This window comes from Methylomonas sp. MED-D, from assembly GCF_050276835.1.
GTDB classification, from domain to species: domain Bacteria; phylum Pseudomonadota; class Gammaproteobacteria; order Methylococcales; family Methylomonadaceae; genus Methylomonas; species Methylomonas koyamae_A.
Genome location: NZ_CP189965.1, coordinates 1832914 through 2063599 on the forward strand (window position 1 = coordinate 1832914; position 230686 = coordinate 2063599).

The window sequence follows — 230686 nt, forward strand, 5'->3', positions numbered from 1 at the left end:
AGTTTTGGCAGGATACCTGGTAACCTTGCGAAATGTTGGCTTGCGGGCTTTTGGCATCGAACAAGGCCCAACCCCAGCCGTCGGCCCAATCCCGGTGGCCTGGAAAACGCCGTTTGGCATCCTTGACCATGACAAAGCGAAGCTTGATCGCGCTGGCATAGTCGGCTTGGCCGGTACTCAAGGCTTGGCGGCCGATTGCGCGAATCTCCTTGACCAGCACCGTACCGTCCGGAAAACGGCCGCCGCGACGAAATTCGGCCGCTGCATCGGCTTGGGTGTAGACGTCGTGGAATCCGTATCCGGGGGCCTGCGGATCGGACACCAGCCACGATCCCAAATGCACCCAGCGGCCGCGAACATCGTCCGGCGCGCGGATCGTGCCGTTGGCTGAAACCAGCGTGGTGAAGGTGTCGGCGATGCCGTCGCCGGCCAGCGCCGTAGCGCTGGCGGCCAACAGGACGAACCCGATTGCGCCGTGCGATCTCATGTTGCCTCCCGCCGAGTCAGCCGCCGCCAAGCGTCCACCGACCAAGCGCCGGGGCCGCGCGCCGCCAGCGACAACAATACCAAACCCCAGGCCAAATGCTGTTCCAGCCCGGCCGGCCCCAAATCCGGGTAGGACAACACCGCCGCGGCGTTGAACAAGGCCAACAGCGTCGCCGTTACCCGGCCGTAACAACCCAAAACCAAGCATACCGGTAACACCAATTCGATGGCGGTCGCCAGGTAGGCGGCCCATTCCGGCGCGAGCAGCGGCACCCGGTATTCGTATTCGAACAAATACAGAGTGCCGGCCCAACTGGCCAATTTTTGTTGGCCGGATACCCAGAATGCGTGGGCCAGCCAAAGCCTCAGCGCGAAATCGCTTGCGGCGGCGGTCCGGTTGGTCAGGGTCTCGAATATCGCCGGTTTCGGCGTCTTGGTGGTTGGATGAAAATAGATACTGTGCATCGCAAATCTCTGTCAACGGATAAAAAAGCCGGTTAGCAAACCCATGCGCAACCAGCGCGGTAGATAAAGGTCTAGCGGCGGCGCGGTGGTTTCGCCGCTTGGCCGGTCCATCGCCTGACTCAGCGTCAATCCGGCCGCCAACGCGGACAGCAGCCGGAACTCGCCGCGTTCGATTTCGCTGGCGTTCACCTCGAAACCGTTGCGATGCACCACGACATGGCTGGCACCTTCGGCCAGCGAAATCGGCGTGGCGGCGTCGGCGTCCGGCAAATTGGCTTGCCAGATCGCGAAAACCGGGTAAGGCGACGCCAACAAACGCAACGACGGATGGAAGCGCAGACGCAGCGCCGGATAAAGGCTGGCCGGCACCGCCGCCAGGCCGCGCGCGTCCAGCAGCGCGGCGTCGGCGGCGTGATAGGCGCCGTGCCAGTACCATTCCAGGCGGGCGACATCGGCTAGATAGTCCAGCCCGTGGGTCGGCGGAAAATCGGTCAAAAAATCGGCCAGCGCCTCGCCGTAATGCAGCAAGGCTGCTTGCGCCGGCGGATGAGCTTCGATGAAAAACCGCGCCAGATAATTGAAAAATTGCTCGCCGACCAGGCGTTCGACGACCGGATATACCTCGCGCAAGGCTTGGGTCAGGCCCAGGCGAGTATTGTTGCGATATAGCGCCAAGCGTTTTTCGGCGGCGATTTCGCCGCCGACGATAGCCGCCGGCACCCGTTCGGCCAGGCCGAACGCGTAGTCCGCCATGTCTTGTTGCAAATCACGCAATGCATGCATCGTTGGTCTCCAATAACTCGTCGGCCTTGGCGGCCTCGTTTAGCAACACCGGCCAGGCCGGCAAATCCGCATCCCATTCGATCAAGGTCGGCCGCCGGCCGAAGCGTTGCAACACTTGCCGGAATAGTTGCCAGACCGGTGCCGCCACCGGCCCGGCGTGGGTGTCCAGCAGCAGGCTCGCGGTATCGATAGTACGCAACGCATGGCCGGCCAGATGCAATTCGCCTACCCGCTCGCCGTCCAACTCGGCCAGATAATCGGCCGCGTTCCAATGCAGGTTGTGGCTGGACACGTACAGATTGTTGACGTCCAGCAGAATTCCGCAGCCGCTACGCCGGGCCAGTTCGTTCAAAAACCCGCTTTCGCTGTAGTCGGCTTCCCGGTATTGCAGATAGCCGGCCGGGTTTTCGATCAGCAGCGTCCGTCCCAGAAAATCCTGGACCCGGTTCAGCCGGTCGCACAGGTGGAGCAGCGTGGCTTCGGTATAAGGCAGCGGCAGCAAGTCGTTCAGATAGCGGCCGCCTTGCGAACTCCAACTCAAATGTTCCGAGACCAGACCGGGCTCGACGCGGCCGATCAAATGCTTGAGTTGGCGTAAATGCTCGCTGTCCAGCGGGTCTGTCGAACCCAGCGACAGACCGACGCCGTGTAGACTGATCGGCAACGCGTCTCGCAAGGTTTCCAGGTAGCGCAGCGGCGGACCGCCGGCGCCGAAATAGTTTTCGCTGTGGACTTCCAGCCAGCCGACCGGCACCGGGCCGGCCAAGGCGTCGCCGTGATGGGCCGAACGCAGGCCGACTCCGGCGCAAGCCGGAATCGGCGCGGCGACCCGCCGCGAAAGTTGTGAGGATCGTGGCGTCGTCATCGCGGCGGCTTACATGCCGGGCATCTGGGTTTGGCCGCCGACGATGCGTTCGCAAGTGCCGGCCGGCACGGCGATGAAGGCGTCTTTTTGGCCGTCGCTGGTGGAATGGCCGGCGCAGGCGTTGGACAAGGTTTTGCAATCGTTCTTGCCGGCCTTGGCGACGCCATAGCATTTCTCCATGTCCATCTTGTCTGCGGCCACCGCCGTGCTTTGCGCGCCGATCGCGGCCAAGGCTAACAACGAGGCGACAGCGCTGGTAATGATAGTGTTCGAGTTTTTCATGGTGGTATCTCCAATTAAGTGGTTTGGTTTGAGTGATGTCGGCGGCGCTCGCCGCGACGTATTAGGTATTACAAACGCCGTGCCAACTGGAGGTTGTCGAAAATAACCAAACGAATTCAATCTATTAGCGGATATTCGGCCGCAATCAACCGTCGCAACGACACCCATATGCCCGCCACTATTCGCGGCGGCCGCCAATAGTGGTGGGTTGGGGCGCGAGCCGGGCATCGAGAAAATGTGTTGGAGCGGCTTTAGCCGCGATTGACAGCCTTCCGGCACCGGATTGGGCGCGGCATCCGGCGACTTTCATAGTAAAAGCCACCAGTTGTTTAGGCATTTCAATGGATTATCCGGCGGGTAAGCGTAACGGACGAAGGTCTGCCGCCGAATCGCAACCTACAATAGCTCGCGGAGCCGGCGAGCGCGGGCTATCAATTAAGCCGAACTCGATGGCGCGCGTCTTGGGCTGCCGGCGGCGCAAAAGACTCTATACTTTGGGCGAGCTCCGCTCGACGCTGTTGCCCCGATAAAAATTCTAAACGAGACGCCCCATGCCAAACATCAATAGCGGTATTGCCTTCGATACCATCAAAACCTTAGCTAAAAGTTACGGAAAAGCCACGCCGCAAATGGTCAGCACCAACTTCAACGCGATGCCGATTGCGGTCTTTAACAATAATTTACTGAAATACGATCCGCTGGAGAACGTCGCGCAGATTACTTCGGACAAAAAGGTGGTTTCCCTGTTGCGAGAAACCAATGCGGGGGTAAAAACGCCGATTCGGTTTCTAAAATGGGGTCAAAATTGTTGCACGGGCATGGAACTCGATCCGGGCGCGCGCGTTGTGATCAGCGGTCCGTTCTCGGGCTGTTCCTTTTTGATCGCGAAGGATATGCACAGCGGCCGGACCGTGATGCTGCATTCCAACGACAACACCAATCAAGGGGCGATGAATCGAGCCAACACCCTGGCGACTCAAATGGCCAGGGCCAATCAGTATCTGCAAGTGTTTCATAACGGTGTTCAGCCGCTGTACCACTGCAGCTACGAGGAAATGGGCATGGTGCCCAGTTGGATTATCGCGGTTGACGAACACGGCGATAGCCGCAGTTGGTTGATTTACTGCGTGAATTTGCTGGCGAGTCAACGGGGTGAAAGCGTGTTTCAATTGGGCGGGTGTTTCGTATTATGAAGTGCCACGGCCATCGACAGGCTTAATTTGGCGGGTCGGATTAAACCCTCGGCGTTCGCCGACTGAAAGCGGATTTGGCGAATTCTACTTTGTCGGATTTGTTCAAGGCCGTCATGCCCGCCGGGAAGCGGGCATCCAATGTCATGGATGGTTGGCTTAAATCAGTCCATGACGTTTGGATTCGCTCCGCGCTCTAACCGGTCCGGCAATCCATGCCGGGATGACGATGTTGATTTCCTAATCGGACAAAGCGGAACTAATATAGCCCTACCAAATTCGTAGGGTTCCGCCGCGCCAGCGCGGGTAGATTGGGTGCCGCAACGCAAGGGTCTCGATCGGTTTACCGGAGCGCGGCTGGCGGCATTGCCAGGTCGGCGGGTGGTTCATCGGTCCGGCGGGCGCTTAATATTGGCTCAACGTCCAGTATTCCGACAGTTGTTGAAACAACACCAGTAGCGCGCCGGTGCCGCCGAAGGCTTGCAGCAAGGGCCATTCGTACCAGGGCCGGAAGGCGCCCTCGCGCAGGGCGCGGGCGCTTTCGATCTCGGATTCGATCCGATCGATTTCCGCGCTCGTCGCGTTACCTGAGTGTCGCAATTCCCTTACCTTAAAGCTCCATTGCTCGATCGCTCGGCGCCGGGTGGTTCTGGCGCCGCGCTGCAACAGCCATTCCGCCGAAAATGCATAGATAAACATCAAGATAAACACCGTGCGCAGGCCCCAGGGCAAATTCCAGTCGTCGATGGCCGGATTGCGCGCCAGCACCATCAATCCAATCACCGCGACCGGGCCCCAGATCAACGGCTGCATGGCTTTGGTCAGCTCCTTGACCAACTGGATTTTCAACCATTCCGAAACGCAGGGTTCGGCGACCGCGTTGGCTTGGGCATGCTCGATGGCCCGCCGGTTCCAGCCATCGCTCTGTTGGGTGAGATTGGCGATCAAGCGTTCGCACAGCCGCGCGTGCTCGACCACCCACATGGTCAGCATAACCGTGGACAGAACCGACAGCAGCAACAAGGCGGCATTCACCGCGACCACCGAGGTACCGCGCGCCGGAATATTAGGAAGTTGCCCGAAGCGCATCGTAATGCCGGCGACGACGATGAAGGCCAGGCTATGGATCAATACCCGGAGCAGGTTGCCGGGAATGCCCAGTTTGGTGTTGTCCAGATAACCTAGATAGTGTTGCCAGAGCCGGGCGGTGGCTGCCGCGGGCGTGGCGAGTTTGCGCTGGATTGCGTCCGCGCCAAGTCGGATGCCGATCGCGCACGCGGAATTCATGACTAACAGGGTCAAGCCGACAAAGCTCAAGATGCTCAGGCCAAGGTATAGCTTAGTTTGCAGCGGCAGCGCCATCGGGGTTTGCGGCACGCAGGTTTGGGAATAGTAGTAAATCAACCACGCAAGCGTCGCGATCAGCAACAGATCTTTCACCAGCCAGTCGGAGAACGGCGGCACGCGTTGAGTCAACATTCGCCGGAGCGTATCCCAGCGGCCGGGTTGGGTGCAATTTTCCGTCACCTCCCAACTACCGACAAACATCAGCTTGCATTCCTTGATCGACGCATCGGCATGGTTCGGCAAACCGAACGTTTCGGAAACGGTTACGCGCATTTGGGCTAGCCGGCGTTGTCCCCAGCAAAAAAAGGCCACAGCAACCAGGTAGGAAACCAAGCGCAGGCCCTCGGTCGGCCAGATGCTGGCGCCTTCCAGCCAGTAAAACGGTTCGGCCATCGGGCTGGCAAGATATTCGTTAAAAACCACAAAAATGCCCAGCGCCGATAACGCCACCGCCGTGGCGATGCAGGCCGTGAGTCCGCTGTCTAAAACCCGGCAAACGGCCGACAATGCCCATTTGCGAATTTGCCAACTGACCAGACAGGCCATGCAGATCAGGCTAAGGCTTAAAAACAGCAGGTTTTTGAATTCAAAACTGAAGCGGCTCGATTTGACGGCCGGTTGAATCCCTTGATCCGTTTGCTCCCAGTTCGGCCACATGCAGTGCTCGGGATTGGGCGAAAGGCCGCGCGAGTCATCGCAGCGCGGCACCGCCAACGGAATCGGCCGGCTACGGCCGATTTCGAACAGCGTCGGTATGATGGGCTTGATGTTAAGCGGTGGGGGCGTGACGGCCAGCTGCGTGGACAGGAACAGCGCGGTCTGATAATTGTCGCGAAACGGCGGGATGCTGCCTTGCCACTGGTCGTCAAGATATAGGCCGTAGGGCGCCGCTACCAACAAATTATGGGTTTGCAACCATTTGCTCGGATGATTGTAAATGGCGTCCAAATCGGTGGTAAAAAACAAGGTATGCGGGAAGTACTGGCGCAAGGCCTGTAAAATCATCAGCTTGTCGTAGACGTCCGATCCCAGGATGCCGATCGCGGCAATCCCGCCGTCGGGGCTGCTCTGGATAAGGCACGCGTCCAGTTCGGCGATATTACCGGCCAGTCGCCGCAGATAGTCTTTTTGGCTTTGGCCTTCGGGCGTTTCGATGTTGGCGTTTTCGGTTGGTTTGTCCTTGTTCGCGCCGGATGCCTTGGCATCCGCGCTCTTATCGCCGGATTTCGGCAATTTGCCGTCCAGGCCGCGCATATAGCTGTAGCTATGCACGGTTTTCTGACCGCATAGGCTGTCGGGAGGTGTCGTCTTGGGTTTGGACGGCCAGGTTTTCACAAAGGTATCGCGCATGGCGCGGCCGTAGAAGGTATCCCACTCCGACAAGATGACGATATGTGCGTCGGCGGTGATGCGCCGCAACGATAATTCGCTGACCAAGGCCTTCATCAAGTCGTCATCGCTGGACGTGGTGCGCAGCAAGCGGATGCCCTTGTCGCTGAAGAGCTTTTCCAGACAACGCTCGCTTGCGTTGCTGCATAAACTGCTCAACTCGAAGTCGGCGGCGGTGGCCGCCGCCGCGTAAAAACCGATGTCGAGTCTGCAATCGGCGGCATCGCCAAGTTTGGGTGATGTAGGGCAGGGGGGATGCGCGAAGGACGGGTTTTCGATTTCCGCCAGCATCGTGCGCAAAGTCGCCGAACTGTTAGGGCCGATCACCCGATAGCTGACTTGGTCGTGTTCGGGGACGGCCAGTTTCAGCAAGCGGTTGATTTTGGCAAACGGGGTTTCGGTCAGGCTGGCTTCATCCAGCCATAGCACCAGGATCGGCGACTTCTGATTTCCGTCGCGCGGCAACCACCATTCGAACGGGACTTTTTTTTGCAAATCGTCTTGGTCCGGCTCGAAGGCGCCGATATGCTGTTCGTCGCTCGGTATCCAGTCTTGATTCGCCAAGCCGGACAGCACGGCATAGCGGCGGCGCATGCGCTGCTCGGCTTCTTCGGGATAGGGTCCCCCAGGCAAGGTAACCGCCATCACCGTGATGGCCTGATTCGAGTGTTTTAGCGTGTCCGGAACGATGGATTTCTTTTCAACCGATGGTGGCGGAGTCGGTGACGGGCGAATTTCAACATTGGCTGGACGGCCGTCCAGAAACAGCGTTAACGATTTCGCCTCGGCGGCGGGCTTGTTGGCCGCGTTGGCGGCATTTTCGACAGTGGAAAACGGATCTTGCCAAAGCCGGGCGTCGATATTCTGCAACGACGGATGGCTGGATTTCAGCGGGTCGGCCGAAGGCCGTTCGTCCTGATAGGGCAGGGAATGGCCGATCAACAAACTCGCCAACATGGTCACGATTAATGCAATCGGCAACGGCGAACCGTAGCCGCCGCTTTCGGGTTTTCTATCCTCCGCCATGGTCCGTATCCTGCAAATTAAACACTGCCGGCATGCTGGCGCAGTTTGGCGGCTTTTGGCAATAACGCATTTGTGCCGGTACAAACGTACTGGGTCGGCATGATCGATGCGTTGCCAACTTCGCAAACTTCATAGCCTTGCGCACAAGTAAATTAGAGTCGCGCGCAAGCTTATTTGGCTTGCGGGCAAGGTTTTTTTCGTTGCGCGCAAGCCAAATAAGCGTGTGGTTGGAGTTTAATGCCTTGCGCTCAAGGCTTTTTAGGCTTACGCCCAGAGAAAATTGCCTTGCCCGCAAAGTCATTTACCTTGCGGGCAAGGCTTGGAACCTTGCGAGTGCTGCGAATAAGCTTGCGGGGTTAGCGGCAAAGCTTGCGAGCCTTGCCTTTATCTATTCCGCTATGGGCTGGAGCTTGGTTGGTGTGCCGGAAGGCCGAGCCGGGCGGCTGACCTACTTATCTTGTTTAGCCGACAGGCTGGCCGGCTTAGGTTTTTGGCTTGGCGCCGCGGTTAAATCGAACCGACATGGCCTGCCGTAGCGTTTCCAATCCCGCGCCTTTACCGGCGATTTTCAACGAGGCATAAGCATCCAGACTAAAACTATAAATATCGCTGCCCTGCGCCATGTCGGTATCTTCGGCTCTGCTCAATAAATCGCGCAGCCGATGCAGGCGAGGGCGGAGTCTATCGAGCGTCGCCAGATCGGCTTCCGCCGAGGCGGTATCCAGACCGGGCGGAATGGCGGACGTATTTTGGCTGGACACCGTCAGCGTCTGACGGCAAAACGCTTCGGTTTTATCGCCCATCTTGGGGATGGCGCGACGCTCTTCCGGGGTTAAGACCAGAAAGCCGGCGAAGCGGTCTTCCAATGTCTTCAGGGCGGCGTCTATATCCGCGAGATCGTTGTCGGAAAGGCTTAAAGAAATCAGATGCTGGTTCATGTCGGGCTCCTTTTGGCGTGGCTGATACGGCGGACGATGGAGCAGTCCGCAGATGAAAAGCGTAGGCCAAATTCAGAAACGCGCGCTACATTGTTTACTAGAGCACTAACAGGCGTTGGATGGCATCCGAGTGCCAAGCGCTGGCTGGCAACCGGCGTTATTCGAACAGGACTATAGGCAAGGGATGCGAGCTAACCGGCGTTCTTTGTTACAGAGCCTGCGATTGTTGAAATCGGACGGCGGTAGCCGACTAAAACGGGCTTATAAACCGTTGAAATAGGCCGCCGCCGATCGGCGAAGCTCGGCCATGCCGTCCAACCAAGGCCATTGCATCGCTAACACGTCGCGATACAAAAACAGAATGGCCGACAAAGCCTGATTTTGCGTGGAACTGGAGACATGTCGCTCGGTTGCCAGATAGGTCAAGAACCGTTCGACTTCGGCCGCTCACATCTTCGTCGGATGACGTTTGGCGTTAAACAAAATAAATTGCTTAATCCAGGACACGTAGGTATCCTCGGTACTCAGGCCGTAGTGCTTGAAACGAATTTTATCGCGTACCTGATCCAGTCGTTTTTTTGGCGGTGCCGATGTCGTATTTGTTTCCATAACATGTCCCGTTTGCCCGAGCGAATTCTTTCACAAACAATAACTTGCCATCATGAAAAAAGGATTATACGACATAATGCTCTGGATTATAGGACAAGCGATGTCGTATACATTACGTTATGCGTTTCAGTAGCTATGCGTGAACGAAAAGATTTTACAATCTGCGAATTGGAAGGCGTTCAAGCCAATCCTCCCGAACGGGCTTCAAAATTGGGCATAGCGCTGGGGACGCTCGGAAAAGAACCGATAAATGGGTTGCGTCTCAGACCTAAGAACGGGACGAATGGCTGGTATTTGTGGTGCGGCACTGAAATGCCAACAGAGAATGACGCCTTTTCACCGTTACATGTAGAGCACCTTGAAAATTATCTTCCACAAGTTAAAAAATATCTTGAGCTCCCACCGGGCTATAGATTTCTAATTGATGAAAACAACTATGAAGACTTATGGTTTGATGAAGTGCTTATGCTCGCATAACACATCGCTCAAAGGGACGCTCCGCTTCGCTACGCGTTTAGGCATAAGAAGGCCTGAAGGGATGGTTCGATGTCATTACTGAATAAGCTAATTCCAAGGACGAAGACAAATCCAGCAATCAATAAAATTCCTCCATATCGGAAGGAACTCCTATTCATTTCTTACGACAAGCCAAAGGATCATGGCTTTGGCTTGCAATTCACCATCTCAATTTCTGAAGCTGGAGATGTCGACCTCAATCAGGAAGTGTCTGATGATCCCAGCACAATATATGCCGTATTACCTGCCATAGATCCACCTGCCCCTGATAATGTTGAAAAGCTCTCATATTTTCCTTCTTATAGCGGAATGAACCCAGAGCAGCGGGGTTTATATCTGCGGTGGCTTTATGATGTTACGGCAGAAATAGATGTTGGGTATGTGTTTGTTTATTACTACGGCCTAGAAAGGCAATTAGTTTATGGGGATTTTGATGCGGCATTTGATGAAATCAAATTACTGAGAAGACACCATGATAATGGGTCGTTTCAAGGCTATAGTGCATCAGCTCTTGTGCATTCGTGCCTCTTACGCAAAAGAGCGGACAAGTTACAGGAGCTATACACTAAGGGGGATTTTGACTATTTTGGCAACTCAAGCCTATTAATCCTCTATTCTAATAATTTAGAAATCCTCCCTGATATGATGTTTCAGTTAGCTACTCACCTATCTGGCGTAAACAGGCGGTACATCAAGCAAAAGCCAGAGTTGTACAAAGAGAAAATACGTGAAGTTTTGATAAACAAATTTGAAAATGCAGGTTACCCATTGGCATCTCGATTCTCATTGGATGAAGTTGAAGGAATACCCTACCCAATATTTGCCAATATTTCATTTCCTCCAGAGGTTCGCTCGCCTCGCTTGCCGAACTTACTGAGGAATGTTGCGTTTCAAGATGAAATGGGGATGTTTTTTAAAGAGATTCATGAGGCTGTTAAAAGTGAGTCGGCGCGGAAGCGAAAAAATACCTAACAAGGCCGTAAACTCGGACGCATTTTTCGCTCGCTACGCTCACTACAAATGCGCCGGTTACGGCTGGTGTTATGCCTTTGGTACCTGATCATGGCCGATGCTTACGAACCACCTGAGTTAAACAAGAAGGCATTCACCTGCCCACATTGCGGTGCATATGCCGCAATGGATTGGAGCAACTTGGGAGCGATGACAACACGCGGCTTATCTTGGTCACCAATCTGGACCGCCTCTTGCCACCACTGTAGCAAAGAGTCAATCTGGCTAAACGAAGAGGGCTACGGAATCCAGGAGATGATCCACCCAAAATCATCTGTTGCACCGTTGCCTAATCCAGATTTGCCCGCCGAATGTATGAAGGACTACATGGAGGCACGATCCATCGTGGAGAGCTCTCCGCGTGGGGCAGCTGCGTTGCTTAGGCTCTGTGTGCAAAAGCTCGCTGTGCATCTTGGGGGTACGGGGAACAACATCAACGAGGATATTGCAGCCCTTGTTCAAAACGGACTCCCTCTTCGAGTTCAACAAGCTCTTGATGTCGTTCGCGTTGTGGGCAACAACTCGGTTCATCCTGGGGAAATGAATATTGAAGACCAGCCTCAAACTGCTTTGGCACTTTTCGGCCTTGTAAATCTAATTGTCGAGAACCAGATCACCCAGCCTAAACACGTTGCAAATCTATTCTCAAGTCTTCCAGATGGGGCAAAGAATGCTGTTAGTAAGCGTGATGGCAAGGCATAACCCTGCGGTCCACCGGACGCTGCGCGATAAAGCCGCGCAGCGCCGGTGACCTCCACGTTAGGGGTCATTGGTGCGCGCATTTTTCGCCTCGCTCTGCATGTTTGTCATTGTTGCCATTTCCTCTTCAGCTTCGGCCGCGGAGACCAGCTTCAATGGCACGTGGTCTATTGATCTGCGCTCAAAAACAGAACAAGAGAGTCGTGTTGAGTGTGGGTTAGCCACATTCGTACTTGTGCAAAACGGAAACAGAATCTCCGGTGACCACACATTTTCAACGCCAGGCTGTGGCCGGCTAAACGAGGGCGGCGAACGTACGGTCAAAGGTGTGGTGGTTGGCAATACAGCAGTTCTTGTTGTCACCAGCGGGCGCAACGGTGCCGTTGTCATGGGCAAGGCCACTAAAGACGGTACGTTTTTGCTTTGGCAAACGCTGGAAGAGATAAGACAAGGTGAGCCTGAGGGTGATTCACCGCTCATTCTAGGAAAAGGGCGACTGGCTCGGCAGCAAGCGCATGAAAACAACCCCTAACATGGCGCTCAACCCCGTTCGCTTCGCTCTCTGGACGCTGCGCGATGAAGCTGCGCAGCGCCGGTTAGCTCTACGTTGGGCGTCATGCCATGTATGAACTAACCGGCACGGACAAGATTTGGAATCGCGCATGTCAAGGTGGAGGGGAATCTCCTCGCCCCGGCGACACTGCTTTGGCTGGGTTGCTGCTCTTTCACGGCCCGACCATGAATGGCGGAGTCCTTAACGCAGTCGAATGCCTTTCCGCAGAGCAACTCGTTGCCGCCCAAGCCGGTTACACGTACTTTGGCTTTGGAGGTATCGCCGACCTTATTGGCGCTGCTCAAAAGGCTATTCGCCAAGGCGATGACTTGGAGCCTCTTGAAGCTGAGTTCGATCAACGCTATTGGGCTCTGGTCCCAGACGATGGGGTGTTGGTTGAGAGCTTCGAGCGGCGCCAACAGCAACACCCGCTGGATTATTCACCGATTGTCGAATAACTAAATGCCCTCGTTTGCTGAAATCACGCCCAACCCGGCGCTCAACCACGCTCCTTTGTAAGCGGTCCTTTAACAGCATCTGTATAAACAGCTCGAAAGGAACGAAGATAGTGTCCACTTATAATCAGGTGGACACCTATGAAGGAGCATAACACGCGATTATCGCGGCCATTAATCGTGGGGCACGGGCGAGACGGCCGTTGCCTTTATGATCCGGAAGCCAAGCGGGAGCTAGTGAAAGTTTGCTTGCATTCGGGCACATCGGTTGCCAAGATCGCTCTGCAATACGGTATCAATGCCAATCTGCTGCGCAAGTGGATGGGGCATTACCGAGAAACAGGACATCCGAATCCGAACAGTCCATTAACGTTGCCGGCTTTTGTGCCCGTTCAGTCGCTGAGCGCAGAGAAACCGGCTGAGTCAGCGCTCAGTGCGGAGTTGCCCAACGGCGTTAAACTCGCGTTACAGCCTGTCGCACTGAGCGACCTGCCGGTGATTTTGAAGGCGTTGGCCGAGCTGCCATGTTTCGTTTCGACGCAGGATTGAAGGTCTACCTGCACCGCGAGCCGGTCGACGGCCGCAAGGCCATCAATGGTTTAGCGCTGCTGGTTGAGCAGGCATTAGGCTTGAATCCGTTCGAGCCGGCCATCTACGTGTTCAGCAACCGCCGGCGGGATCGGATCAAACTGCTGTTGTGGGACCGCACCGGTTTTTGGTTGATGCTCAAGCGGCTGGAAGCCGACCGTTTTCACTGGCCGAAAGAGGCAGCAGTTGTGATGTTGACGGTCGAGCAACTCCACTGGTTGTTAGCCGGTATTGACTTGGCCGCGATGCGGCCGCATCCGGCACGAACCTATACCCAAGTAGGCTGAAACGCGGATGTAAAGCCGGTAAAATAACGGCATGACGCCCACCATCACGCTGTCCACCGAAGACTACCAAGCCTTGCTGGCCGAGCAGCAACGGCTGGCGAGTCAACTGCGGTTAGTGACGGTCGAGCGTGATTTATTGAAAGAACGTGTGGATGCCTTTTTGCATAGGCTGTATGCCGCAAAATCCGAGGCGCGGGCCAATCCAGCCCAGCGCGACCTGTTCCTGAATGAAGCCGAAGCCTTAGCTCCTAACGGTACGCCGGTGGCCGAGGAAGCGACACCCGAAACGGTCGAGGTGACCGGTCACAACCGCAAAAAGCGCGGCCGCAAACCGCTCGATCCCCATCTGCCGCGCGAGATCGTGCGCCATGAACTGCCGGAATCCGAACGCATCTGCGGCCATGACGGCGCGCTCTTGGTGGAAATCGGTGCTGAAATCAGCGAGCAGCTCGACATCGTGCCGCAACAGGTGCGAGTCATTCAACATCACCGCGTCAAATATGCCTGCCCGTGCTGCGATGAAAGCATTCGCGTGACGCCGGCACCGGTTCGCATCATCCCCAAAGGCTTACTCACCGAAACGGCATTAGCCTGGGTCGTCACCGCCAAATACCAGGATAGCCTGCCGCTGTATCGGCAAGCCGCGCTGTTGAGCCGTTTCGGCGGCGATCTGTCGCGCAACACGCTGGCGGCTAGCATGGTGCGGGTTGGCGACGCAGTGCAACCCATCATCAACTTGCTGCGCGACCATCTGCTCGATGCCGATCTGATCCTGGGCGACGAAACCGTGGTTCAAGTGCTCAAAGAATCCGGCCGAGCCGCGCAAAGCAAAAGCTATCTGTGGGCACAAATGACCGGCTCCGGACCGCCGATTCGGCTGTTCAGCTACACGCCGGGGCGCGGCGGAACGCATGCGCAGCCGTTGTATGAAGGCATCAAACCCGGCGCGGTACTGATGAGCGACGGCTATGAGGTGTATAACGCCATTGCAGCCAGCCGGGGTGCGATTCACCTCGGCTGTTGGGCGCATGCGCGGCGTTATTTTGTCGAGGCCGAAGCCGCCATTCCTAAAGCCGCGCGCGGCCCGGAGCAACTGGCGACGCAGTTTATCGCGGCGATGGGTGAACTGTACGCGATTGAAACTCAGACGGAAGACCTGAGCGTCGAACAGCGTGGGCAGCGGCGCCAGGAGCAAAGCCGACCGGTTTTGGTCAAAATCGAAGCCCTGCTGCTACAACATCTGCATGCGGTAATCCCCGGTAGTTTGCTGGGCAAGGCTTTGCATTACTTGTCATCGCAGTGGTCCAAACTGATCCGCTTCGTCGACAACGGCGCTTGGCCCATCGACAACAACCTCTGCGAAAACGCCATACGCCCCTTCGTGGTGGGCCGCCGCAATTGGTTGTTTTGCGATACGGTGGCCGGCGCCCGTGCCAGCGCTAATCTTTACTCGTTGATCGAAACCTGCAAGGCCAATAGCGTCGACCCTTACACCTATCTGGTCGATCTGTTCCGAAAGCTTCCCACCGCAAAAACTGTCGAAGAGTTCGAAGCGCTGTTGCCTTGGAATCTCGACGCCCTAACGGACTAATCGTACGCCAACGGTTAAGTCATTGTCCGTTTCAGTTCTAGTGCGTCCTTCAAAGATCGCTTACGCTCCTTTCAGTCGCTGGACGTTGCGCGATAAAGCCGCGCAGCGCCGGTTAGCTCTACGTTAGACATGCGCGAACGAACTGCAAATCTCTCGACTGCGGCCAATGGTCATCTTCAACTTTGTTTTGAGCGCGCGTCCCCACTGTTCGCTCTCTGGTTGCGGCTCAAGCTACAATTTGTTCATGGTTTTCGGCGGGAAGGTCATCGCGTGCGCGGCTTGGACGAGGTTATCGTTCCTGACTTCGTGCGGGGCAACACTAGGCTGCTCGCTGGATGGGACAACTGGTCTGGGTATTACCTTCTTTCAGAAAGCGCGGCAGGTGATGATTTTCTCAGTGTTTATGCCAAGGACTATGTCTAACCCTACGCTCAAGTTCGCTCTCTTTGGTCGCTGGGACCCCGCGCCTGCGGCGCGCCCCTTAGCTTCACGTTAGGTTTCTCAACATGCCTTCAATCGTCCTAAGAGACTCAATTGCAGACGCTGGCTTCCTACTGGTGGCGGGCGATGATCCCCTATCCAAGGAGGGGCTGCGCGACGTAATCCTTATGAGTCTGCCTCTTCCAAATAACTCAGAGTTGGCAGCCTTCATACGCCAGCACAAGCACACCGAATTCACGGCCGGCATTACGTCTAGCGCGGGTGGCTATGATCTCGCGTTTTCGGTTACACACGAACTGAAGGTCTCGCTGCATCTTGAATCTGATGGCAACGGCTACTGGTCTGTGGCCTGCATTGGTCAAGGCACTTGTAAAGTTCTCGCCAGTGAAACCTAACCCGGCGCTCAACCTCGCTCCTTTCAGTCGCTGGACGCTACGCGATAAAGCCGCGCAGCGCCGGTTAGCTCTACGTTAGCTATACAAGGAAAATCCCCTTGAAAGTTATCAGAAATGACTCCGATTCAAGCACCCCACCAACCGACCGGGGAAAATCCTTCACACAAATTGCATTAGCATTTTGGTTGCCTATTTCGTTAGGAGCGGGTATGGGGTTCGACGCGCCCGGATCGACGAAAAGCATATTGTTATGGATCGCAGTGCTCCCCATATTTACTTATCCTCTTTGGGGGATTATCGCCTTAAGAACCAAACAATACAGATATGCCTATATTCCATTCATTATTTTTTTCTTGGCAGGAAGTCTTCATGATTATTTTAGCTAACCCTGCGCTCAAGCGGGACGGCGCAAAAGCGCGCCGCCCCTTAGCTCCACATTATAAGATTTGGGGCACCCGTGGATAATGACCAAAAAGCTGCTGAGTTAAAGAAAATTACGAAAAAAGGGAAATATTGCTATATCCCTGTTGTGCTAGCGTTTTTTGTAGCAGTAATATCAATAAACACAGGTGCGAATCCTGATATATTCAATCTTATGGTCATTCCAGGCTTATGTCTTTCATGGGGGCTAATGGCTTATCATATTTTTTCAGCCAAATGCCCAATTTGTAATCAAAGGTTTTATAGCTTGTGGGATTTAGTTGTCTCGGGTACTTTTAGAAAATATTCCTGTTGTAATTGTAAGTTCTCATTGAAACCAAACAATCAGTCAAAACCTTATCCAAATGATCGATCACGTGATTTTTGAAAGATTGCGAGACCTTGGCGCTGGGGAGTTTGAGCATTTGAATGGAACCCTACTCAGTCATCTGATAGGAACCCACGAGTTGTTACATCGTTGGGGAGCAAATGAAGTTCTATGCAAGGCGGGTCTCTATCATGCCGTGTATGGAACTGATGGCTATGATGGGAAATTACTTGCCCTAAATGAGCGCTTGCAAATACAGAAGTTGGTCGGCTCGGAATCTGAAGAGGTTATTTATATGTATTGTGCTTGCGATAGAGACTTCTTCTGGCCCCAGTTCGGGATGGTTAAGAATCCAGTTTTTCGAAACAGATTTTCTTGCGAAGAATATGTGCTAGCGAATGATGCGCTCAATAAATTCTGCGAATTGACAGCTGCCAATGAATTAGAGATTGCTGGCGGAAGCACTCAATTTATTGACCAATATGGGGCTGGCTTACGGTCTCTTTTTATGCGAATGAAACCATATTTAAGCAACCCAGCTTACGATTTTTTCATACAGACACTAGGTGAAGCAAATGGATAACACGTCGCTCAAAGGGACGCTCCCCTTAGCTTGGCGTTATACATCAATAGACATTAGGACTTGAGTTTAGAGAGAACCAAAGAATGAATGCGTACCTGATATTGGACTTATCAATCAACAATTTTGAGAGCTTTCGAGAATATATCGAAAAAATACCTCTTTTTATAAAAAAACATGGTGCCGGGGAGTCGCTATTTTTGCCGAAAGATTTTTTCGAGCTTCCCAGCAGGAAAAAATCGGCAAAAATTACGCGACCACTAATGCCTGCGGCGCCCCGATTCGTCCGCGTCACCTCGTTCCGACCCAGCAAGGGGTCGAAACATCGGCTCTCGCATGACTTGACGCCGTTTCGCGATGCCTTGCAGGTTTTCTCCGCTTCGCTGCGAAAACCCGCCCGGCGCTACGGCTATCGGGGACTAAAAATCTTCACTTCGCTCGCGCTCCGTTTCCAAGATTTTCAGCGGTAGATATATCGTGCAAGGAGTGGAGCCTGAGGTAATGGAAGGTGACTGGTGCCCGGAGCGTGTTGTAATTCTTGAGTTCCCCTCAAAAGAAAACGCAAAGGAATTTTTAGGGGATACTGAGGCTCAACCGTTATTCTCAATACGACATAAATCTACAACCAGTAAGCTAATCCTAGCTGAGGGATGTTCTTAAACTATGCCGCAAAAATGTATAACATGGCGCTCAAGCGGCACGGCCGCAATCGTGCCAGCCCCTTAGCTTTACGTTGGGCCACTATCTCTGATCGGACTTTTCCATGAAACTGTTTCCGCTACTCGTCGGCGGTGTTGTCGCTGGACTCATAATTGTTGCCGGTGAGGCAGTCCTGAATTTGGTCGTTCTCGCTGACGAATGGGTCTATCTGTTCTCGCGCTTTTCCCTTCCTCAACCAACCCCACTCGTCGCAGTACAGGGACTACTTAAGCTGCTTCTCCTTGGCATCTTTTCTGTCTGGCTGGCGGCTACTCTTAAGTCTGCGTTTCCTAACCCCTGTCGTGCGGGTGTCGTATCGGGCCTTTGCGTTTGGTTTCTGGTCTGGGCCTGGGTACAGTGGGGAATGTTGCTCGCCGGTTACGTTACGACATACGTTGCTGCAATTACGGTCGCGTGGGGTTTTGTCGAATTGCCTTTTGCTATATGGGCAGGCACATGGGTGCACTGGCGACTAAACGGCGGGTTGCGGTGAAAGTGCTTTCGTGTGTTTTCGGCAAGTGGCCCCCGGCAGTCGAGCGGGCCTGCGCAAAAGGCTGCGCTGGCCGCTCACTTCTGCATTAAGCAATATTGGAGAACTTATGACTAAAAAACTTGAAGGCTCTTGCCACTGCGGTGCGGTACATTGGATATTCGATGGAGTACCCGAGTCGGCTACTGCCTGCAACTGCACAGTCTGCCGACGTTATGGCGTATTGTGGGCATATGACTTCGAAAATGAAGGCATAATTGTTTCAGGCCAAACTAAAATTTACACTCGTGGAAAGTCCATCGAATTCCATTTCTGCCCTAACTGTGGCTGTGTTGCGTACTGGCGAGCACAAGCAATTGACAAGGAAGGTCGCCGCAGAATTGCCGTCAACTTGCGTCTAACCGAACCAGAACCTATTGCCAAGCTACCTATTGACCACTTTGATGGACTGGATTCATTCGATGACTTGCCACGGGATGGGAAATGTATAGGCGACTATTGGTTTTAGCGAGTAGGATGGGTAGAGGCGGTAGCCGAAACCCATCGACAATTGCCGGAATATGACTAACTATCATCGCCACAAACGCAAAGGCGGGATTTACTTTTTTACTGTCAATATTGCGGACAGGCGGAAAACGCTGTTGACCGAACGAATCGATGTATTGCGAGACGCGTTTCGGCAGGTAAAAGCGCTTCATCCGTTTACTATGGATGCCATCGTGATTTTGCCGGACCATCTTCACACCATTTGGACATTACCGAAAGGCGACGACGACTTTAACTTACGCTGGCGCCAAATCAAATCGGCATGTCATCGGGACGCAGGAGTGTCCGCCTCAGCATTCCCACGCCGGAGCGTGGGAACGATAACAAAGCTGATTTTTGAAGCCAATAATGTTGGCTTATAAGCTTTTCATGATTTCCCGATGTCGCAATTTGTCATAGATATGCCTTAACCGGATTCTCCAGCTATATTTCGAGCTACGAATATTGCCTGACGAAGAAGGGCGTTAGAATGACGAGTCTAAATATTGCGGGTTTGCTTCACTACGGCATATGGCGCTGCATTGGCTATCTGGCATTCAGTCGAATAAGAGTCATCGGCAAAGAGCGGCTAACGTTAGTCGGCCCTGTCGTGTTTGTAGCCACTCACCGTAATGGCGCACTCGATGCCGCACCCTATTCGTTTGCTGTTCCTTTGGCCATGCCGATGGTATCGGCGCAGCTGCAGCGTTTACCGTTGGGCAGATTTTTGTTCCGTGGTATCGCGGTAGCCCGTGCCAAGGATAAGGCTCGCGGAATTAAGGCCAATAACGGCAAGGCCTTGGCGGAATGTATAGAGTTACTGAAAGTGGGTGGACAACTGTTCATCATGCCGGAAGGCACTAGTTCCCTCGGTTGCCGACATTTACCGTTTAATCGCGGTGCCGCGCGTATCGTTGCCCGAGCCATGGCCGCTGGAGTCAGGCCCATTATCCAGCCCTTGGCTGTTCACTACGAAGACCCTACTCACTGGCAAAGCCGTGTTGAGGTGTTAATAGGCGTACCCATCATTCCGCAAAACGCCGACGAGATAGCGATGCATCAGTCAATTGTCGATGGCCTGGAGGCTGTTGGGGCTAATTTTGTCAATACCGAAGCTCAGCAAATGGCAGAAAAATTGGCTTATGCCCGCATTTTAAGTACCGATCGTTCTTACGCTGAACATTTAAAAAAATTCGAGGGGCAGGTTGCGCCTGCTTTATCCGAGCAACTGCGGGAGTTGGAGGCAGTTGCCAAGGATAAAGGTCTTTTTCTTCATCAAGGCCTACCTTTAATACCGCACCGGTTGTGGCAACGGGATTTAGTTAAGTGGTTACTGCTGGCGCCTATCATCGCTTGTTTCAGCATATTGAATTTTCCGGTACTGGCTGCCGGGCGTATCGCTAGTCGGCTTCTGTCTGACGAGCAGAATGTCATCGCCTTTTGGCGCATGGTAGTCGGTTTGCCGGTAGGATTATTTTGGGTCGTGACCGTTTGCGTAGGTTTGTTTGTATGTGCCGGACCAAGTTGGTTTGTTCTTTACGGCGCGATCAGTACCGTTGGCCTATTGGCTTGCTACCGATTCCGTAAATTGACGGTAGCACTCGGTAATGCGGTTTTTCATCCTGAGATGAGGGCGGTATTGGTAACAGCCTATCGGAATTTGGCGGAGCGCAAAGCGCATGAATAAACTTCTCGACCCGCCCTTACGCTATTTCAGTATCTATCTGGGCGCTGTTTCAGCCATCGAAATCGCGCACCTGACGGTTTGGAGTCTATTGTTTTGTCCGATGTTGGCCGGCATGGCCGGATTGGCGCGCAGGTATTCCAGGCAACGCAGTTGGGAGCTATTGGCTGCCATTTGCGTCAGTCTGGCCGTGGGTATGAATGTGTCATATCAAGCCATGGCCGGGGCTATCCCCGCTGTCAGGAGCGTACGCTTCGATGCCCAGTTGTTGGCATTGGATCGGCTATTGATAGGCGAAACGCCGTCGGTATGGTTGGAACGATGGATTAGCCCACCGCTCACCGAACTAATGAGCGCTTGCTACTTGTTATTGATGCCATTGTTGCTCGTCAGTCTGCTGCGTTATTTTTTCCGGCGCAGGGAGTTGCTCGGCGAATTTTACACCGGCCTATTCGCGGTTTACGGCTTGGGGTTTCTCGGTTATCTGCTGGTGCCGGCTGCCGGGCCTTGGCTGGCCTATCCGGAGTTGTTCAACGTGAAATTGAGTGGCGGCGCGGTCACTGCATTTAATCACGCGATGGTTGAGCAAGGCAGTAATAAAGTCGATGTCTGGCCGAGTCTGCACGTGGCTGTGACGCTTTATATACTGGGATTTGCCGGACGGCATCATCGCCTTGAGTTCTGGGTTTTGTTGTTGCCGATATTGGGTTTATGGATCGCTACTTTTTATTTGCGTTACCACTATTTTGTCGATGTCCTCAGCGGCTTGGCGTTGGCAGGCTTTGGTTTATACGAAGCTCGCCGTCATGCCGCTCACCCCGCCATCAACCCCAACAAGAAGGATACCTATGCCAACGCTGTTTGATTTTCATCATCCGTCTGCTCTGGATTCCGCCATATCCGGCGGTAAGGGCGCCAACCTTGCCCGCTTGACGCAGGCTGGGTTTGCCGTTCCATCAGGCTTTGTGTTGCCGCCGGAGGGATACTATTCGTTCATTGAGCAATACGATGCATTGCCGGATTTGCTTCGGAATTTGCCTATAGACGAACCCCTGGCCTTGGAACAAGCGTGCACAAGTTTATGCGAGCAGTTGACCCAGCTATCGGTGCCAGAAAGCCTGAAGCAGGCAATTGCGGAGGTGTTGGCTGAGTTTTCGGACGACACGGCGTTCTCCGTGCGTAGTTCCGCCACTGCCGAGGACTTGGGCGGCGCAGCATTCGCCGGGCAGCATGAGACGTATCTGAATTGCATCGGCATCGACGACATTGTTTCGCGTATCCGGGATTGTTGGGTGTCGCTGTGGAGTGCCCGCGCCATTGCTTACCGCTTGCAGGCCGGTATCGGCTTGTCGAACACAGCGATGGCGGTGGTGGTGCAAAAAATGGCCTTCAATCGGGTCGCCGGCGTGGGGTTTTGCATCAATCCGGTTACCGGCGATCCAGCACAACAGTCGGTGGATGCCAATTATGGCTTGGGTGAATCGGTGGTGGGCGGTGAGCATCAGGTTGATCATTGGTTGCTGGAGAAGTCGTCCGGGCGAGTGTTGGACGCGGTTCTGGCGCATAAATCCTCATGCATCGTCGCCGACCGCACCGGTACGCGCAGCGAGAACTTATCAGATGATCGAGCTAATTTACCTTGTCTCAGCGAACTGGAGTTGGCTGAGTTATCCGATTTGATGCGGCGCGTCGAAAAGTTTTACGGTTATCCGCAGGATATAGAGTGGGGTTTTGAGGGTGAACAATTATGGCTGTTGCAAGCGCGACCGATTACCCGCATCCCTCCGCGCTGGACCCGTGACGAATCCGCCGAGCGATTTCCCTCGGTGATTACGCCGCTGGCTTGGGATTTGGTGGCGGAGGGTTTTCACCAATCGCTGTCGCATTCTTTCGAATTGATGGGCTTGCCGCCGTTTCACGGCAAGTGGTTCGCCTTGTTCGATAATTATGTATACGGCAACCAGAATGCCGTCGAAGTTTATGCCGAAGGCACTGCAAATTCATTGAACGTGCGTTCGGTTGCCGAACTGATGTCTGCTTTACCGACACTGCGCAAACGCTATGCCTGGGTGCAGGAATTACCGATGGCGTGGTCGCGCGATTTGGATCGCTATTTACTCGGCCTCGGCGAATTAATGGCCGAGCCGCTGACAGGACGCTCTATTCCCGAGTTGTGGGATTTTGTACTGCGGGTGAAACAGCTCGGTGCAGAATATTTTCTGCCAAATATTGCTATTTCCATTACTCAGCGCACGCTATACAAACTGGTGTACAGCATCGTCGGAGCGGCGGTCGGCGACGCGGATGCGCCAGCGACCTTTGATCGCTTGTTGGCGTACTGCGAAACCAAAACAGGCTTCGTCAATAAGGAACTTTACCGGCTGGCACGGCGGATCGCCGAGTACCCCAAACTCGTGCAAGCGTTGCGCACCCAAACGGGTCAGCAATTTCTGGCTTCCGGCGGATTCATACAGGAAGCAGATATTGCAGCCGCTTTCCAGCGTTTTTTACTGGATCATGGGCATCGGGAAGTAGAGTTCGATCCCTATCATCCGACCTGGTTGGAAGCGCCATGGCTGGTGATTGAAAATCTGAAAATGATGTTGGACTCGGCCGTGGAAGACCCTGCCGAAAAGGAACGTACTTTGAAAATCCGGATGTTGGAAACCGAGCGGCAATTGATAGTCGGGTTGCCGGAGGATTTGCGGTTTCCGGTTCAGGAGCTGTTGCGCTTGACGCGGGTTTATACCGCATTGGACGACATAGAGCATTACCAGACGACACGATTGACATTGCCGTTCCGCAAGGGTTTACGGGCCTTGGGCCTAGCCTTGCAGGCTAGGGGCGTAATTACGGATGCGATGGATGTGTTCTTTGCCAGAGCCGAACAGCTCTCGGAAACAATCCGCCTTAACGACGCCGAGTCGTGGCGTTGTTTGGCCGATAGCATAGTCCGGGAAAAACAGGCGTATCAAAACCATAGGCAGCATTCTCCGGAATGGGAATTGGGTAAGTCACAAGCCTATACCGCTAAAGACGGGGACTTTGTTGGTTTGCCCGGTAGCCCCGGTATCGCCAGCGGCACGGTATTTAAGGTGTTGTCGCAGGACGATTTCGCCGATTTTCCGGTCAACGCGGTACTGGTGGCTCGTACCACCAATCCGGCTTGGACGCCTTTATTTTATAAGGCGGCGGCTGTGATCACCGAAAGTGGCGGACCTTTGTCGCACGGCGCAGTGACTGCGCGGGAAGTGGGGTTACCTGCGGTAATGAGCGTCAGAGGTGTGTTGGATGCTTTGACGAACGGCGACATAGTGACAGTCGATGGTACTGCGGGCCGGGTAAGACTGGATTGAAGCAAGTCTTCGTAAGCAGGTCGGTCGGTCCACTTTGCGAAAATTCGGGATACCCCCGGTTTTTGCCATAAGCGCAAGATTCAGAGCTTTGGCTTGGCGCCGCGGTTAAATCGAACCGACATGGCCTGCCGCAGCGTTTCCAATCCCGCGCCTTTACCGGCGATTTTCAACGAAGCGTAAGCATCCAGACTAAAACTATAAATATCGCTGGCCGGCGCCATATTGGTATCTTCGCCTCGGCTCAATTATTTGCGCAGTCGGTACAGGCAAGGGTAGAGATTAGGGCCGCATTCGCCGATGCGATTCTGCCTCCCAAGCCGCGCGTACGCCCCCGCGTGGGGACTTAGTAGCGCGCGTCTAGCGGGGAATGGCACCTCTGCGGCGAGACGGGTTGGCGCGTGGGATCGATAAATCTTGGCTTTCAACGCTGTTTCCGGCTAGTATCGACCCGGCCATTCCGATACGAGAGTACCCTGATGATCAGCGCTAAACTGCGGCAATTACCTGCAACCGAAAAACTCAAGCTCATCGAAGCGCTGTGGGACGATTTGCTCGATAACGAAAATGACGCCCCGGCGTTACCTTGGCATCAGGAGGAATTACAGCGCACGGAAGTCGCTTATGCAGCAGGGGATGTCGAGGCGGTCGATTGGCGGCAAGCCAAAAAGGCATTACGCTCGCGGTTCGAATGAAAATTCGGATTTTACGCACTGCCATGGATGATTTGTCGGCAGGCTGCGTGTTTTACGATAAGTAGCAAGAAGGATTTGGCGATTATTTTTTCGATAGTCTGTTCGCCGAAATTGATTCATTAGCTTTATATGCCGTGGTTCATAGCCTGCATTTTGGATTCCATAGGCTTTTGGCAAAGCGGTTTCCCTATGCCATTTATTACAAAGTGATCGACGATCAAGCCCTTGTAATCCGAATTCTGGACTGCAGGCGGAATCCAAAGCGGCTTCGGCGGGAGATAGAGCATTAATCGGTTCAGGCTTAGCTGTGCCGCATTTCACGTATATTCAAGCTCTAGCTTGAATACCTAAAACTTGGAAGCTCTTGCGTCCTGTCAAATAAAGAGTGCTAGAGCTTTCAGGGTTCAGCTGCCAAGCTGGAGTTCGGTAACCAGTGTAAAAACAGCGGCAGTCGGCCAAGTGCGGACGGATAGTTTTTCCGACGAAGGTCTGTTGATTGATCTACAGCCGCCAGCCGTAATCCCAAAAAGGTGCGACCGCCTATAGGTTGTGCCGAGCCATGCGAGGCGCAACGATCGCGAACGGTGCGCCTGACGGCAGCACCCGTTAGTCTGCGCACCTTATGGCCTTGACAACCTCTGGAAAAGGAATGCTGCCGTCAAGAGTGGCATGTGCAGCTTCGGCAACAACTTCAGATTTCATAGTAATCCTTCAATGTAAGAGTATTAACGTCTAGCATGAAGCTAAGAGGCAGCGCGCTTTTGTGCTGTCCCGCACCGCTCATGCGGTGCATATTTGGACGCTGGAGCGTCCGTCATTGCGTTCCCACGCTGGAGCGTGAGAACGATGGAAGGCAGTTAGAGATTGTTGGTGCCGCAGCCTTATTGTTTGCCGCGCAACGCAAAGGGTTGATCGTGGATGCTGAGACGGTGAATGCACAACTCAATGGCGCCGGTCGATGGCTAACGGCAGCATCCTATTTGGCGCACCTTATCGAGTTGTAGGAACGTAGGAATCGCCCATTCACAAATATGATTGAGTAATGCAGACATTGGCTTAATCTTGTTTGGCAATAAAAATTTTGCTAAATAATTTGACAAAAAATATATTGTCTATTACGGTAGCAACATATTTTTTGTCAGTAGTCCTTCATGCCTCATTATCAGCCTTTACACGATATATTCGAAACGCTAACCGAGCGCTTGACCAGTGGCGAGCATGTCATCCTCAGTGGTCATCGCCGCATCGGCAAAACCCAGTTGATGCAACATCTGGAAGCAAACGCTCCAGATACTTTCCTGCCCACTTATTTGATCGTCGAGTCGTCGGATACTGTCGACGAGTTTTATCGCAAGCTGATTTCCCATTTGGTGGATCAAAATTTTTTGAACCGTTGGGATACGCTGGGATGGAGTATTACTAGTCGCTTCAAAAGTATCAATATCCAGGAACTGGGCAAGAGTGTACGTTTCGGCGACGCCAAATCGCTGGATTATCACGCCGAGTTTTGCCGTTTACTGGAACATCTGGAGCCGGGTCGGCCCATCGTATTGATGTTGGACGAATTCCCACAGACGTTGGAAAACATCCGCGAAAACGAAGGGGTGCCGCAAGTGCGCAAGTTGCTGACCACCCAGCGCGAATTGCGACAAGAGCCGAAGTACAAAGGCAAAATTCAATTTCTCTATGCCGGCTCCATCGGCTTGCAGAACGTGGTGGAGGGTATGGGCTTTACCAAGCACATCAACGATTTGCGCGAAGTTAAAATGCGTCCGTTCCGGCGCGATGAGGCATTAAGTTATACCCAGTGTTTGTTGCTGCGAAAAGGACTGCAGGCCGACGCTATCTGGCTGAAAACGTTGCTGGACCGTATCGATTGGTTGGCTCCGTTCTACATCAGTTTGCTGATCGACGAACTCCACGCGTCTCCGCTCGAAGAGAAGCATATCGATGAGGCTTTCCAAGCCATGATCGGCCATCGCAACAACTTCGAACACTGGCACAACCGCCTGAAACCGCAAGCGTTAAGCAAAGAAGAATACCGATTTTGTAAAACCTTGCTCAGTTTGGCGGCTGATCCGGATCGCCTCGGCATCGACTACGCTGAAGCCTGTAATTTGGCGGTGCAACACGATGTCATGGACGAAGTTTCCCGCCTGCTGAATATCCTGCAACACGACGGTTATCTGGCCCGTGACGAACAAAATCGCTTTCGTTTCATCTCCCCGGTACTGCGTGCCTGGTGGTGGAAAGAAATTGCCAACTGATCGGAGCCTAAAGATGAAAGTCGCAGCCATTTATAATCCGCAGGAAATGCAGGAAGACTTGTTCGTCGAACGCTTCGTGGTACGCCGCGATACCTTGGTGGAACTGCTGCAACGCGTTCGCGAAACCGGGCCTAATCAATTGTTCAAGCACACCATCATTCAGGGCTTGCGCGGCCAGGGTAAAACCACGCTGTTGCGTAAGCTGTCGATTTGCGTGCGCGACGACGCCGAAATGTCGCCTTGGTTGATTCCGGTGTTGTTTCGCGAGGAGGAATATTCGGTCACGTCTTTATGCCGTTTGTGGGAACTGGTAGCCGAGCATTTGGCCGACCAACCTGAGTTTGAGACATTGCCGGATCAATATGAAGAAGCTTACCAGTCGCCGCACTACGAAAAGGATTGTTTCTCTATCCTGGGCGATGCTTTGCAACAGGCGGATAAAAGCGTTTTGTTGTTGATCGATAATCTGGGAGAAATGCTCGGCAAGTTCGAATTGCGTGATCAGCAACGGCTACGGGAAATCCTGCAAACCAGTCGCCGCATCCGCATCGTCGGTGCTTCTGCCGTGATGCTGGAGCAGCATTACGACCAAGGTAAGCCGTTTTTCCAGTTTTTTACCGTCAAAACCTTGTCCGGCCTCAATCGCGAGGAAACCCACGAATTGTTGTTGGGGCTGGGTAACGCCGAGCAGACCGCAAAAATGCGGGAAATTCTGGAAACCAAAGCCGGAAAGGTCGAAGCCCTGCGTCGCCTCACCGCCGGCGTGCCGCGCACGATGATTCTGCTGTTCGAAATCTTTCTGGACGACCACGGCAGCGCGTTGGACGATCTGGAGGTGTTGCTGGATCGCGTCACGCCACTATACAAACACCGTTTGGACGACCTACCAACCCAGCAACAGGCCATCGTCCACTCGATTGCACTGGGTTGGGACGCCATGTCCACCAAGGAAATAGCCGCCAAAACCAAACTCGCCAGCAAATTGGTTTCCGCGCAATTGAAGCAGTTGGAAAAAAACCGCCTGATTCGCTGCATCCCTACCTCGACCAAGAACCATCTCTACCAACTGGAAGAACGCTTCTTCAATATCTGGTGTTTGATGCGCTTGGGGAGGAAAAACGACAAGCAACGGGCGATTTGGCTGGTCAAGTTTTTGGAAAGCTGGTGCGATGAACGGGAGTTGGCCGAACGTGCCGAACGGCATATGGATGCCTTGAAAGGAGGCAAACTGGCCCCGCGTCACGCCTTGTCGTGGAGCCAGGCGCTGGCGCAGAGTTTGCGGGATTTGGAGTTGCAGCAGCGGGTGTTGGATACAACGCGGGAGTTTGTCCCGGAAGTGGCGGAGAGTTTGCAGGAGTCTGATTATGCGTTGTTCGACAAAGCAGATAAAGCATATAAACGAGGTGATTTAAAAGAAGCGTTGAAGCTTATATTGCCTGTAGCTGAAAAAGGTATCCCAAGGGCAATGGGATGGGTTGGTGTTATTTATCAAGATGAGGGTAAATTGACGCTGGCCGAGTCTTACTATCAAAAAACTGCGGAGAAAGGTCTTCCTGTTGGCTACTGGGCATTGGCTCGTTTATATCAAGATCAAGGGAAGTTTAAAAAAGCAGAGCGTTATTATCTCTTAGCAATTGAAAAGGGATTTTCAGATGCGACGATTGATCTAGCCAAAAACTATGCTGAACAAGATAAGTTAGAACGTGCCGAACACTATTTTTCGATGGCTGTAGGTGCGGGGAATGCAGAAGCAATGCGCGATTTCTCGACCTATTATCTGATGTGCGGCCAACAGCCGCGTAAAGCGCTAAGGCTACTCCGTAACGCTTTGGAAATTGAGCCAAAAGCTGTTTCAAATAGGTTGTTGGGCATGGTGACCCTATGGAACGAAGATTATCTTGAGGCCTTCAATTTTATCGATCAAGCTTTGTCTGAGCTCGAGGGAGAAGAACATGAAATGACGATATTGCTTCCATTGCTAGTTATTATGTTAGTTGCCAAAGATCAAACCGCATTTGCATTAAAGTTATTCGAAGATGAAAAATATCGACATCTAAATTTGAAAGAACACCTAAAGCCGTATTACTACGCTGTGTTGCAGGAAATTGGCGAATCCCGCCGCGATGACGCCTTGCGTATGGGGCCGGAATTAGGCCAAACAGTTACCGAAATTAGGGCTGACTTCGAAGGGTTTCGGCAGCAATACCGCTTATTGCCGGAACAATCAACCAACATAAACCCCGTATAATCTCCCGCTTTTTACCTGCTACATCCAATGTCCTCAACCGAAACCTTGAAACAACTTTCCCGAAACCTTGCCAGCTGCATGAGTGCCGACCGCCACGGCTTGAAGCGGCAATTGGATAGACTGCGCGGCGAGGCGGGGAAGGGCAAGGATGTAGCTGGGCAGTTGCAACAACTGGCCGACAAGATCGACCGTTCGGTGAGCCGTTGTAATCAGCGTCGCGCTTCGGTACCGGTAATCAATTACCCGGATTTGCCGGTCAGCGGTAAGAAGGACGAGATTGCCGAGCTGATTAAAAACAACCAAGTGACGATAGTCTGCGGCGAGACCGGTTCCGGCAAGACCACCCAGTTGCCGAAGATTTGTTTGGACATCGGCCGAGGCATCAGCGGCATGATCGGCCATACCCAGCCCAGAAAGATCGCGGCGCGCACCGTGGCCGACCGCATCGCCGAGGAATTGGGCCAGGCCATCGGCAACACGGTCGGCTACAAGGTGCGCTTTCACGACCAGACCGCGCCGAATTCATTGGTCAAACTGATGACCGACGGGATTTTACTGGCGGAAACCCAGAACGACCGCTATCTGAACCAGTACGACACGCTGATCATCGACGAGGCCCACGAGCGCAGTCTGAACATCGACTTTTTGCTGGGCTACTTGCGCTGGCTGTTGCCGAAGCGGCCGGATTTGAAAGTGGTGATCACCTCGGCAACCATCGACCCGGAGCGTTTCGCCAAGCATTTTAACGGCGCGCCTATCGTCAACGTTTCCGGCCGCACCTATCCGGTGGATGTGCGTTACCGGCCGATCGAACTGATCGAGGAAGACGACGAAACGTCGGCCGATTTGCAGCAAGCAATACTGGATGCGGTGGACGAGTTGTATCGGGATTTGCGCGGCGACATTCTGATTTTTTTGAGCGGCGAGCACGAAATCCGCGAGACCACCGAATCCCTGCGCAAGTCGCATAACAACGGCCGCTACGAGGTGTTGCCGCTGTATTCCAAACTCAGCGTCGCCGAGCAGGAGCGGGTGTTCAAGCCGTCCGGCAACAAGCCGCGCATCGTGTTGGCGACCAACGTCGCCGAGACTTCGCTAACTGTGCCCGGCATTCGTTGCGTCATCGATTCCGGCCACGCCCGCATCAGCCGCTACAGCGCCAAGAGCAAGATTCAACGCTTGCCGATCGAACGCATCTCGCAAGCCAGCGCCAACCAGAGAGCAGGGCGCTGCGGCCGGGTGGCCGAAGGTATCTGCATTCGCTTGTATTCCAAAGAGGATTATCTGGCGCGGCCGGAATTCACCGATCCCGAGATTCTGCGCACCAATCTGTCGTCGGTGATCTTGCAGATGGCGGCACTCAAGCTCGGCGACATCGAGGAATTCCCGTTCGTCGAGCCGCCCGACGAAAAAATGGTGCGCGACGGCAAAACTTCGTTGTTCGAAGTCGATGCCTTGGACAAGCAAGGCAACTTGACCGACACCGGCCGCCAGTTGGCGAAGATTCCGACCGACCCGAAGCTGGCGCGCATGCTGTTGGCGGCGGCGCAACTGGGGTCGCTGCACGAGGTCGCGATCATCGTGTCGGCCTTGAGTATTCAAGACCCGCGCGACAAGCCGGCCGATAAATTGCCGCAGGCCGAGGCCAAACATGCGCAATTCAAGGCCGAGGATTCGGACTTCCTGACCTTGCTGAATCTGTGGAATGCCTTCGAGGAACAGAAGAAACACCTGACCAATAGCAAGTTGCGTAAATACTGCCAGGACAACTTTTTGTCCTATATCAGGATGCGCGAATGGCACGACATTCATACCCAGATCATGCAGGTGGCGCGCGGCGATTTGGGCTTAAAGACCGCCGGCAATCCGGCCAATTACGAGCAAATCCATATGGCGCTGCTGCCGGGCTTGTTGTCGAATATCGGCTTTAGGCATGAGCAATATGAATACCTTGGCGCGCGCGGCCTGAAGTTTTTCATCTTCCCCGGTTCCGGCCAGCATAAGGCGCGGCCGAAGTGGATCATGGCCGCCGAGCAGGTCGAGACCAGCAAGGTTTACGCCCGCACCGTCGCCAAGATCGAGCCGGAATGGATAGAAGCCTGTGCCCAGCATTTGGTCAAACGCAATTATTACGACCCGCATTGGGAGAAGAACGCCGGCCGCTGCGGCGTGTTCGAACGGACCTTGCTGTACGGCTTGACGCTGACCGCCAAGCGCAAAGTGCCGTACGAAAACGTCGATCCCAAGGCGGCGCGGGAGATGTTCATCCGCCATGCGCTGGTTAATCAGGATTACCACTCCAACGCGCCGTTTTTTAAAGCCAACGAAAAACTGCTGGAGGAGGTCGGTTACATTCAGCACAAGGGCCGCCGCGTCGATTTGATCGAGGATGAGGAATGGCTGTACCAGTTTTACGATAAAAAACTGCCGGCCGAAGTGGTCAGCGGCATCGCGCTGGATCAATGGCGCAAAAAGGTCGAGCGCGACAACCCGAAGATTCTGTTTCTGACCAAGGAAGACCTGACCAGGAACGACGACAACCAGATTAACGACTGGGATTTTCCGGACAGCAAGAAAGTCGGCGATTTGACTATCGAATTGCATTACCGCTTCGAGCCGGGCCACGACGAGGACGGCGTCACGGCCATCATTCCGGTGCACCAGCTCAATCAGATTCGGCAGATGCCGTTCGACTGGCTGGTGCCCGGCATGCTGGAGGAAAAAGTTACGGCGCTGATCAAGTCGCTGCCCAAACATTTACGCAAGCACTTCGTGCCGGTGCCGAACACCGCCAAGGCTTGTCTGGAAATCGAGCCGGATTTCAAGGGTTCGGTCTACGAATGGCTGAGCAATCGTTTGCGCAAGCTGACCGGCGAAGCGATCCCGCTCAACGAATGGCAGCCGGATCAACTGCCGGAACATTTGAAGATGAACTTCCGCGTCGTCGACGATGCCGGTCGGGCCATCGGTTACGGCCGCAATCTGGCCAAGCTGCAAGCCGAACACGCGACCAAGGCCGGCGACAGTTTCGACAAATTGGCGCAGGAAGAAATGAATCACACCGGCTGCATCGCCTGGGCCTTCGACGACTTGCCTGAAACCTGGCAGTTCATGCAAAAAGGCCAGAGCTTCATCGGCTTTCCAGCCATCGTCGATGAAGGCCAGACGGTCGGTGTGAAAATACTGGAAACCCAGCACAAGGCCGAACTGGCTCACTTCGACGGCTTGACTAAGCTGTATCAGTTGGTTTGTAAAAAAGATGCGCAATACCTATTAAAAAACCACGGCGTGTTGCCGGCCTTGCAACTGGCCTACAACCAGCTGCCGGCCCATCCCTTACTCAAAGACCGCGCTGGCGGCGACTTCAAGGACGATGTGTTGCACGCGATCTTCGCGGCGGTATTCGTCGAAGGCCAGGCCATCCGCACTCAGCAGCAGTTCGAGGCCATTTTGGCGGCGAAAAAATCGACGCTAATGACAACGATGACCCAGGTCGGCAAGCAAATCGGCGACATCCTCGGCCAATACCAAACGCTGCGGAAGCGCTTGCAACAACCCGGCGTTGCGCCGGGCGTGCGACAGGACATCGAGCAGCAGTTGGGCTTATTACTCTACAAAGGTTTTTTGCGGCATACCCCGGCCGGGCAATTGGCGGCGATCGCGCGTTATTTGAAAGCCAGCGAATGCCGCTTGGATAAACAAAAGCCGGATTCGCCGGACGTTCAGGGACTCAACAGGTTGTGGCAGCATTACTGGCGGCATATCGAAAAACAGATGAAGACCTTGACGCCGACGCCCGAGCGGGAAAGCTTCCGCTGGGCCTTGGAAGAATTGCGAGTGTCCTTGTTCGCACAACAGTTGAAGACGGCATTTCCGGTATCGGTGCAGCGTCTGGAAAAGCAGTGGGATCAGGGGGGTTAGGTCGGCCGCCGCCGCGTTTTGCCGTCTTAGGCTAACGATTGCGAACCTCTGTTTGCCGCAGCGAACGTCAATCGCGAGCCAGGAGCGGTTTCAGCGGCGAAGCGGCGGGTTTTTCGGTGTTCGATTTCGGCGCGCGAATGCGGCTCGGCTCGGGTTGCGACCGATCGTTTAACAAACTATGTTAAATAACGGATATGAAATCCGGCAAATCCCTCGGCCCGGTTTGCGCTGAGCGCTGGCCGCGGCTTGCCCGGCAGCCGCCCGGTTCAATCAGAGGGGTGTTGCCGGGCACGCGCGGATGCCTGCGGCCGGCGGTGCCCGGCAGGTGCGCCGGTTTAACCGCCCCGGCAGTATCGCTCGACTCGATTTGTGGCACGAATATGGCTGGAGGTCCGGTTTGCCAATCGGATTCCGCCAGGTTCAGGCTCATGCGTTCATGACAGTCGACATCAGCAACTTGTATCAAAGTTACCGCAAGGAATTAATCAACCATTTGTCGCGCATCGTTAAATGCCCGGACACGGCTCAGGATTTGGTGCAGGACAGCTACATCATTTTGGCCAAAACTTCGATCGACACGCCTATCGAGCATCCGCGCGGCTTTCTGTACCGTATCGCCGGTAACTTGGCCTTGGATTATCTGCGGCATTCTAAGATCGTCGAACGCCACGTCGAAACCCATGTCGCCGACGAAGCGCAACATCCCAGCCCGGAGCAAGAAGTCGGCGCGGATCAGCGCCGAACCTTGCTGCATCTGGCGATCGCCGAACTGCCGCCGCGTTGCCGCGACGTGTTCATCCTGCACAAGTTACGAGGGCTGAGCTACCGGGAAATCGCGCAACGATTGGCGATTTCCGAAAGCGCGGTGGAAAAACATATCATCAAAGGCTTGCAGCATTGTCGGGACCGACTCGGTCCGCATTTTGGCCGGCCCGACTCCGACTGAGGATTCGGCGCCGATGGACGTCTTATCAGCGGCAGTCCCATGCCGCGCCCGCCGTTTTATAATGCCCCATGACCGATTCAGTACCCGATAACGCCAAGGCTCAAGCCGTTGCCGACCAGGCCATGCATTGGTTCGCGCGCTTGCGGGGTGATTCGGCATCGTCGACCGAGCGGGAGGCGTTCGCCGAGTGGTACGCCGCCGATTCCGTCCATCGCGCCGCCTACGACGATATTGCCCGATTTTGGCAAGACGACGATTTGGCCGGCGCCTTGGCCGACTTTTCGATAAGTGCTTCGGCGTTGCCCGCGAGGCGGCGGGTTCGCTATCGCATGCCGCTGTTGGCGGTGGCGGCCAGTTTGGCGTTGGCGGCGGTGGTTCTGCGTCCCGGTTTGAGTTGCCTGCGCGCCGATTTCTGTAGCGCCGTGGGCGAAGTCCGCAACGTGGAACTGGCGGACGGCAGCCGGATCACGTTGAATTCCGACACCGCGCTGTCGGTGGACTATCGGGCCAGCGAACGCCTGGTTCATTTGGCGTATGGCGAAGCCTATTTTGAGGTCAGCCACAATCCGGAACAGCCCTTCGTGGTCGACAGCAAGCATTGCCGGACCCGGGTGTTGGGTACCCGTTTCATTGTCCGCGACGGCGTTGGCCACGACGAAGTCTCGGTGCTCGGCGGCAGCGTCGAAGTGGGGCAAGGTCGGCAAGTCGCGGCGGTATTGAAAGCCAACGACAGTATCGCGGTCGGCGCCGATCTGGACGGCGGCCGCCGCAAACTGGCGCCCGTCGGGATCGGCGCTTGGTTGAAAGGTAGCGCGGTGTTCGACAATGCCTCGTTGGCCCAAGTCGTCGCCGAGCTGAGTCGCTATCGTCGCGGCCGCATTTTAATCAAGGACGCCGCCACTCGCGAGCTAAAAGTCAGCGGCCGTTTCAATATCGCCGATACCGACCAGGCCCTCGAAGCCCTGCGGCAAACGCTGCCGATACGGCTATACAAACTGACGCCCTGGCTGGTCGTTATCGGTTGAATTGGCGAGGTAGGCACTGGCTTACGGCGCTTCATCGCGCGGGAATGCTCTCGGTCGCCGCTTTAGCGCCTACCACGGCGGCCTGGGAAGCCGCCGTCTGGAAGGCGCGGCTTCGGCCGCGATCGATGGCGCGGAATTTGGCCGGGCCGTTACTTGCCGCAAATACGCCGCGCGCCGCTCCGGCGTAAATAGAAATCACCGAGAAACTGTTTGCGCGACCTGAGGGAAACTCGTCGCCGCCCGTCTTCCTGTCAACCTCGAGGTTTTCGAGGATCTTTCGACTACATCAGGAGACACGCATGGCAATTCCGACTTTTCGTCCTATCACCGCGAATTTCGGCATCTCGTTGGCGCTGGCCATCGCGGCGGCGCTGACCTCGCCGGTCGCCATCGCCGCCGAGCAGACGCTGGACTACGACATACCTCCGCAAGCGCTGAGCAGCGCGCTGAACGCCTACGCCGACGTCGGGAACGTCCAGCTCAGCTACCCGGCCGGTTTGACCAGCGGCCTGCATTCGCCCGGCGTTTCCGGAAAATGGTCCCCGCGACAAGCCCTGGAAAAATTGTTAACCGGCACCGGGATCAGCGCCAAAACTACCGCCAACGGCACGATCACGCTGGAAAGCACGGCGGAGCCGCCAAAGCCGGGGTCCTCGGCGACCACGCCAACCTTGCCCAGCGTGACGGTGACCGGGCAGGCGGCTTACTTGAGTAGCGATCCCTATAATCCGGACTACCATCGGCGCACGGCGTCGACCGCGACCAAAACCGACACGCCGCTGATGGAAACGCCAACATCGATTCAAGTAGTGCCGCGCGCGGTGCTGGACGATCAACAAGCCATCCGGCTGGACGAAGCCACCAAGAACGTTAGCGGCGTGCAGGCTCCCAGGCAGTTGGGCGTGCTGTTCGACAACTTCATGATCCGCGGCTTTACGACGCCGTCGTTCAATGTTTATCGCGACGGTCTGCGCCTGGCATTGCAATCCTTCGAAACGGCTAACCTGGACCAAATCGAGATCTTCAAAGGTCCGCCGTCAACTTTGTTCGGCCGCAGCGCGCCGGGCGGTCTGGTCAACATGGTCACCAAAAAGCCGTTGTTCACGCCGTATTATTCGATCGGCCAGCAATTCGGTTCTTACGATTTGTACCGCACCACGCTGGATGCCACCGGTGCGCTTAACGACGATAAAACGCTGGCTTACCGAATGAATTTTTCGTATATGGATGCCAATTCCTTTCGGGATTTCGTCGGCAGGGATCGGGTGTTCGTGGCGCCGCAACTGACTTGGAAGCCGAACGACGCGTTTGAAATCAACCTGGGTTATGAATACAAAAAGGACAATATTATCGGGGATAGGGGAGTCGCGGCGGTAGGCAACCGGCCGGCCAACGTGCCGATCAGCCGTTTTCTTGGCGAACCGAGTTTCTCTTCGCAGCAAGCCGAAAGCCATCTGGGTCACTTAAGTTGGACCTACCATTTTAATGACGACTGGAAGATTCAACAGCGCTTCGCGGTGAACATGCTCGATACCTTTAACCGTAACATCGTGCCGATTTCCATGGAAGCCGATAACCGGACTGTCAATCGCGGTCTGTTTTACGGTTTGACCGAACGGGCCACCTATACCCAAGATTTAAATCTCAACGGTAAGTTCGATACCTTCGGCATTGGCCACAACGTGCTGCTTGGTTTCGATTACTATCGCTTTGAGGAAAGTCGGGGGGTGACCTTTCTGCCTGGCGCGGCTTTTATTCCCGCAATCGATATCTTTAATCCGGTATACGGCAACGTCAAGCTTCCAAACGACTTGGCTAAAAACAATTTCGTTATCGAAAATCAAGAATGGTTCGGGTTATATTTTCAGGATCAGGTCGCTCTAACCAAAAATCTGCATTTTTTGTTTAATGGACGGCACGATTGGTCTACCGCAATCGCGGGATTCTCTAACTCGGCGATGCCGGAGGCCACCGCAGTAGCGGCGGAAAAATTCAGCCCGCGCCTGGGCTTGGTTTATCAACCCGTTAAATGGCTTTCCTTGTTTGCTAATTGGACCGAGGCTTTGGGTGCGTCCAATGGCCGATCAGCCGCCGGCTTGCCCTTGCCGGCCGAACTTGCCGAACAATTCGAAGGCGGAATCAAAACCGAGTTTTTTGACGGACGTCTGACCGCATCGCTTGCCGCATATGAGTTGACCAAGCGCAATGCGCTTACCGACGACAGTTCCACCCCCGACCCGTCTGACCAAATCGCGGTGGGCGTGGCCCGCAGCCACGGTTTGGAATTCGATTTCTCCGGCGAATTGACCGACCGATGGAAAGTCATCGGCAGCTATGCCTACACGGACGCCCGGTATTTGCAAGACAATGGCCAATTCGGTGATGCGCCACTGGTCGGCAAGCGCTTGCCGAACTCCCCGGAACATTCCGCCAATTTATGGACCAGCTACCAAGTGACGGACGGTTTTAAAGTCGGCACCGGCGCCTATCTGGTCGGCAAGCGCCAAGCCAACGCGGCCAACAACTGGCAATTGCCGGGCTACGTGCGCTGGGACGCGATGGCGGCTTACCAATGGACGCTCGGCAAGTCTAGGATGACGGCGCAGGTCAACGTCAACAACATTCTCGACAAGCGTTACTATGCCTATGCCGACGAATTCGGGAATCCGCGCTTTGACGCGATGCCCGGCGAACCGACCACGATACTGGGCTCGCTGAAGGTTGAGTACTGAGACCTGGCTTGATTAATAACGGTCGTATTAACTGGGGGAGGGCGGTCGTTTGTTCGTATGCGGCGGCCGGCCGACAACAAACGGGAGCAGGGATTTATTGGTTTAGCGGTAGGTAAAACCCAAGTTAAAAACGTCTTATCAGTATAAGCTTGCCGCGCGAAAGGACTATAAAATCATGAACTCACCCGCATCCGCCGTTACCGCCGCTCCAGTCAATGCCAACGCCAAAAGAACCGCGCGTTTGGATGGGCTCAAGGCCCGCCGCAAACTCTGGCTGAAAGTCCATCTTTGGCTGGGTTTGAGTCTGGGTTTGTTTTTGGCGTTGATCGGCTTGACCGGCTCGGTCCTGGTATTTTGGCAGGAAATCGACCGGGCGCTGAATCCAGCATTGTACGTTTCGGCGCGCGCCGGCGGCGATCACCAGTCCCTGGACTCGATATTCGCGGCGGCCGAGCGCGTCGCGCCGCCGGCTTGGGAGTCGGCTTGGGCCGACGCGCCTACCGCGGCCAACGGCAATTACGTGTTCGGTTTTTATTACCCGAGCGGCAGCCAATCGCCCGAATCCGCGCAATCGTTGAATATCGCCATCGACCCCTACACGGCTGAGCCGGCCGGACGGCGGGTGTTTTATCACGCCAGCAATCCGCTGAAACACAGCTTGATGGGGTTTTTCTTCAAGCTGCATTATGCCTTGCTGTTGGGGGATACCGGCGTGACGGTGATCGGGATATTCGGCGTACTGTTTTTGGTTTCGGTTTTGTCCGGCCTGATTTTGTGGTGGCCATTGACCGGAAAATGGCGGCGGGTCTTGACGATTAAGCGGCGGGCCAGTCGCGAACGCTTCAATCACGACCTGCACCAAAGTGCCGGCTTTTATAGCCTGGCGGTCATGCTGGCCTTGCTGGTATCCGGCATTTACTTCAATTTGCCGGAGCAGTTTCGCTGGCTGGTCGGACAGTTTTCCGAACTGAGTCCCGAGCCGGCGATTCCGGCGCATGCTTCGCCCGGTCAAGCCGGCGCGCTGGACCTGGCGATCGAGCGCGCCCGGCGCGATTTTCCGGGCGGCGTAGCGCAATATTATACTTGGGAAGGCGGAACTCACCGGCGTTTTCAAGCCTGTTATCGCGACGTCGAATCCTTGCGATACAAGGTTATGAACGACCGCTGTCTGGTTTTCGACCCGGCTAGCGGCGCGTTGCTACAGGTTCAGGATGCCGAGCACGGTAGCGCCGGGGACGTTTTCATGCTGTGGCAATGGCCCTTGCATTCCGGCCGGGTGTTTGGCTGGACCGGTCGGATTCTGGTGTTCGTGACCGGTTTGCTTTGTCCCTTGTTATTCGCGACCGGCTTGATTCGCTGGTTGCAAAAGCGTAAATCCGCGAAAGCGAAACTTAGGGCTAGGATTGCGTGAAATAACATTGTTTAAATTCTGGCGATCCCGGTGGCTACCGGCGAATGCGCGCCGATAGGATGGGGCGATGCCAAGTTCTTCTTTGGGCGGAGCGGATGTGGCGCGGTTTCCAGCCAAGCTGCTGAGCTGAACATCGTTGTTCGGCAAGTTTCGGCGTAAATTTTGCTGGCTAAATGCCACACCATGACCGCCCCACTTCTATCCTCTCAATGCTTGAACTGACCGCCGACGACATTGCCGATCTGATGCATAAGCATCGCCGCGAATTGCTACGCTTTCTGGCGCAACGCATCCGTTGCACGGACGCCGCTCAGGATATTTTCCAGGAAACCTTTATTCGCTACGCCGGTTACGGCGGTAAGGATCGCATCGATAATCCGCGCGCTTTCATTTTTCGCATCGCCGCCAATTTGGCCACCGATTATTTGCGCAGCCACCAGCGCCACGCCGGGTGGGACCGCGAGGTTGGGGAGGGCGCGGAGAGCGACGGCGGCGAGCCGGCATCAGTCTCCGCCGAACGTACCGTGATGTCGCAACAACAACTGGAACGCTTGATTGCCGCGCTGGACGAATTGTCGCCCAAGTGCCGGGAAGTGTTCGTCTTACTAAAAATCCAACATTGCAGCTATGCGGAAGTCGAACAAAAATTGGGAATCTCGCAGACGATGATTTTCAAGTATTTGACCCAGGCCATGCGCCATTGCCGGCGGACGGTCGGCGAGTTGGATTGATTTGGCTGTCGATGGCGTCCAGCGCGGCAGCCCTTACCCTATCGTGGCTTTATAATCCGCTACTCGCACCAACAGCAGACCGGCCCTAGCGATGAATTCTCCCATTCCGCCATTTCCTCAAGGCAACCCCGACGAACAAGCCGAGTATTGGCTGGCGTTGCGCGACTCGCCGTTTTACGACGGCGAGCAGGAACGGTGCTGGCAAGCTTGGTTGGCGGCGAGTGCCGACAACCGGGAAGCCTGGCGACGGGCCGAGGCGTTTTTCGGCCGAATAGAACGCATCGATCCGGCGCAGATCGTTGACGTCCAAGCGGCGCTACGCGGCGCAACCGGCGCGCGGCTTGAAGTCGCCGACCGGCCGGCGCGACGCCGGCATTCCTGGCTGGTGCCGATGGCCGCCTGTCTGGTACTGGCCGCGTGCTTGAGTTGGGCGATGGCTGCCGGTTGGTTGGCCGATTTCCGCACGGGCACCGGCGAGCAGCGCCGGATTCAACTCAGCGACGGCTCGACGGTAATTCTGAATACCGGCTCGTCATTGTCGGTGGATTTTTCCGAAACCCAACGAGTGATTCGCTTGCACGGCGGCGAGGCCTACTTCAAGGTTGCCGCCGACGCAGGAAGGCCTTTCGAAGTAGTGAGCAGCGGCGGCCGGGTCAGGGCCTTGGGTACCGCGTTCGACGTTAAACATTGGCGGGACGATCTGGCGGTCACGGTTTACGAACACAGCGTGCGGGTCGCGTTCGCCGATGGCGAAACCGTGGAAAGCCTACCGGAAGGCCAGCGTGTCGAGTCGGTCGGCGGCAAGGCCGGCCGGCCGGAAAGCGTGAATCTGAAGCAAGTCGGCGCCTGGCGGGAGCGGCGCCTGGTGTTTAAGGAACAAGCGCTGCAAGCCGTGATCGACGACTTGAACCGCTACCGTCCCGGTCGGATCGTCATCGCAGACCCCGATTTGGCCCGGCATCGAGTGACCGGCGTGTTCGACGCCAACGACACTGAAGCGGCGCTGGCCGTCATCGAGAAAACCTTGGCCGTCGCCGAATGGCGGCTGACCGACGCTTTGGTGATTTTGCGGCGCAGATGAGCAGTCTCGTCGCTCGAGCATGGTGGGGGCAATCGGAAACCGCCGTTGAGCACGGCACTCTCGTTAACTCGCATTGAGGCTAGCCGCGGGAGGCGCTTTAGCGGCGACCGACAGCTTATCCAGGTTCAAGCGGTCTTGAGTCGCGGCTAAAGCCCCTCCGACAACTATTCTTTTACGGCCATGGTCCGCGCTCAGCGATGGTTGCACCTTTGGCTTTTGCAAACCAACGCTTTTTTCTGCCGAAAAATATTTTTTTGCAATGAGGTTATAAAACCTGCCGGCCCGGTCGTCTTTGCTTACGAACCCGCACGGATTGTCCGAAGCAGCATTCGCTATCGGCGATCCGCGACTTTCGTAACCGACGCCAGGAGGCCCGATGAACCGCCGTTTATCTCCGATCAATCCATTTTGTTTGTCACTGTTTGCCGCCACGCTGACGGCTAGCCCATTGTGCGCGGCCGAGGCTGAAATCGATTTTGCGATTCTGGCCGCGCCGTTGGCCGATGCCTTACTGCAGTTTTCGGAAACCAGCGGCGTCAAGGTGTTTTTCAGTTCGCAACTAACCGGAAATTTGCGCGGTAATGCGGTGCAAGGGCGTTACACGCCGCGACAGGCCTTGCAAAATTTGTTGATGGGCACAGGCCTTGTCGCCAAAAGCGCCGGTGATGGGACCGTGACGTTGGAAAAACTGGAAAGACCCGTCGAACCACAATCGGCGGTCGGTCCGACAACTTTGCCCAACGTGACGGTACTGGGAAAAACGATGACCGACCCCAATGACCCCTTTAATTCGGACTATCGCCTGCCTAATACCAGTGCCGCCACGAAAACCGATACGTCGATTATGGAGTTACCGATGTCGGTACAAGTTATTCCCAAGCAGATATTGAAAGATCAGCAGGCGATTCGAATCAAGGACGCGCTCAAAAATGTCAGCGGCATAAATTGGGCCACCGATCCCATGTATGAAGGCTTTCAGTTACGTGGTTTCCAAACCGATGGCGCCACCACGGTTTATCGCAACGGTCTGCGTATCCGGCGCGCAGTGCAAGAGGTCGCTGATCTGGAGCGATTAGAAGTTCTGAAAGGTCCGGCTGCGGCGGTGTATGGCCGCATCGAGCCGGGTGGATTGATCAACATTGTTACAAAAAAACCGCTGGATACCCCGTATTACGCATTGGAGCAGCAGTTCGGTTCGTACGATATGTTCCGTACCACCGCAGACGCGACCGGGCCGATCAATCAAGACCATTCTTTGTTGTATAGAGTTAATTTGGCCTACCAGAATAATGACTTTTTTGTCGAGAAAATGGATCAGGAACGGGTGTTTTTCGCTCCGTCCATTACATGGAAGCCCAGCTACCGTACTGAAATCAATTTGAATCTGGAATATCTCTACGACACTCGTACCAGCTATACCGGATTGCCTGTTCTGGGCAATCGTCCCGCCAACGTGCCGATCAGCCGTTACTACGGTTTTGGGTCGGATAATGAAAAGTCGGTATTCGACAAGTTTTTGATCGGGTTCGATTGGTCGCATCAATTCAACGACAATTGGAAAATCCAGCATCGCTTTCATTACTACAAGCTGGATTACCAAATCAATAATTCATCCTTTTTTCCGGGACCGGTCAGTCCCGTCAATAATCGCACGGCAATTAGAAATGTCACCGATAGGCCGATCGATATTACCGATACCGTTGCGACCAACATTGATCTCACTGGCAAATTCAAGCTGTTAGGCACTGAGCACCGAGTATTGGCGGGATTCGATTACTTTTGGGAGGATTTCGAAGGGCAGGGATTTTTTGGTGCCCCCGCGCCGGCCAGCCTTAGGCCGGTGGTCGATATTTTTAACCCCGTTTATGGTCAGGTACCATCCGCTGCAAGCCAGGGTTTCAATAGTTTCAGTACATTGGAACAATATTGGTACGGTGCCTACTTTCAGGATCAAATTACGCTGTTCGATAAGCTGCATATCATGGGCGGTGGACGCTACGATTGGGCGACGCGCGTCAGCGGAGCGGCCTCGACTTCCATCGAAGCGGCCAGAAGCAGCGAGACTGAGGTTCAGAATGAGGCGTTTAGTCCGCGCGTGGGCTTGGTTTATCAACCCTGGCCGTGGCTGTCGCTGTACGGAAATTACGTGGAATCTCTGGGCGGGGCGAATAGCGCGTTGGCTTCGAACGGCAAACCGCTGGATGCCGAAACCGCGCAGCAGCACGAGGTTGGATTTAAAACCGAATGGTTCGATAAGCGGTTGCTGACCACCGTTGCCTTTTACGAATTGACCAAACAAAACATTGCAACGCCGGATCCGGTAAATACCCGGTTTTCCGTCCAAACCGGCGAAGCTCGAAGTCGTGGTATAGAAGTAGATGTGTCAGGGCAGGTTACCGACGGCTTGAATTTGATCGCGACCTATGCCTATACCGATGCGACCATCACTCAGGACAACAGCGGGAATCTAGGGCACAAGCTTTGGAACGTTCCGGCGAATTCGGGCAGCTTCTGGGCCAAATATGCGTTTCAAGATTCGACATTACACGGTCTGAACGTGGGGGCCGGTGCGTATCTGGTTGGTGAGCGCCAAGGCAATAATCGGAATAACTGGCAAATGCCGGGCTATGTCCGAGTCGATGCGTTGCTTGGATATTCTTGGGAAATCGGCAAATCTAAAGTAACCGCGCAGTTGAACGTCAACAATTTGCTGGATAAAACGATTTACGAAACATCCGCATTCAACGGCTATTTGACTCAGCCTGGCGCGCCGCGCAATTTCATGGGTTCGATCCGTTTGGAGTTCTAAGGTTCGGTTATTCGATGAAGCGACGGAGCTACTCACTTCTACACTTACCCGAGAAAGTGGTCTCGATCGCGTCGCTGATTGGCGATCGTAATTTGTCGAGGCTCAAGGCTCGACGCAAGTTCTGGTTGAGAGTGCATTTGTGTCTGGGTTTGGTACTGGGGGTTTTGCTGTCGATCTATGGCGTTACCGGAAGCATTTTGGTGTTTTACCCGGAGATCGAGGAATGGCTGTATCCGAAGGTATTGGTGGTCGAGCAACCGGCGAATACGCAATATCGCCCGTTGGCGGAGATTTTCGCGGCCGGCAACTCGGTGATGCCGGCCACGGCGAAGCACGCTTTCGCCTATTATCCGCGCAATCGGGAGGCGGCATTCAAGCTGCGTTTTGTTGTACCGATATCCGCCACTGTTCAAGAGCAGTGGTTGGTCGGCGTGAATCCCTATTCGGCTGAAGTAACCGGAAAATTTCTCCAACACCGCTCGGATGAATGGCTGCCGGCCACTTTCATCGATTTGATGTTCGAGTTGCATTACGCGCTGCTGATTCCGTCGAAAGACATCAGCAGGGTGGTCGTCGGCCTCTCGGCGGCGTTGCTAATGATTTCGACGCTGACCGGTCTGATCGTCTGGTGGCCGCTGACCGGGCAGTGGCGTAACGCGCTGACCTTCAAGCGCGGCGCCGGTAAGGTGCGTTTCAATTACGACCTGCACAAAACCAGCGGTTTTTACACGTTGCTGGTGATGCTGCCGGTACTGTTCTCCGGGGTTTACATGGTGTTGCCGCATCACGTGGTGCCGGTGCTGGAATTGTTTTCGCCGGCGACTTATCGCTATTGGTTCGAGTCCAAGCCGCCTTATCCGAATGCGCCGGCCATCGGCATGGATCAAGCGGTGGCAATCGCCGTGCAACAATATCCGCAAGGTCGGCCGCACTGGATTTACGGCGCGCCGAATCCCGCTCAAACCTACACCGTCTGCCAGGATGGCGTGGATGCGCCCGGAAGTCTCTTGCAACGCCGCTGCACCGTGATCGACCGCTACTCCGGCGTCATTTTGGATCGGGACGACCCCAGCCCGCCGACCGCCACGGCCGGCGAAATCTTGACCCATTGGCAATGGCCCTTGCATTCCGGACAGGCTTTCGGCATTACCGGGCGGATTCTGGTGTTTGTTACCGGTCTGGCCTGCCCAGTGTTGTTTGTCACCGGTTTGATTCGCTGGTTGCAAAAACGGCGTTCCGCAATTCGACAGCGGCTGACTCGATTGCCGGAACGCACCGCTCGGTAAGCGTGTTTCCGGCTTTCGCCTAAGTTCCCCTCGATCCCCTCGACCCGCTGAGCGGGCGGTTTTTGGCTGCTCAAGATCGCTAGGCCAAGCAAGTTGCCAAATTCCTGGCAAACTAGCGTACGAACCTGAAACCGCCGCGTCGCCCCGGCATATCCAGTTGCGGCGTTAAACATCCCGAGCGACTAAGCTTATGTCGGCGTCGATGCGCCCGTTATTGGCGGCGATTCGGGAACGGTCCAAGCGGCGGAACCAAGCGCCGGGCTATTTGCCGAAGTGTTTAAAATACGCTGGCGGCATCGGCGTAGCGTTCGAAAGTGGGCATCGGCGCCCATCCCGTTGCGGACTGCGACATGATTCCGATTATTCAAGAGGCCAGACCATGATACCCATTCGAGATTCGATACCTTGCCAAACCAAGCCCTACGTGACGTGGGCCGTCATGGCGGTTTGCACGGCGGTCTATGTCGCGATGCTGTTCATGCCGGACGAGGTCGGTCAACACTTTGTCTATCTTTACGGCATGGTACCGATCCGCTACTCGAATCCGGATTGGGCGTATGCCTTCGGCTTGCCGCCGGATCATTATTTGTCGTTTTTGACCAGTTTGTTTCTGCACGGCGGTTTTCTGCACTTGCTGATGAACATGGTGTTCTTGTGGATATTCGCCGATAACATCGAGGACTTGATGGGGCACTGGCGCTTCCTGGCGTTCTATCTCGTGTCCGGATTGCTAGCGACGGTCACGCAGTGGTATTTTTATCCGAATATCGCGATACCGGTGGTCGGCGCGTCCGGGGCGATTGCAGGGGTACTGGGGGCCTATTTCGTGAGGTTTCCGTATGCGACCGTCGTGATTATGGTGCCGATATTGTTCTATCCCTTGTTTTTTCAGGTGCCGGCCATCGCCTTTTTGGGTTTTTGGGTGATCGTACAAGTGGGCGACGTGTTCACCGCCGCGATGTTCGACAACGTCGCGGTCGATTCCGCCTGGTGGGCGCATTTGGGCGGTTTCGCGGTCGGTGCCTTGTTGCATCCGTTTTTCATCGACAAGCCGGCGCATCGGCGCGAATTGAGTCCGCCGGCCGAATGACGGCGCGACTTTCAGCCAAAAAGTTGAGGATTCCGTAGGGGTTTTATTTTATAATCTCGGCGTTCAAGGCTGGTCCGCCGGCCGAATCAGGCCGGTTGTCGGCGCTTACCGATTCTTTATTCATTCGAGACATTGAAAACCATGAAAAACCTAAATGTTGCTTTGGTCAGGCTGGTCCAGTTCGTCGTGTTCGTATTGTTTACGTTTATCGTACTGGTCTATTTCGGCACGATGATTTTGTTGCCGCTGGACATTGTGGTGCTGATCACCAAATTGTTAGGTGTTTTGGGTATCGGTAGCTTGTTCGGCGCTGTCGTCGCGGTGCCCTTGGTCGCTTATCTGGGTAAAATCGTCTACAGCACGCCGGGTTTGATCAAATTGGTGGTCGATAACGGTATCGAATTGGCCAACGCCGGCAAACAACGTGTCGAGGCCTTCAACGACATCGCCGCCGCCGTCAAATAAGCGCGCTGTGCCGCGAGCGAAAAAGGGGCCGTTTCGGCCCCTTTTTTGTGTCTGCGGGATTCGGGAATTGCCGGAGCGGCTTGGCGTAATCAACGTAGTTTAATTCTTGGCCCGCCCCGAGGATCATCCAAAATCTTTGCGGTAGCGTGGGTGAGGGCGCCTGCTGACTCTGCCCGGCTTTATCGGAGCGCGGGCGATATTCGAAACAGTCGTCGCGTCTTGTGCGGTCTTGGTTTTCCGGTGGCCTGGAACCGGATACCGGCACTCTAGCGCGATTTTCTCGGTATCGTACCCGCGCTCGGCATCGGAATTTAACGGCGAACTGTTCGTCCGTCAACGCGCCGGCGCCGGTTCGCGGTCCATCATCAATTGTTCAATCTCGCCGCCATCGCGTAAAATCCCGGCTAAAAACTTTCAAGCCAGGAGCCAAACCATGAAATATCTGTTGATCGCGTTGCTGTTGACCGCGAATTGCGCCGCCGCCGAAGAATCCGCCAAGGACGAGTGGAACGAAACCTCGCTCAGCGAAGACACCATCCAAAAAATCCAGCAAGCGCAATTCAAATATAAAAAGTGCGTCGTCGACGAGATGCGCAAGCCGGAAAACCAAAAACTGGAAAGCCGCAACGCCACCGACGCGATCGCCAAATACTGCGAGCCGACGTTGGGCGACATGCGTAAGGTCTACACCGACGTCGGCGTGCCGGGCGTCGTGGCCGACCGGCACTTGAAAAAACTGCGTATCCAGACCACCCGCAATATGTTGCAAGAATTGATGTACCTCGAAGCCGCCAAAAAAGCCGGCGCTCAACCCTGATAATCCGTGCGGCGGCCGGCCGCCGCGATTGCCGCCTCCGGCGGCTTGTTCTCAACCAAGCCTTACACCATGAACACCTATACCATCGATTTATCGCTACGCCCGACTACGTTCGATTTGTGGCACGTTTGTCTGGCCGGCACCGCCGCGGTGCTGGCCTTGATCTTGATCGCCGTTTTGATTTCGGTGTTGCTGGGTCTGCGCCGCTGCAAAAAATCCGAACCGGTGGCCGCGCCGGCGCCGCCAATGCCGGCGGCGCAACCCGAGATCAAGATCGTCGAGAAAATCGTCGAAGTCGAAAAAATTGTCCAGGCCCCCGCGCCGGAGCCGGTGATCTTGAAGGAAGCCACTCCTGATGCGGCTTTGCAATTGTTGAGCCTGTTGCAGAAAGAAGCGCGCTTCATCGACTTCATCAAGGAAGACGTCAGCGCGTTTTCCGACGCCGACATCGGCGCGGCGGCGCGGGTGGTGCATCAAGGTTGCGTCAAGGCGATCAACGAGCATTTCACGCTGGCGCCGGTCAGTTCGGATGCCGAAGGCAACCGCGTCACCTTGAATCCCGGCTTCGACGCCGCGTCGTTCCGCTTGACCGGCAATATCGTCGGCCAGGCGCCGTTCACCGGTACTTTGGTGCACAAAGGCTGGCAAGTTACCGATTTGCGCCTGCCCAAACTGACCGAAGGCCATAACGCCAAAATCGTCGCGCCGGCCGAGGTGGAATTATGAGTGCCCGTTATTCGGTCGGTATCGACTTGGGTACCACTCACTGCGTGCTGTCCTATGTCGATTTGCAGGCCGGCGACGATCAGGTGGCGATCGAAGTATTTGCGATCCCGCAGTTGACCGGGCCGGGCCAGATCGAGGACAAAGCGCAACTGGCCTCGTTTACCTATCTGGCGCATTCGGCCGAATTGGCGGAAGGCTCGACAACGTTGCCGTGGACCGCCAAGCCGGACAAACTGGTCGGCGAAATCGCCCGCAATCTGGGTAGTAAAACGCCGATCCGGCTGGTCGCCAGCGCCAAGAGTTGGCTGTGCCATGCCGGCGTGGACTGCAAACAGCCGATTCTGCCGGCCGAGGCGCCGGACGAGATCGAGCGCATCTCGCCGTTCGCCGCGACCCAGGCCTATCTGCAACATTTGCGCGATGCCTGGAATCATCGCTTTCCGGAAGATCGCCTGGAATATCAGGATTTGACCATCACCGTGCCGGCCTCGTTCGACCCGGCGGCGCGAGAATTGACTGTCGAAGCGGCGCGTTCGGTCGGCTTGGGCCAAGCCGTGCTGCTGGAAGAACCGCAAGCCGCGCTGTATAGCTGGATCGAAAACAGCGAAGGCGATTGGCGCAACCACGTCAATGTCGGCGATGTGATTTTGGTCGTCGATGTTGGCGGCGGCACCACCGACTTGTCGCTGATCGCGGTGACCGAGCAGGACGGCAATCTGCAATTGACCCGCGTCGCGGTCGGCGACCACATCCTGCTGGGTGGCGACAACATGGACCTCGCGCTGGCCTATACCGTTAAGGCCAAGCTGGAACAGGACAGCGGCAAGAAGCTGGAATCCTGGCAGGTGCAGTCCCTAACGCACGGTTGCCGCGAGGCCAAGGAAAAGCTGTTCAATCAGCCCGAACTCGGCAGCATGCCGCTGGTGGTCGCCAGCCGGGGATCGTCACTGATTGGCGGTACTTTGCGGACCGAACTGACCCGCGACGAACTCAATCGGGTCTTGGTCGAAGGCTTTTTGCCCAATGCCCAAGCCGGTGACAAGCCGGTCAGTCGGCCGCGTAGCGGTCTGCGTAGCGCTGGTCTGCCGTACGCGCAAGACGCGGGCATTACTCGCCATCTGGCGGCGTTTTTGGCACGCCAACGCCAGGCGACCGAGGAATTCCAGGCGGTGAATCTGCCCGAGCATGCCAGCTTTTTGCATCCGACCGCCGTGCTGTTCAACGGGGGGGTGTTGAAGGCCAGCGTGTTGGCCGATCGCCTGATGCAAATCCTGAACGGCTGGCTGCAAGTCGAACAAGCCCCGGAAGCGCGCTTGCTGCAAGGCGCCGATCTGGATTTGGCGGTGGCGCGCGGCGCGGCTTATTACGGCTTCGTTCGGCAAGGCAAGGGCGTGCGCATCAAGGGCGGCACGGCGGCGGCCTATTATGTCGGCGTCGAAAGCGCGATGCCGGCGGTGCCCGGCTTGGCGCCGGAAATCGAAGCGCTGTGCATCGCGCCGTTCGGCATGGAAGAGGGCACCGAGCAAAACCTGCCCAACGACGAATTCGGCTTGATCGTCGGCGAACCGGTACGCTTTCGCTTCTTCGGTTCTAAAACCCGCCGCGAAGACCAGGTCGGCACCCGTCTGGAAAGCTGGCACGACGACGAGTTGGAAGAACTCGACGAAATCGAAATCACCCTGCCGGAAGAAGGCCGCGCCGCCGGCGACATCGTGCCGGTCTATCTGTCCTCGGCGGTTACCGAAGTCGGCACGCTGGAATTGCGCGCCGTGTCCCGGCGCGAGCAGCAGCAATGGAAAATCGAATTCGAGGTCAGAGCCGGGGAAAGTTGATTCAGCCGACACACGGGGATCATTTCCAGCGTATGTTTTCGAATCGCCGATCCCAGTGGGATCGGCGTTTTTGTGTAGTGTAGCCATGCGCGAAGTACAGTTTGCGTAGAACCGGTAGTCAGGCCCAAAACTTAATAAACCGGCCCAGGTCCGGAATCCCGTATTGACAACCGCTATCGACTGTTCTCGATCCGAAAATTCAGTCGATTGTCGCGCGGTCCGTCAAAAGCCTGTTCTACAAATCGTTCCTAACGGTGGTTAAAGGGGGGGCAATAAAAGAAAAAGATAGGCGTAGGAAGGGCTTTCGCCGCGATTGGTATTTTTGTCTCGCGGTTACGTGTTTTCACATGCTTTTCATCGCCAAAATAAGTCATATGACACAGTGGTCCCTAGAGTTTCTTGATGGGCGGCCGTTGCTACGTGGTCTGCTTACACAATAAGCATCGTCATTCCGGCATGGATGGCCGGATCCGTTAGAGCGCGGAACGAATCCAGTTTTCAAGGACGGATTTAAGCCTGCCCTCCATGGCACTGGATGTCCGCTTCCCGGCGGGCACGACGGTCTTGAACAAATCTGACAAACTAGAGTTAGGACATTGTTGAAATACCGGCTTGGTTAGAATTTGTTATCAATGCCGAATTACATGTAAGTCGTATATTTCAACAATAAACCGCAATACAGAATACTGCGCGAAACATGCAGTGGAATAGTTTTTGCTTGAATGGAAGGCTTTTGGTAAAAAACAAGCTCTCTTGAGGGCGACAAAATCAGCAATCTTACGGATGGAGCGAGGCAAGCAAAATTATGATCGACCGCCCGCATGATGCATTGAAGCCACATCTTTCAATCGTAGACAGGAGTGATTAATGGCGACGGAATTGCTGACGAATGAAGCCTTGTCCCTGCTTTATCGCGAGCACCACTCCTGGCTGCTGGGGTGGCTGAATAAGCGTGTGCAATGTCGCTTGCAAGCCGAAGATCATGCGCACGATACTTTTGTACGGGTGATGGCATCGGGTCGCACACTGGATTTGGACGAACCCAGGCCTTACCTCGCTACCATTGCCAAAAATTTACTGATAAACCATTGGCGGCGCGCCACCATTGAACAAGTGTATTTGGAACGCTTGTCGGCGCTTCCGGAAGCCACTTCGCTGTCATTGGAAGAAAATGCCATTATTCTGGAAACGCTACAAGAAATCGATGGACTGCTTAATCGCTTAGCGGTAAAGGCACGCAAGGCATTTTTTATGTCCCAGATCGATGGACTTACCTACGTCGAAATCGCCGAAAAACTCGGCGTCAGCGATCGTATGGTTAGAAAGTACATGGTACAAGCCATGGTGCTATGCCTGAGCGTGGAGTTCTAACCGCTGATGTCGTCCGAAAATCGACAAAAGATCCATCCCCGCGTCGTGGCTGAGGCTGCCGAATGGTTTATGGTTCTGAGCTCCGGCAACGTTCGTCCTGACGAAACCGCACAGTGGCAAGCCTGGTTGGCTTCGCATCCGGATCACCGAATGGCTTGGGCCAGAGTTGAGTTTTATACCGACAAATTTAAATCGCTGCCGCCACAAGCGGCCTTCGCCGCAACCGAAGCGCTTAATGCCCCCGATCTCAATCGAAGACGCCTGCTGTTAAGCATGGCCCTATTGGGTATGGCCGGATTGTCCGGTTGGCAGGTTTCTCGCGGCCGTTACTGGCAGGAATGGTCGGCCGATCAACATACGGCGCTTGGCGAAAGTAAAACCATTACCCTCGCCGACGGCTCCAGCGTCGTTCTGGATAGCGGCAGCGCGGTTAACGTCGATTTCTCGGTTAATTTGCGCCGGCTGCAGTTGGTTAAAGGCGAAATTTACATCGAAACGGCACCCGATACCGTTGGTTGGAAACGGCCGTTTGTCGTCGATACATTGGATGGCAGGGTGCAGGCGCTCGGCACCCGCTTCAGCGTCGGCCAATACAAAAATCTAACGCAGGTTGCGGTGTTTCAAGATGGTGTAGAAATCCAACCAGCCGATGCAATTTCCGCCAAACAAACCCTAGTTGCAGGTCAACAAGTTCAGTTTGCGTCAAGCCGCATCGAGCCGATACACCGACACAACCAGAATAAACCGGCTTGGACTGAAGGCTTCATCGTCGCCGACGATTTGCCGCTCAGCGAGTTTTTGCTGCAACTAAGCCGTTACCGACCAGGCTACATCACCTGTGACCCTGAAATTGCGGATTTACGGATCATCGGCTCCTACCCGCTTAAAGATACCGATAGAATTCTGGCTTTTCTGGAGGCTAACCTGCCGGTCAAGCTCTCACATCCGCTACCTTTCTGGGTTAAAGTCCTGCCGCGCTAATCATCCCTGCACCTCATCTAATGAATAAACGCGTTCTTCACCTTTGCGTACGCGTACCAACACGCCGGCGGCCAAGTAATAATCTTCCATATCGTTCAACCTAAAAAGGGCAGTTGGCGTGTATTGCGGGCCGTTCGTGCTGAGCAACGTCGAAGCATGGACGGCTCGCAATACACTCACCAAACGGGTGAATGAAAAATCCCGCGCGCCCTTCGACAAGCTCAGGACGAACGGGATTTTTCATCGCCAAACTGCTCTTTTTAGGTTCAATCCTTTTTCGATGATTTCTCGTAAATAAAATGCCTTCGTACGCCCGGTTTGGCCTGCCAAATAATCAAGCCGTTGTTCAATTTCCGGAGAAAGTCTTATTGAGGTAGCCATTTCAAATCCCCTTTGCGTCAACTATTGAATGCGTGTAATCAATGTATCACGCAAGCTCGGAAGCATCTGGCATCGCCGTTCAAGTGGATGGGAAAGTTGTAGACGGTGCTCGACACTGGCTCGCCAAGCGCATTGTTGCTTAAAAAGCGGATTATTTTTCCATCTAAAAACAATCCGTTAAAAAATTTATTAAATTTTTTTCAATTCGCAGTTCCGGTTTTTCAACGCTTGTTTGTATTAGCTAATGAAAACACCACAAATGGAGAAAAACCGATGTCAAACACACACCATCGCTGCGATCCGGGCTTTCGTTCATCCCGATTGAGCCACGCTATACAGGGGATTTTATTGGCTTCAGCGCTGACCGCTTCAGTGGTAGCGCAGGGAGAAGAAATAACCAACAGGAAAAGCTACCACATCGGCGGCGGCTCCTTGGGACAAGCACTTAGCCAGTTTGCGCGCGATGCCGGCATTTTATTTACTGGGGAATCCAAATTAACCGACGGCAAAACCAGCAAGGGACTGGACGGCGAGTACACCGTCGAAGAAGGCTTTAGAAAACTCCTGGCGGGAAGCGGTTTGACCTATACCATCACGGATGATAATTCCGTAGCAATCAAGGTTGCGGGACCTGGAAGCGATGCGGCATCGACTTTGCCAGCGGTGAAGGTTTCCGCTGCCGTGAGTCACGAACCGGAAATAGACACCAGCGAAACCTATAAAATCACCAATAGCCGTACCGCGACTAAGACCGATACACCATTGATCGAAACACCGTTTTCTCTACAAGCGGTGACTCAAGAAGTCATCAACGATCAACAAAGTATCCGCGTCGAAGATGCGTTAAGAAATGTCAGTAATATCATGACGCAGACGCCTAACGGCGGCCAATTCGACGGCTTTGTCGTGCGGGGGGTTCCGCAAGCGACTTTGTTCAAAGACGGCTTTCGTTTCCCAAGTAAAGATTATGCGGCTATCGGGCCGCGCGACCTCAGCAACATCGACCGCATCGAAGTCTTGAAAGGGCCGGCATCGTTAATGTACGGCAGGATAGAGCCGGGCGGCATGATAAATTTAGTTACTAAGCAGCCTTTAGAAACTGCCCATTATTCGTTGCAACAGCAAATCGGCTCGTTTGACCATTATCGTACCGTAGCCGATGCCACAGGCCCTTTAACTGATGATAAGTCGCTGCTTTATCGGATTAATTTAGGCTATGAAAGCACAAGTTCGTTTATCGATTTTAACGGTACGGATCGAGTGTCCGTTGCGCCACGATTACGTTGGAAGCCCAGCGACGATACGGTATTTGATTTGGAATACCAACACCTGCAAGGGGATGTGACAACTTTTACCGGTGTTCCGGCTATTACTTTGGCCTCAGGCGGTATTGTCGGCAATCGGCCGTTGCCGCTAAATAGAAGTTTTTTCAAAGGCGAACCATATAACGGCCTAGCTTTCAATGAAGATATGGTCGATTTTAATTGGTCGCATAATTTCAATAAGGATTGGAAGATTAATCAACGCTTTAGTTACGACCACAGTCGGACATCCGGCGAATTTACACTTGGTTTATTATTTAAAGATAATATGGCCGATTTGTTACGCCGAGAGTCGGAAGTCCAGACCGAGCAAGATACTTTTTCTACTGGTATTGATTTAACGGGTAATTTTAAGACTTTCGGTTACCAGCATACCTTATTGGCTGGTGCGGATTATTATCATACCGACATGCAGCAAGCCTATAATTCGATATATCCCGGCCAATTGGGTGGACGTTTATTGAATGTTTATAATCCAATCCATAATTCGGTCAAGCCTATTTTCGATCCCAATAAAGCCAAATTAAATAATGTAGTCAATGATTGGTTCGGCTTATATTTGCAGGATCAGTTTCAGTTGCCGTTCGATTTACAGTTGTTAACCGGTTTACGCTACGATGAAGCGCGAGTACAGCAGGTGGTTAATATTCGAAATCCCGTTGAACGTCCGCAAGGTATTACCGAAATGAAAAATACGACCGGTGTCGTAAAGCCTAGGGTTGGGTTAGTTTGGCATCCTATTAAAGAGTTTTCTCTCTACGGTAACTATGTCGAAAACTTAGGAAATACCCCGTTAACGACAGTAGGCTCTAGTTTAAAAGCCGAGCAAGCTCAACAATGGGAAGTTGGTGCTAAAACCGAATTGGCTGATGGTCGATTAACCGCTTCTTTGGCTTATTACGAGTTGACTAAGCAAAATACTCCGGTGCCATATTTGGATACGGGTTATATGATTCCGGTTGGAGAGGCAAGGAGCCAAGGCGTTGAACTCGATATTACCGGTGAAGTGTTGCAGAATTGGAAGATTATTGCCTCTTATGCGCATATGAATACGGAAATAACTAAAGATGCTTCCGGTTTGCAAGGTCACCAGTTGTCGAACGCCCCTAGAAATAGCGGCAGTTTATGGAATACTTATGCTTTTGACGATGATTTATTACGAGGATTTAAAGTGGGGGCCGGCGTGGTTGCCAGAAGCCAAAGGCAAGGCGATCCGGAAAATGATTTTCAATTGCCCGGCTATGCGATTTTCAATTTAATGGCTGGCTACGAATTGAAAATAGGCAAAACTAAGTTAAGCGCTCAATTCAATGTCGAAAACTTGCTGGATAAATATTATTTTAGTGAATCAGGAGGATTTCGCGGTGCTTCGATTTATGGAACGCCTCGTAGTTACATCGGAACACTTAGACTGGATTTTTAAGAGCCTTAAGTCGGTCGCAGCTCAACTTTTTTTGAACGACCTAAACTACCCAAAATGACCAGTTAGGCTAAATACTAATAATGAATGATTGATACTTAGCCTATATCATCAATCGAATTAGATTTCCTGATGTTAAGACAATCAAATAACCAAATTAGCCCACATTTAATGCCTAACAAAAGATTTATATGGCTGAAGACACGACGCAGATTTTGGTTAAATGTGCATTTGACGTTGGCATTAACCGTGGGTTTTGTTTTTGTCATTCTGGGATTGACAGGCTCTTGTAATATTTTTTATTCCGAACTGAACGAACTGGGGTTGTCGGCGGTAAACCCAAGCAATCAAATACCACGCAGTTTGGATGATGTCATGCAAACCGTTAAGGCTGCTCACCCGCAAAGAACAGGTGCGTGGTCTATCGTCTTGCCGGGTTATTTAAGCGATTATCTTTGGGTAAATTACCGCGAACCCGAAGAAACTAAAAATGAGCTGTTTGCACCACTGCAAATACTGGTTGACCCTTATAGCGGAAAGATTACTGAAGAACACTTTTGGGGGCAAACAGTACTTAGTCTGATTTACGAACTGCATGCCGATTTTATACTGGGCAAAATCGGAAAGGAAATCGGCGAAGTTGCTTTTAAAGTGGTCTGCTTTTTCGGAGTTTTTCTATATATTTCCTGCCTATCAGGCTTGTATTTATGGTGGCCGCGTGGCGGTAAGTTTAAACAAGCCTTGTCCATAAAACACAATGCCAGTCGAGAACGCTACTACTTTGATTTGCACAAAACGGTTGGATTTTATAGCGCAGCATTACTATTAATACTGGCTTTTACCGGCTTAGCTTTTAGTTATAAAGATTACATCACCCCGGTGGTTTCGGTGTTTTCGCCAATAAAAAAAGATCATTTAAAAAATCCACCGCTGAAATCCAGCGTGATTGATTCGGCTCGTTCTATTTCCATCACTCAAGCTGTAGCGATTGCCGACCAAGTTTTTCCCGGCGCGGAATTGCGCGGAGTGAATACGCCGGATGGCAAAGAAGGCGTGTATATGGTGGCCAAAAGGCAAGCGGGAGAAGCCAATCGCAAACGCCCCCGGAGCAAGGTCTGGATCGATCAATACAGCGGCAAGGTGCTGGCAATCCAAGATCCGAATCAATTTACCGCCGGCGAGACGTTTATGAATATCTTGTGGCCTTTACATGACGGGCAGATTTTAGGACTTACAGGCCGTATCTTATGGTGTCTCGTCGGCTTTGCGCCGCTGATTTTATATATCACTGGCATTTTACGCTGGCTGCAAAAACGCCGCGTAGCGGACAAGAAGCTGGCCAAGGGGGCGTAGGTTGAGGTTACGATAGGAACCCCAACACGACAACCTTTGAGCCACTAGCCAAACAGAAAAGCGAGGTCTCGCGACCAAATAAAACCATCGGCAAGCAGCAAAGGCCGAACCGGTTAAAAATGTTGGGGTTCGTTACCTTATCCCAGCCTAAGGTCCTAACCGGCTACTTGAACGGTTAATATTGGATATTGACCGACCCCATAAATGTACGTGGTGTGCCAAAATCGGCATTACCGGCGTTAAAACCGACTGGCGCGTTGTAATTGGTAAATAAATTCGAGGTGTAGTGATTGTCTAATAGGTTGTCGACATTCAACTGGGCGGTGATTTTGCTTTTGCCGACATCGATACTATAAGCCGCTAGTAAACCGACCGTGGCATAGCCGGGCAATTGGAAGGCGGGGAAGCTGCAACAAGCCGTCACTCCGTCGCGCACGGTCACTCCACCACCCAATTTAAAGCCGCGCATTGTCCCTGCTTGTAGTTCGTAAGTGCTCCACACGCTGCCAGTATTCCGGGGGACGTTCCAAAAACGCGTGCCGACCGCCTGATAACCGGTTCCCTCGGTTTTGATGATGCGGGCATCGATATTTGCGTAAGTGCCAATGACCCTCCAACCTGGCAAAATTTCTCCGCTAATGTCCAGTTCCGGCCCACGGCTACGCACCGCTCCAGTCAAGATGGAAAAGCCGGGGTGGTTGGGGTCGGAGGTTGGGACGTTAGTTTTAGTCAAATCATAATAGGCCAACGTCGCCCGCAAGCGACCGTCGAAAAATTCGGTTTTGATGCCGCCTTCATATTGTTCGCCTTCGGTCGGGGGTACCGGTTTATTGTCAGGCGTAAAAGTAAAAGCGGTGTTCACGCCAAAGCTTTCGACATAGTTGGCATACAAACTCAGCCAGTTTTTGGCTTGCCATAAAATACCGACGCGAGGCGTGACGGCATCATTGGACTGGACTGAAGGCAAGACAAAGTCAAAGCTGGGGAAATTAGCGACATGATCCTGATGGAAATTTTGGTAGCGGATACCACCCATGACATGGACGTTATGCGGCAATTTGATTTGATCTTGGATATAAGCGCCGTATTGGTCGGTGCGGCTGGTATTGATGACCAAAGGGTATAGCGGTTGGGTAAAAGGCGTACCGGGATGCACTGGATTGAGCAGGTTAATATTAGACAGCGGATCGCTGACTGAATTTTTAAACACCGAATCAACCCGATAATAATCGCCGCCTATCAGTAACGTATGATGTAGCCCGGCAGTATCAAAATGGCCTGTTACGTCTAAGCTGGTGGCGTACGTGTTGTTTTGGGTATCGTAGCTATTCAATTGTCTAGATACGTCAACGCCATCGGTGGCAATAGGGAATACAAAATGCGGTTGTGCGATATTCTGCTGATTGACGGAAAAATGATGTTTGATAGACCAATCATCATTAAATTGGTGTGACCAATTAAAGCCGCCATAAACGGTTTCGGTGGTTGATGGCGAATAGCCGCCGTAATTACGGTTGCGCGGTACAGTGAAGATTTTATCGTTATACAGCGGGACGAATCCGGTATCCAAACCCAGATGTTGGTGGTCGTATTCCAGTTCAAGAGTCGCCTGCGTTTGGGAGCTGATGTTCCATTTCAACACGGGGGCCAGAAACACATCTTCTTTACCGTTAAATTCCCGAAATGTGTTGTTGTTTTGGTAAGACATATTCATCCGGTACAGCAAACGGTCCTGATTGCCGACCGGGCCGGTGGCGTCGATCGTGGTGCGATAGAGATCGTAGGAACCAAACTGTTGGCCCAGCGCGTAATACGGTGTCGCCAACGGTTGCTTGGTGACCACGTTGACCATGCCGCCCGGTTCTACTTGTCCGTATAAAATCGCCGCCGCGCCTTTCAGCACTTCAACGGATTCCACATTCGCCATTTGCCGGTTCGCCCCGCCTTGCTGTAAGCGAAAGCCATTGCGGAAAAAAGTCTCCGATTCAAAACCGCGGATAAAAAATGATTGGTTGGTGCCGCCGAAGGTGACGTTGCCACTGCCGTTAGAATTGCTCGTGATGCCGCTGACATTTTTCAAAGCCTGATCCAAGGTAATCACCTGCTGATCCTTCAACACCTGCTTGGAAATCACCTGCACGTTCAGCGGCGTTTCAATGATCGGCGTGTCGGTCTTGGTGCCGGCGGTGGCATTGGGCAACACGTAATTCGGGTTATAAGGGTCGGTGGCATTGTATTCGGCCTTGCCGACCACTTTCACCGCCGGCAGCGTGCTGGAGTCGGCGGGTGCGGGAGGGTTGGTGTGTTCGGCTTTTTCCAGGGTAACGGTGTGGGCATCGACGAAGCGAAAGCGGTAACCGGTGTCTTGCAACAATTGCCGTAAGGCTTGTTCCGGCGTCAGATCGCCATCCAGGCCGCGCGTGTTGATGCCTCGGATTTGTTCGGAATTGAACAGCAGGATCAGTTTGGCTTCCGACGCGAATTTGGTCAGCGCATTGTTGAGCGATTGCGCCGGGATTTGATAATGCCTGGTTTCCTCGGCTAGCAAGGGTTGGCTGATCAGCATGCTGCCGATCAATAACGACACCCGGCCGGCGGCGGTAAACGGGTGTAGGGAATATGGCGATGGGCGTCCTTTAGCTAAGCATTGGTCTGGATAACCGCTGTTGTTCATCTTTCCTCCGGGTGAATGATATTAATCTCCTTATAAACAACGATTGGCCGAGCAAACCTAGCCAAAAAAAGTGTTGCCCGCATGCATTTGGCCGCTGATCACTACTCCTGTACGCTGGTCATGCCGCGGCGATTTTCAGCCGAGATTGAGTGCAGGGAACTGATGGCACGAGATGCCTAGCGCTGCAATACCACCCACGGGCCCAGACGGGTAGCACGGATGCCGAGGACTTTGTGCAAGGTTTCCAGCACCACGTCCGGATTGTCCAGCGGGAATACGCCGGTGACATGTTGCTGTTTCAGCGTTTCATCGGCGATATAAATCCGCCCCAGGCGGTAGCGTTCCAGTTCGTTAACCAGATCCGCCAGCGGCCGGTCGCTGACGATCAATTGCCGTTGCTGCCAGGCTTGCGCCAATTCTAAATCGATCGTTGCCAATGCGCCTGTTTGACCGGGCCGATAGCTCAGTTGCTGGCCCTGCTCGATCCTGATGCCGTCGGCAGTCTGCCGGCCTGTCGGCAAGGCGAGTACGGCATGTTCTTCCACGATGACCTGAGTCTGGCCGCCGCTTTGGTAGACGTCGAAAACAGTGCCCAAGGCCCGCACGTTAAGTTCGCCGGCTTGTACCTGAAACGGATGCGCTGCATCGGCCGCCACCTGAAAACGAGCCTGGCCGTGGTGCAACACGATTTGCCGTACGTCGGCGTTGAAGTCGACCGAAATCGCGGTATTGGTATTGAGCAGCAGGCGGCTACCGTCCGCCAGTTCGAGTTGGCGCTGTTCGCCGGTGCCCGTATGGTAGTCGCTAAAATAGTCGGCAAGCAGATGGCTTTGTCTGGGCATAATCGTGAGCACGGCCAACAGCCAAACCGCCGCCATCGCTAGGCCGGAGCCAAACCAATATCGGCCCCGCGCAGCTTGCCGCGACAGCCGCTCGGGCGGATTTGTCGGTGACGCAGTCTGCGGCGGGGGCGTAACGGCCAATTTATCGGAATGGGTTGCGACAACGGCCATCTCGTTCAGGGTGTTTTCCGCTGCGGCGAAGGCTTCGGAATGGCGGTAATCCTGCGACAGCCATTCGGCGAATGCCAGCGTTTCCGCTTCGCTCAAATCGTCCGAACGCAGGCGCACCAGCCAGCGCACGGCTTGGCGTTTCAAGTCTAAGGCGCTCGGATCGTTGCGGGTCATCGGCGGCATTCGACTGCCGAAAAGGGCAGCAGGGACTCGATACCTGCTAGTAGGGTGTGACCTGTATCCATATCAATCGTCCAGCCGCAGCATGCAATGCAAAATCGCCTGTTCCAGCAGCCTGCCGACCGAGCGCTGCGAAATATTCAGGCGACCGGCGATTTCCGCGTAGGACAGGTTTTCGATTTTGTTCAGGATAAATGCGGTGCGGCAGTCGGCGGATAATTCGCTCAATGCAGCTTCCATCGTGCCGAAGCGTTCGCGCGATAGCAGAATCCGCAACGGATCGGTCTGGGCGTGGTCAGCCACGGTGTCGGCCAATAGTTCGTCGTCGACGTCGGCCAAAATTTGGCTTTTGACCTTGCAATGACGCTGATAATCGATCGCCAGATTGACCGCGATGCGAAACGCCAGGGCTCGGGCGTTGTCCGGCAGGTTGGTATGGGCGCTTTTGTAGAAACGCAAATAGGTTTCGTGAGCCAAGTCCTCGGCGGCTTCCGGGCATTTGACCCGGCCGGTCAAAAACGTCCGCAAGTCGTTTGCCAAGGCCTCTGTCCACAACTGGGCGATGAAATGGTCGGTTATGGTCGCATTCAAGGTGCGTATTTTGGTTTCAGTGTACTGGTAAGCAATTGGCATTTAACCGCAGTCGGCGATCGGCCGTGGGCTGACTCTTCTGTCATTAAGCTACCGGCGGATACGCCCCGTTGTCAAACGCAACGGATGCACGGGAGGTATTGGGCGGCGCTTAGGCAGGTGAAAATCGGCCAGAGACATAGGTTGAGAGTGAGGCAACGAACCCCAACAGGGATGATCTTTAAATCATCGCTGACTTGGATGTTTTGTTGTCGATGGCTTGCGGGATGGTTTTGCGGTTGTCGGGTTGGGGTTGCTGTCGTCTCGGCAAGGCAATTGCTCCAGGCATTGTGATCGTCGCGCCGAATCAATAGCATAATACCCGGCATCCTAATCCCGACCAGAACCGTAATGACAGCCAAGCCCTTCTCGCAAGCCTGCGAAAACAACAAAGACCCGATATTGCAAGTGTTAAAGACCGCGTTTACCGAGCCGGCGACGGTGTGGGAGATCGGCAGCGGCACCGGTCAGCATGCTTGCCATTTTGCCAGGCATTTGCCGCATCTGGAATGGCAGCCCACCGACCGCGCCGAGCATTTGCCCGGTATCGCGCTGTGGCGCGACGAAGCCGGACTGGACAATCTGCGCCCGGCCCTGGCCTTGGACGTGACCGACGCGATCTGGCCTTGTAACGGCATTGATGCCTTGTTCTCCGCCAACACCTTGCACATCATGGGGCATGCCGAAGTCGAAGTGTTGTTCCAAAAATTGCGGATTCATCTAAGGCCGGTCGCGACCGCATGCTTTTACGGCCCGTTCAATTACCAAGGCCGCTACACTAGCGACAGCAATGCCCGCTTCGACGAATGGCTAAAGCAGCGCGATCCGCGTAGCGGCATCAAGGATTACGAATGGATCGCCAAATTGGCGGCGTCGGCCGGCTTGACGGCTGTAGCCGATGTAGAAATGCCAGCCAACAATCGGACCTTGGTGTTCCGGACCGGCTGATCGCTCAGGGGAGAGCCGAGTGCGGCTATCCGCCGGATATGCAATTGTTGGCTACAGAAACCGTGTTAAAGCAGGCTGAGATGATTGCAAGTGAGTTGGCTGCTTAATCCTAAAATGACAAATAACTAAGCGATGGAAACGGAAAAGGGCAAACTGGTTCGTTGGGTAGAAGACAGAGGCTTCGGTTTCATAAAACCGGAGTCAGGCGGCGCCGATATTTTTATCCACATATCGGCTTTGAAAAGTATGAGCCGTTCTCCAGTTGTTGGAGACGTTATTTATTACGAAACAAATCTTGATGATAATGGCAAGCTACGCGCGATCAACGCAAAAATAGAAGGTGTGTCTCCGGTTTTAACAGTCGCTCCAATTGACAGAAAGCGTAAAACACCGAAATCCACTTTACCGGAACAAAGACCTCACGGAAGCCGCAACACCTATAGACCACCGTATAAGAAATCAGGATATAGATTTATTCCTGTGCTGCTTATAGTTGCCGCTGTTTCAATCTTCAGCAAGTTTGCGAATCAAAATGGCTCTAGTGGTCAGCCGGTATTGCCAATTGCTGAACCCGAAAAACCCATTCAACATTTTCAGTGTCAAGGTAAGGTGTATTGCTCGGAAATGGGGTCGTATGAGGAAGCTGTTTTTTATCTCCGGAATTGCCCTGATACGAAGATGGATGGTGACAATGACGGCATTCCTTGTGAGCAACAGTTTTAGCTTATTTGACGTGATAAGCTAGATGGTAGGTTGAAGGCAATCATATAACAGGAATAAGTTGAAAACATTCGAGAATATCGTCATCTGTGTTTTTTGCAGTATGGGACTATCCGGCTGCGCCACTTTCAAAAGCTTAAATGCCGAAGTTCCGTTGTATGAGCGCGTATTCATCTACTGCGGCACTCGGCTGGATTGGGCGGCGTTGGAAAACGACAATGCGACTATCCGAAAACTCAAGACCGAAGCTCCACGCTATCCGCTGGTCGATCTGCCGTTCAGCTTTGCGATGGATTCCGTGTTTTTACCGTTAGCGATCAGTGCGGAGATTTTTCACTGATGGCGGTTTTTCATTTGGGATTCCCGTACCGTCTTTAAAAGGCTCAATTCTACGTTGTCGGATTTTGCGCCAAATTTGATGCCGTTGTCTAACACTTGGGCATTTCCGAAATATAAGCTCGCTGCTTCCGTTAGGCGTAGTCCTGCCTAATTGCCAAGCCCAGACTGGCTAAATTGGCCGGTTTTCGACAAATCCGTCAGTAATTAAACTAACATAAAAAATCAGTCATTTTTTTAAATGTTGGCTAGGCTTTAATACGCGGAACGACAGCTTATTCCGCGCGTTTGGTAATCAGTTTAAGGAGATGACGATGAGTCAAAATTTGATTTCAATCAGTTTTACCGATAGCGCGCTCGCTGAAATCGATGCGGCGCTGAGTGTTTTGGAAAGTCATTTTTCCAGCTTTCTCAATCTATCGCCCAACGAACGGCATAGTCTGGCGAAGATGGGCGATAAGACCGAAGCGTTTTGTCGGCAGACGCTCATCGTCTCCGGTCAAAATCCGCAAGCGCTGCCGCCCAGCCTGGATGTCAACGAAGCCGTGGCCGATTTTACCGCGCTGGATCAATTGTAAGCGATCTTTGAAGGACGCACTAGAACTGAAACGGACAATGACTTAACCGTTGGCGTGCGATTAGTCCGTTAGGGCGTCGAGATTCCAAGGCAACAGCGCTTCGAACTCTTCGACAGTTTTTGCGGTGGGAAGCTTTCGGAACAGATCGACCAGATAGGTGTAAGGGTCGACGCTATTGGCCTTGCAGGTTTCGATCAACGAGTAAAGATTAGCGCTGGCACGGGCGCCGGCCACCGTATCGCAAAACAACCAATTGCGGCGGCCCACCACGAAGGGGCGTATGGCGTTTTCGCAGAGGTTGTTGTCGATGGGCCAAGCGCCGTTGTCGACGAAGCGGATCAGTTTGGACCACTGCGATGACAAGTAATGCAAAGCCTTGCCCAGCAAACTACCGGGGATTACCGCATGCAGATGTTGTAGCAGCAGGGCTTCGATTTTGACCAAAACCGGTCGGCTTTGCTCCTGGCGCCGCTGCCCACGCTGTTCGACGCTCAGGTCTTCCGTCTGAGTTTCAATCGCGTACAGTTCACCCATCGCCGCGATAAACTGCGTCGCCAGTTGCTCCGGGCCGCGCGCGGCTTTAGGAATGGCGGCTTCGGCCTCGACAAAATAACGCCGCGCATGCGCCCAACAGCCGAGGTGAATCGCACCCCGGCTGGCTGCAATGGCGTTATACACCTCATAGCCGTCGCTCATCAGTACCGCGCCGGGTTTGATGCCTTCATACAACGGCTGCGCATGCGTTCCGCCGCGCCCCGGCGTGTAGCTGAACAGCCGAATCGGCGGTCCGGAGCCGGTCATTTGTGCCCACAGATAGCTTTTGCTTTGCGCGGCTCGGCCGGATTCTTTGAGCACTTGAACCACGGTTTCGTCGCCCAGGATCAGATCGGCATCGAGCAGATGGTCGCGCAGCAAGTTGATGATGGGTTGCACTGCGTCGCCAACCCGCACCATGCTAGCCGCCAGCGTGTTGCGCGACAGATCGCCGCCGAAACGGCTCAACAGCGCGGCTTGCCGATACAGCGGCAGGCTATCCTGGTATTTGGCGGTGACGACCCAGGCTAATGCCGTTTCGGTGAGTAAGCCTTTGGGGATGATGCGAACCGGTGCCGGCGTCACGCGAATGCTTTCATCGCAGCACGGGCAGGCATATTTGACGCGGTGATGTTGAATGACTCGCACCTGTTGCGGCACGATGTCGAGCTGCTCGCTGATTTCAGCGCCGATTTCCACCAGACGAGTACCGTCATGCGCACAGATGCGTTCGGCTTCCGCTAATTCATGGCGCACGATCTCACGCGGCAGATGCGGATCGAGCGGTTTGCGACCGCGTTTCTTACGGCGGTGACCGGCCACCTCGACCGCTTCGGGCGTGGCTTCCTCGGCGATTGGAGCACCGTTCGGCGCCAACACTTCGGCTTCGTTCAGGAACAGGTCGCGCTGGGCCGGATTGGCCCGCGCCTCGGATTTTGCGGCATACAGCCTATGCAGAAAGGCATCCACACGTTCTTTCAATAAATCCCGCTCGACCGTCACCAACCGCAGTTGACTCGCCAGCCGTTGCTGCTCGGCCAGCAAGGCTTGGTAGTCTTCGGTGGACAGCGTGATGGTGGGCGTCATGCCGTTATTTTACCGGCTTTACATCCGCGTTTCAGCCCACTTGGGTATAGGTTCGTGCCGGATGCGGCCGCATCGCGGCCAAGTCAATACCGGCTAACAACCAGTGGAGTTGCTCGACCGTCAACATCACAACTGCTGCCTCTTTCGGCCAGTGAAAACGGTCGGCTTCCAGCCGCTTGAGCATCAACCAAAAACCGGTGCGGTCCCACAACAGCAGTTTGATCCGATCCCGCCGGCGGTTGCTGAACACGTAGATGGCCGGCTCGAACGGATTCAAGCCTAATGCCTGCTCAACCAGCAGCGCTAAACCATTGATGGCCTTGCGGCCGTCGACCGGCTCGCGGTGCAGGTAGACCTTCAATCCTGCGTCGAAACGAAACATGGCAGCTCGGCCAACGCCTTCAAAATCACCGGCAGGTCGCTCAGTGCGACAGGCTGTAACGCGAGTTTAACGCCGTTGGGCAACTCCGCACTGAGCGCTGACTCAGCCGGTTTCTCTGCGCTCAGCGACTGAACGGGCACAAAAGCCGGCAACGTTAATGGACTGTTCGGATTCGGATGTCCTGTTTCTCGGTAATGCCCCATCCACTTGCGCAGCAGATTGGCATTGATACCGTATTGCAGAGCGATCTTGGCAACCGATGTGCCCGAATGCAAGCAAACTTTCACTAGCTCCCGCTTGGCTTCCGGATCATAAAGGCAACGGCCGTCTCGCCCGTGCCCCACGATTAATGGCCGCGATAATCGCGTGTTATGCTCCTTCATAGGTGTCCACCTGATTATAAGTGGACACTATCTTCGTTCCTTTCGAGCTGTTTATACAGATGCTGTTAAAGGACCGCTTACGACCCATCTGGCATAATCACGCGGGCGGGAAACCCATTCGGGACTGGCACTGAGATGGCTCCATTCTTCAAATTACCCAGATTATCCTGAATCAAGCGCGCCGCCACTTGGTGGTCTACCTTTTAGAAGTACTCACTCTCTCCAATTCATGAAATAAGCTCTTAGCAAAAAGTTAGCGTGTATTGTGAGCCAAACCCTCGGCCAATTTCGTCAATAGCCTGCTCAAGCTCATCCGGCATAAATGTTTTGAATGGCAGCCATTCATATTTCATTTTATGCCACAGCAATTCAATCCGATTCAACTCAGGGCTATAGGGCGGCAGGAAATAAAATCGAATACCTTTCTCTTCCAGCAAATCCCAATACGGCTTCAGTTTTTTGGCCGTATGAATGGACGCATTATCTAAAATCACCACCAATGGCTTGCTGACGCGTTGGACCAATGCCATCAGAAAGCCAAAAAACCACAGACCATTGACGCTTTGCCACAGCTTAGTCAGCATTAATCGACCCGATGAAAGCAAAGCGCCAATGACGTTCATCCGCTGCGCGCGTTTAGCGGTAATGGCATGAACTTCTCCGCTTTTGGTCCAAGCCGAACGATTCGGTGGTTGTGGTGCAAATCCGGCCTCATCCACATAGGCCAATTCGATTTCGCCGGCTTGCGCTTGCTGAATCAGTGCGGCAATGTCGTGTTGGGCCCGCTCGAAGCGCTCGGGATCACGCTTTTTTTTAAACTGTAACGGGTGCGCTTCCATACATAGCGCATCCGTTTTAACTCGTTCCGCAAGGTGCTGGCGCTAATCGTCACGTCGCATTCCGTCGTTAGACGACTGACCAATGCCCGGCAGTTTAAAGGTTCCGCATCGATCCATTCTTTGAGCCGGCATCGATGCGCGTCAGTCAATTTACTTGGTGCACCACTGCGGGGTTGATCCGGTAAACTGTTCAGCCCATTTCTCCACCACTTCCGCCGCCGCTCCCGTATAGCTTCCGGTTTCACGCCTTGCTGTTCTGCAATCGCAATGACTGTCTGGCCATTGGCTAACATCAAAATGGTCTGTGCCCGCTCCCGTTCTCGCCAATCGCTCCCTTTTTTGATAATTTGCTGGAGCTGCTCTCGTTCGCTTTCGTTCAATTCTATTGCTCTTGCCCGCATTCTGTCGCTACCACCACACCTGAAATCTCGCTATTTTAATGCATGGTGATTTGTTGTTAAGCGCTTAACACTAAAAGCCTTGCGGGCAAGGCAAATAGTGATTCCCTTAATACTAAAAGAGTTGCGAGCAACGCTCCGAGCAATAAACGCAAGGCAAAAAGCGGGACGGACGGGGATTTTCATTTACAGCGGCAAGTATGTTGCCGTTCAGGCTTCGATAGGACTCTTGCATATTCCGATCGAACCCGCGAGCGATTCCGACTTCAAAACTGCCAGGCATTCCGGTCGCGGAACGGTCGCCGGTTCCGACCCAAAGTCGGCCAATGACCGGAGGTAAGCCAATGGCCGACAGTAGGATGGGTAGAGCGAAGCGAAACCCATCAATCGAAGCGCCGGTAAATGCGATATGACAGAATATCGTAAGCGGTCCTTTAACAGCATCTGTATAAACAGCTCGAAAGGAACGAAGATAGTGTCCACTTATAATCAGGTGGACACCTATGAAGGAGCATAACACGCGATTATCGCGGCCATTAATCGTGGGGCACGGGCGAGACGGCCGTTGCCTTTATGATCCGGAAGCCAAGCGGGAGCTAGTGAAAGTTTGCTTGCATTCGGGCACATCGGTTGCCAAGATCGCTCTGCAATACGGTATCAATGCCAATCTGCTGCGCAAGTGGATGGGGCATTACCGAGAAACAGGACATCCGAATCCGAACAGTCCATTAACGTTGCCGGCTTTTGTGCCCGTTCAGTCGCTGAGCGCAGAGAAACCGGCTGAGTCAGCGCTCAGTGCGGAGTTGCCCAACGGCGTTAAACTCGCGTTACAGCCTGTCGCACTGAGCGACCTGCCGGTGATTTTGAAGGCGTTGGCCGAGCTGCCATGTTTCGTTTCGACGCAGGATTGAAGGTCTACCTGCACCGCGAGCCGGTCGACGGCCGCAAGGCCATCAATGGTTTAGCGCTGCTGGTTGAGCAGGCATTAGGCTTGAATCCGTTCGAGCCGGCCATCTACGTGTTCAGCAACCGCCGGCGGGATCGGATCAAACTGCTGTTGTGGGACCGCACCGGTTTTTGGTTGATGCTCAAGCGGCTGGAAGCCGACCGTTTTCACTGGCCGAAAGAGGCAGCAGTTGTGATGTTGACGGTCGAGCAACTCCACTGGTTGTTAGCCGGTATTGACTTGGCCGCGATGCGGCCGCATCCGGCACGAACCTATACCCAAGTGGGCTGAAACGCGGATGTAAAGCCGGTAAAATAACGGCATGACGCCCACCATCACGCTGTCCACCGAAGACTACCAAGCCTTGCTGGCCGAGCAGCAACGGCTGGCGAGTCAACTGCGGTTGGTGACGGTCGAGCGGGATTTATTGAAAGAACGTGTGGATGCCTTTCTGCATAGGCTGTATGCCGCAAAATCCGAGGCGCGGGCCAATCCGGCCCAGCGCGACCTGTTCCTGAACGAAGCCGAAGTGTTGGCGCCGAACGGTGCTCCAATCGCCGAGGAAGCCACGCCCGAAGCGGTCGAGGTGGCCGGTCACCGCCGTAAGAAACGCGGTCGCAAACCGCTCGATCCGCATCTGCCGCGTGAGATCGTGCGCCATGAATTAGCGGAAGCCGAACGCATCTGTGCGCATGACGGTACTCGTCTGGTGGAAATCGGCGCTGAAATCAGCGAGCAGCTCGACATCGTGCCGCAACAGGTGCGAGTCATTCAACATCACCGCGTCAAATATGCCTGCCCGTGCTGCGATGAAAGCATTCGCGTGACGCCGGCACCGGTTCGCATCATCCCCAAAGGCTTACTCACCGAAACGGCATTAGCCTGGGTCGTCACCGCCAAATACCAGGATAGCCTGCCGCTGTATCGGCAAGCCGCGCTGTTGAGCCGTTTCGGCGGCGATCTGTCGCGCAACACGCTGGCGGCTAGCATGGTGCGGGTTGGCGACGCAGTGCAACCCATCATCAACTTGCTGCGCGACCATCTGCTCGATGCCGATCTGATCCTGGGCGACGAAACCGTGGTTCAAGTGCTCAAAGAATCCGGCCGAGCCGCGCAAAGCAAAAGCTATCTGTGGGCACAAATGACCGGCTCCGGACCGCCGATTCGGCTGTTCAGCTACACGCCGGGGCGCGGCGGAACGCATGCGCAGCCGTTGTATGAAGGCATCAAACCCGGCGCGGTACTGATGAGCGACGGCTATGAGGTGTATAACGCCATTGCAGCCAGCCGGGGTGCGATTCACCTCGGCTGTTGGGCGCATGCGCGGCGTTATTTTGTCGAGGCCGAAGCCGCCATTCCTAAAGCCGCGCGCGGCCCGGAGCAACTGGCGACGCAGTTTATCGCGGCGATGGGTGAACTGTACGCGATTGAAACTCAGACGGAAGACCTGAGCGTCGAACAGCGTGGGCAGCGGCGCCAGGAGCAAAGCCGACCGGTTTTGGTCAAAATCGAAGCCCTGCTGCTACAACATCTGCATGCGGTAATCCCCGGTAGTTTGCTGGGCAAGGCTTTGCATTACTTGTCATCGCAGTGGTCCAAACTGATCCGCTTCGTCGACAACGGCGCTTGGCCCATCGACAACAACCTCTGCGAAAACGCCATACGCCCCTTCGTGGTGGGCCGCCGCAATTGGTTGTTTTGCGATACGGTGGCCGGCGCTCGTGCCAGCGCTAATCTTTACTCGTTGATCGAAACCTGCAAGGCCAATAGCGTCGACCCTTACACCTATCTGGTCGATCTGTTCCGAAAGCTTCCCACCGCAAAAACTGTCGAAGAGTTCGAAGCGCTGTTGCCTTGGAATCTCGACGCCCTAACGGACTAATCGTACGCCAACGGTTAAGTCATTGTCCGTTTCAGTTCTAGTGCGTCCTTCAAAGATCGCTTACAGAATATCGCCGACATCGCCTCAAAGGCGGTTGTTATTTTTTCACAGTCAATTTGGCGGAACGAAACCGGACTTTGCTGACCGATAGGATTGAACTACTTTGCGAGTCTTTTCGTAACGAGAAAGAGCAACTCTTCGATCGATGCAGTTGCACGGATATCAGTGCAAACACCGCGGCGGCCGCGACGAGTGCAGGGCCAAAACGGAGCCAGTACTCGACGGGTGCGAAAAGTAGTGGCATGAACCAAAGAGCGTCTTTTGCGGTCTTCGGATTGTCGATAGCAATATATACGCCAAAGAAGAAGGACCCTGCGACGTTGAACAGCAAGATGGTCAATAGGAGGCTGGTTGTGGCTCGGTACGCGGATGGGCTTCTGTTTCGCTTTTCGCGGATGATCGATTGACCGATCGCGGCAGTCGTGGCGAAAACCGGGAACGCAAGCGCGACTGCAGCCTTCATACGCGGCCTAACGTGAAGCTACCCGATTGGCCCTCACGGCGCAACAACTCACTTCGTGACTTTCAGTCGCGCTGTAACAGAAAGGACTCGGCCAGAAACTTTGTCTTTGACGGTCGCTGTGACCTTGTAGTCGCCAACAGGATCAGTCTTGTCGAAGCCTACAGTCATACTGGCTTGGCCGAGCTGTAAGAGGCGTTGCTGCATGGGCTTTCCAGACCAAACTGGGCCACCACCCGCCGTCATTTTGCTTCCATCTGGCCCTTCGAGGATGAAATCAGATACCACGTCGCAAACGCCACCGACATTCGGCGCACAGCCATGAAAGATGAGGAGTGCGGAGACCGTTTCGCCTAGACGTACCGTGTTGGTAGTAGTCAGTTTCGGCGGGGGCGTGGATGAGTTCCATGTTTGGCGAAACTGACCTTCGTTCGCAGTAAGAACGATTTGAATGCCGAAGTCTCCAGCACTGCGCATGTTGTCAGAATCAGGAATGGGCTTTCCGCTCGGATCAATCCATCCGCTTTGAGCGGCAAGCGGAAGAAGCGCGACGAGTAAGGCTAGACACCATTTCATAAAAGAGGCTCCAATAGTGAGGGCCAACGACAAGCTCACCCGACGAAAACCGCATCGCGGTTTTTGGTCGGGTGAAGCGACGGGTTATGCGCATTCTTCATGCAGCCCATCAATAAATTCTGAAAGTGCATTGGACAACTTTGTCATATTCTCTTCCCAAGGCTCACCGTCATAATTTGCCATCTCATGATCCCAATAGTAAACAGCGCCATAGTCTTCGTCTTTTAGACTCAAGCAATAGACATTGCCACCAGGGCTTTCGCCGAAGGGAAGATAGTGGCCCGGAATTAAGTCTCGATAGTTCTCCGTACTCAGTATTAGGTCTGACACATACGAACGGAACTCTTCACCATAGAAGAAAGCAACAGAATCAAAGTATTCGCCCTCGAAGCAAACGGTGTCCGGTTTTGGTTTACCTCCATTGGACTTTAGCAGAAACATCTTTAGTTCCGACGGCAACTTAATGCCAATTCGTTCTTCTATACGCTCAATATCCGATTCACTGAGCGGAACTGCGGATTCGATGATTTCAGTTTCCATAGCTCTTTCGCGCATAACGTTTAAGGTAACGGGCGGCCAAACAGGCGGCGAAGCCGGCTGTTTGGGCGTCCCTGTTGACCGCATTGTTGGGCGTTTTGCTCATCGATTTAGCGCCTCGGGTTCTCTCAGGGGCAGCTTGGCAAGGATCGCTTGGCACCCCGCAACAATGGGCGGAAGGTACGATTGGTCAATGTTGTCTGTGTAGCTGTGGGTTTCAGTCATGTGATCTGGGGTAATAGATATCTTTACTCGTATGTGCCCACCTGTTTGCGCCAAGAGTTCTATTCCGAGATACGGTTCCATGCACTGCAGCGCGGCTTGGCCTTGGAGTGTTTTATAAAGACTCTCCGTTTCCCGAAGAAGACCAGCAATTTCTCCCAAATGAACAATGGAGCCATGTGTACGTACAGAAGAATTTGGATACAAGCAATAGGCCGTGACTCTTAGCCAATGGCCATCCCAGTAGTCCTCGGATTGAGGAAACTCGCGGCCATGTACCCATAGATGAAGGCCCGCAATTTTGAGATCGGGTTCGCCTAGTGCTTCAAGTTCCCGTGAGTTCATGCTCGTGATGCCCAACGTAGAGCTAACCGGCGCTGCGCGGCTTTATCGCGCAGCGTCCAGCGACTGAAAGGAGCGAGGTTGAGCGCCATGTTATGCGTGGTTTCATTGGCATTACTCATAAACAGATGAAATCCCATGCTCTTGAAGATGACGTTCCATCACTTCGAAATACTCAGAGACCAGACCATAGTAAGGGCGCCATTCCTCAGATGCCGGGCTTTGAAGCATGTGTACCCTGCCACGCTGAATGAAAAGGGGAATGGGTTCGGTGTTGTGCCCCAAATAACAGCCAATGATGTTATTTACGTAACAGACGAGCATATAAACAGTGGTGTTTCTTCTAAACCCGCGCTGCGGCACATTTTCCTGTGCATTCAGGCGCCGATGCCAATTGTCCAACGCGCTCGAAACGAACAGATTACCGGCCATGGGAGTAACACGCATAACGTAAAAGTGAGGGGCGCGACGCCGATAGGCGGAGCGTCCCACTCGACTGCCGGGTTGGGCGGCTTATCGCTCGAAGAACCACTGCATGAACTCCTCGGCGACTTCCGGCGACAACTCCTGAACTGCCTCAGCAACAGCGACTTGGCCTTTTGATGCTGCAATGGCAGAGAGAGCACAAGACAACAAGGTGTCATCCCATTCGCGAGCGGAGGCAGCCGCAACTAAAGCTGGCAACCGTGACAATGCCTCAAAGTACGAGGGAGCAATATCTTCTGGAACGGGTACGCCTTTTTTCTTGCGGCATATCTCTACCCATGCGGGAAACTGAAAATAGGTGAAGTCCGCTTTCATGGGGGAAGACGCAAGCGCCTGTACCACATGCGGGACTGCTGCGAATGATGCTGAGTAAACATCGCCTTGATGAGCGAGAGCGCTCCACAAAGTGAACCAAGGTTCTTTGTCATCCGAGGAGTCTGGAACATCAGCTAGTTGCTCTAGCAAAGCTGGAATGTCGGAGGCGTGCCCGTAGGCATGCTGTAGCTCAGACCAACGAGGACTTTCGAGACTAAGCAATGCGTTCTCCTTTTGACGCCCAACGAATAGAGTTAACCTGCCAAAACGGAGCGAAGCGGAGTTTTGGTCAGGTTTAACGACTGGTTAAATGCCTTGATGACATTTCCAAACAATAATTTTGATTCAAGCAAAGAAACACGAATGACGCTGAAAATCATGGCTTAACCTGGAGGGAAAAACCTTGTCTGGTTGAACGCATGTTAACCTGCAAGGTTTTTCCCTCCAGGTAATAACATATTTTCATGATTTCTTCAGCCATTATTTGCTATTTCTTTACGATAAATTAATTGCTTTCCAAGCCTTTCGAGATTGGCCCCGCATTTAACGCCAGCGTAACCGGCCGGTTTGGAGCGCCAGCGGAAAACCGGTCACGTTGACGCAATCGTTAGAGCCCATTAGTTCACACTCTGAACTATCTGTTGCCCAAGAAAAAAGTAGATACTTGGCAAATTAAAACGAGGGTCAGACGCAGGGAACACTAAATCGCTATTCGTATCACCTACTTCCCGAAAGTCAGTTCCGTTACGCTTTGTCCTGAATTCGGTAAGTTCGCTGGTGCCAATTTTGTACCGCCCGCCTGGGTGAATGTCTGAGTAGCCCTCCTTCTTTAATTTATCAAAAAGGCGCTCCTCTTCTCCCGAAGATTCAAAATTGTTTTGAACGGAACCATCTTGGAGCGCAGGGAAGAGCCAAGCCCAACCGCAATAAGCCTGAAAAAGATCATCGTCAGATATTGCGTTTAAGTCACTACCAAGAAAAGACCACGTTAGCCCCCCGTTGACGAAACCTCTACCGACAGTTCCGTCCGGCATGGTATATGAGACGAGATGGATTTGAACATTCCCGTACGATATTAGCTTCGCGTTGTAAGTTTTAATAAAACTCACACTCTTCGGTGCGACACCAAACTCTGCTGGGTGAGATAGCCACTCGGCCATCTTTTCTTCGATGGGTCTCTTGTTACTAGAACCAAACATTTCATTCTCTTGCGCACATGCCGAGACCAAAAAGCTCAACATCGACACAACAATTGCTCTGTTCCACATACCAATGTCCTTTACGATCTAACGCCAGTGTAACGGGCCGGTTTGGAGCGCTAGCGGAAAACCGGTCACGTTGACGCAATCGTTATGCGCTGAAGCGACAGTTAGCATTAAAGCTGTCACAAAAAACCTCTACGAACCGCACGATCTCTGAGAGAGGACACCCATTCATTTTTTGGATTTTCAAGGCAATCAGCCATTGGCCAACTTGGCGCGGTCTCAATCAGATGAAGGAGTGACCACGCAAAACCGTAACAGCTGTCGGGCGGACCAAAAAGTGAAATAAGGTTTCTTGCTTCTTCATCCGACAACGGTTTCTCGATGGCTCGAAGCAAACCTTCTGCCTCGCGCAGATACCCCAACGAAGCCTCAGCCTCGGGTGGCAACGGTCTGAGATCAATGAGTTGCTGAATTTCGGGACGCATAACGCCCAGCTCACCCGACGAAAACCGCATCGCGGTTTTTGGTCGGGTGGAGCGACGTGTTATAAGCCATTTTGGTCGCTTTGCACTTTTGCCAATTCATAGAGTTTTTCGATGGCATTTTCTCCTCCTCGCTCCTTTGGTTCAACAGAAACTCCATTCGGAAAATCATCGTAAACGAAATTAAGGATCGAACCTTCATATTCAATTTCCCAAAGGTGAATGTCTGGCCCTTCAATTTTCTTAACAATTGTTGCGCCTATCTGCGCGGCATATTTTTCGGCAAATAAAGGGAAGGACTCCCAGCTTCCGGCCTCAGTGAGTTCTAGGCAATAAAGCCCGGATGCCATTTTCTGAAGTTTCGGATGTGCAAATCGAATCATCTCTTGTGCCTATAACGTTGAAATTCAGCGGCCGCCGAAGGCGGTCCGCTGGAATGACGGGTTGGGCGGCAATTCATCGTCACCGCTCCCATGATGGCAGTTCGTCTCCGTCGGCTAGCTCGCAACCGTAGAAGGTTGCGCCCTTAACCTTAACGCCGTTAAGCAAGGCACCCGTTGCCTTGATCGATTCGATTGCGGCGAGCTCGAAGATGGCACCTGTCAGGTCCGCATTTGAAAAGTCGGCACACTTGACGTTGCATTCCCGAAAGCTAGTGCCCCGCAAACTTGCACCCGAAAAGTTGGCGTCAAAGAACCATGAATGTTTCTCAAAGTCTGCGCCGTCCAGCACAATCCCGGAAAGGTCGGCATCGCTCAGCTCGGTATCCGGGAAACGGCGTTCCCCAGCGGCATAGCGTTGCTCAAGTTCGGCGCGGCTTTCTGGAGGTCGATAGTCTTTCGGATGGTTACGCACGAGAAGTTGTCCTTGCTGCCCAACGTAGAGCTAACCGGGCGCGGCACGGAAAGCTGAAAAAATAAATACCGCATTATAACCGCGCTCCGGTTGAGCGCCATGTTAGGCCGGAAAGTAAGAATTTAATTTTACTCGGACCCAGTTTTTAGGGTTATTTCCAGAGATGGCGGAATATACGCGTAAGCGAACCAGAAATCTCAGGCAGCTCATTTGGCAACCCCTCATGAAATTTGATTTCATTAATATTCGATAGTGGAGTTTCAATATAACTTTTCTCCTTTGGCGACCAAATAATGTTTGTTGTTTCAGTCGTTAAAAACAAGTTACCGTTTTCCTCGCCATTTTTTAGCACGAGAGTAACCGGAACTCCTCCTCCGTATTGTATTTCACGCAAGAAAGATGCGTAGTTTTCGGCATCAAATATTTTATATGCTACCAGAGCAACCAAGGAAATAGACGTGGTAAGCGCGAATGGCCTTATAAATGACTTCCAGACAATTAATGCTCCCAATATAAGACCCGTAGCAACCACAAAAATAATTAGCTCAAATTTTCCCCATGAAATCGAAATAGATTTGTCACCGTTAGAAAGGTATTCGACGATTACAGATACGATAGCACTTATAGTCGACGTAAATAATCCAGAGACCATTTTGATTACTACTTGCGGTAAGTTTTCAAATTTCCTATGAAGAATCTCGGCTATATAAGTTAGCAGACCGTATACAAGTAGTGCACTTATTAAAGAAATCGCAAGAAAGGCAAAACTAAGCACAGAAATTGCGATATCTAAGTACGGCACATTTTCTACTGGTAACCTTCCACCATATGACACGGCATAATTGTAAATTGCATATTTGTTGAGAAATGTTATAAAACCAGATCCACCAAAAACGCCAATGACTGATGCCAAAGCCAATTTAATCCAAGGATATGCAGCTATTAGCTCCTTAAATGAAGCCATGACTTTTTCCATAGTTTCTTTAATGGCCATATGACCGGAAAATTCCTGGATGCCTAACTATTGATTATCAGGCAAATCTGCCCGTATAACCTGATATTCATCGCCTTTTCAGGCACTTTTGCCTGCGTATCCGTAAAAGTGGGCATGTTTGCCTCGATAACTTGATATTGGCGGCCAATTCAGGCAACCTTGCCTGCGTATTAAATTCGCCGCTGACTTTATCAGGTAGGTGTTTTGTGTCAAGCACCAAATTGCCAAGCTTATTGGACTGTGTGTCGCGTGATGCGGTTGAAACATTATTCCTTGCATACCGAACGTAGTTACTGCGATTGGATCAAGCAAGGCCGTAAGGTGCAATCGTAGGGCGTCAATAGGCGTAGCCGTATTGCGCCGTATGTTGGTCTTTAATCATTCGGCGCATGACGCTACCACTAATGCGCCCTACGCGAGCTTCAACACCGCCAGGCATTCCGGTCGCGAAGCGGTCGCCGGTTCCAATCCAAATTCGGCCATCGATTCCGATGCCTTTACGCCGGCAGTGAATGACGGCGTTTGGGAATGGCGAATTGACGCAAACGACCCTTAGCCGCCTGTTACGTTTCTCCTAACCCGCCAGTCAGCCGAATCCGGATTCCGCGAACTGTAAGTCCGTAAAGCGACCATTCGGAATCTAATAAACCAAGCACAACCGATTAATTAAAATGGTCATTGTGAGTTTTCCAGTCGCGCAATTCTTTCAGCATCTGCTCGATCATCTCGGCTAGCCGCCGAGCCAGACCAAAAGCCTCCTCCTGCTGTTTGCGAGCCATCGTCGTCAATTCAATTGCGACCTGCATGACGGCATTGGCCTGTAGGTTACCGGCTTCGCTCTTGAGTTCGTGGGCCAGAGATTCGATGGCGACATAATTCCCATCCGCCGCCAGGCAGCGCAATTGCGCCGAGGTGCTGGTATGGGCGTCGAGAAATAATTGAACGATACGCCCGACCAAATTGGGGTATTTGCTGAAGTTTGTATGTAAAGCCGACCAGTCAATCAAACTCGGCGGATCTTCAATGCCTCGTTCGAGGACTGACTCTGCAGCCTTCGGGCATGTCGAAGCGGAAGCGCCGTTAACCTGTGCCAGGATGGTTTCCACCAGTTGGTCGATCGCGATGGGTTTGGTGACGGTCGCCACCATCCCGGCAGCCAAGCAATTGTCGTGTTCTGCCTTCATTGCGTGGGCCGTCTGACCTATCACCGGCAGGTTGGGACGGATAGTCTTGATTTGTCGAGTGGCTTCCAGTCCATCCATGACAGGCATCTGCACGTCCATCAGGACGGCATCGAACGGCCGGGTCGCCTGCGTAACCGCATCGACAGCCGCCTGCCCATGCTCGACGATTAGCAGTTCCGCGCCTTCGTCCTCGAGCATGCCTTCGATGACAACCCGGTTGATTTCGGTATCCTCAGCCACCAGCAGTCGCAAACCGGCCAGTCGCCGGGTGCCCGTTATTGCCAGAGGGTTAACGGTAACGGGGCGTTCGGTTTCTGGCAGCGTCAGCCGTAAGGTGAAGGTGCTACCTATGTCAGGCGTACTCTCCATGGTCAACGAGCCGCCCATCAGTTCCGCCAGACGGCGACTGATGACCAGGCCGAGGCCGGTTCCGCCGAATTTGCGGGTCGTGCTGCTGTCCGCCTGTTCGAAGGGCTGGAACAAGCGGGCGATCGTTTCCGGCGGAATGCCGATGCCGGTATCGCGAATCGCAAATACCCAGTCACCGCTATCGCGCCAAGCCGAAAGGCTGATTTCGCCTTGCTCGGTGAATTTGACGGCGTTGGACAGCAAGTTGAGGAGAATTTGTGAAATGCGTGTCGGATCGCCCAGGCAGCGAACGGGCAGATCAATCTTCTCTACCGATAGCTTGAGGCCTTTGCTGGAAGCCACGGTAGCAAAGGACTGGATAGCTTCTGCCACGACTTCGGCCGGGTCGAAGGGCACGGTTTCGATATCGAGCTTACCGGCCTCAATTTTGGAAAAATCGAGGATATCATTGATGACGGTCAGCAGCAGTTTGCCCGAGTCGAGGATGCGCCCAAACGTCTCCTGCACTTTGGGACGGCCGGCATTATCGCGGTAGCCGATCTGGGCCAGGCCCAGCACACCGTTCAACGGCGTCCTGATCTCGTGGCTCATGTTGGCGAGAAATTCGGATTTGGCTAGAGCGGTTTGTTCGGCGGACTCTTTGGCCTGGTTCAGGGCTTCCTGCAAGGCCAGACGTTTACGAATGTCGAAGAAATAACCATATAAGTACTGCCGGCCGTCTCCCTGAAGCAGGTTGATAGAGACCTCCACCGGTATCAGTTCGCCGGTGGCAACGCGATGGCGGGTCTGGATCGTTAAATGCTCCGCGGTTTTGATCTCGCTGAGGACTTCTTGGAGTTTTTCCGAACTAACATCCGGATCCCAATCCGGGACTCGCATCGTCAGAAGTTGCTGTTTGGGAAATCCATAATGTTTACAGGCAGCCTTGTTGGCAAAGATCAGGCGAAAACCATCGTCGGCATCCACAACATAAAAGGGGTCGGCACTATCCTCCACCATTGAATTGAGCAGTTGCAGATTTTCGTTGGCGCTTTTCAAGGCCTGCTGCTGCTGCTGCAGCGCCAATTCGAGTTGTTTCCGTTGACTAATGTCACGCCACGCCACCATCAAGGCCTTGCGACCCGAATAATCGATAGGCGAAACGGTAATCTCGGCCCAGAAGTCTTCGCCATCAAAGCGACGGTGTACCCATTCAAACCGGTTGTATTCTTGCTCGAGCGTCTTTTTGATTTTTTCGGGAACCGATTCCCGAGAGGTACGGCCATCAGGCTGTTGCGGCGGTGACACTTGATCCGGTGTCAGGCCGATAATCTCGGCTCTTGTGCCTCTCAGCATCTTCTCGGCGGCTTTATTACAGTCCGCGATCTTGCCGCCGTCGAGTTCCATGATGAGGTAGGCGTCGGGTGAGTCTGTAAATAAAATGCGCAGTTGGTGCTCGCTTGCCGCCAATTTTGATTCAGCGTTCTTGCGCGTGGTGATGTCCATCGCCACGCCTTGCAGGCCGATGGCGGCTCCACTGTCGTCTTTTACCAACTCGCCACAGGCAAATACCCAACCCCGACTGCCATCCGCGCGTTGAGTTTGCAGCTCAAGTTCGTACGCTTCGCCGGTCTCGCGGGTCCGATGCAATGCTTCGTTCAACCGCTCCCAGCTGTCCGAGGTAAAGATGGCTGCCTGTCTGGAATAGTCGGGTGCTTCGGCCGACGGCTCTATCTCGAACATCCGGTAAAGTTCCGGCGACCAGGCTACCTTGTCGGTCGCCAGGTCCAGCGTCCAGCTCCCAATCTTACCGATGCGTTGGGCTTCATTCAGTGCTCGGGTACGCCGCTCGACTTGTTCCTCCAAACGTTGATTGAGACTGGCCAGCGCTGCCTCGCTGGTCCGTAGAATGTCTTCAGCTTGCTTTTGGCTCTCGATGTCGGTACTGGAGCCGAACCATTTGATGATTTCCCCGGCATCATTCCTGACAGCCTGCGCGAGGGATTTGAACCAGCGATATTCGCCGTCATGCCGCCGGATGCGGTACTCGATCTCGAACGGTAGGCCTTGAGCTGCAGTCGCCATCCAACCATCGATAGTCCGCTGGCGGTCATCCGGGTGGATCTGATCGAGCCAGCCATAGGTCAGTTGTTCGGCCTGGCTCATGCCGGTATAGGCTACCCATTGCGGGCTCAAGTAATCGCACGTGCCGTCGGGTGTGCAGGTCCAGACCAACTGCGGCAGGGACTCGGTTACTTGCCGGTAGCGGCTCTCGCTCTCGCGTAGCTCATTCTCCGCCCGCTTACGGTCGGTGATGTCGAGGGCGATGCGGCAGATGTATTCGGCCCGGCCCGCGTCGTCGAGGATCGGGAAAATGTGGGATAAGTAGATGCGCGGCACACCGTCCACCGGTACGATTTCCTCTATGGAGTGGCGGGCCATGCTCTCCAGAACCAGCTGGTCGTGGGCCTGGAGGACCAGGGCGGTCGCCTCCGGGTATAAGTCGAAATCGGTCTTGCCGATGATCTGCGCCTCACTCAGATGGTGAATGCGTTGCAGGTTGGGGTTGGCCAGGGCGTAGCGGCCGTCCGGGTGTTTGAGCGATAGGACCGAAGGCGAGTATCTAACGATAGAGTCCAGCCGGTGTTCCCGTTCGCGCAGGGCTGCCTCGGCTTGTTTGAGGTTCTCGATGTCGGTATTGGAACCAAACCATTTAACGATGTCGCCGGCATCGTTTCTGACCGGCTGGGCGACGGTTTTGAACCAGCGATACTGACCGTCATGCCGGCGGATACGGAACTCGATCTCGAACGGCAGACCGTGTGCGGCGGTTGCCAGCCAATGGTCCATGGCTAGTTGACGATCATCGGGATGGAGCTGATTTAGCCAGCCATAGCCCAGTTGTTCGGCCTCGCTCGTGCCGGTATAGGTCAGCCACTGCGGGCTTAGATAATCGCAGGGACCATCCGGCCTGCAGGTCCAGACCAGTTGCGGTAAGGATTCGGTCACCTGACGGTAGCGGCCTTCGCTCTCGCGCAGCCGCGCTTCCGATTGGCGTATCTCTTCGTTGGCCTGTCGAACGGAGGTAATGTCGGGCAGAGTAAGAACGACGCCGACAATCCGGCCATCGAGGTTTCTGTAGGGCAGGACCTTGCGCAAATACCAGCGCCCCGCGGTACTACGAACTTCCACTTCGGGCGCAATGCCCCCTTGCATGATCAGCAGGCAATCCCGCGCCAGTTCCGGATCATCGAAGTGGCGGACGATGTCGTCGAGGTGGCGGCCCAAGTCGCCCGGAATCACACGCATCAGTTGCGCGCAGGCGGGAGTGAAACGGCGGATACGCAATGCCTCGTCGAGCAGCAACGTGGGCGTATCGCTGTTATTCAAGAGGTTGCCGAGATCGGCATTAACGGTCTCGAGTTCGGAGACTTTGCCATCCAGCAGCGCATTGGTCGTCGACAACTCCTCATTTAGGGATTGCAGCTCTTCCTTGGAACTTTCCAGTTCTTCATTGGCCGACTGCAGTTCCTCGTTCATCGCCATCACTTCTTCGTTGGCGGTCTTGAGTTCTTCGCTGGAATGCCAAGATTGTTCGATGGTGCGGTGCAAATCCTCACGCACCGTATTCAATTCTCGGTCCAACTGTTGGGTAATCCAGGTTTCGCCGGCGCTGCCGGTTTGAACCACGGTACTTTGTTCGGTTCTTTCCTGCGGGCTCAACACAATCAGCAGGACCTCGTCAGCTTCCGTCTGCTCCAGTGGTGTAACCTCGATTCGTATCAGGGCATCCCCCTCGGCGGGATCGATAGTGACCGCGACCTTGTCGTGTTGCTCTCTGGCTCGACCGATCGCGGAACGCAGTATCGTGACCAAAGATGGGCGTACCAGCTTGAATATCTCGAGGGAAGGCTCACCGACCGGCACGCCGAGATAAGAGGCCGTGTTCCCGGACGTGAAGAGGACTTCATTGTTACCATTGATCAGCAATTGGACTGTGCCGAACCGGTCCAACAGGCTGCGGTAATATTGAGTATCTCCCCATGGGTTAGCTCCACTCCTGGCTTCCCGCAGGGAAGGGAAGCCGCGGCGCGGAGAGGCGGCGCCGGCAATTGGCAACTGGGGCGCCTTGCGAGTATCGCTCCCGGAGACAAGGTTGCGATAGATACGCCAAGGCTTTGATACTGAGCGGAAATAAGCGGGCTGATGGCCGATGCTCTCCGAACTGCCCAGAAAAAGGTAGCCCTCCGGATTCAGCACGAAATGGAATAGCGCCAAGAGCTTCTTTTGGACCTCGGCATTCAGGTAGATCAGGACGTTGCGGCAAATGACCAAGTCGAGTTTGGAGAACGGCGGGTCGGCGATCAAGTTGTGCGAGGCGAAGACGATGGATTCGCGCACGCCTTTCTTGATCCGATAACCGTCCTTGCTGCTGTCGAAGAATTGCTCGATCTGGGCCGGGCTTAGGCCGCTCAGGCCGTCTTGGGGGAAACTGCCGTTGCGGGCTGCCGCGAGGGCCGTTTCGTCGATGTCGGTTGCAAATATCTGGATCAGCGGCGGCTGTGCATGGGCGGCAAACCACTCAAAGAAAAGTATGGCTATTGAATAGGCTTCTTCGCCAGTGGAGCATCCGGCCACCCATACGCGGACCGGATCATTCGACGTTTTGGCTTGGCAGATGGCGGGAACCACCTCCTCCTCAAGGATGTGGAAGGCTTCCGGATCGCGAAAAAACTCCGTGACACCGATGAGCAGATCTTGGGCCAACCGATCAATTTCCTCGGCTTGCCGGTCTAGCAAATTGAGATAGGAGGAAACATCTTGGATTCGCACCGAAGCCATGCGCCGGGCAATGCGGCGCCGGATAGTGGCGGGTTTGTAGCCACTCATGTCGTTGCCCCAGCGATCACGGACCTTGCTGAGAATACGGTGAATAATATCCTCTTCCGGCTCTGGTTTGGGATCGGCAACGACCGGCAGAGTACTTGGCTTGCTAGCCCATGCCTGCAATACGGTCGCGATGTCGACTACGGGCATGATCTGGTCGGCTATCCCCGACAGAATGGCACTGGTCGGCATGCCGTTAAAGTCAGCATTCACCGGGTCTTGGACGAGGACAATTCCACCCGCTTGTTTGATCGCCGCCCCCCCTTTGGTACCATCGACACCGGTACCGGATAACACGACGAGCGCCAAATCCATGCTGTTCTGCTCAACAACCGCTTGACAGAATTCGTCGATCGGATGGAATCGTTCATCGGGCGATGCGGGCGAGGTCAAGTGTAGTATGCCATCGCTGAAACTGAGCGACATGCCGGCAGCCGCGACATGAATTCGGCCCGCTTCAAGTTGCATGCCTTCCTTGATCTCTATTGCCGGAAGATGTGTCCAGACGGACAGGAGCGAGGCCAACATGCTCTTGTGATCCGGGCTACGATGCTGAATCAGCACAAAAGCAACCTCGGTCTCCGCGCCGACATCTCGGAATAGTTCTTTGATAGCCCTCAATGACCCCGCTGAACCGCCGATGATAGCGAGTTTTGGTCCTTTAACGGTGCTCACAAAAGACTCCAAATCATACCCACTAAAGTTTCTGGGTTATAGAACGTTGGTTCCAGTATAGGCTAATTGCTTTATGCGCCACTACGACCGAGAGAGGGGGCATCTTGTCGAGTTTAAGGGGAGTCATTAATTCTACTTTGTCAGATTCTCGGTAGTGCTCGTCATTTCGGCGGGGATTGCCGAAATCCAGACCCCACGGACGGATCGAAGCTTGCCATCCATGGCACTGGATACTCGCATCCCGGCGGGTATGACGGCGTTGCTTAAATCTGACAAAGTAGAATTAATCGTAACTGGAATATGCATGCCATCGCTGTTGCATTGGAAGGTGGCGACTGGGAAGCGTCTTTAGTCGTCGGCGCCAGTGGTGATTTTGTCATTGGAATTCCTGACCGAATTGGATTGAAACCGGCGGTGGTTTTCAATCGGAATGGGGGGCTGGTTTGGGGTGGCTTTAGTATCGCTCTCACCAACAGCCCGCAACACGCGCCAATGGCTCTTTCTGGGATCAAGGATGACCAATGGACCGCCGAGTCGGCGATGGTCGAATGTGCGGCAATGTCGGCCCATAATCGGATCTTGCTGTTCCGGCCCAGCGGCGGCCGGCTGATCGCGCCGGATTTGGGCGGCGCGCACCGTCCTTGCATTCCTGAGCGCCGCGTAACCTGATACCATAAGCGGCTTTAGGATACCGCGCGAAGAGGAGTTGGGTTTGACACAGGTTCAGGATATTACCAGTCCGATGACGGCCATGGAGAAACGGGCGACCGTCTCGCTGGCCAGTATCTACGCGCTGAGGATGCTGGGTTTGTTCATGCTGCTGCCGGTGCTGTCGTTGTTCACCGAGCAAATGCCCGGTTCGACGCCGAAATTGGTCGGTTTGACGATGGGCATTTACGGTTTGAGCCAGGCGATTCTGCAAATCCCATTCGGTTTGTTGTCCGACCGCTTCAGCCGCAAGACCATCATTGTCGTCGGATTGTTGCTGTTCGTGGCCGGCAGTGTGGTGGCCGCGCTGGCGACCGATATTTACGGCGTGTTGATCGGCCGGGCCTTGCAGGGCTGCGGAGCGGTGTCGGCGGCGGTGATGGCTTTGTTGGCCGATTTGACTCAAGAGGTACACCGCACCAAGGCGATGGCGACGATAGGCGCCAGCATCGGCATTTCGTTCGGCGTGGCGATCACGGCCGGACCCATCATCGCCGACCATTGGGGTATCGCCGGCATTTTTTGGATGATCGCGTTGTTGGCGGCGTTGGCGATTCTGGTGGTGCTGTTCGTCGTACCCAACCCGGAAAAAATCACCACGCACCGCGACGCCGAATACATTCCGTCCGAGCTGAGTTCGGTGATTACCAACCCGGATTTGCTGCGTTTGAATTACGGCATCTTTGCGTTGCATTTGATTTTGATGGCCAGCTTCGTGGTCGTGCCTTTGTTGATGCGCGACGCCGGCCTGGAAGGCGGCAAGCATTGGCTGGTGTATTTGCCGGTGTTGGTCACGTCGATGGCCGGTATCATTCCGTTTGTCATCATCGCCGAGAAAAAACGCAAGATGAAGGGCGTGTTTCTGACGGCCATTTCGACGTTATTGGTGGCGAATTTGGGTTTCGTGCTGCTGCACGGCGAGTTGATCGGCTTGATCGCTTGTTTGTGGATCTTTTTCTGCGGGTTCAATTTGTTGGAAGCGACCTTGCCGTCGCTGATTTCCAAAACCGCGCCCGGCGATTTAAAGGGCACGGCAATGGGCATTTATTCCAGTGCCCAATTCATCGGCGCCTTTTTAGGCGGCGCGGCCGGCGGCTGGCTGTACGGCGAATTCGGCCCGGCCTCGGTATTCTTGTTCTCGGCCGGTATCGCCGCCAGTTGGATAGTGATTGCCTGGTTCATGTCGCCGCCGCGCTATTGGGCCAATTTACTGTTGCCATTGAAAAACGTGTCGCCGGAGCAAAGCGGCGAATTTTCCAAACAACTGCTGAACATCGTCGGCGTCGAGGAAGTTCGTCTGCATTTCGAGGAACAAGCCGCCTATCTGAAAGTCGATAGTCAGCGCCTGAACAAGGACGATTTGAACCAATTTTTACAGCAATGGCGTTGAGCCGCTGCTTAGTTTTTTTACGGAGAAAACCATGCTGAATAAAGTCATGCTGATCGGAAATCTCGGGGCCGACCCGGAGGTGCGTTATATGCCGAGCGGCGATGCCATTACCACGATACGATTAGCCACCACCCGCCGCTGGAAGGATCGCAATTCCGGCGACCGCAAGGAAGAGACCGAATGGCATCGGGTCGTGTTCTTCTCCGGCCTGGCAAAAACCGCCGGCGAGTATTTGAAAAAAGGCAGCCAGGTTTATGTCGAGGGCCGGATTCGTACCCAGAAATGGCAGGGGCAGGACGGCCAGGATCGTTACACCACCGAAATCGTCGCCGAATCGATGAACATGCTCGGTAGCCGCAGCGGCGGAACCGCTAATTATTCCGATAACAATACGCCGCCGCCGAGCAGTTACGATCAGCGTCCTTCCGCGCCGTCTTCGTCGTCCGGTCCGCAATCGGCGCCGGCGTCTTACGACGATTTCGACGACGATATCCCGTTTTAATCGGTTAAGGCATCCCTCGTCTCGGTGACAACCGCACCCGCTATTCCGCCGGTCAACGCCGCTGGTTCACGGCCGCCCTCGATCGCCGCGAACGTAACGTCGGCGGGCTTGGAAGTCGCCTTCGTCGGCGATTGGCTGTTGCAGTCCGATTCGGCCGACATCGAGCCGATCTTGGCGCGGGTCAAGGCGTTAGAAGCCGGCCAGCGATTGTGTTTCGCGACGGCCGAGCTGGGCCGCTGGGACAGCCTGCTGGTGACCGAGTTGATCAAAATTATCGACTGCGCGACCGGAAAACGGTTGGCGGTCGATAAAGCTACGCTGCCGGCACCGTTGCAAGGTTTGTTGGCGCTGGTTTACGCGGTGCCGGAACGCCTGGACGCCCAACGCGTTACCCGGAAAATGCGCTGGAGCGAGGCGCTGAGCGCCGAAACCGCCGCCGCGGTCCGGCATGCCAAGGAGATGCTGATCTTCGTCGGCGACATGACGCTTAGCACCTTGGCCGCCGTGCGCGGTCAGGCGCATTTCCGGCGCCAGGATTTGTGGTTGTATATCCAGGAATGCGGCCCGTCGGCCCTGCCCATCGTCACGTTGATCAGTCTGTTGGTCGGTTTGATTCTGGCCTTCGTCGGCGCGGTGCAGTTGTCGCTGTTCGGCGCGCAAATCTACATTGCCAATCTGGTCAGTCTGGGCATGACCCGCGAAATGGGCGGGTTGATGACCGCGATTATCATGTCCGGCCGCACCGGCGCCGCCTATGCGGCGCAGATCGGCACGATGCACGTCAATAGCGAAATCGACGCATTGAAAACGATGAATCTGGACCCGATGGCTTTTCTGGTACTACCCAGAATGCTGGCCTTGATTATCATCATGCCTTTGCTCTGCTTGTATGCCGATTTGATGGGTATCGTCGGCGGCGGCTTGGTCACCGTGAATTTTTTCGACGTGTCGTTGACCGAATATCTTGACCGCACCGCCAGCGCGGTCAAGATGAAGGACTTTATCATCGGTTTCGTCAAATGTTCGGTGTTCGGAATTTTGATTGCGTTGTCCGGCTGCATGCGCGGCATGCAATGCGGCCGAAGCGCGTCGGCGGTCGGCGATGCCGGGACTTCCGCGGTGGTGACTGCGATCGTATTCATCGTGGTCGCCGACTCGGTGATGACCATAATCTGTAATCGCCTGGGAATTTAGCGATGGCCGATGCCTGCATCACGATCAAGGATTTGACGATGACCTACGGCGATTTCGTGATTCAGCGCAACCTGAATTTCACGATCAATCGCGGCGACGTGTTTGTCGTGATGGGCGGCAACGGCTGCGGCAAGACCACGCTATTGCGGCACATGATAGGCTTGAAGGCGCCGGCCGCCGGCGACGTATTCTACGGCGATCAAGCCTTGTGGGCCGCCGATCCGGCCGGTCGCCAGCGCATTCTGCAGCGCACCGGCGTGTTGTTTCAGAGCGGTGCCTTGCTCAGTTCGATGACGTTGGCCGAAAACGTGGCGCTGCCGATTACCGAGGCGACCCGTCTGCCGGCCCGGAAGGTCCGCGACATCGTGTCGTATAAGCTGGCGCTGGTGGGTTTGGCCGGTTTCGAGGATTATTATCCGTCCGAGTTGAGCGGGGGCATGCAAAAACGCGCCGGTTTGGCTAGAGCCATGGCGCTGGACCCGGAAATTTTGTTTTTCGATGAGCCGTCGGCCGGCCTGGACCCGATTACCGCCAAATTGCTCGACGACCTGATCCTCAGTTTGAGTCAGGCCTTGTCGGCGACCGTTGTCGTGGTGACCCACGACTTGGATAGTATTTTCCTGATCGGCAGCAATTCGGTGTTTCTCGATGCCGAAACCCATACGATGATTGCCGGCGGTCCGCCCAAGCAATTGTTGGCGGAATCCAAAGATCCCAATATCGTGCGTTTCCTGACGCGCGGTGATGCCTCGGTCTCCCGGCAAGCCGGTGGCCGTAATCGGAGTAATCTGTGAGCAAGCAAGCCAATCCATTGGCGATCGGTTTGTTTTTGACCGGTGCGCTGACTTTGTTGACGATGGGCGTGATGATTTTCGGCGGCGGCGATTATTTCAAGGACAAAAATCGCTTCGTGATCTTCTTCGACTCGGCCTTGAACGGCTTGAACGTCGGCGCGCCGGTTAAGCTGCAGGGCGTGCAGATCGGCAACGTTAGCGAGATTTCGTTGGTGATGGAAACCGACACCGACCGAATCTACAAACCGGTGGTCATCGAAATCGATCCGGCCTTGCTGCGCAACACCTCGGGCGAAGAGAGTCACGGCCACACCAAGAAACAGCAACAGGAAGCGGCGCAACGGATGATAGAAGCCGGCTTGAAGGCGCGATTGGAAACCCAGAGCTTGCTGACCGGCTTGCTGTATGTCGATTTGAATTTCTACAGCGACAAGCCGATCAATCTGGTCAAACTGGATTATAAAAATTTGCCGGAACTGCCCAGCGTGCCGACTACGGTCGACGAAATCCGCAACACCGCCGACGAAATCATCAACCGGGCCAAGCAATTGCCGGTCGAGGAAACCCTGAAAAATCTGTCCGATACCTTGACCGAAATCCGCAATCTGTTGCAGTCGGATAACACCAGGCAATCGATGACCGCCTTGGCGAAGTCCTTACAGGAAACCCAAAAGTTGATGGCGACGCTGAACCGGCAAACCGAACCCTTGCTGAGCAACGCCAACGGCGCTTTGACGGACACCCGCGCCACGCTGCGGGATTTCAACCGGGAATTGCTGCCGGTGTTGCGCGCCGCCGAACAAAGCCTGGCCGCCGCGACCCAGGTTCTGCAGGAATCGCGGCACGCGCTGAATGCGGTCGAGACGCTGGCCGACGCCGACGCGCCGCTGAACCAGGCCTTGCTGGAAGTGCGCAACGCCTCGCGTTCGCTCAAAGACTTGGCCGAGGGGCTGGAACGCCAGCCGCAAGCCTTGATTTACGGCAAATAACTTTCCCACTCTTTGCGGCACCCTCGTTTCGCCGGTCCCGCTGAAACGATGTTTTCCGGCGTCAGTCCGGTTTTAGGCATCAATTAATCTTAAATTTAATAAATTATGTTATACGCCGCGAAGTGCATTGGGCATTTGCGGTAGGAATATTAATTTTAATTTTGTTTCAATAACTTAGCTTATCTATAGTTGAGATTAATTGAGTGAAATCACTCAGTAAAAAATAGGCGAATGGGTTTGTCCGTTTGCTTTTCATGCGCCCCGTCGACCGCAGTCGACGATGTTCAGATTCTCTGTGTACCCCGGTTTTAGCAGTGATGACTCGGTTCTGGACTCCAATAGCGCCACCGACAGCCGGTCACCGTTTCCCGGTTTTAGCGAGGTATGGCTGGCACACTAACTGCTTGAGTCTGTTCGCCGCACCGGAAATTACTTTCGGAATCAGCATCTGGACAGTGTGCCGGCAAGAGCGGATCAGGAGAGGCCGCGAGAGTCGAGCCGAGTTTAAGGTGCGGTATCGACGGTAAATTTGCCACATCCGCCGCAAGACGGAGCCGGAAAGCCTTGGGTCTTGGTTCAAGACAGCCGGGTTGCCTCTCGAACGAGAGTAAGCGTCGGTTCGAAGCGTTCGAATCGGCTACCGAAAATCTATCTTTCAAGCCTATAGGAATTAAATATGCAATTTCATGGATCAAAAAAAATGACGTTAGGAAAAACCTGGTTTGCCGCGGCGGCGCTTGCGGCGACCAATCTAGCCAACGCCGGTACCTTGAACGGCGGTGTGTTCAATATCGCATTCAACGACCCAAACGACTTATTGGCCGGCTTGAACTTGGGAGAAGGTTCGATTACCTCTTACTACGTCGCCAATTTTTTCGATAAGGCGGTGGCCGACACCTTGACCGCGAACGATATGGTCGCGACTCCGACGAATACCTATCCGGCGCCGAACATATTAAGTTACGACGTGAATCCAAGCAGTTTGGCGGGCACCGGGATACCGACCGGTTATATCGGCGGCAGCGGGCGCAGTAATCAAGCGACGACGTTGACTTGGGCGTCCGATCAAGACCATCTGCTGAACGCCTCCAGCTTGACCGCGAGCGGTCAGGTCGGTTTGGATGGCGTGTATATGACGCGCGGTAGCTTTACCGGCACGCTGCTGTCCGGCGACTACAAATTCTCTTATATCGCCGCGCGAAACAACGGCACCAACACCGGTTGGACCTTAACCAACAACGTCAGTTTTGCTTCCAATACCTTCGACACCCGTAATATCAGTATTACCACCGACGGCGATAGCCTGGCCTTTACCGGCGAGCTCTGGTGGTCGCCCAACACATCGGCCTTTTTATTCGGTGGCGACGGTTCCAATTCCGCCGGCATGGCCGGCACCTTCAGTCTGATTTCGCCGGTTCCCGCCGCCGTTCCATTGCCGGCCGCCGCGTGGTTGTTCGGTAGCGGTCTGTTCGGCGTGCTGGCGTCGCGGCGTCGCAAGTCGGCACCGCTCGCCGCGTAACCGGCAACCCTGACCGGGCGCAATATCCGGACGACTAAGTCGTTCGGGTATTTTGCGCATCGGCTCTCAACGGAAATGACTTCCTCTGGCAAATTTATGCATATTCAAATGATAGGGTCGCGCGCGCTCGTTGCCGCGGCACTGCTGGCCGCGTTATCGCCGCCTGTTTCCGCCGCCACGGTTTCCGGCGGTACCATGGTGGTGAATCTCGATCGAGACGCGCTCGCCGACGCAATCGCGATTGACGCGACCGCCGCGCCTTCGATGTACTTGGAGGAATTTTTCGACGCCCCGGCCGCGAATAGCCGCACCGCCACGCAAATTCTCGAAGATCATATCGTGCCGGGCGTCGCCGAAATTCCGGCTAAGAACCTGACGTTTTCAGTGAACGGCACGCATGTCGCCAATCTGACCGGGCGCCACGCAAAACCGACCACGATCGAATTCGATCCGGCCAATTTCGCCTCGACCGTTACCGGCGTGATTGGTTTATCCGGCGTGTTTCGGTTCCGGGTCGATACAGGATCAGAATTCAATCGCATTTTATCCGGCGACTACGCGCTGGAATACGACGCCGCCAATATGGATGGCGCATCCGGCCGTTCCGCATGGTCCTTGTACAATCATGTGTCGTTTCGCTCCCAATCCTATAATTTGTTCAATGTCGTGCTGGATATTCACGACGGTTCGCTGGATTTGAGTGGCGAACTGGGTTTGGGCGAAGGCTATGACCATTTGTTCGGCACCCGCGATGCTATCGTCGGAAATTTCAGTTTGCATACTTCGGTGGTACCGGTTCCGGCCTCGATTTGGCTATTTGTTTCAGGTTTGGGCGGTTTGGCGCGCATTGGCATGCGGAGGCGCCAACTATGACGCGCGTTTCCGCGATGGCGTGGTTAAGTAGTGCGGCGTGGATCGCGGCGGCCGGCTCGAATGCGGTCGCGGCGAACGCGCCACACCGATTCGGTGCCTACGCCAGCATACAAATCAACGTCGATTCGGACGGCAATAATATTGTCGGCGACGCGGCCAACGAGCCCGCGCTGGCGATCAATCCACTCGATCCCACCAACCTTGTCGCGGCTTGGCGGCAATTCGACTCGGTGGCGTCGTCGTTTCGTCAAGCCGGTTGGGCCTACTCGGCCGATGGCGGGGCGAGTTGGCATTTTAGCGGCGCTATCACGCCGGGCGAGGGACGCAGCAATCCGACCTTGGATGTCGACGCGTTCGGCCATTTTTATTTCCAAAGTCTGCATTTCGATCCGACCTACACCTTTGTTCAAGATATTCAGGTGATTAAATCGCTGGACGGTGGTCGCGGTTGGGAAGCGCCGGTCCACGCTCATGGCGAAGGCGGCGATAAGGCACAGCTAGCGGTCGATCATAGCGGTGGCCCCGGAGACGGGCACGTCTATCTGAACTGGCGCGACTGCCTAGACGGCAAATGTTTTAGCCGTTCGCTGGACCGCGCCGCCAGTTTCGAAGCGCCGATCGAACTGCCGGAGAATCCGACCTTCGGCACGATGCGGGTTGGTGGCGACGGTACCTTATATATGGCCGGGCGTTTGGAATACCCGTACTTCGACGAAGAAAACATGGATCGCAATCTGCACAAGCATATTTTCGTCAAATCGACGAATGCCGGCGATGCGAACCAAAAGCCGACGTTCGAAGTACGCGAGATCGATATGGGCGGCTTGGCGCCGCTGTTTTTGTTCAGACAAAACCCGAATCAATACGGGCCGGTCGGCGACGTGCAAATGGCGGTCAACTCCGCAATCGGCGCCCGGCAAGGCGAATTGTACGTGCTCGCCACCGTCGATCCGGCAGGACCGGACAACTTGGACGTTAACTTTATCCGCAGCAGCGACGGCGGCGAAACCTGGTCGGCACCGATTCGGGTCAACGACGATACGCCAGCGGCGAATCATTGGAACTGGTTCGGAATGATGGGAGTTGCGCCGAACGGCCGTATCGACGCGGTTTGGTACGACACTCGCGACAGCAATAGCTACCGGGTTTCGCAACTCTATTACAGCTACTCGTGGGACGGCGGCTCGACCTGGTCCAAGAATCAAGCCGTCAGCCAGAGTTTCGATACGACGATCGCCTCGCCGCACGGTTCGCTGAAAATCGGCGATGCCACCACGCTGGTTTCCCGTGCCGACGGCGCTAGCGTCGCCTACACCGCAACCTACAACGGCGAACAGGATGTTTACTACCTGAAGGTATTTCCGGACTGCAACGCCAACGGCTGGTCCGACGTCGCCGACGTCGCCGAGCGCCGCGTCGGCGATACCAATACCAATCACATTCCGGACGTTTGCGAGACGATCACGGTGGCGGGCGATCTGGACGGCGACCGCGATGTCGATCAAGCCGACGTCAATTTCGTCATCGCTAAACGCAATCGCCGCGTGGTGGACGCCGATCCGGCCGACATTGATCGCAACGGCGCCGTCAACGTATTGGATGCTCGCAAATTGGCGTTATCTTGCACTCGGCCGCGTTGCGCGCTCGAGTAAACTTTTTTTCAACTTACTTCAAGGAGACCATTCGATGACACAAGGGTTTAGACAGATTTTAGCCGGAGCGATGTTGTTGTCGGCCGCCGCCGCCGCGAACGCCGCGATCGAACTTTCACTATTGCCAGTCTCGCAAAGCGCGGCCGAACTTAGCGTCGGCGTCGCGATATCCGGATTGAGCGACGGCGCGGCGCCGGCCTTGGGCGCTTACGATTTCGACGTCTTGTTCGATACGGCACACCTCGCCTATGTATCGGCCGATTTCGGCGATGCGGGGTTAGGCGATCAATTGGATGCGTTCGCTCTAGGAGTCAATCCGCAATCGGCGGCTTTAGCCGAAGCTGGAAAATTGAATGTGTTTGAATTATCGCTCGACGATCCGGCCGACTTGAACGCTTGGCAAGCTGACAATTTCACGTTGGCGGTTTTGCATTTCAACATTCTGCAAGCGGGTGATACGACGCTTAGTTTGGCGGTCAACGCGTTGGGCGACGCGGACGGCGACGCCTTAGCCGCTAGTACGACGCCGCTAACGGTCACCGCGGTACCTGTACCGCCGGCCTTCGCGCTGATGGCGGCTGGCCTGGGTTTGTTGTTTAAACCGCGCCGTTCGGCTTAACGAAGGGTCTGGCGCTAAGGTCAATAGCGGTTCCGAGCGCGCGGGTGAGCCCTTGCGCTCGGAAGCCGAGCCGTTTCACAAGCCGCATTGGCCGCGAACGGTTCAAATCGGAGGCTGTCGCGGCCTATTCCCCTGCGGTGATTCGGCGCTCCATGACGGAGCGCCAATTTCATGCAAGCTAACAGGAGGTAAACAAAATGTTTAGACGAATTAACTACGCCCTAGCGTACTGTCTTATTTCGATAGGCGCGTTAGGCTTACCGACCACGGTCTCGGCGGGGAGTAAAAGCAATTTCACGTTGTTCGAAAGCGGACAGGTACGACCGTTGGCATTATCGGCAGACCGAGGCCGGTTGTTTGCCTTGAATACGCCGGATAATCGCCTGGAAATTTTTAAAGTAGGCGATCAGCGACTGACGCCCGTCGGGTCGGTACCGGTGGGTTTGGAGCCCGTCGCATTGGCAGTTAGAAACGACAAGGAAGTCTGGGTGGTTAACCATTTGTCGGATAGCATCAGTATCGTCAGCCTGGATGACAACGGCGGCGGTCGTGTCACTCGAACCCTACAGGTGGGCGACGAGCCGCGCGACATCGTATTTGCCGGCGGTAAGGCTTTCGTCACTAGCGCTCACCGCGGACAGAATACCGGCGTCGATCCGCAGTTGTCGGTGCCTGGCGTGGGCCGGGCCGATGTGTGGGTGTTCGATGCCGGACAGCTAGGCGATGCGATGAACGGACCGCCTTTGACGGTGCTGACCTTATTCACCGACACGCCGCGTGCGCTAGCGGTGACGCCCGACGGCAAAACGGTTTACGCCGCCGGCTTTCACACCGGTAACGCCACGATGACGCTGAACGATGCTGTCGTCGAACGCGGCGTCGCGCCGCCATTCAATCGGGTTTATCCCGGACCGGCCACCAATCACGCAGGAGAAGCTCAACCCAAATCCGGCTTGATCGTCAAATACGACGGTAGCCATTGGCTAGACGAATTGGGGCAACAATGGGATGACATGGTGCCGTTCTCGTTGCCCGACCGCGACGTGTTCGCGATCGACGCCGCCGCCAATCCGCCGGCATTGCGGACGGATAAGGTCTACAGCGGTGTCGGTACCGTGTTGTTCAACATGCTGGTCAATCCCGCTAGTGGCAAAGTCTATGTGACCAACACCGAAGCGTTGAACCATAACCGCTTCGAGGGTGCCGGCGGTTACAGTAACGGTCAAACCGTACGCGGACATTTCAGCGAAAATCGCATCACCGTGCTGGGGGGCAATCCCACCGTGGCGCCCCGGCATCTGAACAAGCATATCGATTACAGCCAATGTTGCGAGCCGATTCCGAATCGGGAAAACGCCGACAGCGTGGCGCTACCGCTGGACATGGCAATTACCGGCGACGGTAAGACTCTATACGTAGCCGCGTTTGGAACCAGCGAAATCGCGCGTTACAACACCGAGGAATTGGAAAATGACAGTTTCGTTCCCAGCAGCGCGGCGCAGATTCCGGTCAGCGGCGGCGGGCCCAGCGGACTGGCGCTCGACGAAGCGAGAGGCTTGTTGTACGTGTTGACGCGATTTGATAATTCGATTTCGGTAATAGACGCCGTCAGCGGCCGGGAGGTCAAGCATGCGGCAATGTTCAATCCTGAACCCAAGCATATCGTCGAAGGCCGGCCCTTCCTGTACGATGCGGCGCGTAGTTCCAGCCACGGTGATTCGGCGTGCGCCAGTTGCCATGTATTCGGCGACTTCGATAGCTTGGCCTGGGATCTGGGCGATCCGGATGGCGATCAAGGCGAAAATACCGGCCCGTTCCGCAGTACCCCCGAGGTGGCCGCCCGCGTATTGGGCCATGAATACAATCCGCATTTTCGGCCTATGAAGGGACCGATGTCCACCCAAAGCTTGCGGGGCATGGATAACCACGGTGCCTTGCATTGGCGCGGAGACCGCACCGGCGGTAACGATGCCAATGCCTTGCCGAATTCCGGTCCCAATGTCCAACCCAATGGCGGTTCGTTCGACGAAGACGCGGCGTTTCGAAAATTTAATGTCGCCTTTCCCGGATTGGTTGGGCGAAATGCGATGTTAGGCGACGAACAAATGCAAAAATTCGCCGATTTCGTCATGGAGATTACCTATCCGCCCAATCCGATACGCAATTTGGACGACAGCTTGACCGCTCAGCAGTCGGCGGGTCGAGACTTTTATTTCAAGGCCCTGCCGTCGGATAGCTTCTTTTCCTGTAACGGTTGTCATGTACTCGATCGAGAAGGCAACGCCGAGTATGCCGATGTCAGCAAACCGGGCTTTTTCGGAACGGACGGCCATTACAGTTTCGATCACGTGCTGCAAATCTTCAAAATTCCGCACTTGCGCAATATGTATCAGAAGGTCGGTATGTTCGGGCTGGCGTCGCAATCGACGACCACCGAGTCCAATTACTTTTTACCCAAGGGCAATATCGGCAATATGGGATCGCAGATTCGCGGTTTCGGCTTCGGACCCGACGGCAGCGTCGATACCTTGTTTCGCTTCCTGAGCGCGCAGATATTTTCCAAATCGTTTTTCTCGGCGGAACCCGATCCGAACGACGCTCGAACCCCAATCGAACGTTACTTGGCCGGTATTCCGATCGGAAACCCCGGTGGTTTCGGTTTCGGCGCGGACGGAAATACCGAGCGGCGTAACGTCGAAGCGTTTTTGTTCGCGTTCGACAGTAATTTGTTTCCGGTTGTCGGCCAGCAAGTAACCTTGAGCGCCGCAAGCACCGAAGCGGTTGCCGCGAGAATCGACCTGTTGAAGGCGCAGGCTGATGCCGAGCATTGCGATCTGGTCGCGAAAAATCGCTACAGCGGGTTTTGGTATGTTGGTGGCGGTAAGTATAGAGCGTCGGCACAAGGGATCGGCGACGTCGGCGATCAGGACTTGCGCGCGTCGGCGGGGTTAACCGGCGGCGAGCTTACCTACACCTGCGTGCCGCCAGGTTCCGGCGAACGCATCGGTATAGACCGCGACAACGACGGCGTTTTGGATAACGACGAATTGCGCGCCGGCGATCTGGACGGTGACGACGACGTCGATAAGGACGACTTAAAGCGGTTGTTGGCCGGGAAAAGTGCCGCGGTCGCGCCCGGCGATCCCAGGGATCTGGATTACGACGGCGGCGTGACGGCGCGGGACGGGCGTAAACTGGTTGCGTTGTGCACGAGGCCGCGTTGCGCATCGAACTGAAGCGGTAGTGTAAAAAGCGAGCGGCGCAAGGCTTAACCGCCGCTCGAATACTATCGGTCGCGAGGTATATACGCGATAATCGGCGTTTAGCCTCGAAGTATTCGGTTGCCACGATGAATTTACTCAGCAAGCTTGTTCTAACGGTTTTCGCCGGGTTGGCCCTGTACGGATGCGCGGGCGAGCCCATCAGGTTTTATTTGCTGACTGCCGAGTCCGGCGCCGAGGCGGTCGCGCCGTTGCCGGCCGGGAGCGTTGTTGGCCTGGGGCCGATCCGTTTGCCGGCTTATCTGGACCGGCCGCAACTGGTGGTCGAGGTTGGGCCGCACGAATACCAGCTAGAAGAACATCAGCGTTGGGCGGAGCGGTTGGACGACAACATCACCCGCGAGCTAATGCAATCCCTGGCGCATCGGCTGGGTGTGCCGCAGGTATTGCGCTTTCCCTGGCCGCAGCGGCAGAACGTCGATTATCAAGTGAGCGCCGATCTGTTGGCGCTGCATCAGACCGCCGCCGGTGTCAGCCGGATGGCGGTGCAATGGCAATTCAAAAAAGCCGAGCAAGCCTGGCAGGGGCGGCGTTTCGAATGCGAAGAGCAGGCCGGCGGCGACGCGGAAAGCATAGTCGCCGCGCAAAGCCGTTGTTTGAGCCGGTTTGCGGCCGAGATTGCTCATGCCTTGGCGCAAGCGCGGTGAATTTCGGCCGGCGAAGAACAGCTTTGCTTGCCGCGTGGCGGCCATTCCCCTGAAATTACCCAAACCAAGGCCGTTTGCCGTGACCGTTCGTCAGCGCGAAGCTAACAGGCGCGTATTGCTCGCTAAAACGCGAGCCGCCGCAAGTACCGTCGGACAGGGTTGACAACCATTCACCGAACCGGCCGGTTGCAAAGATGCCTGGCGCATCGCGCGGATCGCGGAACGTCCTTGGAATGTCTCCTGTTTTGCCGACATCGCTCGAGCGTAGCGGCTATTGGCCTACACGTCCAACGATCGGAGATTCGGCGCCGTCCGTACCTGTTGTCATAAAATCTTAACCAAACCGCTTTAAAAACAGCAAATTCAGGATTAAACCGGCGCTCCTCCAAAAACGCGGACATCCAGTGCTACTTTGTCAGATGACTCAACAAGCATCGTCATTCCGGCAGGGATGGCCGGACCCGTTAGAATGCGGAGCGAGTCCGGACGCCACGGACGGATTTAAGCATACCCTCCATGTCACTGGATGCCCGCTTCCCGGCGGGCATGACGGTCTTGAACAAATCTGACAAACTAGAATTAGCCAGTGCAATACTCGGATTGCTAAAGGGCGGGGTTGCGAACTTTAACCATTTCCGGGCGGGCTAGCGTATTGCCCGGAATATTCAGCGGATTGGAGCATTTTGTGGAGATTGGTATCGTCGGCGGCGGCGTTAACGGTTTGTGTTGCGCTTGGCAACTAGCCAAGCTCGGCCATCGGGTCAGCGTTTACGAGCGCGGCAAATTGATGCGCGCCACCAGTTGCGCCTCGTCTAAGTTGTTGCACGGCGGGCTGCGATATTTGGAAAACGGCGAATTGCGTCTGGTGCGCGAGTCGCTGCGGGAGCGCGACGCCTGGTTGCGGCGCGCGCCGCATTTAACCGAAGCCTTGCGCTTGCGGATGCCGCTCTATCGGCAAGGCCGGCGAGGTCGCTTCACGGTCGGGGCCGGTTTGTTTATTTACGACCGTTTGGCCGGTCGCAGTCTGTTGCCCGGCGCGGTCTGGCTGGACGCCGCGCAAATGTTGGCGGAGGACCCTGGTTTGGATGGCGACGGCCTATTGGGCGGCTACGAGTTTTCGGACGGCCGGATGGACGACTACGCCTTGGGCGTCTGGGTCGCCGAGCAGGCTAGGACTGAGGGTGTCGAGATGTTCGAGGACGTCGAAGTGCTGAGACTGGATGCGGCCGGCCTCATCGAAACTACCGCCGGCGTCGTTCGTTTCGACCGGGTGTTGAACGTCGCCGGCCCGTGGGCCGGTCGCTTGCTGGAACGCAGCGGCGTCGATTCGCCTTATCGGTTGGACTTGGTCAGAGGCAGCCATCTGTTATTGAATCAAGCTTGCCGGCAAGCTTATTTGCTGGAAGTGCCCGGCGAGCGGCGCATCTTTTTCGTGTTGCCTTGGAAAGGCCAAACCTTGCTCGGCACCACCGAGGTTCGCCAAGGCCTGGACGATGCGATTGCTTGCAGCGATGCCGAACGCGATTATTTGTTGGCGGCTTATAAGCGCTACTTTCCGAATCAAGAGGCGACGATAGCCGGCCGTTTCGCCGGCGTGCGGCCGCTGATTTCCAGTGCCGCCGATCCGTCCCGCGCCACCCGCGAGTATGCGGTGCATCGCACCGGCCAACTCATCAGCGTATTCGGCGGTAAATGGACCACCGCGCTGGCCTTGGCCGAGCAGGTGGCGGCAAGGCTCTAATCGGCGCTCAAATTTACCAAGCCGCCGGCGGTTTATTGACGATTTTCAGCGCTTTGCCGTCAACCACCACGTAACCGCCCTTGGTGAGTTCCTTCATGATCTTATTGATCATTTCTCGCGACGAACCCACCATGTTCGCCAACTCCTGTTGAGTGGGCTTGTGGGCGATGACCTGAATGTCGCCGTCCTTCTCGGCCATGTCCTGCAACACTTTGATCGTTCGTTCGTACACATTGGACAGCGCCAGTTGTTTCACTTTTTCGGTCAAGTGGCGGACTTTTTCGGCCAGAACGCCGAGCAAGGTGATCGCCACATCCGGATGGGCCTTTAACCACAATATGAAATCGCCTTTCGAGACAATGCCGCATACGGTGTTTTCGGTGGCTTGGACCGCCGCCGAGCGCGGTTCGTTGCTGAGTAGGGCCAATTCGCCGAAATAGCTGCCGGCTTCCTGAATCAACAGCGTGACTTCCTTATCCTTGTCGTCGGTCGAAAACACCCGCACGGCGCCCGACAATACGATGTACAACGAACTGGTGTCGTCGCCCTCGTAAATAATCATGGCCCGTTTCGGAAATTTCACGGTTTTCACCTTGGCGGCCAGCGCCGCCAAGGCCTCTTCCTCGGCGTCGGCCAGAAACGGGATTTTCGCCAGATTGGCAAGGACTTCGCTTTGCATGGTGTTTCCTAGGTCAACGTTCGCCGTCCGGCTGTTTCCGCCGGTTGATTCCCAATGATTTTAGCGCTTTCCACTGTGAAAAGCGTCACGAATTCCCGGTGAAGCTTGTCACAGCCCCGGTGCCGGGAGTTGCGTACAGTACAAGCACCCGCCGAGTTTCGGCGGGCGGCGCGGCAAACTCACTGTAAGTTTAGATTGCCGCGGAATCGGCGCTAGCGCCATTTTACGACGGAGAAACGCAATGAACACAAAACAACCCTTTCAAGAAACGTTAAGAACGCTGAGTGCCCAAGAAATCGAGGCGGTATCCGGCGGACTGGTGTCGTTCGACGGCGACTTGAACCAATTTCCGAAGAAATTTTGGCCGGTGATCAATCCGGGCGCGATCAATATCAAGAACATCGCCACCAAATTTGCCATCGGTTAATTCGTATTCACATTCATTGAGGAAGTAGCCATGTCAAAAAAAGCATCGCGTATCGCAACATCCGAATTGGCCCAATTCGCATCGCAAGGTTTAAACCGGGCTCTGGAAGTCAGGGAATTAGCCGGTCAAGAATTGAGTCCGGAACAATTGGCGCAAGTGAGCGGCGGGGTGGCGCTGTTGAACTGGAACGGCATTATCAACGGCGGCCGCTTGCTCCAGCAGCTTCAAGTCGCGCCGCAACTGGACGCGGGCCTGACGCTGAATAAATTCGCCGCATTCTAGGGTTGATCGTGCCATGGCCTCGGAAACCTTAGTGTTGTGTCCCAGCGCCCAACCGGATTGGGAGGGCAGTCAGGTCATCGGCGTGATGACCGGTTCGGCCGAGCAGCCGGAACTGGCTTATCTGAAGGAAGCGCTGCCGGTCACCGACGAGATCCTGGAAATGGCCGGACCGGTCACGCCCGGCGAAGTGTTTCGCTTTTCGGCGCCGTGCGCTTGCAGCGGATGCGGTCACTATCGGTCCGAACAGTCGAAGTGCGGTCTGGTCGAAAAGGTCGTGCGGTGGACCCCGACGGTCGTCGAGCAGTTACCGACCTGTTCGATACGCTCGAGCTGCCGCTGGTGGCTGCAGGAGGGCAGGGACGCCTGTCTGCACTGCCCGCAAGTGGTGACCAACGACCTGAACCCGAGCGAGGACATGCGGCGGGCTTCGGATCTGGATGTCGTCTGAGCGCCATGGTCTCGATCAGGCTATGCGAAGAGAAGGCGGTGATATGAACGAAACCGGATTGTTTCGAAGTCAGGCCCTGGCGTTCAAGCGCGACCGGCCGCTCGGCGAGGCGATAGGCATCGCGTCGCCGGCACTGCCTTTACTCACCGCATTGGCGTCGGCGGCGGCGCTGGCCTTGATCGCTTTCGCCTGTTGGGGCGAATATACCCGCAAGGCGCACGTCAGCGGGTATTTGGCGCCCAGCATGGGCTTGATCAAGGTTTACGCGCCGCAGTCCGGCACCATCGTCGAAAAGCAGGTCGTCGAAGGCCAAAGCGTGAAGGCCGGCGATACGCTGTATGTACTGTCCACCGAAAGCGGCTCCAAGGAAACCCCGCAAGTGCAGACCGCCGCGCTCGAACAACTGCGTCAGCGCCGCGACAGTCTGACCGCCGAATTAAACCAGCGGGCCGAACTCGATCGTATCGAATATCAAGCCTTGCTGGATCGCGAGCAAGGCCTGCGGCGCGAATTGCAACAACTGGACGGCGAGATCGCGACCCAGCAAGCCCGCGTCGAAGGCTCGGCCACTAGCGCCGAGCGGTTTCGGCAATTGGCCGGCAAGCATTTCGTGTCGCCGGTGCAAATCCAGCAAAAGCAGGACGAGTGGCTGGACAACCAAGGCAAGCTACAAGCCTTGCAACGCAACCGGCTCACCGCGCAGCGCGATTTGCAAGCCACTCAGACCGACATTGCCGGCGCCCGTTTGAAGTTCCAGAATCAGCGCGCCGCGATCGAACGTAATATTTCCGAACTGAACCAAAAAATCACCGAATCCGAATCCCGCCGCACCATCGTCATCAGCGCGCCGGGGGACGGCACGGCGACAGCGATCTTGGCCGAACGCGGTCAAGTCGCCAATCCCGCCAATCCGCTGTTGTCGATCTTGCCGGCCGGCGCGGCCTTGCGGGCCCAATTGATGGTGCCGTCCAGCGCGATCGGCTTCGTCGAGATCGATCAAACCGTGTTGATCCGCTACCAGGCATTTCCTTATCAACGCTTCGGCAGTTACAGCGGCCGCATTGTCGAAATCGCCAAAACGCTGATTAGCCCCAAGGATGCCGACCTGCCGATCGAGCTACAAGAGCCGGCGTATCGGGTGACGGTGGCCTTGGACCGGCAAGCCGTGTCGGCTTACAAACAAGAAATGCCGCTACAATCCGGGATGCGTCTGGATGCCGATATTTGGTTGGACACCCGTCGCTTGATCGATTGGGTGTTCGATCCGCTGTACAGCTTAACCGGGAGAGTCTAAATGAGCGCGTCTATCGGCCTGAATTTTTCCGGCGGCAAGCGCACGCCGCTGATCCTGCAGACCGAAGCCGCCGAGTGCGGTTTGGCCTGCTTGGCGATGGTCGCCTCGCACCACGGCCATCGAGTTGATCTGGCTAGTCTGCGCCACCGCTTCGCGCTGTCGCTGAAGGGCGTGACCTTGAATCAGTTGATCGGTATTGCAGACCAATTGCAGCTGGCCTCCCGGCCGGTGCGTATCGATTTGCCGGACTTGAGCCGTTTGATCTTGCCGGCCGTCCTGCACTGGGATTTCAATCATTTTGTGGTTCTGACTCGGGTCGATAGCGGCCGGCTGGATATTCTCGATCCGGCCCAGGGCGCGCGCCGTGTGACTTACGCCGACGTCTCCAAACATTTTACCGGTGTCGCGCTGGAACTGGCGCCGACCCAAGAATTCGTGCCGCGCGAGGAACGCCGGCAAATCGAACTTTCCCGCCTCATTGGCCAGTTGGACGGTGCCGCTCGCGCTATCTGGCAAATCGTGACCTTGGCCTTGGCCATCGAAGTGTTTGCCATCGTAGCGCCTTTTTTTCTGCAACTGGTGGTCGATCAAGCGGTAGTGGCCGGCGACCGGCATTTGCTGACGGTGCTGGGATTGGGATTTTCGTTATTGATGCTGATTCGGGTCGCGGTCACGGCGCTACGGTCCTGGTGGGTGCTGATCTTGAGCAACTCGGCCAATTTGCAGTTATTGAGCAATCTGTTCGGCCATTTGCTGCGGCTACCGATGACGTATTTCGAGAAACGCCATTTGGGCGACATCGTGTCGCGCTTCGAATCGATGAACGCGATTCAACGCACGCTGACCGGCAGTTTTCTGGAGGCTATCCTCGACGGCATCATGGCGGCGGTCACACTGGGCATGATGTGGTTTTACAGCGGCCCGCTGGCCTTGGTCGTGGTGGCGGCGGCGGTCGGTTACGGATTGCTGCGCTTGGCTTTGTTCAGACCGCTGAAAGAGGCGACCGAGGAGCAGATTCTGCGCGGCGCCAAGCAGCAAAGCAATTTGTTGGAAACGGTGCGCGGTATGCAAAGCGTCAAGTTGTTCAATCGTCAATTGCAGCGCCGGGTGCAATATCAAAACCTGTTGGTCGAGCACTTTAATGCCGGCATTCGGGTCCAAAAGCTGGGTTTGTTGTATCGGACCTGTAACGGCTTGCTGTTCGGCATCGAAAATGTCGCGGTGATTTGGTTGGGCGCCTTGTTTATTCTGGACGGCGGATTTTCGGTGGGGATGCTGTTTGCGTTTATGTCGTTCAAGGACCAGTTTACCGACCGGGTCGGCGGCTTCATCGAAAAAGGCATCGAATTCAAGATGCTGGCGCTACATACCGAACGGGTCGCCGATATTGCGTTGCACGAAACCGAAGCCGAGCGCTTGGCGGCGATGCCCGCCGATGACAGCCGGCTGCCGGCGATTAAAATCGAGAATCTGGAATTCCGTTATGCGCCGGGCGAACCGGCGGTCCTGCAAAATCTGAATCTGGAAATCGCCGCCGGCGAATCGGTGGCCATCGTCGGGCCGTCCGGTTACGGCAAAACCACGTTGGCGAAGCTCATTCTCGGCCTGTTGCAGCCGGTGCGAGGCGAGATTCGGATTGCCGGTACCCGCTTGAGCCAAATTGACACCCGCGTCTACCGCGACATGGTGGCGGCGGTGATGCAGGAAGATCAGTTGTTCGCCGGCTCCATCGCCGAGAATATCTGTTTCTTCGATGCCGCGCCCGACCAGGCCTGGATAGAGACGTGCGCGCAATTGGCGGCGGTGCATCACGACATTGCCGCGATGCCGATGGCCTATAACACCTTGATCGGCGACATGGGCACGGTCTTGTCGGGCGGCCAGAAACAACGGGTGTTGCTGGCCCGCGCGCTGTATAAACGCCCGAAAATTCTGATCCTCGACGAAGCTACCAGTCATTTGGATGTCGCCAGGGAAAAGTCGGTCAACGCGGCAATCGGCCAACTCAAGTTAACCCGGATTATCATCGCTCACCGCCCGGAAACGATAGCGTCGGTGGATAGAGTGATCGACCTGCAAGCCTTGGCGCAAGTCGACGCTCCCGCGCCGAACACAAAGGTATCGGCTTGATGGTTTCCGCTTCCGTGGGACTGTCCTCGAAGCAGCCGGTTGAAAGCAGCGGCGGCAGTCTCGGGCCGTCGGTCTTTGTTAAACGGCAAGTCCTCCGCGTCAGCCGAACTGGCTTGAATCGAGCGATTCCCGGCCAACCGAGATCACCGCTAAAACCTGGCTTGGCATTCAGTCCGAAATGAATCGCGGGCCGAGCTTGACTCTAACGCGCCAAGTTGGCTAAGTTAGTCCGGACCGCCGCGCCTCATACGGCGCCGCCGCTCGTCATCCAATGGAGACTCGCCCATGTCCGAAGCCATGTCGCTCGCCGAGCGACCCAGCGCCGCCGATAAAAAGGCCGCCCACGAATTCCTGACCGAACTGCGTACCCGCATCGCGACTCAAAGTCTGCCGTATCAATACGGTATCGAAGCCAGCGCCTTGCAAAGTCTGTTCGACTTGTTCGGTTTCGGCCGGACCGCGATCAAGGACAATCCCGGCTGCGAACTGTTTGCCGCCAAAGTCACGCAGTTGCTCAATGTCGAGTTACGGCCGGTGACTTCGAAATGGCACAGGGCCAAGGAAGCCGGCGTATTGGATTCGCGCGACGGCGCCGACGCGTTTCGTGGCGAATTGCACCGGATACAGCGGGTGCTGCGCGAATTCGCCGACGAATTCCATCAAATGGCCTACGGGACCAGTTGGCGGGACCAGGATTGTCCGGGGGCCTTGGCACGGGAAGACGTCGAGGGCTTGTTCGAGGCTTTGCGCTTCGGCATTCCCGATGCCTACTTGCCGGACGGCGACCCCAGGGAGATTAACCGAGACGAAGCCGGCGATATCGGTCAGCGCCGGAAACAGTACTTGATCGAAACGCCGGAGGGTGAGGACGCGGTTGGGCTGGCCTTGTCCGGCGGCGGCATTCGTTCGGCGACGTTTGGCCTGGGTGTCGTGCAGGTGCTGGCCGACCATCTATTGCTGCATCAGGTGGATTATCTGTCCACGGTTTCCGGTGGCGGCTACACCGGCAGTTTCATCAGCAGCCGTTTGAGCGAAGGCGTTTCGGTGTGCGATTTAGGCAAGCCGCACGGCCCGGACCCCGATGCTATCCGCTACGTTCGACAACGCGCCAAATTTTTGTCTGCCCAAAATCTGAAGCAAGCTTGGGGGATGGCTACGGCCACGTTGGGCGGTATGTTATTGAACTGGATGGCGCCGCTGTTTGTGATTGCGGCGATCGTCGAGTTAACGCTGCTGACCCAACCCTTTCTAAAGGGCTATTGGCAAGAAGCATTAAATGTTCTAGCCGGGCTGTCCGCGCTCAGTTTGATCGGCTGGGGCGTGGCGATGCGCTGGCGCCCCGATTACGCGAGCAAGGCCGGTTGGTTGTTCGGTACGCTCACCGGTTTCACGTTGTTGGGTTACTCCGCGCAAGCGATCGGCAACGGCTATAAAATCGCGCTGGATGTTTATGTTTGGTTGAAAGCCCACTGGACATTTCCGGCCGTCATCGGCGGCTTGATTACCGCGACGCCGGCGGCGATGCGATTTCTGCCTATCTTCAAGGAACCCAAACTGCGGCGTATCGTGTTGCAGGTTTTGTTATGGTCGGCGGGCTTGTTGATTCCAATCGTGGGCCTGTTGCTGGGTTACGCACTTTGGCATTTGCGGACCATCAATGTGGCGGTGCCGGTATTGGAATGCGTACCCGGCGACTGGGCGCTGCTGGCTATCCTGGCCGCCTCCGGCGTCATCGCCTTTTGGGTATTGAATATTAATTTGACCGGTCCGCACCGCTTGTACCGGGACGGCTTGTCCCGGACTTTTATCGGCACGGTCGAGCAGCCGTATCGAATCGTCGAGTTGGCGAAACTGAATAGCGGAAACCAGGCGCCTTACCATCTGGTAAACACCGCGCTAAACCTGCCGTCCAGCGAACGTCCCAATCTGCAGGATAGACGTTGCGACTTCTTTTTGTTTTCCAAGTACTGGATGGGCGCGCCTTCGGTCGGTTACACCAATACAGCGAGCTGGCGAGCCAACGGCAAGCCGGTGGATCTGGCCACCGCGATGGCGACTTCGGGCGCCGCGCTCTCCGCTCACATGGGTTTGGGCGCGATGCCGACGCTGACCGCGTTGTTGGCGGTACTAAATTTACGATTGGGATTCTGGATCAAGAATCCACGGATATGGTCGCCGTTTTCGGAACCCGGCTTCTTGTGCTTGATTCGGGAAATGTTCGGTGTCGGGATGTCGGAACGCAAGGCTTGGCTGAATCTGTCCGACGGCGGGCATATCGAGAATATGGCGGTGTACGAATTGTTGCGGCGGCGCTGTAAATTCATCGTCTGCGTGGACGGCGAGGCCGATCCGGGATTTGGCTTCGGCGGTTTGATGACTTTGGTACGCCACGCCCAAATCGATTTCGGCGTGCGCATCGATCCTGTGTTGGACGACATCCGCCCGAATCCGGCCAGCGGTTTCAGCCGGAGCCACGCCCATTTTTGCGTGATTGACTATCCTGCCATCGATGCCACGCCGGCCGGTACCGGTTTCTTGTTGTACTTGAAACTGTCGGTCACCGGCAACGAGCCGGCGCTGATCGAACGCTACCGTCTGAACCACCCGGATTTCCCGCACCAAACCACGCTGGATCAATTCTTCGACGAAGAACAATTCGAAGCCTACCGGCAACTGGGTGTGCATGTCGCCGAAGGTTTGTTTTCCCGCGCGCTGGTTGGCGCCAAGCCACCTAAGACCATCGCCGCCTGGTTCAGAAGCTTGGCGGAGAATCTATTGCTGCCAAGTCGAGCACGGTAGCGCTTGGTTTGAATGGAGTTACATCCTAGCGTTCTTGAAAAGATTTTCGCCCCGGAAAATGAAAACGATGGGCGTGGGTGCTGCTTTAGCCGCGATCGAGGGCGTTCCGACACCGGTATGTCCATACCACGCCCAACGACTTCCTTAAGTTACAAGCGAAAGCGCCCAACCGCTGGCTGAGCGGAGCCGAAGCCGACGGGCGCTTCGGCTCCGCTCAGCGGCCAAGCCAATGACGCGCCGGGTCTTCAACGCCACGGCCGAAGCTCGGTCGCCGCGAAAGCGACAGGTGTTGCGACGAAACCTAGTCGGCGGCAAAACAATAGAAATAGCCGGCCCCGCCGGTAGCGACCAGGTTTTCCTGGCTGCAACCCCGGCTATCGTGGGTTGAGTTCCACGACACGTTACCGCCGGTGCGGCCGCCGTTGGTGCGGTCGAAATGGCCGACGCGGACCGTGCCTTCGCCGCTGCTCGTGTAATTTTTGCAGGTGTGGTCGGCGGCATCGGTATAGGCCGTGCCGTCCGGTTTAGACCCGGTCAGGATATCGTGTTCGTTCGGCGTGTCGCCGACGCCTTTCAGCGCTTCGCCTTTCTCGGTGTACGCGGTCTTTTTATGCAGATTGTTACCCAACTGCGCCAGTTCCAAGGTATCGCCGTGCAAATGCGCGACGTCGTTCGCGACGATGACGCCGGCGGCATTGGCCCAAGGTCCTTTACCGATGCGGTCGCGGGCATTGACGGCGGGCTGGCCACCGCTGGGCTGGGTGCTGAGATACGCATGCCAGGTTCGGTGGCCGGCACCGACCGCGCCGGCCAGTTGTTGGCAATGAGCATCGGCGCCGGCTAAGCCGCCCAGGTCGGCGCCCTTGCCCAGTCCGGTACTGGTCACGAAAAAGCCCAAGGGCGGTTTGGCGGCTTCCGGCGCTTGTTGAGCAAGGGCGGCTTGACTGCCTAAAAGCCACAGGCCGGCAACGAAACAAGTTTTCTTCATCTGATGTTCTCTCAATTGGAATGAATACGGCAGGCTCACTGTTAAGCCTACAACCAGGCACGGCGGCAGTTATCGTGCCAACTGCTCGAATCGCGCGGTGACAGGCGGCAACGCGTTTCTAAGGCGGTTGGGCTGTTGGTACTCGGGCAGGTATTGCTGGCGACATGCTGAAAAATCAGCAGTGGTTGGCCGCGATCGAGCGTTGCCCGCCAACGTGCCTACAGGCGGAAACGCCGAGTGAAAACCCGGAGTCTGTACTAAGCTGGACAGCGTTTTCATCGCGACATCCGAGGTCATTCCGTTGAACCAGTCCGCTTATTTGTTCGACTCGGACGGCGCTTTCGTCATCGAGCAATACAACGACCAAGCGCCGTTCGCCAGTTTTCTGCCGGGCATCGCCGGCGTTTCGGGCCGTCCGGCCTGGGCGTTTTACGTCAATCGCGGCCAGGCCATCGCCAGCTTCGGCGTTCGCAACAAAGACGGCGCGTTCCTGGAGTTTTTTCCGGCCGACAAGGCCTACCAACTGACCGCGTCGCGCGGTTTTCGCACCTTTCTGAAGATCGGCGACGGCTCGGCCGCGATTGGCCACGAGCCTTTCCAGCGCAACGCCGGCGCCGACGTTCGGCAACGTTTGTACGTGTCGGAGCACGAAGTCGGCGTCGAGGAATCTCATCCGCGCCTGGGCTTGCGCATCCGCGCCGACATGTCGACCCTGCCGGAAGCGGCGGTGGCCGGGTTGATGCGCCGAGTCGAAATCACCAACACCTCGCCGGTCGGTCTGTCTATCGAAGTCGTCGACGGCTTGCCGCAAGTGCTGCCTTACGCAATGAATCAATGGATACTTAAGTTCATGAGTCGTACCTCTGAAGCGTTTATGCGCGTCGAGGAGGCCGCCAGCCGGGTAGCCTTTTATCGGCTACGAGTGTGGCCGACCGACAGCCCGCAAGTCGAGCCGGTCGTGGCCGGCAACTTTTTTGCCGGGTTCCGAGATGGCGTATTGAATCCGGTCATCGTCGATCCGGAGCGGGTATTCGGCTTGGCGGGGGATTTCGCGAAGGCGGAACGGTTTTTTAGCGACTCGGCGTTGGACCTGGACCGCCAGGTGGCCGGCAATCGCACGCCGTCGGCCTTCCAAACCCTGAGGCTGGACGTGCCGCCCGGTGCCAGCCGGGTGTTTTACGGCGTTTACGGCCATGCCGTTTCGCCCGAAGTTTGCCTATCCTTTGTCGCCGAGGCCGCCGAGGCCGGCTATTTTGAAGCCAAGCGCGAGGCCAACCGGCGTTTGCTGGATAGAATCGGTCAAAAAGCGTTTACCGCCACCGCCAAACCGTTGTTCGATGCACACGTTCGTCAGTGTTACCTGGACAACGGTTTGCGCGGCGGCTTCCCGACGCCGGTGCCGGGCGGCGCGTTGCTGTATTTGTTCGGCCGTAAACACGGCGACCTGGAGCGCGATTACAACGACTTTTTATTGCAGGACACGCCGTATTCCGAAGGGAACGGCGACTTCCGCGACGTGCTGCAAAACCGCCGCGTCGATTTGTTCTTCGAGCCGGCGCTGGGCGCCCGCAACATTCGCTATTTTTTCAACCTGATTCAGCCCGACGGTTACAACCCCTGTGCGTTGCGCAACAGCCGTTTCGTGGTCGATGCGCCTGAGCGTCTGACGGAACGACTAAGCAGCTTGCCTAGCGTGGCGGCCTTGTTGGCCACCGAGTTCAAATACGCGGAACTTTGGCAAGCGCTGAGCGAGGCCGGCGCCGATGTCGAAGACTTGATCGCCGCGATCCTGGCCGAGGCCCGCGAAGTGGAGGATGCCGAATTCGACCGCGGCTACTGGTCCGACCATTGGACTTATCTGGTCGATTTGTTGATCGCCTACCGGGCGATCTTTCCCGAGCGGCTGACCGGCTTGTTGCTGGAAACCGGCTATAGCTTTTTCGAGGCCAGCCACTTTGTCGCGCCGCGTACCCAAAAGAGCGTACTGACCACCCACGGGGTTCGCCAATACGGCGCAGTGCGATTCAGCGCCGACAAGCAAGCGATCATCGCCGCGCGAGCTGCCGATAAGCATCGGGTTCGCGACCGGCACGGCTTGGGTGAAGTGGTCTATACCAGCTTGCTGGGCAAGATTTTGACCTTGGTCGCCAACAAGCTGGCAACGCTGGACCCGGCCGGTATTGGCATCGAAATGGAAGCCGACCGGCCTGGCTGGTGCGACGCGTTGAACGGTCTGCCCGGCATTTTCGGTTCGGCGGTCAACGAGACGATAGAACTGCTGCGCTTGGTGGATTTCACCCGGCTGGCGCTGGACAGCCCGGACGGCAGCTGCGATTTGCCGATGGAACTGGCGGAATTCATCACCGGCCTGCAAGGCTTGCTGGCGGCGCCGGATGCGAGCGCCGAGCGGTTTTGGCGCGACAGCGGCGAGCTAAAGGAAGGCTATCGGGCTCGCGTATTCATGGGCTTTGCCGGTGAACTCAGGACGGTAGGCTTGGCCGAATTGCGCGAGTTTCTGGCCGAGGCCAGCCGGCATCTGACCGCCGCGATCGAAAAAGCTCGGATGCCGCAAGGCATACACACCTATTACTCATACGAAGTAAGCGATTACCGAGCGCTGGAAGGCGACAAGGCCGAAGTGCTTGGCTTCGAACAGCATACCTTGCCCCTGTTCCTGGAAGGCTTCGTGCATGCCTTGCGGATCGCCGGGCCGGACGAGGCGCGCCGCTTGTACCAGGCCGCTCGCGCTTCGGAATTGTTCGACCGCAAACTGGGCATGTACCGCTTGAATGCGCCGCTGGGCAACGATGCGTTGGCCTTGGGACGAATCGGCGTGTTCAATGACGGTTGGCTGGAGAACGGCTCGATTTTTCTGCACATGCACTATAAATTTGTGTTGGAAATGCTCAGGGCCGGGCTGGTCGACGAATTCTATGCCGACATCGAAAAACTGCTGGTGGCCTTCCGCGATCCAGCGGAGTATCAGCGCAGCCCCATCGAAAACTCCAGCTTCCTGGTCTCCAGCGGCTTCGACGTCGATCCACGTCAACACGGTCGCGGCTGCGTGGCCCGCTTGTCCGGTTCGACCGTCGAATTATTGCATCTGTGGACGCACTTGTTTCTCGGTCCCCAGCCCTTTGCGTGTCGGAACGGGGAACTCTGTTTCGCGCCGGCGCCGCTACTGGCCGGGACGATGTTCGCCGCCGATTCGCGAACCGTGAGGCCTTTTGGGTACGACGACATTCTGCCGGCCGACAGCGCAGCGATGGTCTTGTTTGGAAGCACGCTGCTGGTATATATCAATCCAAGTCGGCGGGACAGTTTCGGAATCAGCGCCGTTCAGCCGCTACGCTATCGCTTGTATGACGGGAATCGGGGCTCGAGGATCGTCGAAGGCGGTAGCTTGCCGGCCGGTATGGCACAAGCGCTGCGGGATGGGCAATTTCGGCGAGTGGATGTCGAATTGGGCTAATGGAAAGTTCTCGGCCGATTCGAAATGCCGCCGCGTCGGGTTGCGTTGGCCGTCGCTACGGCCGGGCCTAAGCCTGACTGGCGCATCAAGGTCCGGCGTTTTCTGGCGAATTTGCCGGTTTTCGAAATCAGTTGCTTTCACTCTGCCAGCCTATCTTACTCGGGCTGGGGTACGCCGAGACGCATACGGTGGCCGACATGCTGTTCGCCAGCTCAGTAGACGTCGACATTCGGCGCGGCCAACGACAAGCGATGTAGGGGCCAAAATCACCGCGAGTTCCGGAGCGCTAACCGCAAAGCCGGCGGGCGGAAAGACGCCAGGAAAATTAAACCTTCCGACGCTATGGAGCCTGAGCAATTCTGGGGTTGGGATCGATTGCCGCATGCTGTTTAGACGGGGGCCGATGACGACTTGGCAATTAGGCTGAGGATGAAACGCCGATTGACAGCGTGGTTATTAAGCGCGGAACACGAAAGCAGCGTTGGTCGTCGATTACAAACAGCTAATTGAGATCAGCTTAATGCCGTTTTTGGCGGTTCTTTGGCTTTGTTCAATTGCGCTAGAAAATAGGTTTGGTAGTTCCAGTTGATTCTGGGTGGAGGCGGGGTTTTGATTTGAGGCATTGCATTACTTCATTTGTGGAAAGCTTGCAGTCTACACTAAAAACCCAGCCGACCGCAGGTTTCATTTACTGAGCGCGACGGTTTCAGGCGAAATATGCTCGAAATGACCGCGAATCGGAAAAAACTCCGTACTTGGAAGCGGGCTTCCCACGCACAATGGGCTCAAAGACTAAGCAAGGCTAAACCGGTTTTTCTGTGGTAACGACCAAGATGGTATCGCCGTCTTGATAACCGAGTACCGACGCAATCATCGTAATGTCCAGTATTTGCTTATTGCGTGTCAGGCGCTGGCTTTGCGTAACCTGATAGTTGGATTTGCCGGACGTGATACTTTGAAACATTTCGCGGGCTTCAGTGCGGAGATAATCCGGCACCAAGCTGTCAAACTTCATGCCAATGGCCTCCGATCGGCTCCATCCGTACAGCGATTCCGCGCCGGTATTCCAAGCGACGATACTCCCCTCGAAATCGATGACGATGATCGCTTCGTCAACATCCATCAGAAGCGTGGCCAATTTTTGGATGCAGCTGATGCAATGGCGTTTGTCTATTAAAAGATGGCTTCTGAGATCGCGTTCGGTCAATGCAAAGATTTGGCCGGTATCGTTTTGCGACGAAAGCAAGGTAGCGGAAACCGAGACATCGATGACTTCTCCGTGGCGGTTCAGACGTTTGCTATCGAATTGGGCCATTTGTTCGCCCTGTTGGAGCTTATCGAAGACGCCACGCATGCGCGGACGTTCAGCCAACGGCACCAGACTTTCGAAACGCATTTGCAGCGCTTCCTGCGAACTCCAGCCGTATAAATTTTCCGCGCCGCGATTCCAGGTAATAAATTTGCCCGTATCGTCCAGCAGAGTAATCGCGTCCGCCGAATCATTGACAAAACTGGCCAAACGTTGGGTTTCCAATTCGGTCTGTTGGCGCAGACTCTGTTGAGTTTGCTTTAACAGATCGATATCGACAAAGGTCAGAATGACGCCGGAATAGATTCGGTCGGATACGGCGTAGGGAATGATCCGCATGAAGTACCAATTGCCGTGTTGATTTTGAACCTCGGATTCCAAGATAATCTTTTTTTCGACTACCCGGCTGATCAGATCCTCGAGGTCGATATCGCGAATCGAATGAGTCAGATGAAAGAACGGCCGGCCGATGTCGTTTTCGACAATATGGAACAGGCTTTGCAGCTTGTGGGTGAAGCGGCGAATATCCAGATTTTCGTCCAAAAACAAGATCCCGATATTGGTGCTATTGAACAAGTTGTCGAGATCGTTGTTCAGAATGGTCAATTCGGTAATTTTGCTCTGATGTTCGGCGTTGACCGTATACAACTCTTCGTTAACGGATTGCAGTTCTTCGTTGGTGCTCTGCAATTCTTCGTTACTGGCCAGCAATTCTTCGTTGGTCGCCTGCAATTCCTCGTTCGAGGTTTCCAACTCTTCAACGGTGGCTTGCAGGTTTTCGCGAGTCAGTTGCAGTTCATGCTCCAGATCGTTGATACGCTGGGCGGCATCCTGGTTAATATCGAAATTGTCGGCGACGAAACCTATATCCTGGGTGGCATGATGATCAGCCTCGAAGATCAGAATGGCAATCAGGGTTTCTTGGCTTTTGCGGCCGGGAAGCAACCTAATATGGATATTCAGCGTCCGAACTTTGTCTTTTTCGCGTAATTTGATGTTGGACATGTTGATGCTGTCGCCGCTTTTCAGCGCTTTCCGCACACCGGTCGCGATTGGAATCGACAAATCCTTGCTGACCAGTTTGGTAATATCGGTGACTAGCTTGCCGCTGGGATAGCTCAGGTAGCGCTGAGCGTCGCCAAAGATGTGGGATATTTCCATGTTTTCGTTCACTATCATCGTGAACGGCAGTATGTCTTTGGTCAGCGCGTTGAAAAAGCGTTCCAGAATCTTGTCGTCTTGATAGCGATTGGCGAAGTTGCGACCCGATTGTGGCGAATTCGCGCGGAAAGAGGTCATCAGTGCCGGCGGCGGGTCCATGCTGCTAATGCCCAAGGTCCGATATTTACCTCGGGCCCGGTATATCTTGCCTTTCGGACTGATCATGTCGAAATAATCGACCATTTCGCCGATGGATTCGCTGGTGCCGAGCATCAACAGGCCGTCTTTGACCAGTGAAAAATTAAACAGCTCGAGTATCTTTTTTTGCAGGACCGGCTGTAGATAAATCAATAAGTTTCGGCAACTCAACAAATGAATATTCGTGAACGGCGGGTCCTTGATCAGGTTGTGTTGGGCAAATACCACCATTTCGCGGATCGATTGCGAAATTTGAAAGCTGTCTTCCTTGCGCGAAAAATATTTGACCAGCAAATGCGAAGGCACATCGGCGGCGATACTCTCGGGGTATAAACCGGTGCTGGCTTTTTCCACGGCTTTGGCATCGACATCGGTGGCAAATAATTTCATTCGGAAGAAATGCCCGGAATATTCTCGATACTCCGCCAACATAATCGCCAGCGAATAGGCTTCCTCGCCGGTCGAGCAGCCGGCGATCCAAACCCGAATTTCGTTGTTGGTCAGCGATTTGACCAAGGGCGTCAGCCATTTGCCGCGGATTTCTTCGAATACAAAGTCATCGCGGAAGAAGTTGGTGACGCCGATCAGCAACTCCTGAAATAGCGCGGACACTTCTTGCGAATTATCTTCCAATAGATTGCGGTATTCCTTGAGGTCGCGGCATTGGTTGATCGAGATGCGGCGTTCAATGCGGCGGACTATGGTGTTGGGTTTATAAAACGTGAAATCGACTTTGTGCTTGTCGCGCAGCAACGCGAATATCCGCGTCAAATCGCTGTCTTCCGAGTGGATGGTGGCTTCTTGAACGGCGTAGGGATGCTTGACGAATGCCATCAACTGTTTCGGCATGTCTTCGGGCGGCATTATGAAGTCGACCAGGCCGGTGGCAATGGCGTTGCGCGGCATACCGTCGAACTTAGCGCTCTCCTCATCCTGAACCATGACCATGCCGCCATGTTCCTTGATGGCGCGAATGCCGCGAGTGCCGTCGCTGCCGGTGCCGGAGAGAACGATGCCGACCGCGAATTCGGAAACATCCTCGGCCAACGAGCGCATGAAGATATCGATCGGAAGATTGAGTTCGTTGGTGTGGTTTTGATTGTTCAACAGCAGATGGCCGTGAAACATCGTCAGGTTTTTGCGCGGTGGAATCAGGTAAACATGATTCGGCTCCACCTTCATGCCTTCTTCGATTCTCAGCACCGGCATTAGGGTGTGCTTCGATAACAGTTCCACCATCAAACTTTTATAGTCGGGCGACAGATGTTGGACGACGATAAAGGCCATGCCGGTATCCGGCGGCATTTTTTTAAAGAAACTTTCGATGGCTTCCAAACCGCCGGCGGAGGCGCCGATGCCTACGACGTATTGCGGCTCCTTCTTGTCATTGGGTGTCTTCATCGGTTCACGGCGCGGAGTAATCGGTGGCGGGAGTAGTTTCCAAGGCTGGGCGGAAGGCGCGGTATTAGGCTTAGGTCGGGATTAGGCGACTCCGTCGGAACAGATTGCTTGTCATGGCTGTCAGGCGCGCCGCGCTGAGTCTATCGATGCTTAAACGGCGTTTTCTTTCCAGCCTTGCAAGGCGGAAAGCGGAATTCCAGCGGAAAGGTATCGTGGTTGGCTTTACACTGTCATCGAGGTATATCATCACGGCAATTCGATTTTGCTTGTTCTCGGGCCGCGGAGTCTAAACGAAACCGAGAGCGCCGATGGTGGAAAGCGTTGATTCGCAACGATACCTACGGTGGCGCCATGGACTAAGCCGCGCGAACAAGACGCTATAAATCGTTGACGTCCGCGACGGTGATGATCAATGTTTGGTCGGGTTGGTTCATTAGCGCGACCACATCGTCGCCGCCGATTTTTTTGCCCGACATTTTGACTTTCAACGCTACGTTTTTTCTGCCGTTCACGCTCAACACCAGCGACTTGCCGTCAGGGTTCTTGAAAAAGCTGTCGAAGCGCGAATTGAAAAGCACTTTATCGTCTTCGAGTATGACCGATGACAAGTGTTTTTTAACAAGTCGCCCTTTTTCAATACCGAGCCATTCCAGGAGGGTGTCATTGACCTGTTCCACAAAGCCGGTCGAGTTCACAATCACAATGCCGACGGGGAGTTGATGGAACAAGTAGTGGTAATTGTTTCTTGAACGGGTAAGTTCTTCTTGAGCGGTACGCAATTCCTGATTTTGCATTTTGAGCTCGATCTGATGAATTTGCAGATCATAGAAAATGCGTTGAATTTCATCTGGCGTGATCTGGCTAATTTCTTCCGGCGTGAAATCGATGATGTCTTCGGCCCTGTCGTTAATCTTCAGCAAATAATCCGCCATGGCAATTCTCCTATTGAAGTAATACACGTTTTCCAGTTCGTGACTGATCCGAAAGCTTACCAGAAAGCAATAAAGTTACAACGACTGTTAATGAACGAACGAAGTCTGGAACGGGCGTGGGAGTAAGGACGGGTCGCTGAATAGAACTGTGTTATTTAACATATATTGGGCCAAATCACGTATTTGTTACCCGAAACACGGGGCGGCGATTGACCAGAGAATGTTGATTTCTATTGAGTAATGCTTTCAGGTGCGACTTGTGCTTGCCGACAGCACGACCGGTAACTCACACACCGCCATGGCAGACCATTCCGTTCCGACAAAATCATCGAAAACGTTAACGCATCAAACCAGCTTGACAGCCGCGCGGATTGCCGAATTTCTCGACCAGCATCGCGATCAGCTCAGCCGTTTTATCCTGCGCAAGCTGGGATCGGAAGAGATGTCGGCGGATATCCTGCAAGAAGCCTATCTGCGCCTAAGCCGGCACGGCGCGCCGGAACGCATCGAGAACCCGCGCGCTTTTGTGTATCGGGTCATCGGCAATTTGGTGATCGATTATCAGCGGCTGAGTGCAAATCGCTTGATGCAGGATATCGACGAAGTCAGTCTGCACGCTATCGCCGCTCCGGCACCGGGGCCGGAACTTAGATACGAACACCAGCAACGCTTGCAAGCGATGCAGCAAGCAATGGCCGAATTGCCCGACGATTGCCGCTTGGCGTTTTATTGGAATCGCGTCGAGGGCCTCGGTCATGCGGAAGTCGCCGCGCGCCTGAATATCTCGGAAAGCATGGTGGCCAAGCACCTGGCCAGAGCCATGCGACATTGTCGGGACCGCCTGAAAGGCTATTAGACGCCTGCCGGCCACCGAACTCGAATTTTGCGGCAAGATGGCTAGGCAATCCCGTCATAATACTGTTCAAACCGCGATCCAGCACCGATGACTAAAGCGTCCGTTTCCGAAATCACCGTATTATCCGATCAAGCGATCGATTGGGTGATTCGCTTGCATGCCGGTAATGCAAGCGACCGCGAGCGACGGGCGGCCGCCGAGTGGCGCAATCGTAGCGCTGCCCATCTACGCGCATTTCGCGACGCCGAACGGTTATGGTTGGAAATGGGTCTGGCCGCGAGACCGGCGGAAGACTCGGCGCGTCCGCCGACGCGGCCGGATGACGTCAAACCAAGTACTTTCGGGGCTTTGCGGGTCTTGGCCGTCGCCGCGGTATTGGCATTCGTCGCCGTGCTTCCGTTCTTGGGCATGGCCGATGCCTGGTTTAGCGATTACCGCACCGGCGTTGGCGAGCAGCAAACCGTCAGGTTGGCCGACGGCAGCGTTGTGTTTTTGAACACCGATACCGCGTTGGATGTGCGCTATACCGCTAGCGGCCGCCAATTGACCTTGAAGCGCGGCCAAGCCTTGTTTCGGGTTGCCGCCGATGTCGGCAGGCCGTTCGAGGTGGCGACCGACTCGGCGGTGGTCAAGGCCTTGGGTACCGTGTTCGAAGTCTGGCAACAGGACGCCGCTACTCGGATTAGCGTAAGCGAACACGCCGTCGCGGTTAAAGGCTTGGCGGACGCCGATTACCGCGCCGATAGCCGCGTCGAGGCCGGAAATCAGGCGGTTTATCGCGCGCAAACCGGTCTGCAAGCGGATTTGGGCGTCGATGCCGGGCAAGTGTCTGCCTGGCAGCGCGGCAAGCTGGTGTTCAAAAACCGGAGCTTGGCTGAAGTAGTGGCGGAGTTGGACCGTTATTTTCCCGGCACCATCCTGATCGCGGACGCCAAGCTAGCGCAATTTCGGGTCAGCGGCGTGTTCCCGCTGAACGATGCCGACGCCGCGCTGGGGATGATAGAGCACATCCTGGCGATAAAAGTCAGCCGATTGACGCCTTGGTTGGCGGTGTTGCACGGCTGAACGCAGACTTTGCTTGGGTGAACGTCGGGGCGATAGCCGGAACGTCCGATGCAGACGATCGATCGGCTCGCTAGTCAAACGCATCAACGCGCGGGGGCTGACGTTGCCGGTGTCGGCGGTATGGCCTGCCGCTTCTGCAACAGGCCGACGCGGCCCCTCGCAAAAAATTTCGGTGTTCATTACAAGATCGTTCCGCTCGTCCGTCTTAACGAAGACGCGGCATAGGCGCCGCCTTAACGTTAAGGAATCGACATGAAACTTCATCCGCAAACCCTCACTGCCGCCGAGCGCGCGTTCCGGCTCCGTAGGACGGCCTCGGCCCTGATGGTCGGCTGCGTCAGCCTGGCGGCGCTGGCCGACGAGCTTCGGCAATTCGATATTCCGGCGCAAGCCTTGGACGGCGCGTTGACCCAACTGGCCGATCAGGCCGACCTGCGTTTGCTGTATCCGGCCGAGTTGGTCGCCAAATTGCGTTCGCAGCCGCTGACCGGTCGCCATGCGCCGGAACAGGCGTTGCAAATCCTGCTGCACGCTTCGGGCTTGAGCGCTCGGAAGACCGCCGAACACACCTTTACCGTGGAAGCCGCGCCGGCCAAGCAGTCGGCCGAACCGCAATCGGCGGCGACGATGCCGGCGGTCTCGGTGGTCGGCGAAGCGGTCTACGATCTTAACTCGCCGGACAATCGGGACTACGCCGTGCGCACCGCCGCCAGCGCCACCAAAACCGATACACCGTTGATGGAAACGCCGGTCAACATCCAGATCATCCCGAAAGCGGTCTTGAACGATCAACAAATCATCCAGATGACCGATGCGTTGAAGAACGTGGCCGGCGCCACGGTCAGCCACGGGTCCGGCGGCTTGTCGGACGACATCTTTCTGCGCGGGTTTCGGAGCAGTACCTTTTTTCGCAACGGCTTTCGCATCGATAGCCAATTCGCGTCGATCGGTACCCGGCAAATGGCCAACGTCGAACGCCTGGAGGTCATCAAAGGCCCGGCCGCGATCATGTACGGGCGGATGGAGCCGGGCGGCATGGTCAACGTCGTCACCAAACAGCCGTTGGCGACACCGTATTACGCGCTGCAACAGCAGTTCGGATCCTTCGATTTATACCGCACGAGCTTGGACGCTACCGGCCCGCTGACCGACGACGACACCTTGCTGTACCGTTTCAACGGTTCGTTTGAAAGCAGCGCTTCGTTTCGAGATTTGGTCGACAGCGAGCGCACCTTCATCGCGCCGATGCTGACCTGGAACGTCAGCCCGCGTACGCAAATCAGTCTGGAAATGGAATATCGCCACGACAATCTGATTGACGATAACAATACTTGGCCGTATTTGAACGGCGGCTTCATCAACATGCCGCGTTCCCGCAATTTGATGGAAGCGGGTAAAGTCCGGGTCGAGGAAAAACTGATCGGGCTGAATTGGTCGCACCAATTTAACGACGATTGGAGCATCAAGCAGCGCTTCGTCGCCGATTTGCTGGATAACGTTCAGCATTGGACCAGCGCGGCGGCCGATACGTTGTTACCCGGCAACTTGCTGCCGCGCAGCCAAACTTTGATAGACGGCACTCACAACACCTACTTTACGACCCTGGACTTGACCGGTCGGTTCGCGACCGGGCCGTTGGCGCATACCTTGTTGTTGGGCGGCGACTATTACCGCGTCGATCATATTAGCGACCCGTACTCGGCCGAGTTGGCGAACATCGATGTTTACCACCCCGTCCACAACGCCGATATTGTCAGCCCTTGGGTTTCCGCGGGCTGGGGTGGCAATAATAGCGCCGATTACATCGGGATTTACGCCCAGGATCAGATCAAGCTGCCGCACGGCCTGCATGTGCTGGGCGGATTTCGTTACCAGTACGTCAAGCAGTGGGATAATTTAAGCCACACCGCTCAACCGGTGGACGACGACGTGACGCCCAGGGTTGGCGTGCTTTGGCAAGCGCAAGATTGGTTGAGTTTTTACGGTAACTACATTGAAAACTTCGGGGTGTCCAATCAGTGGGCCATCTCGGCCAGCGGCAAACCGTTACCGCCAGAGAGTGCCCAGCAGTGGGAGATCGGCAGTAAGTTCGAATTTTTCGACGGTAAATTCAGCGCTACATTGGCGTATTACGACATCACCAAACAAAACGTCGTAACCCGCGACCCGAATTCTCCGCTCAACAGCAACTTCAGTATCGCCGCCGGCGAAGTGCGTAGTCGCGGGCCGGAAGTGGACATCCGCGGCGAATTGCTGCCCGGTTGGAACCTGATCGCCACCTATTCCAACTTCGATACTCGTGTGACCAAGGACAACAACGGTTTGCAGGGCAACCGCCTATACGCGGTGCCGCGTAATGTCGGTAGTTTGTGGTCAACCTACGACGTTCTGGGTGGCGAATTGCGAGGCGTGAAAGTCGGTGGCGGGGTGACCATGCGCGACGGCTCCACCGACGGCACCGGCGACAACTACCAGACCGCCGGCTACGCGACCGTGGACTTGCTGGCCGCTTATTCCTGGAAGGTCGATAAATCCAAATTGACCGCGCAGCTCAATGTTTACAATTTGCTTGATAAAAGCTATTTCACCGATGCTTATATCAGCGGGGCCAGTAGTAGCCGCACCATAGGCACACCCAGGGCATTTTTGGGCTCGATCAAGTTGGAATTTTAGCGCGGACAACGAGGAGGGATGTCCCATCGTGCGTCCACGACCGGTCGGCCATCGGGTAAGCACAGCGTTTCCTGTTTGCCGACTGCGTGCGGGCTTGTCTGGCTGAATTGGCTGCGGCGACCCGCTATATCGCGTTCAACAGCGCCAATTCCGCCGGGTGCGGCGACAGGTAAAACGATTGGTCGATGAACGGATCGGGTTCGCGGCGGAAGTGGTGTTTCAGCAGCGTTAGCGGCACGATCAGCGGGAGCAGGCCGATTCGATAGGCTTCGATAGTTTCGACCAGCTCCTGCTTGGCGTCGCTGTCCAGTTTCTGCTTCAAATAGCCCTGGATGTGCTGCAACACGTTGACGTGGTTGCCTCGGGTAGCGACGACCTTCAAACAGGCCATCAAGGCCGCCAGGTAGGCGTCGGCGATTTCGGTCAGATTCGCGGCATTGGCGTCGGCGACCAGCCGGCCCAGTGCGCGGGCCTGATTTTGGTCGTGGCTCATCGCGATCAGTTTATGCCGGCTGTGGAAGCTCATCAGGGCGTGTACACTGAGGCCGGCCTCTGTCAGCTCCCGCCAACGCCGCAACACGAATACTCGCTGGATAAAGTTCTCGCGCAAGGCCGGGTCGCCGAGCCGGCCTTCCTCTTCGATCGGCAAATAGGGAAACCGGCGTTGGATAAATCCGGCGAAAATGCCGGTACCGCAACGCGCCGGTATGTCGTTTTTGTAGACCTTGACCCGCTCCATGCCGCAACTCGGCGAATCCTTCTTCAATATATAGCCGCATAACTCGGCCAACCAGTCGGCCTGCTTTGCCGAGGCTTGTTCCAAACGCTCGGTGACGTCGAATCCGTGGTCCTTGACGCCGACGCAACGTATCACGCCGGGCGAGGTTTCTCGCAGTTGCACGCAAGGGCGTGGGATGCCTAGGCCAGCCTCCACTTCCGGGCAGAAGGCGCGGAATTCGAAGTACTGGCCCAGCGTGCGTTCGATGTAGCTGTGGTATTTGTGAGCGCCGTCGTAACGGACTTCGTGGCCCAATAGACAGCTGCTGATACCGACTGGAATTTTCGTCATAGGCGTTACTCAGGGTTGCGGATGCTGATCGTAAATCAGTTGATCGGTGGCAAAGCCCAGGGTTCGAGCTTGGTCCACCAAGGCTTTTAACGTCGCGGCGGGTAATTGCGGATCGCGGGCCAGTATCCACAAATAGTCTCGGTCCGGGCCGGCGATCATCGCGTAACGATAGCCCGGTTTATCCAAGGCGATGATGTTGTAGGCGCCGTAAAACGGCCCGAAAAACGACACTTGCAAGCGGCCGACAGTGGGCGTATCGACGAATTCGGCCTGGCCTTCGGCGCTCTCCCGCTCTCCGGCTTCCGCCGAATAACCGCTGTTCAACACCTTGACGCTACCGTCGGAATTCAGACTGTAGTTGGCGCGAATGTCGCTCAGGCCGCGTTCGAAGCGGTGATCCAGCCGAGCGATTTCGTACCAGGTGCCGAGGTATCGGGACAATTCGAAATCCTCGACCGCGACGACGCCGTCCGGGATGCCGGTGCAGCCGGCCAGAGTCAGTAACAGTAAACAGGTTTTACGCATCGGAGTTCTCTTGGATCGGCAGCGTGGTCAGCGCCTTGAATTGGGCTTTGATTAACCGGCTTTGGGTGCCGTGCTCGACGATCGGTGGCGGATAAGCGCCGGCCAGCGGTTGGCTGGCCCATTGGTGTATCACCTTCGCCGAATAAGCCCGCAATTCCGGCAACCAGGTTTTGATGTAGTCGCATTGCGGATCGAATTTTTGCTGTTGCAGCCAGGGGTTGAAGATCCGGAAATAGGGTTGGGCGTCGCATCCGGTGGACGCCGCCCACTGCCAATTGCCGTTGTTGACGCAGGGATCGTAATCCAGCAGATGTTGGGCGAAATAGCGTTCGCCCCAGCGCCAGGAAATATGTAAATCCTTGACCAGAAAGGACGAGACCACCATCCGCAAGCGGTTGTGCATCCAGCCGGTTTGCTTCAATTCGCGCATCGCCGCGTCGACGATCGGGAAGCCGGTCAAGCCCTTGGTCCAGGCCGTGAAGTCGTCAAGATTATTGCGCCAGGGCACGGCGTCGTAGCGGCGGTCGAAAGCCTGCCCGAACACGTGCGGAAAGCGATAGGCGATGTGGCTGAAAAAATCGCGCCAATACAATTGTCGCAGCAACGGATGTTCCGGCCCTAATTGATGCTGAATCGCGGCGTATGCCTCGCGGACCGAGCAGGTGCCGAATTTTAGGTGTACCGACAACCGGCTGGTTTGGGCCAGTGCCGGGAAATCGCGGTTTTGCGCGTAGTCGCGACAGCTCGACACGGCTTGCAGACTTTGCAACGCGCTGGCGCGGCCGCCGGCAATCGGGTTGCGATGCGGACGCCGGTAGCGTTCCGGTAAATCGGCATCGTCGCCGGCCAGAGTGTCGGTATACCAACCCCCGTCGGCCAGCGCGGCCGGCGCAGCGACCGGTATTTGCCGGGCTCGCCGGTAAAACGGCGTGAATACCTGAATGGGATTACCTTTAGCACTGGCGATTTGTTCCGGCTCGGTCAGCAGCAGGTCGTTGGTGATGTGCAAGGCCACGCCCAACGCATTGCAGCATTCGCGGATTTCGGCATCGCGACGCAGACTGAACGGCGTGTAATCGCGGTTGATGTAGACCGCATCGAGGCCGAGCGTTTCGCGGAGCCGGGCAATCAAATCGTGGGGCAGGGTTGCGAAGCAGTACAGCTTGCCGCCGTGGTTAACTAAATCGCGTTGCAGACCGGCGACGGCCTCCAGCATGTATTGCAGGCCGGGCTGGCTTTGATAGGTATGGGCTTCGATTTGGCGCGGATCGAACGCGAAGGCCGTTATCACACGGTCCGCACCGCGCCGCGCGGCATTCAGCGCGGTATTGTCGTCCACGCGTAAGTCTCGCCGAAACAGGAACAGCGCAACGCGATAGGGTTTGTCGCTCATGGCTTAGCAGTCGCCGAACTGTGCGATCATCTGCTGGCAATTGAACAGAATGTTGGGGTAATACCGATAAATCACCCAGCGCAACGCCAGATCGGCAAATGCGGCGATCGTGGCCAGCCTGGCCAGCACTGCCCAATATCTTGCCGTGCAATGCGCCGAGCAGCGCCACACCGCGCCGGTCCAGTAAATCAACGGCATCAGGCAGATGAGGTGTATCGTGATCCAGCTGGCGGCCGTGAACGAACCTTCCTGAAGTCGATAATCGACGCCGAACAGGATCGGATTGTAAATCAGAAAGAACGGCCAGAACGCGCTACTTAGCCTGGTATAGCCCAGCCAACTCCATTGTAGGTAGAGGTATAACGTATTCGGCAGCTTGACTTCCCAGTAAGCGGGTGGCGGCGGCGTTAGCGAGTACAGCAGGATGGTCAGCGCAACGCCGACGGCGAGTGCCTCCCACCAAGCCATGAAGGTGGTGAATTCCAGTAATAAAGCCAGACTGTTGAAGAGCATAGACGGTCGGGATGGTCAGTGGCGGAGTAAAAGTTGGTTTAAAGCGTCGTCCAAACGCGGATAGCGAAAACCGAAGCCGTGATTCGATAAGCGGGTTGGTAACACGCGTTGTCCGCCCAGCAGCAGTTCGGCCATTTCGCCCATTAACGGCCGTAGCAGCCAGGCCGGCAGCGGCAACAGCATCGGCCGACGTAGCGTCCTGGCCAGCGCTTGGCTGAATTGACGATTGTCGACAGGCGTCGGCGCGGTGGCATTATACGGTCCGACCAGGTTGCTATCGTTCATTAAGGTTTCGACGATCGCCAGCCAATCCGTCAAATGTATCCAGGACATCCATTGCCTGCCGTCGCCGATCGTGCCGCCCAGCCCCAGGCGATAAACCGGCAACAGGCGTTGCAGCAGGCCGCCGCCGTTGCCCAATACCAAGCCGGTACGCAGCAAACAGACCCGGCAACCGGACGATCCGGCGACAATGGCCGCCGCCTCCCAATCGGCGCATAGCTGCTGCGCGAAGTCGGGATTGGGTGGGCTGGTCTCTTCCAATGGACGCTCGCCCTGGTCGCCGTATATGCCGATCGCCGAACCGCTAATCAGGACGCCCGGCGGCCGGGTCGAGGCATTAATCCAGTCGGCCAGTTGCCGGGTGGGGCCGATCCGGCTGTCGCGCAATTCCCGCTTGCGGTCCTGGCTCCAGCGTCGATCCAGAATGCCGGCACCGGCCAGATTGACGATGGCGCGGAATTCCCCGGCGTCCGGCAAGTCTGTTAGCGCAACCACGGGCGCGACCCGATCGCCGAAGCGGGCGCGGACTTTTTCGGCGTCGCGGCTGAAGATGTGGACCGAATAGCCTTGCTTGAGCAGGACCTCGGTTAAGGCGCTGCCCAAAAAGCCGGTTCCGCCGGTGATTAATATCGCTGGATTTGCCATCTTCGTCGCCTCGTCGTCGGATCGTCAGTCGCGCTGGCCGGCGCCAAGCACCAAGGCTTGCCGCAGGCTTTTCAACCAGCCAACCAGTCTAAAGCCCAGCAGCAAACCGAGGATGACCAGATAAAAACCGGGTTCGGCCAGATTGCCCTTGAGTTGCCAATAGTAGTGCAGAATCACCAATACCGAGGCCAGATAGATGTAGCGGTGCAGCCGCTTCCACTGTTTGCCCATCCGTTTCATCGCCCATTTCGACGAGGTGATTGCCATCAACAGGATCAGGCTGTAGGCGATCAGTCCCATCCACAAATAGTTGCTTTGCAGGACATCCGGCACGATGGCGTCCCAGGCCAGCGCGTGATCGACCCACAAATAGGCCAATAAATGCAGGCTGGCGTAAAGGAAACTGTACAGTCCGAAAATCTGCCGGTAATCGGCCATGCCGCGCCATTTGGATATGCTTTGTACCGGGGTAATCGTCAACGTGATCCATAAAAACCGCATGGCCCAATCGCCGAGCCGAATGTGCACGGCCTGAATTGGATTGGCGCCCAAACGATCCAGTTCGGTATCGGCGATCAGCCACAACAGCGGCAGCAAGCAGACCGCGAGCGTGATCGACTTTAAATGGCGGAGGATGAACGCGGACATTAGAAAAAATGATTCAGGTCCATCTGGCTATAAAGTTGGCCGACTTGGTCGGCATAGCCGTTGAACAATTCGGTTTTGCGGCGCGGCGTGAAAAAATCCGAGCCGAGCACGCGCTCGCTGGTTTGGGTCCAGCGCGGATGGGCCACCGCCGGGTTGACGTTGGCGTAAAAGCCGTATTCGCTCGGCGCGTAGCGGCTCCAGGACGTCAACGGCGCTCGCCGGGTCAATTCGATTTTGACGATGGCTTTGATGCTTTTGAAGCCATATTTCCAGGGTACGACCAAGCGCAGCGGCGCGCCGTTTTGCTTGGGTAGATCCCGTCCGTACATGCCGCTGGCCAAAATCGTTAACGGATGCATCGCTTCATCCAGGCGTAGTCCTTCGACGTAAGGCCAGTCCAACATCGCGCCGGCCCGCAATTTGGGCATGGCCTCGGGTTGCGCGGCCGAGGTGAACTTGACGAAACGGGCGGCGGACAGCGGTTGAGCGCGTTTCAGCAAGTCCTCCAACGGAAAGCCCAGCCACGGAATTACCGCCGACCAACCTTCCACGCAGCGTAAGCGGTAGATGCGTTCCTGGAGGGGATGGTCGCGCAGTAAGTCCTCGAGTCGGTAGAGGCCGGGCTTTTCGACTTCGCCGGCGATTTCGATTTGCCAAGGCTCGACGGCGATATGTCTAGCCAATTGCGCGACGCTTTCCTTGTCGAAAGCTAGCTCGTAGTAGTTGTTGTATTGCTCCACCAGCCTGGCCGGGGTAACGGCGTTGGCGTCGGCTATCGATTGCCGGGTTTGGGTCGCGGCGGCCAAGGTCCACGGCGCGGCGGCGGCCAGCCCCATGGCTTTCAGAAGAACGCGGCGGGCTTGGAATACGGCTGGGTCGGTCACGTCGTGATCGCGAAAGGCCGGGCGGGTTTTAATCAACATGGCCGGGACCTCACGGCTTTTTGCTGTTGGGTATCCAACGCAGCAACTTGCGAAACTGGCGTTCGGTAATGAAGGCCAGCGAAAACAATTGAATGAAATTTTCCGCTTCGATCAAGTCCAGTCCGATCTGGGCCGGCGCCAATTCCAGCCGGGTGCCGAACAGCCGGTCCCATATTGCCAGCACGATGCCGTAGTTACTGTCGTGTTCGCTACGCAATTTAGAGTGGTGGGTGCGGTGCAGCGACGGGGTAATAATCAGTTGCGACAGGGTCTGCTCGTGCGGCACGCGCAGGTTGGCGTGGTGAAAAAAGATGAAAAACAGTTCGATGATTTCGATCGATAGCACTAGATAGGCATCCACCCCAATCAATACCACGAACACGCATTTGTAGAGGATTTCCAGCAACAGGTCGAAGACGTGGAAGCGAAAGCCGGTCGAGACGTTGAAACACTTGTCGCTATGGTGGATTTTGTGGAACCGCCACAGCCATTCGAAGCGATGACTGGCATAGTGCCAAGCGTAAATCGCCAAATCGAAAAAGGCGAAGGCCAACAGCCATTTCACCGGACCGTTGTCCAACTTGCCAAGTAGACCGAAATCGGCGAATTGTTGCGCGACCAGAAATAGCGACGAGGCGCGCAATACCGTCAATATCAGATTGTTGATTAAAAAGGCGGCGGTGTTGGTCACCAGCGATTCTTTGTAGATTTTGGTCGAAAACGGCAAATGGGGCTGACGTTTTTCCAAAACCAGTAAAGCGACGAAGGCGAGAATGGCGAGCCCGAACAAGGCTTGGTTAAAAGCGATCGCGGCGGCGGGTTGGGTATCGATTGCGGCGTTCATTGGACACCTCCGTCGGATTAACCGGTTTGGCCGGGCGTGCTGCCCAGCAGGGCGGAGAGGGCTTGGATTTCGTGGTCGGCGTTGACTTGCTGGGTAATGTCGTATTGCACGCCGAGGTAGTACATCACCCGTTGTTTGTTATCGAACAGCGGGATAATGCGTAGCCGATTGTGAAACAGGGTGCCGTCTTTCTTGTAATTCCGCAGTTCGACTTCGACCGATTCATGCTTACGCATCGCTTCCGCAATTTGGCGGCGGGCCGGCTGATCGCGGTCTTCACCTTGCAAAAACCGGCAATTGTGGCCGACGATTTCATCGCTACCGTATCCGGTCAGGCGCTCGAAGGCCTTGTTGGCGTAAACGATGGGGGCATCGTCGAGATCGGGATCGGCCAACGTCACGCCGTTGACGCATTCGTCGAGTATCGCCGATAGAATTTGCGGAATGATGCCGCTGTCTTTTTTGACTACGAAAGGCATGTTAGTTACTCCCGGTAAGCGTTTTATTTTTATGGTCGAACTTGACGCCAGACTAAGGCGACTCGGCGACGATCAGGTTGCGAATGTTTTCCACGGTATTTTCGGCGCCGTCTTCTATCGCGGCTCGGATCAGTTTCTCGAAGGGCCGCATGAACACGTCGAGATTGAGCAACTCGAAGCGAAAGGTCAGGCGAGTCGGGCTGCGGTCGTTGAGACCTTGGAGTAAATAACTATGCCGATACGGTGACGTCAAGCCGCGAAAAATCAGGGTGTCTTCGGGTTGGTATTCGGTGATTTCGAACACCGATTCGATGGGCTCGCCGTTTTCGAGTATGCATTGTCGAGCTTTGGCGCCGACGAAGACCTCCTCGCCGTCCAGGGCTTGAAACGCCAATAACTCTTCGGCCCATTTCGGGTAATTGTCGAAAAAGCGGGTGCCGACGAAATCGAACACTTCAGTGATCGGTTTTTCGATCTCGACACTGGCTTGGCCGGCGACCGGTCTGGTGGCGTCGAACGGTAGCTTGATAGGCATGGAGTCCCCCTCTCTGAATGCAAGCTTGGTGAAGTCGGCCGGTTTGTCGTTATTGTGGTGCCGGCCGTTGGTCGATTAACTTTGCGTAGTCATCAATTAATGTCCTCTCGAAGCGGAAGATCCGCCGTGTCGATCTTGGCGGAATGCCGCTAGACCGCCGTACACCAGGTGAGATGCGCCGGCGTACAGGAATAGCTCGGCGTATTTCTCGTCGATTTCGATCTGGTTGATCGAAGCGTAAAACCCCAACGACGCGGTCAACAATAATAGAAACACGCCCAGACCGGCGACCGCGGCCGGGCTGTTGCCGTATAAATAAAAGCTGTAGACGGCAATCTGCACCAGACTCAAGTAAAACATCATCAAGCGCAGATTGTTGGCGAGCGGACCGTAAAGGTCGCTGTTATCCTCGAAATAGATGGCACCGCCGAACATCGACAACGCCGAGCTGATCAGAACCAGCAACACCGCGGCGTTAAAGTTGACTTGCAGCAGCAATTCCACGATGTCGAGGGTTTTGCCCGCTAGGGTTTTGGTCTGCATCGCGACACCTCGAAAAAGATACCCTCCAAGAGTGTTGCAGGTTTGGAGGGTATATAGAGGAGGAAGGTTAAGACGCCAGGGCCGGTCCCGGTTCCAGGCTTCCGTCTATTGGGTTTGCGTCGGCGGGCTCCGCATCCGCGTCCTCGGCAACCACCGGTTCCGGCTCGGGTTCCGGCGGCGCGATTTGGTGGCCGCGCATCAGTTGGTCGATTTGAAATTTATCCAGGGTTTCCCAGTCCAGCAGGGCGTGCGCCATGTTGTGTAGGATTTCGATGTTCTCCTTCAAAATGGTCTCGGCGCGGTTGTAATTCGTATCGACCACCGCACGAATCTCGTCGTCGATCACTTGCGCCATTTTTTCCGACATCGGCTTGGATTGCGGACCCATGTAACCGCCTTCGCTGTCGCCGTAGTCCATTGGACCCAGTCGTTCCGACAAGCCCCATTTGGTCACCATATTCCGGGCCAGTTGGGTGGCGCGCATGATGTCGTTCGAAGCGCCAGTGGTGACCTTGTTCTTACCGTAGATCAACGCTTCGGCGACCCGGCCGCCGAACAGACTGGAGATTTGGCTCTCCAATTTATCCTTGCTGGCGCTGTACTGATCGCGCTCGGGCAGGAACATCGTGATGCCCAACGCGCCGCCGCGCGGCATGATGCTGACCTTGTAAACCGGATCGTGCTCGGGCACCAAGCGGCCGACAATCGCGTGGCCGGCTTCGTGGTAGGCGGTCATCAGCAAATCGTCACGGCTCATCACCATCGTGCGTTTCTCGGCGCCCATGATCATTTTGTCGCGGGCTTTGTCGAGTTCGGCCATCGACACCACTTTCTTGTTGTTGCGAGCCGCGAACAGGGCGCCCTCGTTAATCAGGTTGGCCAGTTCGGCGCCGGAAAATCCCGGCGTGCCGCGCGCCAGATCGTTGATGTTGACGTCCTCGGCCAGCGGTACCCGTGCGCCGTGGACCTTGAGGATTTGCTCGCGGCCCTTGATGTCCGGCAAGCCGACTTGCACTTGACGGTCGAACCGGCCGGGACGCAGCAGCGCCTTATCCAGCACGTCGGCGCGGTTGGTGGCGGCGATGACGATGATGCCTTCGTTGCCGCTGAAACCGTCCATTTCCACCAGTAATTGGTTCAGGGTTTGCTCGCGTTCGTCGTTGCCCAGATTGCCGCTGCCGCGCTGGCGGCCGACCGCGTCGATCTCGTCGATGAAGATGATGCAAGGCGCGCGCTTTTTGGCTTGCTCGAACATGTCGCGGACCCTGGCCGCGCCGACCCCGACGAACATTTCGACGAAGTCCGAACCGGAGATCGAGAAGAATGGTACGCCCGCTTCGCCGGCGATGGCTCTGGCCAGCAGAGTTTTACCGGTTCCGGGAGGGCCGACCATCAGCACGCCACGTGGGATTTTACCGCCCAGGGCTTCGTATTTGCTGGGGTCTTTCAGGAAGTCGACCATCTCCTTGACGTCTTCCTTGGCTTCCTCGACGCCGGCCACGTCGCCGAAGCGAACCTTGACTTGATCCTCGGCCATCAATTTGGCGCGGCTCTTGCCGAAGCCCATTTGGCCGCCGGGACCCGCGCCTTGCTGACGGCGCATGAAATAAACCAGCACCGCGATCAATAGCAAGGTTGGCGCCCACGACATCAGTATTTGAAATAAGGTTGACGGCGGTTGCGGTTTTTCGACTTTGATCTTGACGCCGTATTCCAACAATTCGTCGATCATCCGGGCGTCATTCGGGTTATAGGTGACGAAGCGGGTGCCGTTCTGACGGCGGCCCTCGACGTCGTAACCGCTAATCACGACTTCGGTAACGACTTTGTTGCGGACATCCTCGATGAAATCCGAATAAGAGATTTCGTAATGCGGATCGTAATCGGGCAGGCTGCGGTTGAGCACCGCCGATACCACGATACCGATCGCCGCGATGATCGTAATGAAGATTAAGAATTTTTTCATGGCGCGGTTCCCCGTTTATTTTTCGCTGGAGAAGTATTTGAAAAAGTCCGAATCCGGTTTCAACACCAGGGTATCCTGAGTTTTCTCGAACGAGGTTTGGTACGCCTGCAGCGAGCGGTAAAAGGCGTAGAACTCCGGATTGCGTCCGAAACTTTTCGCATAGATTTCGGCGGAGCCGGCGTCGCCGCGGCCGCGAATGTTTTCGGCATCTCGCTGGGCGTTGGCTACGATGACTTGCCGCTGCTTGTCGGCCTCGGCGCTGATTTGTTCGGCGCTTTCGGCGCCTTGCGAACGGAATTCCCGGGCGACCCGTTCCCGCTCGGCGCGCATCCTTTGATAAACCGAGCTGCTGACTTCCGGTGGCAAATCGATGCGTTTGACGCGGATATCGATCAGCTCGATGCCGAACTTGGCCGCGGTCGGCGCCAGTTTTTGCAGCAAAGTGTTGCGCAACTCGCTGCGGTCTTCGGAGATCAGTTGTTTGATGGTCCTGACGCCGAACTCGCTACGCATCGCGTCCTTCATGATTTGGTCCAGGCGCAGGTTCGCTTGAAACTCGTCGCCGCCGACCGTGGTGTAAAAAAGACCCACATCACCGATTCGCCACTTGGCGAACGAGTCGACTATAACGTTCTTCTTTTCGGAGGTAAGAAAACGCTCGGACTTGGCGTCCAAGGTCAGCACGCGCGCATCAAACGTGCTGACGTTATTGATGATGGGGGTCTTAAAATGGAGTCCCGGCTTGTAATCGGCGCTAACCATTTCACCGAGACGGAACAGGATGGCTTTTTCATGTTCGCGGACGTAAAACACGGACATGTAGGCCAAAATCAGTAACAACAGACTGCTGGGAATCAGGACTTGGATTCGGCTGCTCATGGTTTGCTCCTGCTTGGGCGTAAATCGCCGCCGCTGCTTTTGCGGGCGGCATTTTTATCTTTTGCGGACGGTTCGATGTTATGCTCGGCTTCTACTCCGCCGGTGGTCGCCGAACTGGCCGGATGGCCGGCGGTTTGCGGTAGCGGCATGTACAGCATCGGGTTGGCGCCGTCGGCGCCCAACATGATTTTATTGGTACTGCTGTACAGTTTTTCCTTGGCTTCCAGATAGAGACGCTTGCGGGTAATCGCCGGGTTTTTCTCGTATTCCACCAATAACTGATCGAAACGTTCGGTTTCGCCCTTGGCCTTGGCGAGTTTCTCAGCCTCGTAAGCCTCGGCCTCCTGGATGATTCGAGACGCGGCACCGCGGGCCTTGGGGATAATCTCGTTGGAATAGGCTTCGGCTTCGTTGATCAAGCGTTGCTTGTCCTCCCGAGCCCGAATCGCGTCCTCGAACGCGCCTTGAACTTCTTCTGGCGGTTGAGCGTCTTGCAAGTTGACGCTGGCGATCGTGATGCCGGTGCGGTAGTCGTCCATCGCTTGTTGAATCTGTTCCTTTAGTTCGGCGACGATTTGGCTGCGGCCCTCGGTCAGTACGAAGTCCATGTTGTTACGGCCGATCACCGCTCGTTCGACGCTTTCGGTGACTTGCTTCAACGTGTTTTCGTTATCCTTGACGCTGTACAAATAGTTTTTGGCGTTGTTGACCTGATATTGCACCGCCAGACGAACATTGATGATGTTTTCGTCCGCGGTCAACATTAAGGATTCCGCCGGAATCAACGACGATTTGCTCAACCGGCTGGAATCGCGGTAGCCGATTTCGATGAAGCGTTGTTGCTCGACGTTAACGATAGTGACGTCTTCTATCGGCAGCGGAAAGTGCCAATGCGGGCCCGGTAGCGTCGTGTCGGCATAGGCGCCGAAACGGGCGACCACGCCGCGATTGCCTTCTCCAACAATGTAAAAGCCGCTGCCCAGCCAAGCGACGACCAGTGTGCCGCCGAGCATCGAAGCCACCTTGGACATGGAAAACAGGTGTTTGTGATCGTTATAAAAATCGTTGGCCTTGCCCGAAAACTGTCGCCATTGCTTATCCACCTCCAGCTTCCAGTCCGGCTGCGGCTCGTGTTTACCGGTATTTTGTTTTTCTGATGACATAATCACTCCTCTTGTTAAGTGTTAGCCTGACCTGCGTCGTTACTTGTTATAGTTAGCCGTCCCTGGGCTCGAGAAATAGCATAAGGTCAAAACCAAACTGTTGTTTCAGTTTTTTTAAGGCATCGTTCTGAATTTGCCGAACTCTTTCCCGGGTGACATGCAGTTGGTCCGCGACGGCCTGTAAGGTCATTTCGGTATGATCGCGCAATCCGAAACGCATCGTCAGAATGGCCGCTTGCTTCTCCGGTAAGGATGCCACCGCTTTGTCGACGTATTGAGCCAAATCCCTTTCTATTAGTTCATCCAGCGGTAAACTGAATTGGTGTTGTTGCATTTTCGCCATCAGATCCAGGCCGTCTTCGTCGTCGTTGACCGCCGCGTCCAGCGAATGAGTCGCTTGGTAGTAGCTGCTGATGGTCTTGATCTCCTGTTCCGACAGATCACAACCCGCTTTCAGTTCTTCAAGCGTCGGCCAACGTTCGTTCTTTAAATAACAGGTACGCATCGCGTCGAACACGGTGTTGGCTTTTTCGGCCAGCGCGACCGGCAGGCGAACGATGCGCTCCTGCTTGACGATCAAGCGGGAAATCGCTTGTTTGATCCAGTAAATCGCATACGTGGAAAAGCAGATACCCCGATCCGGATCGAAACGGTCGACCGCCTTGATGAGTCCCACCAGCCCCTCCTGCATCAAATCGTCGAAACTCAGATTGCTGGTTTTGTATTTGTGGGCGACGAAGGCCACCAGGCCGGTGTTGGCGCTGATCATTTGTTGACGGGCGGTTTTCAATTCCTTTCTGGCCGCCGTCAATCGCGCCTTGTACGCCGTATCCTCGATCAAGGCTTCGGCGCTGGCGGCGACGGCCAATAAAAATACGGGCATGAAGTGCAACTTGTCCAGCAGCGGTAATAGAGTTCGGATGGCGTCGCATTGATTGAGTCTTTGCGGTTCGAAAAGTTGTACAAAGTAATCTTCTTGTACAAGTTCTTCATCGACAGTGTCGTCGCTCTGATCCGGGCAGTGGCTGCAATCGACGTTCAAACCGATGGCGAGCGTATCCAACAAGGCCTTATAGTCTTGCTGGCTTCTGGAGGCCACCAGTTCGGAACAATCGCTGCCTTTTTGCAGTTGCCTTATCAATTGTTCGGCCAGGGCTTGTGCGGCGCTCCGGTCGTTCCGAATCAGGACGGACAGATGTTGCCGGGCCTGTTCCAGTTTGCCGGCCAGCCGAGAGGTTTCCGATTCTTGCGTCGGTTGAATCTCTTCGAATGCATTGGAAGCGGTGAGCTCTGACATAGCGTTTCTTTTTTTATTTTTAAGTTGGCAATAACGTTACTACCTTGTAGAATATTTGTCAAAGAAAATAATGTACAAAACGTGAACAATGTACTCAATCAAGGCCATTACCTCGTTGACCGGCTTGACCCCCGAGACCCTTAGGGCCTGGGAGAGACGCTATTCGTGTATCACGCCGTCCCGCACCGGTACCGGTCGGCGCTATTATTCCCAGCAAGACTTGGAAAAACTGACCTTACTGGTCAATCTGACTCGCAACGGCCATCCGATCAGTAAGATCGCCGGCATGGATTGCCCGCAATTACGGGCGTTCCAGGAACAAGCTGCGCCGACGGTGGCCGAGCCGCGCACTTTGCCGCTGATCGAGCAAATCGTCGATGCATTAGCCGAGTATCGGATCGAGCGTTGCGAGCAACTGTTGAAACGGGCGCTGTTGGCAAGCGAGCCGTTGGACTACGCCAGAGACGTTTTGTTGCCGGCGTTGCATAAAGTCGGTTATTTGTGGGAGCAGGGCGGATTGAACATTGCCCAGGAACATATGTTTTCGAGTTGCGTGCAGCGTATCGTGCTGACGATGGTCAACAATTTGCACCGACCCTCGCCTAACAACCCGTCCATCATGTTCGCGACCCCGAGCGGCGAGCCGCATGAATTCGGAATCCTGTTGTGTTGCCTGGTGGCTTCGGCCCAGCAATACCAATGTTATTACCTCGGCGCCGATTTGCCGGCGGCCGATATTGTCGCCGCCGCCGCGCATTTACGTCCGGACGCGCTGGTCATGGGGCTGGTGAAGACGCCGCCGGAAACAGCGACGCTCTTGGAACTAAAACAGATACTCGGCGCCAGTCTCGACAGCAAGCTTTGGTTGGGCGGCAGCGGTGCGGATTACATCGCCTCACACGCCCTGGCGGATTTGTCCCGGTGCGAATTGATCGGCGACATCGATCATTTCGACGCCAAGATCAAACAGCAACGGGTGCTGAGTTAGCGGGGCGCCAGACAGAGAGGGCCGCCGAGGATCGGGCATGCACCGAATGGCGTCGAAGCGCGTTTCCGGGCGCGTTACCGGAACCGTTTCGGCCGCGAACCTCGCCGAGCCGATTTTGTTTTAAAATTGCCGCCTTCCGCGTCATCGAGCGCACTCGGGTATTTGTAAAAACGCCACAGACCAGCGATGCACATTATCGATTTAGCGGCCGAGCCCGAGCATCTGCCAACCTTGGCTGCTTGGCACCATCAGCAGTGGGCCGACTTAAACCCCGGCTTCGTTCTGAGTGAGCGGGTCGCTCGAATGCAGGCTTATCTAGGCGCGGACTTGGTGCCGAGTACTTTTGTCGGCAAGTGGCAGGGTAGGCTGGCTGGCTCCGCCGCTATCATCGAATCCGACATGGATACCCGGCCGGAACTGAGTCCGTGGTTGGCCAGCGTCTACGTGGCGCCGGAATTTCGCGATCGCGGCGTCGGTTCGGCACTAGTGCGCCATGCGATGGCGCAAGTCGAGGCGGCCGGCGTCGGCGCTTTATATTTGTTCACGCCGGATCGCGCGAGTTTTTACCGCCGTCTAGGTTGGCGGAGCGTGGCCGAGGAATTTTACCGAGGCCACGCCGTGACGGTGATGCGGGTGGATTTTTGAATTGATTTATGCTGACAAGTCTTTGATATTTTTTATGAAAAACGAAACAGCTTGAGCGTATCGGTCATCCAGCCGTAAGCCGCTGCCCGATCCGTCAGCGGAGACCAGATGGCTTCGTTGTTGGAAACGAAGCCTTGCACTTGAGCCTGCGTGTTGAGTGCTTGAGTATGTATAGTCACGATCATGTCTCCACATCCCAACTTTTGCAGCATCAGGCGCATCTCGCACTGGACATACATCCCCTTGTCTAGGCTTATGTGTCATTGGACAAGGCTCCAAATCCCCGTTCGAGTCGCTATCCGTTAAAATACGCGCTTTTTGGGCGCTTGCCATGCGGATACACGCTTTACCTCCTCAACTGGTCAACCAGATCGCCGCCGGCGAGGTCGTCGAGCGTCCGGCGTCGGTGGTTAAGGAATTGGTCGAGAACTGCTTCGACGCTGGCGCCAACCAAGTCACGATAGACATCGAGCAGGGCGGTATCCGCCAAATTCGGATTCGCGACAACGGCTGCGGCATCGTCAAGGACGATCTGGCGCTGGCGTTATCTCGCCACGCCACCAGCAAAATCGCGTCGTTGGATGACCTGGAGCAGGTCGGGACCATGGGGTTTCGCGGCGAGGCCTTGCCCAGCATCAGTTCGGTGGCGCGGTTGACCTTGATTTCCCGCACCCCGGAGGCCGATTGCGCCTGGCTGGTCAGTGCGGACGGCACCGAAAAAAACTTCGATCCGCAACCCGATCCGCATCCAGCCGGGACCACCGTGGATGTCCGCGATTTGTTCTACAACACCCCGGCCCGCCGCAAATTTCTAAAAGCCGAGAAAACCGAGTTTGCTCATATCGAAAGCCTGATCCAAAAACTCGCCTTGGCCCGTTTCGATGTCGGTTTCGTGTTGAACCACAATCAGCGCGAGATTCTGCATCTGAAGCCGGCCACCAGCCTGACCGAGCAGGAAAAACGCATCGCCGCGATCTGCGGCTCGGCGTTTATCGAGCAGTCGGTGAAGATCGATTACGCCGCCTCCGGTCTGCAGTTGCACGGATGGGTAGGCTTGCCGACTTTTTCGCGCGGTCAGCAGGATCAGCAGTTTTTTTACGTCAACGGCCGCTTGATCAAGGACAGGCTGGTCGCGCACGCGGTCAAGCAAGCCTATCAGGACGTCCTGTATCACGGTCGCCACCCGGTGTTCGTGTTGTATTTGACGCTGGACCCGGCACTGGTCGATGTGAATGCGCATCCGACCAAGCTGGAGGTGAGGTTTCGTGAGGGCCGGACGGTACACGATTTTTTGTTCCAGGCTTTGCATCGCAGTCTGGCGGCTCAGCGACCCGGTAGCGAGGGGGGCATCGCGATAGACCATCAAAGCTTGCCTGATGCCCAAGTGCAAGTTCCGAAGCCTGCTGCCGCGCCAGCGCCGTTGCAAGCCTCTTTACCGTTGGACTTGTCCGAGCCGCCGGCGCGGACCGGACAGCCGGCGTCAAGCGCTTACCGGCCAACGGCGCGGCCGGCGGTTAACGTGCCCGAGCAAATCCTGGCCTACGCCAAACTCTATCCGACCGACGATACGCCGCCCGCCGCCGCGCCGGCCTCGGCGATGCCGCCGCTGGGTTTCGCGGTGGCGCATATCCACAATATCTACATTCTGGCCGAAACGGCCGACGGCATAATTCTGGTCGATGCGCATGCCGCCCACGAGCGAGTGACTTACGAGCGCTTGAAGCAGCATTACCATCAGTCCGCCATCGTCTCCCAGCCTTTGTTGCTACCGATCAAATTGCAGGTGACGGTCGCCGAGGCCGATCTTGCCGAACGCGAGCATGCGTTTTTTCACGACTTGGGTTTCGAATTGACCCGCTCCGGACCGGAAACCGTGGTGCTGCGCGCGACCCCGGCCTTGCTGGCGAAGAGCGATGTCGATCGGCTGGTGCGCGATTTGTTGGCCGATTTGCTCAACGACGGCTTCAGTCGACAAGTCGAGGAGAAAATCAATGCTGTGTTGGCGACGATGGCTTGCCACGGTTCGGTCAGAGCCTACCGCAAGCTCAGTATCGACGAAATGAATGCCTTGCTGCGCGACATGGAGCAAACCGAGCGTATTGGTCAATGCAATCACGGCAGACCGACTTGGGTACGCTTGAGCCACCAGGATCTGGACCGCTTTTTCATGCGGGGTCAATGATGGAGCAGCCGAGCAAAGCCAAGGTGGTCTTGTTGATGGGGCCTACCGCATCCGGCAAGTCGGCGTTGGCGGTGGCCATGGCGCAAGCGATGAACGGCGAAATCGTCAGCGTCGATTCGGCGCTGGTGTATCGCGACATGGACATAGGCACCGCTAAACCGACGCCGGCCGAACGCGGCGGAATCCCGCATCATTTGATCGACATTCTCGATCCGCGCGATAGCTTTTCGACCGGCCAATTCCGCGATCGAGCCCTGGCCGCGATCGACGACATCCTGCAACGCGGTCGGTTGCCGATTCTTGTCGGCGGCACGATGCTGTATTTCAGCGCGTTAACCCAAGGTTTGGCTCGATTGCCGGCCGCCGATGCCGACCTGCGGCGCCGGCTGGACAGCGAGTTGGCTGAATTCGGCAAGGCGGCGATGCACGCCCGCCTAGCGCAAATCGATCCGCAAGCGGCGGCACGCATCCACGCCAACGATCCGCAACGGGTACAGCGGGCGCTGGAGGTTTACCAACTCAGCGGCCGGCCGCTGAGCAGTTTTTTCGGTGCGGCCGGCGAGGTCGAAACGCCTTACCGCTATGTCAAATTGATCGTGGCGCCCGAACACCGAGCTACCTTGCACGACAAGATCGCACGGCGTTTCGACGCAATGCTGGCCGGCGGATTTATCGACGAAGTACGGGCGTTGCGCGCGCGCGGCGACCTGGATACGGCGATGCCGTCGGTGCGTTGTGTCGGCTATCGCCAGGCCTGGAGCTATCTGGACGGCGAATACGACTTCGCGACCTTTCGGGAGAAAGCCATCGTTGCCACCCGTCAACTTGCCAAGCGCCAATTCACTTGGCTGCGTAAGGAACAGGACGCGCTGCATTTGTTGAGCGAGACACCGGATTTATTGGCGCAAGCGCTGGCGGCGGTTGAACATGACTAAAGCCGATCAGCGCCGGCAAGCGTATCGAGCCAGAGCGGCGCAACGCGAGCCGGCTTTGCATAGCGCGGCAATCCAATGTCGCTTAATGAATCAGATCTGGTTTCAGACCGCCGTTACGGTGCTGTGGTATGTCGGTTGTCGTTCCGAAGTCCAGACCCATACGGCGATTAACGACACCTTGGCGCTGGAAAAGTCGGTGGTCGTGCCTTATTGCACCGAGGACGCCGGCGGCGTGCGCTGCTTGGGTTTGTGGCGCTTAAACGATTTAACCGAGTTGCGGCCCGGTACCTGGCGGATTCCGGAACCGCCGGTAGAAAGACGCTACCAACCCGAGCGGAAAGTGGCGGTCACCGATCTGGATTTGGTACTGGTGCCAGGCGTGGCTTTCGATAAGCGCGGCGGGCGTTTGGGCAACGGCGCCGGGTACTACGATCGCTTGTTGAGTCAGGTTCGAACCGATTGTTTATTGGTCGGCATTTGCTACGAGTCTCAATTGGTATCCGACGTCGTGACCGAGCCGCACGATGTGTTTATGGATTATGTGATAACCGAAGCCGCGCTTTACCGTGGCAGGGGGAGAGAGGGGTGACGATGTTTAGAGCGTGTTTGGAGAGCGTCGAGACGACGCCGGCTTTTGTGTTGGACATGGACAAAGTCGCCGAAAATTTGCGACCGTTGTTGGCCTTGCGGGATATGGCCGGCTGTCACGTGCTGTATTCGATCAAGGCCTTGCCCTTGGGCTTTTTAATGGAATCGTTGCGCGGGCGAATCGACGGTTTTTCGGTCAGTTCCTTGTTCGAGGCGCGATGGGCTTACGAAATTCTGGGCGGGTCCGGCACCGTGCATTTGACTTCACCGGGTCTACGCCCGGCCGAAATCGCCGAATTGCGCAAAATTTGCACTCATATCAGCTTCAACTCCTTGAGCCAGTATCAGCGCCTGGCCGATAACTCCTTGTATGCCTCCAAGGGATTGCGGATCAACCCGAAACTTTCGTTTATCGACGACCCGCGCTTCGACCCGTGTCGGCCGCATTCCAAGCTGGGCGTGGATGTCGCCGAGTTAAGCGGCGGCTTACCGCCGGGTGTTAAGGGTTTGCACTTTCATAATGTATTCGACAGCGCGGATTTCACCCCGCTGATGAAAACCCTGGCGGTGATCCAGCCGTTGCTGATGAAGGCGCCAACCTTACACTGGCTGAATCTGGGTGGCGGCTATCGTTACCGCGACGCACCCGGCCAGTTGGTTCAGGTCTTGCGACGCTTGCGCGAAAGCTTTGGATTGTCGGTGTTTTTGGAACCGGGCAAGGCCTTGGTCGGCGACGCCGGTTATTTGGTGACTACAGTGCTGGATCGCTTCGACAGCGACGGCAAAACCGTGCTGATCGTGGATACGTCGATCAACCATCATCCGGAAGTCTTCGAGTACCAACGCCAACCCCGATTGTTGGATAGCGATGAATACGGCTTGCATTCGGTGATAGTGGCCGGGTCTACCTGTTTGGCCGGTGACGTATTCGGTACTTACCGTTTTCGGCGTGTGCCGGAGGTGGGCGAAAAATTGGTGTTCGCCGAGCTCGGCGCCTACAGTCTGATCAAGGCCAATCGTTTTAACGGCTATAACTTGCCGGATGTCTATTCATTGTCGGCCGGTAGCCTGCAAATTCGCCAGCAGTATGCCTACGATGTCTATCGCGAACAATGGCATTCCGCCAATTGTGAGCCGTCTCTAAGACCCGCGGATTAATCGGCCGATTTTTCCGTGTATCCCGCTAAACCGGACCGGTTTCACAAATTCGGTTCGGTGAATTCCTACAATAACTTCGTGTTTCAAATAAAGGGAGTGTCCATCTTAAAAGATGATACTTATTGGTTGGGAGATTTCCGAATATAGCGGAAACTCTCGGATTCAGCAGAGTTGGCTCGGTTGGTGTGCCTGCTGATGATAATTTAAAAGGTGACCGAAATGAAAGCGACAGAATATAAAAAGATAAGAACACTTGCGACCGCGATTTTGGCCGTGGTGTCCGCCAATGCAATGGCCAGCCAAGCGCCATTGATTAAAGAATTGCCCCACAACGTTTATCACGTTATTCAAAACAAAACCTTACGGGATGCCGCCGATCAATTGGCCAACCGTACCGGTATAACCTTTAAAATCAATGCCGATCTCGAGAATGACGCCATTACGCATAAAATTGTTGGCGACGATTGGAATATGGGATTGCATCAATTACTCGCCGGCTATAATCACAGCATAATCGCCGAAAGTGGAATTATTAAAACCGTAGTCATTACCGGACGCAACGGTAGTGGTTTAAATAAATCCGCGGACAATTCACTGGGTGCCGAAATGATCGTAGTCGCACCGGATTATGCGAATAATCTTCCGGAGCGATATAAAAATTTTAAACCAGGCTCGGTCATGAATGTTAATTTGCCGATGGATCAATTATCTGAGGTACCGATCGGAAAAACCTTTACGCTGGATTTACCGATAGGCCAATACAACGTAGTTCACGATAATGCCGTAGAGCATGCGGATGGCAGTTCAACCTGGATCGGTTATTTGGACGACGAAGGTAAAGGCTATCGGGTTTATCTCTCCCAAGGCGATGCCGGTGTAATCGGCAATGTTTTCACACCGGATGGCGCCTACAATATCGAAATGGTCGACGGTAAAACGGTCGTGGTTGATTTGGATAAATCCGGCTTGCAAACCGCCGGTTTCGAGGGCGATCAACAGGAAGCCATGGCCGACGAATCGGTGACGATGAACGATGCTGTTGGAAACTCCAGCAATTTGGACGTACTGCGGACTGCGGCCGAAACTGCCAGGGCAACGGCGAATGCCTTAACCGCCGAAGCCAACGCGTTGTATCAACAATATCTGGTTGCAAAATCTCAAGCCGACGCCGGAGCGCAAACGGCCGTTTCGCTTGGTAACGCGTTAAACGTCGCCAAAACTGCTTTGGCAAACGCGAAAACCGCGTTGAACAAGGACAAAAAAAATTCGGCTTTAAAAGCGGCGGTGAATTCGGCGCAAGCCAATGTCAACAACTTGACCGCTCAATTGAGTCAAGCTAATTCGACCAATAAAACGGCTCAATCCAATGCGACACAATTGAAGTCGTCTTACGATAAAAAATATGCGCTCGCGGTCGCGGCGGAAACCAAGGCGAAAACCGCCGAAGCCACGTATGCGGCGGCTAGCGTGCAAACGACGGCTAACGCTACGGTCAGTACCACGACAAGTTCCAGCAATGCGGTGGTCGATTTGATGGTGCTTTACACCACCGTCAACCAAACCGCAACGTACGCGAAACAACGGATTGCCTATTTGGTCGACGTATCCAACCAATCTTACAAAGATTCGGGAATTAATATGAGCTTGAGATTGGTACACGCGAGACCAACCACCTATGTGGAGAGTAATTCCAACTCGCAAGCCCTGTCCGATTTGGCGTACGACAAAGGCGCGTTTGCCGGCACTGCCGCGCTCCGTAACAAGTACGGCGCCGATTTGGTGATGCTATTTAGACCGCTCTACGCAAAAACCGCCGGCAGCTGCGGCACCACCTACGTCGGCTTTGCCAACGGCGGCGCGGCGAACGCCAAATTCGGTTTCGGAACTATTGGCGACGGCTACTCCAAAGACTCGATGACCAATTACTATTGCGGAGCCAATACCTTCACTCATGAAATCGGCCATACCTTAGGCAATGTCCACGATCGTACGTACAGCAGTTTCCAAGGTAAATTTTCATATTCCTATGCATGGGGTATCAGCGGCAAATTCGGTACCGTGATGAGCTACTACGGTCCGTCCGTGATGTTGTTCGCGACGCCAAATTTGAGCACGCAATGCGCCGGCAGCGCTTGCGGTTTCGCGGAAGGCGATACCAATTCGTCCGACCAAACCAGAACGACGAATTACACCGCGCCATTGGTCGCCAACTACCGCTCCACCACGACCACCGTACCGGTTATTCAATAAACGATTCGTCTCGGTCCAGGCCCCGTCGGGGACACTCGACGGGGCTTTTTGTTTTTCGGCTCGAGTTGAATATCGTCACGTCGGCTAATTATCGCTACGAGGCGGTTAGTGGCCAGCCAACGCTAAGCGGTTGGCGAGAAGGACCAATTGGTCATCGTCGATTTCGATGTCGAATTGCTCGTTTAGCAAGGCTTGTAAGTGCGAGGCGCCTTCCACCGCAGTACTGAGTTGCTCGCCGCCGATGAATTGGGAAAACCGGGTATTGAACAACTGCACCCAACCTGCGCAGGTATTGCGGCAAACCAACAGATTTTGCGACAGTAGCGATTGGTCCCAAGTCGTACATACCAGATTGGCCGCTTCCAAGTCGCAACGTTGGACTCTGGACAGATCGAAACTGTACAACGCAAACCAGCCGTCGTCTTGTAGCCGCTCCAGCACGGTTTCTCCGGAATCCGCTTCCCGGCGCAAGCGGAAGCGGTTATGGTCCTGTATTTGTTCCTGTTCGGTGTTCAACCGCAGCGGCCGATAGTGGCTGGGACCGCCGAAGCCGACATCCACCAACCAGGGTTCGCCTTCGGCTTCGACGATAAACGCCAGATGTAGACGCGGTCCGCCTTCGCTACGACCCATCCGCACCCGCGCCAGGATGGGGCGATAGGCGAATCTCAGTTCATCCAGCGCGTGCCCGAACAGACTGTTCAATTCGAAGCAATAACCGCCGCGCCGTTTGGCGATAATTTTGTCCATCAATGCAACGGTTTCTAAATCCGGGAGTAGGCCCAACAGCGGATTGATGTTTTCGAACGGAATCGCACTGAGCTGAGCCTGTTGTAGTTCGCTAAGGCCGGCGAGGGTGGTTTCCGGTTTAGCGATGCCGATGCGGTTAAGGTAAGCGTTGAAGTTAAAACTCATGGTCGTTGGTTTTATCGCGGTTAGTCGAGATGAATAGGTTAGCTTGCAAGCAATTATGGCGTGGCAAGTATGCTGTGTTTTACGCAGCAATCGTTAAAACCACGTGCTTCAAATCTGTAGTGCGATGATTTCGGCCTTTACCACCGAAGCGTCGACAATCAATTCGGCGACGGCGATCGGCAATTTAAACCGACGTGGACCGGCGCTGCCGGGGTTTACATACAACACACCGTTCCGTTCCGAAATCGACGGCTGGTGCGAATGGCCGGAAATGACGACGCGAATTCCGGCTGCCGCGGGATCGACGTCAAGTTCCGCTAGATCGTGGATCAGGTGGATTCCGATTTGCCCCGCCTCGACGCGGGCGCAGACTGGTAACTCGTCGGCCCAGACACCTTTATCGTTATTGCCGCGTACCGCCGTTACCGGTGCCAACGCGTTCAGCGCATGCAACACCTCCGGCTTGCCGACGTCACCAGCATGCAAAATCCGCTCGCAGCCGCGAAACGCGGCCAGCGCTTGCGGTCGCAGCAGGCCGTGGGTGTCGGAGATGATGCCAAGGCGGGTAGGGCGCGCGGGTACGTTAGTCATGGTTCATTATGCGGCGTTCGGCACCACGCGGAAATAACCGGGCTGATTGGCCTTTCACTGCCACTGGAAATATTGGCGGGCGATTGCCAATTCCACCATTTTTCGAACGACAAGGTTTCGAAAGTACCATAGTTTCAGCCACGTTAGCTACTTGACTTTGCGCCACCATCTTTATTGGAGATAAACTCCGCGCCGGCGCCATCACCCTGCCCAGCCTGGGCTACAGGATGATATTTGAGTCTTGTCGCGGCGGGGCCGAGTCTTGCGTTACCACGCGGCGCTTGGTAACAAGGGAAACAGGGGGCGAGAAAATTTAAACTTTGTTTCGCGTGCAGTTCGTTATCTCACGGCACGCCAAGGGCTAAGCCTGTCTTTCAATCCACTCTCTCTCAAATTCGCGAAATCGTGGGTATATTCCTGGAAAGAGCTTGCGATAGTTTGCAATGGCACGATTGATCAACTTGGCAGCCTCTGAATCGAGGTTGATATCTAACGTCTTTCCGGCGCATAAATGTTTGAATTCGTTTCTAATGCCATTTCGCAATTCGGCATAGACCTTCCGGTTGGGTTCTTCTTGAAACGCTGCCGCGTGCATAGCACAAAGGGTATCCAATACTTCGTCAAATGCGTTTTTCATTCCTGTATCTCTAACAAGCTTTCCAAGAATTTCCTCTGCGGCACCAGCTAACGTGACAGCCGAAATCAAGTCTGTCTTATCAACATATAGTTGTATCGCTCTGTCCAATTGGGCTGATGCAATATCCACCTTGGAAATATTGATAACTTCAGTCATACGTATGTTAACTAATAAATAAATGGGTTTGTAATCATTTATAACTTACTGATGTCCTTTGTGAATGTAACACAACACCCACTAAAAAGGCCGGTTGCCCGGCCTTTCTAAACTGATAGCTCGATTGGATTACAAATCCTATCGAAAGCCAACGTGTCGGGTTACGGCTGGCACCTTTTATGCCCTCCGGGTAAACCCGACCTACTTCAAGAGACCCTGCAACAACCCATTCAACTTATGCACGAACGCCGCCGGATCGTCCAATTGGCCGCCTTCGCTGAGGATGGCTTGGTCGAACAAAATATGGCTGATGTCGGCAAAGCGGGCGTCGTCCTGCTCGTTTTTCAAGGCCTGGACGATGGCGTGGTCCGGGTTGATTTCGAAGATCGGTTTGCTGTTGCCGCCCATGCCGAACATCCCGCCGGATTGGCCGGCTTCCTTCATGATCCGCTCCATGTGCAAACTCATGTCGTAGGCGCCGGTGACCAGGCAGGCCGGGGAGTCGGTCAGGCGGTGGCTGATTTTGACTTCGCTGACTTTGTCATCCAGCACTTCCTGGATTTGCTTGACCACCGCCTCGAAGTCCTTGCTGACTTCTTCCTGGTGTTTTTTCTCTTCTTCGCTGTCGAATTTGTCCAGGTCCAGCTCACCCTTGGCAATCGATTGCATATGCTTGCCGTCGAATTCGGTCAGGCTGGATACCAGCCATTCGTCGATGCGGTCGGTCAGCAATAAGACTTCGATGCCTTTCTTGCGGAATACTTCCAGATGCGGGCTGCTTTTTGCGGCGGCGAAGCTGTCGGCGGTGATGTAATAGATTTTTTCCTGGCCTTCCTTCATCCGGCTGACATAGTCGGCCAGCGACACGTTTTGGGTTTTGTCGTTGGTGTGGGTGGACGAGAAACGCAGCAAGCCGGCGACGCGATCCTTGTTTTTGTGGTCTTCGATCGGGCCTTCCTTGATGACGTTGCCAAACATTTCCCAGAAGTTTTGGTATTTTTCGGCGTCGTTTTCGGCCAAGTCTTCCAGCAGACCCAATACTTTTTTCACAGCGCCGGCTTTGATATTGCTGATTTGCTTGCTTTGTTGCAGGATTTCCCGCGACACGTTCAGCGGCAGGCTGTCGGCGTCGATCACGCCGCGAACGAAGCGCAGATAGCGCGGCATCAGTTGTTCCGGATCGTCGGTGATGAAGACTTTCTTGATGTACAGTTTGACACCGTGTTTGGCATCGCGGTCCCACAAGTCGAACGGCGCGCGGCCTGGCACGAACAACAGTAGGCTGTATTCGTTGGTGCCTTCGACCTTGCTGTGGACGTGGGCCAGCGGGTCTTGGAAATCGTGGGCGACGTGTTTATAGAATTCGTTGTATTGTTCTTCGCTGATGTCGTCCTTGGACTTGGTCCACAAGGCCGATGCGCTGTTGACGGTGTCGTCCTCGACGCGGGCCGGCGCGGTTTCGTTGCCGTCGTCGTCTTTCTCGGCCGGGACTTCCTTGCTCATGATGATGGGCAGGTTGATGTGATCCGAGTATTTTTTGATGATGGAGCGCAGTTTCCATTCGCTCAAGAATTCGTCTTCGCCGTCTTTCAGGTGCAGCACGATTTCGGTGCCTCGATCGGCTTTTTCCACCGAGGCGATGGTGTATTCGCCCAGGCCGTCGGATTCCCAGCGCACGCCTTGGTCGTGCGGCGCGCCGGCCTTGCGGGTGGTCAGCGTGACTTTGTCGGCGACGATGAACGAGGAATAAAAGCCGACGCCGAATTGGCCGATCAGTTCGCTGTCCTTGGCTTGGTCGCCGGTGAGTTTTTCGAAGAAGGCCTTGGTGCCGGACTTGGCGATCGTGCCGATATGGTCTTGGACTTCCTCGCGGGTCATGCCGATGCCGTTATCGGTGACGGTGATGGTCTTGGCTTTTTCGTCGAAATCGACGCGGATTTTCAGTTCGGCGTCGCCTTCGTAAAGGCCGTCGTTGCCCAGCGCTTCGAAGCGCAATTTGTCGGCGGCGTCGGAGCCGTTGGAGATCAGCTCGCGTAAAAAGATTTCCTTGTTGCTGTACAAGGAGTGAATCATCAAATGCAGCAGGTGTTTGACTTCGGTTTGGAAACCCAGGGTTTGTTTATTGGCTTCAACAGTGCTCATGTCTATACTCAATTAGGTTGTGAAACGGACTGGGGCGACTTGGGGATGCCGACGAATTTTTTCAAGACCCTAACGATAAAGTTTGACGGAGCGTGCGATTGAACCGTTTGTTAATGTTTAACCGGCAATGAAATTCAGTTTATTAGGCAAGGCGACCTTGCTCGTCGAAGACAATCCGGTGATGCGTAAGGCGATCAGGGAGATGTTGTACGCGCTGGATGCCGATCAGGTCAGCGAGGCCGACAGCGGTCAGGCTGCGATCGTGGCAATGACTAAAACCCGTTTCGACGTCGTCTTGTGCGATTACAACCTGGGACCCGGCAAGAACGGCCAGCAGGTGTTGGAGGAGGCGCGCTTCCGCCGCTTGATCGACTATCGTTGCGTGTTCGTGATGATCAGCGCCGAACAATCCACCGCCGCGGTCTTGGGCGCGATGGAAGGCAAGCCCGACGAATACCTAACCAAGCCGTTCAACGCGCAGCAATTGATCAGCCGGCTAAGTCGTAATTTCTCCCGCAAGGATTTTTTGGCGCCGGTCGAGCGAGCCATCGATAAGGGCAATTTGCCGCTGGCGATACAACAGTGCGACCGCTTGCTAGCCGAGAGCGACAAGAAAATGCATCTGAATTTGCTGAAATTGCGTGCCGAATTGGCGATTTCCGTCGGCGATTTCGACAAGGCCAGGGCGATTTATCAGGAAGTGCTGCACCAGCGCGAGCTGTCCTGGGCCAGGATAGGCTTGGGCGTCATCGATTTTCAGAACAATAACATCGAACAGGCGATTGCCGGATTCCGTAGCTTGATGGCCGAAAATCCGATGCTGATGGAATGTTACGATTGGTTGGGCAAGGCCTACGAGGCGCTGGACCAGTACGGCGACGTCGAGAACGTGATGCATCAAGCCTTGGAGTTGTCGCCGCAATCGATACTGCGGCAGAAAAAATTGGCCGAAACCGCCGACAAAAACGGCAATCTGGAAACCGCCGAAAAAGCCTATAAAAACGTTGTTAAATTGGGGAAGCATTCGGTGCATCGTTCCAGCGCCGATTATGCCGGGTTGGCAAGGCTTTATGCGCGAAGCAATGCGGGTACTCAGGCCCTGCAAGTCCTGGAAGAAATGCGTAAGGAATACGCAAACCAGCCCGAGGCCGATTTGCGGGCTAGCGCGCTGGAAATCGAGGTGTTCAAGGCACTGGGTAACGAGGAGGCGGCGGACAAGGCATTGCAACGCACCGTCCAGCTGGCGGGCTTGCTCGGCAACAAGGCGCCCAGGGAATTGCAGTTGGAGGTGGTCAAGGCCTGTTTCCAGAACGACCAGCACGGCAAGGCCGAGGAAATTTTGTACGATTTGATCAAATACCACATCGACGACGACGCGTTTCTCAACGCCGTCCGCAAGATGCAGAGCGACATTGGTCTGCACAATCATTCGGAAATCCTGATTCAAAAAACCAAACAGGCGTTGATTGCCGCCAATAACCGCGGCGTGGCTTTGTACAAGCAGGGCAAGTTCAAGGAAGCCCTGGATTTGTTCGAGCAGGCCATCGTCAACTTGCCGGACAATAAAACCATCATCTTGAATATGCTGAAAATCATGATCCACGATCTGAAAGCCAACGATTTCGACGAGGAGAAAAATCGCCGCACCAAGGCCTTATTCAAGAAAGCCAAACAGGTCGGAGTGGACCCGCATAAATTGGGCATTTTGCAGATCGAGTACGCCAAGTTGCTGCACGCCCATTCGGAACGGATCTAATCGATGACGGCGCGGGCGGATCAGGCCGGGATGTTTCCGGCGGTGCTGGCGTCCACCGTCCACGATATTAAGAATTCGTTGGGCATTTTGTTGGAACTGACCCGGCAATTGGCCGTGAAGTATCAGGATCGTGCCGAGGACATCAACCAGTTGGAGTTCGAGGCGACCCATATCAATCACACTCTGATGCAGTTGTTGGTACTGTATAAAATCGATGCCGATAAGTTTTGCTTGATGGTCGACGCCTATCCGGTCATCGACATTCTGAACGAGGCCAGAGACCAACAAAGCCGTTTGTCGCGGTTGAAACATGTCGAGGTGGTCATCGAATGTCCGGACGATCTGTTGTGTTTTTGCGATTACCCGCAAGTAAGCAATGCGTTGGCGACGATTTTGAACAACGCGCTGCGTTATACGCGGGAGAAGGTGCTGGTCAGCGCCGTCGAGCAAGACGGCTATTTGCGGTTGGCGATCGAGGATGACGGCAAGGGGTATCCATCCGAGATACTCGACGCCGATCTGAGCGGCAGCGTCGATTTGGATTGGATCGGCGGCAATACCGGTCTGGGCTTGTTTTTTGTGTCGGTGATTGCCGCTTTACATAAAAACGGCGAGCAGAGTGGCTATGTCCGCGTCGATAACCGCAGTCGGCTCGGCGGAGCGCGGTTTTGTTTGTTTTTGCCTTGAGCGTTTAAGCACTGGACAAGTCATGGTAGACCTACGTTAGAATGCGGTTAACCCAATCTTGAACCGGCTTGGCAACTGGCCGACAGCAACTCATGACTTTATTAGTGACCGGCGGCGCCGGATTTATCGGTAGCAATTTCGTTTTGGATTGGTTGGCGCAACACGACGAAGCCGTCGTGAATCTGGACAAGCTGACCTATGCCGGTAACCCGGAAAATTTGGCGACGTTGCAAGGCGACGGCCGGCACGTCTTCGTCAGGGGCGACATCGGCGATTATGGCTTGGTGTTGGATTTGTTGAAGCAGTATCAAATCCGGGCCGTTGTCAATTTCGCCGCCGAATCGCACGTCGATCGTTCGATACACGGTCCGGAAGATTTCATTCAAACCAACGTGCTCGGCAGTTTCCGCCTGCTCGAAGCAATCAGGGCCTACTGGGGCGGGCTGGATGAAGCCGGCAAAAGCGGGTTTCGCTTATTGCACGTGTCCACCGACGAGGTCTACGGATCGCTGGAAAAAATCGATCCGCCGTTTGCCGAGACCAACCAGTATCAACCTAACAGTCCCTATTCGGCTAGCAAGGCCGCCAGCGACCATTTAGTGCGCGCTTATCACCATACCTATGGCCTGCCGGTGCTGACCACCAATTGTTCCAACAATTACGGCCCGTATCATTTTCCGGAAAAGTTGATTCCGCTGTGCATCCAGAATGCGTTGGCCGGCAAGCCTTTGCCGATCTATGGCGACGGCCAGCAAATTCGCGATTGGTTGTACGTCAAGGATCATTGCAGCGCGATTCGCCGAGTGCTGGCAGCCGGCAAGGTTGGCGAGGTGTATAACGTGGGTGGTTGGAACGAAAAGGCCAATCTCGACGTCGTCAACGTGCTGTGCGCGATACTCGACGAACTGCAAGCGCGCGCCGATGGCAAGTCCTATGCCGAGCAAATTACCTACGTCACCGATCGCCCCGGTCACGACCGCCGCTACGCGATCGACGCCGGCAAGCTGGAACGCGAACTGGGCTGGAAGCCGGCCGAATCTTTCGAAACCGGCATCCGCAAGACGGTGGAATGGTATTTGGCGAATCAGGATTGGGTGCAAAACGTCATGTCTGGCGAATACCAATCCTGGCTCGACAAAAACTACGCGGAGCGCCAAGCCTAATAGTATGAAGATTCTACTGTTTGGCAAAAACGGTCAAGTCGGCTGGGAGCTACAGCGTAGCCTGGCACCGCTTGGCGAGCTGGTGGCCTTGGATAGACACAGCCGCGACTACTGCGGCGATTTGGCCGATGCGGCGGGCATCGCCGACACGATTCGCCGGCTCGCTCCGGACGCGATCGTCAACGCCGCTGCCTATACCGCCGTCGATAAAGCCGAGAGCGACGCCGAAACGGCCCAGTCGATTAACGCGTCAGCCCCGCAAGTCATCGCTGAACAGGCCCGTTTATGCGGCGCCTGGCTAGTGCACTACTCGACCGATTACGTCTTCGACGGCAGCGGCGAACGTCCTTGGCTAGAGGACGATGCGGTCAATCCGCTCGGCATCTACGGCCGCAGCAAGTTGGCCGGCGAACAGGCGATTCAAGCGTCCGGCGCCAAACATCTGATATTCCGAACCAGTTGGGTGTACGCCGCGCGCGGTAACAATTTTGCGAAAACCATGTTGCGTTTGGCGCGGGAACGCGAGCAATTGGCGGTGATAGCTGACCAGATCGGCGCGCCGACCGGCGCGGAATTGATCGCCGACGTGACTGCCCATGCGCTAAGAGCTACCGTCTGCAAACCCGATGTCTCCGGGGTTTATCATTTGGCCAGTGCTGGTGCCACTAGTTGGCATGCCTATGCCCAACACGTGTTTAGCGTTGCCCGCCAACACGGCGAAATCCTGAAAGCCGCCGAAGCCGACGTCAAGGCGATTGCGACTAGCGAATATCCAACGGCGGCCCAACGTCCGCTCAACTCGCGTTTGGACACCCAAAAACTGCAAACCACGTTCAATCTCCAAATGCCCGACTGGCAAATGGGTGTGGAGCGGATGTTGGCGGAAATTTTAGGAAATTAGTCATGGCAAATCGCAAAGGCATTATTCTCGCCGGCGGCTCAGGTACGCGGCTGTATCCGGTCACCAAGGCCGTCTCGAAACAGTTGTTGCCGATTTACGATAAGCCGATGATTTACTACCCGCTCAGTACGCTGATGCTGGCCGGCATACGCGATATTCTGGTGATTTCCACGCCCCAGGACACGCCGCTGTTTCGGCAATTGCTGGGCGACGGCAGCGATTGGGGTATCAACCTGCAATACGCGGTGCAACCCAGTCCGGATGGCTTGGCGCAAGCCTTCATTATCGGTCGAGAATTCATCGGGACCAGTCCGAGTGCATTGGTGTTGGGCGACAATATTTTTTACGGTCACGATTTGCACGTTCAGCTAAGAGGCGCCACGGAACAGGCTAACGGAGCCACGGTGTTCGCCTACCACGTCAACGATCCGGAACGCTACGGCGTCGTTGCCTTCGATGCCGCCGGCAAGGCCACATCGTTGGAAGAAAAGCCGATCAAGCCGCAAAGTAATTACGCCGTTACCGGTCTGTATTTCTACGACAATCGGGTTGTCGATATCGCCGCGGAATTAAAGCCGTCGCCGCGCGGCGAATTGGAAATCACCGACGTTAATAAAATCTATTTGGCCGAGCAGCAGTTGAGCGTCGAAATCATGGGACGGGGTTACGCTTGGCTGGATACCGGTACCCATGCCAGCCTTATTGAAGCCAGCAATTTCATCGAGACTATAGAATCCCGGCAAGGCCTGAAAATCTCCTGCCCCGAGGAAATCGCTTGGCGCAATGGTTGGATTGGCGATGAAAAAATCGAAGAACTGGCGAAGCCACTTGCAAAAAACGGCTATGGAAAATACCTGCTTGGATTGCTCGATAAGCAGGTGTTTTAACAAACGGGTTGATATTCGAAAATAAAATGCTAGGCCATGAGTTTGAACGAGCAGCAGAAATATTTGATCTTGCGAACTATTTGGCAAATTGCCGGAGAGGACACAGACGTTTATTTGTTCGGTTCCAGGCCTGATGATAGGGCAAAAGGCGGCGATATAGACCTGTTCTTGGAGTCCAATTTGTTGCCGTCTTCGCTTCGGCGTGCGCAAATAAAAATGCAGTTGGAGCACGCATTGGGATTGCCCGTCGATCTGGTTTGCAAATCCAGGGACGCCGAAGCCAAACCATTTGAAGTGATAGCTAAATCCAAATCGGTAAAATTGGAAGCTCGGCAATGAGCCAAGCCGCACTGTTAGCAGAGCAACAACGTCTGGCTGATTTATTGGAGGCCATACAGCGCTGTGCGTATTTTCTGAATGCCTCCAGCCGGAAAATTGATTGGCCACTACTTGCAGATACGTTGCGATCGGAGAAAAAGAATGTGGAATTGTTTGAAACTCTGGCGGCAATCAATGAGCGGTTTGCCAAGCTACAGGATACGCTGGCTGCTGCCATGCGCCATGCTAGTTTGCTATCGGGAGAATCGAGCGACTTTTTTCTTAAGGTATTGGGTTTTTATGAAAAAAATAGATGTGCTCGAATCGGTGGAAGTTTGGCATTTGTGTCGCGCCGCACGCAATTTGGCGGCTCATGATTACGAAATCGATTACGCGGAAACTGCCGGACATTTTAGTGCGTTACATGAGCTAGCCCCTGTTCTTTATCAGGTTGCCGGGCGCTTTATGGAATATTTTCGACAAGCGCTTTCAATTCACCCCAGTGGCAATGACTTTACCGATGACTTTAAGAGCATTGCCGGCATTTAATTTATTTTATTAACAGAAAACTCATGGAAGCTAATCGATTAGAAATATCCGATGTGATTTTATTTTCGCCCAAGGTGTTTGGCGATGAGCGAGGTTTTTTTTTCGAAAGCTTCAATGAACGGTTATTTGAGGTGTTGACCGGTTTGAATCCCCGCTTCGTTCAAGACAACCATTCCAAGTCCCAAAAAGGCGTACTCCGAGGCTTGCATTATCAATTGCCGCCAAATGCGCAAGGCAAATTAGTTCGAGTGATCCAGGGTGAGGTTTTTGACGTCGCGGTCGATATTCGTAAAAGCTCTCCGACTTTCGGGCAATGGGTTGGCGAGATACTGTCGGAGGAAAATAAACGGCAAATGTGGATACCGGCCGGTTTTGCTCACGGGTTTTTGACGCTGTCCGAGTCGGCGGAGTTTTTATATAAAACGACGGATTACTATGCGCCGGCGGCGGAGCGGGCCATTATTTGGAACGATCCCGAGATCGGCATTGAGTGGCCTCTAGGCGGTCAGTTGCCGATTTTGTCGGGCAAGGATCAGCAGGCAGGCGCTTTGGGTCTGGCTGAGATTTTTTCGTGAGTTCAATCTTTATCACTGCGAAAGTCAACGGATGCAGTCCCAATCAGGTATCGGAACACTGTCAATCGCATGAATCATGCTAACAACTTCGATTTGCCGGGGCGATGTGGCGTCTTTATGATCGTTAATCGCGAACGTTCGGTGTGAAACATCCGGCATTCGTTAGGTTCTTCAAGTAATAACGCGCCACACCGATCGATCGCCAAATGCAGTTTTCGGATTGCCCAAAAGTACAGTCGGATGGTATCATCCGCCGACTGATCTGGAGGGCTAATGTTTGGAAAAGAGAAGCTGGGCGATAAGGCGTTTATCATTGCTGAAGTCGGTCAAAATCATCAAGGCGACTTGGAAGTTGCCAGGGAATACATCAGGGTTTTTGCGTCAGCCGGTGCCGACGCCATCAAGTTTCAAACTCGTAACAATCGATATTTATTTTCTCAAGACGCTTACGAAGCATCCTACGATAGCGAAAACGCATTTGCCGACACCTACGGCGAACATCGCGAAAAGCTGGAATTAAAACCGGAGTGGCTGTCGATCCTGAAACAGGATTGCGCGGAACATGGCGTTAAGTTCATGTCGACCCCGTTTGACGAGCCGAGCCTCGAATTGTTGGAAGACATTGGCGTCGATTTGATGAAAGTCGCGTCGTTTGACTTGGGCAATTTGCCGTTCATCAAACGTATTGCTCAAAAAGGCAAACCGGTCGTGATCAGTATCGGCGGAGGCAAAATCGATCAAATTCGCGCCAGCGTCAATTTGCTGTTGGAACACAACAGTCAAGTCGCGGTGTTGCATTGCGTTTCCGAATATCCTTGCGAATACGATCGCTTGGGGTTGGAAAACATCGAACTGTTGATTAAGGAATTTCCACAATGCGCGATTGGCTTGTCCGATCACTTTAACGGCACCTTGTCCGGTCCCATTGCATACATGAAGGGCAGCAGAGTGTTCGAAAAACACGTCACGCTGAATCGTGCCTGGCGAGGCACCGACCATAGTTTCGCGCTGGAGCACGAGGGTTTTCGTAAGTTCGTACGAGATATCCACCGGGTACCGGCGATGATGCCGCGCAAGGCTGAGGAGTCGCTGGGTCAGGAACGGGTGTTTAAAAAGCTAGGTAAGTCCTTGGTCGCCTACCGGGATATCAAGGCCGGCGAGGCCATCGATCTGGAAGCCCTGTCCGGGCGGATTTTTCGGACTCAATACATTCCGGTGCGGGAAGCCAATCGGGTCATCGGTTGCGTGGCCAAGCGGGATATCGCAAAGGGAGAGGCCTTACAGTATTCCGATATCGACGCGGCTTAAAGAGGGTGACGATTGAATATTAGTCGACAACTGTTGAGCGCTGTCGAACTCGTCGTATTCGATTTCGACGGCGTGTTTACCGACAACACGGTTTTCGTCGATCAAGAGGGTAAGGAATCGGTCCGTTGCTGGCGTAGCGATGGGCTGGGCCTTTCCCGCTTGCGCGACAGTGGCGTCAAAACCTTCATTATTTCCACCGAGGCCAATCCGGTGGTGTCCGCGAGAGCGAAGAAGCTGAAAATCGATTGTCTGCAAGCGATCGAAGACAAGGCGGCGGCAATTCTTTCCACGTGCCGAAACCTGGGTGTCGATCCGGCGCAGACCCTGTTTGTCGGTAACGATATTAACGACATCCCCGCATTCAAAGTGGTCGGTTTACCGGTAGCGGTGGCCGATGCCTACCCTGACGTCTTGCCTTACGTCATTGCCAGTACCGCCAAACCCGGTGGTTTCGGCGCGGTTAGGGAAATCTGCGATGCCATTGTCCAAGCCAAGCAGGCCGAGTCCAAGGCTGAGGAGGATATGATTCATGTCAGCCGATAATTTGTTCGACGTCAGCCGGGAACTGGTATTGATTACCGGCGTATCCGGCCAACTCGGCTCGGAATACGCGCGGGCCTTCTTGGAACGGGGTGCCCGCGTGGTTGGTTTGGATGCCAGGACTTCGCCGGCCAGCGAGGCTTTGCTGGCCGAATTCCCAGAACATTTTGGATTTTACCCGGTGGACGTCACTGCCAAGGCCACTCTGGAACAAGCGGCCAGCGAGATTGCCGAGCGCTTTGGGGTTGCTAGCGTATTAATCAATAACGCCGCGATCGATTCGCCACCGTCGGCGCCACCGGAAGAAAACGGCCCGTTCGAAGACTACCCGGAAGCTTCCTGGGACAAGGTGATCGACGTCAATTTGAAAGGCGTCTATCTGTGCTGTCAAGTGTTTGGAGCTTTGATGGCGAAGGCCGGTCGTGGCTCCATCATCAATGTCAGCTCAATTTACGGCGTGGTGTCGCCGGATCAAAGTCTGTACGAATACCGTCGCCAACGCGGCGAGGTGTTTTTCAAACCGGTAGCCTATTCGGCGTCAAAGTCCGGCATTTTAAACCTGACCCGCTATTTGGCGGCTTATTGGGGCAAAGCGGGCGTCAGGGTCAATTCGTTGACGATAGCCGGCGTCTTCAACCAGCAGGAGCAGGCATTTTTGGACGCTTATTGCGGGCGGATTCCGGTCGGACGCATGGCTGACAAGCAGGAGTACAACGGTGCGGTGCTGTTTCTTGCCAGTCCCGCATCGCAATATATGACCGGATCTAACTTAGTGGTGGACGGCGGCTGGACCGCAATTTAAAGCATGAGCGAATCAGTCACGGACATCTTAAATTGGATAGCGGGACGCCCCGTTGTCGCGCAATCCCAGGCTTGGCTGGATAAGTTTAATCCGCATAACGGTCGTTTGTTGTATCGAGTATCGAGTTCCAGCGCTGCCGACGTCGACCATGCGGTGGTCGCCGCGAAGTCCGCTCTTGCCGAATGGTCGGGCCTGACACCGGTGCGGCGCGGCCAAGTCCTGACCGACATCGTAGCGTTGATGAAGCAACGCGCCAACGAACTGGCCGACTGCATCGCGGTCGAGACCGGCAAGCCGCCGCAAGACGCCAAGGGCGAGGTAGGCGGCGCTATCATGCAAGGCGAATTCTTTGCCGGCGAGGGCATGCGTTTGTATGCCCGCTCGTTGACTTCCGGCATGCCGGGCAAATACAGTCACACCGTGCGTCAGCCGCGCGGATGCGCGGGTTTGATCGTGCCGGCGAATACGCCGATCGCCAACATCGCCTGGAAAACCTTTCCGGCACTGATTTGCGGCAACAGTGTGGTGTTAAAAGCCGCCGAAGATTCGCCGCGTATTGCTTTACTGTTTGCCGAATTGACTAAAGAAGCCGGATTGCCGGACGGCGTATTCAACGTGATTCAAGGTCTGGGCCAGCCGGCCGGCGCGGCCTTGGTAGAGCATACTGGCGTGGACGTAATCAGTTTTACCGGTTCTACTGCGGTGGGGCGTTGGATAGCCGCGACCGCCGGTCAGCGGCTGGCGCGGGTTTCGCTGGAATTGGGCGGCAAAAATCCGTTTGTGGTTTGCGACGATGCCGACCTGGATCAAGCCGTGCATTGGGCGGCATTGTCGGCGTTCAGCAACGCCGGCCAACGTTGCGCCGCCGGCAGCCGCATCATCGTGTTTCGTTCGGTTTACTCGGCCTTCGTCGAAAAACTGGTCGCCAAGGCCGAATCCCTGAAGTTGGGCGTCGAAGCGGGTTGCGATTTGGGCCCGCTGATCAATACCCGCCAGCACGCGGCGGCCCTCGCGGCGATTTCCGAAGCTGCCAACGGCGGAGCCAATGTTTTATGCGGTGGCGCAGCGCCGGATTCAGTGGCGCTGGCGGGCGGCTATTACGTCAAGCCCACCCTGATCGAAGGCGTGGACCCCAACGGCGGCTTAAGTTGCCAAGAGATTTTCGCGCCGGTCGCGACTCTATATTCGGTCGATAGCTTGCAGGAAGCCTTGGCCTTAGCGAACGCCGGTGAATATGGTTTGACTGCGGCGATCCACACCGGGAGCGTCGATCGGGCAATGTGGTTTGCCCAACGAGTCAGGGCCGGGGTGGTGAACATCAATATCGGGACTTACGGTAGCGAGCCGCACATGCCGTTCGGCGGTTTCGGCGCATCCGGCAACGGCACGCGGGAGCCGGGCGTCGAGGCATTGGACGTGTATTCCGAGTTGAAGAATATTTCCTTTTTGGTTCGGAACGATCAGGTATGAACGTCTCCAAACCGCGCGTAGTGGCGTTCATTCCGGCCCGGTCCGGTTCCAAGCGGGTGCCGAACAAAAACGTGCTGGAATTGGCCGGTCATCCGATGTTGGCATATTCGGTACGCGCCGCTATAGACAGCGGTGTATTCGACGCGGTGATTTGCGCGACTGACAGCGAGCAGTATGCCGCGGTCGCCCGACATTATGGCGCCGAAGTGCCTTTCTTGCGGGATGCCGCAATTTCCGGCGATAAGTCGCCTGATATCGAATGGGTGGTTTGGATGCTGGAGCAACTAAATCAGCAAGGCCGAACATTCGATGCGTTCAGCATTCTGCGTCCGACCAGTCCGTTTCGTTTGCCGACTACCATTCGCAGCGCTTGGGAGACTTTTGTCGCCGATCCTCGTGCCGACTCGTTGCGCGCCATCGAAAAATGCAAGCAGCATCCAGGCAAAATGTGGGTGGTGCGCGGACAACGGATGTTGCCGCTGATGCCGTTCAGCAACGGCGACACGCCTTGGCACAGCAGCCAATACGCGGCATTGCCCGAGGTCTACGCGCAGGATGCCAGTCTGGAATTGGCCTGGACCCGCGTGCCGCTGGAACAACACAGTATCGCCGGCGAGGCGATCATTCCGTTTATCAGTCAAGGTCTGGAAGGCTATGACATCAACGAACCCGAAGATTGGTGGCTGGCAGAACGTTTGTTGGCGAACGGTCAAGCCACCCTACCGATGATCGACATAGCGCCGTACTCGGCCGACGCATAACAATTTGGAGTTTAGATGGGCGATTTAGCCGGACAAGCCGTAGACGGCACCCTGTATTATTTGGATTACCCGCAGTTCGAGCGTATACGCCGCACGGAATTGCCGGCAACCGAGCGCGTGGCGCTACTCGCCGACATGTGTCGGTTGAATACGCTGTACATGATCGCTCGCGCCGGTTCCGGCCATATCGGTAGCAGTTTCAGTAGCATGGAGATATTCAGCTGGTTGCTATTGGAAGAATTGGATATCGCCGACAACGTGAAAGCGGCGGGCGATTTGTTTTTCAGTTCCAAGGGTCACGATGCGCCGGGCTATTACTCAGTGCTGATGGCCTTAGGTAAACTGCCGTTCGAATTAATCCACAAATTGCGGCGCATTGACGGTTTGCCTGGCCATCCGGACGTCGGCACGCCTGGCATGATCACCAACACCGGCTCGCTGGGCATGGGCATTTCCAAGGCCAAGGGCATGGTGCAAGCCAACCGCTTACTGAAGCAAGAAGGTCGCGTCATGGTGTTGACCGGCGATGGCGAGTTGCAGGAAGGCCAGTTTTGGGAGTCGTTGGCCTCGGCGGTCAATCACGGCTTACACGAGATTACCGCGATCATTGATCACAACAAATTGCAGTCGGATACCTTTGTCAAAAATGTCTCGGACTTGGGCGATTTGGAAGCCAAGCTGAACGCCTTTGGCTGGCGAGTGGCGAGGTGCGACGGCAATGATGTCGGGGCGCTGGCGGCGACCCTGGCCGAGGTTCGCGACGACGCCAGGCCGAAAGTGATCATCGCCGACACGGTAAAAGGCAAGGGTGTGTCCTTCATGGAGCACACCTCGCTGGATTCCGACGTGGCGATGTACCGTTTTCACAGCGGAGCGCCGGACGGCCCGTCTTACCGCCGCGCCGCGCAGGAGTTGATGGATCGATTGAAGCTCCGCGTCGCCGAATTGGGGCTGGAACCGCTAGAGTTCGAAGCCATCGAGCGAGAGCCTACCGCGCCGCCGCCGGACACCGCTCAACGTTTGATTCCGGCTTATTCGCGTGCGCTGCTGGAACAAGCCGCCAAACATCCCAATCTAGTCGCGCTGGACGCGGACTTGGTGTTGGACACCGGCCTGATCCCGTTTCGCGACCAATATCCAGAGCGTTTCTTCGAATGCGGCATCGCCGAGCAGGATATGGTGTCGATGGCCGGCGGCATGGCGCTGAAAGGCTTGTTGCCCATCGTGCATTCGTTCGCTTGCTTCCTATCGGCCCGTCCCAACGAGCAGATCTACAACAACGCCACCGAGCATACCAAGGTCATTTACGTCGGTTCGCTGGCCGGCGTGGTACCCGGCGGTCCCGGCCATTCGCACCAAGCGGTGCGCGACATTTCCGCGCTGGCGGCGATCCCCGACCTGACCATCGTCGAACCGAGTTGCGAAGCCGAAGTCGGGCCGTTATTGGATTGGTGCATCAACGAGGCGCCGGGTAGTTGTTATATCCGCTTGGTGTCGTTGCCGTGGGAAATTCCGTATCGATTGCCGGATGCTTACCTGCCGAAATGCGGAATTGGAGTTGTAGTGACTGAAGGCGACGACGTTGCCCTGGTTGGTTCGGGTCCGGTTGTACTGAGCGCCGCCGTGCGAGCCGCTCTGATTTCAGCCGAACGCCAAGGTATCGGTATAAAAGTGATTAATCTGCCTTGGTTGAATCAGGTGGATAGCGACTGGTTACGGACGGCAGTCGGAACGTGTGAGAAAGTTTACTGCCTCGATAACCATTACGAAATCGGTGGGCAAGGGGATGCCATTTTCAGAGCGGCGATGCAGTGGGAGCAATATAGAGGTTCGATCGTCTCGATGGGATTGAAAAACGTACCTCCCTCGGGCGCGAATGCAGAGGTGTTAGCGGCATTGGGAATTCAAATCGACCGACTAGTGGAAATCATAACTGGCGTTCCGGTTTAGCAAAAAACAACGATGGTTTTCTCCGACAAATTTACCGAATCAATTTCGGAGTCACAACTTCGGGCGCTTTATGCGCTTTTACCAGACGTGTTGCGTGAAAATATCTACGCATCCATGTTCTCCAAGCATTTGCAGCGGTGGCGAGAAACTTTGCATCCGCACGGAAAGGTTGATGTCAGGGAATTAGACGGATTTGACGCGATGACTATCCGAGTAAATTTGGGCGATCGCTTAGGTTGCGACATTTACTACGGGTTTGTACAGGAAATTTGGGATTACAGCTTGTTTATGGCGATCCTGAATCCGGAAGATATTGTCGTCGATATCGGCGCCAATTTCGGAATGTATACACTTGGGGCCGCAAAACGACTAGGCGATGCCGGTCGAGTCTATGCGTTCGAACCCGACGAGCGGTCCATGTCCTTGTTGAAGGAAAACCTCCAATTGAATGCGCTCGAGGAGCGTGTAACTCGGATCGGCGCATGTGTTGGTAGTTATGATGGTGAAGTTAAGTTTTATGCGGCCGCCAATCCGTCGTTTAGCGGCATATTCGACACAAACCGATCCGAAACAGCCGAGATTCTGAATTTGCCGATTCGCAGGCTCGATTCTGTGATGCGCGAGCATGGCGTCGATCGGATAGACAAAGTTAAAATCGATGTAGAAGGGGCTGAATATGAGGTTTTGGATGGCGCTTCGGAAACTCTCGCACATTCCGACGCCATCATCATGTTGGAAATTTCCAACAAAAACCTCGACGACCAGCGGACAACAAGATTGTCTGAAATGCTCAAGGCTATGAACGACAATGGTTACGGGGCGGTTCACATCAACCAGGACAATGTGCTTGCCCAACTAATTTTCGATGAGTCGTTAAGTCAAGTTGTGAGACGGACTCTCGATGGACAAACCAGAAATTATTTTCTGCTAAAACGCGACACAATTCAGATGGAGATTATTCGACAGGCGTTTAAGCAATTAAATACAGAAAGCATGTCGTCTTTACGAAATGGTGGCTTCCGTTTTGATTCTTCGAATAAGCATGTCGTTGCTCGTTCCGAGCTATTGGTTAGGGACGGAAACGAACTGGATGACATTAATGCCGCGCTTTGGGCTGAGAGAATAGACAAACATATTGCTCTTGATTTCAATCGTAAAATTATTAGTCGCAATCGAGCGCTCCAGACAAAACTCGACGAACTGAATAAGGAGATGAAGCTTCGATTGCAAGAATTAGCTAACTTGAGCAGCAGACTCGCCCAAGTTAATGGCGAATTGGAACTTCAAGAAATTAAGGTTGACGCGGTTACAGGCAAACGGACGGAAATTAGTAAACAATCAGAGGAGCAGATTGAAGATACTAGTTTAATACGTGCCAAATTTTCTGAAGCGACTGAAGCTTTAATTGCGAAACAAGCCGAAAACGCGAACTTTAAAATTAAGCTTACAGAAACCAGCCGCAAATTAAAAGACCAAAAAGCTAGCAACGTCACTTTGAAAGAAAAACTCGCGAAAACCACGGATAAGTTAGCTTCGTGCCAGGCGGAGAAAAAGGCGTTGAAAGAGAAACTTGACGAAACTAGTTTCAAATAGGTTTGAATTAAATTCGAAGAATCGACTGTAAAGAATGAGGTTGTTTGGATTGATACTTATAATAAAAAAGCAAATGATCAAAAAAGGTGTTTTCGGTGACTAGACATATCATTATTACCGGTGCAAGCGGATTTTTGGGGCGTTATGTCGCACGTCATTTTGCTAATCAAGGTTGGTTGGTGTCTGGCATTGGGCATGCCGCAGAAAACTTTACGCCTTCAATATGGGGTATCTCTCACTGGGTTGAACGAGATATCAACTCGGATTCATTGTCGGTTTTAATTGAACATGTAGGAAAACCGGGGGTGTTAGTTCATTGCGCCGGTACTGGTTCTGTCGGTAAGTCCTGGGAAACGCCGTTAAAAGAGTTTGAAAGGACGGTGCTTACCACGGCAACGGTGATCGACGCTTTGAGGCGGTTGGCACCAAATGCATTACTGGTATATCCATCAAGTGCTGCCGTTTATGGTGAATCTGAAGATGATACTTTGGCGGAAGATAGTTTATTGCATCCGATGTCGCCTTATGGGCTCCATAAGTTGGCGGCGGAGGATTTATGTTTAGGTGCTCATCGAATATTTGGAATAAACGTTGCTATCATACGTTTTTTCTCCATCTATGGTCCCACTCTACGTAAGCAATTGCTTTGGGATATAACTCGAAAATTAGGGTCAGGGAACAGCGTGTTAAAGCTTGATGGGACCGGGGACGAGTGCAGAGATTTTATATATGCTGACGATGCTGCACGATTGGTAGGACATATTGCAGATATGAGTCCGCGTGAGCCGTTGGTAGTGAATGGGGCGACCGGAGCACCCACGACAGTGGCTTTGGTAGCTAAAGCGATCGTTGAGGAAATGGGTAAAAATGACTCAGTAAGAGTCGAATTTTCCGGTATTTCCAGAGCGGGAGATCCGTCACGATTAGTTGGTGATATACGCAAGTTGGAATTGATTGGTTTCAATTCGAAGGTGAATGTTGAAGAAGGTATTAAGCATTTTATAAGCGCTCTAAACCATTAAATTTGTAATAAATATATATCTCAATGAATTCTTTAGGTCCAAAATTATCTATTGTCGTTGGAACGTACAATCGAATCGATCAAATAAAACGTTGCGTTGAAAGTATACAAAGGGAAACTACAACGCCATATAAGTTATATATTACCGATGCTGGATCTACCGACGGTACAGTTGAATATTTAGAGTCAGTTCGTTCCGAAACGAATATACCGTTGTTGATAGGTAAATTGCTAGGGCAGGCTAAAGCTTACAACGATGTATTTTCGAAAATCGATACGCCTTACGTTTGCTGGTTAAGTGATGATAATGTTGTAGTAAATCGAGGCTTAGATATTGCCTTAAAAATATTAGAGAATAACAAGGAAATCGGGATGGTTGGCTTAAAAACCAAGGATGTGCAGGGTCCATTCGTCGATGCGCCTTACATCGGTGGGATTTCCGACATAGGGGTATTAAACATCAATCAAGGCATGTTAACGACTGATGTATTGAAAGCAGTTGGTGGATTTAGCGAGGCGTTTCGAGATTATGGGATCGATCCCGACTTAACTGCAAAGGTATTGTTTTCGGGCTTTGATCTGGTATATACAAAGGCGGTTAGTCTCCATCATTTCAGAAATTGGAATACGGATAAGTCTAGTAGTGAATACTCAGCAATAAGGGAAAAAAATGAGCGCGCACGTAGACTTTATTTGGAAAAGTATCGCCAATTTCAATTTCGATCTTCTGGAAGTCAGGTTAAACAGAATGTAAAAAGTATTTTTAAATCGCGTATTTCAAATTTAAAAGGTGGCAATGGTCGAAGCGTAAAGAACTCTCCAATCACTCGAGATTTTATGAATATTCTTGGCGGGCGTTTCATTAGTGTTCTTGATCCACTTTTAAGCATGGGTAAAACTTATCATCTTAGGCAGCATTGCCCAATTCAATTATTGCCTAATCAGTTGCCCGTCGATCCTGATATGCAATAGATTTTGAGTTTTAAGGACGTTAGCTGAATAATTGTAAAGAAATGAATTAAACGAGTTTTGTTGCATGAAGAAGAGCGTTAAATCTATTGTAAAAAGAATATTGGGAAATAGCCCCGGCAGTAGCTTGGGGGCTGCTGTTCATAAAAACTTTCCAAACTGGCACGAGTTATTGAACGGTAAAACCATTCAGTCTAAGGAGCGTTTGTTTGATTCAGCCAAAAAGAGAGTGCTGATCGCGACGAGCATAGGTGGAGATTCGCCATCCACCACGGTAGAGAGTTTATTAGCCGTGGCGTTATCGGTTCGTGGTGCGGTCCCGGAAGTGCTTTTATGTGACACGGCATTACCAGCTTGTTTGAGAGGAAACGTCAATAACTACCCCAATCTGAATGAATTTGTAGAGTATGGACCCAAGGACAAGTACTGCAACGGATGCTTCGAAAATAGTCAAAACTCATTTTCATCGGCAGGTATAAAGGTTCTTAGATATAGCGATTTCATTACTGATGATGATAAGGGTTACGCTCGCTCTGTTAGTAAACAGACTTCATTCGTGGAGATACAAGATTTTCGCTACAACGATATGGCGATTGGAGAGCATGCGTTAGCGGGAGCGCTTCGATTCTTCGCTAGAGGTACATTGGAAGGCGAGCCTACTGCTGAACCCGTTTTGCGGCGATTTCTCGAGGCTGCGGTACTTGCCGCCTTCGCGGTCACTCGATTATTAGAAGCGCGGATTTACGATGTCGCTGTATTCAGTCACGGGATTTATATTCCTCTGGGTATCGTAGGAGAAGTCGCTAGAAGCAAGGGAGTACGAGTCGTTAATTGGGTAACCGCGTATCGAAAGCAGCGGTTTATATTCAGTCATGGCGATACATATCACCACACGATGATTACCGAGCCAGTAGCTGATTGGGAAAAAATTCAGTGGAGTGAACAGCTGGATAAACAAACAATTAGTTATTTAGAGAGTAGAGCGCATGGAACTCGGGATTGGATATGGTTCCATGAGAAGCCAGAAGAGGAAATGGCGAAAATTGCGTCTGAGTTAGGCCTAGATAAAAACAAGCCTATTATTGGGTTGCTGACTAACGTGGTCTGGGATGCTCAACTGCATTTTAAGGCAAATGCCTTTGAGAATATGCTCGAATGGATAATGGCAAGTATCGAATATTTTTCCGAGCGTTCCGATATTCAATTAGTTATAAGAGTACATCCCGCTGAAATTAGAGGCACGGTCAAATCGCGACAAAAAGTCGTGGATGAAATCAATAAGCGCTTTGATCGCCTACCGGCTAACCTTTATATTATCGGTCCTGAAAGCCCAATCAGCACTTATGCTGTAATGGATGTTTGCGATTCGGTCATAATTTATGGAACCAAAACAGGTGTCGAACTAGCAGCAAGAGGAATACCGGTAATTGTTGGGGGGGAAGCCTGGGTTAGAGGTAAAGGAATAACCATGGATGCTAATTCCAAGAGCGAGTATTATGAAATATTGGATCGCCTCCCAATTAGGCAACGAATGGATATGGTCGCGACCGAACGTGCCCGAAAATATGCATATCACTTTTTTTTCCGAAGGATGATACCTTTGCCGATGTTAATGCCAAACGAAGGCTTTCCACCGTTTAAAATCAGTCTTACTGATGGTTTTGACGATCTGAAACCAGGCCGTAGTTTGGGTTTAGATGTGGTTTGCCAAGGAATTCTCGAAGGAGTGCCTTTTATTTATCCAGAAGAGGAAGGACGTGAAGAGTATATTGAATAAAATTGCACGAAGATTGGTTATAAATGCTAGGCCGGAAATTATAGGCACTCCAGTTAATATCAGCGGTGCTGGCAGCTTTAACGGCAAGATTGCCAAGAAACATTCATCGGTGAAATGTGGAAACTCCATTCTAGACAAAGCTTTTGGTATCGAGTTTAGAGTTGACAGGTCCGACGTCTGTGTCGAGATCGGTGACGATTGCATACTCAAAAGCAAAATAATTTTTGAAACTAATACCGGATATGTGAGTATCGGAAATGGTTGCTATCTTGGCAGCGTAAAATTCATCTCTGCTGAATCGATTACAGTTGGTAATTGGGTCACCATGGCATGGGGGATTACGATTTATGATCACAACTCCCATTCTTTAGACTACAGAGAACGAATAAACGATCAAAAGCAACAATTAGCCGATTGGGGCACCGGGAATTTTATAAAAAATAAAAATTGGACCGTTGTTGATAAGAAAGCAGTTTCAATTGGCGATTACGTTTGGATCGGTTTTGACGCCGTGGTTTTAAAAGGCGTGACTATTGGTGAAGGTGCTGTAGTGGCGGCCCGAGCAGTAGTTACGAAAGATGTGGAGCCGTGGACGGTTGTTGCAGGCAACCCCGCTCGTGTCGTTAAGCGATTGACTCCCGCTGACCTAAATAGAGAAGTGTGAAATGTTGGTGAAAAATATCAGAATTTATCTATTAATGACGGGTGGTCAGCATTGGATCGGGGGTGTGCAATATACGCGTAATTTAATCCGCTCGATTTCTTGTTTGCCTGAAATTGAACAGCCATCGATCGTGCTATCACTGGGTAGCAAAAACCAAAATGCGGGCTACGAGCAGGAATTTTCTAAATATGACTTCATAGCGTTCGAAGGCCAAGCACCTTGGGTCAGAACGCTGTGCGGTGGAGTCAGGAAAGCTTTTGGCGAATCAGCTTGTAAAATGCTTCTGCGCATTCTGGACTATTTCGATATTTCTGCAGATAAATGCGAAGTTGCTTATCCTGTAAAAGGAATGCCACTATCAATGAATTTGGAAAGCGTCTTGTGGATTCCGGATTTTCAGTATAAATGCTTGCCGCAATATTTTTCCGATGACGAAATAGCGCGTCGAAATCAAGATTATGCAAGGATGTTGGCAGGAGACGAAATACTCGTGTTGAGTAGTGAATCCGTGCGTAAGGACTTCTACCATTTTTTTCCGGAATATGCGGATAAAAATATAAGAGTTCTTAATTTTGTTTCGGTGATGGAGAGCGACGATTTTAGTCGTGATCCTGGCAATGTTTGTAAAAAATTCAATCTACCTGAAAAGTTCGTATATCTGCCAAACCAATTTTTTATGCATAAAAGGCATGATTTGGTGTTCGAGGCTTTGGCGAAATTAAAGCAGGCCGGGAAAGAAATTGTTTTAGTATGTACTGGAAATTGTTCCGACTACCGCGCTCAGGACTATTATCAGTCTTTGTTGGAAACGCTGAAAAATCACCAAATAGAGAATCAAGTCTTTATTCTCGGCCTGATTTCAAGATCGGATCAAATTCAAGTATTTAGGAAAGCGGCTTTTACCTTACAACCTTCGGAATTTGAAGGCTGGAGCACAACCGTCGAAGACGGTATTGCGCTTGGAAAAGACATGCTTTTGTCGAATATTGATACACATATCGAACAGAATCCATTATATGGAACGTATTTTCAAGCAGGTAATGTTGATGATTTGGCTGAGAAGTTAATACTGTTGTGGGAGCGATGCGCCCCAGGCCCCGACCTAAAGCGTGAAAGTTTTGTCAAAGAAAATAACCAACAACGTTGCGCCGCTTTCGCTAAAACTTTTTTGGACATCATGTATGCAGCGCGAGAGAAATCCCTGAGCGGTAAGTCTACGCTTAAGTTGGACTGTGATCCTCGTTATTCTGTAAATGACGTGTCGGATTGAGTTGCGGTTACGTCATGCGAATTACAGATGAGATTGTTATTCGAGCGCCAAATCGTGCTGCTTTAATTAATTTCCGAGAATTGATTAGCTATAGAGGATTGCTATGGTCTATGTCGATACGACAAACAAAAGCTGAATTTGGAGAATTGCACTTAGGTATTTTTTGGGTTTTGGCTCGTCCAGTCCTGATGACGATTATTTTTGTGTTTTTTCGTAATGCATCTAACGCCAATACCGGCGTATCGATTACTTACTCAGCCTATCTATACAGTGGCTTAATCTTGTGGTTCTTCTTTACTGAATCAGTTAGCAGGGCCTCAGCTTCCATCAGCGCGGATGCTGCATTGATGCAGAAGATTTATTTTCCAAGACTGCTTAGTCCGTTATCCAGTGTTGTAGCGCAACTTTCCGGTCTCGGAATAACAATGGTGCCGCTAGTCGGTATTATGTGTTTCTATCGAATGATTCCCGGGTGGAATTTACTGTTATTGCCAGTAGTGTTGCTACAAACGCTAATGCTGGCATTCGGCTCAGGTTGCTTATTTGCGGCGCTAGCAACATTGAGCCGCGATTGGGAGCGATTGTTAAGCTTGCTACTTTATATCGGTTTATTTATTTCTCCGGTCATTTTTGCGCCTTCCATGCTGCCGAAAGCAGCTCAAAGTGTTCAGATGCTAAACCCTATATCCGGCGCGCTACTTGGTTTTCGTGCTTCTTTATTTTCTGAATTTTCTTTGCCTTTATATGAATGGCTTTATTCTGTTTTAATCTCGGTATTATTTGCAGGAGTTGGCGTTTTTGCCTTTCAGCGCGCAGAGCGTACGTTTATGGATAGATTGTGATGGTGGACGATTACGTAATCAGAGTTGATCGTCTTTCTAAGCGATACGAACTGGGGAAACATAGTAGTACCCAGCCGGTTAATAAGGGAGTGTTGGGTGGCATTGCAAGACTATTTAACGGTGGTACATCAGATGAGAGTAGCTCAATATGGGCTCTTAAAGACGTTAGTTTCGAAATTAAACGAGGAGAACGTTTAGGGTTTGTTGGCAAGAATGGAGCAGGTAAGTCGACATTATTGAAGATACTTTCTAGAGTGGTGTATCCGAGCTCCGGAGAGGCCCGAATTCGAGGTAGAGTTACGTCTCTGTTGGAGGTCGGCACTGGTTTTTTGAACCATTTAACCGGCCGGCAAAATATCTATTTAAACGCGTCTTTCCATGGCTTGACCAAGCGAGAAACCGATCAACGTTTCGAGGATATTGTCGAATTTTCCGAACTACAGCGATTTATAGATACTCCTATTAAATTTTATTCCAGCGGCATGCGAGCTAGACTGGCTTTTTCGGTTGCGGCTCATCTTGATCCCGATGTTTTGTTGTTGGATGAAGTTTTATCCGTTGGCGATATGGCATTTGCAAAAAAATGCCTTGAGAGAGTTGAAGAATTAACCCACGGGGATAGAACGATCTTGTTTGTCTCTCATAGCATGGATTCGGTAAGGAGGTTTTGTAATCGCTGTATTTGGCTGGATCGAGGGCAAGTCGTTATGGATGGTGCGGCCGATAAAGTTACCGATGCGTTTACTCAAGACAGTATGACTCTGAGCTCGCATCAGCGTTGGATCAGCAACCTTTCTTCAAACTCTTCCCGGGTGAGTGTAGGAAGTGAGCCTATAAAAGCTGTAAATCAGGTTTCGGGTCCCGGCTTACCGGATCCTCCACACGCTAGGCTAGTTGAAGCAACCGTATACGATGCCGAGGGTAGGCAGACATCCACCGTTTGTGTTACGGACGAAATCAAGTTAGAGGTCGTATTCGAGGTTTTCTTTGATCGTGCCACTATCGTGCCTTATTTTAGAGTAATTACTGATGGTGATTTGTTGGCTTTTAATGCTGTATATACGAATTTTAACTCTGTATTAAACAATTGTAGAATTGGAAAATATCGGGCTTCAGCTGTTATACCAGCTAACTTGCTCAATAGTGGTAGGTATTCTATTACGGTAGGGTTGTGCACACCTAGTACCGGTAAAATTATGCGGCACGACGAAGCGGTTAAAGCACTCTCGATATATGTGCATGAAGCGCCTTTTGGGGTCTTATCGTCATTAGGGCCTTACTCAAAAGTACCAGGTACGGTAAGGCCGTTATTAAAATGGTCGGAACAGGAAGTTTTAAATCATTAGATCTAAATAGGTTAAGATGCTTTTTGACGAGTCATATTATATCGAAATAAATGAGGCGCGTTGGAGCGCTGCGGACCAAATTATTTCAAATTTGCCTTCAATATACAGTTGTATTGATATGGGGTGCGGGCCTGGTTGGTTTGCAAATAAATTAGTACAAAAAGGATTGTTGGTTCGAGGCATAGACGGAAGAGAGGAACTGGTTAACGAAGCACGTCAGCGCGTTCCTGAGGCAAAATTTCACATTGGCGATGTTACTTCAAATAGCCTTTTTGAATCTTTGCCCTCCGCCGATTTGGTGTTTTGTTTTGGTTTGCTTTACCATTTAGAAAATCCCTTTGCAGCCATTCGTTCTATTTCTAAAGTTGCCAGCCGGTTTTTGTTAATTGAAACTCAGATTTCTCCAGGAGACGCTGCTGAATTTAAGTTGGTTTCAGAGGGGCGGAATGAAACTCAAGGGTTGACTTATCATGCCTTGATTCCATCGAGAGCAGCGCTCATTAAGATGTTGTTTGTATCAGGGTTTAATCAAGTTTTGCGTTACACAGGAAGCGTCGATCACTTGGATTTTATCGATTCCCCAACTCGGATTCATCGCAGGGAAATTTTTCTGGCTGCCCGAGATTTCGGGGAGTTTCGCGATTTTGTCACCGAAGTTGAGCCCGTTACCCCAAAAATTGATTATACAGTCAACGGTGATGGATAAGTGCTTTATTGATGGTAAGGTTTCTTAACGACTATGTTTTCTATTTGTAATAGTCGATAATCCACGTTCAATTGAAGCTCGATTGAGAAATTTAGACTCAACCTGATTATGCTTTTTTCATCGCCTATTTTTTTGTGTTATTTTTTACCCATAGTGGTATTGCTGTATTTTATTTTGCCATGCAAAAAATGGGTTCTGCTGCTTGCAAGTTTGATTTTTTATGCGTGGGGCGAGCCTGTGATTGTTGGGGTTTTATTTTTTGTAATTTTATTTAACTATTGTTTTGGATGTTTAATTGGTGGTAAGCGGTTCCCGCGCTCACAATATACGCTGCTACTTATAGGTGTGGTTGTCAATTTGGCAGTGCTGGTTGTTTTTAAATACCTTGGCTTTTTTGTGGAGGCATTAAACCAATTTGCTAATCTATCAATTCCAGTTCCAGAGATAACTCTTCCCCTAGGAGTTTCATTTTTTACATTTCAAGCAATTTCCTATTTAGTCGATATCCAAAGAGGAGAAGTGGTTTTTGAAAGGAATTTGTTGAATTTGGCTGTTTTTAAGGCATTTTTCCCTCAGCTAATTTCCGGCCCAATTGTGCGTTTCGGTGAAATGTCGACAGATTTACACAGCCACAAAGTACTTCTAGTAGACTTTTCGTTAGGAGTTGAAAGGTTTGTAATCGGACTTTCTAAGAAACTTCTTATCGCCGATACGCTTTCTGTTCCCGTAGACCGAATATTCAATACTCCCGCTACCGATTTGAGCAGTCCAATAGCATGGTTGGGATTACTTTGCTTTGCTTTTCAAATTTATTTTGATTTCTCTGGGTATACCGACATGGCGATAGGGCTGGGGAGAATGTTTGGTTTTCATTTTCCGGAGAATTTCAACTACCCTTACGCTGCCCGTTCTGTACAAGAGTTCTGGCGACGTTGGCATATGACCCTATCACGTTGGTTTCGTGATTACTTGTATATACCTTTGGGTGGAAATCGACATGGGCCAGCGAGGACCTATTTTAATTTATGGACTGTGTTTTGTGCCACGGGCTTATGGCACGGGGCAAGTTGGAATTTCTTACTTTGGGGAATCTGGCATGGTGGTTTTCTTGTGTTAGAACGAAGTTTTTTAGAAAAGCCATTGGCCTCGCTGCCGTCACCATTTCGACACGCCTACACTTTTACTGCAGTGATACTAGGTTGGGTTTGGTTCCGCGCCGAGACAGTTGTTTCCGCTGTGTATTATTTTTCAGCGTTATTTTCTTGGCGAACTGATTATCTTGAACGCGATTTAACCATAATGTTTAATCCCTTCATTTGGGTGATGTTGCTCATTGCTATTATTTTTTCATTTTCGAAAATTCGACTATTTTCGTTGTTTTTGGGAAGTGAATTAATTTCCGGTAACTCATTCCAGGTGTTTTGCAGAAATATATCGCTAGCGGTGTTAACGTTGGCCTGTGTTGGGACAATTGCCGCAAGAACCCTTCAGTCATTTATTTATTTTCGGTTCTGATCAATGCATCGAGTAAGGTTTTTTATTTTACCGATATTGTTTTTTGGAGCTATTTCAACAAATACGTTGCTTACTTCGCTTGGGTACGTGCTGCCATCAAAGCTTGACGAAAATCGGCAATTGGCATCAATGCCTAAGTACTCCGGTTCAATTGAGACCTTCATTCGGCAATTGGATAGTTTTGTTTCTGATAATTTTGCATTTCGGAAGCCGTTAGTTGAAGCTTACAACTCGTTGCTTTATAGAGTTTTTAATAGTACTTTCAACAACAAAGTAATCATTGGGCGAGATGGTTGGATTTTTGGGGCTGATTTCGATACGCAACATTCTTTGGCCCCGAGGACTCTATCCGATGAATATAAGCGTAATGTTAGGATTTCCCTGATAGAGAGACGGGACTGGCTGGCCGAAAGAGGGATAAATCTCGTAATTATGTTTATGCCATCTAAATTGAGTATTTATGGCCCAAATTATTTGCCTAGTGCGCTGCGGTTTTCTAAAGAACAGGCAACAGAGAGTGAGCAAGTATATGATTTTTTAAGCCGGGATAGTGGGATTCAATTTATACCGGTTAAGAAGGCTATTTTAGAAAAGTCTAGTGCTATTCAAACTTATTATCCTACAGATGGTCATGCGAATCATCAAGGGACTTTTGCTGCATTTAATTCTCTAATTTATCAGCTTCGTCTGAACTTCCCTAACGAGGCTCCCTCTGAATATCCTCCATCGGAATTAAAAGATGACTATCTAGAACCAACTTCTTACGGTCGACTTATGGGTGTGCCTTTTAAAGACCTCAGTTGGGTATCAGTGCCTTTGGCTGGATATAGGCAGCGGGAACGTCTAGCGCCGCAGTTCGCTGAGCTTGCTCCGGTTGGTGTAAGAGCTAGATATTTAACCAATGATCAAGCGCCATTCGTGAAAACTGTTCTGATAGGAGACAGCTTTACAAACCGACTGGCAGCCTACATTGGAGAGGTCTTTAGGGAAACAGATGTCTTCAATCTTAACAACGTTGCGCCAACGCCAGAGTTGAAATTTCCGATTGAATACCTTGATAAGGTAAGACCAAAATTTTTAATTATGACCTGGGTTGAAAGTCGACTAGTTGAGTGTTTACGTCCCTGCCAAGATGCCTTCCCCGTTGAGAACCCAGCTGCGGTTAGGCAAGCTAGGTTACGCCGTCTTTTCCTCGAATTTAGCGTTTCCAAGAGTGATTGGCAAGGTCCGCGTAACGGTGCTGTGCTGGCCGAGCTTCGAAATCCCGGGCAAGAAGCTATCAAGGTCCGAGTTAATGGTCGATCTGATGTGTTGAAAGGTGAAATGACTGAGATTGTAATCCCCGCAATGGACAAAGCTTATTTGTTCTTAGATACTGATTCAAAAGGGAATATCACTCCGCCGATAATTGAAGGTAATAGTTCTATCAAGCCTTTGCAAGAGTCTGTTTTAATACCATTAAGTGCTCTTTAGTGGTATTAGTCGTTGATAATCGGCGGTATAAGGTCGCGTTTCTTAGTCCACTACCAGTAAATGTTGTGTTTTTCAGCCTTGTGAGTAAGCTAATCAAATCGTTGTTTGGTCAGCAATTGTTGCGTCGATATCGCCCTTATTCCGGGGTGAGACCAGATTGGTCGTGGCTTAAGAACTCTAATGAATGGGGGGGCGCTCGCCGTTTCGCGGAAACGGGGCTAAAAGTTCTCATTGCTACAAGCACTGGGTCCAATTGGCCTTGCAGTGCTCTCGAGAGTGTTTTGGGAGTTGCTCTGACACTTCGCGGTGCCAATGTCCGGTTTTTACTATGTGATGGTGTACTGCCCGCTTGTCAGGAGTGCGATCATCAATGGCTTTCGGAATCTAGCTTTGTAGATCGAGGTCCGCTTTCCAGTCTGTGCTCATCTTGTATTTCTCCAGCTAGTGCGATGCTAGCGCCGCTCGGTTTACCAATATTGCGCTATAGTGAATTTCTGGGTTGCGACACCATAAGTTCTTTGCCTAGCCAAGTTGTAAATGGATTGTCAGAACATGCTCTCGCGGGAACATTGCGCTACTACGGTTGCGGGTCTTTGCCAAGAACTGATAGTTCCGGATCGATTCGCGCTCGTTATCAAGACGCTGCCGAAATTACCGCAAATGTCATGTATCGATTGTTGGGTAAAGAGAAGCCGGATGTTGTTGTGTTTCATCACGGGATTTATGTGCCGCAGGGGGCGATCGGAGCTGTGCTCCGGGATGCCGGAGTTAGGCTTGTCAATTGGGGGCCTGCGTACCGCAAGAAGACCCTACTGTTCAGTCATGGCGATAGCTACCACCATACGATGGTAGATGAGGCTACGTCGCAATGGGCCGATGTAGTCTGGTCTTCGACAGAAGATGAAAACCTCATGAAGTATTTACAGAGTCGTTGGACGGGTGGAAACGATTGGATCAGTTTCCAGTCGGAAGCGGAGTTGGATAGCAGTCGGATTGCCGACTGGCTGGGGTTGGAACGCGGCAAGCCCATCGTCGGCTTGCTGACGAACGTGATTTGGGACGCGCAATTGCATTTTCGTCAGTCGGCGTTTCCGTCCATGCTGGATTGGCTGTTCGCCAGTATCGACTACTTTATCTCGCGTGCGGATCTGCAATGGGTCATTAGAATTCATCCTGCCGAAGTCAAAGGCACCGTGCCGTCCAGGCAAAAGGTGGCTGACGAGATTGCGGCGCGCTACGGTTCGTTGCCCGATCATATCAAATTGGTTTTGCCTGACGATAAGGTGTCTACGTATGCGCTGATGTCGCTATGCGATAGTGCGTTGGCGTTCGGCACGAAAACGGCGCTGGAATTGGCTTGCACCGGCTTACCGGTCGTCGTTGCCGGCGAAGCGTGGTGTCGCGGTAAAGGTTTTACAATCGACGTTTCCGATCCGGATCAGTATCGCCAAGTGTTGGAAAGCTTGCCGTTGGCCCGGCGCTTGCCGCCGGAGCAAGTGGAATTGGCGCGCAAGTACGCATATCATTTCTTTTTCAGGCGGATGATACCGTTGAAATGTCTGGCGCCGATCTCGCGTTTCGGCCCTTATAAAGTCAATGTCACCAGTCTGGAGCAATTGATGCCGGGGGCCGACCCTGGGCTTGATTTGATTTGCGATGGGATATTGAACGGCAAACCGTTTATTTACGACGCATGAGCGAGCCGCTAGCGGAGCGTCCCCCGCGCCGATGGATTTTGCACGACTACATGCAGGTAAACGGTGGTGCCGAGCGCTTGGTGCTTACGATGGCCAAAGGCTTGCCGGGCTTCGGCTTGGCCGTGTCGGCGCTATATTCCGATTACACCGAGAGTGCCGACACCAGTGATGTCGACATTAGGGTGCTATCCCGCGAAACGCGTTGGCCAAGAATAGCGCGAGCTCTTTGGACTTTCGCGAGGCGGTTGCCGATGGTTCGACAGGCCGAGCTGGTCATTTACAGCGGGATTTACGCGCCGTTGGCCGTTCGTTCTCAGCGCGCGGGACGACGGGTTTATTATTGCCATACGCCGCCGCGCTTCGCATTCGACCGCAAAGACGAGTATTTACAGCGCGCACCGTCAGTTTTGCGTTGGGTGGCGAGTTTGCTGATATACCTCTATCGTCAGGCGTATCTGCAGTCGGTCGCGCGGATGGATTTGATTCTGACCAACTCGGCGCATGTGCAACGGAGGATTTATCGGCAAACCGGACTCAAGGCCGAGATTTTGTATCCGCCGATTAACGTTGACGCTTTTCGTTGGCAGTCGGCCGGCGATTATTTTTTGTCGCTGGGTCGCTTGGAGCCGAACAAGCGGGTCGAGCGGGTAGTGCGGGCATTTATGGGTTTGCCGGGTCAGCGCCTGGTGGTTGCTTCCGGCGGATCGCAGTTGGCTTATTTGCAGCGGCTTGCTGAAGGTGCCGACAATATTCATTTCACCGGTTGGTTGAGTGAAGCGGGTTTGATCGAATTGATTGGCAACGCCAGGGCTTGTATTTACATTCCGTTGGATGAGGATTTCGGAATGTCGGCCGTCGAAGCGATGGCCGCCGGCAAGCCGGTCATTGGCGTTGCCGAAGGTGGCATGCTGGAAACTATTGTCGATAATGAAAGCGGGTTTTTGCTGCCGGCCGACCCGAGTCCCGGGCAAATTGCCGATGCGGTCGTCGCGATGAGTCGCGAACGTGCGGCGTCGATGCGTGCAGCTTGCGAAACGCGGGCGGCGGGATTTTCGGAAGAAAAGTTTCTGGAACGATTATGCTCGTTACTCGATAACGGTGCATAATTTACGGAATGAGAGTTTTACATTTTTACAAGACAGCATTTCCTGACACGATGGGGGGGGTGGAACAACTCATCCACCAAATCGCCAGAGGCGCTAGCATGCGCGGTGTGCAGGTTGACGTATTGTCGTTAACGCAGGAGAAAGTGGATCGTACGATTGCGATTGACGGCTATTTGGCGCACCGGGCTCGAATGGATTTGCAAATTGCGTCGACCAGCATTTCGGTTTCGGCTCTGTTGCGGTTTGCCCAGCTGGCCCGGAAAGCCGACATCATTCATTACCATTTTCCCTGGCCGTTTATGGATCTCGTGCACTTTGTGACGGCCGCCAACAAGCCCACAGTGTTGACCTACCATTCCGACATCATTCGGCAACGGAACTTGTTAAAGTTGTATCGGCCGTTGAAGCGGCGGTTTTTAGGTAGCGTCGACAGGATCGTCGCGACGTCACCGAATTACTTCGCGACCAGTGACGTATTGGAAACGTTTGCCGATAAAGTTCGGGTCATTCCAATCGGTTTAGACAAAGCCAGCTATCCGGAACCTTCGACAGAAAACATACAGGCGTGGCGGGAGCGTTTGGCTCCACGGTTTTTTATGTTCGTCGGCGTGTTGCGCTACTACAAGGGTTTACACATCTTGTTGGAAGCCATGCGGGGTGTCGATTATCCGGTGGTGATCGTCGGAGCGGGGCCGATCGAGCAAGAATTGAAGGCCCAAGCGGCGCGGTTGGGCTTGAGTAATGTGCACTTTCTGGGGCACTTGCCGGATGAGGATAAAGTGGCCTTGCTGGCTCTGTGCTATGCGGTGGTGTTCCCTTCCCATCTGCGCTCCGAGGCGTTTGGCATCTCTCTACTGGAAGGCGCGATGTTCGGCAAACCGATGATTTCCAGTGAAATCGGCACCGGCACGACCTTTATCAACATCGGTGGTGAAACCGGAATGGTCGTACCGCCCAGCGATCCGATAGCACTTAGACAGGCGATGACTTATCTGTGGGAGCATCCCGAGGAAGTCGCGAAAATGGGTGCCGCGGCCGAGGCTAGATATTGGCAACATTTCACTGCCGAGCGCATGGTTGAGGCCTATCTGGATATTTATCGCGAGTTGCTGGCAAACCGCAAAGCGTGATCCGCGTGGATTGTCGAGAACCCTCTTTGGATGTGGGTTGGGATAATTTGTTAAAATGCGTCTGACCTGATTTTTGAGATGGACATGAAACACGTCGAACTTCTTTCCCCGGCCGGCACGATTCGGAACATGCGTTATGCGTTCGCGTTCGGCGCCGACGCGGTATACGCCGGCCAACCGCGTTACAGCTTGCGAGTGCGCAATAACGATTTCCTAGCGGACAATCTGGCGAAGGGGATAGCCGAGGCACATGCGATCGGCAAGAAATTTTATTTGGCGGCGAACGTCATTCCGCATAACGCCAAGGTGAAGACGTTCGTCAAGGACATGCAACCGATTATCGCGATGGGGCCGGACGCGCTGATTATGGCCGATCCAGGCCTGATCATGATGACCCGCGAACAGTGGCCTGACGTGCCGGTGCACTTGTCGGTCCAGGCCAATACCGTGAACTATGCCAGCGTCAAATTCTGGCAACGCATGGGGGTAGAGCGGATCATTCTATCGCGGGAATTGTCGTTGGACGAGATCGCCGAGATTCGCCAGCAATGTCCCGACATGGAGTTGGAGGTGTTCGTGCACGGTGCGTTGTGCATCGCCTATTCCGGGCGTTGCCTGTTGTCCGGCTATTTCAACCATCGCGACCCCAATCAAGGGACTTGTACCAATTCCTGCCGTTGGAAATACGACACCAAGCCGGCCGACGAAACCGCCGAAGGCGATTACGTGTTGGCGGACAGGCCGGTGTTGTCGATGAACGATCTCAGTCACGGATTGAGTGGCGCGAGCTGCGGTGGTGCCGAGCGTCATCCGCTGGCCGATCAGATTTATTTTCTCGAGGAAGAAGGTCGGCCCGGCGAGTTGTTGCCGGTCATGGAGGACGAGAACGGCACTTATATCATGAACTCCAAGGACCTGCGCGCTATCGAACACGTGCAGCGTTTGGTGGAGATCGGCGTGGATAGCCTGAAAATCGAAGGGCGGACCAAATCGCATTTTTACGTGGCGCGTACTGCGCAGACCTACCGTCAGGCGATCGACGACGCGCTGGCCGGCCGGCCGTTTCAGCCGCAATTGCTGGGTGTTCTGGACAATCTGGCCAGTCGCGGTTACACCGATGGTTTTTATCAGCGTCATCATACGCACGAGCATCAGAACTATCTGTCCGGTTATTCCAAGAGCCATCAGCAACAGTTTTGCGGCGAAATCACCGCCTACGATCCCGACACCGGTCTGGCCGATGTCAGCGTCAAAAACAAATTCGCGGTTGGCGATCGGTTGGAAATGATTTTGCCTGGCGGCAATCGGGATATCGTTGTGGATCGGATGCTGGATAAATACGGCAATCCGATGCAAGAGGCCTTGGGCGGCGGATACGAAGTGCGAATTCCCTTGCCTAGCGAAGACTGTCGCTACGGCTTGTTGGCGCGTTATTTTTGATGGACTTGGAGGCCGATTTGGCATTTCTGACCGCCGATTTATGCGATCGCTTCGGCGATGCGGAGAATTTCCAGGTCGCCGAACCCATGCTGCGCCATTTCGGCGGGCGCCAACGGTTTTGCGGGCGAATCGCCACGCTGAAGGTTTTCGAGGACAATTCCTTGGTGCGTAGCGCATTGGAGGAAGATGGCAACGAGAAGGTGTTGGTGATCGATGGCGGTGGCGGCAAGCGTTGTGCCTTGTTCGGTGATACCTTGGCAGCTCTGGCGATCGAAAACGGCTGGAGCGGCATCATCGTCTACGGTTGCGTGCGCGGCGCGGAACTGTTGGCGCAACTGCCGATCGGCGTAATGGCCTTGAATACCCATCCAATGCGTAGTCGTAAGCATGGTCAAGGCGACCGCGACGTGATGATCACGTTTGCCGGGGTCAATTTCAAAAAAGATCATTACCTCTATGCCGATAGCGATGGAATTATCGTCGCCGAGACAAAATTGGATTAGAATTCCAATGCCTTAACCTAGTAAAAAACTCAAGAATATGCAAATCGTACTCGCAAACCCTCGTGGATTCTGTGCCGGCGTGGACCGGGCCATTGAAATCGTCGATCAAGCCATCGATACCTTCGGCGCACCAATTTATGTGCGTCATGAGGTCGTGCACAACCGGACCGTGGTCGACGGATTAAAGGAAAAAGGCGCGGTGTTTATCGAGGATTTGAGCGATGTACCGGTCGGCTCCTATCTGGTGTTCAGCGCGCACGGGGTTTCCAAGCAGGTGCAGCGCGAAGCCGACGAGCGGCAATTGACGGTGTTTGATGCCACCTGCCCGTTGGTGACCAAAGTTCACATGCAGGTCGCCAAGCATGCCAAGCAGGACCGGGAAGTGATTCTGATCGGCCACGCCGGACATCCGGAGGTGGAAGGCACGATGGGGCAGTACGAAAAATGCACCGAGCACGGCAATATCTATTTGGTGGAAACGCCGGATGACGTTAAAAACCTCAAAGTCAATAATCCGGATAATCTGGCCTATGTCACGCAAACGACGTTGTCGATGACCGACACCAAGGTGATGGTCGACGCGCTACGCGAGCATTTTCCGTCGATCAAGGAGCAGAAAAAAGACGACATATGCTATGCCACCCAAAACCGTCAGGATGCGGTGCATGATCTGGCGAAAATTTCCGATCTGATTTTGGTAGTTGGCTCCCCCAACAGTTCGAATTCCAACCGTTTGCGGGAAATCGCCGAACAGCTCGGCAAATCCGCGCACTTGATCGATACCTATCGCGACCTGAAACAGGAATGGTTGTCGGGCGTGGATGTCGTCGGCGTCACAGCCGGCGCGTCGGCGCCGGAAGTGTTGGTACAGGAAGTGATCGATCAATTGAAAGCCTGGGGCGGCGCCGACACCCTGGTCCGCGAGAATAAAGGTATAGAGGAAAAAGTGGTATTCTCTATTCCCAAGGAATTGAAGAAGCACATGGAAGCCTAACTTAATCAGCCCAACGAGGAACCGTATGGCTATTACCGCGCAAGATTTAGTCGCCGCCGCCAAGCAGCAGATTTCGGAGATCGACGTCGCCGCCGCTCGCGAACGCTTGACGACAAATTTGATTCTGGATGTCCGCGAGCCCAACGAATTTGCCGCCGGCCATTTGCCGGGCGCGGTCAATATTCCACGTGGCGTACTTGAATTCCAAATTTGCGGACATCCCGCTTTCCAAGGTCGGCAACAAGCCCCGACCGTGGTGTATTGCCAGGGAGGCGGCAGGTCGGCGTTGGCGACTCAGGTATTGCAGCAGATGGGTTATTCGGCGACGGTCAGCATGGCCGGCGGTTTCAAGGCTTGGGCGGAGAGCGGTTTGCCCGTTGAGTGAGCAAGACGAACTCCGTATCGATAAATGGCTATGGGCCGCACGGTTTTTCAAGACCCGCGGCTTGGCGTCCGACGCGGTCAGCGGCGGAAAGGTGCATGTCAACGGCCAGCGCTGCAAGCCCAGCCGGGATGTTCGGCTCGGCGATCGCATCAGCATCACCAAGGATCAGTATACCTGGGATATTCTTGTCACCGGTTTGAATCGGCAACGCCGTCCGGCCCAAGAGGCGGCCCAATTGTATGTCGAAGACGAGGCCAGCGCCGCCAAACGGCAACAATTGGTGGAATTGCACAAACAGCAGCAAGCCGCGTTCCCAGTCTCGGAGCGTCCCTTCAAACCCAACAAAAAGCAACGCCGGCAAATTCATCGTTTCAAAGAGGGTTCGGCTTGACCGGACCTCGTTCAACAAAACGATAGCCACACTTCCCGCAAGACTTTATTATTCCAGCGTTGTGCGCGCGCCGGAATAAGCCGGTGTTTGTCAAACGGCGGCCGGACCTTAAGTCCGGCCTAAGAACCGGCGTTTAGTTTGCCGGTACGCTTTCACCCACGCAAGATTCCAAAAGGTTTTTGAATGTCGCAACGCTGTTTTTTCATAATCGCGCAAGCGGTGCTGGTCAGTGGATTGCTGGTCGGTTGCGCCACCACTCGGCAATTGGCGGTGGATTATCCGAAAACCGAATCTGTAGCCGTCAAGCCGTTGCGAGGGCAAACGACGGTTTCCGGCGACGATTACTACGTGCAGTGGCTGTCTGAGTTCGAGTTCAAGGGCGACAGCGCATTGAAAGGTGGTTGCAATGAAATGGGCGGTCATTACGAAAACGGCGATTTGTCGGCCGCGGTCGTGTTCGCGGTGCATAACGATGCCTTGAAGCTGCAGCGCGAAGCCAGCGGATTTCTTTATCAGGCGACGACCGGGCGGTGCAATTTCAAACTGGAGACCAAAAAGGCCAATTTGACGCCGTGGTTACGCTTGGATTCGGCCAAGGACACCCAGATTGAATACCGCTTTCTGACCAGTAACAGCCACGAGTCTAATCTGTCGCAGCTGGTCGAGGATCTGAACACCGCCAGCGGTTTGTTTGCGTTGACCGGCGTCGGTACCGGCATGGCGGTGATGGGGAAGTTGGCTGGCAATTGGGTGGAAAGCAATCCGCCCGTGGTCGCGAAAGCGCCGACGCCGGCCGGCAAGCTCAGTTCCGAGACCCACACGCTGCCGGCCGGCGTCGTACTTAACGCCGACAGCGCAGGTCTCAACCAAACCCGCTTGCCGGTTTACGAAGTGCTCGAAGGCGGTTGGAACATTTGGTCGTCGGAAACCAAGATACTGGGCGAATTGCGGATTTATCCGGAATTGGTGTCGTCCCTGCTGCTGAAAACCGTTGGCGACGCGACGCCGGACGCTCACGATTTGTCTCTGGAAGAACTGTGGCGGACACCGATACAAACCGCCAACGGCGAACAGCGTCTCCAGCAATTGCTGGCTCAAATCGATGCCGCCGATCGGCCCAATCTGCAACCCGATTGGCGGGATTACAGCGATGTCGAGACTCAGTGCCGGCGGCTGAAACTGGTCATGAAGGACTTGGGGTTCAATAAATTCGACCGCAACGCCTTGCTCTACTATTTTCTGAATAAATCGCCGGATTGGAAGAATTTCAATATCTCGATGCAGCGGGCGATGACCGATGAGATCCGGCCCAAATTGTTGGAGCAATACCGTTCCACCAACTTTTCCGGCTGTTTGGCGCCGGAAGATTATTGGGTCATGAAGAGCATGCGTCTGGCGGTCAATACCGAGCAGGACTGGGATGCGCTGGCCAGTTCCAGGCAAAAGAAGGAAGGCATCTTGAATCCGGTGCAGTCGGCGGGCCGACAATTGCTGGCGGCCCTGAAAAGCCCGGATAAGGATGAAGTGGCCCGTCAACTGTATCCGCTATTGAATACCGAAAAGGCCGGCAACGGTAGCGTATTGCTGCAAAACCATTTGAGTAATTTCGGCCTGGAAACCTTGCTGCAACTACCGCCGATTCCCGACGAAGGCGTGGTCGTTAGTGCCGCGCAATTGGCCGGGGTGTTCGCCGGTCTGAACGTCGATAGTTACAGTTGCGCTAGGCCGGCCCAGGAACAAGGTCAGCCGCTGGCCCATATCGGCATTCTGTTGTTCGCCACCAAGCCGGGCAGTCCTCGCGACAAAGGCGGCGCGCTCGAATTCGAACTGGCTCAGGGCCGCATCGTGCGTTTGGCGTTTCAGCATCCGTCGTTTCGCGATTTTGAACAGAATCTGGCCGATTATCCCGATCTCGGCGGCTGTCGCATCGACGCCGAATTTCTGAATCGACTGCATTAACACGGGGGTGCCATGGTCCTGAAACGCTCCACCGGGTATTGGATAGGCGGCACGCTGGTCGGCTTGGTCGGTTTGTATGCGGTGGCCGGATACTATGTTTTGCCCTATTGGGCGAGAACCCGCTTGCCCGAAATCGTTCACCAGGCCACCGGCGCTCAGTTCGGCATCGAGACGGTGGCCTTCGATCCTTTCGAATGGCGGGCCGAGTTGCGAGGGATACGTTTGACGGGTGCCGACGGCAAGGATTTACTCGGTTTGGAGAGTCTGGTTCTGGATATTCAGGCGATGGAGTCGCTAGGCATGCGCGGTTTGGCGGTAACGGCGATCGAATTCGGCAAACCGACCATCAACCTGGAGCGCCGCGCCGACGGCCGCTTGAATTTGGCCGATCTGCGGCCTGCCGAAGCCGAGCCGGACCCTTCGTCCGAGCCCGCTAAAGAAGACTCGCCGCCGCCACTGTTGATTCACCGGCTGGCGATCGATGCCGGCGAAATCCGTTGGCGCGACGCGTTGGCCGGCGAGGATGCCGCCGAAACGCTGATGCCGCTGCAGTTGGAAGTCGCCGAGTTGGGTACCGTCAACGGAAAGAACGGCGCTAGCGGGCGTTTGGCGGTGGGCTTGGCGTCCGGCGGTACGTTGAATTGGCAAGGACAATTGACGTTGATGCCGTTGGTCTCGACCGGCAGCCTAAGGCTGGAGGGTATCGTCATCCCGAAATTGCTGAAATTGGCGCCGAAGGACGTGCTGCCGGTTACGATCGACGCCGGCCAGTTGTCGGTCACCGCCGATTATCATCTGAGCCAGCACGACGGCGGTGTCAATTTGGCGCTAAACAACGGAGTTATCGACCTTAAAAAGTGGGCGATCAGCGAGCCGGCCCAGCATCGCTCGTTACTGGACTTGCCGTCGTTGACGCTTAGCGGCGTGGCCGTCGATCTGCAGGACCGGCAGTTGACCATCGCTAAAGTCGCCGCCGACGATGCGGCGATCCAAGTTTGGCTGCAAGCCGATGGCGTGGTGAACTACCAAGCCTTGTTTGCCGAGCCCGGCCAATCAAGCGCCAACGCGTCCAATCCGGCCGCCGCTCCACCGACGCCCGTGGAGCCCGCCAAACCTTGGCGAGTTAAGGTCGACGACGTGGCATTAAGCAATCACCGCATCGAGTTCACCGATTACAGTCTGACCAAGCCGGTGACGCTGGAGTTGACCGAACTGGCCTTGGCGGTGCGCGGTTTCGATAGCGCCAATCCAGGCAAGTTACCGTTGACCTTCGCTACCCGTATTAACCAAAAGGCGTCCTTGAAACTGGCCGGCGATACCGTTTTGCAGCCCTTCGGTGCCGCGTGGCAGGTAACGCTCGATAACTTGCTGATCAAGCCGTTTCAGGCTTATCTCGATCCCTATTTGAATCTGGAACTGGTGGATGGCGCCGTCAATCTGGATGGCAATCTGCAACTGACAACCACTGATCAATTTCAACTTACCTTTACCGGTAACGCCAACATCGACAATCTGGTAACCCGCGATCAAATCAAGAATAAGGATTTCTTGAAGTGGTCGGACCTGACCCTAGCCGGCATCGACATCGATCTGAACCAGCGGGATTTTAAAATCGACCGGGTGGTATTCGAACGGCCCTATTTTCGCTTCAACATCAAGAAAGACGGTACGACCAATGTTGACGAACTCAGCGTCGTCAAGCCGCCGGCTCAGCAAAACGGGTCAAAAGTGGCGGAAGCACCGACCAAGCCGGACGTGAAATCCCCGGAACCGAAATTGGTCATCGGCAAAATCGAGATGAAAAACGGTCGCTCCGATTTCGCCGATTATTCGCTGATCTTGCCTTTCGTCGCGGAAATGAAACGCCTGAATGGCGAAGTCAGCGGTTTTTCGACTGAGAAAGACGCCTACGCGCAACTCGATTTGCAAGGCAAGGTTTACGATCTGGCGTCGGTCGATATCAAGGGCAAATACCAATTCCAAACCGGCAATACCGATGTCGGCCTGAAGTTTACCCACATGCCCTTACCGCTGATTACGCCTTACATGGCCGAATTCGCCGGCTATAAAATCGAAAAAGGCCAGATGGCGCTGGATTTGCAGTACAAAATCAGCAAGGGCCAATTGGAGGTCCAGAACAAATTGTTCATCGATCAGTTGGCGCTGGGCGACCACGTCGAGAATCCGAAAGCGATGTCGCTACCCTTGCATCTGGCCATTGCCTTACTGAAAGACGCCGACGGCCGGATCAATCTGGATTTCCCGATTTCCGGCAGTCTGGAAGATCCGAAATTCAGTCTTGGGGCACTAGTTAGCGACGTATTGGTCAATCTGATTGCCAAGGCGGTGGCTTCGCCGTTCAAGATGTTTGGGGCACTGCTCGGCGAGGATAAGGATTACAGTGTCGTAAAGTTCGGTCCGGGTAGCGCCAAATTGGCGGCCGAGGAGTCCGCCAAACTCGATCAACTTGGGCAGGCCTTGACCACCAAACCGGAATTGACGCTGGAAATCAAGGGCAAGGCTTATGAAACCCAGGATTGGCCGGCGATGCGTTACGATGCGGTCAAGGATGTTCTGAAAAAAATGAAATCCGGCGAGTTGCGCGATCAGGGCCAGAAAATCCGCCATGAGTATCTCGAGTTGTCGGACGACGAATACCGGCGCCTGCTGGCCAAGTTTTTCGGCGAAGTGTTTCCCGAGGAATTGGATCGCGGCCTGTTCGGCAAGCCACGCTTGAAAAGCGATCCGAATGCAGATTTTTACAGCGTCGCTCAACAGCGCCTGGAAGGTATCTTTCATCCCGATCCGCAGCGCTTGACCGAGTTGGCGGTGGACCGGGCCAATCACATCGCCCAATACGTCACCATGCAGGGCAAGGTCGAACGAGGGCGGGTTTACATCTTGGCGCCGGAATTGAGTCAAGCGGAAACCGCCGACGGCCTGAACTCGGTGTTGTCCTTGGGGGCCTTGCCCTGACCGAGCGCGAAACGGCTTTGTACTATAATCGGCTGACTCGACGGCGGCTGGCCGGCTGGAAATTGGGGTTTAACACGTGGAGAAAACAATGAAAATCGGAACGTTCAACTATTTACCGCTAGTGCTTGGCATCGCATGCGCGGCGCTATCGGCCTCGGCCGCGGCGGGACCGCTGACCTCTTGCACGATGACCTACAAATTGAGCGGCTGGTCGCTGGTCTACAAACAATACGACGGTATCGGCAATATCAGTTGCAGCAACGGCCAGCGCGCCCAAGTCGCCTTGGCGTCCAAGAGTATCGGCTTCACGATAGGCAAATCGGAAATCGAAGGCACCGGGGTATTTTCGGAAGTCAAAAATCTCAATGAGATCTACGGTAACTTCGTGGCCTTGGAAGGGCACGCCGGCGCTACCAAATCCGTGGACGCGCAAGTCTTGACGCGCGGCGAAATTTCGCTGGCCTTATCCGGCAAGGGGCGAGGCATCGACATCGGCGTCACGCTGGGCGCGCTGACGATTTCGCCGCGCTAGGCCGTTTTTACCGGCACATGCCGTTCGTCACCCGAGACGCCGCCGGGGCGATCCGGCGCCTCGACGATACCGGGGCCGCTGGCGATTGGCTGGCGGATGACGATCCCGAACTGGCCGCGTTTTACCGCGATGCGGGTGTGCGGGCCAAGCGCGCGCTAACCGAAACCGATGTCGATATGGTCAGGGTTATCGACGATCTGGTGGACATTTTGGTCGCCAAGCAAACGGTGATCTTTACCGAGTTGCCGGACGCCGTGCAACAAAAGCTGCTGGCCCGTAAACAACTGAGAAGGGATATCGGCGCGTTACAGAACTTAATGCTAGACGACGAAGGTTTGTTCTAATGAACCCAAGTCGCGCCCGGTCGGCTCCGCGCTCGCCGCGATCGGCCCGCCTGGAATGGTACTGATTGGTGCCGCCGGCGCGGCCGTCAGCAACCGCGGGCGGCCGGAGTTTCGCCGGACAACGGTTGGAAGCGCCGTTGTATTGAATTTGGACTTTGCGTGAAGAACTCTTTTTTTCTGGTCATACCCGAACAAAAAAACGATCCCCGCTTGCTGGCGACTTTCTCGGAAACCGCCCTGCAACAATGGATCGCCGAGTTGCCCGCCGCCAATCCGGGTCTGGCCGCTCGTTTGTTTCAGGAATTGCTGTCCGAATTGATTTCGGTGGAAATGCCGGCTGCCAAGCGCTTGCAAGCGTTGGAGCAGCTCAGGGACAGTTTTTTTCTGATCGACGATTATTTGCGGTCGCGTCTGATCAAATTCGGCTTTCCGAAAGGCGATATCGAGAAAAAAATTTTCGGGCTGGTGTGCGTCGTCGAGCGCCAGTTTACGATCGGTTATTGGAGCGTGGTCAGGGACCTGACCCGGCGCGATGTCGGCTGGCTGCAGGGCAAGACCGTGGCCTTGGCGATACAGCGGACCATCAAGGGCTTGAGCCGCATCGTCGTCAGCCAGTACATGATGAGTTACCCGATTCCGGACTGGATTTGGATAGATCTGCATTCGCTGTACAAACTGGCGGTGAAGTTGGGCAAAGACGATACCAAGGTCGCCGACCAGCGCGGCCTGTTTACCAAGCATTCCTCGGTCGCCGACAGTTACAAGCAGATTTTGCTGCTCAGTCTGGCCTACCCGTCCGGCCTGATGCAGAAGGAATTCCAACTGGTTTACGAGTTCATCGATAAGATTAGCGATTTGGTAAACATAGAAGCCAAACCGGTTGCCGGACAAGCCGTGCAATGTCTGATTTCGATCGACGAAGACCTTGCCCCGGCCTTTCAGCCGGCCGCCAAGACGGCGGACCGACGCGGCGAGGCGGCCCTATTGTATTTGGATCTGACCAAATTGGCTAAGATCTACAAGTTGACCGATAAATACTGCGGCAAGGACGAAGCCAGATTCAGTTCGCTGGACATCGATCCAGGCAGCCATAACAAATTGTCGCCGGAACTGTTCGAGTATCTGATACAGCGCTGGCAGGGCAGGGAACCGCAAGGGACCGTGTATTTCGCCGATCGGCTGGATCGTTACGTAGTCATTGGCCTGGACGCGACGCACGATTTACTGGATACCGGCCGGATTGCCGCCGGCTATGAAGCGACACCGGAAATTCCGGCACACAGCGAATCCGAGCGGGCGTTGTCCTGCGTATTGCAGCAGGAAGGCTTGTTGTCGATCGGCAGTTTGGTCAGTTTTAGAAAAACCGATAGCTTGCCGCATCTGCGGGCCTTGGGCGTGGTCTGCAAGATTCTGCTGCCCAAGCAAGACAGCAAAGTGGTGTTCGAGTTGGTCGTGATTGCCCATCAAGCGTTTCCGGTGGCTTATCACGCGCTGGATGCCGAACCCGACACCGAACGCAAAAAAGCCCTGATTTATGGTACAAAGGACCAAGAAGGCGAAAAAAGCTTTATTATCATGGATTCTTTCATGCTCAAGGATGGCGACTTGTTACGGATGTACATGGGGAGCGAGAATTTTCCAATTATTTTGAATGGCCGGAAGAATATAGGCTTGGGCTATTGGCAATTCGAATGTCGGCAGATACTTGAAAATATCCCGTCGGCCCACGGCAAGAAGAAAGGCTATGACTTTATTTGAAACATCCGTTTGCCGGGCGCCCCATGCGCGACCCCGGCCGCATGACCCGACACCGAAACGACTAATCAATGACATCCAATTCCGATCAGCCCACTGATTCCAAAACGTTCGTCGATCCTTACGCCGAGCGCGAAGCCGAAAAATACGAACATCCCATTCCCAGCCGCGAACTGATACTGCAGCTGGTTCAGCAAACCGGCAAGCCGTTGCGGCGTCAACAAATCGCTCAACAATTCGGGTTAGAGTCCGCCGACGCTCTCGAAGCCCTGCGCCGGCGCTTGCGCGCGATGGAACGCGACGGCCAGTTGGTATTCAACAGCCGGCAAAAATACATGATCGGCAACGGTCAAAACTTGATTAACGGGCGGGTACTCGGTCATCCCGAGGGTTTCGGCTTTCTGAAACCGGAAGACGGCAGCGACGATTTGTTTTTGTCGCCCAGGGAAATGAAGCCGCTGATGCACAACGACAGGGTCGCGGTTAGGGTAACCGGCATCGATCGCAAGGGGCGCCGCGAAGCCGCCGTCGTTGATATTCTGGAACGCAATACCCACCAAGTGGTCGGCCGGTTCTTCACCGAGGGCCGCGTCGCTTATGTGGTGCCGGATAACAAGAAAATCATTCACGAGGTTCTGATCGCCAAGGAGGACGTCGGCGGCGCCAAAAACGGCCAGATCGTCGTCGCCGAAATCGTTCAGCAACCCAGTGCGCATTATCAGCCCTTGGGGCGGGTCGTCGAAGTGTTGGGCATGCATATGGCGCCCGGCATGGAAATCGAAATGGCGATCCGTTCGCACGAACTGCCCAACCATTGGCCGGAGGCTTTGCTGGCCGAGGTTGGCGGCTTGCACGCGGAAGTGCCGGAATCGGCCAAGCAGGGCAGGGAAGACGTCCGCCACCTGCCGTTGGTGACGATAGACGGCGAGGACGCCCGCGATTTCGACGACGCGGTGTATGCCCAAAAAACCAAGAAAGGCTGGAAGTTACTGGTGGCGATCGCCGACGTATCGCACTACGTCAAGGTGGGTACCGCGCTGGACGACGAAGCCAAAAACCGCAGCACCTCGGTGTATTTCCCGGAAAAAGTCATCCCGATGCTGCCGGAGATTTTGTCCAACGGCTTGTGTTCGCTGAATCCCAAGGTGGATCGGCTATGCATGGTTTGCGAGTTGCTGATCGGCGAGGACGGCCTAGTGGTGCGTTCGCGGTTTTTCGAGGCCGTGATGCGTTCCCATGCCCGGCTAACCTACAGCGAAGTCGCAAAAATACTGGTCGACGGCGATCAAAAACTGGCCAAGAAATACGCGGATTTGGTGCCGCATCTGCAAACGCTGTACAGCCTGTACCAGGCCATGCGCCGGCAACGCGAATTGCGGGGGGCGATGGATTTCGACACGCAGGAAACCAAGATCGTGTTCGGGCCCGAGCGTAAAATCGCCGAGATCGTGCCGCTGGTCCGCAACGATGCGCATAAATTGATCGAAGAATTCATGATTACCGCCAACACCGCGGCGGCCAAATTCCTAACCCGCAAAAAGTTGCCGCGCCTGCTGAGGATACACGACGGCCCAGGCCCCGAGAAATTACTGGCGCTGAAGACCTTTTTGAACGAGCTGGGTCTGCATCTCGGCGGCCACGCTCAACCGACCCCGCTGGATTACATGCACTTGCTGGAATCGGTGGCCGGCCGCACGGATGCCCACCTGATCCAGACCATCTTGCTGCGCTCGATGTCGCAAGCGGTGTACAGCCCGGAAACCAAGGGTCATTTCGGCTTGGCGCTGGACGCTTACGCGCATTTCACATCGCCGATCCGCCGTTATCCGGATTTGCTGGTGCACCGGGCGATCCGCCACGCGCTGGCCGGCAAGGCGCCGGACAGTTTTGCGTACAACTACGCCGACATGATGGCGCTGGGCGAGCACTGTTCCGCCAACGAGCGCCGAGCCGACGACGCCACCCGCGACGTGATCAGTTGGTTGAAGTGCGAGTATATGATGGACAAGATCGGCGAGGAATTCGCCGGAGTGATTTCGTCGGTCACCGGTTTTGGGTTTTTCGTCGAATTGCAGACCGTTTACGTCGAAGGCCTGGTGCATATCGCCTCCTTGCACAACGACTATTTCCAGTTCGATTCCGGCAAGCATCAGCTTTACGGCGAACGAACCGGCGTGCGCTACCGGCTGGGCGACGCGGTGCGCATCCGTGTGGTACGGGTCAATTTGGACGACAAAAAGATCGACTTCGAATTGATTCAGACCGGCAAGAAGGCCGAGAACGCCAAACCCAAAAAGGCCAAATCCAGCAAAGCCAAAACGACCGAGGGCAAGGGCAAGTCCGCCAAGTCCGAACCCGCCAAAAAATCTACCCGATCCAGACGGCGCCGTAAATCATGAGTTTGACTCAGCTTTTCGGCGTGCACGCCGTGCAGGCCGCCTTGGAACATTCTCCAGACAAAATCCGCCGTGCCTGGATCGACGGCCAACGCCAGGATGCCCGCTTGAAACCGCTGCTCGACGCGTTGGCGGAGTTGGGTGTCAATCCCGAGAAAACCGAGCGCAAAAAGCTGGAGCGGATGGCCGACGGCAAAAATCACCAAGGCATCGTGGTCGCGGTCGAATTGCCGGCGATGCGCAGCGAAGATCAGCTAAAACAGGATTTCGACGCGCTGACCGAAACGCCGTTTTATTTGATTCTGGATCAAGTTCAGGACCCGCATAATCTCGGAGCGTGCTTGCGTACCGCCGACGCGGTGGGCGTGCATGGCGTTGTAGTTACCAAAGACAATGCCGCCGGCATCACGCCGACCGTGTGCAAGGTAGCCAGCGGCGCGGCCGAGACGGTGCCGGTCTATCAGGTTACCAATCTGGCTCGGGTGCTGCGCTGGTTCAAGGACCAAAATGTCTGGATCATGGGCGCGGCCGGCGAAGCCGAGCAAACCGTCTACCAGATGAAACTGGATATGCCGCTGGCTTTGGTGATGGGCGCGGAAGGCAGCGGTTTGCGCCATCTGACCCGCCAGCATTGCGACTTTCTGGTAAAGATACCGATGGTGGGCCAAGTGGAAAGCCTGAATGTATCGGTCGCGACCGGCGTGTTGCTGTACGAGGTTTTCCGGCAAAAAGCCGCGAACTAAGCGAATGCGGGCGGCTGTCGGCTTACTGCTGCTAGTGTTGACCACCGCCGCGCGCGCCGATTTCGCCGCCGAGGCGATCGCCGCCAATTGCACGATCTGCCATCCGCGAGAGGACGGCGACGCCGGCATGCCCGCGCTGGCGGACCAGTCGGCTGAAAAACTTCGTCAGTCTTTGCTGGATTTCAAATACGACCGCAAAACCGCGACCTTGATGAATCGGATCGCCAAAGGCTACAGCGACACCGAATTAGCGGTGGTGGCCGATTACCTGGGAAAACGCTAGATGGCGGACTGGTCGCGCCGACGATTTCTGCGAACTGGTGCCGTCGCGACGGCCGGCTCGCTGAGCGCCTGTCAAACATGGACGATCGGCGGCGCGGCAAGGGCGCATGTCGTGGTCGTGGGCGGCGGCTTTGCCGGCGCCACCGCCGCCAAATTCATTCGTTGCTACGACCCGACGATCGACGTCACGTTAATCGAACCCAAATCTGCTTATATCACCTGTCCGGCCAGTAACTGGACTTTGGCCGGACTGTTGAAACCGGCGCAGTTGCAAGTCGATTATCGGGCCTTGGTCGATCATTACCAAGTTCGCCTGATCGGTGACCGAGTGGCCGCGATCGACGCCGACCGGCGTGAACTGGTGCTGGCCGATGGCGATAGCTTGCGCTACGACCGGTTAGTGTTGGCACCCGGCATCGATTTCGACTGGCAAGCCATCGCTGGTTACGATGCCGAAATGGCCGAGCGTTTTCCGCACGCCTGGCAAGCCGGCCTGCAGACCGAATTGTTGATTCGCCAAATCCAGGCGCTGCCCGACGGCGGCCGGGTGCTGATTTGCGCGCCGCCCGATCCCTACCGCTGTCCGCCCGGCCCCTACGAGCGGGCCAGCCTGATCGCGTTCTGGCTGAAGCAACACAAGCCGCGCGCCAAGGTGGTGATACTCGATCCCAAAACCGGCTTCTCCAAACAAAAATTGTTCGAATCCGGCTGGCGGCGGCATTTCGGCTACGGCACGCCGGCCGCGAGCATCGAGTGGCTGTCGATCGCCAACAATCCGGTGGTGCGCTTGGAGGTCGCCGGCCGAGGGGTGGTCACCGATTTCGGCGACCGCTTTACAGGCGACGTGCTGAACATCATTCCGCCGCAACGCGCCGGCCGCATCGCCACCCAAGCCGGTTTGACCGACGCCGGCGGCTGGTGCCCGGTCGATCCTTGGACCAGCCGATCGCGCTTCAACGAATTCATTCACGTAATCGGCGATGCCGCCGATTACGCGCCGATACCCAAGTCGGCCTTCGCCGCCAATTCCGAAGCCAAGGTCTGCGCGCGCGCCGTGGTCGATCTGCTGAACGGCCGCCCGCCAACCGAGCCGCATTGGCTGAACACCTGCTACAGCCTGATCGCGCCGGATCATGGCATCTCGGTGGCGATGGTGTATCGGCTGAACGCCGGCCGGATTACGCCGGTGCCCGGCGCCGGCGGCGTCAGCGCCGATAGCCCCGCGGCGGCCGCATTGGAGGCTGGCTATGCCGTCGCGGCCTACCGCAATCTCAGAAAGGATAGTTTCGAATGAGTAGGGTACTTGATGGCTGAATGATTAAAAAGGGCTGTTGGGCGATGAAATGCCGGTTCGCCCTGATATTCGACATTCCGTCTGGCGCTTCGACAAGCCCGAATGGTTCGACGCTCACCATGAACGGATCGGCAACCTACCGTTTAGATCCACATCAGAGGTGTTCCGCACGGTATGGTCATACCCGTTGCCGGGTGAAACAGGTGCACAATGATACAACTCGGCACGTTGGCTTGAGCGGGAATGCACTCAAGTCATTCTGACACTTTTGCCTGCCGGATTCGGCGTTTTGCCGCTTTGGCTTTTCAGTCAGCCTGCACACTGTCTGCAAACTTTAGCGGTCTGTTCGATATAACAACAGCAGGCATTAAAACTCTTAAACGCCTGAGCTTCCTTGACGATGTGGATCAACAGTGGCCGTTTTTCCAGGTAATTGCGCAAAACCAACAAGCCAGTTTGTTTGTCGCTTTGGTGATTCATTTGGATGATTAAAGTGACGGTTCGGTGGCGAGCATTGTGCCGTTCGGTGCTCAGGGGGTATTTGTGATACCGGCTAAAGCCCGAAACGATTTGCTCGAAATGTACCGCTAACGCCAAGACGTCGCGGTAAATCGGCACAAAATCGCTGGGAGCGATTTTGAACGCACGAAGTGCGGCACGCAGATCAGCTGGCAGCAAGCCCGTTGTAAATGTTCGTAACGCGCCATAAGCCCGAAAAAAAAAATCGTAGGGGGCTACCGCCCCTTAACCCCCCGAAATAACCCAATTATCCTGCGTGCCCGCGTCGTTTCAAACCCAGCAATCCCAACAGGCCACTGCTCATCAGCCACACCGCACTCGGTACCGGCACGACGCCCACTTGTCCGGGGCTGACTGCCCATGCGTAGTGCGGAATGCCCTTAAAGGTGACGTTCTGGTAGCCACCGCTGGTATCGAAGTCCCACGCAGCATAGGGATCGGGCGCGTACTCTGTACCCAACCAGTATGCATAATAGGATTGGGATTGGACGTTAGTGAACGGGCCTACGACGCCGCCAACTACTTGATTGCCGTCATTACCGAAGATGCCGTAACCGCTTTGCGGGTCCGTAAAGCTGGTGTAGTAGCGGGATTTTTTGCTCAATTCGCCGTAATACAGCTGCGCCAGAGGGTCGATGCTGGGGTTGACGTTAAAACCACAGTTGGTGCCGCTGAAGGCAAAGTCACATGCTGGCGCGGCTGTCTCGATTAGGGTTGGCAATGCCCATTGTTGGCTGCCGCCGTAGTGGATGCTGTTCAGGTAGTTAACGTAGGCTTTGGCACCAAACCAGGACATTTTACCGGTGCTGGTATTGAAGTCGCCACTAATCAAATAGTAATAGTTGCTTTCGGATGGTGTGTTGTATTCGTTATCTGTATTGTAGATCTTACCACCGGAGGCGTTGATGACGGCAGTGACAAAGGCCGACGTGCCGCCGGCATAGCTGTTGGCTAATGTTTGGAACAAGTTGCCGTCTTTAGTAAAGCTCAGGTCAAAGCCTGCGCCTTTCATACGCACCAAATCTACACCGTTAGTGGTGTAGCTGGTCAGGCTGGCTTGAACGTTGAAAGACTCGGCACTGAGTATCAGACTGGCGATGACTATCAGTTTTGTGATTGGCATGAGTTAAGCTCCTTGCATGTTGCAGTAATGAGTTTCTATCGTTTAACAGTGTTTGATCGGCCTGCCTGTTTACCGCAAGTTCTGTCCAGGCGTATTGACGCAATGAACCATGGCTTTTGGGGCTTGGGGTGGCAAGCCAACTGACAAACTTCCTAAACCCAACGAGTCTCAAGCATAGTGCATCGAAAAATACCCGCGCGAAGTCGTTAGTGGCCATTCTATGCTGGTTTAGATTTATAGGCTATTCTTTCCATAGTTCAAGGATATTACGCCTCTGTTGTGCCGCTAGTTGTACTGCTTAACTTTGCGCCCTGGCGAACGGATAGAGACGCATGACACGCGGCTGGCGGTAAGCCGCTTTGCTTGCCCGTCCCTGAACGGTTTTTACACGCGCTTCCAACGTTGGGGGAAAACCGCTGCAGGCCACGGCTGGCAAGGCTTCCGGCGATTCGGGTTTCACGGAGTTGTAGAATCACGACACGGAAGCCTGGAAGGACGTCACGGAACGTTGGAAGGACGACACGGAAGGCTGGAGGCACGTCACGGAGCGCTGGAAGGACGTCACGGAAGGTTGGAAGGACGTCACGGAACCTTGGAAGCACGTCACTGGACAGCGGAAGGACGTGTTTCCAACATAAAAACACGGCATGGAAACGCCGATACCCTCGTCGCGGGTGTTGCCGGTGGCGAAACTGGAGTAGGTGCGGATTCAATTCATTCATCGAGGAATTTAATATGCCCAAATCCACGTTTATCCCGAACGCCGATCACGACTTTCTGGCCTGGTTCGATCATTTCCTGGCCAATCTGAAACCCGAACACGGCGTGGCGGACGCCGACTTGGCGGCGCTGACGGCGGCGAACGCCGATTTTCACGATAAGTCGCGGCTGGCCGGCAACGCCGCGCTCGCCAAGCAGGCCACCGCCGACAAGAGCGACAGTCGTAAAGCATCCGAAAACCTGATTCGGGCGGAAGTGCGGCGGATCAAGGCGCGCGCCAATTACACCGACGGTATCGGTGCGCAATTGGGTATCGACAGCAGCAGCCGGGCCGGCGATCTGTCCACGGCCAACCCCAAATTGAGTGGCAACGATCAAACCGGTGGGGTGGTGGTACTGAGTTTTGTGAAGCACCGCAGCGACGGCGTGAATATTTATTGCCAGCGCGACATCGACAGCGACTGGGTGTTGTTGGGCCGCGCCACCGTCTCGCCCTTCGTCGATCGCCGGCCGCTGCTGACGCCCGGTAAGCCGGAACTGCGCCGTTACACCGCCGTGTTCATGTCCAAGGACCAGGAAGTTGGCCAGTATAGCCAGGAGCTGGTGGTGAATTGCGCGCCTTGAACTCGGTAATTGTCCGACTCCAGCCTTGCGCGCCAGCATCGGCGCCAACCGGTCGTCGAGGCCATCGTCGAGGCCTGAAGCGCTTCGGCAGCGACGTACCGCCACGTATATCAATCGCCAATAATGCCAGGGTTCAGTAGCTTCCCGGCACTTCGATCCGCGTCCAAGTTCCGGCTATCCCTGCCGGAACGGTGTGCTTTTCAAAGCGGGGCGATCGGAAGTGGCTTTAGCCGGTTAGTTCGTCCAGGTATTTTTCGGCGTCCAGCGCGGCCATGCAGCCGGCACCGGCCGAGGTGATCGCCTGTTTGTAGTGCGAATCCATCACGTCGCCGGCCGCGAATACGCCCGGCACGTTGGTCGCGGTGGCGTTGCCGTGTATGCCGCTTTTGACGACGATGTAGCCGTGCTCCATCTCCAGTTGACCGGTAAAGATGTCGGTATTCGGCGTATGGCCGATCGCGATGAATACGCCGTGTACGTCGATATCCTTGGTGCTGCCGTCGGCCGTGCTTTTGATGCGAATGCCGGTGACGCCCATGTCGTCGCCCAGGACTTCGTCGAGCTGGTAATTCCATTCGATTTTGACGTTGCCGGATTTGGATTTCTCGATCAGTTTGTCCGACAGAATTTTCTCGGAGCGGAACTTGTCGCGACGGTGAACCACGATCACTTCCGAGGCGATGTTGGCCAGATACAAGGCTTCCTCGACCGCGGTATTGCCGCCGCCGATCACCGCGACCGGTTTGTTGCGGTAGAAGAAACCGTCGCAGGTCGCGCAGGCCGAGACGCCGCGGCCCTTGAAGTCTTCCTCGGACGGCAGGCCCAAATATTTTGCAGAGGCGCCGGTAGCGACGATCAGTGCGTCGCAGGTGTAAACACCGGAGTCGCCGGTCAGCGTGTACGGTTTTTTCGACAGGTTGGCGGTGTGGATGTGGTCGAAGATCACTTCGGTATTAAAGCGTTCGGCATGGCGCAGCATCCGATCCATCAATTCCGGTCCTTGCACGCCGTCTACGTCGCCGGGCCAGTTGTCGACCTCGGTGGTCGTGGTTAGCTGGCCGCCTTGTTGCATGCCGGTGATCATCACCGGATTCAGGTTGGCGCGGGCGGCGTAGACGGCGGCGGTGTAGCCGGCGGGGCCTGAGCCCAGGATTAACAATTTGCAATGTTTGGCTTCGGCCATGTTAACGGTCTCCATTGAGTCGGGTGGGGGATGATCGGATTATAAGGGTTATTGGCAGGTGGCGAAACCGCGGTTTTGCTGGGTTTGTAGCGGGCGGAACCGACGCGGGGTCAGCGGCGGCTATCGGCCGTTAGGTTTTCGCGAAACTCGGCGTATACTGAATTCGCCCGGAGCGGTCTCCGCGCGGTTGAGTCGGCTCGGAGCGGCTTGCTCGGGGGTGGTTGCCGGCAATCTAATGTGGTCTCGACGTTTATCATCTATAATTCTGTTTTGGGACGCTTTTATTGAGAGCTTTTAGTCATGGTTGCCGTTGTTGAAGAAAAAGCCGCGCGAGGTTATCGCGAAATCGCCTTGCTGGGCTGCACCAGTTGCGCGTTGTTTTTCCTGATTGCACTATTGACGTTTAGTTCCAACGATCCCGGCTGGAGCCATAGCACGTCTTATCAGCAAATCGCCAATGCCTGCGGCCTGTTCGGCGCGTGGTTGGCCGATTTCGTGTTGAGTTTTCTCGGCTTGATGGCCTACCTGATTCCGGTGATGATTTTTTGGTACGGATTCATACTGTTTCACGGCGGCAAACAGCAGCCGGGCGGCCAGTGGCTGATTGCGATGCGCTGGAGCGGCTTTCTGGCGACGATGCTGTCCGGTTCCGCGATTTTATTCTTGCATCTACATTTTCTGCGCACCAAGGTCGATCTGCCGGAAAGTCCCGGCGGCATTCTGGGCAGGGAAATCGGCGACGCGCTGGTGCATCTGCTAGGCAATTCCGGTTCGACCTTGTTGTTGCTGGCGATCTTCATGACCGGGGTGACCCTGTTCACCGGCTTGTCCTGGCTGATGATGATGACCTTGATCGGCAAGGGCGCGATGACCGCTTGTTCGGTGGTGGGCCGTCAGGCGGTGGCCGCGCCCGGCCGTTATCGCGGCGAACGGCCGGCGACCGAGCGTCCGGAGCGTCCGGAAACTCAGCGCAAAGCCAAACCAGCCGACGCCGGCAAAGCCGAAGAACGTACCGCCCGCAAACCGCAGATTCAGGTGGTCGAAACTCCGCCTACCGCGCCAGCGGCCGTCAAGCCGGCCCGCCGCAAGGACGCCAAGCCGCTGGAGAATTACGAACCCGGCGAGTTTTTGAACGCCTTGCCACCGCTATCCTTGCTGGAAAAACGCGACATCAAGGTTAAGCGCTATTCCAAAGTCGAGTTGGAAGAAATTTCCCGGCAGGTCGAAGATGTATTGCAGGATTACGGCATCGCCGCCGAGGTCGAGGCCGTGTTGCCCGGCCCGGTGATTACCCGTTTCGAACTGCGTTTGGCGGCCGGCGTTAAGGTCAGCCGGATCAGCAGTCTGGCCAAGGATTTGGCACGTGGCCTGTCGGTGACCAGCGTGCGTATCGTCGAAGTGATCGAGGGCAAGTCGGTGATCGGCTTGGAGATTCCGAATCAGGAACGCGAGATGGTGTCCTTGCGCGATTTGCTGGTGTCCGACGAATTCGACCGCGCCAAATCCAAATTGACGCTGGCGATGGGTAAGGATATTTCCGGCACGCCGGTGGTCGCCGATTTGGGCAAAATGCCGCATGCGCTGGTGGCCGGTACCACCGGTTCCGGTAAGTCGGTGGCGATCAATACGATGATTTTGAGCCTGGTCTACAAAGCCAAGCCGGAAGATGTGCGCTTGATTATGATCGACCCGAAAATGCTGGAATTGTCGGTTTACGAAGGCATTCCGCATTTGTTGACGCCGGTCGTCACCGATATGAAGGACGCCCAAAATGCATTGCGTTGGGCCGTGGCCGAGATGGAGCGCCGTTACAAATTGATGTCCAAGGTCGGCGTGCGCAATTTGGCCGGCTACAACCATGCGGTTCGGGAAGCCGATGCCGCCGGCCAACCATTGCGCGATCCGCTGTTTTACCCGCAAACGCCGATTCCGGCCGACGATTATCCGTTATTGACCACCTTGCCCAGCATCGTCATCGTCATCGACGAGCTGGCCGATATGATGATGGTGGTCGGTAAAAAGGTCGAGGAATTGATCGCCAGGCTGGCGCAAAAAGCTCGGGCCGCCGGTATTCATTTGATTCTGGCGACTCAAAGGCCGTCGGTGGACGTGTTGACCGGCTTGATCAAGGCCAACGTGCCGACCCGGATCTCGTTCCAGGTGTCGTCGCGGATCGATTCGCGGACCATCATCGACCAAGGCGGCGCCGAAGCCTTGCTGGGTAACGGCGACATGCTGTTCCTGCCGTCGGGTACCAGCATTCCGCTGCGGGCGCACGGCGCCTTCGTCGACGACCACGAAGTCCATGCCGTCGTCGAGTTTTTGAAGAAAACCGGGCCGACCAATTATCTGGACGAAATCACCCAGGAACGCACCGACAGTGGCGAAATCGCCGGCGAGGGCGGCGAGGGCGGCGAAACCGATCCGCTGTACGACGAAGCGGTGGCTTTCGTTACCGATTCGCGCAAGGCGTCGATTTCCAGCGTGCAACGCCGCTTCAAAATCGGTTACAACCGGGCGGCGCGGATTATCGAGGAGATGGAAAACGCCGGCGTGGTGACGCCGCCGGAAACCAACGGTAGCCGCGAAGTGCTGGCGCCGCCGCCGCGATGAGTCCCGCCATCGCCGGCTTTCTGGGCGTGGCCGGCTTTGCCGGTTTGGCGGGCTGGTTGATTGTCCGGCGCAAGCCCGTCGAAACCGCCGTTAAAGTCATGATGTTTTTCGGCTATTTCTGGTTGGTGGCGTTTTCGCTGCTGGTGCTGCTGGCCGGTGCTTATTATCTCCGGGAGTTTCTGTAATATTTCGCACGACAGGTTTTCAGTTCGTTTTCCGGCCGCCCATTTAAATTCAAGACCGTGGCCGCGGTGTTCGCGGTTTAAATTTACGCCCGAGTTTGTCTGTCCGTCGTAGGATTCAAGCCGCGTTTCCCAACCAACACTCCACTAAGTTCTAAACCGTAAGTTGCCATGGCATTTTCCTACGAATTCATCGGCTATCTGGCCGCGATGCTAACCACGCTGTCGTTTTTACCGCAAGCGATCATGACGATCAAAACCCGCGATACCGGTTCGCTATCGCTGGGCATGTACAGTATGTTCACGCTGGGGGTATTGATGTGGTTGATCTATGGTTTGTACTTGCGCAATGTGGCGATTATTGCCGCCAACGCGGTGACCTTAGTCTTGGCGGCGTCGATATTGTTGGTCAAAGTGCAAAACCTGCTAGGCAAACGCTAAGTATCGGGAGGCCTGAATGGCGGCAATCGCGTCCGACGACATCAGCACCGGCCCTTTGGCCGCCAACGACAGTGCGGCCTTCATCGAGAAAATTCGTCCGAATGCCGGCGTATCGGAGCCGGTATACAAGCAATTGCAAAAACGCATCGCCGACATGATTCAGTCCGGCGAATTGGCGGACGGCTTCAGTTTGCCGTCCGAACGCGCGTTGGCCGAAGCCTTGGCGCTGAGTCGGACCACGGTCAGACGCTGCTATGAAGAATTGCGGGCGCAGGATCGCATCGCCAGTCACGGCCGTTCCGGCGCCAAGGTCAAGGCGCCGGCGCGCATCAATCCGGAGATGGGGAAGTTGAAAGGCTTTACCGAGGAAATGCGCGAGCTCGGCATCACGCCGTCCACCCAAATCCTGGAACACCGGGTCGTTGTCGATAGGACTATCGCTTCGCTATTCAATCGGCCGGCATCGGCGCGGTTTCTACGTTTGGTGCGGGTGCGCCTCGGCGACGGCATGCCGCTGTCGCGCGAAGTGGCCTGGTACGATTTAACCGTGGCGCCGGCGCTGGCCGATTGGGATGGCGAAGGTTCGGCGTATCAGTATTTGGAGTCCGTTTGCGATTTGGGTTTGGTGCATGCCGAGCAAACCATCGAGGCCGTGCTTTGCGACGACGTCGAAGCAGCGGTGTTCGGGTTCGCCGAGCCGGCACCCTGTTTGCTGTTGAAACGGAAAACCCACGCCGACAACGGCCAGATCGTCGAATATGTCGAAGGCACTTTTCGCGGCGACGCCTACACCTATCGGGTCAATCTAAAAATTCGGCCGGACTAATTAGTTTATTGGTATCGGATTGGTCGCGATAAAGCGCTCGATCTGAGCGCCGGTCGGCAAACTCTTTAGGACGCCTGGGCGGGCCGCGACCCAAGCGCCGCACGCGCTAGCCTTGAACAGCGCGTCCTCCGCCCGATGCGTTTCTAGCCAACCGATCGCCAATCCGGCATTGAAGGCGTCGCCGGCTCCGGTGGTATCCACTGCAAGGATAGGCCAGGCCGCTTGCCGGTAGACGCGGCCGTCACTCAAAGCCATGCAACCCTGGTCACCTAAGGTGACGATCAGCAATTTGCCGGACCAGCTGATCCTTTTTGCCCAGGTCGCCAATTCAAGTAGGCATTGCGCCGGCTCTATCCCGTCATTGTTGAGATTAAACAAATGGGCGGCTTCGGTTTGGTTCAGCACCAGAATGTCGGTCAGCGCCAATATTTCAGGATCCAGCGCTCGCCACGGCGACGGATTCAACATCGTTGCCATGCCGCGTTGGCGGGCGATTTCGAATCCCGCGCGGATCGGCGCGTCCTGAATTTCGAATTGGGCATACATCAACGCCAAACCGGGCAGGGCGAGGATGGCTTGCCGGACATGGCCGGCGTCCAACAGCGCGTTGGCGCCGGGATAGACCGCCAGAAAATTCTCGCCGCTCGGGCCGATAAAGCCCACGCCAAATCCCGAGCTATCGCCAATCCGCAATAGCCAGTCCACATTCATGCCTTCGGCCATCAAGCATCGCGACACGCTGTCCGCCGCTGCGTCGCGCCCTAGCGGCAGTAGCAGACTTACTTCGGCGCCGAGTCTATGTAAGCCGACGCCGACGTTGAAACCCTTGCCGCCGTGTTCGGAAAGCAAGCTCTCGGCCGCCAGGGATTCGCCGGGCGCCGGCAAATGTTCGACGTTCAGGCAATGGGCCTGGACGTAACTGCCTAACACCAGGATGGACACGCTTACTCCCCAGCAGCAAAAGAATCCATGAAATATTACCGGATCGAAATCAATAATCCACGATTGACACCGAAATTTGTAACTGGTATTTCTATGGTATCTAAAATAGATACCAAATTGAGTGATAAAGTCGCGACGATATGTCAAATTCGTAGCGCTTAATCGCGCGGTGGCTTTTCGCTTCCATTCAACCGTTAACGGTTATACCAAGGGCAATACGATGAGACTCAAACAGACCGTACTCGCAATTTCCATCCTGAGTTTGATGGCCTTCAATCACGGCGCCGCGGCCGGCAGCGCCAGCTCGACCGCGGAGGTCAGCGTGGACTGGCGTAGTTTTCGCGTGACGTCCGGCACCGATGTCAACGCCGGAATCGCTTGGTACGACAGGTCGTCGCGCGTGGATACGCGCATGGAGACCCCTTACGGCGATGGCACCTATTCATCCGATTGGGTGACGCCGTTAACCAGCCTGCAAACAGGGAGCGGGATTCGTTCCCTGATCTCGAAAGCCGATGTCGATCCGGACTTGCTGCATGCCTATTCCCAGGACAGCGATCCGGCCTATGGCGACGCGGTGGCGACCGAGAGCTATCGCACCGGCAGTTTCACCGGTTCGGGAACGGGGGCGACCACATTTTCGGTCGATTACAGTATGAGTATCGGCTTGGTGCCGGGCAGCGGGATGAATGATGTCGCGGCGGCTTGGGTGTTGCTGGTGGTCAACGATTTCGGCGACCCCAACCAGGCTATGTCCAGCCGTAAGGATCTATTCCTGAACGCCAATCTGGTCGGACACGTGCCGACCCAGGCGTCGGGGACCTTATCGGTCACTCTACCGACCACGAGTATCGGTCGCATCTCCTTTAAGGTGACTAGCCACGCCTATGCGAACGTCTCGGGCGTTTCTCAAGTGCCGCTACCGGCCTCGGCCTGGCTGTTCGGATCGGCACTATTGGCTTCGGGCTGGCTTCGTCTCCGGCAGCGTTCAACATCCGTGCGGATTTGATGCTCCCGAAATCGTTGCTCGCATAAGCCCTGTCGGCCATCCCATCTCCAATTTCTAACCATCAATATCGAGATTTTTTATGAATCGCTTAGTTTTCGTGTTGCCGTTGTGCGCCCCATTCGTTTACGCGCCGGCCGCCAATGCCTACAACACCTCGTTAACCGTGACGGCTAGCGCCAATGCCGCCTATGGCAGCCCGTCCTACGATTCCGATTTCAAGGCGATAGACAACGTTAACGGCCCCTCCGCGTACGCGGTCGATGCGCTGTATCAAGTACCCGATCCGAGGAGCGGTCCAGGCACAAACCTTGAAACGTATCGCTCGTCCGCCAGCGGCTTCGTCAGCGCCGGTATCTTGAAAGCCACCGCCAACGCCAGCGCGACCGCTTATGCCGCCAATGTCGCCAGCGGCAGCAGCAAGGTGTCGTTTTCCGATCATTTTAGCGTGGCGGGACCGAGCGGCCGCAATATCGATTTGACCTTGACGTATCTGGTATCCGGGGGATTGTCCGGTTCGGCGACCGCTCGCGGCAGCGTCCAACTCGGTACCGGCGATAGCATCTCGTTCTCCGAGAATGGATACACGCCGCGCAGTTTCAACTGCTCTTGGATGCCGTCTTGCACCGGCGTCGCGACGTTTTCGGTGCCGGTGAATACCTTGATTTCGCTGGATGCCTTCCTGGAAGTGGGCGCGAGCGCCAGCAGCTACTTCAAACCCACGGCGACCCAATCGTCCGCCAATTTCGGGAGCACCGGATTGGTGTATTTGGGGATTGCCGACAATCGTTATCAGTTGCAGACCGACAGCGGATACGGTTATGCGCCGGTGCCGCTACCGGCCGCGGCTTGGCTGTTTGCCGGCGGATTGGCTCTATTCGGAACCTTGGTCAGCGACAAACGACGAGCCACCCAGGCACTTTAGAGAGCCGGCGGTCGCTTGCTAGATGGGTTTCTCTGCTGGATGTTTGGCGTTGGTTTTGTTCGGTTTCCATTCGTGAGCAGCTCAAGCGTTAGCCGGTAGCTTAGTCCGTCCCGCGCCGTTTAATTGTTACAATGCACGTGAACCCTGGCGTCGCCGGGAGATCACGAAGCAGAGACCATGAAAACCAGAGATAGAAGACAGGGTGTGGTGTTGGTCCACACCGGCGAGGGTAAGGGCAAATCCTCCAGCGCGTTCGGGATGGTGTTCCGCGCGGCCGGTTGGGGCATGAAGGTTTGCGTGATTCAATTCATCAAGGGCCAATGGCAGACCGGCGAGCAACGCGCGGCCGAACGTTTCGACAATATCGAGTGGCACGCGTTGGGCGACGGCTTCACCTGGGATACCAAAAATCCCGAGCAGGACATCAAGACTAGCCGCGACATTTGGGAATTCGCCAAGCAAAAAATCCTTTCGGAAGAGTTCGATTTGGTCATTCTCGACGAAATCAATTATTGCTGCGGCTACGGCTGGATCGGCGGCCCGGAAATCGCCGATTTCATAAAAAACCAAAAACCGGCTTGGCTGCATTTGGTGTTGACCGGCCGCAACGCGGCCCCGGAAGTGATTGCGGTCGCCGATACCGTCACTGAAATGACCCGGATCAAGCATGCTTACGAAACCGGCATCAAAGCCGAGCAGGGCGTCGAATTTTAAGCTGAAAAAAAAGCGGTTTTCTGGCAGAATCGCCGGCTTTTCAACACCTTTCCCGACGGGTAATGCCATGCAAAAGCAAGCGATCGAATTGATTCAGAACTACTACCAAGCGTTCAACAATGGCGACATGGACCGCTTTCTGAGCCTGCTGACCGACGATGTCGTGCACGACATCAACCAAGGCGATCGCGAAACCGGTAAGGAAGCCTTCGGTCAGTTCATGCAAAAAATGAATCACCACTATAAAGAGCAACTGGTGGACATGGTGGTGATGGCCAATGAAACGGGTACCCGCGGTGCGGCCGAGTTCGTCGTTTTGGGCGAATACCTGAACACTGACGAAGGTCTGCCGGAAGCCAACGGCCAGACCTATCGCTTGCCGGCCGGCGCATTTTTCGACATTCGCGACGGTAAGGTCGCCCGTATCACCAACTACTATAACCTGGGCAATTGGATAGAACAGGTCGACCCGCAATAACGGCGGTCGACTTCGATTGCCGCTGCCAGCCATTTAGCATAGAATCCGAAGGGCAATACTTCGGATTCGCCGAAAATAATTACAATAGAGAGAGGAGAGCTACAATGGGTGAGACACAGAAATTGATGATCGCTATGGTAGGCGTATTCGTGGTCGGCTTCATATTGGTCGGCGTCAGCAAGGATCAATCCAACGAAGAAAAAGAGGCGGCGGCGCAAATCCGCGCCCTGGTGGCGATGCAGGAAATGGCCAACCAAAAATGCCCGAAACTGATCGAGAACAAAACCGGCACGCAAGTGTTCTTTCCGTCCAAGACCTCAACGGATAAGGCTACTTACGTGACGATGGAATGGGTCGGCGAGAAAGACTCCAATTTTAAAACCGCGTCCTGCACCTTGCACTTGTCGCTGGGCGGCGTTTCCAAGCTGATTATCGACGACCAAGTCTTGATCGACAAAAAACTCTGATTCGTAACGTTGGCTGTCGAGCGCAGCTCGACGGCCAACATCATCGTTCCGCTTGTCTCTCGATGAGTTGCGGTCTGTTTTCTTCCCAAGACGCGCCGGTTGCGGTGCGAATCGTCAGGCAGCCTAAGGTGTTGAATTCGCTGCAACCTCTTCCTTCGATCTGATCGGTTGACCGCCGCTTCGCTAAATTGCCGGAACCCGGAAGCGGAATCACTGGTCGATTGCCTTCCCAACCACTTTCCATCGAACCGATCCATGCCACGGACCTTGCCCAACATCCCGCCGCCGGAAGCCCAGTCCCCCAACGTTATCGTGGCCGTGCGCGGCGTCAATAAAGTCTATGCCGGGGGTTTTCAAGCCTTAAAGAATGTCGACCTGGATATCCAGCGCGGTGAAATATTCGCTTTGCTCGGTCCGAACGGGGCCGGTAAGACCACGCTGATTGGCATCATTTGCGGCATTGTCAAAGCCTCGGCCGGCAGCGTCGTCGCCGACGGTCACGATATCGCCCGCGATTATCGGGCGGCGCGGGCCAGTATTGGCCTGGTGCCGCAAGAACTGCATACCGATGCGTTCGAGTCGGTGTGGGCCACGGTCTCCTTCAGTCGCGGCTTGTTCGGCAAGCCGCCCGACCCCGGCTACATAGAAAAGATCTTGCGCGATCTGTCGTTGTGGGACAAGCGTAACGAAAAAATCATGGCCTTATCCGGCGGTATGAAACGGCGGGTGCTGATCGCCAAGGCGCTGTCCCACGAGCCGTCGATTCTGTTTCTGGACGAGCCCAGCGCCGGTGTCGATGTCGAGCTGAGGCACGATATGTGGCGCATGGTGCGCGCATTGCGCGAGCGCGGCACCACCATTATCTTGACCACCCATTACATCGAAGAGGCCGAAGACATGGCCGACCGCATTGGTGTTATCCGCAAGGGCGAACTGATCGTGGTCGAGGACAAAGCCGTCTTGATGCGCAAGCTCGGCAAAAAACAATTGACGTTAACGCTGCGCTTGCCGATAGACGAGCTTCCCGCCGGCTTGAGTCACTGGCCGCTGGAAATCGCCGAGAGTGGCCTGGCTTTGGTTTACAGCTTCGATAGTCAGACCGAGGAGACCGGGATTGCCGAACTGCTCAACGCGTTGGCCGAGCACGGCATCGAATTCAGGGATCTGCGCTCCAGCGAAAGCTCGCTGGAAGATATCTTCGTCAGTCTGGTTCACCAGCCCAAGGAGGCTAGCGCATGAACGTTTACGGCATTCGCGCGATTTACCGTTTTGAAATGGCGCGCACGTTTCGCACACTGGCCCAGAGCGTTGCCGCGCCGGTGCTCACCACGTCGCTGTACTTCATCGTGTTCGGCAAGGCGATCGCGTCGCGGATGGGCGACATCGACAGCGTCAGTTACGCAGCCTTCATCATTCCGGGTCTGGTGATGCTGAATTTGCTGAACGAGAGCATTTCCAACGCTTCATTCGGTATTTTCATGCCTAAATGGGCGGGTACGATTTACGAATTGCTGTCGGCGCCGGTGTCCTGGATCGAAGTATTGCTCGGCTACGTCGGCGCGGCAGCGACCAAATCGGTGATGCTGGGTTTGCTGATTTTGGCGACGGCCCGTTGTTTCGTGCCTTACGACATCGCTCATCCGCTGTGGATGGTCGGATTTCTGTTACTGACGGCGATTACCTTTAGCTTGTTCGGCTTTATCATCGGTCTGTGGGCCGACAGTTTCCAGAAATTGCAAGTGGTGCCGATGTTGGTCGTCACGCCGTTGACCTTTCTGGGCGGGGCGTTTTACTCGATTAACATGCTGCCGCCGCTGTGGCAGAAGATTTCCTTGTTCAACCCCGTGGTCTACTTGATCAGCGGTTTTCGCTGGAGTTTCTATGGTGTTGCCGACCTTAACGTCGGCGTCAGTATCGGAATGATTTGCGGTTTACTGGTGATTTGTCTGAGCTTCGTCTGGTGGGTCTTTAAGAGCGGCTACAAAATCAGACATTAATCGCGGTGCCGAGATACGCCGGATATAGGCTGAAAATAGCGAGTTTGTCTTAAACAAGTTATAGTCTGTGGTGAATCCGCTGGGGCGTTAGATGCGCGTTTGGCGACACGCATCTCTCGGTCCCGCTGGCGGCTCGTGCCATTTGCCGGTCGGTTCAAATTGGAGCTTGAACGATGAAAACGACCTCGCTGGCCCATATGGCCGTCAAACACGGTTATAACCACTTGGCGGAGGCCTTGTACCTTAGGAGCGGCGCCGATTTGACCAAGCCCGTCAGCTTCTACGCGTTGATCAACGAACGCTGCAACGTGAAGTGTCGCTATTGCAAATTTTGGCGCTTGCCCGAGTACAAGCCGGAAATGACGATTGAGCAATGGCAAACCGCCTTGCTCAGTATTCGAGCGTTCGTCGGCACCTACTCCATCAACTTCAGCGGCGGCGAACCCTTCTTAAAGCCGGGCTTTCTGGACTTGATGGATTTCTGCCGCAAAAACGGGATTCACAGTGGCGTAACCACTAACGGATCGACGCTGAACCGGAAGAACGCCGCCCGGTTGGTGGAAACCCAGCCGTTCAATTTGAATATCTCCTGCGACGCGCCGAGTGCGGAACTGCACGACTACTTGCGCGGCTATCCCTCGCTATTCGAGAGGCTGGTCAACGGTATTCGATACGTTCGCGATGCCCGCGACAAGGCCGGGCTGAATTTTCCTATCGTCATTAAAACCACGGTGAATGCCAAAAACTTCCGCTTGTTGCCGGAGATGGTGAAATGGGTCCAAGAAGTCGGCGCGACCGCGCTGAACTTGCAACCTCTGGATCGCTGGACCCAGGAAACCTACGACGAACTGTGGATCGAAGAATCAGACTGGCCGGAACTCGAGCGGGTGCAGAACACGCTGATCGCGCTCAAGCGCGCCGGAGAACCGATCATGAACAGCGAAACGGTCATCAACCAGATGGTCAAACATTTTCGCGAGGAAAAAGCGCCACCCGAGGCCATGCCTTGCCGAGTCGGGATGCGCGACTTTTTTATCCGGACCAATGGCGATGTCCAATCCTGCTTCTACTTTCCCGTGATCGGGAATCTGACGCAACAGAACGCCAGGGAGATCTGGCGCGGTCCGGCGGCCCGTAAAATTCGGAAGGAAACCATCGCTTGCCAGAAGTTATGCCTACATACCTGTCTTAGTCAAAAGACGCTGCGCGATAAGGTGAAGATGGGCTTGATTTTGCTCCGGGGGCGCTGAGGCAACGCTATTTAGTTCGCGCTTTTCCCGCCGCTGCTTCGATATGGGTGGGGATTGCGCGGATGGCCCGTCGTTCGAAGCTTACCGAGTGAATCTTTACGGCATTTTTATCCGCTAGTCCGTACACTGATTGCTGTCTCCCAAATCAAGATCCGCTACATTTTCAAATGAATCCAGAACGCCCGGATCCCGACCAATTGCTGGCCCGCGTTGCTCGGGACCGGGCCAAGGCCAAGCGAGGCCGATTGAAGATATTCTTCGGCGCGGCGGCCGGAGTTGGCAAGACTTACGCGATGCTGTTGGCGGCCAGGGAGCGGCGCGCGGAGCAGTTGGATGTGATCGTCGGCTTGGTGGAAAGCCACGGTCGTAAGGAAACCGAGGCCTTGCTGGACGGCTTGGAGTGTTTGCCGACCCGGCCGGTACCATACAAGGGCGCGGTTCTGCGTGAGTTCGATATCGACGCGGCCCTGAAGCGGCGACCGGCCATCATTCTGGTCGACGAGCTGGCCCACACCAACGCGCCCGGTTCCCGCCATCCAAAACGTTGGCAGGACATTCATGAATTGCTGGAAGCCGGCATCGACGTCTACACCGCGTTGAACGTGCAGCATCTGGAAAGCCTGAACGACGACATCGGTCAGATTTCCGGGATTCGGGTTTGGGAAACCGTGCCGGACACGGTATTCGAAGATGCCGACGAAGTCGAACTGGTGGATTTACCGCCGGACGAGCTATTGCTCCGATTGAAGGAAGGCAAAATTTATCTGCCGCAACAAGCGCAACAGGCAATACAGCATTTTTTCCGCAAAGGCAATTTGATTGCGTTGCGTGAACTGGCGCTCCGCCAGACCGCGAGCCGAGTCGATGCGCAGATGCTGGATTACCGAGAAGACAATGCGATCCGCGAAGTCTGGCAGGTTGGCGAGCGCTTGCTGGTGTGCATAGGGCCCAACCCGTTGGCCGAACGGCTGGTAAGGGCCGGCAAGCGCCTGGCGGCCGGGTTGCGGGCCGAATGGATCGTCGCTTATGTCGAGACGCCCGAGCTGGCCCGGCTGCCGGCGGTCAAGCGCGACGGGGTGTTGCGGATCTTGCGACTAGCCGAGCAGTTGGGCGCGGAAACCGTCACGCTCAGTGCGCCGGCTATGAGCGAGGCGATCATCCGCTTTGCCCGGGAACGCAATATCAACAAAATCGTCGTGGGCAAGCCCAGTCGGCGCGGTTGGCGGCGCTGGTTATTGGGTTCGGTTGTCGATGTGTTGATCGCTCAAGCCCACAATATCAATATTTATTTGTTGGGTAGTCCGCGTCGCGGCGAGATGGATGCGCCGGAAGCCGAACCGTCGCTGTTCAGAAAAAGCCCGCTGCCGGGACTCAAGCAGCGCATCCCGGCCAAGACGCGCCGGCGCTATCTGGGTTACGCCTGGGCGGTCGGCGTGACGGCGTTCAGTACCGCGGTCGGTTATTTATTGTTCGGCAGCGTCGAACTGGCAAACTTGGTCATGGTGTTTCTATTGGGGGTAGTGTTCGTTGCCACGCGCTTCGGCCGGGGACCATCGATTTTGGCGTCGGTGCTGGGTGTCGGCGTGTTCGATATTTTGTTCGTTCAACCGTTTTACAGTTTTTCGGTATCGGACAGCCAATATTTGATTACTTTGCTGGCGATGCTGGTGGTCGGCATCGTGATCAGCAATCTGATGGTCAACGTGCGTTCGCAGGCTAAGGTGGCGGCGCACCGGGAACGGCGGGCGGCGGCCTTATATGCGATGAGCAAGGAACTATCCGGCGCCCAGAACGAAGCGGATGTCGTCAAAATCGCGGTCCGCCAGTTGTATTCCGAATTCAGCAGCCGCAACGCGATTTTGTTTGCCAACGCCGAAGATAGAATCGAGCATCCGCGCGGCGCGGCATTGGCGGAGTCTCTGCCGGGCGCCGATCTGGGCATCGCGCAGTGGGTCTTCGATCACAACGAAATGGCCGGACAGGGCACCAACACCTTGGCCGGCGCCGAGGCGATTTATTTTCCGATTCAAAATGATGATAAAGTCGTCGGCGTGCTGGCGATGCGGCCGGTCAATCTGCGGCGGGTGTTTTTGCCGGAGCAGCAGAAATTGCTGGAAACCTTTTTACGCCAAATCGGCCAGTCCGTAGCCCGCATTCGCTTCGCGGAAACGGCCCGCGTAACCCTGTTGCAAGTCGAGGCCGAACGTTTGCGCAATTCCTTGCTGAGCGCGATTTCCCACGATTTGCGCACGCCGCTGGCGACTATCATCGGCTCCGCGACCACATTGGCCGAAGACGCCGGCCAGTTGCAGCCGTCGGATAAATTGGAATTAAGCCGGGCCATCGTCGACGAAGCCGAACGGATGTCGACTTTGGTTAACAATATCCTGGACATGGCCCGCCTGGATTCCGGCGTGCTGGAACTGAACAGGCAATGGCATCCGTTAGAGGAAATCGTCGGCACCGCATTGACCGTGCTGCAAAAACGCCTGGCCGGCAGACCGGTGCGGGTATCGCTGCCGGCCGGTATTCCGATGGTTTACGCCGATGCGGTGATGATCGAGCAAGTGTTGATCAATCTGCTGGAAAACGCGGCGCGCTATACGCCGGTGGGTAGCGATTTGGATATCCGCGTGGAAACCAGCGATCAGGCTGTCGAGCTCAGCGTCGCCGATCGTGGGCCCGGTATTCCGGCCGGCAAGGAAGAGCGGCTGTTCGAAAAGTTCTTCCAGGTTCGCCACGAAGCCGCCCAGAGCGGAGCCGGCTTGGGTTTGGCGATTTGTCGAGCCATTGTCGAAGTCCATGGCGGCCGGATTTTCGCCCGCAATCGGTCTGGCGGCGGCGCGATTTTTACCTTTATACTGCCGCTGGACCAACCACCGCCCAGCCTGGAGTTAGAAGAATGATGGTCGAAGCGACCGTAAGCCGGCATGGCTAAAATCGAGCCGGTCATCATCGTCGTCGAGGACGATCCGTCGATACGGCGGTTTTTGCGCACCGGTTTGACCACGCATGGTTTCGCGGTGTTCGAGGCCGAGACCGGCAAGCAAGGCCTGGTCGAGGCTGGCGTGCGCAAACCGGATCTATTGATTTTGGACCTGGGCCTGCCGGATATGGACGGGGTTGACGTGATTCGCTCTTTGCGGGCTTGGTCGGCGGTGCCTATCATCGTATTGTCGGCGCGCAGCAACGAGCAACACAAGATCGACGCGTTGGACGCCGGCGCCGACGATTATCTGACCAAACCCTTCGGTTTCGGCGAGTTGCTGGCCAGGATTCGAGTGGCGCTCAGACACGCTAATCGCGGCGCGGAAGGTGCCGGCGAAGCAGTGTTTACGGCCGGCAACCTGCGGGTGGATTTGCAAAACCGTCTGGTTAGCGTCGCGGACGAGGATGTGCATCTGACGCCTATTCAGTACCGTTTACTGGCGGTATTGATCAAGCATGCCGGTAAAGTTCTGACTCATCGGCAGATATTAAAAGAGGTTTGGGGACCGTCCTCTCAAGAAAACGCGCATTACTTGCGGATCTACATGAGTCAATTGCGCCAAAAACTGGAGGCCGATCCCACTCAGCCGCAACATCTGTTAACCGAATCGGGCGTCGGCTACCGATTCAAAGTTTGACGGTGAGCGATTCCGGCGCGGGCTAGCGACGCCAGCCCCAGCGGCCGCCGGCAATCCGGGCGGATTCGAGTGATGCGGACCCGGCCCGCGAATGCAATAAGCCATGTTTTTTCCGCGATGGCTTTGCAAGTCGCGGCGTGCTGGCGGCCAGCGGGGCGGTTTGCAATCGCCGGCTCAATGGTTATCTTTCAGGCAATGTTGTTCATCATGGGCCGGGCCTTCGCTCAGCGTGCCGGCCAGATAGGCTGCCAAGGCTTGATCGGGCGACGTCTCGCCGGTGGTAAGCAACTCGGTAGAGCGGGTCGCCAGATTGCGGATCACGCCGTCACCGGCCGATCCGGCAATCGCGATATCGACAGTATGCAAGGGATGGCGATTGCCGTCGCCACGCACATGCCATTCGTGCAGACTGCCGATGTCGGTCAAATCCAGCGTCCAGGCCAGATCGGCGCGGGACTCCTTGGTAACGACGTAGACCAGCCAGCGCGACGCTCTGCCCGCGTGAGAAGCGACGCGGCCATCGGTGTCCACGGCGATGGCTATCAGTTTATCTGTCATAGTTTGAATGCCTCTGTTGATATCGAATCGAGTGCAACCATCGGAAAACGCACTCGGCGCACCTATTTCCCATAGCAATTGCACGGTTAAAGGCAGTATCGCCGATTCGAATCTAAGCGGTCAATGGCTCGGCTAGCGAGGCTGGATCAGCGGGGAGGTTTACTGCCGATCCGGATCAGCGTGCTTGAACGGCAGATAGCCTTGGGCGGTGAGTTTGTAACGCTGCATGCCGACCTTCTCTCGCTCCAGAAAGCGTTCGATCGCGTCGGCGAAGCCGGGATCGCGCAGCCAATGGGCGGAATAGGTGGTAATCGGTTCGAAGCCTCGGGCGATCTTGTGTTCGCCCTGGGCGCCGGAATCGAAACGGCTCAGGCCGTTGGCGATGCAAAAGTCGATGCCCTGGTAATAGCAGGCTTCGAAATGCAGTCCGCTGAATGCTTCTTCGCAACCCCAATACCGGCCGTATAAGGTATCGGCGCCGATCAAGCTCAGCGCGGCGCCGACATAGCGGTCGCCGTTGATCGCCAGGATCAGCAATATCCGCTCCGGCATGGTCAGCGCGATTTCTCGAAAGAAATCCAGATTTAAATAGGGTTGCGAGTGGTGCTTGATGTAGGTCGCCGCGTAGAAGCGGTAAAAGGCTTGCCATTGCTCGTCGGTGATGTCGGCGCCGGCGACGCGTTGCATGACGATGCCTTGCTCTTCGACCTTACGGCGCTCGCGTTTGACCATCTTGCGCTTGGCGGCGGTCATCGTATCGAGAAAGTCGGCGAAATCGCGGTACTCGCGATTGAACCACTGAAATTGCACACCTTCTCGAATGCTCATGCCCAACGCGCGCAACGTGTCGGCCTCGTCGGGCCGCGGGAACAAACAATGCCAGGAGGAGACGGCTTCCCGTTCGGCTCGGTCTTTCAGGTATTCAATCCAGCTTGTCAGCACCGTTTCGTTTCCGACACCGGGCGCTACGGCCCAACGCGGCCCTTGACAGGGCGTGAACGGAATCGCGGTCAACCATTTGGGATAATAGGCCAGCCCGTGTTGGCGATAGGCATCGGCCCACTGTTGGTCGAATACGTATTCGCCCCAGGAATGCGATTTGCGATACAGCGGCAACAAGCCGACCGGCCGGCCATTCTCCAGCGCCAACAAATGCTGCGGCCGCCAGCCTCCGCGCGGGCTAACCGAGCCGCTGTGTTCCAATGCCGTCAGAAACTCGTGGCATAAAAACGGGTAGTCGTCGCCGGTCAGTTCGTTCCAGACCGCCCGGTCGATGCGGTCCAGGTCGTCCAAGGGAATTACGTCCATTTTAAAATTGGTTTAGAAACTGACTGATGGTGAAAATGGCAAATGGCGTACGCCTGATGCATAAAAAACGGAGCCGGAATCTTACCGGCATAGTTCGGAGCGAATCGTAAAAAGGCCGTCCGACCCTGATACGGTTTGGGAAATCAGGTCGGGCGCGATCATTTCAACCTTCCGAATCGGGTTTGTCCAGCTGCTGTTTACAGCGAAGAGCAGAGACTGTCGTGGTTGAAACGATTGGTGCGATCGTCACCGTTGCTTGAATACTAAACCGATTCCAAGCCGCTTGCCAGCGGCTTCCAAGCCCGCGTTGCTAAAGCTGTCCTCGAGCCGTTCAAAAATTGGGCTTCGCGAACGGCTTGGCCGGCGGCCCGGCGGCCCGGCGGCCGAGCGTTGCGAATTCGGCCTTCTTGGCGGTGAATGCACCGCCGGGCGAGCAGACCGAATGCGAGCCATTCAGACAGGGGTAGGTTCGGGGTAGCCAGAATGTCGACACAGTCCGACTGGATAGATGGCGAATCAAGCCCCTCCTCAAGTCCGTTTTCCGCAAAACAAGCAACCTAGGCATGGCTTGCCGTTAAGTTTGAGTTAAGAGCCCGATGCGATATTTTTCTCTAATAGAACCGAATTCAATTTTCTAACGATTAGAGGGATAAACCGAATGAAACAAAGTATCGAATTTGACTCGAATAATGCGTTTACTCAAGTCAGGTCAGCCATCGCGGAGTTAATGACGTTTTCTTTCGCGGATAGGGAAGATGACATGCTGTATGCGGTGAATAAATTAAAGTCGGTATTAAGAGCCGTGCATGATAATTATCAGTGCTGGAATCGCGACACGATACGCGAATTCGTGCTTTGTAAAAACGATCCGTTGAGATTCGTTGATTTGAATTCCGACCAGTTCAATGCCCGAGTCCGCAACATCCAGCAAGATATGATCGCTAAATTCTCGTTGAATTAAAATTCAAAATTTCTAGCCTCTGTTTGGTAAGCAGTCTATTAACAGCGTCTATATCAATAGGTCGAAAGAAGCGAAGATAGTGCCCATTTATAATGAGGTGGACATCGAGCCGCGCATCTATCTTGTCGCGTTGTTCCGTCAATTGCCATTGGCAAAAAACATCGAAGACTTCGAAGCCCTGCTGCCTTGGCATCTCGTCAACCCAACGGTCTAATCAAGCTCGTACGGCTTTATTCAAAAAATCAACGACGTTGTTTAAAGGACGCTTACCATTAAACCACGCCATTTTCTTACAGCTCTAAAATCAGTGATCAGTTAGGGCTATCGGAATTTAGCTCGACGTCCCTAATCGATCGGTCCTAGACATTCTGAACCGAACTGCCCCGGCCGATGAATTGCACCGGTTCGGCGCATACGCGCTCGCCACTCCGAAAGGGAAAGAGACTGACTGGCCGAGGGTGCGCGCGGCCGCGAATCAGATGCGCGTCTTGGCGTTGGTTGTCCTCTAGCCGGCATTTTTACCGTTCCCGACGGAAAAATAAATGCTTAAAACGTCGCCGGGGTCATTCCCGGAACTTCTAGGGAGATTCCCGGATTGATGAGATGTTAAAAAATCTGGATTGGATTATTCCTGAACAAACTAAAAAGGTGATGAGCGATGCCGATTGGTTGATGATTGTACTTGCTGTCTACTTTCACGACATGGGGATGTTGGTCACCTAAAGATGAGTTCAATGCTAGAGTAAAACCTGAATCGGGGTTCACTGATTTTTGTGAGCAGGTGCTTTTCTCTGGGCAAAGCGGCCCTGACTACAAAGCAAAGGTCGCCAAACTTTCAGATCAGGATAAAGATCGCTTTCTTTATCAAGAATTCGTTCGCGCCAAGCATGCCGAAAGGATTCGCGCATGGATTATGGGGCAAACCAAAGATCAACTGGGTATCCGCGACTCGCCGCAAACCGCTCTAACCCACCGCGACCGCTAATGGGATATCCGGCTGGCCGCCGGAGCAGCGCTTTCAACGCGAATCCGGCAATTAACGCGGTTCCCAGTCTCGATCGCAACGCAAAAAGTCTATCCCGCAACACTAAAAGTGATTCTCGCAACGCTTCGAGCAATACACGCAAGGCTCCGAGCCTTGCGCATAACACTACAAGCCTTGCGCGCAAGGCAAACAGCGATTCCCGCAACACTAAAAGAGTTGCGCGCAATTCTCCGAGCAATAAACGCAAGGCTCCGAGCCTTGCGCATAACACTAAAAGCCTTGCGGGCAAGGCAAATAGTGATTCCCGTAATACTAAAAGAGTTGCGAGCAACGCTCCGAGCAATAAACGCAAGGCAAAAAGCGGGACGGACGGGGATTTTCATTTACAGCGGCAAGTATGTTGCCGTTCAGGCTTCGATAGGACTCTTGCATATTCCGATCAAACCCGCCGGCGATTCCGACTTCAAAACCGCCAGGCATTCCGGTCGCAAAGCGGCCGCCTTTTCCAACCCAAAGTTAGCCATCGATTCTGATACCATTACGCCAGTAGTGAATGACGGCTTTTGGAAATGGCGAATTGACGCGAACGACCCGTTGCGGACTATCGCTCGCTCCATCTGATTCAATGGCAGCAATTTGACCATTACCGGCCATTATTACTTATCACTAATGATATACGTAGAGGGAAATCATATGCTAATCATGAAACGTAGCTCTACGTAGACATCCGTGCGCCCTGTAGCTGAATTACTGTCTGAACCTGGCCGTGAGTGGCGAAAAGTTGATTGTGCATCGCAGTCACACATCGTCGAACTCAACAGTGCTCTCCCGTTCGAACCACCAGTTGAGTACATAGAGCTCCTCCGCTACTCAAACGGTGGTGAAGGCGAGTTGGCTCTTGAGCCACTCTGGTTTCAGTTGTTTGACGTCGCCTTTGCAATCCAGTTATGGCGAGACGACAACTACCGCAAGGAATATCCAGACTTATTCTTCTTCGGTAGCAACGGTGGGCTAGAATCCATCGCCTTCGATATGGGGTGCCCCAAACCTTGGCCTATTGTTATGGTTGATTGCATAGCAGGACTAGATAGTGCTTGTCGCGTATCGCGCAGCATTGAAGAATTCATAGAAAGGATTGGGCTTCGTGACGATCAAGATGTCTGACCAGCGCGTCAACTTGACCGTCAAGTTACCCTTACCGCATGATCGGCTGAGCAAGGTAACTGAATAAGGCATAAAGATGGGTGCTTGGGGCGTTGGAATACTACAAGATGATACGGTTTCGGATGTTGTTGGATTCGTCAAGGATCGCATCAAAGCTGGTGAATCCGTCGCCATCGCGACTGATTCTGCACTTTCACATTTCTCAGAACTTGAAAATGACGAAGATGATGCTCCTTTGTTATGGCTCGCGCTCGCTCATGTCCAATGGACTTACGGAATTCTCGAAGATCGCATCCTTTAAAGAGTTCGCAAAGATTTGCAGTTGGGAAACGGCCTTGGGCGCTGGGGCGATGATTCCAAAGCTCTGGCAAAAAGAAAGGAAGTGCTTAATAAGTTCTTCAATAAGATCGCTAAACCCAAGCCAAAACCTTCACCGCTGCCGCGACTTATTGTCAGAAAGGCTCCTTTCAAGGCTGGAGATTGCTTATCAATTCTTCTCGACGACGGTCGTTACACGGCAGCACTTGTGTTAAGGGCAGACAATAGCAACCCTGAATATGGCAAGAATCTAGTTGCAAGCCTCGACTACTTAGAAACAGCGCCGCCATCTCTGGCGTTTTTTGAACTGAGAAGGTGGCTGATTAAGACACATGGAAATTGGAATAACGAACAGGACATTAGTTGGTATCAGACTGTCCGCTTCAAGGAAGCAAGTAAACGCATCAGGATTATTGGCTGTATCGATGTGTGGCCAAGTGATCCAAATGACTCCCGCTTTTATTCAGGGTGGATCAGCCTTGGTACACAAATTACTCTATGTCGTGCGCATGCGGCAAAATTCTCCTAAGGCATAAAAATATGCAAGTTTCGATCAACGCCAATGTTTGTAATCAGCAAACAATGACGATATGTGACCGCCTTCGGGGGCCGTTTAATGAAATCAGGCCGCCTCCTCGATTCCGCTAACGCTGCATCGAGGCTACGCAAGACCTGCGCCGGTCGTGCAATCATAACACTATCAAACGGCTATCCATTCCACTGCGGTCACTAAAGCCGAAGCCCGGTAGGAACGAACCTCATCAATCGCGAACGATGCGATTCACTGTTAATCGACAGCTTGGGCAAGTTTCCACGCCATAATTACGCTCAAGTTCTGAAATATTATTAAGAGGATGCCTGCAATGAAAACCACTATTTCCCTGGACAACACCGTACTGGAACAACTGCTGACTTACACTCAAGCCAAAACCACCAAGGAAAGTATCGCCAAAGCCATTGAAGAATACATCCGCTTTAAGCAGCGTCAAGAATTGCTGGATTGCCGGGGAGCAGTCGATATTGAAGACAACTGGCAAGCATTACGGGATTTGGAACGTCCATCATGAAACGGGTATTGATCGACACCTGTGCCTGGATCGATTTTTTCAAATCAAAAAATGGTCAATTAGGTGATCAGGTTGTGGCGTTAATTGAATCTAACTAAGCCGCAATAACGGGTGTGGTTGTCGCGGAATTGCTACAAGGCGTCAAACAGGAGAAGGAAAGCCAGCGCTTTAAAGCTACTGTTTCGTTCCGTACATTATCTGCCAACCGAAGATAGCGATTGGTTCGCGGCTGGTATACTTGCCCAACAACTGCGAGCAAAAGGTTTAACCTTGCCGTTGACCGATGTTTTAATTGCCGTCATCGCTCAGCGGCATGCCATAAAGGTTTTAACCCTGGATAAACATTTTCAGCACCTTCCGGTTGAGCAATTTTGCGGCGGGTAAACTAAAGAACCAACCGGATGGACGGGGATTTTCATTGAGGGTGTCCTGAAATTTGCAGCGGCTAGTGTGTTGCCCCAGAGTCGGCCATCGATTCCGATACCATTACGCCAGTAACGAATGACGGCTTTTGGGAATGGCGAATTGACGCGATCGACCCTAAACAGACAGCCCTGATTTCTGGTGAACGACTGATTTAGTCCTTATAGCGGCCCATTAACCCCAACAGTTTGATCACAATTTCAAAATGGCTGTAGGGCGGATAAGCGCAGCGTCATCCGCCAAATCGGTTAAACTCTTTTCATGTCAAACTATCGACGAAATCGCATTCCTGGCGGCACCTATTTCTTCACCGTTAACCTTCTCGAACGGAAATCGACGCTGTTGATCGAGCATATTGCGGAGTTACGGGAAGCGGTGCGAGTGGTCCGGGAAAAGCAGCCATTTCATATCGATGCCTGGGTGGTTTTACCTGATCATATGCATGCTATCTGGACATTACCGGCTGGTGACGATCAATATTCCAACCGATGGCGGGCGATTAAAAAAGCCTTTTCGAAAGCGATACCAACAACCGAATATCGCTCCGCAATCAGAATAAAACGCCACGAGCGAGGCATATGGCAACGTCGTTTTTGGGAACATACCATTACCGATGATGCCGACCTATGCGGCGCATATGGATTATAAGCATGATTGGGCTGTTACCGTTAAGGATTTACCCAAGGGCATAAAGGTCATATTCAAGTTTTCATCGCTTGGTCAGGATGGGTGTTTATCCGTTAAATTGGGCGGGGCTGGACTTGGTAGTTTCAGAAGCGGGTGAACCGGATAATTGACGGTTTTATCGGCGGATGACGCTTCGCTTATCCGCCCTACGGCCTGAGGCCATTTGTAAACGAGCCGGTTGATTTGGTAATCTTGCGGGCTGTTGGACTGTTAGCGACCCTAAGCAGAATTCGTTTATTTATCTGAATGTTAGGTTTAACTCCCAAAATCGCCATATCTATTGTAGAAGGGCGAATTGTATGGTCCATATGTCTGACTTAATGGCAATATAAAATACGATACGAACTTAGCCAATTTAATTTAGAGACAGCAGATGCCAAAATCGCAACAAACGATGAGGATGCCGGAATTACTCGTGTTTGCTCGGGTATTTACAATCTGGTTTGTGTGTGCTGGAGGCTTCCGAGTTTTCTTCTATGTAGGCGAAAAATTCGCACCCACAATAACTGACGTCGATTTGATAGTTCGAGCAATCGGCATTGCTGTTTGCCTCATAATCTGTCTTATCTACGCAATTATGCGAGATGTCTGGTCTTATATCGTTCGTCTGAGCCGCAGCTTCCGGTTCGATATATACGCTTTCGCAATCATTGGAGTTTGGTCAAACTATTTGACGTCGTCTTGGCTGTTGAAAGTCCAGAAATTTTTGGATGGCGCAAATCCTTGGTGGGCTCCTACTATATTGGTTGCCTTGGTTTTAGTGCTCCTGTCACCGTTATTTCGGACTTACGTTTCTCTTAGAAGAAAGTCCTCACCTCAATTCTACTTCCTTGGGGACGATGAAATCGATACAGAGGAGGAAGACTTACTGCAAATTAAAGTGTTGGCCAAGGACTTCGCTGACACTGTAGTTGCTAGTGAAGCGCACTCGGGTCTTGTGTTTGGCATCGATGGGCCTTGGGGAGCCGGCAAGACCAGCTTTATCAATCTTGCGGAACGGCATTGGGAGGTGGTAGGCAATTCGGTAATTGTTTTTCGTTTTGAACCTTTGCGGTACGCCGCTGAACCCGATCTGCCTGAACGTTTCTTACGCGACCTTACCGCAACTATTCAACGTCAGATTTATGCACCTGAATTTCGTCCAGCCGCTTCCCGATATTCAAGAATGGTTAAAGGTCTCTCGCTTTTTGGATTCAGGCTCTCAATTGAGCCATTAAGCGAGACAATCGACGAATTACTGGAAGCCATTGACAGTGTCCTCAAAACTATCCGTATGCGGGTCATCGTGGTCATAGATGACTTAGATCGCCTGGATGCCAAAACGGTGAACAACGTACTGTTTACCATACGGCGGACCTTCAAGTTGTCTCAGGCAACTTATATCTTGTGTTATGACACTGAGAATTTAGTAAAGGGGAAAGACGAAGGCGGCAATGCGCGAGAGTTTTTTGAGAAGTTCGTGACAGTCAAATTAAGCCTGTTTGTGGACAGCTCTACTCTCCGAAATTTCTTGCTTAGGGATTGGAAAAGTAACGAGCATCCATTTCTGACTATTCCGTCGGATACCATGCTCAAGCTCGAATCTGTCCTCACGGAATTAGCTGAAATTCTCAAATCAGACGAAGCGACTAAATACTTGCCGCTAATTGGCGATATGCGCAAACTCAAACGTTTCGTAAATGCTGCACTCATGATGCAAATAGAGAAAACAGACTTTACTAAGACAGATTTCAATCGACGTGACCTAGTCAATCTAATGCTTTTGCATCTGAATTACCCCGGATTGTTTCGTCGAATTTATGCAGAGGAAACCGAAGGTCGGGTGGGGGTGTACTCAGCAAAACGTGACGTTGTCGAGAGGAATGTGAAATTTTCCAATAAAGAAGGATTCGAGAAAATGATAAGCGACAACAACGATTCGACAAGTCAGTTCTTGTTGCGGCAGTTGTTCGACGTGAGCGTACTCGGTGTTATGAATACTGATTCCACGAATGAAAGTGTTCTGAGCTCGCGTGCATGTTTTAACGCTGATGAGTACAGAAACCTTGAAAAATACCTGAAGCTAATTGTCAGATTTGCCACGCCAGATCGGCAAGAAACATTTGTGCTCTACCAAGATGCTGTCTATAGGGTTAAGCACGGTACCTCTATTGCTGCAATTTTAGAAGAGCCGGAATTCCTGCTACAGAAAAACCCGTTTACTCAGGAAAAGTTTTGGTCGGTTTTGATCAACCAATCTTACGATTTGACGCAAGCGGTTGCAGAAGAAGCGATCAGAACACTAGTGGTATATCTCCCGCGTTATTTTTTAGTTTACCGAGGAATGTGGGCTCACAGAAGGAGCGCAATCTATAATCTAATCTATCTCTTAGATCGAGCAGGTTGGGGGCGTACCGATGGAAAAAGACTAAATAATACCTCGGAAAACGTCGTCGAAATTGCTGAACGCATATATGGTGAAGGGTATTTCTCTGGTAGGGGACTTATTCAATTATTAGCATCAAATGATCGGGGCGTACTTGGATGGAATGACTTAATGCTTTTTAGGCTGCATTGTTCTGCAGACATGCAAAGCCAGACTTACAATCTCCGTAGGGCGTTAATAGTCCATAATGATAAAAGCGCACCAACCGACGGGTTACTTTCCTTGCAGGCCTTAAATGGTATGCGAGAGCTATCACAGAGAATCTTTCAACATTTTAAAGAAAACTATATTGAACAAAGTCGTAACTTTCTTACCGACGTTGACAATACTCCGGATGATGCCTTCTTTGGGGATTTAGAAAATTGGTTAAAAGCGCAGGACTCGGAGAGTAACGAATCTTGGCAACTATCCGATCAATTGTTGGCTACCCGTTCAGCAGTAAAGAGTTTTGTTCTATACCAACTTGCCAATCGGGAATATCCAAACGGTTCGGGCGCCGGCTGTGGTTTGTATGATGAGTCAGGAAATTCGGATGCAGGCGGCATTAGCCTCAAAATGAACAGGTACATCTTTGGAGTTTGCTTCAATCCTGATAGCGATGACAACATTTTCCATTTTGCTGACTATTGCTTACGCAGCTTAAGCAGTAGTTATTTTGGCGCTGTTCATGGTAAGAATGGATACGCAGCCACTGAAACGAGTTTGGCGGCTGGACTAGATCCCGATGAGTTCAAGCGCTATTGGACTGATTTTGGGCAAAGGATAAAAGAGAAAAATTTGCCAACTGAGGATAGGCGAGTTGTGACGCAGAATTACGTAGCAACATATTCCGGAGATCTACCATATGTATTTGAAACACTTGATAGGATGGTTAGTGTGCCCTAAAACACAACGAATAGTTTCCATTGTCACAAGCCAACGTATAAAGTATCAATCCATCTCAACGCTTAATTTACATCTTGTAATCAACCCCCCTTTTAATTTTAACTGAAAGGCGGGTATATCTACTATTTCAGTCAGTCGAGTTAAAACATAAGCGGCCGTTTTGACCGTTACAAAACATACTCACCCGATGAGCTACTGAAAAACCCCCAAGTCGCCCTTCGACTGAAGGCGGGCGCTTGCCGGCCCATCATCGCATTAGCTATTACCAGTTTTTAACTTGTCGATCGGAAGGGCAAAATCTCTAAGTCGCCTCAGGCGGCTCGGCTAGCCATAGGCAGTTGCCGGACACCTTGGCGATTTTGGCTAGGCGTTGTTCGTGGGCGGTTTGTTCTTCGTCGTTGCAGGCGATGACTTTCAAGGGCGGCCGGTCGGCCGAAAGCCGGACGATGGCCTGTTCGCCGGCGCTGTCGGTTTCCGCGTCTTCCAGCAGCGAAAACTGGCCGCCGGTCATTAACAGATAAACGTCGGCCAGAATCTCGGCGTCCAACAGGGCGCCGTGCAATTCGCGGTGGCTGTTGTCGATGCCGTAGCGCTTGCAGAGGGCGTCCAGGCTGGCGCGGGCGCCGGGGTGTTTTTTGCGAGCGAAGGGCAGGGTGTCGAATACGCTGCTGTTGGATTCGACGGTGCGGGTCTCGCCCGGCAGCAAACTCAGCTCGTGATTTAAAAAGCCGACGTCGAACGGCGCGTTGTGGATAATCAACTCGGCGCCGGCGGTAAAGGCCATGAAATCCTCGACGACGTCGGCGAAGCGCGGTTTGTCGCGCAAGAATTCGTTGGTGATGCCGTGGACTTCGATGGCGCCGGCATCGATTTCCCGGTCCGGATTCAAATATACGTGAAAGTGGTTGCGGGTCAGGCGGCGATTGACCAATTCCACGCAGCCGATTTCGATAATCTTGTGGCCTTCCTTGGGATTGATGCCGGTGGTTTCGGTATCCAGTACGATTTGCCGGTGTTGGCGCGAGCTCATCGTTGCTCCTTAGCCGCAGAAGGCTTTCAACAATTCGGTTTGCACTTGATAGGTGCTTTGTTCGCCGTGGGCGGCGCGTTTGTATTGGCCGTCGCTTTGCAATAGCCAAGCCTGGGCGTTGTCGCTGAGATAGCCTTCCAGGTCGGCCAGAATCCGATCGATGTTTTTGCGGTCGCCGATCGGGAAACACACTTCCACGCGGCGGAACATGTTGCGGTTCATCAAATCGGCACTGGAGGCATACACCGCCCAATCGCCGCCGTTGTAGAACGCGTAAATCCGGGTGTGTTCCAGAAAACGGCCGACGATGGAGCGGACTTCGATGTTCTCGGAAACCCCCGGCACGCCGGGCTTCAGGCAGCACATGCCGCGCACGATCATTTTGATTTCGACGCCGGCCTGGGAAGCGCGGTACAGCGCGCGGATCGCTTGTTCCTCGACTACCGCATTGACCTTGATGATGATCTTGGCTAGCTTGCCCTTCTTGGCCTGGTCGATCTCCTTTTCGATCATCTTCATCAGGCCCGGATGCAGCGTAAACGGCGATTGCAGCAGTTTGTTCAATTTGCTGACCTTGCCCAGGCTGGTCAATTGCATGAACACCCGGCGCACGTCCTCGGCCAATTCCTTGTCGCACGTGAATAAGCCGTAGTCGGTGTACAGCCGGGCGGTTTTGGGATGGTAGTTGCCGGTACCCAGATGCACGTAGTTGCGCAGCGTGTTGTTTTCCTTACGCAACACCATGCACATCTTGGCGTGAGTCTTGTAGCCGACCACCCCGTACACGACGTGGGCGCCGGCTTCCTGCAACTTGGCGGCCAAGCCGATGTTGTCCTTCTCGTCGAAGCGGGCGCGCAGCTCGATGACCACGGTGACTTCCTTGCCGGCGCGAGCGCCCTTGATCAGCGCGGCAACGATCGGCGAATCGACACCGGTACGGTACAAGGTTTGCTTGATCGCCAACACGTCCGGATCGGCGGCCGCTTGCTTGATGAAATCGACGACCGGCGTGAACGATTCGTAGGGGTGATGCAGCAGTACATCTTGTTTGCGGATGCTGGCGAAGAAATCCTTATTGCGGCCGAAGGCGCTGGGCACGCTGGGTTTGAACGGCGGAAACTTGAGTTCCGGCCGTTCGATCAGGCTGTAAATCGCTTGAATCCGGCTCAGGTTGACCGGGCCGTTGGCCAGAAACAGCCGGTCGGCGGTCAGGTCGAAGCGGGCCATCAGGAAGTTGACGGTTTCTTCCGGGCAGTTGGCGTCGATCTCCAGGCGAACTTCGTCGCCGTAATTACGCATCGCCAATTCGCCTTCGACAGCCAGCATTAAGTCGTCGATGGCATCGTCGTCGACGAAGAAGTCGCTGTTGCGAGTGACCCGGAATTGATAACAACCCTTGACGGTCATGCCGTTGAACAAGTCGTTGACGAAGGCGTGGATAATCGAGGAAAGAAACACGAAATCGTGCGGACCGCTGTCGGTGTCGGCCGGCGGCAGTTGCACGATGCGGGGCAAGGCGCGCGGCGCCTGCAGCACGGCGCGGCCGCTATTCCGGCCGAAGGCGTCCTTGCCGGTCAGCGAGATGATGAAATTCAAACTCTTGTTGAGGATGCGCGGAAACGGATGGGCGGAATCCAGCCCGACCGGGGTCAGAATCGGCAGCAACTCTTCGTTAAAGTATTTTTCCAGCCAGGCTTTTTGCGAGGCGCTCCAGCGGTCGCGGCGTAGGAAGCGGATATGGTCGGCCTCCAAGCGGGGAATCAGGACTTCGTTGAGCACCCGGTATTGTTCGGCGACCAGATCGTGGGCCTTGACCGACAGCCGGTCCAGTTGCTCGTTGATCGTCAATCCGTCCGGGCTGATGACGTTGGCGTCCATTTCGGCCATTTGCAGCAAGCTGGCCACTCGCACTTCGTAGAATTCGTCGAGATTGGAACAGGAAATGCATAAATAATTGAGGCGCTCCAGCAACGGCAGGCTGTCGTCCAGCGCTTGCGCCAAGACCCTGGCGTTGAATTCCAAAAGGCTGAGTTCGCGGTTAATGTAAAGCTCCGGGCTATTAAGTTCGATTGGCTGCATGGCGGTCCTGGAAGGGGCGGTCTGGCGCCGATTATAAGGCAAATGCTTCGGCCTTAGGTTACGGCGGCGTTTAAGCGTCCGAAGTTGTTATAATCGCCGCCCAACGTTAATCGGATGTTTGATTCATGAATTTTCCAACGATAGAAGCTTTTGTCGGAAACACGCCATTGGTACGGTTGCAACGATTGCCGGTGGCGAATGCTTGCACGATTTTGGTCAAGCTGGAGGGTAACAATCCGGCCGGCTCGGTCAAGGACAGACCGGCTTTGAGCATGATCCAGCATGCCGAAGCGCGCGGCGAGATCAAGCCGGGCGACCGCTTGATCGAAGCCACCAGCGGCAATACCGGCATCGCGCTGGCGATGGCGGCGGCGATCAAGGGGTACAAAATGACGCTGATCATGCCGGATAATATGAGCGCGGAAAGGATCGCATCGATGAAGGCGTACGGCGCCGAAATGATCCTGACTCCGGCCAAGGGCAGCATGGAGGGCGCGATAGACCTGGCGCGAGCCATGGAAGCGCGTGGCGAGGGCCGCATCCTCGATCAGTTCGCCAATCCGGACAATCCGCTGGCGCATTACGAAGGCACCGGCCCGGAAATCTGGCGCGACACCCAAGGCACCATTACTCACTTCGTCAGTTCGATGGGTACCACCGGTACCATCATGGGGACCTCCAAATATTTGAAGGAACAAAATCCGGCCATTGAAATTGTCGGGGTGCAGCCGGAAGGCGAGTCCAAGATTCCCGGCATTCGCCGCTGGCCTAAGGAATACCTGCCGAAGATTTATGACGACAGCCGGGTGGATAGAATTATCGAAGTCAACCAAATCAACGCCGAGAACACCACCCGCGCGTTGGCCGCCGAGGAAGGCATTTTCGCCGGCGTGTCGTCCGGCGGCGCGGTTTACGCGGCGCTGCAATTGTCCCAGCAAGTAGAAAATGCGTTGATCGTGGCGATAGTCTGTGATCGAGGCGATCGTTATTTGTCCACAGGGATCTTCCCGACCTGAAATTCGCAAGGCGTCGGTTAAATCGCCCGACCTCAAAGTTCCCCGCCGTCCCGTCGGATCGCGATGCGCCGATCCGACCCACGTTAATTGAATAATGGCTTACAAGAAAAAACTTCCGTTAGACCCGGTTACCGTTACCATCGAATCCTTGTCCCACGACGGCCGCGGCATCAGCCATGTCAACGGCAAGGTGGTGTTCATCGACGAAGCCTTGCCCGGCGAGAGCGTGGACTTCGTCTATACCGACAGCCGCCGCGATTACGCCGAAGGCAAGGTCGTGAAACTGCACGACCGCAATCCGCACCGTGTCGATCCGGCCTGTCCGCACTTCGGCAGTTGCGGCGGCTGCAGCTTCCAGCATGTCGACGACGCCGAGCAGATTCATTTCAAGGAAGATT

General features: G+C 54.5%; 211 protein-coding genes, 3 pseudogenes and 1 riboswitch (2 of these 215 running past the window's edge). Of the genes and pseudogenes, 152 read left to right on the plus strand and 62 right to left on the minus strand.

Going from position 1 to position 230686, the window contains the following annotated elements; translation table 11 throughout:
- The 5 genes in view from ACQE3E_RS08100 to ACQE3E_RS08120 are tightly spaced (at most 12 nt apart) and all read right to left on the minus strand, a layout consistent with a single transcriptional unit that may run on beyond the window.
- Positions 1-487, minus strand: the 5' portion of a protein-coding gene (locus ACQE3E_RS08100) for a cytochrome P460 family protein (RefSeq protein WP_313728453.1). Its footprint begins 125 nt before the window's first position; 487 of the gene's 612 nt are visible here — the first part of the coding sequence; it begins with the start codon at positions 485-487; its stop codon lies off the left edge, out of view.
- Positions 484-951 carry a DoxX family protein gene (locus ACQE3E_RS08105; protein ID WP_064031501.1) on the minus strand — a complete coding sequence of 156 codons (468 nt, stop codon included), beginning with the start codon at positions 949-951 and terminating at the stop codon, positions 484-486. Before ACQE3E_RS08105 ends, ACQE3E_RS08100 begins: the two co-directional genes overlap by 4 nt.
- A gap of 12 nt (positions 952-963) precedes the next feature.
- Positions 964-1734 (minus strand): DNA-binding domain-containing protein, encoded by a 771-nt coding sequence (locus tag ACQE3E_RS08110; protein WP_064031500.1) that lies wholly within the window; start codon positions 1732-1734, stop codon positions 964-966.
- On the minus strand, positions 1718-2599 hold the full coding sequence (locus ACQE3E_RS08115; protein ID WP_427501485.1) for a DUF692 domain-containing protein: 882 nt from the start codon (positions 2597-2599) through the stop codon (positions 1718-1720). Before ACQE3E_RS08115 ends, ACQE3E_RS08110 begins: the two co-directional genes overlap by 17 nt.
- A gap of 9 nt (positions 2600-2608) precedes the next feature.
- Positions 2609-2881 (minus strand): BufA1 family periplasmic bufferin-type metallophore, encoded by a 273-nt coding sequence (locus tag ACQE3E_RS08120; protein WP_064031498.1) that lies wholly within the window; start codon positions 2879-2881, stop codon positions 2609-2611.
- A 551-nt stretch (positions 2882-3432) separates the two neighbouring features.
- Between ACQE3E_RS08120 and ACQE3E_RS08125 the strand changes: the two genes are divergently transcribed.
- Positions 3433-4074: a hypothetical protein gene (locus ACQE3E_RS08125; RefSeq protein ID WP_064031497.1), complete on the plus strand. Its 642-nt coding sequence runs from the start codon at positions 3433-3435 to the stop codon at positions 4072-4074.
- 402 nt (positions 4075-4476) lie between these two features.
- On the opposite strand, the gene ACQE3E_RS08130 is transcribed toward ACQE3E_RS08125, so the two are convergent.
- From ACQE3E_RS08130 to ACQE3E_RS08140, 3 genes and pseudogenes are all read right to left on the minus strand, one after another.
- A complete protein-coding gene (locus ACQE3E_RS08130; protein ID WP_427501486.1) occupies positions 4477-7833 on the minus strand; it encodes a hypothetical protein in 3357 nt (1118 codons plus the stop codon).
- A 482-nt stretch (positions 7834-8315) separates the two neighbouring features.
- The gene (locus ACQE3E_RS08135; protein ID WP_427501487.1) at positions 8316-8771 is read right to left on the minus strand and encodes a hypothetical protein; all 456 of its coding nucleotides are present in this window, start codon (positions 8769-8771) and stop codon (positions 8316-8318) included.
- A gap of 261 nt (positions 8772-9032) precedes the next feature.
- Positions 9033-9380: pseudogene (locus ACQE3E_RS08140) on the minus strand (phage integrase N-terminal SAM-like domain-containing protein).
- 135 nt (positions 9381-9515) lie between these two features.
- Between ACQE3E_RS08140 and ACQE3E_RS08145 the strand changes: the two are divergent.
- From ACQE3E_RS08145 to ACQE3E_RS08245, 21 genes are all read left to right on the plus strand, one after another.
- Positions 9516-9857, plus strand: a complete 342-nt coding sequence (locus ACQE3E_RS08145; RefSeq protein ID WP_427501488.1) for an immunity protein Imm33 domain-containing protein — start codon at positions 9516-9518, stop codon at positions 9855-9857.
- 69 nt (positions 9858-9926) lie between these two features.
- Positions 9927-10868, plus strand: a complete 942-nt coding sequence (locus tag ACQE3E_RS08150; protein ID WP_427501489.1) for a TerB N-terminal domain-containing protein — start codon at positions 9927-9929, stop codon at positions 10866-10868.
- Between the two features lie 90 nt (positions 10869-10958).
- Positions 10959-11609 (plus strand): DUF4145 domain-containing protein, encoded by a 651-nt coding sequence (locus tag ACQE3E_RS08155; RefSeq protein ID WP_427501490.1) that lies wholly within the window; start codon positions 10959-10961, stop codon positions 11607-11609.
- 70 nt (positions 11610-11679) lie between these two features.
- Positions 11680-12138: a hypothetical protein gene (locus ACQE3E_RS08160; RefSeq protein WP_157197971.1), complete on the plus strand. Its 459-nt coding sequence runs from the start codon at positions 11680-11682 to the stop codon at positions 12136-12138.
- Between the two features lie 89 nt (positions 12139-12227).
- Positions 12228-12617: a hypothetical protein gene (locus ACQE3E_RS08165; RefSeq protein ID WP_426994268.1), complete on the plus strand. Its 390-nt coding sequence runs from the start codon at positions 12228-12230 to the stop codon at positions 12615-12617.
- 138 nt (positions 12618-12755) lie between these two features.
- A complete protein-coding gene (locus ACQE3E_RS08170; protein ID WP_231883784.1) occupies positions 12756-13163 on the plus strand; it encodes a transposase in 408 nt (135 codons plus the stop codon).
- Complete coding sequence (tnpB, locus tag ACQE3E_RS08175; RefSeq protein WP_313727828.1) at positions 13139-13489, plus strand: IS66 family insertion sequence element accessory protein TnpB; 351 nt, start codon at positions 13139-13141, stop codon at positions 13487-13489. The genes ACQE3E_RS08170 and tnpB (ACQE3E_RS08175) overlap by 25 nt, the downstream gene beginning before the upstream one ends.
- 31 nt (positions 13490-13520) lie before the next feature.
- Positions 13521-15080 (plus strand): IS66 family transposase, encoded by a 1560-nt coding sequence (gene tnpC, locus ACQE3E_RS08180; protein WP_427500839.1) that lies wholly within the window; start codon positions 13521-13523, stop codon positions 15078-15080.
- 129 nt (positions 15081-15209) lie between these two features.
- Complete coding sequence (locus ACQE3E_RS08185) at positions 15210-15503, plus strand: hypothetical protein (protein ID WP_426994267.1); 294 nt, start codon at positions 15210-15212, stop codon at positions 15501-15503.
- A gap of 83 nt (positions 15504-15586) precedes the next feature.
- Positions 15587-15916 carry a hypothetical protein gene (locus ACQE3E_RS08190; RefSeq protein WP_426994266.1) on the plus strand — a complete coding sequence of 110 codons (330 nt, stop codon included), beginning with the start codon at positions 15587-15589 and terminating at the stop codon, positions 15914-15916.
- A 98-nt stretch (positions 15917-16014) separates the two neighbouring features.
- Positions 16015-16302 carry a hypothetical protein gene (locus ACQE3E_RS08195; protein ID WP_427501491.1) on the plus strand — a complete coding sequence of 96 codons (288 nt, stop codon included), beginning with the start codon at positions 16015-16017 and terminating at the stop codon, positions 16300-16302.
- A gap of 71 nt (positions 16303-16373) precedes the next feature.
- Positions 16374-16724, plus strand: a complete 351-nt coding sequence (locus tag ACQE3E_RS08200; RefSeq protein WP_427501492.1) for a hypothetical protein — start codon at positions 16374-16376, stop codon at positions 16722-16724.
- Positions 16702-17247, plus strand: coding sequence for a DUF6817 domain-containing protein (locus ACQE3E_RS08205; protein WP_427501493.1), 546 nt, complete (start codon positions 16702-16704; stop codon positions 17245-17247). Before ACQE3E_RS08200 ends, ACQE3E_RS08205 begins: the two co-directional genes overlap by 23 nt.
- A gap of 83 nt (positions 17248-17330) precedes the next feature.
- Positions 17331-17714 carry a hypothetical protein gene (locus ACQE3E_RS08210; RefSeq protein WP_427501494.1) on the plus strand — a complete coding sequence of 128 codons (384 nt, stop codon included), beginning with the start codon at positions 17331-17333 and terminating at the stop codon, positions 17712-17714.
- Between the two features lie 31 nt (positions 17715-17745).
- Positions 17746-17904 (plus strand): DUF1330 domain-containing protein, encoded by a 159-nt coding sequence (locus ACQE3E_RS08215; RefSeq protein ID WP_427501495.1) that lies wholly within the window; start codon positions 17746-17748, stop codon positions 17902-17904.
- Between the two features lie 103 nt (positions 17905-18007).
- Positions 18008-18436 carry a hypothetical protein gene (locus ACQE3E_RS08220; RefSeq protein ID WP_064031098.1) on the plus strand — a complete coding sequence of 143 codons (429 nt, stop codon included), beginning with the start codon at positions 18008-18010 and terminating at the stop codon, positions 18434-18436.
- Between the two features lie 106 nt (positions 18437-18542).
- Positions 18543-18941, plus strand: coding sequence for a GFA family protein (locus ACQE3E_RS08225; protein ID WP_281022824.1), 399 nt, complete (start codon positions 18543-18545; stop codon positions 18939-18941).
- Between the two features lie 52 nt (positions 18942-18993).
- Positions 18994-19341, plus strand: a complete 348-nt coding sequence (locus ACQE3E_RS08230; protein ID WP_427501496.1) for an REP-associated tyrosine transposase — start codon at positions 18994-18996, stop codon at positions 19339-19341.
- A 107-nt stretch (positions 19342-19448) separates the two neighbouring features.
- On the plus strand, positions 19449-20645 hold the full coding sequence (locus tag ACQE3E_RS08235; RefSeq protein WP_427501497.1) for a 1-acyl-sn-glycerol-3-phosphate acyltransferase: 1197 nt from the start codon (positions 19449-19451) through the stop codon (positions 20643-20645).
- Positions 20638-21507: a phosphatase PAP2 family protein gene (locus tag ACQE3E_RS08240; protein WP_281022827.1), complete on the plus strand. Its 870-nt coding sequence runs from the start codon at positions 20638-20640 to the stop codon at positions 21505-21507. The genes ACQE3E_RS08235 and ACQE3E_RS08240 overlap by 8 nt, the downstream gene beginning before the upstream one ends.
- Complete coding sequence (locus ACQE3E_RS08245; RefSeq protein ID WP_427501498.1) at positions 21491-23998, plus strand: PEP/pyruvate-binding domain-containing protein; 2508 nt, start codon at positions 21491-21493, stop codon at positions 23996-23998. The genes ACQE3E_RS08240 and ACQE3E_RS08245 overlap by 17 nt, the downstream gene beginning before the upstream one ends.
- An 80-nt stretch (positions 23999-24078) precedes the next feature.
- Here ACQE3E_RS08245 and ACQE3E_RS08250 read toward each other — a convergent pair whose 3' ends face one another.
- A complete protein-coding gene (locus ACQE3E_RS08250) occupies positions 24079-24219 on the minus strand; it encodes a hypothetical protein (protein WP_427501499.1) in 141 nt (46 codons plus the stop codon).
- A 255-nt stretch (positions 24220-24474) separates the two neighbouring features.
- Between ACQE3E_RS08250 and ACQE3E_RS08255 the strand changes: the two genes are divergently transcribed.
- From ACQE3E_RS08255 to hrpA, 4 genes are all read left to right on the plus strand, one after another.
- Positions 24475-24690, plus strand: coding sequence for an addiction module protein (locus tag ACQE3E_RS08255; RefSeq protein WP_427501500.1), 216 nt, complete (start codon positions 24475-24477; stop codon positions 24688-24690).
- Positions 24691-25841: 1151 nt separating this feature from the next.
- Positions 25842-26957 (plus strand): AAA family ATPase, encoded by a 1116-nt coding sequence (locus tag ACQE3E_RS08260; protein WP_071157799.1) that lies wholly within the window; start codon positions 25842-25844, stop codon positions 26955-26957.
- Complete coding sequence (locus tag ACQE3E_RS08265) at positions 26884-29205, plus strand: hypothetical protein (protein WP_427501501.1); 2322 nt, start codon at positions 26884-26886, stop codon at positions 29203-29205. Before ACQE3E_RS08260 ends, ACQE3E_RS08265 begins: the two co-directional genes overlap by 74 nt.
- A 27-nt stretch (positions 29206-29232) precedes the next feature.
- Positions 29233-33126 carry an ATP-dependent RNA helicase HrpA gene (gene hrpA / locus ACQE3E_RS08270; RefSeq protein ID WP_427501502.1) on the plus strand — a complete coding sequence of 1298 codons (3894 nt, stop codon included), beginning with the start codon at positions 29233-29235 and terminating at the stop codon, positions 33124-33126.
- Between the two features lie 181 nt (positions 33127-33307).
- Here hrpA and ACQE3E_RS08275 read toward each other — a convergent pair whose 3' ends face one another.
- The gene (locus ACQE3E_RS08275; protein WP_427501503.1) at positions 33308-33556 is read right to left on the minus strand and encodes a hypothetical protein; all 249 of its coding nucleotides are present in this window, start codon (positions 33554-33556) and stop codon (positions 33308-33310) included.
- A gap of 6 nt (positions 33557-33562) precedes the next feature.
- On the opposite strand from ACQE3E_RS08275, the gene ACQE3E_RS08280 reads away from it, so the two are divergent.
- The 15 genes from ACQE3E_RS08280 (at position 33563) to ACQE3E_RS08350 (ending at position 52429) form a co-directional block, all read left to right on the plus strand.
- Entirely contained in the window at positions 33563-34072 is a 510-nt protein-coding gene (locus tag ACQE3E_RS08280; protein ID WP_071157805.1) for an RNA polymerase sigma factor, read from the plus strand.
- Between the two features lie 68 nt (positions 34073-34140).
- Positions 34141-35097 (plus strand): FecR family protein, encoded by a 957-nt coding sequence (locus ACQE3E_RS08285; protein WP_427501504.1) that lies wholly within the window; start codon positions 34141-34143, stop codon positions 35095-35097.
- Positions 35098-35396: 299 nt separating this feature from the next.
- Positions 35397-37829, plus strand: a complete 2433-nt coding sequence (locus ACQE3E_RS08290; protein WP_427501505.1) for a TonB-dependent siderophore receptor — start codon at positions 35397-35399, stop codon at positions 37827-37829.
- 175 nt (positions 37830-38004) lie between these two features.
- A complete protein-coding gene (locus tag ACQE3E_RS08295) occupies positions 38005-39240 on the plus strand; it encodes a PepSY-associated TM helix domain-containing protein (protein WP_427501506.1) in 1236 nt (411 codons plus the stop codon).
- 209 nt (positions 39241-39449) lie between these two features.
- On the plus strand, positions 39450-39971 hold the full coding sequence (locus ACQE3E_RS08300) for an RNA polymerase sigma factor (protein ID WP_313728428.1): 522 nt from the start codon (positions 39450-39452) through the stop codon (positions 39969-39971).
- A 91-nt stretch (positions 39972-40062) separates the two neighbouring features.
- Complete coding sequence (locus ACQE3E_RS08305) at positions 40063-41052, plus strand: FecR family protein (RefSeq protein WP_313728427.1); 990 nt, start codon at positions 40063-40065, stop codon at positions 41050-41052.
- A 376-nt stretch (positions 41053-41428) separates the two neighbouring features.
- Positions 41429-43861: a TonB-dependent siderophore receptor gene (locus ACQE3E_RS08310; RefSeq protein WP_313728426.1), complete on the plus strand. Its 2433-nt coding sequence runs from the start codon at positions 41429-41431 to the stop codon at positions 43859-43861.
- Positions 43862-43875: 14 nt separating this feature from the next.
- On the plus strand, positions 43876-45147 hold the full coding sequence (locus ACQE3E_RS08315; protein ID WP_427501507.1) for a PepSY-associated TM helix domain-containing protein: 1272 nt from the start codon (positions 43876-43878) through the stop codon (positions 45145-45147).
- A 379-nt stretch (positions 45148-45526) separates the two neighbouring features.
- Complete coding sequence (locus ACQE3E_RS08320) at positions 45527-46237, plus strand: rhomboid family intramembrane serine protease (protein WP_064030597.1); 711 nt, start codon at positions 45527-45529, stop codon at positions 46235-46237.
- 141 nt (positions 46238-46378) lie between these two features.
- Positions 46379-46702: a hypothetical protein gene (locus ACQE3E_RS08325; RefSeq protein ID WP_064030588.1), complete on the plus strand. Its 324-nt coding sequence runs from the start codon at positions 46379-46381 to the stop codon at positions 46700-46702.
- 433 nt (positions 46703-47135) lie between these two features.
- A complete protein-coding gene (locus ACQE3E_RS08330; RefSeq protein WP_168032311.1) occupies positions 47136-47519 on the plus strand; it encodes a hypothetical protein in 384 nt (127 codons plus the stop codon).
- Between the two features lie 69 nt (positions 47520-47588).
- Positions 47589-48245 (plus strand): DUF2760 domain-containing protein, encoded by a 657-nt coding sequence (locus ACQE3E_RS08335; RefSeq protein ID WP_313728424.1) that lies wholly within the window; start codon positions 47589-47591, stop codon positions 48243-48245.
- On the plus strand, positions 48242-50077 hold the full coding sequence (locus tag ACQE3E_RS08340; protein WP_313728423.1) for an Hsp70 family protein: 1836 nt from the start codon (positions 48242-48244) through the stop codon (positions 50075-50077). The genes ACQE3E_RS08335 and ACQE3E_RS08340 overlap by 4 nt, the downstream gene beginning before the upstream one ends.
- Before the next feature lie 867 nt (positions 50078-50944).
- The gene (locus tag ACQE3E_RS08345; RefSeq protein ID WP_427501508.1) at positions 50945-51448 is read left to right on the plus strand and encodes a sigma-70 family RNA polymerase sigma factor; all 504 of its coding nucleotides are present in this window, start codon (positions 50945-50947) and stop codon (positions 51446-51448) included.
- Between the two features lie 6 nt (positions 51449-51454).
- On the plus strand, positions 51455-52429 hold the full coding sequence (locus tag ACQE3E_RS08350) for a FecR domain-containing protein (protein WP_427501509.1): 975 nt from the start codon (positions 51455-51457) through the stop codon (positions 52427-52429).
- A gap of 240 nt (positions 52430-52669) precedes the next feature.
- Here the strand turns inward: ACQE3E_RS08350 and ACQE3E_RS08355 are convergent, their stop codons facing one another.
- On the minus strand, positions 52670-52810 hold the full coding sequence (locus ACQE3E_RS08355) for a hypothetical protein (RefSeq protein ID WP_281022844.1): 141 nt from the start codon (positions 52808-52810) through the stop codon (positions 52670-52672).
- A 105-nt stretch (positions 52811-52915) separates the two neighbouring features.
- Here ACQE3E_RS08355 and ACQE3E_RS08360 point away from each other — a divergent pair, with 105 nt between their 5' ends.
- Together ACQE3E_RS08360 and ACQE3E_RS08365 are read left to right on the plus strand one after the other, a co-directional pair.
- The gene (locus ACQE3E_RS08360) at positions 52916-55555 is read left to right on the plus strand and encodes a TonB-dependent siderophore receptor (RefSeq protein ID WP_313728418.1); all 2640 of its coding nucleotides are present in this window, start codon (positions 52916-52918) and stop codon (positions 55553-55555) included.
- 129 nt (positions 55556-55684) lie between these two features.
- Complete coding sequence (locus ACQE3E_RS08365; RefSeq protein ID WP_313728417.1) at positions 55685-56905, plus strand: PepSY-associated TM helix domain-containing protein; 1221 nt, start codon at positions 55685-55687, stop codon at positions 56903-56905.
- Positions 56906-57080: 175 nt separating this feature from the next.
- On the opposite strand, the gene ACQE3E_RS08370 is transcribed toward ACQE3E_RS08365, so the two are convergent.
- From ACQE3E_RS08370 to ACQE3E_RS08380, 3 genes are all read right to left on the minus strand, one after another.
- Positions 57081-59579, minus strand: a complete 2499-nt coding sequence (locus tag ACQE3E_RS08370; RefSeq protein ID WP_313728416.1) for a TonB-dependent siderophore receptor — start codon at positions 59577-59579, stop codon at positions 57081-57083.
- A gap of 176 nt (positions 59580-59755) precedes the next feature.
- Positions 59756-60766, minus strand: coding sequence for a FecR family protein (locus ACQE3E_RS08375; protein ID WP_313728415.1), 1011 nt, complete (start codon positions 60764-60766; stop codon positions 59756-59758).
- Between the two features lie 72 nt (positions 60767-60838).
- Complete coding sequence (locus ACQE3E_RS08380) at positions 60839-61405, minus strand: RNA polymerase sigma factor (RefSeq protein ID WP_313728414.1); 567 nt, start codon at positions 61403-61405, stop codon at positions 60839-60841.
- 348 nt (positions 61406-61753) lie between these two features.
- Here ACQE3E_RS08380 and ACQE3E_RS08385 point away from each other — a divergent pair, with 348 nt between their 5' ends.
- The 4 genes from ACQE3E_RS08385 to ACQE3E_RS08400 all read left to right on the plus strand — a co-directional run bounded on the left by ACQE3E_RS08385 (position 61754) and on the right by ACQE3E_RS08400 (position 63984).
- The gene (locus ACQE3E_RS08385; protein WP_313728413.1) at positions 61754-62350 is read left to right on the plus strand and encodes a DUF938 domain-containing protein; all 597 of its coding nucleotides are present in this window, start codon (positions 61754-61756) and stop codon (positions 62348-62350) included.
- Positions 62351-62482: 132 nt separating this feature from the next.
- Complete coding sequence (locus tag ACQE3E_RS08390; protein ID WP_313728412.1) at positions 62483-63073, plus strand: cold shock domain-containing protein; 591 nt, start codon at positions 62483-62485, stop codon at positions 63071-63073.
- A 151-nt stretch (positions 63074-63224) separates the two neighbouring features.
- Positions 63225-63410: a YceK/YidQ family lipoprotein gene (locus tag ACQE3E_RS08395; protein WP_427501510.1), complete on the plus strand. Its 186-nt coding sequence runs from the start codon at positions 63225-63227 to the stop codon at positions 63408-63410.
- Positions 63411-63720: 310 nt separating this feature from the next.
- Positions 63721-63984 (plus strand): hypothetical protein, encoded by a 264-nt coding sequence (locus ACQE3E_RS08400; RefSeq protein WP_313728410.1) that lies wholly within the window; start codon positions 63721-63723, stop codon positions 63982-63984.
- A gap of 60 nt (positions 63985-64044) precedes the next feature.
- Here the strand turns inward: ACQE3E_RS08400 and tnpC (ACQE3E_RS08405) are convergent, their stop codons facing one another.
- The 5 genes from tnpC (ACQE3E_RS08405) to ACQE3E_RS08425 all read right to left on the minus strand — a co-directional run bounded on the left by tnpC (ACQE3E_RS08405) (position 64045) and on the right by ACQE3E_RS08425 (position 67609).
- Positions 64045-65604 carry an IS66 family transposase gene (tnpC, locus tag ACQE3E_RS08405; RefSeq protein ID WP_313728405.1) on the minus strand — a complete coding sequence of 520 codons (1560 nt, stop codon included), beginning with the start codon at positions 65602-65604 and terminating at the stop codon, positions 64045-64047.
- A gap of 31 nt (positions 65605-65635) precedes the next feature.
- The gene (gene tnpB, locus ACQE3E_RS08410) at positions 65636-65986 is read right to left on the minus strand and encodes an IS66 family insertion sequence element accessory protein TnpB (protein WP_313727828.1); all 351 of its coding nucleotides are present in this window, start codon (positions 65984-65986) and stop codon (positions 65636-65638) included.
- Positions 65962-66369, minus strand: coding sequence for a transposase (locus tag ACQE3E_RS08415; RefSeq protein WP_231883784.1), 408 nt, complete (start codon positions 66367-66369; stop codon positions 65962-65964). The genes tnpB (ACQE3E_RS08410) and ACQE3E_RS08415 overlap by 25 nt, the downstream gene beginning before the upstream one ends.
- A 242-nt stretch (positions 66370-66611) precedes the next feature.
- Entirely contained in the window at positions 66612-67208 is a 597-nt protein-coding gene (locus tag ACQE3E_RS08420; RefSeq protein WP_313728407.1) for an IS630 family transposase, read from the minus strand.
- Positions 67127-67609, minus strand: coding sequence for a helix-turn-helix domain-containing protein (locus tag ACQE3E_RS08425; protein WP_427501511.1), 483 nt, complete (start codon positions 67607-67609; stop codon positions 67127-67129). Before ACQE3E_RS08425 ends, ACQE3E_RS08420 begins: the two co-directional genes overlap by 82 nt.
- Positions 67610-68109: 500 nt before the next feature.
- Between ACQE3E_RS08425 and ACQE3E_RS08430 the strand changes: the two genes are divergently transcribed.
- Genes ACQE3E_RS08430 through tnpC (ACQE3E_RS08440) form a run of 3 tightly spaced genes read left to right on the plus strand, consistent with a single transcriptional unit; the run spans position 68110 to position 70434 of the window.
- Positions 68110-68517 (plus strand): transposase, encoded by a 408-nt coding sequence (locus ACQE3E_RS08430; protein WP_231883784.1) that lies wholly within the window; start codon positions 68110-68112, stop codon positions 68515-68517.
- Positions 68493-68843 (plus strand): IS66 family insertion sequence element accessory protein TnpB, encoded by a 351-nt coding sequence (tnpB, locus tag ACQE3E_RS08435; protein WP_313727828.1) that lies wholly within the window; start codon positions 68493-68495, stop codon positions 68841-68843. Before ACQE3E_RS08430 ends, tnpB (ACQE3E_RS08435) begins: the two co-directional genes overlap by 25 nt.
- A gap of 31 nt (positions 68844-68874) precedes the next feature.
- The gene (gene tnpC, locus ACQE3E_RS08440; protein ID WP_313728405.1) at positions 68875-70434 is read left to right on the plus strand and encodes an IS66 family transposase; all 1560 of its coding nucleotides are present in this window, start codon (positions 68875-68877) and stop codon (positions 70432-70434) included.
- 97 nt (positions 70435-70531) lie between these two features.
- Here tnpC (ACQE3E_RS08440) and ACQE3E_RS08445 read toward each other — a convergent pair whose 3' ends face one another.
- From ACQE3E_RS08445 to ACQE3E_RS08500, 12 genes are all read right to left on the minus strand, one after another.
- Positions 70532-70957, minus strand: coding sequence for a hypothetical protein (locus ACQE3E_RS08445; protein ID WP_313728404.1), 426 nt, complete (start codon positions 70955-70957; stop codon positions 70532-70534).
- Between the two features lie 48 nt (positions 70958-71005).
- Positions 71006-71530 carry a hypothetical protein gene (locus tag ACQE3E_RS08450; RefSeq protein WP_139306306.1) on the minus strand — a complete coding sequence of 175 codons (525 nt, stop codon included), beginning with the start codon at positions 71528-71530 and terminating at the stop codon, positions 71006-71008.
- Between the two features lie 84 nt (positions 71531-71614).
- A complete protein-coding gene (locus ACQE3E_RS08455) occupies positions 71615-72070 on the minus strand; it encodes an SMI1/KNR4 family protein (RefSeq protein ID WP_313728403.1) in 456 nt (151 codons plus the stop codon).
- A 99-nt stretch (positions 72071-72169) separates the two neighbouring features.
- A complete protein-coding gene (locus ACQE3E_RS08460; protein ID WP_427501512.1) occupies positions 72170-72634 on the minus strand; it encodes a WapI family immunity protein in 465 nt (154 codons plus the stop codon).
- Between the two features lie 111 nt (positions 72635-72745).
- The gene (locus ACQE3E_RS08465; protein WP_313728402.1) at positions 72746-73063 is read right to left on the minus strand and encodes a hypothetical protein; all 318 of its coding nucleotides are present in this window, start codon (positions 73061-73063) and stop codon (positions 72746-72748) included.
- 81 nt (positions 73064-73144) lie between these two features.
- Positions 73145-73654: a hypothetical protein gene (locus tag ACQE3E_RS08470; protein ID WP_071158573.1), complete on the minus strand. Its 510-nt coding sequence runs from the start codon at positions 73652-73654 to the stop codon at positions 73145-73147.
- A 395-nt stretch (positions 73655-74049) separates the two neighbouring features.
- On the minus strand, positions 74050-74700 hold the full coding sequence (locus ACQE3E_RS08475) for a hypothetical protein (protein ID WP_313728400.1): 651 nt from the start codon (positions 74698-74700) through the stop codon (positions 74050-74052).
- 116 nt (positions 74701-74816) lie between these two features.
- Positions 74817-75122, minus strand: coding sequence for a hypothetical protein (locus ACQE3E_RS08480; protein WP_313728399.1), 306 nt, complete (start codon positions 75120-75122; stop codon positions 74817-74819).
- 59 nt (positions 75123-75181) lie between these two features.
- Positions 75182-75502, minus strand: a complete 321-nt coding sequence (locus ACQE3E_RS08485) for a DUF3630 family protein (protein WP_281022859.1) — start codon at positions 75500-75502, stop codon at positions 75182-75184.
- Positions 75503-75581: 79 nt separating this feature from the next.
- Positions 75582-75974, minus strand: a complete 393-nt coding sequence (locus ACQE3E_RS08490; RefSeq protein WP_313728397.1) for a pentapeptide repeat-containing protein — start codon at positions 75972-75974, stop codon at positions 75582-75584.
- Positions 75975-76125: 151 nt separating this feature from the next.
- A complete protein-coding gene (locus ACQE3E_RS08495; protein ID WP_313728396.1) occupies positions 76126-76968 on the minus strand; it encodes a hypothetical protein in 843 nt (280 codons plus the stop codon).
- 662 nt (positions 76969-77630) lie between these two features.
- The gene (locus ACQE3E_RS08500) at positions 77631-84062 is read right to left on the minus strand and encodes a PAS domain S-box protein (RefSeq protein ID WP_427501513.1); all 6432 of its coding nucleotides are present in this window, start codon (positions 84060-84062) and stop codon (positions 77631-77633) included.
- 300 nt (positions 84063-84362) lie between these two features.
- On the opposite strand from ACQE3E_RS08500, the gene ACQE3E_RS08505 reads away from it, so the two are divergent.
- From ACQE3E_RS08505 to ACQE3E_RS08565, 13 genes are all read left to right on the plus strand, one after another.
- Positions 84363-84731 carry a hypothetical protein gene (locus ACQE3E_RS08505; protein WP_313728394.1) on the plus strand — a complete coding sequence of 123 codons (369 nt, stop codon included), beginning with the start codon at positions 84363-84365 and terminating at the stop codon, positions 84729-84731.
- A gap of 43 nt (positions 84732-84774) precedes the next feature.
- Positions 84775-86160 carry an MFS transporter gene (locus ACQE3E_RS08510; RefSeq protein ID WP_313728392.1) on the plus strand — a complete coding sequence of 462 codons (1386 nt, stop codon included), beginning with the start codon at positions 84775-84777 and terminating at the stop codon, positions 86158-86160.
- 31 nt (positions 86161-86191) lie between these two features.
- Entirely contained in the window at positions 86192-86662 is a 471-nt protein-coding gene (ssb, locus tag ACQE3E_RS08515; RefSeq protein WP_064030875.1) for a single-stranded DNA-binding protein, read from the plus strand.
- A 24-nt stretch (positions 86663-86686) separates the two neighbouring features.
- On the plus strand, positions 86687-87856 hold the full coding sequence (locus tag ACQE3E_RS08520) for an MlaE family ABC transporter permease (protein WP_313728391.1): 1170 nt from the start codon (positions 86687-86689) through the stop codon (positions 87854-87856).
- Positions 87857-87858: 2 nt separating this feature from the next.
- Complete coding sequence (locus tag ACQE3E_RS08525; RefSeq protein ID WP_313728390.1) at positions 87859-88650, plus strand: ABC transporter ATP-binding protein; 792 nt, start codon at positions 87859-87861, stop codon at positions 88648-88650.
- Positions 88647-89639 carry an MlaD family protein gene (locus ACQE3E_RS08530; protein ID WP_064030873.1) on the plus strand — a complete coding sequence of 331 codons (993 nt, stop codon included), beginning with the start codon at positions 88647-88649 and terminating at the stop codon, positions 89637-89639. Before ACQE3E_RS08525 ends, ACQE3E_RS08530 begins: the two co-directional genes overlap by 4 nt.
- Positions 89640-90160: 521 nt before the next feature.
- A riboswitch (cyclic di-GMP riboswitch) is annotated at positions 90161-90237 on the plus strand.
- Positions 90238-90339: 102 nt separating this feature from the next.
- Entirely contained in the window at positions 90340-91158 is an 819-nt protein-coding gene (locus ACQE3E_RS08535; RefSeq protein ID WP_168028885.1) for a PEP-CTERM sorting domain-containing protein, read from the plus strand.
- Positions 91159-91266: 108 nt separating this feature from the next.
- The gene (locus ACQE3E_RS08540; protein ID WP_427501514.1) at positions 91267-92031 is read left to right on the plus strand and encodes a VPLPA-CTERM sorting domain-containing protein; all 765 of its coding nucleotides are present in this window, start codon (positions 91267-91269) and stop codon (positions 92029-92031) included.
- Complete coding sequence (locus ACQE3E_RS08545) at positions 92028-93683, plus strand: hypothetical protein (RefSeq protein WP_313728388.1); 1656 nt, start codon at positions 92028-92030, stop codon at positions 93681-93683. The genes ACQE3E_RS08540 and ACQE3E_RS08545 overlap by 4 nt, the downstream gene beginning before the upstream one ends.
- 34 nt (positions 93684-93717) lie before the next feature.
- Positions 93718-94302 (plus strand): cohesin domain-containing protein, encoded by a 585-nt coding sequence (locus tag ACQE3E_RS08550; RefSeq protein WP_313728387.1) that lies wholly within the window; start codon positions 93718-93720, stop codon positions 94300-94302.
- 197 nt (positions 94303-94499) lie between these two features.
- Positions 94500-97538: a YncE family protein gene (locus ACQE3E_RS08555; protein WP_313728386.1), complete on the plus strand. Its 3039-nt coding sequence runs from the start codon at positions 94500-94502 to the stop codon at positions 97536-97538.
- A gap of 113 nt (positions 97539-97651) precedes the next feature.
- A complete protein-coding gene (locus ACQE3E_RS08560; protein WP_313728385.1) occupies positions 97652-98230 on the plus strand; it encodes a PqiC family protein in 579 nt (192 codons plus the stop codon).
- Between the two features lie 685 nt (positions 98231-98915).
- Positions 98916-99971: an FAD-dependent oxidoreductase gene (locus ACQE3E_RS08565; RefSeq protein WP_313728384.1), complete on the plus strand. Its 1056-nt coding sequence runs from the start codon at positions 98916-98918 to the stop codon at positions 99969-99971.
- 13 nt (positions 99972-99984) lie between these two features.
- Here ACQE3E_RS08565 and ACQE3E_RS08570 read toward each other — a convergent pair whose 3' ends face one another.
- Positions 99985-100650 carry a Crp/Fnr family transcriptional regulator gene (locus ACQE3E_RS08570; RefSeq protein ID WP_064030866.1) on the minus strand — a complete coding sequence of 222 codons (666 nt, stop codon included), beginning with the start codon at positions 100648-100650 and terminating at the stop codon, positions 99985-99987.
- A gap of 241 nt (positions 100651-100891) precedes the next feature.
- On the opposite strand from ACQE3E_RS08570, the gene ACQE3E_RS08575 reads away from it, so the two are divergent.
- The 6 genes from ACQE3E_RS08575 to ACQE3E_RS08600 all read left to right on the plus strand — a co-directional run bounded on the left by ACQE3E_RS08575 (position 100892) and on the right by ACQE3E_RS08600 (position 108030).
- Complete coding sequence (locus ACQE3E_RS08575; protein ID WP_064030865.1) at positions 100892-101077, plus strand: hypothetical protein; 186 nt, start codon at positions 100892-100894, stop codon at positions 101075-101077.
- 30 nt (positions 101078-101107) lie between these two features.
- On the plus strand, positions 101108-101359 hold the full coding sequence (locus ACQE3E_RS08580; RefSeq protein ID WP_064030864.1) for a hypothetical protein: 252 nt from the start codon (positions 101108-101110) through the stop codon (positions 101357-101359).
- Between the two features lie 13 nt (positions 101360-101372).
- Positions 101373-101807: a nitrogen fixation protein gene (locus ACQE3E_RS08585; RefSeq protein ID WP_313728382.1), complete on the plus strand. Its 435-nt coding sequence runs from the start codon at positions 101373-101375 to the stop codon at positions 101805-101807.
- 43 nt (positions 101808-101850) lie between these two features.
- Positions 101851-103101 (plus strand): HlyD family secretion protein, encoded by a 1251-nt coding sequence (locus tag ACQE3E_RS08590; protein WP_313728381.1) that lies wholly within the window; start codon positions 101851-101853, stop codon positions 103099-103101.
- Positions 103102-105231 (plus strand): peptidase domain-containing ABC transporter, encoded by a 2130-nt coding sequence (locus ACQE3E_RS08595; RefSeq protein WP_427501515.1) that lies wholly within the window; start codon positions 103102-103104, stop codon positions 105229-105231.
- 285 nt (positions 105232-105516) lie between these two features.
- Positions 105517-108030, plus strand: a complete 2514-nt coding sequence (locus ACQE3E_RS08600) for a patatin-like phospholipase family protein (RefSeq protein WP_427501516.1) — start codon at positions 105517-105519, stop codon at positions 108028-108030.
- A gap of 301 nt (positions 108031-108331) precedes the next feature.
- On the opposite strand, the gene ACQE3E_RS08605 is transcribed toward ACQE3E_RS08600, so the two are convergent.
- A complete protein-coding gene (locus ACQE3E_RS08605) occupies positions 108332-109018 on the minus strand; it encodes a hypothetical protein (protein ID WP_064030859.1) in 687 nt (228 codons plus the stop codon).
- Positions 109019-109319: 301 nt separating this feature from the next.
- Here ACQE3E_RS08605 and ACQE3E_RS08610 point away from each other — a divergent pair, with 301 nt between their 5' ends.
- A complete protein-coding gene (locus ACQE3E_RS08610) occupies positions 109320-112490 on the plus strand; it encodes a hypothetical protein (protein ID WP_427501517.1) in 3171 nt (1056 codons plus the stop codon).
- 802 nt (positions 112491-113292) lie between these two features.
- Here ACQE3E_RS08610 and ACQE3E_RS08615 read toward each other — a convergent pair.
- Positions 113293-116559 (minus strand): chemotaxis protein CheB, encoded by a 3267-nt coding sequence (locus ACQE3E_RS08615; RefSeq protein WP_427501518.1) that lies wholly within the window; start codon positions 116557-116559, stop codon positions 113293-113295.
- 377 nt (positions 116560-116936) lie between these two features.
- Complete coding sequence (locus ACQE3E_RS08620) at positions 116937-117518, minus strand: PAS domain-containing protein (RefSeq protein WP_427501519.1); 582 nt, start codon at positions 117516-117518, stop codon at positions 116937-116939.
- 271 nt (positions 117519-117789) lie between these two features.
- On the opposite strand from ACQE3E_RS08620, the gene ACQE3E_RS08625 reads away from it, so the two are divergent.
- The 3 genes from ACQE3E_RS08625 (at position 117790) to ACQE3E_RS08635 (ending at position 122085) form a co-directional block, all read left to right on the plus strand.
- On the plus strand, positions 117790-118347 hold the full coding sequence (locus tag ACQE3E_RS08625; RefSeq protein ID WP_082885647.1) for a sigma-70 family RNA polymerase sigma factor: 558 nt from the start codon (positions 117790-117792) through the stop codon (positions 118345-118347).
- Between the two features lie 87 nt (positions 118348-118434).
- Positions 118435-119412 (plus strand): FecR family protein, encoded by a 978-nt coding sequence (locus tag ACQE3E_RS08630; protein ID WP_313728371.1) that lies wholly within the window; start codon positions 118435-118437, stop codon positions 119410-119412.
- 252 nt (positions 119413-119664) lie between these two features.
- Positions 119665-122085 carry a TonB-dependent siderophore receptor gene (locus ACQE3E_RS08635; protein WP_313728370.1) on the plus strand — a complete coding sequence of 807 codons (2421 nt, stop codon included), beginning with the start codon at positions 119665-119667 and terminating at the stop codon, positions 122083-122085.
- A gap of 124 nt (positions 122086-122209) precedes the next feature.
- Here ACQE3E_RS08635 and ACQE3E_RS08640 read toward each other — a convergent pair whose 3' ends face one another.
- From ACQE3E_RS08640 to ACQE3E_RS08710, 15 genes are all read right to left on the minus strand, one after another.
- On the minus strand, positions 122210-123154 hold the full coding sequence (locus ACQE3E_RS08640) for a YbgA family protein (RefSeq protein ID WP_313728369.1): 945 nt from the start codon (positions 123152-123154) through the stop codon (positions 122210-122212).
- Positions 123155-123163: 9 nt separating this feature from the next.
- The gene (locus ACQE3E_RS08645; protein WP_313728368.1) at positions 123164-123679 is read right to left on the minus strand and encodes a lipocalin family protein; all 516 of its coding nucleotides are present in this window, start codon (positions 123677-123679) and stop codon (positions 123164-123166) included.
- On the minus strand, positions 123672-125072 hold the full coding sequence (locus ACQE3E_RS08650) for a cryptochrome/photolyase family protein (RefSeq protein ID WP_313728367.1): 1401 nt from the start codon (positions 125070-125072) through the stop codon (positions 123672-123674). The genes ACQE3E_RS08645 and ACQE3E_RS08650 overlap by 8 nt, the downstream gene beginning before the upstream one ends.
- A gap of 3 nt (positions 125073-125075) precedes the next feature.
- Positions 125076-125585: a hypothetical protein gene (locus tag ACQE3E_RS08655; protein ID WP_168028853.1), complete on the minus strand. Its 510-nt coding sequence runs from the start codon at positions 125583-125585 to the stop codon at positions 125076-125078.
- Positions 125586-125600: 15 nt separating this feature from the next.
- Positions 125601-126512 carry a TIGR01777 family oxidoreductase gene (locus ACQE3E_RS08660; RefSeq protein ID WP_313728366.1) on the minus strand — a complete coding sequence of 304 codons (912 nt, stop codon included), beginning with the start codon at positions 126510-126512 and terminating at the stop codon, positions 125601-125603.
- 24 nt (positions 126513-126536) lie between these two features.
- On the minus strand, positions 126537-127160 hold the full coding sequence (locus ACQE3E_RS08665) for a sulfite oxidase heme-binding subunit YedZ (RefSeq protein ID WP_064030848.1): 624 nt from the start codon (positions 127158-127160) through the stop codon (positions 126537-126539).
- A complete protein-coding gene (msrP, locus tag ACQE3E_RS08670) occupies positions 127160-128083 on the minus strand; it encodes a protein-methionine-sulfoxide reductase catalytic subunit MsrP (RefSeq protein WP_313728365.1) in 924 nt (307 codons plus the stop codon). The genes ACQE3E_RS08665 and msrP overlap by 1 nt, the downstream gene beginning before the upstream one ends.
- A 10-nt stretch (positions 128084-128093) precedes the next feature.
- Entirely contained in the window at positions 128094-128927 is an 834-nt protein-coding gene (locus ACQE3E_RS08675) for a sterol desaturase family protein (RefSeq protein WP_071159814.1), read from the minus strand.
- Positions 128928-128944: 17 nt separating this feature from the next.
- Positions 128945-129406 (minus strand): PAS domain-containing protein, encoded by a 462-nt coding sequence (locus tag ACQE3E_RS08680; RefSeq protein WP_064030845.1) that lies wholly within the window; start codon positions 129404-129406, stop codon positions 128945-128947.
- A 52-nt stretch (positions 129407-129458) separates the two neighbouring features.
- On the minus strand, positions 129459-129941 hold the full coding sequence (locus ACQE3E_RS08685; RefSeq protein ID WP_071159812.1) for an SRPBCC family protein: 483 nt from the start codon (positions 129939-129941) through the stop codon (positions 129459-129461).
- A 96-nt stretch (positions 129942-130037) separates the two neighbouring features.
- Positions 130038-130484 (minus strand): hypothetical protein, encoded by a 447-nt coding sequence (locus ACQE3E_RS08690; protein ID WP_071159809.1) that lies wholly within the window; start codon positions 130482-130484, stop codon positions 130038-130040.
- Positions 130485-130551: 67 nt separating this feature from the next.
- Entirely contained in the window at positions 130552-132450 is a 1899-nt protein-coding gene (gene ftsH / locus ACQE3E_RS08695) for an ATP-dependent zinc metalloprotease FtsH (protein WP_071159807.1), read from the minus strand.
- A gap of 15 nt (positions 132451-132465) precedes the next feature.
- A complete protein-coding gene (gene hflC, locus ACQE3E_RS08700; RefSeq protein ID WP_064030841.1) occupies positions 132466-133329 on the minus strand; it encodes a protease modulator HflC in 864 nt (287 codons plus the stop codon).
- Positions 133326-134492 carry an FtsH protease activity modulator HflK gene (gene hflK, locus ACQE3E_RS08705; protein WP_313728363.1) on the minus strand — a complete coding sequence of 389 codons (1167 nt, stop codon included), beginning with the start codon at positions 134490-134492 and terminating at the stop codon, positions 133326-133328. The genes hflC and hflK overlap by 4 nt, the downstream gene beginning before the upstream one ends.
- 52 nt (positions 134493-134544) lie before the next feature.
- On the minus strand, positions 134545-135789 hold the full coding sequence (locus ACQE3E_RS08710) for a sigma-70 family RNA polymerase sigma factor (RefSeq protein ID WP_313728362.1): 1245 nt from the start codon (positions 135787-135789) through the stop codon (positions 134545-134547).
- A gap of 88 nt (positions 135790-135877) precedes the next feature.
- On the opposite strand from ACQE3E_RS08710, the gene ACQE3E_RS08715 reads away from it, so the two are divergent.
- Together ACQE3E_RS08715 and ACQE3E_RS08720 are read left to right on the plus strand one after the other, a co-directional pair.
- Entirely contained in the window at positions 135878-136777 is a 900-nt protein-coding gene (locus ACQE3E_RS08715) for a MerR family transcriptional regulator (protein ID WP_313728361.1), read from the plus strand.
- Positions 136778-136963: 186 nt separating this feature from the next.
- Positions 136964-137422 carry a GNAT family N-acetyltransferase gene (locus ACQE3E_RS08720; protein ID WP_064030837.1) on the plus strand — a complete coding sequence of 153 codons (459 nt, stop codon included), beginning with the start codon at positions 136964-136966 and terminating at the stop codon, positions 137420-137422.
- Positions 137423-137454: 32 nt separating this feature from the next.
- On the opposite strand, the gene ACQE3E_RS08725 is transcribed toward ACQE3E_RS08720, so the two are convergent.
- On the minus strand, positions 137455-137601 hold the full coding sequence (locus ACQE3E_RS08725) for a hypothetical protein (protein WP_175463745.1): 147 nt from the start codon (positions 137599-137601) through the stop codon (positions 137455-137457).
- A gap of 152 nt (positions 137602-137753) precedes the next feature.
- Between ACQE3E_RS08725 and mutL the strand changes: the two genes are divergently transcribed.
- From mutL to ACQE3E_RS08750, 5 genes are all read left to right on the plus strand, one after another.
- Positions 137754-139604, plus strand: coding sequence for a DNA mismatch repair endonuclease MutL (gene mutL, locus ACQE3E_RS08730; protein WP_313728360.1), 1851 nt, complete (start codon positions 137754-137756; stop codon positions 139602-139604).
- Entirely contained in the window at positions 139604-140539 is a 936-nt protein-coding gene (gene miaA, locus ACQE3E_RS08735) for a tRNA (adenosine(37)-N6)-dimethylallyltransferase MiaA (protein WP_313729452.1), read from the plus strand. The genes mutL and miaA overlap by 1 nt, the downstream gene beginning before the upstream one ends.
- Positions 140532-141128: a 5-formyltetrahydrofolate cyclo-ligase gene (locus tag ACQE3E_RS08740; RefSeq protein WP_313728359.1), complete on the plus strand. Its 597-nt coding sequence runs from the start codon at positions 140532-140534 to the stop codon at positions 141126-141128. The genes miaA and ACQE3E_RS08740 overlap by 8 nt, the downstream gene beginning before the upstream one ends.
- Before the next feature lie 2 nt (positions 141129-141130).
- Entirely contained in the window at positions 141131-142285 is a 1155-nt protein-coding gene (locus ACQE3E_RS08745; protein WP_313729451.1) for a carboxynorspermidine decarboxylase, read from the plus strand.
- Positions 142286-142504: 219 nt separating this feature from the next.
- Positions 142505-144535 (plus strand): reprolysin-like metallopeptidase, encoded by a 2031-nt coding sequence (locus ACQE3E_RS08750; protein WP_427501520.1) that lies wholly within the window; start codon positions 142505-142507, stop codon positions 144533-144535.
- 105 nt (positions 144536-144640) lie between these two features.
- On the opposite strand, the gene ACQE3E_RS08755 is transcribed toward ACQE3E_RS08750, so the two are convergent.
- The 4 genes from ACQE3E_RS08755 to htpG all read right to left on the minus strand — a co-directional run bounded on the left by ACQE3E_RS08755 (position 144641) and on the right by htpG (position 148976).
- The gene (locus ACQE3E_RS08755) at positions 144641-145450 is read right to left on the minus strand and encodes an arylamine N-acetyltransferase family protein (RefSeq protein ID WP_427501521.1); all 810 of its coding nucleotides are present in this window, start codon (positions 145448-145450) and stop codon (positions 144641-144643) included.
- A 108-nt stretch (positions 145451-145558) separates the two neighbouring features.
- Positions 145559-146041, minus strand: coding sequence for a metallophosphoesterase family protein (locus ACQE3E_RS08760; protein WP_427501522.1), 483 nt, complete (start codon positions 146039-146041; stop codon positions 145559-145561).
- 361 nt (positions 146042-146402) lie between these two features.
- Complete coding sequence (locus ACQE3E_RS08765; RefSeq protein ID WP_427501523.1) at positions 146403-146834, minus strand: hypothetical protein; 432 nt, start codon at positions 146832-146834, stop codon at positions 146403-146405.
- A 201-nt stretch (positions 146835-147035) separates the two neighbouring features.
- Positions 147036-148976 (minus strand): molecular chaperone HtpG, encoded by a 1941-nt coding sequence (gene htpG, locus ACQE3E_RS08770; RefSeq protein ID WP_427501524.1) that lies wholly within the window; start codon positions 148974-148976, stop codon positions 147036-147038.
- 127 nt (positions 148977-149103) lie between these two features.
- Here htpG and ACQE3E_RS08775 point away from each other — a divergent pair, with 127 nt between their 5' ends.
- From ACQE3E_RS08775 to ACQE3E_RS08985, 43 genes are all read left to right on the plus strand, one after another.
- Positions 149104-150732 (plus strand): response regulator, encoded by a 1629-nt coding sequence (locus ACQE3E_RS08775; protein ID WP_313728353.1) that lies wholly within the window; start codon positions 149104-149106, stop codon positions 150730-150732.
- 3 nt (positions 150733-150735) lie between these two features.
- Positions 150736-151419 carry a sensor histidine kinase gene (locus tag ACQE3E_RS08780; protein ID WP_313728352.1) on the plus strand — a complete coding sequence of 228 codons (684 nt, stop codon included), beginning with the start codon at positions 150736-150738 and terminating at the stop codon, positions 151417-151419.
- Between the two features lie 92 nt (positions 151420-151511).
- Entirely contained in the window at positions 151512-152582 is a 1071-nt protein-coding gene (gene rfbB, locus ACQE3E_RS08785) for a dTDP-glucose 4,6-dehydratase (RefSeq protein ID WP_064030823.1), read from the plus strand.
- A gap of 4 nt (positions 152583-152586) precedes the next feature.
- Positions 152587-153483, plus strand: coding sequence for a dTDP-4-dehydrorhamnose reductase (rfbD, locus tag ACQE3E_RS08790; RefSeq protein ID WP_427501525.1), 897 nt, complete (start codon positions 152587-152589; stop codon positions 153481-153483).
- A 2-nt stretch (positions 153484-153485) separates the two neighbouring features.
- Positions 153486-154370: a glucose-1-phosphate thymidylyltransferase RfbA gene (rfbA, locus tag ACQE3E_RS08795; RefSeq protein ID WP_071159778.1), complete on the plus strand. Its 885-nt coding sequence runs from the start codon at positions 153486-153488 to the stop codon at positions 154368-154370.
- 36 nt (positions 154371-154406) lie between these two features.
- A complete protein-coding gene (locus tag ACQE3E_RS08800; RefSeq protein ID WP_409521089.1) occupies positions 154407-154709 on the plus strand; it encodes a nucleotidyltransferase domain-containing protein in 303 nt (100 codons plus the stop codon).
- The gene (locus tag ACQE3E_RS08805; RefSeq protein WP_313728351.1) at positions 154706-155065 is read left to right on the plus strand and encodes a hypothetical protein; all 360 of its coding nucleotides are present in this window, start codon (positions 154706-154708) and stop codon (positions 155063-155065) included. Before ACQE3E_RS08800 ends, ACQE3E_RS08805 begins: the two co-directional genes overlap by 4 nt.
- Positions 155066-155260: 195 nt before the next feature.
- Positions 155261-155812 (plus strand): dTDP-4-dehydrorhamnose 3,5-epimerase, encoded by a 552-nt coding sequence (gene rfbC, locus ACQE3E_RS08810; protein WP_313728348.1) that lies wholly within the window; start codon positions 155261-155263, stop codon positions 155810-155812.
- A 273-nt stretch (positions 155813-156085) separates the two neighbouring features.
- Positions 156086-157120 carry an N-acetylneuraminate synthase family protein gene (locus ACQE3E_RS08815; protein ID WP_064030818.1) on the plus strand — a complete coding sequence of 345 codons (1035 nt, stop codon included), beginning with the start codon at positions 156086-156088 and terminating at the stop codon, positions 157118-157120.
- Positions 157121-157132: 12 nt separating this feature from the next.
- Positions 157133-157663, plus strand: coding sequence for a KdsC family phosphatase (locus ACQE3E_RS08820; RefSeq protein WP_064030817.1), 531 nt, complete (start codon positions 157133-157135; stop codon positions 157661-157663).
- Positions 157650-158462, plus strand: a complete 813-nt coding sequence (locus ACQE3E_RS08825) for an SDR family oxidoreductase (protein WP_064030816.1) — start codon at positions 157650-157652, stop codon at positions 158460-158462. The genes ACQE3E_RS08820 and ACQE3E_RS08825 overlap by 14 nt, the downstream gene beginning before the upstream one ends.
- Before the next feature lie 3 nt (positions 158463-158465).
- A complete protein-coding gene (locus tag ACQE3E_RS08830) occupies positions 158466-159932 on the plus strand; it encodes an aldehyde dehydrogenase family protein (protein ID WP_313728346.1) in 1467 nt (488 codons plus the stop codon).
- The gene (locus ACQE3E_RS08835) at positions 159929-160693 is read left to right on the plus strand and encodes an acylneuraminate cytidylyltransferase family protein (RefSeq protein ID WP_313728345.1); all 765 of its coding nucleotides are present in this window, start codon (positions 159929-159931) and stop codon (positions 160691-160693) included. Before ACQE3E_RS08830 ends, ACQE3E_RS08835 begins: the two co-directional genes overlap by 4 nt.
- 15 nt (positions 160694-160708) lie before the next feature.
- On the plus strand, positions 160709-162643 hold the full coding sequence (locus tag ACQE3E_RS08840) for a transketolase C-terminal domain-containing protein (RefSeq protein WP_313728344.1): 1935 nt from the start codon (positions 160709-160711) through the stop codon (positions 162641-162643).
- A gap of 12 nt (positions 162644-162655) precedes the next feature.
- Positions 162656-164236, plus strand: coding sequence for an FkbM family methyltransferase (locus tag ACQE3E_RS08845; protein ID WP_313728343.1), 1581 nt, complete (start codon positions 162656-162658; stop codon positions 164234-164236).
- Positions 164237-164331: 95 nt separating this feature from the next.
- Positions 164332-165258 (plus strand): NAD-dependent epimerase/dehydratase family protein, encoded by a 927-nt coding sequence (locus ACQE3E_RS08850; RefSeq protein ID WP_313728342.1) that lies wholly within the window; start codon positions 164332-164334, stop codon positions 165256-165258.
- A gap of 23 nt (positions 165259-165281) precedes the next feature.
- Positions 165282-166229 carry a glycosyltransferase gene (locus ACQE3E_RS08855; protein ID WP_313728341.1) on the plus strand — a complete coding sequence of 316 codons (948 nt, stop codon included), beginning with the start codon at positions 165282-165284 and terminating at the stop codon, positions 166227-166229.
- Between the two features lie 64 nt (positions 166230-166293).
- The gene (locus ACQE3E_RS08860) at positions 166294-168003 is read left to right on the plus strand and encodes a capsule biosynthesis protein (RefSeq protein WP_313728339.1); all 1710 of its coding nucleotides are present in this window, start codon (positions 166294-166296) and stop codon (positions 168001-168003) included.
- On the plus strand, positions 167996-168667 hold the full coding sequence (locus ACQE3E_RS08865) for an acyltransferase (RefSeq protein ID WP_313728338.1): 672 nt from the start codon (positions 167996-167998) through the stop codon (positions 168665-168667). Before ACQE3E_RS08860 ends, ACQE3E_RS08865 begins: the two co-directional genes overlap by 8 nt.
- 1 nt (position 168668) lies before the next feature.
- A complete protein-coding gene (locus ACQE3E_RS08870) occupies positions 168669-169937 on the plus strand; it encodes a glycosyltransferase (protein ID WP_313728336.1) in 1269 nt (422 codons plus the stop codon).
- Positions 169938-169951: 14 nt separating this feature from the next.
- Positions 169952-170779 carry an ABC transporter permease gene (locus ACQE3E_RS08875; RefSeq protein ID WP_313728335.1) on the plus strand — a complete coding sequence of 276 codons (828 nt, stop codon included), beginning with the start codon at positions 169952-169954 and terminating at the stop codon, positions 170777-170779.
- Complete coding sequence (locus tag ACQE3E_RS08880; protein WP_313728334.1) at positions 170779-172125, plus strand: ABC transporter ATP-binding protein; 1347 nt, start codon at positions 170779-170781, stop codon at positions 172123-172125. The genes ACQE3E_RS08875 and ACQE3E_RS08880 overlap by 1 nt, the downstream gene beginning before the upstream one ends.
- Before the next feature lie 16 nt (positions 172126-172141).
- Positions 172142-172831, plus strand: coding sequence for a class I SAM-dependent methyltransferase (locus tag ACQE3E_RS08885; RefSeq protein ID WP_313728333.1), 690 nt, complete (start codon positions 172142-172144; stop codon positions 172829-172831).
- Between the two features lie 108 nt (positions 172832-172939).
- On the plus strand, positions 172940-174346 hold the full coding sequence (locus ACQE3E_RS08890; protein WP_313728332.1) for an MBOAT family O-acyltransferase: 1407 nt from the start codon (positions 172940-172942) through the stop codon (positions 174344-174346).
- A 3-nt stretch (positions 174347-174349) separates the two neighbouring features.
- Entirely contained in the window at positions 174350-175819 is a 1470-nt protein-coding gene (locus tag ACQE3E_RS08895) for an alginate O-acetyltransferase AlgX-related protein (protein WP_313728331.1), read from the plus strand.
- A gap of 911 nt (positions 175820-176730) precedes the next feature.
- Positions 176731-177516: a hypothetical protein gene (locus tag ACQE3E_RS08900; RefSeq protein ID WP_313728330.1), complete on the plus strand. Its 786-nt coding sequence runs from the start codon at positions 176731-176733 to the stop codon at positions 177514-177516.
- Positions 177513-178622 (plus strand): glycosyltransferase, encoded by a 1110-nt coding sequence (locus ACQE3E_RS08905; protein ID WP_313728329.1) that lies wholly within the window; start codon positions 177513-177515, stop codon positions 178620-178622. Before ACQE3E_RS08900 ends, ACQE3E_RS08905 begins: the two co-directional genes overlap by 4 nt.
- A gap of 8 nt (positions 178623-178630) precedes the next feature.
- Positions 178631-179752 (plus strand): glycosyltransferase family 4 protein, encoded by a 1122-nt coding sequence (locus ACQE3E_RS08910; protein WP_313728328.1) that lies wholly within the window; start codon positions 178631-178633, stop codon positions 179750-179752.
- An 84-nt stretch (positions 179753-179836) separates the two neighbouring features.
- Positions 179837-181192 (plus strand): tRNA 5-hydroxyuridine modification protein YegQ, encoded by a 1356-nt coding sequence (gene yegQ / locus ACQE3E_RS08915; protein WP_313728327.1) that lies wholly within the window; start codon positions 179837-179839, stop codon positions 181190-181192.
- A 17-nt stretch (positions 181193-181209) separates the two neighbouring features.
- Positions 181210-181695 (plus strand): ribonuclease E activity regulator RraA, encoded by a 486-nt coding sequence (gene rraA / locus ACQE3E_RS08920; RefSeq protein ID WP_064030886.1) that lies wholly within the window; start codon positions 181210-181212, stop codon positions 181693-181695.
- Between the two features lie 37 nt (positions 181696-181732).
- A complete protein-coding gene (ispH, locus tag ACQE3E_RS08925; RefSeq protein ID WP_064030803.1) occupies positions 181733-182689 on the plus strand; it encodes a 4-hydroxy-3-methylbut-2-enyl diphosphate reductase in 957 nt (318 codons plus the stop codon).
- 25 nt (positions 182690-182714) lie between these two features.
- Positions 182715-183074, plus strand: coding sequence for a rhodanese-like domain-containing protein (locus tag ACQE3E_RS08930; RefSeq protein WP_313728326.1), 360 nt, complete (start codon positions 182715-182717; stop codon positions 183072-183074).
- Positions 183067-183465 carry an RNA-binding S4 domain-containing protein gene (locus ACQE3E_RS08935; RefSeq protein WP_313728325.1) on the plus strand — a complete coding sequence of 133 codons (399 nt, stop codon included), beginning with the start codon at positions 183067-183069 and terminating at the stop codon, positions 183463-183465. Before ACQE3E_RS08930 ends, ACQE3E_RS08935 begins: the two co-directional genes overlap by 8 nt.
- 183 nt (positions 183466-183648) lie before the next feature.
- Entirely contained in the window at positions 183649-185424 is a 1776-nt protein-coding gene (locus ACQE3E_RS08940) for a hypothetical protein (RefSeq protein WP_313728324.1), read from the plus strand.
- A gap of 12 nt (positions 185425-185436) precedes the next feature.
- Positions 185437-188400: a DUF748 domain-containing protein gene (locus ACQE3E_RS08945; RefSeq protein ID WP_313728323.1), complete on the plus strand. Its 2964-nt coding sequence runs from the start codon at positions 185437-185439 to the stop codon at positions 188398-188400.
- 88 nt (positions 188401-188488) lie between these two features.
- Positions 188489-188932 (plus strand): DUF1134 domain-containing protein, encoded by a 444-nt coding sequence (locus tag ACQE3E_RS08950; protein ID WP_064030798.1) that lies wholly within the window; start codon positions 188489-188491, stop codon positions 188930-188932.
- 17 nt (positions 188933-188949) lie between these two features.
- The gene (locus ACQE3E_RS08955; protein WP_313728321.1) at positions 188950-189276 is read left to right on the plus strand and encodes a hypothetical protein; all 327 of its coding nucleotides are present in this window, start codon (positions 188950-188952) and stop codon (positions 189274-189276) included.
- 159 nt (positions 189277-189435) lie between these two features.
- Positions 189436-191034 carry a hypothetical protein gene (locus ACQE3E_RS08960; RefSeq protein WP_071159741.1) on the plus strand — a complete coding sequence of 533 codons (1599 nt, stop codon included), beginning with the start codon at positions 189436-189438 and terminating at the stop codon, positions 191032-191034.
- 68 nt (positions 191035-191102) lie between these two features.
- The gene (rnr, locus tag ACQE3E_RS08965) at positions 191103-193430 is read left to right on the plus strand and encodes a ribonuclease R (RefSeq protein ID WP_313728319.1); all 2328 of its coding nucleotides are present in this window, start codon (positions 191103-191105) and stop codon (positions 193428-193430) included.
- A complete protein-coding gene (rlmB, locus tag ACQE3E_RS08970; protein WP_064030794.1) occupies positions 193427-194170 on the plus strand; it encodes a 23S rRNA (guanosine(2251)-2'-O)-methyltransferase RlmB in 744 nt (247 codons plus the stop codon). Before rnr ends, rlmB begins: the two co-directional genes overlap by 4 nt.
- Positions 194171-194174: 4 nt before the next feature.
- Entirely contained in the window at positions 194175-194453 is a 279-nt protein-coding gene (locus tag ACQE3E_RS08975) for a c-type cytochrome (RefSeq protein WP_071159739.1), read from the plus strand.
- Positions 194454-195746, plus strand: coding sequence for an FAD/NAD(P)-binding oxidoreductase (locus tag ACQE3E_RS08980; protein ID WP_313728318.1), 1293 nt, complete (start codon positions 194454-194456; stop codon positions 195744-195746).
- A gap of 243 nt (positions 195747-195989) precedes the next feature.
- On the plus strand, positions 195990-196238 hold the full coding sequence (locus ACQE3E_RS08985) for a hypothetical protein (protein ID WP_313728316.1): 249 nt from the start codon (positions 195990-195992) through the stop codon (positions 196236-196238).
- A 274-nt stretch (positions 196239-196512) separates the two neighbouring features.
- On the opposite strand, the gene ACQE3E_RS08990 is transcribed toward ACQE3E_RS08985, so the two are convergent.
- Complete coding sequence (locus tag ACQE3E_RS08990) at positions 196513-197388, minus strand: hypothetical protein (protein WP_313728315.1); 876 nt, start codon at positions 197386-197388, stop codon at positions 196513-196515.
- Positions 197389-198123: 735 nt separating this feature from the next.
- Between ACQE3E_RS08990 and ACQE3E_RS08995 the strand changes: the two genes are divergently transcribed.
- Positions 198124-198732, plus strand: a complete 609-nt coding sequence (locus tag ACQE3E_RS08995; protein WP_427501526.1) for a hypothetical protein — start codon at positions 198124-198126, stop codon at positions 198730-198732.
- A gap of 226 nt (positions 198733-198958) precedes the next feature.
- Here the strand turns inward: ACQE3E_RS08995 and trxB are convergent, their stop codons facing one another.
- A complete protein-coding gene (trxB, locus tag ACQE3E_RS09000) occupies positions 198959-199915 on the minus strand; it encodes a thioredoxin-disulfide reductase (protein WP_313728313.1) in 957 nt (318 codons plus the stop codon).
- Positions 199916-200215: 300 nt separating this feature from the next.
- Here trxB and ACQE3E_RS09005 point away from each other — a divergent pair, with 300 nt between their 5' ends.
- The 4 genes from ACQE3E_RS09005 (at position 200216) to ACQE3E_RS09020 (ending at position 203977) form a co-directional block, all read left to right on the plus strand.
- A complete protein-coding gene (locus tag ACQE3E_RS09005) occupies positions 200216-202528 on the plus strand; it encodes a DNA translocase FtsK (protein WP_313728312.1) in 2313 nt (770 codons plus the stop codon).
- Positions 202525-202713: a hypothetical protein gene (locus ACQE3E_RS09010; RefSeq protein WP_313728311.1), complete on the plus strand. Its 189-nt coding sequence runs from the start codon at positions 202525-202527 to the stop codon at positions 202711-202713. The genes ACQE3E_RS09005 and ACQE3E_RS09010 overlap by 4 nt, the downstream gene beginning before the upstream one ends.
- A gap of 168 nt (positions 202714-202881) precedes the next feature.
- Positions 202882-203151: a SemiSWEET transporter gene (locus tag ACQE3E_RS09015; RefSeq protein ID WP_064030789.1), complete on the plus strand. Its 270-nt coding sequence runs from the start codon at positions 202882-202884 to the stop codon at positions 203149-203151.
- Positions 203152-203167: 16 nt separating this feature from the next.
- Positions 203168-203977: a GntR family transcriptional regulator gene (locus ACQE3E_RS09020; RefSeq protein WP_313728310.1), complete on the plus strand. Its 810-nt coding sequence runs from the start codon at positions 203168-203170 to the stop codon at positions 203975-203977.
- Here the strand turns inward: ACQE3E_RS09020 and ACQE3E_RS09025 are convergent, their stop codons facing one another.
- Positions 203978-204919: a ribokinase gene (locus ACQE3E_RS09025; protein ID WP_313728308.1), complete on the minus strand. Its 942-nt coding sequence runs from the start codon at positions 204917-204919 to the stop codon at positions 203978-203980.
- 220 nt (positions 204920-205139) lie between these two features.
- Here ACQE3E_RS09025 and ACQE3E_RS09030 point away from each other — a divergent pair, with 220 nt between their 5' ends.
- The 10 genes from ACQE3E_RS09030 (at position 205140) to kdpE (ending at position 215382) form a co-directional block, all read left to right on the plus strand.
- Entirely contained in the window at positions 205140-205928 is a 789-nt protein-coding gene (locus ACQE3E_RS09030; protein ID WP_427501527.1) for a hypothetical protein, read from the plus strand.
- Between the two features lie 79 nt (positions 205929-206007).
- Positions 206008-206850, plus strand: coding sequence for a hypothetical protein (locus ACQE3E_RS09035; protein ID WP_427501528.1), 843 nt, complete (start codon positions 206008-206010; stop codon positions 206848-206850).
- 177 nt (positions 206851-207027) lie between these two features.
- Complete coding sequence (gene cobO, locus ACQE3E_RS09040; protein ID WP_071159725.1) at positions 207028-207564, plus strand: cob(I)yrinic acid a,c-diamide adenosyltransferase; 537 nt, start codon at positions 207028-207030, stop codon at positions 207562-207564.
- Between the two features lie 67 nt (positions 207565-207631).
- A complete protein-coding gene (locus ACQE3E_RS09045; protein WP_064030785.1) occupies positions 207632-208042 on the plus strand; it encodes a ketosteroid isomerase-related protein in 411 nt (136 codons plus the stop codon).
- 104 nt (positions 208043-208146) lie between these two features.
- Positions 208147-208509 carry a hypothetical protein gene (locus ACQE3E_RS09050; RefSeq protein ID WP_064030784.1) on the plus strand — a complete coding sequence of 121 codons (363 nt, stop codon included), beginning with the start codon at positions 208147-208149 and terminating at the stop codon, positions 208507-208509.
- A 255-nt stretch (positions 208510-208764) separates the two neighbouring features.
- Positions 208765-209748 carry an ABC transporter ATP-binding protein gene (locus tag ACQE3E_RS09055; protein WP_313728306.1) on the plus strand — a complete coding sequence of 328 codons (984 nt, stop codon included), beginning with the start codon at positions 208765-208767 and terminating at the stop codon, positions 209746-209748.
- The gene (locus tag ACQE3E_RS09060; protein ID WP_064030782.1) at positions 209745-210506 is read left to right on the plus strand and encodes an ABC transporter permease; all 762 of its coding nucleotides are present in this window, start codon (positions 209745-209747) and stop codon (positions 210504-210506) included. The genes ACQE3E_RS09055 and ACQE3E_RS09060 overlap by 4 nt, the downstream gene beginning before the upstream one ends.
- A gap of 173 nt (positions 210507-210679) precedes the next feature.
- A complete protein-coding gene (locus ACQE3E_RS09065) occupies positions 210680-211756 on the plus strand; it encodes a radical SAM protein (RefSeq protein WP_313728305.1) in 1077 nt (358 codons plus the stop codon).
- A gap of 167 nt (positions 211757-211923) precedes the next feature.
- Positions 211924-214662 (plus strand): sensor histidine kinase KdpD, encoded by a 2739-nt coding sequence (locus ACQE3E_RS09070; RefSeq protein ID WP_313728304.1) that lies wholly within the window; start codon positions 211924-211926, stop codon positions 214660-214662.
- Between the two features lie 24 nt (positions 214663-214686).
- On the plus strand, positions 214687-215382 hold the full coding sequence (kdpE, locus tag ACQE3E_RS09075; RefSeq protein ID WP_064030779.1) for a two-component system response regulator KdpE: 696 nt from the start codon (positions 214687-214689) through the stop codon (positions 215380-215382).
- Between the two features lie 174 nt (positions 215383-215556).
- Here kdpE and ACQE3E_RS09080 read toward each other — a convergent pair whose 3' ends face one another.
- Complete coding sequence (locus ACQE3E_RS09080; protein WP_064030778.1) at positions 215557-215940, minus strand: NifB/NifX family molybdenum-iron cluster-binding protein; 384 nt, start codon at positions 215938-215940, stop codon at positions 215557-215559.
- Between the two features lie 159 nt (positions 215941-216099).
- The gene (locus ACQE3E_RS09085; RefSeq protein WP_427501529.1) at positions 216100-217248 is read right to left on the minus strand and encodes a GNAT family N-acetyltransferase; all 1149 of its coding nucleotides are present in this window, start codon (positions 217246-217248) and stop codon (positions 216100-216102) included.
- A 658-nt stretch (positions 217249-217906) separates the two neighbouring features.
- On the opposite strand from ACQE3E_RS09085, the gene ACQE3E_RS09090 reads away from it, so the two are divergent.
- From ACQE3E_RS09090 to ACQE3E_RS09145, 12 genes and pseudogenes are all read left to right on the plus strand, one after another.
- Complete coding sequence (locus tag ACQE3E_RS09090; protein ID WP_064030776.1) at positions 217907-218209, plus strand: hypothetical protein; 303 nt, start codon at positions 217907-217909, stop codon at positions 218207-218209.
- Between the two features lie 103 nt (positions 218210-218312).
- Positions 218313-218423, plus strand: a pseudogene (locus ACQE3E_RS09095) (transposase domain-containing protein); the annotation flags it as partial.
- 389 nt (positions 218424-218812) lie between these two features.
- The gene (locus tag ACQE3E_RS09100) at positions 218813-218932 is read left to right on the plus strand and encodes an HD domain-containing protein (RefSeq protein WP_427501530.1); all 120 of its coding nucleotides are present in this window, start codon (positions 218813-218815) and stop codon (positions 218930-218932) included.
- Positions 218892-219194: a hypothetical protein gene (locus ACQE3E_RS09105; protein ID WP_139306303.1), complete on the plus strand. Its 303-nt coding sequence runs from the start codon at positions 218892-218894 to the stop codon at positions 219192-219194. The genes ACQE3E_RS09100 and ACQE3E_RS09105 overlap by 41 nt, the downstream gene beginning before the upstream one ends.
- A gap of 153 nt (positions 219195-219347) precedes the next feature.
- A complete protein-coding gene (locus ACQE3E_RS09110; RefSeq protein ID WP_427501531.1) occupies positions 219348-219815 on the plus strand; it encodes a hypothetical protein in 468 nt (155 codons plus the stop codon).
- 108 nt (positions 219816-219923) lie between these two features.
- Positions 219924-220358 carry an SMI1/KNR4 family protein gene (locus ACQE3E_RS09115; protein ID WP_427501532.1) on the plus strand — a complete coding sequence of 145 codons (435 nt, stop codon included), beginning with the start codon at positions 219924-219926 and terminating at the stop codon, positions 220356-220358.
- A 76-nt stretch (positions 220359-220434) separates the two neighbouring features.
- Entirely contained in the window at positions 220435-220659 is a 225-nt protein-coding gene (locus ACQE3E_RS09120; RefSeq protein WP_427501533.1) for a hypothetical protein, read from the plus strand.
- Positions 220660-220680: 21 nt separating this feature from the next.
- Positions 220681-221205 carry a hypothetical protein gene (locus ACQE3E_RS09125; protein ID WP_427501534.1) on the plus strand — a complete coding sequence of 175 codons (525 nt, stop codon included), beginning with the start codon at positions 220681-220683 and terminating at the stop codon, positions 221203-221205.
- Between the two features lie 334 nt (positions 221206-221539).
- A complete protein-coding gene (locus tag ACQE3E_RS09130; RefSeq protein ID WP_427501535.1) occupies positions 221540-221743 on the plus strand; it encodes a type II toxin-antitoxin system VapB family antitoxin in 204 nt (67 codons plus the stop codon).
- Between the two features lie 111 nt (positions 221744-221854).
- The gene (locus ACQE3E_RS09135; RefSeq protein WP_427501536.1) at positions 221855-222127 is read left to right on the plus strand and encodes a PIN domain-containing protein; all 273 of its coding nucleotides are present in this window, start codon (positions 221855-221857) and stop codon (positions 222125-222127) included.
- Between the two features lie 300 nt (positions 222128-222427).
- Positions 222428-222963 (plus strand): annotated as a pseudogene (locus tag ACQE3E_RS09140) (REP-associated tyrosine transposase).
- 263 nt (positions 222964-223226) lie between these two features.
- Complete coding sequence (locus ACQE3E_RS09145; protein ID WP_427501537.1) at positions 223227-226163, plus strand: KAP family NTPase; 2937 nt, start codon at positions 223227-223229, stop codon at positions 226161-226163.
- A gap of 301 nt (positions 226164-226464) precedes the next feature.
- On the opposite strand, the gene dnaQ is transcribed toward ACQE3E_RS09145, so the two are convergent.
- Positions 226465-227193, minus strand: a complete 729-nt coding sequence (dnaQ, locus tag ACQE3E_RS09150; protein ID WP_427501538.1) for a DNA polymerase III subunit epsilon — start codon at positions 227191-227193, stop codon at positions 226465-226467.
- A 9-nt stretch (positions 227194-227202) separates the two neighbouring features.
- Positions 227203-229314 carry a polyphosphate kinase 1 gene (ppk1, locus tag ACQE3E_RS09155; protein ID WP_427501539.1) on the minus strand — a complete coding sequence of 704 codons (2112 nt, stop codon included), beginning with the start codon at positions 229312-229314 and terminating at the stop codon, positions 227203-227205.
- Positions 229315-229397: 83 nt separating this feature from the next.
- Here ppk1 and cysM point away from each other — a divergent pair, with 83 nt between their 5' ends.
- Positions 229398-230288: a cysteine synthase CysM gene (gene cysM / locus ACQE3E_RS09160; protein WP_313728287.1), complete on the plus strand. Its 891-nt coding sequence runs from the start codon at positions 229398-229400 to the stop codon at positions 230286-230288.
- 94 nt (positions 230289-230382) lie between these two features.
- Positions 230383-230686, plus strand: partial view of a 23S rRNA (uracil(1939)-C(5))-methyltransferase RlmD gene (rlmD, locus tag ACQE3E_RS09165; RefSeq protein ID WP_313728286.1) — the 5' end (the start) only. 1022 nt of this gene lie beyond the right edge of the window; the window shows 304 of its 1326 coding nt (coding positions 1-304); the start codon lies at positions 230383-230385; the stop codon falls past the right edge of the window.

Coding starts and splice junctions, on each gene's coding strand:
- ACQE3E_RS08875 (WP_313728335.1), top strand. CDS start 169,952: ATGCGAATTACAGATGAGATTGTTATTCGAGCGCCAAATCGTGCTGCT.
- ACQE3E_RS08485 (WP_281022859.1), bottom strand. CDS start 75,502: ATGATTCGATTTGCACATCCGAAACTTCAGAAAATGGCATCCGGGCTT.
- ACQE3E_RS08905 (WP_313728329.1), top strand. CDS start 177,513: ATGAGCGAGCCGCTAGCGGAGCGTCCCCCGCGCCGATGGATTTTGCAC.
- ACQE3E_RS08230 (WP_427501496.1), top strand. CDS start 18,994: ATGACTAACTATCATCGCCACAAACGCAAAGGCGGGATTTACTTTTTT.
- ACQE3E_RS08940 (WP_313728324.1), top strand. CDS start 183,649: ATGTCGCAACGCTGTTTTTTCATAATCGCGCAAGCGGTGCTGGTCAGT.
- rfbA (WP_071159778.1), top strand. CDS start 153,486: ATGGCAAATCGCAAAGGCATTATTCTCGCCGGCGGCTCAGGTACGCGG.
- ACQE3E_RS08300 (WP_313728428.1), top strand. CDS start 39,450: ATGCTTGAACTGACCGCCGACGACATTGCCGATCTGATGCATAAGCAT.
- hrpA (WP_427501502.1), top strand. CDS start 29,233: ATGTCCTCAACCGAAACCTTGAAACAACTTTCCCGAAACCTTGCCAGC.
- tnpB (WP_313727828.1), bottom strand. CDS start 65,986: ATGTTTCGTTTCGACGCAGGATTGAAGGTCTACCTGCACCGCGAGCCG.
- ACQE3E_RS08315 (WP_427501507.1), top strand. CDS start 43,876: ATGAAGCGACGGAGCTACTCACTTCTACACTTACCCGAGAAAGTGGTC.
- ACQE3E_RS08910 (WP_313728328.1), top strand. CDS start 178,631: ATGAGAGTTTTACATTTTTACAAGACAGCATTTCCTGACACGATGGGG.
- ACQE3E_RS08380 (WP_313728414.1), bottom strand. CDS start 61,405: ATGCCAATTGCTTACCAGTACACTGAAACCAAAATACGCACCTTGAAT.
- ACQE3E_RS08630 (WP_313728371.1), top strand. CDS start 118,435: ATGACTAAAGCGTCCGTTTCCGAAATCACCGTATTATCCGATCAAGCG.
- dnaQ (WP_427501538.1), bottom strand. CDS start 227,193: ATGAGCTCGCGCCAACACCGGCAAATCGTACTGGATACCGAAACCACC.
- ACQE3E_RS08340 (WP_313728423.1), top strand. CDS start 48,242: ATGAGTGCCCGTTATTCGGTCGGTATCGACTTGGGTACCACTCACTGC.
- ACQE3E_RS08765 (WP_427501523.1), bottom strand. CDS start 146,834: ATGACTGAAGTTATCAATATTTCCAAGGTGGATATTGCATCAGCCCAA.
- ACQE3E_RS08600 (WP_427501516.1), top strand. CDS start 105,517: ATGTCCGAAGCCATGTCGCTCGCCGAGCGACCCAGCGCCGCCGATAAA.
- ACQE3E_RS09030 (WP_427501527.1), top strand. CDS start 205,140: ATGAGACTCAAACAGACCGTACTCGCAATTTCCATCCTGAGTTTGATG.
- miaA (WP_313729452.1), top strand. CDS start 139,604: ATGGAGCAGCCGAGCAAAGCCAAGGTGGTCTTGTTGATGGGGCCTACC.
- ACQE3E_RS08885 (WP_313728333.1), top strand. CDS start 172,142: ATGCTTTTTGACGAGTCATATTATATCGAAATAAATGAGGCGCGTTGG.
- ACQE3E_RS08115 (WP_427501485.1), bottom strand. CDS start 2,599: ATGACGACGCCACGATCCTCACAACTTTCGCGGCGGGTCGCCGCGCCG.
- ftsH (WP_071159807.1), bottom strand. CDS start 132,450: ATGAAAAAATTCTTAATCTTCATTACGATCATCGCGGCGATCGGTATC.
- ACQE3E_RS09010 (WP_313728311.1), top strand. CDS start 202,525: ATGAGTCCCGCCATCGCCGGCTTTCTGGGCGTGGCCGGCTTTGCCGGT.
- ACQE3E_RS08675 (WP_071159814.1), bottom strand. CDS start 128,927: ATGAACGCCGCAATCGATACCCAACCCGCCGCCGCGATCGCTTTTAAC.
- rfbB (WP_064030823.1), top strand. CDS start 151,512: ATGACTTTATTAGTGACCGGCGGCGCCGGATTTATCGGTAGCAATTTC.
- ACQE3E_RS08685 (WP_071159812.1), bottom strand. CDS start 129,941: ATGCCTATCAAGCTACCGTTCGACGCCACCAGACCGGTCGCCGGCCAA.
- ACQE3E_RS08720 (WP_064030837.1), top strand. CDS start 136,964: ATGCACATTATCGATTTAGCGGCCGAGCCCGAGCATCTGCCAACCTTG.
- ACQE3E_RS08420 (WP_313728407.1), bottom strand. CDS start 67,208: ATGGAAGCGCACCCGTTACAGTTTAAAAAAAAGCGTGATCCCGAGCGC.
- ACQE3E_RS08715 (WP_313728361.1), top strand. CDS start 135,878: ATGTACTCAATCAAGGCCATTACCTCGTTGACCGGCTTGACCCCCGAG.
- ACQE3E_RS08415 (WP_231883784.1), bottom strand. CDS start 66,369: ATGAAGGAGCATAACACGCGATTATCGCGGCCATTAATCGTGGGGCAC.
- ACQE3E_RS08285 (WP_427501504.1), top strand. CDS start 34,141: ATGACCGATTCAGTACCCGATAACGCCAAGGCTCAAGCCGTTGCCGAC.
- ACQE3E_RS08805 (WP_313728351.1), top strand. CDS start 154,706: ATGAGCCAAGCCGCACTGTTAGCAGAGCAACAACGTCTGGCTGATTTA.
- ACQE3E_RS08475 (WP_313728400.1), bottom strand. CDS start 74,700: ATGTGGAACAGAGCAATTGTTGTGTCGATGTTGAGCTTTTTGGTCTCG.
- ACQE3E_RS08190 (WP_426994266.1), top strand. CDS start 15,587: ATGCCTTCAATCGTCCTAAGAGACTCAATTGCAGACGCTGGCTTCCTA.
- ACQE3E_RS08740 (WP_313728359.1), top strand. CDS start 140,532: ATGACTAAAGCCGATCAGCGCCGGCAAGCGTATCGAGCCAGAGCGGCG.
- ACQE3E_RS08580 (WP_064030864.1), top strand. CDS start 101,108: ATGTCAAAAAAAGCATCGCGTATCGCAACATCCGAATTGGCCCAATTC.
- ACQE3E_RS08365 (WP_313728417.1), top strand. CDS start 55,685: ATGTTAAGACAATCAAATAACCAAATTAGCCCACATTTAATGCCTAAC.
- ACQE3E_RS08345 (WP_427501508.1), top strand. CDS start 50,945: ATGGCGACGGAATTGCTGACGAATGAAGCCTTGTCCCTGCTTTATCGC.
- ACQE3E_RS08225 (WP_281022824.1), top strand. CDS start 18,543: ATGACTAAAAAACTTGAAGGCTCTTGCCACTGCGGTGCGGTACATTGG.
- ACQE3E_RS08335 (WP_313728424.1), top strand. CDS start 47,589: ATGAACACCTATACCATCGATTTATCGCTACGCCCGACTACGTTCGAT.
- ACQE3E_RS08455 (WP_313728403.1), bottom strand. CDS start 72,070: ATGGAAACTGAAATCATCGAATCCGCAGTTCCGCTCAGTGAATCGGAT.
- ACQE3E_RS08165 (WP_426994268.1), top strand. CDS start 12,228: ATGTATGAACTAACCGGCACGGACAAGATTTGGAATCGCGCATGTCAA.
- tnpB (WP_313727828.1), top strand. CDS start 13,139: ATGTTTCGTTTCGACGCAGGATTGAAGGTCTACCTGCACCGCGAGCCG.
- ACQE3E_RS08320 (WP_064030597.1), top strand. CDS start 45,527: ATGATACCCATTCGAGATTCGATACCTTGCCAAACCAAGCCCTACGTG.
- ACQE3E_RS08540 (WP_427501514.1), top strand. CDS start 91,267: ATGATAGGGTCGCGCGCGCTCGTTGCCGCGGCACTGCTGGCCGCGTTA.
- rfbC (WP_313728348.1), top strand. CDS start 155,261: ATGGAAGCTAATCGATTAGAAATATCCGATGTGATTTTATTTTCGCCC.
- ACQE3E_RS08460 (WP_427501512.1), bottom strand. CDS start 72,634: ATGAACTCACGGGAACTTGAAGCACTAGGCGAACCCGATCTCAAAATT.
- ACQE3E_RS08825 (WP_064030816.1), top strand. CDS start 157,650: ATGTCAGCCGATAATTTGTTCGACGTCAGCCGGGAACTGGTATTGATT.
- ACQE3E_RS08745 (WP_313729451.1), top strand. CDS start 141,131: ATGTTTAGAGCGTGTTTGGAGAGCGTCGAGACGACGCCGGCTTTTGTG.
- ACQE3E_RS09045 (WP_064030785.1), top strand. CDS start 207,632: ATGCAAAAGCAAGCGATCGAATTGATTCAGAACTACTACCAAGCGTTC.
- ACQE3E_RS08445 (WP_313728404.1), bottom strand. CDS start 70,957: ATGAAGGCTGCAGTCGCGCTTGCGTTCCCGGTTTTCGCCACGACTGCC.
- ACQE3E_RS08555 (WP_313728386.1), top strand. CDS start 94,500: ATGTTTAGACGAATTAACTACGCCCTAGCGTACTGTCTTATTTCGATA.
- ACQE3E_RS08290 (WP_427501505.1), top strand. CDS start 35,397: ATGGCAATTCCGACTTTTCGTCCTATCACCGCGAATTTCGGCATCTCG.
- ACQE3E_RS08680 (WP_064030845.1), bottom strand. CDS start 129,406: ATGCCTTTCGTAGTCAAAAAAGACAGCGGCATCATTCCGCAAATTCTA.
- trxB (WP_313728313.1), bottom strand. CDS start 199,915: ATGGCCGAAGCCAAACATTGCAAATTGTTAATCCTGGGCTCAGGCCCC.
- ACQE3E_RS08150 (WP_427501489.1), top strand. CDS start 9,927: ATGTCATTACTGAATAAGCTAATTCCAAGGACGAAGACAAATCCAGCA.
- ACQE3E_RS08545 (WP_313728388.1), top strand. CDS start 92,028: ATGACGCGCGTTTCCGCGATGGCGTGGTTAAGTAGTGCGGCGTGGATC.
- ACQE3E_RS08995 (WP_427501526.1), top strand. CDS start 198,124: ATGCCCAAATCCACGTTTATCCCGAACGCCGATCACGACTTTCTGGCC.
- ACQE3E_RS09145 (WP_427501537.1), top strand. CDS start 223,227: ATGCCAAAATCGCAACAAACGATGAGGATGCCGGAATTACTCGTGTTT.
- ACQE3E_RS08135 (WP_427501487.1), bottom strand. CDS start 8,771: ATGAACCAGCATCTGATTTCTTTAAGCCTTTCCGACAACGATCTCGCG.
- ACQE3E_RS08430 (WP_231883784.1), top strand. CDS start 68,110: ATGAAGGAGCATAACACGCGATTATCGCGGCCATTAATCGTGGGGCAC.
- ACQE3E_RS08560 (WP_313728385.1), top strand. CDS start 97,652: ATGAATTTACTCAGCAAGCTTGTTCTAACGGTTTTCGCCGGGTTGGCC.
- ACQE3E_RS08650 (WP_313728367.1), bottom strand. CDS start 125,072: ATGAGCGACAAACCCTATCGCGTTGCGCTGTTCCTGTTTCGGCGAGAC.
- ACQE3E_RS08450 (WP_139306306.1), bottom strand. CDS start 71,530: ATGAAATGGTGTCTAGCCTTACTCGTCGCGCTTCTTCCGCTTGCCGCT.
- msrP (WP_313728365.1), bottom strand. CDS start 128,083: ATGTTGATTAAAACCCGCCCGGCCTTTCGCGATCACGACGTGACCGAC.
- ACQE3E_RS08895 (WP_313728331.1), top strand. CDS start 174,350: ATGCATCGAGTAAGGTTTTTTATTTTACCGATATTGTTTTTTGGAGCT.
- ACQE3E_RS09060 (WP_064030782.1), top strand. CDS start 209,745: ATGAACGTTTACGGCATTCGCGCGATTTACCGTTTTGAAATGGCGCGC.
- ACQE3E_RS08245 (WP_427501498.1), top strand. CDS start 21,491: ATGCCAACGCTGTTTGATTTTCATCATCCGTCTGCTCTGGATTCCGCC.
- ACQE3E_RS08755 (WP_427501521.1), bottom strand. CDS start 145,450: ATGAGTTTTAACTTCAACGCTTACCTTAACCGCATCGGCATCGCTAAA.
- ACQE3E_RS08660 (WP_313728366.1), bottom strand. CDS start 126,512: ATGGCAAATCCAGCGATATTAATCACCGGCGGAACCGGCTTTTTGGGC.
- ACQE3E_RS09020 (WP_313728310.1), top strand. CDS start 203,168: ATGGCGGCAATCGCGTCCGACGACATCAGCACCGGCCCTTTGGCCGCC.
- ACQE3E_RS08775 (WP_313728353.1), top strand. CDS start 149,104: ATGAAATTCAGTTTATTAGGCAAGGCGACCTTGCTCGTCGAAGACAAT.
- ACQE3E_RS09100 (WP_427501530.1), top strand. CDS start 218,813: ATGTTAAAAAATCTGGATTGGATTATTCCTGAACAAACTAAAAAGGTG.
- ACQE3E_RS08815 (WP_064030818.1), top strand. CDS start 156,086: ATGTTTGGAAAAGAGAAGCTGGGCGATAAGGCGTTTATCATTGCTGAA.
- ACQE3E_RS09085 (WP_427501529.1), bottom strand. CDS start 217,248: ATGGACGTAATTCCCTTGGACGACCTGGACCGCATCGACCGGGCGGTC.
- ACQE3E_RS08710 (WP_313728362.1), bottom strand. CDS start 135,789: ATGTCAGAGCTCACCGCTTCCAATGCATTCGAAGAGATTCAACCGACG.
- ACQE3E_RS08305 (WP_313728427.1), top strand. CDS start 40,063: ATGAATTCTCCCATTCCGCCATTTCCTCAAGGCAACCCCGACGAACAA.
- ACQE3E_RS08280 (WP_071157805.1), top strand. CDS start 33,563: ATGACAGTCGACATCAGCAACTTGTATCAAAGTTACCGCAAGGAATTA.
- ACQE3E_RS08880 (WP_313728334.1), top strand. CDS start 170,779: ATGGTGGACGATTACGTAATCAGAGTTGATCGTCTTTCTAAGCGATAC.
- ACQE3E_RS08840 (WP_313728344.1), top strand. CDS start 160,709: ATGGGCGATTTAGCCGGACAAGCCGTAGACGGCACCCTGTATTATTTG.
- ACQE3E_RS08130 (WP_427501486.1), bottom strand. CDS start 7,833: ATGGCGGAGGATAGAAAACCCGAAAGCGGCGGCTACGGTTCGCCGTTG.
- ACQE3E_RS08750 (WP_427501520.1), top strand. CDS start 142,505: ATGAAAGCGACAGAATATAAAAAGATAAGAACACTTGCGACCGCGATT.
- ACQE3E_RS08325 (WP_064030588.1), top strand. CDS start 46,379: ATGAAAAACCTAAATGTTGCTTTGGTCAGGCTGGTCCAGTTCGTCGTG.
- ACQE3E_RS08110 (WP_064031500.1), bottom strand. CDS start 1,734: ATGCATGCATTGCGTGATTTGCAACAAGACATGGCGGACTACGCGTTC.
- ACQE3E_RS08990 (WP_313728315.1), bottom strand. CDS start 197,388: ATGCCAATCACAAAACTGATAGTCATCGCCAGTCTGATACTCAGTGCC.
- ACQE3E_RS08235 (WP_427501497.1), top strand. CDS start 19,449: ATGACGAGTCTAAATATTGCGGGTTTGCTTCACTACGGCATATGGCGC.
- ACQE3E_RS08250 (WP_427501499.1), bottom strand. CDS start 24,219: ATGGCGCCGGCCAGCGATATTTATAGTTTTAGTCTGGATGCTTACGCT.
- ACQE3E_RS08125 (WP_064031497.1), top strand. CDS start 3,433: ATGCCAAACATCAATAGCGGTATTGCCTTCGATACCATCAAAACCTTA.
- ACQE3E_RS08605 (WP_064030859.1), bottom strand. CDS start 109,018: ATGAAGAAAACTTGTTTCGTTGCCGGCCTGTGGCTTTTAGGCAGTCAA.
- ACQE3E_RS08800 (WP_409521089.1), top strand. CDS start 154,407: ATGAGTTTGAACGAGCAGCAGAAATATTTGATCTTGCGAACTATTTGG.
- ACQE3E_RS08155 (WP_427501490.1), top strand. CDS start 10,959: ATGGCCGATGCTTACGAACCACCTGAGTTAAACAAGAAGGCATTCACC.
- ACQE3E_RS08590 (WP_313728381.1), top strand. CDS start 101,851: ATGAACGAAACCGGATTGTTTCGAAGTCAGGCCCTGGCGTTCAAGCGC.
- ACQE3E_RS08480 (WP_313728399.1), bottom strand. CDS start 75,122: ATGCGTCCCGAAATTCAGCAACTCATTGATCTCAGACCGTTGCCACCC.
- ACQE3E_RS08780 (WP_313728352.1), top strand. CDS start 150,736: ATGACGGCGCGGGCGGATCAGGCCGGGATGTTTCCGGCGGTGCTGGCG.
- ACQE3E_RS08635 (WP_313728370.1), top strand. CDS start 119,665: ATGAAACTTCATCCGCAAACCCTCACTGCCGCCGAGCGCGCGTTCCGG.
- ACQE3E_RS08255 (WP_427501500.1), top strand. CDS start 24,475: ATGATCAGCGCTAAACTGCGGCAATTACCTGCAACCGAAAAACTCAAG.
- ACQE3E_RS08975 (WP_071159739.1), top strand. CDS start 194,175: ATGCGGGCGGCTGTCGGCTTACTGCTGCTAGTGTTGACCACCGCCGCG.
- ACQE3E_RS08900 (WP_313728330.1), top strand. CDS start 176,731: ATGAAGTATTTACAGAGTCGTTGGACGGGTGGAAACGATTGGATCAGT.
- ACQE3E_RS08370 (WP_313728416.1), bottom strand. CDS start 59,579: ATGAACAACAGCGGTTATCCAGACCAATGCTTAGCTAAAGGACGCCCA.
- ACQE3E_RS08535 (WP_168028885.1), top strand. CDS start 90,340: ATGACGTTAGGAAAAACCTGGTTTGCCGCGGCGGCGCTTGCGGCGACC.
- ACQE3E_RS08950 (WP_064030798.1), top strand. CDS start 188,489: ATGAAAATCGGAACGTTCAACTATTTACCGCTAGTGCTTGGCATCGCA.
- ACQE3E_RS08930 (WP_313728326.1), top strand. CDS start 182,715: ATGGCTATTACCGCGCAAGATTTAGTCGCCGCCGCCAAGCAGCAGATT.
- kdpE (WP_064030779.1), top strand. CDS start 214,687: ATGGCTAAAATCGAGCCGGTCATCATCGTCGTCGAGGACGATCCGTCG.
- ACQE3E_RS08625 (WP_082885647.1), top strand. CDS start 117,790: ATGGCAGACCATTCCGTTCCGACAAAATCATCGAAAACGTTAACGCAT.
- ACQE3E_RS08400 (WP_313728410.1), top strand. CDS start 63,721: ATGAGTCAAAATTTGATTTCAATCAGTTTTACCGATAGCGCGCTCGCT.
- ACQE3E_RS08860 (WP_313728339.1), top strand. CDS start 166,294: ATGAAGAAGAGCGTTAAATCTATTGTAAAAAGAATATTGGGAAATAGC.
- ACQE3E_RS08240 (WP_281022827.1), top strand. CDS start 20,638: ATGAATAAACTTCTCGACCCGCCCTTACGCTATTTCAGTATCTATCTG.
- tnpC (WP_313728405.1), bottom strand. CDS start 65,604: ATGACGCCCACCATCACGCTGTCCACCGAAGACTACCAAGCCTTGCTG.
- ACQE3E_RS09035 (WP_427501528.1), top strand. CDS start 206,008: ATGAATCGCTTAGTTTTCGTGTTGCCGTTGTGCGCCCCATTCGTTTAC.
- ACQE3E_RS08375 (WP_313728415.1), bottom strand. CDS start 60,766: ATGACCCGCAACGATCCGAGCGCCTTAGACTTGAAACGCCAAGCCGTG.
- ACQE3E_RS08570 (WP_064030866.1), bottom strand. CDS start 100,650: ATGCAAAGCGAAGTCCTTGCCAATCTGGCGAAAATCCCGTTTCTGGCC.
- ACQE3E_RS08385 (WP_313728413.1), top strand. CDS start 61,754: ATGACAGCCAAGCCCTTCTCGCAAGCCTGCGAAAACAACAAAGACCCG.
- ACQE3E_RS09120 (WP_427501533.1), top strand. CDS start 220,435: ATGGGTGCTTGGGGCGTTGGAATACTACAAGATGATACGGTTTCGGAT.
- ACQE3E_RS08830 (WP_313728346.1), top strand. CDS start 158,466: ATGAGCGAATCAGTCACGGACATCTTAAATTGGATAGCGGGACGCCCC.
- ACQE3E_RS08655 (WP_168028853.1), bottom strand. CDS start 125,585: ATGCTCTTCAACAGTCTGGCTTTATTACTGGAATTCACCACCTTCATG.
- ACQE3E_RS09080 (WP_064030778.1), bottom strand. CDS start 215,940: ATGACAGATAAACTGATAGCCATCGCCGTGGACACCGATGGCCGCGTC.
- mutL (WP_313728360.1), top strand. CDS start 137,754: ATGCGGATACACGCTTTACCTCCTCAACTGGTCAACCAGATCGCCGCC.
- ACQE3E_RS08215 (WP_427501495.1), top strand. CDS start 17,746: ATGGAAGGTGACTGGTGCCCGGAGCGTGTTGTAATTCTTGAGTTCCCC.
- ACQE3E_RS08585 (WP_313728382.1), top strand. CDS start 101,373: ATGGCCTCGGAAACCTTAGTGTTGTGTCCCAGCGCCCAACCGGATTGG.
- ACQE3E_RS08985 (WP_313728316.1), top strand. CDS start 195,990: ATGCACTCAAGTCATTCTGACACTTTTGCCTGCCGGATTCGGCGTTTT.
- ACQE3E_RS08955 (WP_313728321.1), top strand. CDS start 188,950: ATGCCGTTCGTCACCCGAGACGCCGCCGGGGCGATCCGGCGCCTCGAC.
- rfbD (WP_427501525.1), top strand. CDS start 152,587: ATGAAGATTCTACTGTTTGGCAAAAACGGTCAAGTCGGCTGGGAGCTA.
- ACQE3E_RS08120 (WP_064031498.1), bottom strand. CDS start 2,881: ATGAAAAACTCGAACACTATCATTACCAGCGCTGTCGCCTCGTTGTTA.
- ACQE3E_RS09055 (WP_313728306.1), top strand. CDS start 208,765: ATGCCACGGACCTTGCCCAACATCCCGCCGCCGGAAGCCCAGTCCCCC.
- ACQE3E_RS08595 (WP_427501515.1), top strand. CDS start 103,102: ATGAGCGCGTCTATCGGCCTGAATTTTTCCGGCGGCAAGCGCACGCCG.
- ACQE3E_RS08105 (WP_064031501.1), bottom strand. CDS start 951: ATGCACAGTATCTATTTTCATCCAACCACCAAGACGCCGAAACCGGCG.
- ACQE3E_RS08260 (WP_071157799.1), top strand. CDS start 25,842: ATGCCTCATTATCAGCCTTTACACGATATATTCGAAACGCTAACCGAG.
- ACQE3E_RS08690 (WP_071159809.1), bottom strand. CDS start 130,484: ATGCAGACCAAAACCCTAGCGGGCAAAACCCTCGACATCGTGGAATTG.
- ACQE3E_RS09015 (WP_064030789.1), top strand. CDS start 202,882: ATGGCATTTTCCTACGAATTCATCGGCTATCTGGCCGCGATGCTAACC.
- ACQE3E_RS08575 (WP_064030865.1), top strand. CDS start 100,892: ATGAACACAAAACAACCCTTTCAAGAAACGTTAAGAACGCTGAGTGCC.
- ACQE3E_RS09090 (WP_064030776.1), top strand. CDS start 217,907: ATGAAACAAAGTATCGAATTTGACTCGAATAATGCGTTTACTCAAGTC.
- cobO (WP_071159725.1), top strand. CDS start 207,028: ATGAAAACCAGAGATAGAAGACAGGGTGTGGTGTTGGTCCACACCGGC.
- ACQE3E_RS08835 (WP_313728345.1), top strand. CDS start 159,929: ATGAACGTCTCCAAACCGCGCGTAGTGGCGTTCATTCCGGCCCGGTCC.
- ACQE3E_RS08185 (WP_426994267.1), top strand. CDS start 15,210: ATGCGCGAACGAACTGCAAATCTCTCGACTGCGGCCAATGGTCATCTT.
- ACQE3E_RS08355 (WP_281022844.1), bottom strand. CDS start 52,810: ATGGCTACCTCAATAAGACTTTCTCCGGAAATTGAACAACGGCTTGAT.
- ACQE3E_RS08170 (WP_231883784.1), top strand. CDS start 12,756: ATGAAGGAGCATAACACGCGATTATCGCGGCCATTAATCGTGGGGCAC.
- ACQE3E_RS09065 (WP_313728305.1), top strand. CDS start 210,680: ATGAAAACGACCTCGCTGGCCCATATGGCCGTCAAACACGGTTATAAC.
- ACQE3E_RS08145 (WP_427501488.1), top strand. CDS start 9,516: ATGCGTGAACGAAAAGATTTTACAATCTGCGAATTGGAAGGCGTTCAA.
- yegQ (WP_313728327.1), top strand. CDS start 179,837: ATGAAACACGTCGAACTTCTTTCCCCGGCCGGCACGATTCGGAACATG.
- ACQE3E_RS08205 (WP_427501493.1), top strand. CDS start 16,702: ATGATCGATCACGTGATTTTTGAAAGATTGCGAGACCTTGGCGCTGGG.
- ACQE3E_RS08310 (WP_313728426.1), top strand. CDS start 41,429: ATGAACCGCCGTTTATCTCCGATCAATCCATTTTGTTTGTCACTGTTT.
- ACQE3E_RS08220 (WP_064031098.1), top strand. CDS start 18,008: ATGAAACTGTTTCCGCTACTCGTCGGCGGTGTTGTCGCTGGACTCATA.
- ACQE3E_RS08945 (WP_313728323.1), top strand. CDS start 185,437: ATGGTCCTGAAACGCTCCACCGGGTATTGGATAGGCGGCACGCTGGTC.
- ssb (WP_064030875.1), top strand. CDS start 86,192: ATGCTGAATAAAGTCATGCTGATCGGAAATCTCGGGGCCGACCCGGAG.
- ACQE3E_RS09130 (WP_427501535.1), top strand. CDS start 221,540: ATGAAAACCACTATTTCCCTGGACAACACCGTACTGGAACAACTGCTG.
- ACQE3E_RS08615 (WP_427501518.1), bottom strand. CDS start 116,559: ATGAAGACACCCAATGACAAGAAGGAGCCGCAATACGTCGTAGGCATC.
- tnpB (WP_313727828.1), top strand. CDS start 68,493: ATGTTTCGTTTCGACGCAGGATTGAAGGTCTACCTGCACCGCGAGCCG.
- rnr (WP_313728319.1), top strand. CDS start 191,103: ATGACATCCAATTCCGATCAGCCCACTGATTCCAAAACGTTCGTCGAT.
- ACQE3E_RS08390 (WP_313728412.1), top strand. CDS start 62,483: ATGGAAACGGAAAAGGGCAAACTGGTTCGTTGGGTAGAAGACAGAGGC.
- ACQE3E_RS08665 (WP_064030848.1), bottom strand. CDS start 127,160: ATGTCCGCGTTCATCCTCCGCCATTTAAAGTCGATCACGCTCGCGGTC.
- tnpC (WP_427500839.1), top strand. CDS start 13,521: ATGACGCCCACCATCACGCTGTCCACCGAAGACTACCAAGCCTTGCTG.
- ACQE3E_RS08350 (WP_427501509.1), top strand. CDS start 51,455: ATGTCGTCCGAAAATCGACAAAAGATCCATCCCCGCGTCGTGGCTGAG.
- ACQE3E_RS08465 (WP_313728402.1), bottom strand. CDS start 73,063: ATGGCCGGTAATCTGTTCGTTTCGAGCGCGTTGGACAATTGGCATCGG.
- ACQE3E_RS08890 (WP_313728332.1), top strand. CDS start 172,940: ATGCTTTTTTCATCGCCTATTTTTTTGTGTTATTTTTTACCCATAGTG.
- ACQE3E_RS08330 (WP_168032311.1), top strand. CDS start 47,136: ATGAAATATCTGTTGATCGCGTTGCTGTTGACCGCGAATTGCGCCGCC.
- htpG (WP_427501524.1), bottom strand. CDS start 148,976: ATGAGCACTGTTGAAGCCAATAAACAAACCCTGGGTTTCCAAACCGAA.
- ACQE3E_RS08855 (WP_313728341.1), top strand. CDS start 165,282: ATGAATTCTTTAGGTCCAAAATTATCTATTGTCGTTGGAACGTACAAT.
- ACQE3E_RS09005 (WP_313728312.1), top strand. CDS start 200,216: ATGGTTGCCGTTGTTGAAGAAAAAGCCGCGCGAGGTTATCGCGAAATC.
- tnpC (WP_313728405.1), top strand. CDS start 68,875: ATGACGCCCACCATCACGCTGTCCACCGAAGACTACCAAGCCTTGCTG.
- ACQE3E_RS08505 (WP_313728394.1), top strand. CDS start 84,363: ATGCATGCCATCGCTGTTGCATTGGAAGGTGGCGACTGGGAAGCGTCT.
- hflC (WP_064030841.1), bottom strand. CDS start 133,329: ATGAGCAGCCGAATCCAAGTCCTGATTCCCAGCAGTCTGTTGTTACTG.
- ACQE3E_RS08210 (WP_427501494.1), top strand. CDS start 17,331: ATGAATGCGTACCTGATATTGGACTTATCAATCAACAATTTTGAGAGC.
- ispH (WP_064030803.1), top strand. CDS start 181,733: ATGCAAATCGTACTCGCAAACCCTCGTGGATTCTGTGCCGGCGTGGAC.
- ACQE3E_RS08870 (WP_313728336.1), top strand. CDS start 168,669: ATGTTGGTGAAAAATATCAGAATTTATCTATTAATGACGGGTGGTCAG.
- ACQE3E_RS08425 (WP_427501511.1), bottom strand. CDS start 67,609: ATGCGGGCAAGAGCAATAGAATTGAACGAAAGCGAACGAGAGCAGCTC.
- rlmB (WP_064030794.1), top strand. CDS start 193,427: ATGAGTTTGACTCAGCTTTTCGGCGTGCACGCCGTGCAGGCCGCCTTG.
- ACQE3E_RS08640 (WP_313728369.1), bottom strand. CDS start 123,154: ATGACGAAAATTCCAGTCGGTATCAGCAGCTGTCTATTGGGCCACGAA.
- ACQE3E_RS08525 (WP_313728390.1), top strand. CDS start 87,859: ATGGCCGATGCCTGCATCACGATCAAGGATTTGACGATGACCTACGGC.
- ACQE3E_RS08550 (WP_313728387.1), top strand. CDS start 93,718: ATGACACAAGGGTTTAGACAGATTTTAGCCGGAGCGATGTTGTTGTCG.
- ACQE3E_RS09070 (WP_313728304.1), top strand. CDS start 211,924: ATGAATCCAGAACGCCCGGATCCCGACCAATTGCTGGCCCGCGTTGCT.
- ACQE3E_RS08645 (WP_313728368.1), bottom strand. CDS start 123,679: ATGCGTAAAACCTGTTTACTGTTACTGACTCTGGCCGGCTGCACCGGC.
- ACQE3E_RS08845 (WP_313728343.1), top strand. CDS start 162,656: ATGGTTTTCTCCGACAAATTTACCGAATCAATTTCGGAGTCACAACTT.
- ACQE3E_RS08295 (WP_427501506.1), top strand. CDS start 38,005: ATGAACTCACCCGCATCCGCCGTTACCGCCGCTCCAGTCAATGCCAAC.
- ACQE3E_RS08980 (WP_313728318.1), top strand. CDS start 194,454: ATGGCGGACTGGTCGCGCCGACGATTTCTGCGAACTGGTGCCGTCGCG.
- ACQE3E_RS09050 (WP_064030784.1), top strand. CDS start 208,147: ATGGGTGAGACACAGAAATTGATGATCGCTATGGTAGGCGTATTCGTG.
- ACQE3E_RS08275 (WP_427501503.1), bottom strand. CDS start 33,556: ATGAGCCTGAACCTGGCGGAATCCGATTGGCAAACCGGACCTCCAGCC.
- hflK (WP_313728363.1), bottom strand. CDS start 134,492: ATGTCATCAGAAAAACAAAATACCGGTAAACACGAGCCGCAGCCGGAC.
- ACQE3E_RS08495 (WP_313728396.1), bottom strand. CDS start 76,968: ATGGCCATTAAAGAAACTATGGAAAAAGTCATGGCTTCATTTAAGGAG.
- cysM (WP_313728287.1), top strand. CDS start 229,398: ATGAATTTTCCAACGATAGAAGCTTTTGTCGGAAACACGCCATTGGTA.
- ACQE3E_RS08760 (WP_427501522.1), bottom strand. CDS start 146,041: ATGACTAACGTACCCGCGCGCCCTACCCGCCTTGGCATCATCTCCGAC.